Genomic DNA, 206,958 nt, shown 5'->3' with positions numbered 1-206,958 from the left:
CGAACCTGAGAGGTCGGGGTTGGCGTGGAGCTCGCGCCGCAGCTCGCTCGCAGTTCGGAGTTCCTCGGCGAGCGCTGCTCGAAGTCGATCGCGTTCAGTCATCGCTCAATCCGTAGACGCGGGCAGCATTGCCGCGGCCGATCAGGGTGGCCACCCGGAGGGCGTCTTCCAGCGACCATTCGCCTTCCTCGACCCAGGGCCGCATCGCCAGCTCCATGCCCCGGCGCCAGAGCACCGCACCGAGGTGGTGCAGCTCGGGCGGGCCCCAGGCGTCCGACGAGTAGAGGATCTTGGCGAACGGCGCCAGTTCCAGGCTTTCGGCGACAACGGTGGCCGAACGCGCCCCCGTGTAGTTGATCCCCAGTCCGACGTCGAAGTAGACGTGGGGGAAGACCTGGGCCAGGTAGCCGGCGTTGCGGTGGAACGGGTAGCAGTGCAGCAGCAGCACGTCCGAACCCGAACCCTCGATCGCCTTGAGCCAGCGCGTGAGCAGCAGCGGGTCGCAGCGGTGCAGTTCGACGTCGGGATCGCCGTAGCCCGCGTGCAGTTGCAGCGGGAGCCCGGTGGCCACGCCCTCCCGCAGCAGCATTCGCAGCAGCACCACGTCATCGACCCTGGGCGGTGCTCCGGAGTCGATCGACCGCAGCCACTCCCCCGCTGCGCGCAGCACGTCCGCGTCGGTCGGCGGTTCGGGGTCGAAGTCGAAGCCGTACCGGTACGCCACAATGCTTTTCAGCCCGACGGCGGACCGGGCGCGCCGCGCCAGCTCGTCCCGGAATGCCGCGACGAGCCCTTCTGCGGTGCAGCCCGGCGCCACCGATTCGAGCACGGACTCCAGGCGGACCACCTCGTCCACCTGCTCGTCGACAAGCTGGCCGAGCTCGTCCGGCGACAGGATCTGCTCGCCGCGGTATCCGGTCTCGATCAGCCAGTGCCGGGTTCCGCTGGCCGACAGCAAGCGGCGGGTGAGCTCATCAGGATCCAGTTCGGATCGAGCGGCCCAGTAGTCCTCGGCGCTCGCCCGTTCCGGCAGGCCGAGCAGGGGCGCGCAGTGCCTGCGGATCGCGAAACCGATCTGCGAGTCGAACTGCGTCATCCACGACGGCACCGGCCGGTCCGACTCGGTGATGAGCGATTCGAACTCGGTGCGGGACACGCGGTCGCGCAGCGGACCGTGGACGTGGTGGTCGATCAGCGGGATGTCGGCCAGGCGGGCTTGCAGCTCAGTACGCATCGGCGACCTTCTGGCACACGTCGACCGCGTCGAGTCCTTCGACGGCGCGGAGTTCGGCGCGCTTCACGTCGAGGTGGGTGCGCAGCAGCTCCGGTGCGAACCAGTCGCGCACGACGGTGTCCTTCTCCAGCTCGTCGAGCGCTTCGGACAAGTTGGCCGGCAACGAGGGGATTTCGTCGAACTGCTGGTCCGCCATGTCCTCCGGCCACACCTCCGGCGGTTGGTCACCGCTGGCCAGCCCCTCCAGCCCCGCCCTGATCAGGGAGCCGAGCACGAGCCACGGGTTCGCCGTCGCGTCGGCGGCCCGGTACTCGAGGTTCAGCTGCCGCTCGGGATCGCCGCCCCCGACCGCGCTGGTCGGGCAGATCCGCACGAGCGCTTCCCGGTTGCGCTCGGCCAGGAAGATCCCGCCGACGCTCCAGCGGTGCGGCTGCAATCGGAGGAACGAGGACGGGCTGGGTGCGGTGATGGCGGTCAGCGCCCTGGCGTGGGCGAGGATGCCACCCGCGAAGCGCGCCCCGAGGTCGGCGAGCCGACCTGGGCGCTGCTCGTCGAACAGCACCGGCCGACCGGTGGCGGCGTCCACCAAGGACAGATGCACGTGGACACCGTTACCGCCCCCGTTCGGGGTCTGCAACGGCGCGAAGGTCACGCGGCGGCCGTGCCGACGTGCGAGATCGCGGACGATCTCCTTCAGCAGCACGGCCCGGTCCGCGGCCACCAGCGCCGAGGTGGGCGCGAGCGTGATCTCGAACTGGTCCTCGCCGTACTCTGGCAACCAGGTCTCCGGTTCCAGACCGGTCCGGGCCAGGAGCTCGACGAGATCGGATCCGAACGGCTCGGCGCCCCGGTAGCGCGCGAACGAGAACGGTGCCGTGCCCTCGCTGCCGTCCAGCATGAACTCGTGCTCGAACGAGGCGACGACCTCCAGCCCGAACCGCTCGCGCAGATCAGCGAGCGCGTTGCGGGCGAACGTGCGGGGATCGCAGTCCCACGGTTCGCCGTCGGGCAGGGTCTGGTCGGCGAGGAAGAGGCGCACTTGCGGGTGGCCATCGGTCTCCGGGAGCACGACCCCGGCTCCGGCGTCCGGCATCAGGCGCAGGTCACCGGTCGAGCCGAACGCGTTCTCCTCCGCGATCCCGCCGAAGCAGGTCAGCGCCAAGTTGGCGGGCACCCAGCCGACACCGCGGCGCAGGACCTCGTCGAGGTCCCGTTCCGGAACGCCCCGGCCACGGGTCAACCCCGCCAGATCGCAGGTCGCGACGAAGACAGTCGAATCCATGGATGCGCCTCACCGATCTCGGGTTAACAACGCCGAAAAAGTAACGCCCGTTAGATAGCTAGTCAATGCTCATTCTGCCGTAACAGAATATTCAGGGCGACTTCCCGGCGTCGCCGGACCGGGACAGCGCTTCGATCTCGCCCAACCGGCTTCGAACAGCATCCCCGCGCCGCTCGGCCACGGCGGCGACCACCGCCTCCACCACTGCCATCGCGGGAACCAAGGAGTCGAACGGGCTCGGCGCCTCCACCCTGGAAGGCAGCACGACCTCGGCCGCCTGCGCCGCCGGCGACATCCACGGATCGGTGAACAGGACGACGCGCGCGCCGCGAGCGGCGGCCTCCCGCGCGAAATCCGCCAGGGCCGGGTCGTACCGGCGGTAGTCGAACACGACCAGGACATCGCGCTGCCCGAAGTCCAGCAGCGTGGTGGCCTGCGAGAGCTCATCGGGCGGAATCACCCGCACCGCGGGCCGCAGCATCGCCAGGTGGCTCGCCAGGTACTCCGCCAGCACGCGGCTGAACCGGCCACCGCGCAAGTGGATCCGCATGTCCGGAGCGCTGAGCAGATCGGCAGCGCGGTCGAACTCGGCCTCCGGCAACGTGTCGAACGACCAGGACAGCACGTCGATGTAGTGCCGGGCCACCGCGGTGGCGTTCCGCCTGCGCTCCTCGGTGCCCGAGACCTCCGCGATCTGCCGCAAGGGCGAGCTCAGCTGCTGGTCGACCTCGTGGATCAGGGCCTTCTGGAACGCGGGGTAGCTGTCGAAGCCCAGCCGCGCGGTGAAGCGCAGCACCGTCGGCGCACTGACGTGCGCCCGCGCGGCGAACTGCGCGACGGTTTCCAGACCTGCCGCGGGGTACGCCGCGAGCAACGCGCGTGCGACCTTCAGCTCGCTGCGGCTGAATCCGGCCAGCTCGGCGCGGGTGCGCTCCGCGACGGTCGCCGCGAACTCCGCGCCCCCCGGGCTGCTCACCTCAGCACGATCACCTTGTCCAGGCACTCGCACCCCTCCCTCTCGAACCTCGCGTTGCCACCGATCATTGTCCCGCCCCGCAGAGCCGACCGGGCGTCGATCCAGTCCGCGACCACACCCCTGATCTCACACGCATTACCAACTTCGGTGTTGACCGCAAAGTTGTAATGCTCATAATATCCGAAGCCTGCGGCGCGTGTGACCGCCCTCACCCGGGACTCGGACGCAACAGCTGGTCCGCCGCAGGCTCATCCAGCGCTGGCGCGGAGACACCGCAAGCAGCTCGCCCCGCCGCCGAGCGGAAATCCGCCGGTCGGCCACCACCCCGACGGATGCACGCAGCGCCGCTCGCAGAGACGGAAGAGGAACATGGACACAGCCAGCGCCGTGAAGATGGTGACCGCGCAGATCGAACGGGACCGCAGCTACCCGGTCGAGCTGACGCAGGAGCTCGTGCGGATCCCGACCGTGAACCCGAAGTTCGAGGTCGGCGAAGGCCTCAACCGCGAGACGGACGCCCAACGCCTGGTGGCCGAGCACCTCGCAGCAGCCGGTCTGACCACCGAGCAGCACGAAGTCTTCCCGGACCGGCCCAACGTGCGCGGTCACCGCGACGGCTCGGACGAGCCCAGCCTCGTCCTCAACGGGCACATGGACGTCGTCCCCGTCGGCGACCGCAGCACCTGGTCCGTCGATCCGTTCGGGGCCGAGATCCACGGCGGTCGGCTCTACGGGCGCGGCGGCTACGACATGAAGGCCGGAATCGCGGCCGCGATCGCCGCCGCGAAGGCGATCCACGATTGCGGGATCGAGCTGGCCGGCCGGTTCGAGGTGCACAGCGTCGTGGACGAGGAGGCCGGCGGGTTCGGCAGCAAGGACCTCGTCACCCGCGCCCGCGCGGCGTCCGCGGTCATCGTCGGCGAGCCGACCGAGGAACAGGTCATGCTCTGCCAGGGCGGGCTGGAGTGGGTGCGGGTCACCCTCCGGGGCCGCAACGCGCACACCGGGTGGCGGTACAACGACATCTACCCGCAGCGCGATTCCGCGGACCGCACCCGCCCCGGCGTCAACGCGGCCGAACTGGCCGCACGCCTGATCACCGCCGTCGGGCAGCTCGAACGCGACTGGGCCCGCGGCAAACCGGCGCACCCGCTCCTGCCGCCCGGGGTCAACACCATCAGCCCGAGCGTCGTCCAGGTCGGTTCGGGACTCGGCCCGGACGGCCTGCCCGCCACGATGACGAATCCGGCCATCACGCCGGACGTCGCCGTCCTCGACTTCGACCTGAAGTACCTGCCCACCGAAACGTCGGCACAGGTCCGAGCCGAGTTCGAGGACTTCATCGGGCACTGGGCGGCGCAGGACCCGTGGCTGCGCGAGCACCCGCCGACCGTGCAGTGGGAGCTCGGCGACCTGCACTTCCCGGCGTTCGACACCTCGCCGGACTTCCCCGTCGTCGACAGCATCCGGCGGCAACGGGCGGCGCTGGGCAAGACGACCGAGATCACCGGGTTCGTGGCGGTGTGCGATGGCGCGTTCTACCGCCCCACGGGCGCGACGCCGCTGATCTACGGCGCGCTGGGCGCGGACGCGCACGGACCCAACGAGTGGGTCGACGTCAACTCGATCGTCGACACGGCAAAGGTTTTCGCCGCCGCGGCGATCGAGCACTGCGGCCTGCGCCCGACGACCCGGTAGCACTTCCGACGTCCATCCTCAATGGAGTTATCAGATCCGCGCCCGTACTCCGGGACGCACGCGGACAGGAATCCCCGGCACCGCCGCCCCAGCGGAACCTGCTGCGCGCCGACCACGCCGTCGGCGCGCAACTCCGGAACGAAACGCGAGTCAAGCCATGAGCAACTCCCAGGACGACGGCGTCCCGGCCCAGCGCTACCGCCAGCCGAAGGGCGTCGAGCAGTACGGCGTCGAGGCGATACCCGACGAGGAGAAGACCGTCCGCTGGTGGGACGTGTCCTTCATGATCATCAACTTCCTGATCAACCCGGGCATGATCCTGGTCGCCGGCGGTGCGGTCGCCGCCGGGCTGTCCTTCTGGGCCGCCGTCGCCACGGTGCTCGCCGGGATCGTCGTCGCCTTCGGCGCCTACTCGATCATGGCCACCGTCGGCGTCGACTACGGGCTGCCGGGCCAGGTCGGCACCCGCATCACCTTCGGCATGCGCGGCGCGCAGTGGATCCCGTCCGCCCTTCACGTGATCAGCTCGGTGTACTGGTTCGCGTTCCAGACGGTCGCCGGTGCCCTCGGGATCATCGCGGTGCTGCGCGCGTTGACCGGGCACACGCTGAACTTCGCGCTCGTCAGCGTGATCTTCGCGATCGTGCAGGCCGCCGTCGCGCTCGTCGGCTACGGCTCGGTGAAGGTGCTGGCCAGGATCGCCTTCCCCACCAAGATCGTGCTGACGGTCGTCTTCATCACCGTGCTGATGACGCACGACGACCCGAACTACGCACCAGGCGCGGTGCTCGGCCTCGACCTGCACATCCCTTGGGAGTGGTCGGTCATCGCGTTGTGGCTCAACAGCGTCGTCTCGGCCTGGCTGTCGATGATCACCAACGCCAGCGATTTCTGCCGCTACTCCCGCAGCCGGGTCGACGTGTGGCTGGGCACCATGGCCGCAGCGGTTCTCGGCGCGCTGATCACCGCGTTCGTCGGCTGCTACGCCGCGGTGGCCTCCGGCGGCAACGACAACGCATTCGACGTCATCGCCCGCATCACCGAAAACCCCCTGCTGCTCGGCCTGGTGCTGCTCTACATCATGCTGGACAACTGGACGATCAACGTCCTCAACCTCTACACCGCGGGACTCGCCCTGGTGAACATGGTTCGCCGGCTCGGGCGGTTCTGGGCGACGCTCGGGCTTTCGCTGATCGGCATCGCGCTGTCGCTGCTGCCCGAACTGGTCAACGGGTTCACCGGTTTCATGACGGTGATGGGCAATCTGTTCGCCCCGGTCGCCGGCGTGCTGATCGCCGACTACCTGTTCTGCAAGCGCCGGGCAATCGACGTCTCCGAGCTGTTCGCGAAGAACGGCCGCTACTGGTACTGGTCCGGTTTCAACTGGCTGGCCGTCGGCTGGACCATCGCCGGATTCCTGGTGTACCTGGCGCTGCCGGACGCCGCGGTGCCGTCGATCACCTGCCTGGTGGGCGTTGGCGCCGGCTACCTGATCACCGCCTCGCTGCTGGCCGAGCGGTTGCCGCACCTGCGCGCCGCCAACGCGCCCGTTCCCACCCCGCACGACGTCGATCAACCGGCGCCCGCCCGGTCCTGACCAGTTGCCGGGGCCGCGATCGGGTTCGCCCTGTCGCTCGTGGTCTACCAGCCCGCCGCCGTCAACGCGCTGATCGATGCGGCCCTCGATGCCGGGGCGACAGCGTCAAGCCCGCCTCGAAGTCGTTGTGGGGCTATGGCGGGGTCGTGCAGGCCCCGGACGGGTTCTCCTGGGAGAGCACGTCGGTTCCCGCCGGACGCTGAGCCGGCGGATTCCCCTTACCCCACCTGCGATTTCTCGCAAACTCGTCCACCGGAGTGATCAAGTGGCGTAACGTGGTCCGCTCCGCAAGCGGGAGCGGTTCGCGAATGCGAGGTGTTGGGGGATGGCTGCTCCGGGGAGGTTGACCGACAGCGCCTCGTTGGCCCGGCGGTTGTTGTGGAACCGCCGAGTCGGGGAAACCGCCGGCCCGCAGCCGGTCGTGGTGCTGCTCGGCCCCACCGGATCCGGCAAGACCGAGGCGCTGAACTCGATCTCGCGGGACTGCGGCAGCGGCGTCGTGCACAACCAGCCGCTGGACTTCGCCCAGGACGAACCGAAGACGGTCGAGGCGCTGGCCCAGATCGCCTTCGGCCTGTCCCGCCGCTGGCCCTCCCGCAAGCCACCGCGGTTCACCCGCTTCGCGCTGGGCCTGATCGCCGTGCAGGCGACGTTGCCGAACGACCGCGAGCAGGCCAGGGACAAGCTCAACCGGGCCATCAAGGAGTTCGCCAAGAGCCCCACCGCGGAACGGACCGCCGAGATCGTCCAGACGCTGTCCGACGCCGCCGAACCGCTGCTCGATCCGCTGCTGGCGACGACCGCCAACCTCCTGCCCACGCTGATCCGCTACGCGGGGCGCCGACCGCTGGCCAACGCCAAGCGCTGGCACGCCGGGTTCCCCGAAGCCGAGGGCGCCGACCCGCTGGACGCCCTGATCCAGCTCAGCATCCGGGGCCGCGCCGATTCGGCGGAGATGACCAGCTGGCTCACCGCCGCGTTCCTGGCGGACGTGCGGGCGAGCCACGAGGTGATGGCCAAGCCCGAGCCCAAGAGCCCGTGCGAGTGCGTGAACCCCGCCGACCAGGACCACTACCACAACTGGATCGTCCTGCTGTACAACGTCGACCACGGCGCCGGGTTCCAGTTCCTGGAGGACATCACCGCGGCCCGCGAGCGGCACCTGGGTCAGCGCGAGGAGCACGATCCGCTGCTGATCATCGCCACCAGCGGGCGTTGGCACCCGGAGTGGGAGTCCGACTGGCACCCGCCGTGGAAGTCGCTCGAGAACAAGCCCGAGGACGTGTCGGTGGTGTCGCGCTGCACGAACGTCGGGCACTGGCGCACCAATCCGGCGGAGGCCCGGCCGACCGCGAGCTACCTGCCGGTGCTGCTGGAGCCGCTGAAGATCGAGGAGACCGCCCGGATCCTCGGCACCAGCGTCCGCTCCCCCGCTGCCAGGCTCGCCCAGCGCGCCAGCGGCGGCTTGCCGCGGGCCGTGCACACCGTCCAGAACCTGCTCGACGGCCGCCCGCTCGACCAAGCCCGGCGGGACGCGCTGTGGCCCGACGATCTCGCCGAGGCGGACTCGTTCCGGGAACGCCTCGAAGACCTGCGGCTGTCGCACCACCTGCTGGACGTCGACCTCGAGGAGTTCGTCACCGCCGCGGCGTGGGCGACCGCGCCGTGGCTGGTGCCCGCGGAGTCGACCAGCCTGGTGTCGCAGCCGAAGATCGGGCGCATCCTCACCGAACTGCGCACCGGGTTGTGGGTGATCGCGCCGGAACGCCGCGGCGGCACCGAGGACCACACCGTGCTGCACCCGTGGATCGCGCGGACCCTGCTGTCCGCGCTGGCCGCGCGCGACGGCGAACCGTCGTACGAGACGCAGTTCCGGGCGATGCTCGAGGACACCACCGTGCAGCGGGATCCGGAGCGGAAGGCGTACTGCCTGCTGGCCCTGGGCGAGTTCGCCGAAGTCGTGACCATGCTCGAGGAGCGGTTCGACCGGATTCCGCACCAGGACTGGGTGGACCTGCTCACGCTGGTCTCCGGCGCGCCGGACAACAAGCCGCTGCAGCACGACCACGACGCGCTCTACCAGGCCCTGGTCCGCGAGGACCAGCGCGGCAAGCCCGACGACCGGTCGACGGTGCGCAACGTGCTGGCCCGCCTGGTCGCCGCGGCCTGGCTGCTGACCAATCCGCTGGCCGGTCCGGACGACGAGCGCAAGAAGCTGGTGGCGCAGTGCTTCCGCGAGCTCGCGCCGCTGTCCCGGCGTTCCGACGTCGCCGCCCTCTACGAAGCCGCCCGGCAAACCGAGCGGCTGTTCTGAGCACACCGACCGATTGGACCTGGCGATGCCCTCATCACCCCAGTCGACACCCGCTCCGGTGCGCCCCTGGCCGTGGTGGCGCCGCCACAAGATCATCTCGGCGCTGCTGGTGGTCGTGGTGGTGGCCGGCGGTCTGGCGTGGTGGCGTCCGTGGGAGCGCTGCGGTGCGGGCATGTCGAGCGCCGAGGACCAGTGCGTCGGGCTGAACCTGGACATGACCCCGTTCAGCTCCGATCCGACGATGAACGCCCTGCAGCAGCGGATCGCCCAGCACAACTCCGAGATCACCGGCGAGGACTTCATCACCGTCGTGGTGCTCAACAACATGACGCCCGACCCGGGCTCGGACAGCGCGGCGCTGCTGAACGTGCAGCACGGCGTCATGGGCGCGATCGCCGCGCAGGCCCGGGTGAACACCACGTCGGTCGTGGGTTCGCAGCGGCCTCCGGTGAAGCTGCTGCTGGCCAACTACGGGGCGAACGCGCGCTGGCAGTCCGAAGCGGTGCAGGCGATCCTCGACCACCGCGACGAGCAGCACATCGTGGCGGTGGTCGGTCTCGGGCAGAGCCTGGACGGCACGCGCACGGCCGCCAGCACGCTGTCGGCGAACAAGGTCGCCGTGATCAGCGCGCTCGCCAGCGCGGACAACATGAACCGGGACCCGGTCAGCAACGACTTCATCGAGCGCTTCTACCGGATCGCGCCGACCAACGTCGACGCCGCGAACGCGGCCGTGTCGCACCTGCGCGAGGTCAACGCCCAGAAGGTGATGCTGGTCCGCGACAACAGCAGCAGCGACATCTACTCGCGCACCCTCGGCGATTCGTTCGAGCAGGCCTACCGCGCGGGCTACGGGCACGACGTGCCCAGCGAGCAGATCTTCACCTCGCCGTCCGAACCGCTGGAGGGCGTCACCCGCGACACCTTCCTGCAGCCGCAGTTCGCCAACGTCTACGGGCGGATGTGCCTGGAGAAGCCGGATCTGATCTACTTCGCCGGCCGCGGCTCCGACCTCAAGGCCTTCCTCCGCGCCGTGGGCGAGGGCGGGGCCTGCAGCCTGCCCGAGGTCGACCTGCTGACCAGCGACGACGCGTCCAGCCTGCTGGGCGGGCAGTTGCCGGACATGCCGGCCACCAAGGTCAACGTCTTCTACACGAGCGTGGCGACCGCCGACATGTGGAAGAACACCGACCAGACCGACAACCGGGCGAACTACCAGGCCTTCGCGAACGCCTTCGCGTCCCAGGACCTCGACGACGACCTGCGGGACGGTTACGCGATGGCGCACCACGACGCGCTGCTGCTCGCGGTGGGCGCTGCGCGGCTGGTCTCGAACGTGCAGAAGAACAACAAGGTGGTGGCCGAGCTGATCAACAACACCTACGCCTGCGGCCACCCGCTGCCCGGCGCCACCGGCAAGATCGCGTTCAGCCCGGACAGCCACGGCGACCCGATCGACAAGGCGCTGCCGATCATGCAGCTGAAGCCCGACGGCAGCATCGAGCAGAAGGGCCTGACGTGGACCAACGGCCGGCCGTTCGACGAGTTCTGCCGCTGACACGTCCAGGTCCATTCGATCGTAGGTACTCGGCTAACTCGAAGGGGTGGACTGTCCGGTAGTTGTTTGGTATATGCCATCAACTCGCTTACCGTGAAGGCGCGCGAGTGACGTTCGCGACCGGGCTGCGGCGCTCGACCGGTGTTCCCGTCGGCCGAGCGCCGCAGCTGTGCGAAACGGGCGTTACGGCACGACCGCGGGTTCCCGCTGCAGGTGCTCAGCGATCAGCCCACCGATGACCGCCATGGGTTCGGCCTGCGTGATCGCGTCGTGGGTGCACTCGACGTCGTGGGAGATCACCGCACCCGTGATCCGCGAGTTCCACGCCTCGCCGTGGGCCAGCTCGTCGGCCGCCGCAGCGCGGAAGTACAGCAGGTCCCCGTGGAAGAGGGACTCGGCGTAGGTCGGCAGCAGCGCGGCGGAGTTGAGCAGGACGGTGGTCAGCGCCGTGATCTGCTCCTCCCCCAGCGCCGGGTGGTCCTGGGCGCCTGACGGCAGTCCCGCCGCCTCGAGCAGCAGCGACCGGACGTCCTCCCGCCCGAACTCGACTCGGTGCACCTGCGGGTCGACCGGCCGCGAATCGAGCAGGGCCAGCAGGGCGACCCGCTCGCCGTCGGCCTGCAAGCGGGCGGCGATGGCGTGCGCCAACGCGCCGCCGAGCGACCAGCCCAGCAGGTGGTACGGCCCGGTCGGCTGCACCGAGCGGATCTGGCGCACGTAGCCGTCGACCATCTCGCGGAACGTCGACGGCAGCTCCTCGGCCCGGGTCAACCCGATCGACTGCAGCCCGTAGACCGGCACGTCCTCCGGCAGGTGGCGCGGCAGCCCGGCGTAGCACCAGCTCAGACCGCCCATCGGGTGCACGCAGAACAGCGGTGGTCGAGTGCCGCTGGTGCGCAGCGGGAGGACCGGCTCGAAGGCGTTCGACGACGTCTCCCGGTCCAGCAGCTCGACCAGTTCGGCCACCGTCGGAGCCTCGTACACCGCGCCGAGGAGAACCTCGGTGTTCAGGTCGGTGCGGAGCCTCGTGACCAATTCGGCGGCTCGCAGCGATTGGCCGCCCAGCTCGAAGAAGTCGTCGTCGATGGTGACTTCCTCGACGCCGAGCACCTCGGCGAACAGCGCGCACAGCTGCTCCTCGCGCTGAGTGCGAGGAGCGCGACCGGCGCGGGCTTCGGGTGCGGGGAGGGCGGAGTGGTCGAGCTTGCCGTGCACCGTCAGCGGGAGCTCGGGGAGCAGGACGAACGACGACGGAACCATCGAGGTGGGCAGGCGTTTCGCCGTCCAGGAGCGGAGTTCCACCGCATCGACCGGTTCTGCCCGCGGCACCACGTAAGCGACCAGCTCGGGCTCCGCGGAAGTCGTCGCCGCCACCACTGCCTCGGCCACCCGGGGATGCGCGGTGAGCGCCGCCTCGATCTCGCCGGGCTCGATGCGGACGCCGCGGATCTTGAGCTGGTCGTCGGTGCGACCGAGGTACTCGAGCATGCCGTCCTCGGTCCACCGGGCCAGGTCGCCGGTGCGGTACATGCGCGCGCCCGGCCGCCCGAACGGATCGGGCAGGAAGTGCTGCGCGGTCAGCTCTTCCCGGTTCAGGTACTCGCGGGCGACCTGAGCACCGCCCAGGTACAGCTCGCCGGGCACGCCCGGCGGCTGGGGCTGCATCGCGGCGTCGAGCACGTAGGCGCGGACGTTGTGGCCCGGACGGCCGATGAGCGGCCGGTCGCCCTCGACGCGGCAGTACACCGAGTCCACTGTGGATTCCGTTGGGCCGTAGTAGTTCCAGGCCTCGATCCCCGGGCAGTCGCGCAGCGTCGACCACAGCGCCGGGTCGATCGGTTCGCCGCCGACCATGAGCAGCCACGGGAACTTCTCCGGCCCCGACAGCAATCCCTCGGGCAGCAGGCGGCGCAGGAAGGACGGGGTCAGGTCGACGAAGTCGATGCGGTGCCGGGCGAAGTACCGCACGAGCGCGGCTGGGTCGAGCCGCACCTGGTCGTCGATGAAGTGGACCTCCTGGCCGGCGGCGAGGAAAAGCACGCTCTCCCAAGCGGTGTCGAAGGAGAACGACGCGGTGACCGCGGCTCGCAGCCGCCGTCCGGCAGGTTCGATCAGCTCGCGCCGGTGGTCGTGGAAGAGGTTGGCGAGCTGGCGGTGCTCGACGACCACGCCCTTCGGCCCGCCGGTCGAACCCGAGGTGAAGCTGATGTAGGCCGCGTGCTCCGGCCGGTGGGTGCCGACCGGATCGGTGCCGGGCTGCTCAGCACCGACCTCGTCGAGCACCAGGAACGGGTGCTCGGACGGCAGCGTCGCGCCGATCGCCGAGGTGGTGAGCACGTGGCTCGGCCGGGTTTCCGCGAGCAGCGCCTGGATCCGGGCCGGCGGGTGGCCGGGGTCGAGCGGTACGCAGGTCGCACCTGCCTTGAGCACCGCCATCACCGCGATCAGGTAGTCAGCGGTGCGCGGAAGGGCCAGCGCGATGCGCGTTTCCGGACCGGCGCCGCGTTCGATCAGCAAGTGCGCCAATCGGTTCGCGCGGGTGTTGAGCTCGGCGGCGGACAGCCTCGTCTCGCCGCAGACCAGCGCAGTGGCATCGGGTTCCGCCCGTACCTGGGCTTCGAACAGCTCCGGCACCGTCGCTTCCGGAGTGTCGTGCTCGGTGTCGTTCCACCTGTCGAGGACCAGTTCCCGCTCGTCCTCGGAGAGCAGGTCGATCGCCCCCACCTGCTGCTCCGGATCGGCGTTCGCCAGCACGTGCAGCAGCTGGAGGAAGCGGCGCAGGTGCGCCGCCGTGGTCGGGCCGTCGTACTTGTCCGGGTCCGAGTTGAAGTCGATCCGCAGCGATCCGTCGGCGGGCCGGTCGTAGACGTTGACGCCGAGACCGGTGACCGGACCGTTCGAGAGGTTGCGCAGCACGGCCGGATGACGCCCGAACTGGAGCTGCGCGTCGTGGGTCATGATGTTCATGCCCCAGTCGCCGAGGTAGCCGCCGCGGTGGTGGGCGATCCCCAGATCGCGCACGAGGTGCGCCGAGGAGTAGCGCTGGTGGCGCAGCAGGCCCTTCGCGCTGTTCGAGGTGGTGCGGATCAGTTCGGCCACCGTCGTCGACGGCGTCATCAAGGTGCGCAGCGGCAGCACGTTGGTCACCATCGACGGCACGCTGCGGGCGAAGCTGCCCGACCGGCCGTTCACCGTCAGGTCCAGCACGACCTCGTCGGTTCCGGCCAGCCGGTGCACGTACAGCGCCAGCGCGGACATCGCGACCGACGGCAGGCTGGTGCGCGCCTTCCGGGCCAGCGCCCGCAGCCCCGCGGTGTCCTCCGGGGTGACGTGACCGGTCTCGCGCAGGAAGGTGTGCGGCACGACGGACGCCGGAGAGCTGGAGCGGTCCGCCTTGGGCCAGTCCACCAGGTGTTCCGCCCAGTACTGCCGATCGCGGACGTACCGCTCCGATTCGTCGTACTCCGCCTCGTCGGAGATGAGCTGCGCCAGCGAACCGAACTGGCACGGCGGGAACGGCTGCCCCTCCTCGGCCGCCCGGTAGAGCTCGGCGACGCGCTGGATGAACAGCGCGAAGCCGAACCCGTCCATGAGGATGTGGTGCATCGCGACGTAGACGGTGAACCGCTCCTGCCCGGTCCGCAGCACGGCGAACGAGAACAGCGGTGATCTCCGCAGGTCCACCGGTGAGCCGAGCTCGGCCCACATCCACTCCTCGGCGGCCGCCTCCGGATCGGCGGCGCCGCGCAGATCCACCTGCGGCAGCGACCAGTCCAGCACCGGTTCGATCGTCTGCCACATCCGGCCGCGCCCGTCACCGTCGAACCGGGCGCGCACCGCATCGGTCTCCGCCACCGCCTGCCGCAACGCGACTTCGAGCAGCTCGACGTCCAGCGGACCGTCGATCTCCACCGCTTCCGCGGCGCGGTACAGGGGGTTGGTCGGATCGAGTTCCTGGGCTAGCCACACAGCCGTCTGGGCAGCTGTCAGCGCAAGCGTTCCGCGGTCGGTCTCCTTGGACATGGCACGCTGGGTACCACGCGAACAACAAGATCCAACTGAGTCGAACCCGGCACGTACGAGTGACGACTGCGTCACACCCCTGCGACCTCCGGTCATCGCCGCACAAACTTCCCATTCTGCCGGAACAATTCGGCGAGCAGCGGGCATGACGCGCCGAGCAGCCACCCGCGGAGGAGCGCCCGACGGGGCGCGGCCTTTTGCCTGATACCAGCCTCTTTCGGCCGCGGTGGGAAGATCCCGCAAAGCTGGGACCGACCTTGTTCACCCGTTCGGCCCACCAAGTTCAGCTTCCCCTTCTCTCGACGTGCTCGCATCAGCAGGTACAGCTCACGCATCGCCCGGGCCTGCTGCCTATCGGCCGCACGCACCGGTCCGCCCGTGGCGGAAACTCTCGAGAAGGGAAAGCGACAGTTGCGACGAAACAAGGCCGTGCGCGTGGCAGTGGGTTGCGCGGCGGCAACGAGCCTGGTGGCCGTCGCCGGCTGCGCTTCGGCATCCGCAGCGATGCCGACCGCCGCTACGGCGACGCCGATCAAGCACGTCGTGGTGATCTACCAGGAGAACGTCTCCTTCGACCACTACTTCGGCACCTATCCGAACGCGGCGAACACCGACGGTCAGCGCTTCCACGCCAAGCCCAACACCCCGCAGGTGAACGGGCTGACCCCGGAGTTGCTCAACCACAACCCGAACGAAGCGAACCCGCAACGGCTCGGGCCGGCGCAGGCGCTCACCTGCGACCAGGACCACGAGTACGGCGCTGAGCAAGCCGCGTTCGACGGGTACAAGATGGACAAGTTCGTCGAAACCGTCGGCGCCCACGATCCCGGTTGTGATCCGCGCCAGGTGATGGACTACTACGACGGCAACACCGTCACCGGGATGTGGAACTACGCCCAGAACTTCGCCATGAGCGACAACTCCTACGGCTCGACGTTCGGCCCTTCCACGCCAGGCGCGCTCAACCTCGTGTCGGGTCAGACGCACGGTGTCACCAAGGAGGTTCCGGCCCCCGGCAAGCCGTTCCCGAGCGACGAAACCGCGGGCGGCACCGTCATCGGAGACCCGCAGCCCTACGGCGACGACTGCAGCGACCGCGAGCAGGTCCAGCTCTCCGGCCGCAACATCGGGGATTCGCTCAACGAGAAAGGCCTGACCTGGGGCTGGTTCCAGGGCGGTTTCAAACCGGTGCAGCGCGGGGCCGACGGCACGGCGAAGTGCACGGTCAAGCAGCCCGATGGCTCGTTGCTGGGCGGACATCCCGTTGGTGCCGCGCTCGGTCACACCGGCGAGAAGGGCTGGAAGGGCGACTACATCCCGCACCACGAACCGTTCCAGTACTACCCGCAAACGGCCAACCCGCACCACCTGCCGCCGTCGTCCACGGCGATGATCGGCCAGACCGACCAGGCCAACCACCAGTACGACATGTCCGACTTCTGGGACGCGGTGGGTGCCGGTCACCTGCCCGCGGTGAGCTTCCTCAAGGCCCCCGGTTACCAGGACGGGCACGCCGCCTACTCGAGCCCGATCGACGAGCAGCGCTTCGTCGTCGACACGATCAACCGGCTGCAGAAGACGCCCGAGTGGAAGGACACCGCCGTCGTGGTCGCCTACGACGACTCCGACGGTTGGTACGACCACCAGCCCGGACCGCTGGTCAACCAGTCCCACACCGCCCAGGACGCCCTCACCGCCCCGGGCCACTGCGGCAACGACCCGAAGCAGGTGATGGGCGGCTACCAAGGCCGTTGTGGTTACGGCCCGCGGCTGCCGCTGCTGGTCATCTCGCCGTACGCCAAGCAGAACTACGTCGATCACGGCGTCACGGACCAGGCCTCGACGATCCGGTTCATCGAGGACAACTGGGGTCTCGGCCGCCTCGGCGACGCCTCCTTCGACGAACGCGCCGGCACGCTCAACGGGATGCTGGACTTCCAGCACCCGTCGGATCGACGGCTGTTCCTCGACCCGGCTACTGGGCAACCGGGACAGCCCTGACGACCGGTGCTGGCCGGGTTGGGCGGCCTCGCCCAACCCGGCCAGCACGCCGATCAGCTGGCTGCGGGAGCGCTCTCCAGCACTGCCAGCAGCCGGTCGACCGACTGCGGCCCGCTGGGCAGGACCTGTCCATCGATCACGAACGACGGGACGCCTCCGACCCCGAGCCTGCGCGCGCGGAGCCGATCGGACTCGACCTGGTCGGCGTAGTCCGAGCCGTCCAGGACAGCAGCGGTCTTCGCCCCGTCCAGCCCGGCGGACTCGGCGAGCTCCCGGAGCACCGCGTGATCCGCGATGTTGCGGTTCTCGGTGTGGTAGGCGTGCAGCACCGCGCCGGAGAACTCCCGGAACAGCCCCTCGTCCTGCGCGAGGAGGGCAACGCGGTGCGCGTCGAAGGCGTTCACCGGCCTCGCCGTGGTGATGTTCATGGCCAGGCCGTGCTCCTCGCCGAGCGCGGCGATCTGCGCGAACCGCGCCAGCACCGACTCGCGCGAGCTGTACGGGGCCATCACGTCCACTGTGGTCGGACCGGGTTCGGTGCTCGCGTCCGGTTCGAGCTGGAAGGCCCGCCAGGTGACGCTGATCCGGTCGGGGTGCTCGAAGCGGTCGTAGGCCGCCTCGAAGTTCTTCTTGCCCAGGTAGCACCAGGGGCACACCGGGTCCCACCAGATCTCGATCTTCATCCTCGTCTCTTTCCCCGTAGTCGTGTCGGTGCGGAGAACCCGGCCGGAACAGCGGTTCCCACCGGCCGGGCCGATCGCCTAGTCGATCGAGAGCACGACCTTGCCCCGCCCGTGGCCGGACTCGACCTCGACGTGCGCCTTCGCCGCCTCGGCCAGCGGATAGGTGCTGCGGACGTGCAGGGCCAAGCCGCCGCGGGCGTTCAGCTCCGTCAGCGCGGCCAGGCGCGCGGCCGAGCGCTGGCTGACCAGCGGTCGCACGCCCAGCTCCTCGACCAGGCCGAATTCGACCAGCGTCCCGATCCGGGAACGGTTGTCGACCAGCTCGAGCGACTGGCGCAGCGCCTGCTCCCCCGCCCCGTCGATGGCCGCGTCCACGCCCTGCGGGGCGACCTCGCGGACCCGCTCGACCAGACCGTCGCCGTAGGTCACCGGGACGGCTCCCAGGGAGCGCAGGTAGTCGTGGTTGGCCTCGCTGGCCGTGCCGATCACCGTGGCCCCCAGGTCCACGGCGAGCTGCACCGCGATCGTGCCGACCCCGCCGGCCGCCGCGTGGACGAGCACCGTCTCGCCCTTCTGGACGCCGAGCACCTCCAGCGCGGTGTGCGCGGCCTGGCCGCACCCGGACAGCCCGCCGCCCTCCAGGAAGCTCATCGTCTCGGGCTTCCGCACGATCTGGTCGGTCGGCACCACGACGTACTCGGCGTAGCAGGCCAGGACCGCGAAGCCCACGACCTCGGTGCCGACGGGGAACCCGGTGGCGCCGGGCCCCACCTCGTCGACCACACCGGAGAACTCGTTGCCCAGCAAGGACGGCGAGCTCACCTCCACCCCGCGCGGCACCCAGCCCTGCCGGACCGCGTAGTCGTAGGGCTGAACACCGGCGGCCTTCACCCGCACCCGGACCTGGCCGTCGGCGGGCCGGGGGTCGGGCAGTTCGGCCAACCGCAGCGCCTCCGGACCGCCCGGTGCGTCGAACACGATCGCCTTCATACCCGTCCCCCTGCGAAATCGATCAGCATGCGCCCATCGTGCAACCTCAAGCGAAGTTGAGGTCAACCTCGCCGGGCGGATCCAGGTGGTCGAGAACACCTCGAGCCGGGTTCGACCGGTGCGGCCGACGCTGCAGTCCATGAAGGTGCTATTCGTCGCGGGCGGCAGCGGCGGCGTGATCTTCGCGATCACTCCCCTGGCGCAGACCCTCCGCAACCTGGGTCACGAAGTTTTCATGGCGGCGCCGTCGAACGTCATGTCCACCGTGGCCGGTGGCGGCATCGCGCCGGTTCCGGTCACCGACAAGACGATGCTCGACTTCATGTTCTCCGACCGCAACGGCGTTGCGGTGCAGCGCCCGACCGACGTGCACGACCGCACGATCTTCAACGGCCGCGGCATGGGGCGCTTCGCCGCGGCGAGCTTCGCCGGGCTCAAACCGTTCACCGAGCACTGGAAGCCCGACCTGGTGGTGGGCGGCGCGCTGTCGTTCGCCGCGCCGCTGATCGCCGCGCACCTGGGCGTGCCGTTCGTCAACCACGCCATCGACATGGGCGAGCCGCGGCAGATCGACCTCGCGGCGACCGCCGAGCTGGCGCCCGAGCTGGAGAGCCTCGGCCTGCGGTCGATGCCCGAGCCGGACCTGTTCGTCGACATCTGCCCGCCGAGCCTCCGCCGCGCCGACGCCCCGCCCGCGCAGCTCATGCGCTACATCCCGGCGAACACGCAGACCCCGGTGGAGCCGTGGATGCACACCGCGGGCGAGCGGCCCCGGGTGCTGGTGACCGCGGGCAGCCGGGTCACCAAGGAGTTCGACATCGACATCCTCCGCGGCCTGGTGGACAAGGTCGGCGGGCTGGACGTCGAACTGCTGATCGCGGTTCCGCCGAGCGCGGCGGAGGAGCTGGGGACGTTGCCGGACAACGTGCGGATGGGCTGGCTGCCGCTGGACGTGGTGGCGCGGACGTGCTCGCTGCTGGTGCACCACACCGGTGGGAACACGATGCTCACCGGGATGGCCAACGGAGTCCCGCAGGTCCTCATCCCGTACCTGCCCTACGTGGTCGACTACGCGACCCGCCTGACCGACTACGGCGCGGCCACGATGATCACGCCGGGCGACGACACCCCGGAGAACCTCGCCAGGGCCTGCGAGGAGCTCCTCGCCGATCCCACCTACCGCACCCGAGCCGCCTCGGTCGCCGCGGAGATGCGAGGCCTCCCCACCCCCTTCGCAGTGGCCGAACGCCTCGAAAAGCTGGTCGCCGAAAGGTAGTCCCGCCGAACGGCTCCGCCGCGGTCGCTATCGTTGCCAACCACGGCGGAGCCGTTGCCGCGGCACGCGATCTAGACGGCCTTCTCCAGCGCCAGCAGGCGGTAGAGCGGATCCGGGCGTGCTGCGTCCTGGTGCGGCAGCGCGGAGAGACGTCGACGCACGTCCACTACTTGGTCCGGGGCAGCGCGCTTGCACCACGGGATCTCGCCGGTCTCGATCGCCTGCTGCCACTCGCGCGGGCTGCGGCCTTGGCCGACTCCGGGGAACACCGTTTCACCTGCGAGCCCCAAACCGCGCTTCGCCGCCCAGTCGAGCACTCGCGCACGGTGGTCGCGCACTCGGGGCGCGTACTGGCTTCTCAGTTCCGCGGTGACCCGGGCGACATCGCTCTCTTCGACGAAGTACGCGTCGTTCTTGTCGACGGTGGTGATCAGAACCCCGCCGGGTCGCAGCACCCTGGATGCCTCGACCAGCACCGGCGCGGGGTCGCGGAGCAGGTGCAGCAGCCAGACGATCACCACCGCGTCCACGCTGTTCGACGCGAACGGCAACCGCGCGGCATCGGCGCGCACAACGCCGCGCGGAATCCGCGTCATCGCCAAGCCCAGCATCCCGGACGAACGGTCGACCCCCAGCACGGTCCGCTCCGGCCGCAGCAACTTCCTGGTGATGATGCCCGTGCCGCAAGCGACGTCCAGAATCGTGCAAGATCCCTGCGGCAGAAGCCGTTCCAGCGCGTCCGCCGCGGCCTGCGCTCTGGGTTCGCCGCCTCGGGTTGCGTCGTAATTCCGAGCCTCGCGGTCGTAATCGAGCACGCATCCACCCCATCCGAACCCGACGACGCACCCGTCGCGAGCGCACCTTTTCTTTTCACGGAGCCTAACAACGGTGCCCCGTGGGCTCGTGCCAAGTCGGCGCGCGATCCCTGGCACCGCCCATGGGTTCGACTTGCGGATGGGAGGTCTCAGGAACGTCGCGCTCGGGGGGGTGTCGTGATGCTCAAAACGCGAGAGCTTTTCGACAGCTTGACCGCGAAGCTCACGGCGCGCAGGCGGGCGATCGTCCGCCCCGGGCACTCGATGCGCTGTGCACCGCGGTGACTTTGTTCCCTGGCGAACCGCCGGTCGTTTGGCGAAGCTGATCGCATCGAGCCTGGAGGCGGGTTGATGGCTGGGGACGATGCGAGCAGTACAACGCGTCCAGCACTGGCGAGTGGTGTCGCGGCCCGAGCCGCCGGGGCGGTGCTCTGCATCGCGGTGGCTGTCATCCACCTGCTTGACCAGGGCGGTTTCCCGGGCTCGAAGGAGCCCGCGTACGTGGGCATCCTGTATTACATCTTGGAGGCCGCAGGAGTGCTGGCGGCGCTGCTGTTGATCGCCGGTTGGGAGCGGGTCGGCTGGATCCTGGCGCTGGGTGTCGCAGCCGGACCGTTCGCGGGTTACGTGCTCTCCCGAAGCACGGGACTGCCGGACTACAGCGACGACATGGGCAACTGGGCGGAGCCGTTGGGCGTGCTGTCCCTGGTCGTCGAAGCCGGCCTGTTCGTGCTGGCGATCGTGATGCTGCGGCGAAGGCTGCCGTCCGGCCGTTGAACCCCACGACGCGGGGAGAAGAAGAACCGCAGGTCACCTGAGTGATCCTGCGGTCTTCCCAGCCGCCCAGGGGAATCGGCCCCTGGACCAGCGCGTTGTGGCTGCGCCGGACGGGTTTTCAGAGGCCGAGCGCGTCGGCGAGGAGGTCGACCTGGTCGGGGTTGGCGTCGTTGCCCATGAAGAGGAGTTCGTGGACACCGGCCTTCTCGAAGTCCGCGACCGCCGCGGTGATGCTCTCCGGAGTCGTGTGGGCGATGTCGATGCCGTAGTCGACGTATTCGCTTCCGCCGAAGGCGTAGTAGGCGCTGATCGCCTTCTCCACCGACTGGCGCGCGTCCGGGCCCAGCGCGTACATCACCGACGCGACGATGGTCGGTTCACCTTCGCGACCTGCCGTCGTCCACGCCTCGCGGAGGCCCGGGGCGAAGCCCTCGACGTCGGCGACCGTGGCATCCCCGGCGATCCAGCCGGTGCCCTTGGTGACCACGCGCCGGATCGCGGCCGGGGACATGCCGCCGAACAGCACCTTCGGGCCGCCATCCGTGGCCGGGGCCGGTCCGATGCCGGTCTGCCCGCCCCACACCTCGGCAGCGCGGTCGAGCAGCGCGTCGAACTGCTTTCCCCGGGTGCTGAAGTCGACGCCGCTCTCGGTGAAGTCGTCGTCGCGCAGCCCGGGAGCCAGGCCCAGGTGCAGCCGGCCCGCACCGGCGAGCTGGTCGATCGAGGCGGTCTGCTTGGCGAACAGCGCGTGGTTGTTGTGCAGCGGCGCGATCAGCACCGTCGTGAGCAGCTTGATCCGCTCGGTCGCGCCCGCCGCTGCCGCCAGCGCGGTCAGCGGCTCCGGCGTCGACCACACCAGGCGGTCGCTGACGCTGAGCGTGCTGAAACCGCGCGCCTCAGCGCGGCGCGCCCATTCGACCAGGGTCCGTCCGTCCACCCCGGGGACGTGCCCGGGCAAGCCGATTCCGATTTCCACGATGCTCCGATCTCGTACGAGGCCTTCCCCACCATGCTGGAACCTCAACCCGACTTGAGGTCAATGCCGACGCTCCGGCACCCCGTTCGAAAGCCGTTCGAGCGCAGGTCGATCGGACACCTTCCGTTCACCTGAACCCATAGACTGGAGTTGTGGATCAACCAGCCTGGAACACGAAGGAACTGACGATCGGCCAGGTGGCCTCCCGCACCGGGGTCGCCGTGTCGACTCTGCACTTCTACGAGGGCAAGGGGCTGATCCGGAGCAGGCGCACCGCGGGCAACCAGCGGCGGTACCTGCGCGAGGTGGTGCGGCGGGTGTCGTTCATCCGCGTCGCGCAGCGCGTCGGGGTGCCGCTCGACGCGATCAAGGCCGCTCTCGCGACGCTGCCCGAGCACCGCACGCCGACCAGCGAGGACTGGGCGCGGTTGTCGGAGAGCTGGCACGGCGAGCTGCAGAAACGGATCGATGCGTTGGAGCGGCTGCGCGACGACCTGGCCGACTGCATCGGCTGCGGTTGCCTGTCGATGAGCAAGTGCGTGCTGGCCAACCCCTACGACGAGCTCGGTGCGGAAGGCCCCGGACCCCGCCGGCTGCTCTCACCGAAGGCGCCCGCGGATCCCCCGAAGCAGGCCTGACCGACGGGTTCTGCGCGCCGACCGGGCTTCAAGCGCGGTTCGAGGTGGGGACGCCAGGGTGGGCCCACAGGTCTCCCGTTCGGGGGAACACGCGCAATTCGGAGGGAACCGATGTCGGCAAGCCTGACCTGGGGGAAGCGACTGGCGGCGACGGCGGTCGCCGCGCTGGCGGTGGCCGCGTTACCGGGCACCGCGTCCGCTGCTGCGGCGCAGTCCATCCCGTTCACCTGCAAGACCCGTCTCTCCGGCGAGTGGATCGACGTGACCGACTACGCCCGCGGCGTCGACGTCACCGCCCCTGCCACCGCCGCCCCGGGTGAGTCGTTCGACGTCGTCATCGACCCGCAGCCGATCTACCCGGTGCCGGCGTTCAACAAGGAGCTGCGCGGGGTCGAGTGGTCCTACGCGCTGCCGACCAACGCCGGTCTGGACGACCACAAGCTGTCCGGTGGTTCCGGGCTCGGCGATTCGAAGGTGACCACGTCGGTGGAGGGTTCCAAGCTCACCGTGAAGATCAGCGGGCCGTTGCCCGGGGGTGCGGAGTTCGACCCGCCCACGCTGACGCTTTCCTTCACCGCTCCGAGGTCGGGCTCGGTCGAGGTCAAGCCCGGTGGCAGCAGCTACGACGACCTCGGCTTCACCTGGGAGCGGCTGCACCCGGAGACCGGTGAGTGGGATCCGTTCCTGTGCTTCCCGGACCAGGCCAAGCCGGTGGTCCTGTCCTCGACCGCGGTCTCCTGACGACACGACGACAAAACCCCCACGAGGCCGGTCGCCTCGCGGGGGTTTCTTCGTCACTGCGCCTTCGAGTCCTCCAGGACGGCCAGGATCGCGGTCTGCTTGGCGTCGCGTTCGGCGACCAGCTCCGCGTAAGTCCGGCCGGCCACCGCGGTTTCGGCCTGGGAGAGGACGAGTTCCACCGTCTCGGCGTCCAGCTCCGGCGTGCCGAGGTCCCGCCAGCTCGCCTCCAGCCCCCGGCCCAGGTTGGTCAGCCAGTGCCGGAGCCCGCCCTGGCCGCCTCCGAGGTGGAAGGCCAGGAACGGGCCGACGGTGGCCCAGCGCAGCCCGATCGACCGGGTGACGACCTCGTCGAGCTCGGCGACCGTGACCACGCCTTCGCGCACCAGGTGGATGCTCTCCTGCAGCAGCGCGGACTGGAGCCGGTTGGCCACGAACCGGGCGATCGGTTTGCGCAGCACCACCGGGGCCTTTCCCACCGACCGGTAGAACGCGACCACCGCGTCGACGGTCTCGGCCGGCGTGCGGGTGCCTGCGACGACCTCGACCAGCGGGACGACGTGCGGCGGGTTGAACGGGTGGCCGACCACGACCCGGCCGGGTTCGCGCATCGACGCGCCCAGCTCGTCCGGCGGGAGGGTCGAGGTGGACGACAGCAGCAGCGCATCGGGTTCGGCGACCGTTTCCAGCTTCACGAACAGCTCGCGCTTGGCTTCCAGGTCCTCCTCGGTGTTCTCCTGGACCACGTGCGCTCCCCGCACCGCGGCCGCCAGGTCCGGCTCGATCTCCAGCCGGGTCGCGAGTTCAGCCGGGTCCTGCGCACCGCCGGGGAGGTGCGGCGCGAACATCGCCAGCGCCTCCGCCACCTGGTCCCCGACATCACCGCGCCTGCTGACCACCCGCACGCGCAGGCCGGCGCCGAGGAACAGCGCCACCCAGCCCAGCCCGATGGTGCCCGCTCCGATGACGGTGACCGTGCGGGTTTCCGACGTCTCGTCCATGTCCTCTCGTCCCTCCGATCCGCGTGTTCCTGCGCTCATCCGCCGGACAGCACCAGCCGCGCGTACGCCGTCGCGCCCGCCGTGAACTGCAACCCGCTGTGGCCGGCGATCCCGGCGACGTCGCGCCAGCCCCGGGCGAGCACGTCGCCTTCGTCCTGCGCGGTGCTGCCCGCGGAGCGGAACAACCGGTCCACCGCGCCGGACAGCAGCTCGACGGCCAGCGCGCAGTCGCGCTGGTTGCGCGCCACCAGCTCCGGCGGCACCGCACCCGAGTCCGCTACCTCGGCGACGCGGGTGAGCAGCAGTTCGGCGAGGTCGATCTCCCCGGCGGAGCGGGCGAAGGTGAGGTCGATGCCGGTGCGGTCGACCGGCCCGGAGATGACGGTCTGGCCCTGCTTGGCGAGCTTGGCCGACAGCAGGTCCGACCACCGGGTCAGCACCGCCGATCCGGCGCCCAGCGCGGGCGCGGCCAGCGTAATCCCGTTGGCCGCCTTGAGCGGCACCGAGTGGCAGGCCGCAGCGGCGTCCGGCGCGGTGCCTGCCATCAGGTCCGCGGTGTCCAGGGCGCGGTGGGCCGGTACGAAGACGTCTTCCAGCGCGAGCGAGTGGCTCCCGGTGCCTCGCATGCCCACGGTGTGCCAGGTGTCGATGATCTCGAACGTGCCCTTCGGAACGGCGAAGAACTTCGCGCTCGGCGTCTCCTCAGCCGTTTTCCCGCACAGCAGCGCCCAATCGGCGACGGCGACTCCGCTGACGTAGGGCCAGCGGCCCGATAACCGCCACCCGCCTGCGACGGGTTCCGCGGTCCCGGCGGGGAGCAGTCCGCCGACGAGCACCGCGTCCGGTCCGTCCGCCCACACCTCCGCGCGTCCCTCGGCGGGCAGGTAGGCGGCCATCCGGCCGACTGCGGCGCACAGCGAGGCGAACCACGCCGCGGACGCGCACCCGCGACCGACCTCGGCCACGGCACGCACCAGCTCGCCGAAACCGCCCGCAGCTCCCCCGTGGGCAGCGGGAACCATGTGCCGGGCGAATCCCGCCTCCACGACCGCGTCGACCACGGTGGTGACCGGTCCGCGCGCCGCATCGGCTTCGGCCGCGTGCGCCGCCGCGACCTTCGACACGACCGACGAAGCCGTCACCAGCGCCGTGCGGCCGGCTCCCGGGCTCACCGGCCTGCTCCTGGGATCAGGACGATGCGGCCGGTGTGCGCCCGGGCCTCGATGAGCGCGTGCGCCTTGGCCGCCTCCGCCAGGTCCAGTGTCTGGTAGACCGCGTGCCGGAAACGACCGCTCTGCAGGCCGTCCGACAGATCGGCGAGCGCGGACTCGTACTGCTCGCGCCGTGCTGTGCGCCAGGTCGACAGCGCGAACGCCGTGACGTACTTGAGCCGGATCAGGTCCATGACGCTGACCGACGGGACCTCCCGGCCACCGCCCGCCGAGCCGTAGAAGACCAGCCGTCCCATCGGGGCGAGCAGCTCGAGGCCGGCGCGCAGCACCGAACCGCCGACGCTGTCCAGCACGAGGTCGACCCCGCCGACTGCCGCGCGCACCTGGTCGGGCCAGTCGTCGGAGCTGTAGTCCACGACGTGGTCGGTACCGAGCGACCGGACGAACTCGCACTTGCCCGGAGATCCGGCGGTGCCGACGACGACCGCACCCGCGGCTTTGGCCATCTGCACCGAGATGTGCCCGATGCCGCCGGAGGCGGCGTGCACCAGGACCACCTCGCCGCGCTTCACCATGCCGACGTCGAGGGTGCCCGCCGCGATCGGGCCGGACGACGGCAACGCCGTGGCGGCCGCGGCATCGAGCCCTTCCGGCACCGGCAGCACGGTGTCGGCGTCGACGACGACGTAATCGGCGTAGGCGCCGTAGAGGGTGAAGGCGCCCACGCGGTCGCCGGGTCGCATCCCGCGCACGTCTGGGCCGACGGCTTCGATCCGGCCGATCACGTCGCCCCCGAGCACCGACGGCAGTTCGCGGTTCCACATGGGGGCGGGGAAGATGTCCCGCCGCATCTGGGTCTGCGCGAAGCCGACGCTGACCGCCTCCGCTTCGATCAGCACCTGCCCCGGGCCGGGCCGGGGCACGGGGGTCTCCTCGACGGTGAGCACTTCGGGTGGGCCGAACTCGTGGAACCGCACGGTCCGCATCCGTTCCTCCTGCGAGACGAGCGGCGAAACCCCGTTCCGCCGCGCGGGTGGTGGTGACAGCCGCCGACCGGATCGCCGCAGCCATGTGGTCCTCTGTGGACGGTCTCCGCTAGAGCGAAGCGCCTGCCCGAAGCAGCGCCGCTCGGACCACGTCCGCGGTGTCGGGCAACCGGTCCACCTCGGCCAGGTAGGCCGCCCGTGCTTTCGCCGCGGCGTCCCTGGCTTCGCTGTCGTAGAGCAGCGCGGTCAGCCCGCCGACGACCGCGTCCTCGTCGAACAGCTCGGCGGTGGTGAACGCACTGGTGAACGGGTTGTCCCGCAGCGCGGGCTCGAGCAGCCGGACCCATCCCCAGGGCCACAGCGTGAACCGCGGGACGGGCGCGGTGAATCCCGCGAGCCAGTCCCGCACGGCGGGCTTGAGGCCGGGGTGGGCGCCGGGCTGGAGTCCGTTGACCGACAGCAGGCCCGGCACCCCGGTGAACAGCGCGTGCTCCAGCCCGGCGGCGGGGAAGTAGAACGACCAGACCGCGTCGGACGCCGCGACGAGCAGGTCCGGCGGACCGTCGGTCACCACGTGCGTCCGGTCGGCGGGCAGCGCGTCGAAGGCGTCGAACCGGGGGCCCGCTATCAGCAGGTGCGTGCTCGCGGGCAGCGCCCGCAGGTAGCGCGCGACGAGTTCCGGGACGCGGTTGGCCAGCTCCCCCACGATGCCCTTCGCCCGGTCCGCCATGGTGCGCTGCGGTTCGAGCGTCGGCACCACGAGCACCGGGTCTTCCGCGCCGATGCCGTACCGCGCGCGCACCCGCGCCCGCTCCTGCGGGGACAGCGGGCTCGTGGTGGGCGTCGCGCGGTAGGTGAAGACGTGCTCGGCCGTGCTGGTGTGCGCGGTCGGGACCGGCCTCAGGTGCGCGGGCATCCGCAGCAGGTGGTCGTCGATGCGCACCACCCGGCCCATGATCTCCGCTTCGAACCGGGACTCCTCGTCCAGTTCGTACAGGTCGATGGGGATGACCGGCACGCCCAGGTCCGCCACGAACCACGGATCGATCCCGTACCCGTAGCGGAAGGTCAGCCAGTGCGCGAAGTAGTCGCTGAGCACGACGGCGGTGGGCCGCACGTGCCGCGCGACCTCCGCGATCCGGTCCTGCACCGCCTGCCCGAGCGAGGAGTCGATCAGCGTGTGCGGCAGCCCCGCCGCGCGCACCTGGGACTCGTTGAACCGGTCCACGACGAAGTGCGATTCGATGCCGGCCGCGCGCAACTGCACGGCCAGCGCGACGCCGATGGCGGTCTCGTGGTGCTCGCGCTCCACCGGGGCGATCACCAGCAACCGCACGGGTTCCCCGGTCATGGCCGCACCTCCAGCGCAGCACCGTCCGCGAACGGCGTGAAGTCCATCGTCACGCGCTCACCGTCCCCCGGTCGCATAGACGACTCTTCGAACCTCGCTCGACGCCGGCGGCACGGCCCGGCGTCGAGCTGCTTTCGAGCCCGGTGGTCGAGAGTCGGCGGGGTCGGCAGCCGCCAGGGAGGAGCACGCGATGACGGACCGGTCGATGACCGCGGAGGAAGTCGGTGAGTTCTACGACGACCGCGGCTGGCTCTACGAGATCTTCATGGGCCAGAACCTGCACATCGGTTGGTGGGACGACGCCGATCCCGACGTCGACCCGAAGGACCGGATGACCGACGTGCTGATCGGCAAGACCCCGGTCCGCCGCGGCGACCGCGTCCTGGACGTCGGCTGCGGCAAGGGCCGCCCGGCGCTGCGCCTGGCCGCCGCCACCGGTGCCGCGGTCACCGGCATCACCGTCAGCGAGGAGCAGGTGGCGGCGGGCACCGAAGCGGCCGCGGCGGAAGGCCTGTCCGCGCAGGTGGAGTTCGCCTGCGTCGACGTGATGGACATGTCGTTCCCACCGGGCTCCTTCGACGCGGTGTGGGCGGTCGAGACCCTGATGTACCTGCCCGACCGCCGGGCCGCGCTGCAGTCCCTCTTCGAGGTCCTGCGCCCGGGCGGGCACCTGCTGATCTCCGACTACGTCGAGCGGGAGCCGCTGGACGAGCGGATGCGCGAGGTGCTGGTCGAGGGCTTCACCGTCAGCTCCCTGCCGACCGCCGAGGACTACCGCGGATTCCTGGCCGACACCGGCTTCGAACTCGCCGAGCTCACCGATGCCACGCCGCACCTCCAGCGGTCGGCCGCGCGCATCGAGGACATCGTCGCCGAGAAGTACCACCTGGTGGTGGAGAAGGGCGGGGCCGAGTTCGCCGAGGAGTTCCGCACCATGATCAGCGGCGTGTCGACCCTCGAGCGCGACCACCTCGGCTACACCATCGCCCTGGCCCGCAAGCCCTGATCACCATCCTTTGTAGACGGCGGAGGAACGGGTGAAGATCAGCGAACTGGCCATCCCGGGGGTGTTCCAGGTGGTGCCGGACCAGTTGACCGACGCGCGGGGGTGCTTCTACGAGGGCTTCCGCGTGGACGCGCTGCGCGATGCCACCGGCCACCACTTCCCGGTGGCGCAGATCAACTACTCCGTGTCGAAGCGCAACACGCTGCGCGGCATCCACGGGGTGCTGATCCCACCGGGGCAGGCCAAGTACGTCACCTGCGTGCGCGGCGCCCTGCTGGACGTCGTCGTGGACCTGCGGGTGGGGTCGCCGACCTTCGGGCAGCACGTTCAGACGCTGCTCGAAGCCGGGACCGGCACCGCGGTCCACGTGCCCGAAGGGCTGGGCCACGGCTTCCTCGCCCTCTCCGACGACAGCTGCATCTGCTACGTCCTGTCCTCGACCTACGTGCCCGGCACCCAGTTCGAGATCGATCCGCTCGACCCGGAACTCGCGCTGCCGTGGGGGTTCACCGAGCGACCGCTGCTGTCGGACAAGGACGCCGGCGCGCCGACGCTGCGCCAGGCGCTGGACTCCGGCCTGCTGCCGAACTGGGCGGATCTCGCGCCCCGCGACCAGTCCCAGCCAGAGGAGAGCCAGACATGATCAACGTTTTCCAGCCGTCCCTCGGCACCGAGGAGCTCGCCGCGGTCTCCGAGGTGTTCGAGAGCGGATGGCTCGGCCACGGCCCGCGGACGAAGGCGTTCGAGGCCGCCTTCGCCGAGCACCTCGGCGTCCAGCCGGAGGGCGTCATCTTCCTCAACTCCTGCACCGCGGGGCTGTTCATCTCCACCGAACTGCTCGACCTCGGCGAGGACGACGAGGTGGTGCTGCCCTCCGTCAGCTTCGTGGCCGCGGCGAACGCCGTGGCGGCCACCGGGGCGCGCCCGGTGTTCTGCGACGTCGACCCGCGCACGCTCAACCCCCGCCGGTCCGACGTCGAGAGCGCGATCACCGATCGGACCAAGGCGGTGCTGCTGCTGCACTACGGCGGGTATCCCGGCGAGATCACCGAGATCGCCGAGATGTGCCGGGAGCGCGGCATCCCGCTGATCGAGGACTCCGCGTGCGCGGTCGCGTCGTCGGTCGACGGCCGGGTGGCCGGTTCCTTCGGCGACATGGCGATGTGGAGCTTCGACGCGATGAAGATCCTCAGCACCGGCGACGGCGGCATGCTCCACGTCCGCGATCCGGAACTCGCCCGGCGCGCGCGGCGGCTGGCCTACCACGGCCTGGAGCAGTCCAGCGGGTTCGCCAAGGCCCGGGTGTCGCACCGGTGGTGGGAGCTCGACGTCCGCGACTTCGCCCGCCGGGTGATCGGCAACGACCTGACCGCCGCCATCGGCCAGGTCCAGCTGCGCCGGATGCCCGAGTTCGTCCAGCGGCGCAAGGAGATCGTCGACTGCTACGACGCCGAGCTGGCCGACGTGGACGGCCTCGTGCTGCCGCCGCCGCTGCCCGCCGGGCACGAGTCGTCGTACTACTTCTACTGGGTGCAGATGGCCGCGTCGATCCGCGACCAGGTGGCCGCCGATCTCTACGAGGCGGGTGTTTACACCACCTTCCGGTACCCGCCGCTGCACCGGGTTCCGGCCTACGGCGCGCCTGCCGAGCTGGAGCTGCCCGGCGTGGACCACGCCTCGGACACCACGTTGTGCCTTCCGCTGCACCAGGGCTTGGACGACTCCGAGGTGCGCGAGGTGGTCACCCAGGTCCGCAAGGCCGTCGAATCCCGGTCCTGAGCCTGTCCGTTCACGGCGAGTTCGCCGACTCGCGCGATTGACCTCAAGTTCGGTTCAGCTTGTACCGTCCGACTCGAGAGCTGCGGCAGATCTCCCTTCCCCGCAGCGGTTTTCCGTCGAGAGGACTGGGAATGCGAATCGACTCGGAGGTGCTCGAGGTCCTGTCCGAGGCGAGGGTCCTGGAGCTGGGCACGATCGCGCGCGATGGCTGCCCCAACGTCCGGCCGATGGCCGCGACCTGGATCGCGGATGCCCGGCACATCATGCTCACCACCACGCTGGCCCACCCGCAGAAGACGTTCAGCATCCGGCGCGACGGCCGGGTTTCGGTGCTGTACTCGGACTTCACCGGGAGCCGGCTCACCGGCGGACCCGCGGTCCTGGTCCAGGGCACCGCGTCCGCGCCGGACGTGGTGGCCCGGCCGCAGGACATCAAGGAGTACTGGCGCGAGCTGTTCCGCAAGACCCCTTCGCTGGTCGAGGACTTCGCCTCCGCCGAAGCCAGGGCGACGATGGACTGGTACTACCTCCGGTTGCCGGTCTTCGTCACGCCCGAACGCGTCCGGGTGCTCGAACCGCTCGAGGCCGGCGGTTCCTTCGAACCCCTCCCGCCCTGGGACTTCCCGATGGGCGTGCAGATCGCCGACGCGCTCGAGCGCTACCCGACGGCCGTGTTCACCGCCCGGGACAGCACCGGGCACCCCTACGCCGCTCGGGCCGAGGTCACCGGGGCCGGCTCCAACGGGGAGCTGCGGCTGCGCACCGCGGAGCAGTTCGAGGGCCGGATCGGACCGGCGAGCCTGCTGTGGCACCGGCACAACGGGGAGTTCGGGAACCGGTGCGCGCTGCAGGTCACCGGCACCGCCATCGGGGCGGGCGCGGACTGGACCTTCCGCCCGGAGCGCATTCCCGGTGTGTCCGCGGCCGACGGCGTGGACCAGTGGATCGCCGACGGACGGGCGCGCAGCGAGCGCTACCTCAAGCGCCGCGGGATCGTGCCGCCGCAGGTCGATTGGTCCGAGCTGGAGGCGCTCGTCCCGCGGTGACCGCAGGTCCGCAGCAGGCGGCGGGAGGCGATCCCCTCCCGCCGCCGCGCGATCACGCCGATTCCGCGGTTCTCCCCCGGCCTCGCAGCAGCAGCGCGATCACCACCGACAGCGCCAGGAACCCGCCGACGATCAGGAAAACGGTGTTCAGCGAGGACGACAGCGCGACCAGCACGGGCTGGGCGAGCCGCTCGTCGACCTGGGCGAGGAACGACGTGTCGTTGAGGTCCACGGTCCCCTGCGCGTGCAGCTGCCCAGCCAGCGCGGCGTTGGCCGGATCGGACATCACCGCCGGGTCGGACAGAGCCGCCTGCACCTGCGGGCCCGCGGCCTCGAACTGCTCGCCGACCCGATCGCCCGCGATGCCGAACAGCAGCGAGACGAACACCGCGGTCCCGGCCACGCCACCGATCTGCCGGGAGAAGTTGTAGAGACCGCTGGCCAGCCCGATGTCGGTCTCCGGCACGCTGTCCTGGATGGCGATGAGGATGACCTGGAAGAACACGCCCAGGCCCAGGCCGAGCGCGATGACCAGCAGCACCATCGTCCACAGCGGAGTGTCGAGGCCGACCTGCCCCAGCACCGCGAAGACCGCCGTCATCACCACCATGCCGCCGGCCAGCACCGGCTGGTAGCCGAAGCGCTTCATCAGCGGGCTGGACAGGCGCGCGCCGAAGGTGGTGGCCAGCGACTGCGGCAGCAGGAGCAGCCCGGCCGCGGTGGGCGACATGCCCTTGACGATCTGCAGGTACAGCGGCAGCAGCGCCAGGCCCGCGAAAACGCCGATGCCGCCGAGGAAGTTCACCATGTTGACCATCGCGAACGGCAGGTTGCGGAACAACCTGCCGGGCAGCAGCGCGCTGTCACCGACCCGCCGCTCCACGAGCAGGAACAGCACCAGGCCGATCCCGCCGAGGGCGAACAGGCCGATCGACAGCGGCGACGCCCAGCCCCACTCCCGGCCGTTCTCGGCGACGACCAGCAGCGGGAAGACGAACAGCACCAAGGTGATCGCGCCGCCGAAGTCGACGCGGTGCTGGACGCGCTTGGCCGGGACCTTCAGCAGCAGCGCCACCAGCAAGCAGGCCGCCAGGCCGATCGGCAGGTTGATCAGGAAGATCCAGCGCCAGCCGGCCACGCCCAGGATCTCGCCGCTCCCGGCGAAGAAACCGCCCAGCACCGGTCCCGCCACGCTGGCCACGGCGAACACCGCGCCGAGGTTGGCCTGGTACTTCGACCGCTTGTCCGGCGGCGAGATGTCGGCGATCACCGCGAGCGCGAGCGAGGTGAGACCGCCCGCGCCGAGCCCCTGCACCGCCCGGGCGGCGGCGAGCTGGTACATCGACTGGGCGAGCCCGCAGAGCAGCGATCCGGCGATGAACAGCAGGATCGCCGCCAGGTACAGCGGTCTGCGCCCGTAGATGTCGGAGAGCTTGCCGTACAGCGGCGCGGAAGCGGTCATGGTCACCAAGTAGGCGGTGGTCACCCACGCCTGCAGGGTCAGCCCGTGGAGCTGGTCGGCGACGGTGCGCAGCGCCGACGCCATGATCATCGTGTCCAGCGCACCCAGGAACATGCCCAGTCCGAGCCCGGCCAGGATCGCGATCAGCGCACCGCGGGTCGGAAGCCGGGAATCCTCCGCTGTCGTGGACTCCGCAACGCTGGCCATCACCGGTCCCCCACCGCGCCGCAGCACCCGGTCGACATCATCCGCAACCACCCTCTGGAAGAAGAAACCCATCGCGCGCAGCAGCGCGCCCGGCCGTCAGCCTGCAACCTCAAGTGCTCTTGAGGTCAAGCGCGCGAGCCGATCGTCGAGGCGTTCTCGAGCGCGGCTGGATGGTCTGGACCAGAAAAGGGCGAACAAATTGATTTCCTCAACAAATATCCGGCCCGCGCCACCCGCGCCAGGACGTCGGAATGCCGCCCATCCCGACCAACGCGATTCCGCCGTTCAGGCCAGGCAGCGCGAAGTCGCGCGTGGATAGACTCGAAAACATCGAGACGAAAACGATATCCGCTGAATGCTGTCTTCGTTCTCGAACTCGTTCATGGAAGAACCACCCAGTTGTCGGAACGAAAGTGGTAAAAGGGTGAAAGTGCGATTAGGGAGGCGGCTAGCGCCGCCGAATCGGCCTCGTGCCGCCGGACCCGACCCCCGCTTGCAGATCCAGCTCCACCGAGAGTTCCAGCGCGCTCCCGAAGCAGGAGCACGCACTGGTCACACGTCCCCCGAACCGCGCCGAACGGCATCGGGAGACCTGCGACCCCCGAGCCCGCCCGGCGCCGCAGTGCCGTGCTCGTCGGAGTGGGCAGGCGTTTCCGACGGCCAGCCGAACGCACGTTGACCGCGGCCGAAACCCGCTCGACACGCAACCGGCACCACGCGGTTGCCACAATTGCGGGCACCGACGAAACGAATATCGAGCTGGGCGTTCAGCGTCGAGCAACCCGGCATCTCCCTCTCATTGAATTGAAACCCGAAACATTTTCTCGTTATGGCTTCGGCCTGCCACCAGCTCACCGAAGCACGCCCGGAGAAGGTGCCCCGGGCGACGAGAGGCCCCGCCACGATGTCGGAGTTCTTCACTCACCGGAAACTGGGGACGAACAGTGCCGCAATTTGATGCCGGAAGGTCAACCCTCGAAGTCCACCGCACCGCGATCACCGGTCCGGGCGGACGTTCACCGCACGCCGGTCACCCCGAGCTCGCCCAGTTCAAGGTGCTGGGCCCGCTGGAAGTCGTCGACGGCGACCGCGAATGCACGCCCAGCGCGCCGAAGGTGCGCCAGGTGCTCGCACTGCTGCTGCTCCGGGCCAACAAGGTCGTCTACACCGACTCGCTGATCCAGGAGCTCTGGGGCGAGAACCCACCGCCCAGCGCGCTGACCACGATCCAGACCTACATCTACCACCTGCGCAAGCTGATCGAACGCGAACGGCTGGCCGCCGACGGCCAGCAGATGGTGGCCACCCGCTCCCCCGGCTACACCCTCCGGATCCGCGACGACCAGGTGGACCTGGCCCGCTTCGAGCGGCTCAGCCGCTCCGGCCGGGACCACCTCGAGCACGGCCGGCACGCCGAGGCGGTGACCGACCTGCGGGCGGCGCTGGCCATGTGGTCCGGGGGACCGCTGGCCAACGTCAACCTCGGCCCGTGCCTGTCGGCCTACGTCGCCGAGCTCACCGAGCACCAGATGACCACCCTGCACCTGCGGATCCAGGCCGAGATGGAGCTGGGGATGCACCGCGAGCTGCTGGGCGAGCTTCGCTCGCTGACCGCGACGCACCCGTTCGACGAGTGGCTCCACTCCCAGCTCATCCTCGCGCTGGAACGCAGCGGACGCCGCAGCGACGCCCTGGACGTCTACCACCGCCTGCGGACCAATCTGGACCGGGAGCTCGGCCTGGATCCCTCGCAGCAGATCCAGAAGCTGCACTACCAGGTCCTGACCGCGACGGTCCCCGGCTCGTCGGCCACCGGCTGAACGAGTCCGAAGAGGACTTCGCCCACCGGCCCGAACCGGTGGGCGAAGTCCTCATCAACATCAGCGCGCGAGCGCAGCAGTTTCAATTAAACGAGGATGGAAACCCTCAACGGGTCAGGAGTTCTTGAGGACGAACTCTCTGATCGAGTCGATGCTGTACTCGATCATCTCCTCGGTCAGGCCCGGGTAGACGCCGACCCAGAAGGTGTGCTCGGTGATGAGATCGCTGTTGGTGAGCTCACCGGCGATCCGGTACTCGTGGTCCCGGTAGGCCGGGTGGCGGACCAGGTTGCCGCCGAAGAAGCGGCGGGTGGCGATCCGGCGGGATTCCAGGAAGGCCACCAGGTCCCGGCGGTCGTAGGTGGCGTCGGGCAGGACGGTGAGGACGAATCCGAACCAGCTGGGGTCGCTGTCCGGGGTCGGCTCGGGCAGCAGGAGACCGGGCAGCCCGTCCAGCGCCTCGCGCATCCGCCGCCAGTTGCGGCGGCGGGCGTCGCCGAACTCCTCGATGCGGCTGAGCTGGGTCAGGCCCAGCGCGGCCTGCAGGTCGGTGGACTTCAGGTTGTAGCCGACGTGGGAGAAGATGTACTTGTGGTCGTAGCCGTGCGGCAGATCGCCCAGCTGCTGGTCGAACCGCTTGAAGCAGCGGTTGTCCTCCCCCGGCTCGCACCAGCAGTCCCGGCCCCAGTCGCGCAGCGACTCCACGATCCGCGCCAGCGCCAGGTTGTCGGTGAGCACGCAGCCGCCCTCGCCCATCGTGATGTGGTGCGCGGGGTAGAAGCTGACCGTGGCCAGGTCACCGAACGTACCGGTCAGCTGCCCCCGGTAGGTCGAGCCGACCGCGTCGCAGTTGTCCTCGACCAGCAGCAGGCCGTGCTGCTCGGCGAGTTCGGCGATCTCGGCCACCGCGAACGGGTTTCCCAGCGAGTGCGCCATCATGATGGCCTTGGTGCGCGGGCCGATCGCGGCGGCGACGCGTTCCGGGGTGGTGTTGTAGGTGCCCAGCTCCACGTCGACGAAGACCGGGACGAGTCCGTTGTGGATGATCGGGTTCACGGTGGTCGGGAACCCGGCCGCCACGGTGATCACCTCGTCGCCCGGCACCAGGCGCGAGTCCTCCAGCTGGGGCGAGGTCAGGGCGCTGAGCGCGAGCAGGTTCGCCGACGAGCCCGAGTTCGTCAGGTGCGCTTTGCGCAGGGTGAACATCCGGGCGAACTCGCGCTCGAAGCGGCGCGAGCTGACGCCGGCGGCGATCCGCATCTCCAGCGCCGCCTCGACCAGCGCCACCCGGTCGTCCTCGTCCAGCGCGGCTCCGGAGGCCAGCACCGGGGTCACGCCGGGGACGAATTCGCCGCCGGCTCTGCTGCGGTGGTATTCGCGAACCTGGTCCAAGATCCGGGTCTTGTCGTCAGCCATGTCCTGTCGCCTCCTGTTTCCCGTGTTCCTGCGCCGTCACCGGTGGACCGGCTCGGATCCTGCTGGGCCTAGCTCGCCGCCAGCCGCCGGACGTCCGCCATCAGCGCGGCCCTGGTCCGGGTGGCCGCGACGCCGTGCTCCACGCCGTCCCGCACCGCCTGCAGGAACGCCGCGACGCTGTTGGCGACCTGGTCATCGGCCGGGAGCACCAGTTCTTCGCGCTCGGCGCGGTCGATGCGCACCACCGGCCGGTGGGTGGCCGGCGTGGTGAAGACGTGGTCGACCGAGATCCGCCCCGCGCTGCCCCACAGCTCGTAGCGGGATCCGTAGAAGTGGTCGAGCCCGAATGTGAGCATGGCGCTGATCCCGTCCGGGGTGCGCAGCAGCGCGCTGCCGGCCAGGTCGACGCCGAGTTCGTCGTCGTGGCGGAGGTGCGCTCCGACGACCCGCAGGTCACCGCCGAGGAAGAACTCGGCTGCGGCGATCGGATAGCCGCCGACGTCGATCAGCGCACCTCCGCCGAGCGGAGCTTGGTAGCGGATGTCGTCGTCCGGCCTGCGCGGGATCGCGAAGGCGGCGGAGAAGGCGTTCAGCGTCCCGATCGCTCCGCCTGCGACCAGTTCCCGCACCCGGGCGTGCTGTCCGTGGTGCGGGAACATGAAGTTCTCCATCAGCACGAGCCCGCGTGATCGGGCCAGCGCGAGCAGGTCCTCAGTGGACTGCGAGGAGGTGGTGAGCGGTTTCTCGCAGAGCACGTGCTTGCCCGCGCGCAACGCGCGGCCGACCCATTCCGAGTGCAAGCCGGGCGGCAGCGGGACGTACACGGCGTCGACGTCGGCCCGGTCGAGCAGGCGCGAGTAGCCCTCGACCGGTTCTGCGCCGAAGAGGTCGGCGACCCGTTCCGCCTTCGCCCGCGAGCGGCTGGCCACCGCGGCGATCCGGACACCAGGTGCCGCCGCGAACGCGGGCAGCAACCGCCGGGTGGCGATGTCGGCGCATCCGAGCAGGCCGAGGGAGATCGTGGGCTGATCGACGGGCACTTCGTCCTCCTCGGTCCGGCGGGGTGCGGTCACGACCGGCTCAGCCGCGAGAAGAGCCGGTCGGCGAACAGCAGCTGGTCCCCGTCGGCGAGGTCCACCGCGCGCACGAGGCCGACCAGGATCACGTGATCACCAGCGGCGTGCCGGCCGTGGACGTCGCACTCCAGGGCGACCACCGCTCCCTCCACGACCGGAAGCCCACCGGCGCTCGTGGTGAGCCCGTCCGCGGCGAACTTGTCCGCGCCCTTGCTGGCGAACGTGCGGGCGAGCTCCCCCTGGTCGTGGCGCAGCACGCTCACCGCGAACGAGTCGCAGTCGGCGAAGGCCTGGTAGCAGTTCGCCCCGTACGCCACGCACACCGAGATCAGCGGCGGGTCCAGGGACACCGACACCAGCGAGCCCGCGGTGAAACCCTGCGGCTCTCCCGCTTTGTCGAGCGTGGTGGTGATGGTGACCCCGGTCGGGAACCGGGCCATCGCCTGGCGGAGCCGGTCGGCGCCGACCACCGGCGTCCCGTCGTTCGGCTCACTCAACAGATGCCTCCTCTGCGCGCGAATCACGCTCGGGCCGGTCTTCGATCCTGGATTTCTGGTCTTGTCTTTGAAACGCCGGAGGCGTTTAGCCCACCCTCGGCGCTTGCACCGCCGCGGGTTCTCAGCGTTCGCCTGGCGAGGACGGCCAACCCGCCGTGTATTGGCATACATAAGGGTTGGCACCCGGAGTCCAGGCGGGCGCTGAGGTTCCGCCACCCGCACCGCCACGCAAAACGAGAGCTTCAGACAGGTTCTAAACCGGTTCTGGTACTCGATGGCCCACGTTCATGCAGGTGAGCAGGCATCTCGCGGCTACGTTGACGTAGTTGCCGTAGCGGACGAAGCCGACCAGCTGCTCCGGGGTCATCCAGACGAAGTCCTCGGGCACCTCGGGCGGGAACGCCTCGTCGGTTTCGACCACGAGGTAGCGGTTCTCCGCGTGGTAGAACCGGCCGCCCTCCTCCGAGTGCACCACGTCGAGCAGCACCGACGAGGCCGGTGCCATCAGGACCTGGTCGAGGTAGCGGGGCCGCTGGGCGACCGGTGAGCCGCGGTAGTTCGACGGGATGCAGTTGACCGTGGGCGACATCTCGACGACGTCGGAGGTGCCGGCCTCGGTGCGGGCCTGCACCAGAACGTGGAAGACGCCGTCGATCCAGCGGCTCAGGAACGCGATGACCCCCCGGTCGCTGGGCTTGATCATCGGCTGCGACCAGCTCGACACCTCGCGGTTGCTGGCCTGCACGTCGACGCCGACCACGGTGAAGTACCGGTTGCTCTCGTGGCGGATCACCTCGGCGTCGCGGACCCAGCCGCCCACCTGCGCCAGCGGCAGCACCCGCCGGTCCAGCCGGTACCGGGAGCGGGCTTCGGTGAACCAGCTCAGCAGTTCCTCGGCGGGGTGGGCGGCCCGGCCGTCCAGACCGGGAGAACCACCGGGCCAGGACAGGAACGGGAGCCCGGACAGCACGGTCCGGGAGTCCATGTTCACCAGGTTGTCCTCGCGCAGCAGTTCGCCGAGCTGGTCGAAGGTCAGCCAGCGGAAGTCCTCGAGCAGCTCGACCTCGTCGGCGACCTCGACGATCATGTTCCGGTTGCGCTTGTTGAGGAACCAGGAGCCCTGCTCGGACTGCAGCGCGTCGAAGACCACCCGGCCCCGGCGCGGGGCGACGAAGTACTCCAGGTACGGCACCGCGTTGCCCTGGTGGACCCGCATGTAGTTGCTCCGGGTCGCCTGCACCGTCGGCGAGAGCTGGATCATGTTGATGTTGCCGGGTTCCATCTTCGCCTGCATCAGGCAGTGCGGAACGCCGTCGAACTCCTTGACCAGGATGCCGAGGATGCCGATCTCCGGTTGCCGGATGATCGGTTGCGTCCAGGACTCCACCTCGCGGTGGTCGGTGACGACCTCCAGCCCCTCGATGGAGTAGAACCGCCCGCTGCGGTGCACGAGGTTGGTCTCGGCGTCGAAGTGCCATCCGTCGAGCTGGTCCAGCGGGGTGCGGGCGACGCGGTAGGCGTTCGCCCGGCTGCGGTCGGCGAACCAGTCGTGGAACGCCGAGATATCCCGGAACACGGTGCCTCCCTGCTCAGGTTCGCTTCATTCCGATCGGTCCCTCTCCTGCGCCAGGACTGCACCGAGGGTGCGGCACCGCGCTCGAAGCGAGCGGAAGTCCCGCTCGAGGGACGGTGGACGGCACGAGCTCCACCGGGTCTCGATCCGAACCCGGCAGCATCCGCCTGGCAGCGAGCGCCATGCCTGGAAAGGGGCGGACAATGAAGATCCTCGTCACCGGCGGGGCGGGTTTCATCGGTTCCCAGTACGTCCGGTCCGTGCTGGCCGACGACCACCCCGGCTGCGAAGGCGCCGGGGTGACCGTCGTCGACAAGCTGACCTACGCGGGGAGCACGGCGAACCTGCCGATGGGCGACCCGCGGCTGACCTTCGTGCGGGGCGACGTCTGCGATCAGGAGCTGCTCCTGCGCACCTTGCCCGGCCACGACGCGGTCGTCCACTTCGCCGCCGAGTCCCATGTGGACAGGTCGTTGACCGCGGCAGCGGATTTCGTGCGCACCAACGTGCTCGGCACCCAGACGCTGCTGGACTGCTGCCTGCACTCCGGGGTCCGGACCGTCGTGCACGTCTCCACCGACGAGGTGTACGGCTCCATCCCGCGGGGTTCGTGGACCGAGGAGGAGCCGCTGCTGCCGAACTCGCCGTACGCGGCGTCCAAGGCGGGCAGCGACCTGATCGCGCGCTCCTACTGGCGGACCCACGGGCTGGACGTGCGGATCACGCGGTGCAGCAACAACTACGGCCCGTACCAGCACGTCGAGAAGCTGATCCCGCTGTTCACCACGAACCTGCTCAGGGGAAGGCCCGTCCCGCTGTACGGCGACGGCCGCAACGTGCGGGAGTGGCTGCACGTGAAGGACCACTGCACCGCCATCCACCTCGTGCTCACCAAGGGCCGGGCCGGCGAGATCTACAACGTCGGCGGGGGAACCGAGCGCACGAACCTGCAGATCACCGAGAAGCTGCTGGAGCTGTGCGGCGCCGACCGGAGCCTGCTGCACCACGTCGAGGACCGCAAGGGGCACGACCTGCGCTACTCGATCGACGACTCGAAGATCCGCGCCGAGCTCGGATTCGCCCCGCGCTGGAACTTCGAGGAGGGCTTGGCCCAGGTCGTCGAGTGGTACCGGGCGAATCCGGATCACTGGTCCAGCAACGAGAACCGCTGAGCCCAGAGCCCCTCCGATCGCGGGATCGGAGGGGCTCTGCGCTCAGCTGGTCGCCGCTCGGGCGAGCTCTTCGGCGAGGCGGGTGGTGTGCTCGGCCTTGCGGAAGCGTTCGTCGTCGATGATCCGGCGCAGGAAGTCGCCGGTCGTGCGCACCCGGTCGCCCTCGATCCGGAACTCCCCGATGGCCCGGCGCATCCGGCCGATGGCCTCCTCCCGGTCACGGCCCCACACCACGAGCTTCGCCAGCAGCGAGTCGTAGTTGGGCGGCACCTCGTAACCGGCGTGCGCGTGGGTGTCCACGCGGACGAACGGCCCGCCGGACGGGACGAATTCGCGCAGCAGCCCGGGTGTCGGCATGAAGTCGGCCGCCGGGTCCTCGGCGTTGATGCGGCACTCGATGGCCACACCGCGGCGCTCCACCTCGTCCTGGCCGAGCTCCAGCGCGTGGCCGGCCGCGATCCTGATCTGCTCGCGGACCAGGTCGATGCCGGTGACCACCTCGGTGACCGGGTGCTCGACCTGGATCCGGCAGTTGACCTCCATGAAGTAGAAGTCGCCGTCCTGGACCAGGAACTCGAACGTGCCGGCACCGACGTAGCCCGCAGCCCGGGCACCGGTGACGGCTGCGGCGCAGATGCGCTCGGCGAGGCCGTCGGGCAGGCGCGGCGCCGGCGTCTCCTCCACCAACTTCTGGTGCCTGCGCTGCATCGTGCAGTCCCGCTCGCCGAGGTGGATCACGCGGCCGTGGCCGTCGGCCAGCACCTGGACCTCGACGTGCCGCGCCCGTTCCAGGTACTTCTCCACGTAGACCCGGCCGTCGCCGAACAGCAGCTGCGCGGTGGCCTGCGTCTGCCGGTAGGCCTCGGCGAAGTCCTCGCCGCGGCGGACGATCCGCATCCCGCGCCCGCCACCACCGGCCGCCGCCTTGACGATGACCGGATATCCGATGCTGTTCGCGAGTTCCAGCGCGTCTTCGGGGGCGAGCGGGTCGACGCTGCCCGGCAGCAGCGGAAGCCCCGCCTGCACCATGGTCGCCCGCGCCGACGTCTTGTCCCCGAGGCGCGCCATCACCGCGGCGGGCGGGCCGATCAGCGTGATCCCGGCGTTCTCGCAGGCATCGGCGAAGAAGGCGTCCTCGGACAGGAAGCCGTAGCCGGGGTGGATCGCTTCGGCACCCGTGCGCGCTGCGGCTTCCAGCACCGCCGCCGCGTTGAGGTAGCTGCGGGTCGGCGACGGCGGACCGATCTGCACCGACTCGTCCGCGGCGCGCACCGGGGCCGAATCGCGGTCCACTGTGGAGTGCACGGCGACGGTGCGGATGCCCAGTTCGTCGCAGCTGCGGATGACGCGCAGCGCGATCTCGCCCCGGTTGGCGACCAGTACCTTCTCGAACATCGCGCTCTCCGATCCATTGGGCCTTTTTCATCCTGTCTGGTCTGCGACTGCGAGGCATGCCCGGCACCGCGCGGTGAGGGTCGCATGCGCCGCAGGCGCATAGCCCACCCTCGGCGCTTGCACCGCCGCGGGTTCTCAGCGTTCGCCTGGCGAGGACGGCCCGACTGCCGTGTATTGGCATACATAAAGTCGGGCACCCGTAGTCCAGGCGGGCGCTGAGGTTCCGCTACCGGCACCGCCGAGCAAAACGAGGATGGAAAACCTCATTGAGGTTGAACGCTCATCCGGCGTCCGGGGGCGTCAGCGGGCCGAGTCGCCGGAACCTCCGGTAGCGGTGTTCCACCAGCTCGTCGCCGTCCTGACCCGCGAAGTCGTCCAGGCCGGCGCACAGCGCGTCGCGCAGCCGCCGCGCGGCCAGCACCGGATCGGCGCCGGTTCCGCCGTCCGGTTCGGGGATCACGCCGTCTACGACCCCGAGGCGCAGCAGATCGCGCGCCGTGATGCCGAGCGCGGCGGCGGCCTTCGGCGCGGCCGCCGGGTCCTTCCAGAGGATCGCCGCGCAGCCTTCCGGGCTGATGACCGAGTACGTCGCGCTGGAGAACATCAGGATCCGGTTGGCCACCGCGATGCCCAGCGCACCACCGCTGCCGCCCTCGCCGATGACCGCGGAGACCACCGGCACCCGCAAACCGGCCATCAGCTTGAGGTTCTCGGCGATGGCGAACGCCTGTCCCCGTTCCTCGGCCTCGGCGCCCGGGTACGCGCCCGGGGTGTCGACGAGTGTGACGACGGGCAGGCCGAGCTTGTCCGCCAGGCGCATCATCCGCGCTGCCTTGCGGTACCCGGCCGGGCTCGGCATGCCGAAGTTGCGCTCGGTCAGCTCCGCCGGGGTGTGGCCCTTCTGCTGGCCGATCACCACCACCGGCCGCCCGCCGAGCCAGGCGGTGCCGGCGACCACCGCCGGGCAGTCCCCGCCGACCCGGTCTCCGCGCAGTTCCTGGAAGTCCTCGAAGGCGAGCGCGAAGTAGTCCAGCGCCGTCGGCCGGTCCAGGTCGCGGGCGTCGCGGACCTGCTGCCACGCATCGGTTTCGGGCAGCTGATCCGGATCGCGCAGGATTTCCGCGCGTACCGATTCCCCGGTGCTGCTCGCGGATTCGGCCACGCGGAGGAGCCTGCCCAGCTCGTGGCGCAGCCTCCCGCGGGCGACCACGAGGTCCACGAACCCCTTCTCGGCGAGCAGTTCGACGGTCTGGAAGTCGGGCGGCAGCTGCTGGCGGATGGTCTGCTCGACGACCCGCCGCCCGGCGAAGCCCAGCCGGGCCGCCGGTTCGGCGATCACCACGTCGGTCGAGGTCGCGAACGAGGCGGCGACCCCGCCGAAGGTCGGGTCGGTGACCAGGCTGATGGTCAGGACCCCGGCCCGGTCCAAGCGCGCCAGCGCCGCGCTCGTCCTGGCCATCTGCATCAGCGACAACGCGCCCTCCTGCATGCGCGCGCCGCCGGAGGCGGTGACCAGCAGCAGCGGAACCCGCTCGGCGAGCGCCTGCTCGGCCGCGCGCGTGATCATCTCGCCGACGTCGCTGCCGAGGCTCCCGCCGAGGAAGCCGAAGTCCATCACCGCGGCGATCGCGGGAGCGCCGTGCACGTGGATCCGCGCGCACACCACCGCTTCGTCCAGCCCGGTCCGGCGGCGCGCGTCGGCCAGCCGGGCCGGGTACGGCCGGCTGTCGACGAACTCCAGCGGATCCGCGCCGACGACCGGCAGCTCCAGCGGTTCCAGCTCCTCCGGATCGGCGAGCTGGCGCAGCCGCTGCCACGCGGTCAGCCTCCCGTGCTGCCCGCACTCGACGCACACCCGCAGGTTCGCGTCCCAGCGCTTGCCGTAGACCGGTGTCGTGCAGCGCTCGCACAGCACCCACTCGGCCTGCCCGATGGTCTGGGTCATGCTCAGATCTCCTCCGCGCGCCGCGTCACGCCAGGCAGGTGGGCAGCTGGCCGTCGTTGAACTCGATCATCTCGCCGAAGATGCGCACCACGTCCAGCGGTCTTCCGAGCTCTCCCCCGTCGAGCTCGGCGTAGGCGCGGTGCAGGTTGCCGACGAGCCGTTCGGGATCGAGCAGGTCGGCGTAGTCGCCCAGCCCGGTCCGCCGGGCCAGCTCCAGCGGGGACAGGCCCTCGGCGTGACCGGTCGCCGCGACCTGCTGGACCCAGCGCAGGTAGGCCTCGGTCCGGTCGATGACCTCGGGCCCGCACACCTCGCCGTGCCCGCCGACGACGACCTCCGCGCCGAGCCCGCGCAGCCGGTCGAGCGCCTGCAGGCTGCCGGCGATCGAGCCCATCAGGTTGAACGGCGTGCAGCCGTTCAGCAGGACGTCCCCGGCGAACAGCACCCGGTCCGCAGGCAGCCAGGCCACCACGTCGTTGGTGGTGTGCGCCGGGCCGACGTGGTGCAGCTCCACCACGCGGTCGTCGACGTGCAGGGTCATCCGGTCCCGGAAGGTCACGGTGGGCAGCACGAGCCGGACGTCACCCCACTCCACGTCCGGCCACAGCTGCGTCAGCCCGAGGCCGGTCTCGGCGATCTCCACCCGTGCCCGCTCGTGCGCGATGATGGTCGCCGCCGGGCCGAAGGCGAAGTTGCCGAACACGTGATCGCCGTGGTGGTGGGTGTTGACGATCGTGCGGTGCTCACCGGCCCCGAGCCCGTCCACGGCATCCCGCAGGAGCAGCGCCCGGCGCTCGGTGGCGGCGGTGTCCACGACCACGACCCCGTCGCGCCCCGCGATCAGGCCCGAGTTGTTCAGGCACCAGCCGCCGTTGGGCTGGGTGTGGGCGTAGACGCCGTCGGCGATCTCGACCAGCTTCGGTTCGGGCGCGGCGTTCACCGATCGCCCTTCCCGGCGGCGAACTCGCTCGTGTGCTTGAGCGTCGTGAGGCTGTTGTTCCCCAGCGCCGAGCGGACGAACCGCCGAGCATCGGCCAGCGTGCTGCCCGCCCCCAGGACTTCCTCGACCGCCTCCGTCCTGATCGAGACGGTGTGCCGCGCGGTGACCGTCGTGGTGCCGGCGTCCTCCCGGAACGTCCAGAGTCCACTGTGGCCGGACAGCAGCGCGGGCAGCACGACCTGCTTGTAGGCGATCCACTCCCCGCTCGCGCAGATCCGGTAGGAGCGGGTGGTGTGGGTCGCGCCGCCTTCGGTGACGGTGTCCATCGACAGCTCCTGGACGCCCGGTTCGTCCTCCCGCAGCGACACCGCCTGCACGTGCGGCAGGCGCTGCGCCCACAGGTCGGCGCGGTCGACGAACTCGTAGCAGTCGTCGGCACTTCCGGTGGAGCGGACCGAGTCCTCGAACGAGAAGACCACGTCGTCGATGTCGTCGGCGCGTTCGGCCACCGTGCGCAGCGCGGCGAGCTCCTTCTCGCTGTTGCCGTCCACCGCCCGGTTGATCCAGTCGACGGTGTCCGGGTCGTCGCCGACCGCGCTGAAGTGGTGCAGCAGCACGACTTCGGTGCGCCCGTCGGGCAGCGCGTCGAGCCGCCACTGCCCGCCCATCGAGGCCACCGGCGGCTGGCTGACCTCCTGCTCGAAGGACACCGTCCGCCGCACCGGGTCGAGCTCCCGGCGCGAGGTCCAGCTCTTGACGGTGCCGTTGAGCAGCGCCCACAACCGGAACCGCTCGTGGCGGTCGCCGCGCTCGAGGTGGTGCACGTGCAGGTTCGGCTCGAACACCGCCGGCCACCGGGTCACGTCCGCGACCAGGGCGTACAGCTGATCCGCGGGTGCCGAGACGACGAGCCGGTGTTCGGTCCGGTGCAGTGCTGGCATCACGACCTCCTGGTTCGGTGAGCGGTTCAGGCGGTCTCGACGGCGGCGCCGTTCACCGCGTCCAGCACCTGGCGGGGCGTGCGCAGTTCGACGACCTGGTCGTCCGGGATGACCACGCCCAGCTCCTGCCGGATGCGCGCCGCGGTCTCCATCAGCGCCAGCGAGTCGTAGCCGAGGTCGTCGAAGTCGGTGTCGATGGCGTCGGCGCCGAGCTCGGTGGCCTCGTCCTCGCCCGCGCACTCCACGAGGATGCGGCGCAGGTCGTCGATGGTCATCTTGCCCATGGTGAACTCCCCAATCCTGTTGTCCTGGTTCAGGAATCGATGCTTCGGACGACGATGGCCGAGTTGAAGCCCCACTTGCCTCGCGCTAGCACCAGCGCCGTCTCGACCTGCTGGTACCTGGGGGCTGCGGTGACCAGGTCGAGCTGGTGGTCGGGCACCGGTTCGGCGGTGTGCGCGATCGGCGGGATCACGCCGTCGCGGATGGTCAGCAGCGCGGCCACCAGGTCGAGCGGGCCGCCACCGGAGTAGAGGCGCCCGGTCAGCGTCTTCGGCGCGGTCACCGGGACCGCGTGCGGGCCGAACGCACCGCGGATCGCCTCGGCCTCGATCGCGTCCAGCTCGGCGACGCCCGAGGCGTCGGCGAACACGACGTCGACCTGGTCCGGCCGCAGACCGGCGTCGGCCAGCGCCAGCTCGATCGCCCGCCGCAGCGCGGGCGGCCGCTCGGATCTCGGCGCGGGATCGAAGGTCGCGGCGTAGCCGAGGACCTCGCCGTAGCCGGTGGCACCGCGCGAACGGGCCGATCCCGCGTCCTCGAGGAGGAGGATCGCCCCGCCCTCGCCCGGCACGTAGCCGTTGGCCGCCACGTCGAACGGCAGGTACGCCCGCTGCGGATCGGTGGCCGTGCTGATCCGGCCGCTGGCCAGGTGCGAGACCCAGCCCCACGGGTCGAAGGACGAGTCGACACCCCCGGTGACCACCATCGGCGTTCCGCCGCGAACCGCGCGCCGCGCGTGCCCGACCGCGTCCAGACCGCCGGCCTGCTCCGCGACCAGCACCGCCCCCGGGCCCCGCAGCCCGTGCCGGATCGAGATCTGGCCGGTGTTCACCGCGTAGAACCAGGCGAACGACTCGTAGACGCTGACGAACTCGGGGCCCTGCGCCCACAGCTTCTGGAACTCCCGGTGGGTGAACTCGAAACCACCGGTGGCGTTCGAGGTGATCACGCCGGTGCCGTACTCGGCCAGCTCCGCGGGGTCCACGCCCGCGTCCGCCAGCGCCCAGTCCGCCGCCGCGATCGCGAACCGGGTCGAGACGTCGGTCTGCGGCAGCAGCCGCTTCGGCAGGTGGTCGGCGGCCTCGAAGTCCAGCACCTGGCCCGCCAGCTGCGCCGGGTAGCCGGTCGGGTCGAACCGGCTGAGCCTGCTGATCCCGTGGCGCCCCTTCACCGTCGCCGCCCAGTAGTCGTCGACGCCGAGTCCGTTCGGCGCGACCACTCCCATGCCGGTCACCCACGTGCTCATGAGTTCGTCCCTCCCAATCGGCGCAGCACCATCGCGCTCTGGAAACCACCGAACCCGCTGCCGACGCTGAGCACGGTGTCCACCTGCTGCTCGCGGGCGACCAGCGGCACGTAGTCCAGGTCGCATTCGGGGTCGGCTTCGCGCAGGTTCGCCGTCGGCGGCACGACGCCGTGCTCGATGGCCAGCGCGCACGCCGCGACCTCGATCGATCCGATCGCGCCGAGGGAGTGCCCGACCATCGACTTGATCGAGCTGACCGGGGTCCGGTAGGCGTGCTCGCCCAGGCTGCGCTTGAACGCTGCGGTCTCGTGGCGGTCGTTCTGCTTGGTGCCGGAGCCGTGCGCGTTGATGTAGTCGATGGCGCTCGGATCGATCCGCGCCCGGTCCACCGCCACCCGGATCGCTTCGGCCATCTCGCGGCCGTCGGCCTTCAGGCCCGTCATGTGGTAGGCGTTGAGCCGCGTCGCGTACCCGGAGATCTCGGCGTAGACGTGCGCCCCGCGGGCCCGGGCGTGCTCCAGCTCCTCCAGCACGAACAGCGCCGCGCCTTCAGCGAGCACGAATCCGTTGCGGGAGTTGTCGAACGGCCGCGAGGCGTGCTCCGGGTCGTCGTTGCGCGGGGTGGTCGCCTTGATCGCGTCGAAGCAGGACACCACGATCGGCGTGATCGGGGTGTCGGCCGCGCCGGCGACCATCACGTCGGTGGTGCCTTCGGCGATGAGGTCGCAGGCGTGGCTGAGCGAGTCCAGCCCGGACGTGCAGCCGTCCGACACCATCGCGACCGGCCCTTCGGCACCGACGGTCCACGCCACCTCGGCCGGCATCACGCCGGGCGAGAGGTAGTCGAACATGTGCGCCGACAGGTAGGCCGGGTCGACCCGCCACTCCCGGCCCGCGTCGGAGAGCACCAGGTACTCCTGCTCCAGGCTGGTCGCCGCGGCTACCGCGCTGCCCAGGCTCACCCCGATCCGCTCCGGCGCGACCCGCTCGAACTCCAGCCCGCTGTCGGCGACCGCGTCCCGGGCGCACACCACGGCGAACTGGGCGGCGCGGTCCATGCGGCGGATCTCGCGCGGCGACAGCCCTTCGTGCTCCGCGTCGAAGTCGCACTCGGCCGCGATCTGGGAGCGGTAGGGGGACGGATCGAAGAAGCTGATCCGCCGGGTGGCCGTCCGCCCCGACGTCAGCAGTTCCCAGAAGTTCTTCGCACCGAGCCCGCCGGGGGCGCGCACCCCGACACCGGTGATCACCACACGCCGTGCCACCCGACACCTCCCAGTCCGTACCGGTTCGGTCTCGAACAGTGCAGCCGGGGCCTCGAACCGGACTCGAAGGTGGATTGCACCTCCGGCGCGGGCACCGGATTTCCTTGACAGGAAGGGGAAAACCGGGATTCCGGCGGCTCTCCACGCGCGCTCGAGACGGTCTCGACGACGCCGCGCCACGCTGCGTCGACAGTGCACCGCAGACGAGCAATGGAGGACTCATGCCCGCCAACACCAAGCCCGTCGCCCTCGTCACCGGGGCCACCAGCGGGATCGGCCTGGCGATCACCCGCAGGCTCGGCCGGCTCGGCGCGCGGGTCTACATCTGCGCTCGGCGCGCCGAGGAGCTGACCACGACGATCAAGACGCTCACCGAGGAAGGCCTCGAGGTCGACGGCAGCACCTGCGACGTCAGCGTGCCCGCGCAGATCCCGGAACTGGTCGGCGCCGCGGTCGACCGGTTCGGCCCGATCGACGTGCTGATCAACAACGCCGGGCGCTCCGGTGGCGGCGTCACCGTCGAGGTCGACGACGAGGTCTGGTTCGACGTGATCAACACCAACCTCAACAGCGTCTTCCTGATGACCAAGCAGGTCCTCACCGCGGGCGGGATGCTGGCGCAGGAACGCGGCCGGATCATCAACATCGCGTCCACCGGTGGGAAGCAGGGCGTCATCTGGGGTTCGCCCTACTCGGCGTCCAAGCACGGCGTGGTCGGCTTCACCAAGTCGCTCGGGCTCGAGCTGGCCAAGACCGGGATCACGGTCAACGCCGTCTGCCCCGGATTCGTGGAAACCCCGATGGCGGAACGGGTTCGGGCGCACTACTCGAAGATCTGGAGCGTCACCGAGCAGGAGGCGCACGAGCGCGTCACCACCCGGGTTCCGCTGGGCCGCTACGTCGAGCCCGAGGAGGTCGCCGCGATGGTGGAGTACCTCGTCAGCGACGGCGCAGCCGCGGTGACCGCGCAAGCGCTCAACGTGTGCGGCGGCCTTGGCAACTACTGACCGGTCCGCCCCGCAGCCGAACGACGACGGAGGTGTTGCCATGGCGGAGAAAACCGCGCCCGAGCACGAGCTCGGCGCCGTCCTCACGACAATCGAGCAGCACGTCACCCGGATGCTGACCGGACTGCCGAACAGCCCGACGGCGCTGCGCGTCCGGTTCGGCGACGTGGCGGTGGAAACGGAGTGGACTGCGCCGGTCGCGGCCGCTCCCCCACCGGCCGCGCCGGTCCGCCCCACCGACGAGCCCGCCGACGACCGGTCCCTGCACGTCCGCGCCCCGTCGGTCGGGGTGTTCTACCGCGCACCGGAACCGGGCGCCGAACCGTTCGTCAGCGAGGGCGACGTGATCCGCCCCGGGCAGCAGGTGGCGATCGTGGAGGCGATGAAGCTGATGATCCCGGTGAAGTCCGAGGTGCACGGCGAGGTCGTCGCAGTGCTGAAGGCCAACGGCGACCCGGTGGAGTACGACGAGCCGCTGCTGGCGGTCGTCCCCGTCGACTGAACCCACCGACGATTCGGCTCCGGGGCGCACGCACACCCCGGAGCCGAATCGTCGTGCTCACACCGCGACCGCAGCGAACTCCTGGTCGTGGTCGACCGCGCGGGACTTCAGGCGCAGCGCCCCCCGGTCCCGGACGATGACGTCGTTGACCACGCAGCTGGGCCCCACGTCCGGCCGGCCGCCGGGCCTGGTGGTGAGGACCAGCGCGTACGCGGTCGAGCTCAGCGACCCGTCCTCCTGCTGCTCGAGCACGACGTGGTTGAAGTAGTGCCGGCGCTGCACCGGATCGCCGTCGAACTTCTTGTGGAACTCGTGCAGGGCCTCGGTGATGCCCTGACGGGTCTGCGCGGCCGGCAGCTTCGGCGAGTGCTTGAACGTGCCGTCGGCGGTGAACGTCGCCGCGTACGACTCGAAGTCACCACCGTCGAGCGCCTGCATCTGCCGGGCGTAGAAGTGCAGCACTTCGGCGTAGAGCTCGGGTGGGACGGGTGATCCGGTCATGCTCTCCTCCGAGACTGGTGTCGTTTCGAGCTTCCAGCCAACGCTGCGGGCCCGGCTTCGAACTCCACTTGAGACGACCTGGAACGGCGCCGCGATCGCGCCTGTAGCGCCGTTCGAGCCGGTGTGGACACCGACGCAGCACGCTGGCCGTGGTCTTGCCGATACCTCGGAGGTGGCAGGGATGAAGGGGATCATCCTCGCGGGTGGTCACGGCACGCGGCTGCACCCGGTCACGCTGGGCGTCTCGAAGCAGCTGCTGCCGGTCTACGACAAACCGATGATCTACTACCCGCTGTCGGTGCTGATGCTGGCGGGCATCCGGGAGGTCCTGCTGATCTCCACGCCGAACGACCTGGACGGGTTCCGCCGCCTGCTCGGCGACGGCGGCGAACTGGGGTTGAGCATCGACTACGCGGAGCAGACCGAACCGCGCGGCCTGGCCGACGCGTTCCTGCTCGGCGCCGAGCACATCGGTGCCGATCCGGTGGCGCTCATCCTGGGCGACAACATCTTCCACGGCCAGGGCTTCTCGACCCTGCTGGCGAGCACGGCGGCCGAGGTCGACGGCTGCGTGCTGTTCGGGTACCCGGTGCACGACCCCGAGCGCTACGGCGTCGGCGAGGTGGACGAGACGGGCCGGCTGATCTCGATCGAGGAGAAGCCCAGCCGCCCGCGCTCCAACAAGGCCGTCACCGGCCTGTACTTCTACGACAACGACGTGGTCGACATCGCCAAGAACCTGCACCCGTCACCGCGCGGGGAGCTCGAGATCACCGACGTCAACCGGCACTACCTGGCCAGGGGGAAAGCCCGGCTGGTCGACCTCGGACGCGGATTCGCCTGGCTGGACACCGGAACTCACGAGTCGCTGGCCGAAGCCGGCCAGTACGTGCGCATCCTGGAGCACCGCCAGGGCGTGCGGATCGCCTGCATCGAGGAGATCGCGATGCGCATGGGCTTCATCGACGAGAACGCCTGCTACCGCCTCGGCGAGAAGCTGTCGAAATCGCCGTACGGGCAGTACATCATGGAGGTCGCCGCCGCCGGGCGGTCGGCCCACGACGACTGACCGCCGGTCCCGCTATGCCGGGACGGCGTACGCGACGACGTTGTCCTCGTACTGGCGGATGCCGTCGTCGAAGCGCCCGCCGCAGGTGATCAGGACCAGGCGGGGGCGGCCGGTGCGTTCGAACACGTCCATCGGCAAGAAGTCCTTCGGGTAGCTGCGCAGCGCCTCGACCCGGTACCGGGTGGTGCGGCTGGCGGAGATGACCTCGACGATCTCCCCCGGATTGAGGTCAGCCACCTCGAAGAACGCACCCGGGCCGGCGCTGCGGGTGTCGACGTGCCCGGCGAGCACCACTGTGCCCGCCCGGGATCCCGGTGCAGCACCGGCACTCCACCATCCGACGACGGCCGGCGACTCGGGCACGTCCAACTGCTGGTCTGGCCCCAGCAGCACCGGCTGCACCGGCGCGTCGACTCCCACCGACGGCATCCTGATCCGCTGCGGCACCTCGCCATCCGGTACCGGCTCCAGCACTTCCCGCTTCTCAACGGGATCGGACGGCGAATGCGCGGGCGGCACCGTTCCCGAGTGCGGCAGCGAGGGCCCGGACAACGAGTACCCCAGCCCCGCTGCCGCAGTCACGAGTCCGAGCGCGAGCAGCGCTCCAGGTGTCCAACGACGCCACCGGCTCACCCGAACCGCCGGCGCAGCAACACCACCCCAGCGCCCGCGGCGATCACCAGGCCGCCGGCCAGCAGTCCCAAGCCGGTGGTGCTGGACTGGATCCGCTCGGCCAAGCCGCCGGTCCCGGTGTTCGCACCCTTCGGCGTGGCTTCCACGGCCTTCGACGCTTCCTGCGCGTGGTTCAGGTGTTTGAGGACCACCGGGAGGAAGTCCTTCGCGAAGGCCTGCACGTCGGCATCCCCACCGGAGCCGATCTCGGAGCGGGTGAACGCGGCCGCCTCCTCGTGCCCGGAGACCTGCGCCTTCAGATATGCGGTGTCGAAAGCAGCGCCCGACGCCTTCTCCAGCTCGTGGCCCGTGCTCTGCTGCTCCGCGCTCGGCGACGTCGGCAAGGTCACGCCCTTCCGGCTCGCCAGCTCCTCCATCTTGGCCTTCGCGTCCTGGTGATCGGCGAGCGTCTCCTGCGCCAGCGATCGCACCTGCGGCGTGGTCGCCTTCTTCACCGCGAGCTCACCGATGGTGATCTCCGCCAGGTTCACCTGCTCGGCCTTCGTCAGGAACGAACTGTCCTGATCGGACATCGCGGCGGCCACCGCGCCCGACGACTGCACCTGCCCCGCCGATGGCGGAACAGCCTGCGCCGCAACGCCGGGCGCGGCCAGCACCGCCATCACGACCGCACCACCGACAGCCGCCACAGCGCACTTCCCCATCCCGATCACATCCCCCAGGTAAGTCAGCATGTCCCGAGCGGGATACCCCGTGTCCCACCGCGAAAACCCCCTGCACCGGACCGAAACTCCGTTCGCGGTCAGCGCACCCCAGTGGAGGACCGGAGCAGCACCCGCCACTAGGCTGGAGCGATGACGTCGGTCAAGCAGTTCCAGGTCACCTTCGACTGCGCAGAACCCGAGCGCGTTGCTCGTTTCTGGTGCGAGGTTCTGGGGTACGCGGCACCCCCGCCGCCGGAGGGTTTCGCCACCTGGGACGACTACAACGGCTCGCTGCCCGCCGAGCAGCGGGATTCGGCGTTCGCCTGCAGCGACCCCACCGGTGTGGGCCCGCGGCTGTTCTTCCAGCGCGTTCCCGAGGACAAGGTCGCCAAGAACCGGGTGCACCTCGACGTGCGTATCGGCACCGGGCTCGTGGGCGAAGAGCGCCTCGCCAAGCTCGAGGCGGAGTGCGCACGCCTGGTCGCGCTCGGCGCGACCCGCGTCCGCATCCTGCCCGCCGACGACGAAGAGGAGTCCTGCATCGTGATGCAGGACGTCGAGGGAAACGAGTTCTGCCTGGACTGAGCCGGTCAGCTCGCGCTGATCCCTCCTGCACCTGGCCGCGCCGTGACGAATACTCGGGTGGCGAGGGGGTGTCGAGATGCTCGAGAAGATCGCCGACGTGCCCGCGGAGATCGATGCGGTCAAGGCCGTGGGCAAGCTGTCGAAGGAGGACTACGAAACGGTCCTCGAACCGCTCTTCGACGCCGCGCGCCGGGACGACCGGCGCATTCGGCTGCTGTACCAGGTCGGCCCGGAGTTCCAGGGCTTCACCGCCGGCGCGGCGTGGGAGGACGCGAAGGTCGGGTGGGGGTTCATCCGGCTGATCGAGGGCTGCGCGGTCGTCACCGACATCCGGTGGATCGCCGAATCGACCCGCCTGGCGAGCTTCCTGCTGCCCTGCCCGGTGCGGATCTTCAGCAACGACGACCGGGACGCGGCCGTCGAGTGGTTGACGTCGCTGCCAGAAGGACCGGGCGTGTCGCACCACATCATCCCCGAGTCCGGCGTGCTCGTGGTGGAGGTCGAAGAACCGCTCCGCGCACCCGACTTCGAAGCCCTGGCGCACACGGCCGACTCCTGGCTGGAGCAGCACCGCGACCTGCCCGGGCTGGTGGTCCACGTCCGGGAGTTCCCCGGCTGGGAGAACATCACCGGCCTGATCCGGCACATCCGCTTCGTCCGCGACCACCACCGCAGCGTCAAGCGCGTGGCGCTGGTCGCGGACAGCAAGCTCGCCGGGCTCCCCCGCACCTGGTGAACCACTTCGTGCAAGCGGAGGTGACCAGCTTCGGCTACGACGACCTCGACGCCGCCATCGCCTGGGCCGCCGGTCCGACCTGAGCTGCCCGCCGGGTTCCCTAGCTCTGAGCGAAGAACGTCGTCAGCTGGTCGACCACGAACTCCGGCTGCTCCTCGGGGATGTAGTGCCCGCTGCCGGGAACTGCGACGACGTGCACGTCGGTGCCCCTGTCGGCCATCTGCTCCCGCAGCAGCGCGTAGTTGTCCTCCGCGGCCAGGGTCAGGATCGGAGTGGTCACCGGCGGGTACGTGTCCAGGTCCGCGATGTCCTGGCGCATCGTCTGGTACCAGCGGTTGCCCGCCCGGATTGCCTCTGGCGAGTCGTAGGCGTGGGCGTAGACGCGTCGGGCCTGCTCGTCGACCGAGGCCTGATCGACGAGCATGTGCCCGTAGAGCCAGTCGACGAGCAACCGGAACCGTCCGTCGAGCAGTCGTTCCGGCAGCTCCTGGAGCTGGTTGAACGCGAACCACCACGGGTACCCACCGCGGCCCTCGGTGAGCGAGGCGACCTGCTCGTCGCTGGCCGGGAGCATCGGGATGGCCAGCCACGATTCGACCGGCACGCCCAGGTCCATGGTGACCAACCGGCGCACGGCGCGCGGAAATCCCGCGGTCAGGTGGTAGCCGACCGACGCACCGATGTCGTGCCCAGCTACGAAGGCCGACTCGTGGCCGAGATGTCCGATCAGCGCGCGGATGTCGGCCGCCATGGTCTTCTTGTCGTAGCCGGTCTCCGGTTTGGCCGACCCGCCCATCCCCCGCATGTCGACCGCGATCACGCGGAAGCGGCGGGCGAGCTCGGGCATGATCTTGCGGAACTGCCACCAGGTCTGCGGCCACCCGCCGAGCAGGACGAGCGGGTCGCCCGCGCCTCCGCTGACGTAGTGCAGCCGCGTCCCGTTCACCTCGGCGTGCGCGCTGGTGAACTCGCCGTCCAGCGACGCGGCCAGTTCGGCGTCGGTGGGCGCAACAGGCGTGGAAACCACGATCAGATCTCCTTTACTGGAATGCTCGGTCAAGAAAATAGGCATGCGAAAGCCGCCGAGAACGACGGGGATCGGCTCAGTCGAGCAGCGCGAGGGCCTGTTCGACCGCGTCGTCGAGCAGCCGCCGGCGCAGCGAGGTCTTGCCGACCACGCGCACGCCCTGCAGCAAGGTGACCAGGAAGCGCGCCAGGGCCACCGGGTCGCGATCAGCGGGCAGCTCACCCTCGTTCCTGGCCCGCACCAACGCGGCCGACAGGACGGTCTCCATCGTCTCCAACGCGGAAGCCACGAGACGACCGGCGGCCTCGTCACCGGGCAGCTCCACCGCGGTGTTGGTCGTCAGACACCCTTTGTACTGGTCATCGGCCAGCGAGGTCTGCACGTACCAGCGGACCATCGCCCGCACCGCGTCGAGCGAGGAGCCCGGTGCGGCGAGCTGATCGAGCAACCCGGCGCGCGCGTCGTCCACGTAGCGCTCGACCGCCGCCAGGTACAGATCGCGCTTGCCGCCGAACGCCCCGTAGATGCTGCCGCGCCCCAGGCCCAGCTGGTCGACCAGGTCCTGCATCGACGTCGCCTCGTACCCCTGGCGCCAGAACAGATCCATCGCCGACCGCAGCGCCGCGTCGGGATCGAACTCCTTCACCCTTCCCACGACCGGCAACACTACAGATATTGGACCGACCGTTCAAGAAAGCCTCGCCGTGATCGCGGTCAGGCAGTCGGACCCGGCGCCTTCGTCGCACCACGGGTCGATGGGGACGCACTCGCGCTTGCGGCCCAGTTCGTCCAGGATCCAGCCCTGGCGCTTCACCGTGCGCAGCACGATGACGTGGTCGGCGATCTCGAACTCGGGGTGCGCGTCGACGATCCGCTCCTCCAGGTCCAGGGCGCTGTCGGTGGAGTGCAACCAGGTCGACACCAGCAAGTTCGTGCTCCCGCTGATGGCGACCAGCTGGCGGACCTCGGGCATCCGGGCCAGCTGGTCGCAGATGCGCCTCCGGTCGTCGTGCGGCACCCGCGCCCACAGCAGCGTGCTCACCGGCCAGCCCGTCAGGTGCTGGGAGATCTCGCAGCGGAAGGCGACCGCACCCGAGTTCGCCAGCCGGGACAGCCTGCGGCGGGTCGCCGTGTGGCTGGCGCCGGTGCGCTCGGCGAGTTCGGTGACCGGCGCCCGGCCGTCCGCCGCCAGCGCGAGCAGCAGCGCGTGGTCGGCCGCGGAGAGGCGCCCCGGCAACGCAGCCGCACCCTCTGCAGCGGGCTGGAGCCGCTCGCACTGACCGCGGGACAGCGCATCCAACCGCCAGGCGTTCCCGGCCAGGTAGATGCGGGTGCTGACCTGGGTGTCCACCTTGACCACGCCGGGCAGCCGGCTGACCTCGTCCAGGATGAAGCGCGACAACGCCGGGAGATCGCGGGCGACGGCGTTGACCTGCAGGTCGCGGCCGCTGGCCACCTCCATCACCGACTTCGTCCGCGGATCCCGGGCCAGCGCGAGCGCCACCCGCTCCCGCTCCCCCGGTTCGCAGTGGACGTCGAGGAAGGCGTTGCACACCGAGCGCCACAGCTCAGGACTGCCGGTGGCGGTGACCCACGCCTGCCCCCGCTCGACGAGCCGCCCCCAGCGCCGGGCCACCGTGGCAGCGCTGAGCCCGAGGACCTCGCCCACCAACGTCCAAGAGGCGCGGGGAGCGACCTGCAGGGCGTTGGCGATGGCGAGATCGGTCTCGTCCAGACCTTCGACGGAAGCCGCCCCGGCGAAATCTTCCATGCACAGCCTTCCTGCGGCGATTTCCGTCGATTTTCGTGCGCGATCAGCGTCGATGGCCACGATGAGGCACCACAGCACGACCGCGCAAGTGCCGCGGTCCGCGCGGCCGGCGATCCCGGACGCCGAACCCACCAACCCCGCTCTCGACGAAGGACGAATGGGATGACGCAACCCGAGTTGCAGCCCTGGCAGTGGGACGAGGAGACCTGGCGCCGGCACATCGGGCGCGTCCGCGCCGGACGCTCCCTCCGACCCGACAGCTGGCCCGGCGGCGCCAAGTGCGCAGTGGCCGTGTCGTTCGACTCCGACCACGAAACACCGGCGCTGCGCGACGGCCTGACGAGTCCGGCCCAGATGGCCCAGGGCGAGTACGGAGCGCGCGTGGCGGTGCCGAAGATCCTCGCGCTGCTGGCGAAGTACGACGTTCCGGCCAGCTTCTTCATGCCCGCGGTGTGCGCGCTGCTCCGACCGGAAGAAGCGCAGACCTACGTCGCAGCGGGCCACGAAGTGGGGATCCACGGCTGGATCCACGAGCGCAACGCGCTCCTGCCCGCCGACGACGAGCGCGAGCTGCAACTGCGCAGCGCGGACGCGCTGGAGCGGGTGACGGGCGTGCGCCCGGTCGGGATCCGCACCCCCTCCTGGGACTTCTCCGAGCACACCTTGGCCATCACCCGCGAGATGGGGCTGCTCTACGACTCCTCGCTCATGGCCGACGACGAACCGCACGAGCTGCTGGAGAACGGGGAGCCCACCGGGGTGGTGGAGATCCCCGTGGAGTGGATCCGCGACGACGCGCCCTACTTCATGATGGAGCGCTTCGCCTCGCTGCGGCCCTACATCTCCCCGCGCGAGGTGCTGTCGATCTGGCGGGACGAGTTCGACGCCGCCCGCACCGAAGGCGGTCTTTTCCAGATCACCTTCCACCCGCACATCATCGGCCACCGCTCGCGGCTGGTCGTGCTGGACGAGCTGCTCGCCCACATCGCCGGCCACGACGACGTCTGGTTCGCCACGCATCAGCAGATCGCTGAGCACTGCCTGGCCAGCGCGGCCTGACCCGTCCCCCACCTCCTCCACCACGAAAGCAGCGGTGCCGCGATGAACACCCGCCCGCCCAGAACCGAATCACCCAGCACCCCAACGCAGAAGTTCACCCCGAAGCAGCGCAAGGCGATCATCGCCGGCGTCATCGGCAACACCGTCGAGTGGGTGGACTGGACGCTCTACGCCACCTTCGCGAAGGTCATCTCGGACGTCTTCTTTCCGCGCTCCGAGGGTTCCGCCGCGCTGCTGGCGACGCTCCTGGTCTTCGCCGTCGGATTCGTCATGCGCCCGGTGGGCGCCGCGATCCTCGGCGCCTACGCCGACCGGCACGGCCGCAAGAAGGGCCTGACCCTCACCATCGGGCTGATGGCGGGCGCCGGATTCGTCATCGCGCTGACCCCCGGCTACGAGATGATCGGGATCGCCGCGCCGCTCGTGCTCGCGGTGGCCCGCCTCGTCCAGGGTTTCGCCGCGGGCGGTGAGTTCGGTTCCTCCTCGGCGTTCCTGGTGGAGTCGGCCGGTCCTGGTCGTCGGGCGTTCGCCGGTTCCTGGCAACAGGTTTCGGTCGGCGCGGGAGTGCTCATCCCGTCGCTGATCGGAGTCGTGCTCGCCTCGAGCCTCAGCGATGAGGCGCTGCACTCCTGGGGCTGGCGGGCAGCGTTCATCATCGGCGGTGTCCTCGGTCTGGTCGGTCTCTGGCTGCGCGTTTCCGTCGAGGACACCGCTTCCTTCACCCAGCTCCGCAACGAGGGGCGGGCGAGGAGCAATCCGCTCAAGGCGATGTTCGTGGAACATCCGCGGGCGGCGCTGCGGGTCGTCGGCATCACCATCGCCGGCACCCTGACCTACTACACCTGGGTGGACTACCTGCCGATCCACACCAACGCCACCTACGGGCTCCCGCTGGACGAGGCGCTGCTCTCGCAGACCCTGTGCACGATCATCTTCATGGTGCTCTTGCCGTTCGTCGGCAAGCTGTCCGACCGGTTCGGCCGCCGCCCCACCATGGCGGCCTTCGCGGGCGGGTTCGTGGTGCTGGCCTGGCCGATGCTGCAACTGCTGAACGGGAGCTTCCTCAGCCTGTTCCTGGTTCAGCTGACCGGCATGCTGCTGATCCTCGGCTACTCGGCCAACTGCGCGGTGATCATGGCCGAGCAGTTCCCGCCGGAGGTCCGGGCCACCGGCATCGCCCTGCCGTACGCGCTCGCCGTCGCGCTCTTCGGCGGCACCGCGCCCTACGTGATCACCTGGCTGACCAGTTCGGACCACGGCGGACTGCTGTGGCTGTACGTCTCCGGCGCGGCCCTGATCTCGCTGGTCGTCTACCTGCGGATGCCGGAGACCAAGGACAAGGAGTTCTCCTGATGGTGCACGTCTTGATCACCGGTGCGGCGAGCGGAATCGGCCGGGCGATCGCGCACGAACTCGCCGCCGACGCCAACGCGTTGAGCCTCGTCGACGTCGACGCCGACCGGCTCGCGACCGTCGCGGACGAACTCGGCGCTCAGCACGCGGTGCTGGACCTGGCGGATCCGCTGGGCCCGGAGGAAGCGGTGGGCCGCTGCTGGGATGCGTCCGGCCCGGTCGACGTGCTGGTCAACGCGGCGGGCATCTATCCGTCGGTGGACATGATCGAGCTCCGCGCAGCGGAGTGGGACCGGATCTTCTCCCTCAACACCCGCGCCCCGGTGCTGGCGACCGCCGAACTCGCCCGCCGCGCCGTCGCCGCCGGGCGAGGCGCGTCGGTCGTCAACATCTCCTCCGGCGCGGCTCTGCGCTCCCGCCCAGGCGGCGGCCCGTACGCGAGTTCCAAGGCGGCGCTGGAAATGGCAACCCGCGCAGCCGCTTTGGAGTTCGGAGCGCACGGCATCCGGGTCAACGCGGTCAGCCCCGGCTTCGTCGCCGTCGACAGCACCTGCAACCCCGTCGCACCCGAGTACGCAGCTCTGGTCAACGCCAATCCGCTGGGCCGACCGGGCACCCCGGAGGACATCGCCCGCGCCGTGCGGTGGATCTCCAGCCCGGAAGCCGCTTGGGTGACCGGCGAGGTGCTGCGGATCGACGGCGGCTCCAGCACCGGCGTGCTCGACCTGCCCAGGATCTGGCCACCCGCCACCAGCACCGATTCCGCCCACCAGGAGGGAAACCGCCGATGACCGACGCTTACACCGTGGTGGGAGGCGGTGCCATCGGCGGCACCCTCGCCTACAGCCTGGCTCAGGCCGGGCACCCGGTCACCATCATCGACACCGACGCCGACCACGTCGCCGCGCTGCGGGCGAACGGCTTGACGCTGGACCAGAAGGGCACCCGCACCAGCGTCGCGGTCGACGCGGCCACACCCGCGGAGCACGCCGGTTCCCTGCGCCGGGTGCTGCTGGCGGTCAAGACGCAAGCCACCGAGGAAGCCATGCGCTGGATCGCGCCTCGACTGGCCGACGACGGCTACGTGGTGTCGGTCCAGAACGGTTTCAACGAGGGCATCATCGCCGAGCACGTCGGTCGGGAACGCACCATCGCCGCGTTCGTCAACATCTTCGCCGACGTCGTCGAACCCGGGGTGATCCGAGACGGCGGACCCGGTGCGTTCGTCATCGGCGAGCCCGGCGGCGCACCGATCTCCGAGCGGGTTCGCGATCTGGTCGCCGACCTGCAGGAATGGCGACCGGCCACGGCCGACGTCAACATCGAGGGCTACTTGTGGGCCAAGGGCGCGTTCGGCGCGATGCTCGCCGCCACCGCGCTCGCCGACGACGCGATGGCCGATCTGATCGACCGGCACCGGACGGCGATGCTGGCGCTGAGCCGGGAGGTGTGCGGTGTCGCCGAAGCGCTCGGGATCCGGGTCGAGTCGTTCGATGCCTTCGACGTCAAGGCGTTCGGCCCGGACGCGGACGCCGCCACGAGCGAGGCCGCTTTCGACGCCCTGACCGCGTGGCTGCGCACCCAGTCCAAGGACCGCAGCGGGATCTGGCGGGACATCGCCGTGCGTCGACGACCGACGGAGGTCACCGCCGAGTACGAAGATCTCTTCGTCGAAGCCGCGGCGAAAGGCCTTCGGACACCGGTGCTCCGGGCGGTGACTGCCGGTTTGCGCGAGCTGGAGATCGCCCCGGACGGAATGTCGGAGGCCCGGCTGGACGCCCTCGACCGGCTCGCCGCCGCGCGAAACCGCCCGCTGCCCGCGACACCGGCGCTCACCGAGGACCAGGCCCGCGCGGTCGCCGGCTGGCTGGACCAGCACCGCGACGCGATGGTCGCCGACCTGGCCGCCTACACCGAGCACGAGAGCCCCAGCGACGATCCGGCGGCGCTGGACGCCTGCCTGGACTGGCTGCGCGGATGGCTCGACGAATCGCTCGGCAGCTGCGAGGGCGAAGAGCGGATCCGGCGTGATGAGGCCGGCGACGTCCTGATCCGCCGGTATCCGGGCACGGAACCCGGCGCCGCCCCGGTGCTGCTGCTGTGCCACTACGACACGGTGTGGCCCCTCGGCACGCTCGCCGAGATCCCGTTCCACCGCGACGGCGACCGGATCACCGGGCCTGGCGTTTTCGACATGAAAGCCGGTCTGGTGCAAGCGGTTTGGGCGCTCCGCGCACTCGACGCCCTGGGGCTGCCGCGACCTGCGTGCACAGTTCTGCTGAACGGGGACGAGGAGACCGGCAGCGTCCGCTCGAGGGAGGCGATCATCGCCGAGGCCCGCACCAGCCGGGCGGCGTTCGTCTTCGAGGCGAGCGCCGGAGGAGCGGTCAAGACCGCCCGCAAGGGCGTGGGGATCTTCGAGGTGACCGTGCACGGCGAGGAAGCGCACGCCGGTCTCGACCCGACGGCTGGAGCCAGTGCGGTCCACGAGATGGCCAGGCAGATCGTGCACCTGGAGGGCCTTCGGGATCTCGACGCCGGAACCAGCGTCAACGTCGGTGTGGTGCACGGCGGAACCCGCGGCAACGTGACCGCTGGCCGGGCGGTGGCCGTGATCGACGTGCGGGTCGCCTCCGCCGCTGAGCGCGAACGCATCACCGCGGCCATGGCGGCGATCAAGCCGGTGGATCCGCGGACCAGCGTCCTCGTCGAAGGCGGCTGGAACCGGCCTGCCTTCGAACGCACCCCCGAGGTCGGGCAGCTGTTCGAGCTGGCCCGGCAGTGCGCCCGGCAGATGGGCACCGACCTGCGCGAAACCGCGGTCGGCGGCGCCAGCGACGGAAACCTCGTCCTCGACGCGGGAATCCCGGTCCTGGACGGCCTCGGAGCCGTGGGCGCCGGAGCCCACGCCCGCGACGAGCACGCCACCGTCAGCGGGATGGTCGAGCGCTCGGCCCTGGCCGCCGGAGTCCTCGCGGCCTTCGCCTGAGCCGGGGCCGCGTTGCCGGCCGATCTCCGTCGGATCGGCCGGCAGCGCTGGGCCTGCGAGCCCGGCGGCGAGCCGACATCCTGGGGCGCAGGGGGTGGCGGACATGCGTGGTTCGCGTTCGGCCGAGGTCGTCGCCGGGTTCGACGGTTCCGCTGGATCGCAGCGGGCCGCGAGGTGGGCGGCGCTCGAAGCGGTCACCAGGAAGCAGTCGTTGCTGCTGTTGCACGCGATCGCCGTCCCGCTGGAGCAGTTCACCCGGATCCGCCTGCCCAGCGAGGTCGTCGGGCCGCAGCACAACGCGGCGGAGCAGGCTTTGGAGGACATGGCCGCCGAGTGCCGGAGCCGGTTCCCCGAGCTGGGCGTGCGGACCGTGGTGCGCATCGGGGTCCTGGCCACCGTGCTCCGCGATGTCGCCGCCCACGCCAGCGTCATCGTGCTCGGCCCGCCCGAGTTGAGCCGCACCCGTCGCGTGCTGCTCGGTTCGACCGCTGCCGAGGTCGTGCGCACCGCGTCCCAGCCCGTGGTGGTGCTGCGCGACGAACGCACCAGCGGACAATCGGAAGCACCGGTGTTCGAACGGATCGTCGTCGGCGTGGACGGATCCGAGTTCAGCGCGCGGGCAACCGGATTCGCCTACGACTTCGCCGACCGCCACGGCGCCGAGCTGACCGCCGTCCTCGCCTGCACCTCCCCCGACCTGGGAGGTGAGCTCGAGCCCGGCGTGGTCGACGCCTGCCGCCGGGAGCTGTCCGAAACGCTGGCGGGCTGGCGCGAGCACTACCCGGACGTCCAGGTGAAGGAGCAGGTGACGACGTCGGAACGGCCGGCTGAAGCGCTGCTCTCCGCCGCCGTCGACGCTGACCTGCTCGTCGTCGGCACGCGCGGCCGCGGGGCCATCCGGTCCACCCTGTTCGGCTCGGTCAGCCACACCGCCGTGCACTACGCACCGTGCCCCGTGGCTGTCGTGCGCTGAAGCCGTTTCGAGGACTTTCGCCTCCTCGACCCGCGGAGAACCCCGGGGAGACGCTGGATTGGCTTGATGCGCGCAGCGATGCTGTCCACCAGCGACCTCCCGAGGCTGCGCAACTCGCCATGGGCAGCGCGTGCTCGACCGGTTGGAGGCTCGTGATGTCGCAGGAATCCACTAAGGACACGGCGGGAACGGCCGAACCGAACGACGTCGCGGGCGCTCGCGAGCAGGAGCACACCCAGATCTCGCTGTCCCCCGTGGCGCCACCATCGATACTCGGGCTGTACGGCTTCGCCGCCGCCGCGTTCATGGTCGCGGCCAACCTCGCCGGCTGGTTCGGCACCGGCGGCTCTCCCCTGGTGCTCTTCCCGTTCGCGATGGTGGTGGGTGGATTCGCGCAGTTCCTGGCCACGACGTGGTCCTTCCGCGCCCGCGACGGGTTGGCCACCGCCATGCACGGCGTGTGGGGCTCGTTCTGGATCGGCTACGGCATCTACATGGCCCTGGTCCTCGCAGGCCTGCCCGCGCCCGCTGCCTCGCCCGTCGCCCAGGTGGCCTTCGGCTACTGGTTCATCGCCCTCGCCGCCATCACGTGGGCGGGAGCGGCAGCCGCCACCGCGCACAACGCAGCCCTGACCGGTTTCCTGACCACGCTCGCGGCCGGATCCACGCTGCTGGCGATCGGCTTCGTCGCCTCGCTGCCCGCCCTGGTGCCGATCGGCGCGGTCCTGCTTGTCGTCTCCGCGCTCTGCGCCTACTACACGGCCACCGCGCTGCTGCTGCAGAGCAGCCTCGGCCGCCCCGTCCTCCCGTTGGGCACGAGGACCCGCTCCCCCGCACCGATCGACGACGTCGCCGCGGAACCCGGCGTCCAGCACGGGCAGTGAGCGGCCTTGGTGGACGTCGCCCTCCGGTCGGATAGTGGGAGTCGACGGGGTTCCGGTTCGCCGGGCCGTCCGGGCTCGGCGATCGCCCGCAGGTGGGAAGTGGCGCAGATGAAGGAAACGGTTCCACTGGGGCGCTACGCCGGGGTGCGCGTCGGACTGCACTGGAGCGTCATCGGCATCCTGGCGCTGGTGGCCGTCAGCCTGGGCGGTTACGTGCTCCCGGCCGACCTGCCCGGGCACCCACCGCTCGCCTACGCGGTCAGCGGGATCGCTGCGGCGGTGCTGCTGGTCTGCTCGGTGCTGGTGCACGAGCTCGCGCATTCGGTCGTCGCCCGGCGCAACGACGTCGCCGTCGAGGGCATCACCTTGTGGCTGCTGGGCGGGGTGGCCCGGCTGCGAGGTGAAGCGCGCACGTCCGGGGCCGACTTCCGGATCGCGGCCGTCGGCCCGGCCGCCAGCCTGGTGCTCGCGCTGGTGTTCGGCGCGGGCAGCTGGCTGGCCGTCGAGCTGGCCGCCGACGAGCTGATCGTGGCCGTGCTCGGCTACCTGGCGGTGCTCAACGCCGTGCTGGCGGTGTTCAACCTGATCCCCGCGGCCCCGCTGGACGGTGGCCGGATCCTGCGGGCGGTGCTGTGGGCGTGGCGCGGCGACCGGTTCCGGGCCGCGGTGTGGTCGGCGTGGGCCGGGCGCGGCTTCGGTTTCCTGCTGATCGCCGCCGGTGTCGTCGAGGTGCTGGCGCGCAGCACCGCCGGGCTGTGGTGGGTGCTGATCGGGCTGTTCGTGGTCAACATGGCCTCCGCCGAGGAGCGGCAGGCCCGCATCGGTCTCGCGCTGGCCGGGATCGAGGTCGCCACCGTGATGTCCACCCCGGCCGAGACCGTGGCGGCCGCGCAGTCGGTGGAGCAGTTCTTCCACGACTCCGCCGTCACGCACCGGCACTCCACCTTCCCGGTGCTCGACGAGCGCGGGCAGCTGAGCGGGCTCGTGGCGCTCAACGACCTCCGAGCCGTCCCGGTGCAAGACCGCAGCGGAACCGCGCTGCGCGAGGTGGCCCGTCCGCTGGCCGAGGTCGCGACCGCTGAGCCCGGGGAACCGCTGGCCCTCGTGCTGTCCCGGATGAACGAGGCGAGCCGCGGCCGGATCCTCGTCAGCGAGCACGGTCGGCTCCGCGGCATCGTCTCGCCCTCCGACATCACCCGCGTGCTGGCCGACCACAGCCTCACCGCCACCCTGCCCGCGGGCGCCGACCTCAGCTGGGAGCCGGACACCAGACCACCACCGCCGAACTGGTGGTTCCCCGGCCAGCAGCGCTTCGAACCACCAGCCCGCAGGTGATCAGCATGGACTTCCGAACGCGCGTGATGGGCACGACCGCCCCGGCAGCGGTGGTGCTGATCCGGATCGTGGTGGGCGGGATCTTCCTGTCCGAAGGCATCCAGAAGTTCCTGTTCCCGGCCAAGCTGGGGCCCGGGCGCTTCGCCGCCCAGACCCCGCTCCCGGCCCCGGAGGTGTGGGCCTACCTCGACGGCGGCTTCGAGATCGGCTGCGGGGTCCTGATCATCATCGGCCTGCTGACCAGGCTGGCGACCCTGCCCATGATCGTCGACATGATCGGCGCCGAGGTCTTCACCAAGGTGCCCGTGCTGCTGCAGCACGGGTTCTGGCAGTACGCGAGCGACGCCCGCGCTGAACTCGGCCAGTTGTTCGGGCTCGTCTTCCTGCTCATCGTCGGCGCGGGCACCTGGTCGCTGGACGCCCGCCTGACACGCAGCTGACAGATCTGGGTACCCGAGGTGCGCGTGCTGCCAATGCGAGGCCGAGGAGTTCGCCATGTCTGCTGTTGTGGTGGGTGTCGACGGTTCGGACAGCTCCGCTCGCGCGGCCGAGTGGGCGGCGGAGGAGGCCGAGCGCAGGCACGCCCCGCTGCACGTCGTGATCGCCAACGACGACCCGATGCGCGCCGACCACGCCGAGGAGGCCGTGCGGCGGACGGCGAACCGGTGCCGCGCCGACCACCTGGGCCTGGCGGTGACCTCCGAAGTCGGGACCGGTCGCCCGGTCGAGGTGCTGGTGCGCCAGAGTGCGGAAGCTCAGCTGGTGGTCCTGGGCGCCCGCGGTCTGGGCGGTTTCACCGGTGCGCTGCTGGGCGCGGTGAGCCTCGGCGTCGCCACCCGGGCGGCTTGCCCGGTCGTCGTCGTGCGCAAGGACGTCCCGGCGACCTCGGGCCCGGTCGTGGTCGGCGTGGACGGTTCGGAGCACAGCCGCGTCGCGCTGGAGTTCGCGTTCGACGCCGCAGCCCGGTTCGGCGCCGACCTCGTCGCGTTCCAGGCGTGGCACGAGGAGAGCCTGCTCTACGCGCCGCTCGCGCCGAGCTTCCGCGACGAGGTGGAGGGCAAGATCCGCCGGTCGTTGACCGAGGCGACCGCGGATCTGCGGGACAAGCACCCCGACGTCGTGGTCCACGAGGTCGTGCAACGCGGCCACCCGGTCGCCGGGCTGACCGATGCCGCCCGCGATGCGCGCCTGCTCGTCGTGGGCAACCGGGGCATGGGCGGGTTCCGCGGCCTGTTCCTCGGCTCGGTGGCGGCGGGGGCGCTGCACCACGCGCAGTGCCCGGTGGCCGTCGTCCGCAACGCGGATTCATGAACATCAGCCGGTCGGCGGACCACTTCGGGGTGACGTGCCATCATGTAGTGCTGTGGAATCCACCCGTGTCGACCGCTGGTTGTGGGCCGTCCGTCTGACCAAGACCCGGCCGGACGCCGCTGCGGCCTGCCGCGGCGGGCACGTGCGCGTCAACGACCGCCCAGCCAAGCCCGCGACCGCCGTGCATCCCGGCGACGAGGTCCGGGCGCGCGTCGGTGACCGGACCAAGACCGTCGAGGTGGTCCGGGTGATCCTGCGCCGCGTCGGCGCGGCCGACGCCGCCACCTGCTACATCGACCGGACCCCGGCCCCGCCGCCGGAGTCCGCGGCACCGGTGGCCCGCCGCGAGCGCGGTGCCGGGCGCCCGACGAAGCGGGACCGCCGGATGATCGACAAGTTCCGCACCGGCGGCAGCTGACCGATCAGGCGGGCCGGGCGGTCTGCACGAGCGCGTGGGAGCCGCTGGTCCGCCAGTTCCCCTCGCCCAGCTCCGCGACGGTCGCGTCGTCGAGACCGACCACGACCTCGGACTTCAGGACCCGCAGGGCGGCCACCGGGCTCGGGAAGTACGACACCGCGGTGTCGAACGGCGTGGTGGCGGGCCAGAACCGGTCGCCGACCAGGCGCCGGTAGTTCAGGTCGCCCTTCAGGATGGTGACCGCGGCGGGGGCGAACTCTTCCCGCAAGTCGTCCGGCATGGCCCGGTAGTCCAGCGGCGCGCAGAAGAACGGGTGCGCCCGCACCTCGATCAGCCCGTCGCGCAGCCCGTCCCACACGCGCTGCCCGATCGCGCTGACCTCCCCGGGGAGTTCGACCAGGTGCCGCAGGACGCCGAGCACGTCGGCCGGCGTCGCATCGGAGACGTAGTACGGGGTCGGTTTGACGTGCAGGACGACGCGGTCCGCGCGGCCGGTCGTCAGCAGGTGGTCGATCAGCGCCAGGTCGGCGGCGAGCTCGCCGGCGGAGTTGTCGGCGACCAGGTGGACCGGACCGGCCGCGTCGAACAGCGACCAGAACTCCTGGCTGCCGCCGCTCACCAGCCCCGCAGCGCCGGAGATCCCCGTCGACAGCTGGAACGCGAGGTCGGCCTGGTTCCCCCACACCGCAGCCCGCACCACGGCGGCGTCGCGCTCGTCCGGTGCCAGCCCGGGCAGGGCGTCGAAGGCCTTGAGCGTCGCGGTGGTCGCATCGCTGCGGAGCTCGGCGGACTTCATCGGCGCGAAGGGGTCGACGCCGCACCACGGCCCGGGCTCGAAGTACCCGACGGCTGCGAGCAGCTTGCGGAAGAAGTAGCTCTCCGCCCACAGGAACGGCGTCTCCGCCCACCGCTCGCCGACCCACTCGGAGGTCCAAGCCGTCCACCGGTCGTGGTCCGGCGCCTCGTCGTCGAGCGGCGAGACGGCTCCGGTCGTCGTCTCGCACAGCAGTTCCGCCAGCCTGCTCCGCACCTCAGCGCCGTAGGGCGTCGCGGCGCACACCTGCTCGATCATCGCGGGGTGCCGCTCGTGGAAGACCTTCCACGCGAACGAACCAGGCTCGCCAATCGTGATCACCGGCGCGTCGATCCCCACAGCTGCTCCCGTCTGGTCCCGGTCAGGTCACCCCGAAGCGTACGGAACCCCAACACGCCAGCTCAGCGCACTACTCAGGCGATGCGCATCGGCATGATTGAGTAGTTCATCTCGCCCGTGGAGATGGTGTCGGCCGTCACAGTGGATGGCAGGACGACCAGACATCCACCGACGAATCGGGGTGTGACCATGTCCCGTTCCCACGACCTCCCGCTCGCGTCCTGCCTCCTGGACGAACTGGACCGCCGCGCCAAGCTGGCCGAGCTCTGCATGAACCACGCGCTCGAACAGCAGCGCTGGGACCTGGTGCAGCGGCACCGCCGCGAAGCACTCGTCGTCCAGGCCGAGATCAACCGCCGCCTGGACGCCCTCGAAGACTCCCCAGGACACGTCGGAACCCGCCTCGGCGAACTGACCGACGAAACAGGCAGCTTCTGCTGAACGCCAGAGGAACCCGTACCGGCCCTTAGAATCCCGGCTTGAACGCCAGTGCCGAGCTGAGGAGCGACATCGTGGCGGTGCGAGTGGAGCGGAAGGGCGCGGTCCAGGTCCTCACGATGGACCGGCCCGAACGCCGGAACGCCTTCGACGGCGCGATGACCCAGGCCCTCGACGCAGCGCTGAACGAGTTCGAGGACGACGACTCGGTTCTGGCCGCAGTCCTCACCGGCGGCCCGGACTTCTTCTCCGCCGGCACCGACATCCGCGTCTGGGCCGGCGAACGCACCGAACGCGGCGGCCCCTACGGCATCGCCGGGCGGGAGTTGGGCAAACCGCTGATCGCCGCGGTCGAGGGTGCCGCGGCCGGCGGAGGGTTCGAGATCGCACTGGCCACCACGATGATCGTCGCTTCGCGGACGGCGTTCTTCTCGTTCCCGGAAGTCGGCCTCGGCCTGATCGCCGAGTGCGGAGGCCTGTTCCGGGCTCCGCGAGCCCTCCCGCTGAACATCGCCAGGGAACTGCTCCTCACCGGAGAACCCCTCCCCGCCCAACGCGCATACGACCTGGGCCTGGTCAACCGGCTGACCGAACCAGGAGCAGCCCTCCCCGAAGCTCTCGCGATCGCCGGGCGGATAGGCGCCCAAGCTCCGATCGCGGTCCGGGAAACCCTGCGCGCGGTGGAAGCGGCCTACCCGGCCGACGACGAACAGCGCTGGCTCGAAACGTCCACCGCCAAAGAACGGGCCCGGGCATCAGCCGACGCGACCGAAGGCGTCACCGCTTTCCTCGCGAAACGACCCCCGCACTGGACCGGCACCTGATCGTCAGCCGTGCTGGGCGGCGTACTTCTCGCGCCAGGTGTCGATGAGCGGGACCAGCTGCTCGGCCATGTAGGCGTAGAAGTCCTTCATCTCGTGCAGCCGCCGCGCCGTGGCACCCTCGTCCCCCGCCGCATCGAGGCCTTCCTCGGCCGCAGCGACCATGACCTGCAGGATCGCGTTCTGCTGCGACATCAGGCTCGCCCAAGCGCCGCGCCGGAAGCGGTAGTGGTCGCGACGGCTGCCCGGAGCCGGAACCCGCTCGATCAGGCCGAGCGGGATCAGCTGCTTGACCGCCGCGGACACCGCCCCGGAGCTGATGGCCAGCTGATCGCGCAGGTCAGCGGCGGTCATGGACTCCTGCTCGGTGTAGAGCAGGGCGGTCATCACCCGAGCGGTCGTCTTCTGCATGCCGCCCTGCGAAAGGGTCAGCGCCAGCTTCTCGGCCGCGTCGCGCAGCCGCTGCTCGGTATCCACGCACCAGAGCCTATCAACGAATCCCCAACATTCAGACTGTCCACAAATTTCTGAAAATTCTGTACGGTCATGGCAGTGGAGATGCGCACCGCATGTCCCGTCGTCGAAGGAGACGCACAGCCATGAGCGCGAGCAACGTGGTTGCAGAAGCCCACGGCATGACCGATGAGACGTGGAAGCGGCACGCCAACCCGTGGAGCGTGTGGACCCGATTCGCCGCGATCCCCGTCTTCGAGCTGGCGGTCTGGAGCCGCGACTGGATCGGCTGGTGGTCGCTCGCGGGCGTGGGCGCCGTCCTGGTCTGGCTCCTCTGGCTGAACGTCCGCCTCTTCGGCCCGGTCGAACCGAACAGCTGGGCGGCCCGTGGGATCTACGGCGAAAAGCTCCACTTCGAAGGAAAAGCCCCGGCAGCACACCGAATCGTGCTGCGCCTCCTGATGGCGGCGGGCATGCTCGGCTTCGCCCTCATCACCTGGGGCCTCACCGCCCTCGACGTCTGGCCGCTGATCCTCGGCACAGCAGTCCTCGTCCTCTGCCAGCTGTGGCGAATCGACCGCTACGGCCTCCTCTTCGAACAACACCAGAACGCAACCCAGCAGAACGACTGACCCCCGCGCGAGACGATTTCTCCGGAAATTGGCAGCGTTTTCGACGGCACGGTTCGGTCGATCAGAAGAGCCGGTCCCAAGCAGAATCGACGGACGTCACCACCGCTTGGTCCGGTCGAGCTTCAGGCGGCAGGTGCGGGTTGGCGGGTGATCCGGGTTCGGAAGGTGCTGGTTTCGAGGTCGATGACCTCGGCGGTGATACCGCGGGCGGTGATGGCGGCTGCGCCTTCTGCGGTGGTGAGGACCTTTCCACCTCTGCTGGCGACGTTCTCGCCGTCGAACACGACCCGGCCGCCCGCGATCGTCAGGCGGACCTCGCCGGTGTTCGGTTCCACGACGGCCACGTCGCCGTCCGCGCCGGGGCTCAGGTGCCCCTTCGCGGTGAGGCCGAAGAGCTGCGCTGGTCGACGGGACGCCTTGTCGACGAGCTGGCTCGTGGTCAGCGCGCCGAACCGGACCAGGGAGAATCCGTGGCGCAGGATGACGTTGCGCCAGGATCCTCCGTCGGAGGAGATCGCGTCGACGACGAACTCGCCGTCGCCGCTCCAGTTCAGCGAACCGGTAGCACCGACGCGCGCGCAGGACTGGTAGAACGCCGAGAACCGGTTGTTGACGGGGAAGTTCAGCATCGTTCCGCCCGGGTCCTGGCGCCACAACCGCAGACCCTCTTCGCCCGTCACATGGGCAGGTTCAGCCCCGGCGTCGTGCAGCACGTGCGCGTACCCGGCGAGGAACGCCTTCTCCAGCCCTGCCGCACCAGTCGGAAAACCACCCAGTCGCAGGCAGTTGATGACGATGTGGTCGTCGGGTTCCCCGTCGGTCATCGAGCCCACGCAGACGTTGAACTCGGCGAGGTGGGCCTCGCTCACCACCCGGCGGGCACCCATCAGCAGGTCGAGGGCGGCGCGGTTCTCCGCGTCCACGTCCGCCGTCGCGCCACGCAAGTAAGCGTTGGTGTGCGCGACGTGGACCGGGTTGCCGTCCGCGAGTTCGACGGTCTCGCGCATGCCGTCCAGGTTGCTGCCGTGGCGCGTCGTGCCGGCGTGAAAAGCGCAGTAGGCGCCGAGTTCGTTCGACTCGGCGATCACGCGGGCGGACGTGTCCGGCGAGTTCGGGAAGTGACCGCCGAGGATCTTCACCCCGATCGCGCCACCCTTCAACGCCGCAGCGATCTCGTCCCGGACCACCGCCTGCGACGCCGTGCCCTGGTGGGACCGAATTCCCTGCAGCCCCAACACGGTCAGGCCCGCAGTGGATGCCGGCCACTGGTTCAGCGCGCTGGCGAAGTCGAAGAACTCGACGGCTGTTGTGACACCGGCCCTGGCCAGGCGCTCGTGGGCGTTGGTCCGGACGGCGTGCGGATTGGCCAGGTGGGTCAGGTGGACGTGGCTGTCGACCAGGCCCGGTAGGACGTATGCGCCATCGGCGTCGACCACCCGCGCCCCCGCCGCCGGCAGCTCGGGGCGCAGTTCGACCACCCTGCCGTCCTCGATCAGGACGTCGCAGACGCCATCAACACCGGAGGCCGGGTCCACCACGTGGCCGCCGCGCACCAGCAGCCGTTCTGGAGCACTCGAAAGCATGGCTCACAGTAGGCAACGCGGAACGCTATATGCAAGAGAGTTTGCTTTGTGTAATGACACTGCAAATTCGATTGAGTACGGTTCCTCGAACATGCCCAGTGGCGCGCCCTCGGAGGACCCGCATGAGCCTTGACCGCACCCTCGACGCAGGAGACACGGCCCCGGCACGCGCGAACACCGTGCGCCGCAGGATCCAGGGCGGGCTCGTCGCACTGGGCCTGATCGCCAGCGCGGTGCTCGGACCGCTGACCGAGCCCCCGACCCTGTGGGGACTGCTGCCGCTCGGGCTGTTCGTCGTGCTGCTGCTGATCGATCTGGACATCGTGATCGCCGCCGTCGTGACCAGCGCGTCGGCTCTGCTCGTCCTCGGTTCGAACCCCGCGGAGGCAGCCGGTTTCCTCGGCGATGCGCTGGGCTCGGACGTGCTGGCGATCGGCATGATCATCGTCCTGGGCGGCGGACTCGGCGAAGTGCTGCTGCGCACCGGAGCCGCCGCCGACCTGGTGCGCATGATCATGCGCAAGCTCGGCGACGACTCCCCGGCGCGCGCCCAGCTGGGGATCATGCTGGCCAGCGCGGTCCTGGTGGTCGCGCTCGGCACGCTCATCGGCGCGTTCGCGCTGGCCGCACCGCTGGTCATCCCGATCGCCGCGCGGCTCGGCTTCACCAAGTCCGGTACCGCGCTCATGCTGTTCGTCGGCGGGACCTGCGGCATGTTCGTCGCGCCGTTCGTCGGCTCGATGGTCGCGATCCGCACCGCTTCGGGCATCTCCTACCCCGACTTCGTGCTCACCGCGGGCGGGCCGCTGGCGGTGGCGTGCTTCGCGGCGGGCTTCGCGCTGGTCCGCTGGAACCTGCGGCACCCGGTCGACGCGGACGACTACTACGGCGAAGAGGACGAGGCCGACAGCAGCGCGGAGATCCCTGCGCACGCCCGCGCGAGCACCGTCGCGTTCCTGGTCGCTTTCGTCGCGATCGTGGCGTACGCGGTCATCGCTGGCCCCGGCACGGCGTTCGCCGCTCTCGCCCTGCTCGTCATGGCCGCCGTCGCGGGCTTCGCCGGTCGCCTGAAGGCCACCGAACTGCTGACCGCCCTCTACGAGGGCTGCGGTCGGCTGTTCAACTTCCTGCTGATGTTCTGGCTGCTCGGCGCCTTGTTCCTGATCATCGAGGAGATCAACCCGTACGAGGTGCTGATGGCGCAGTGGGGCGGGAACCTGCAGGCGCTCGGCACGTTCGCCTTCCTGATCATCGTCGGGCTGATCGGCTGGCTCGGCATCCAGGGCGCTTCAGCGGCGCAGGTGGTGCTGGTGGACAAGATCTTCGGCCCGACCGCCGCCGCTCTCGGCGTTCCGGTTCCGGCGTGGTCGGTGGTGCTGCTGGCCTCCGCGCAGGCCGACACCTACGGCCCGGCGCCCGGCGTCAACATGATCGCGCCCGTCGGCATGGCCCGCTCCACTGCGCTCAAGCGCGTGCTCTACAGCTCGTGGATCCTGCTGTTCGTCTCCCTGGCCGTCTATGCCGTCGAGCTCGCGATCCTGCACTGAACCGCCCCCGTCGGACTGTCATCGATCGTCGCTGCCGGGCGTGTAGACCTCGAACGAGTCGAGCAGCTCCTCCTCGACGAGCAGGGCGGAGCGCGCCTCGGTTCCGCGCTCCGCCGCGACGGCGGTGGCCATCGCCTGCACGAGCGCGACGAACGCGGTCATCGAGCGCAGCACCGACACCCCCGTGGTGTCGAGGTAGAAGGCGTGTTCGGCTGTGCGGACCAGCGGTGATGCGGGGTTGTCGGTCAGCGCCACCGCGGTCGCACCCCTCCCGGATGCCCACTCGAAGGCGCGCACCGTGTCGGCGGAGTACCGGTGGATGGAGATGCCGACGAAGCAGTCACCTTCGCGGACGCGGCGCAGCTGGTCGGTCAGCGTGCCGTGCGCACCGTCGAGCACCGAGACGTCCTCGCGGACGAGACCGAGCAGGTACCCGAGCAGGTGCGCCACCGAGTAGCACTTGCGCAGCCCCATCACGTGAACCCGGGGCGCCTCGGCGAGGGCGGTGACCGTCGCCTGCCAGGCGGGCCGGTCGACCCGCGCCATGCTCCGGGTGATGTTGGCCTGGTCGAAGGCGGCTGCGAGCTCGATGGGATGCCGGGCCTGGGCCGCGAACGATTCGAGGTTGGCGAACCTGCGCAGCAGCTGGGCCTGTTCCCGCAGCCGCTCCCGGCACAAGCGCACCAGACCGGGGAAACCGTCCAGGTCGAGTCCGGTGGCGAAGCGGACCACAGTGGACTCGTTCACGCCGATGGCCGCGGCCAGTTCGGTCACCGTCATGAAGGCCACGCCCTCGGGATCGGCGAGCACCCGCTCGGCCAGGAGCCGCTGGGATCGGGTGAGTCCGGGCAGCCTGGCCCGCAGCAGTGCGGCGAGTTCGTCGAAGGTCTCCGGTGCGTGCTTCTCGGCGGGCATGCACACATGATGCTCACCCGCTCGCTCGCCCTGCAAAGCAGGTTGCACGTTCGACATGTTCTTGGCATTGCGGTCGGTCTGTGCAATATTTTTTGCACAGGATGCGTGCGGTGCGAAGGAGGACGACGTGGTTGCCCACTCGGCGACATTGGCGATCAACGAACGGCTGGCGGCCCGGCGCGCAGCCGGGGAACAGGTGGTCCACCTCGGTTTCGGCGAAGCAGGCCTGCCCGTCCTCCCCTCGGTCGCCGACGTGCTCCGCGACGCCGCAGGGCGCAACGGCTACGGTCCCGTCGTGGGCGACGCCCGCGTCCGCGAGGCGGCGGCCGGCTACTTCACCCGCCGCGACCTGCCCACCGCAGCCGACCAGATCGTCACCGCACCGGGCAGCAAAGCCCTGCTGTACGCGCTGATCGCGGCGCTGCCCGGCGACGTCGTGCTGCCCCGCCCCTCTTGGGTGACCTACGCGGCCCAGGCCGCGCTCACCGGAAAGCGCGTCCTCTGGGTGGACGTCGCCGAGGAGGCCGGCGGAGTCCCCGACCCGGACCTGCTCGCCGACGCCCTCACCCGGTCCCGTCGCGAGGGCGGCAACCCCGGGGTCCTGGTCCTGACGCTGCCCGACAACCCCACCGGCACTGTCGCTCCGGCGGAGCTCATCAAGCGGGTGTGCGCCATCGCCGAGGAGCACGACCTCGCGGTGATCTCCGACGAGATCTACCGGGACGTGGCCTACCAACCCGAGAAAGTGATCTCCCCCGCGGTGCACATCCCCGACCGCTGCTTCGTCACCGGCGGCCTGTCCAAGAGCATGGCCCTGGGCGGATGGCGCATCGGCTTCGCCCGCTTCCCCACCGGCGAACTCGGAACCCGAACCCTCGACACCGTGATCGGCTTGGCCAGCGAGGTCTGGTCGAGCCTGGCCGCACCGATGCAGGAAGTGACCGCGCACGTCCTCGACGAACCCGCGGAGGTCACGGCGCACATCGCGTCGAGCCGAGCCCTGCACGAGGCCGTTTCCACCGCGGTGCACCACGAATTCACCGCGGTCGGCGCCAGCTGCCGGAAACCGACCGCCGCCTTCTACCTCTACCCCGACTTCAGCCCCCTCGCCGCCGACCTGGCCGAGCACGGCATCGAAGGCGCAGACGCCGTCGCCGATCACCTCCTGGACCACCACGGGATCGGCGTCCTCACCGGCTCGGCCTTCGGCGACGACCCGACCGCACCACGCTTCCGAGTCGCAACCAGCCTCCTTTACGGCGACACCGACGAACAGCGCTGGGAAGCCCTGCGATCAGCCGACCCCGTCGCGCTGCCGTGGATCGACAACGCCCTGAACCGAATCCGCACGGCACTCGAATCCTTCCGCCGGTACGACGCCCGGCGCACGGTTCGAAGGCGCTGAGCCGGGGTGTTGGTAGCGTCGCCGCATGCCGTCTGCCGTTGTCGTCGAGCACGATCCGGCTTGGCCTGCTCGGGCGGAGCACCTGCTCCGCGGGGTTCGGTCGGCGTTCGCGTCTCTTGCCGGGGCCGAGCACTTCGTCTACGAGCACATCGGTTCCACCGCGGTACCGGGCCTCGCGGCGAAGCCGATCGTGGACTTGCAGGTGCGGATGCCGTCGTTGCCGGATCTGGCGGAACTCGCCGACGCTCTCGCGCCGACGCCCTTCGTCCCTGCTCGTGGCGCGCGGCGGGATTCACCGGGCGTTTACCGGGACACCCCGAGGCCGGGTGATCGTGCTGATGCCGCGCTCTACGAGAAGCGGCTCTTCCACGCTCCCGCCGAGGCCGCCATCCTGCACGTCCGGCGAACAGATTCTCCGTTCGCCGCGTTCGTCGTCGAGTTCCGCGACTGGCTTCGGCACCACCCCGACCAGGCGAGTCGCTACGAACAGATCAAGCGCGACCTGGCCGAGCAGCATGCGGACGCACCGGACTACGACGACTACACGCGCGCGAAGTCCGCTTTCCTCGACGAGATCCAGCCGCTGATGCGCGACTGGGCGCGGAACCGGACCAGCTGAATCGGCAGGTCAGCTGATCAGGGCTGCTACTGCGGTGTAACCGAGGAGGGCTGCACCCACGCCTGCGATCACGGTGACGATCACGTTGAGCGCCGCGTAGAAGTGGGCGTGGCTCTCGACGAGGCGGAGGGTTTCGTAGCTGAACGTGCTGTAGGTGGTCAGCGCTCCGCAGAAGCCGAGCCCCAGCAATGCCATCGCGGGGCTGGGCAGGGCAGTGCCAGCGCCGGCGAGGCCACCGAGGACCAGGGATCCGGCGATGTTGACGGTGAAGGTGCCCCAGGGGAAGACGCTGTCGTGGCGGCGTTGGACGCTGCGGTCGGTCAGGTAGCGCAGGGGTGCGCCGACCATGGCGCCGACGAAGACGAGTACGGCTGTCACGACTGGTGGCTCCTGGTGTAGCGGATGGCGTGGACTTCCTCGAGCAGCACGGTGCCTTCCGCGACCAGCTCGTCCAGCTGGGGCAGGAAAGCGCGCACGCGGTCCGCCGCGTCGACGATGATCACGATGATCGGCAGGTCGTCGGCGAGGTCGAGCAGCCGCTGGGTGTGCACTGTGGAGTGCGCGCCGTAGCCCTCGCTGCCGCGCAGCACGGTGGCGCCGGCGAGACCGGCTTCACGGGCCCGCCGGACGATCTCGTGGTACAGCGGTTTGTGGTGCCAGGTGTCGTCTTCGCCGATGAAGACCGACAGCCGAAGGGCGGGGTGTTCTTCCTTCATGCGGCGTCACCTCCCGCGGAGCGGCGGACGCCGGTGGCCCACCGCGTGAACCAGACGCCCAGCACCACCGCGAGCCCGGCAGCCAGCAGGGCTCCGACCAGGTACGCGAAGGCGGTACCGACGGACCCCGGCTTCAGCAGGTTGTGGATTTCCACGGCATAGGTGGAGAAAGTGGTGAAACCGCCGAGGAATCCGACGCCGATGAAGGGCCGCACCAGGCGGTGCGCGGACACCACCTCGGTGATCAGGACCATGAGGATCCCGATGAGGAAGCAGCCGATCGCGTTGGTCCAGAACGTCGCCCACGGGAACTGGCCGGGACCGGTCGGCAGCCACTGCGCGATCCCGAAGCGGGCCAGCGCACCGATGCCGCCGCCGAGGGAGATCACCCCGAGGACGGGCAGCTGGGAACGGACCAGTTCACGTCGCTGCGCGCGTACGCGGAGGTCCACGTCCGGATCGATCGGTTCGGTGAGCTCGGCATCGCTGGTCACGCACTTCTCCCTACTGCAGCCCAACGGTCGTCAGGTCGAGTAGGGACTGTTGGCGGCAATACCGCGGTTCTCCGGATCGTCCGGATCGGTGAGCCCCACCACCGGCTCCGAGGTTACCCGCCCGGGCTCGTGGTGTCCGCCGTTCGTGCCCGCCGCCATACCGAGCGCTTCCCGCGCGTGCGGAGGGTGGCGGAGCGAGCGCGTTGCGCGTGACACTGGATGCGGTTGCGGAGCGAAGGGGCGGTGAGAGGGGTGAGCGCGCCACGCCGCGAACCCGACCACGGGTTCGACCAACGCGGTCCGATGTTCTGGTTCCCGCCGGGCGGGTTCGACAACGGTGTGCCCGCCGCGTCGTGGGCGGAGCTGGCCGACATCGGTGCGGACCAGCTCGCCGACGTGCTGTTCACCCTCGCCGAGGCGCGCATCGCCGGCTACGTCGCGCACCCCGCGGGGCGGCGCGCCACCGGGAAGTACCGGCTGTGGGTCGACACCCTGCAGTACCGCCACGCCGAGGACCTGCTGATGGACGTGTTCCGGGCGCACGACCACCGCGAGGACGACATCTGACTTCACGCGACCAGCGGCAGCGCGATGTGCGACCCCTGAGAACCGGTTTTCCTTCTCCACGAGGAATTCACTGCCTCGCCGAGCGTCACCTCCCGGCTGGGGCGACACTCGGAGACGTGGCTGGCGGCTCTGCTGACGGACACCGGACGCCGATCAGGGACGTGCTGGTGATCGGGGCCGGTCCGACCGGACTCGTGCTCGCGGGCGATCTCGCCGAATCTGGAGTCGACGTCGCGGTGCTGGAACGGCGCGATCACGAATCCCACTTGACCCGCGCCTTCGGCGTCCATGCGCGAACGCTGGAGCAGCTCGATGCCCGTGGTTTGGCCGAGGAACTCATCAGCACCGGGACGCCGACCGCGGAGATGCGTCCCTTCAGCCGCGTCCACATCGACTTCTCCCAGCTCCGAACGCGCTTCCCCTTCATGCTCACGACTCCCCAGTGGCAGGTCGAGCGGCTCCTGCTGCGCCGCGCCCAGAACGCCGGCGCTGAGTTCCGGCGGGGGGTTCGGGCCACGGACGTGCGACAGGACCGGGACGGCGTGGACGTCGACGTGCGGGGTCCGGACGGCACGCCGGAAACGCTCCGGGCCCGCTACGTCGTCGGCACCGACGGGGCGGGCAGCACCGTCCGGCGGAGCCTGGGGATGCCGTTCCCCGGGAGGCCGGTGGTCACGTCCGTGCTGCTGGCCGATGTGCTCCTCGAGCGTCCGCCGGCGGAAGTCCTGCGCTTCGCTTCGAACGAACACGGTTTCACCTTCTTCGCGCCCTTCGGGGATGGCTGGTACCGGATCATCGGCTGGGACCGGCAGGCCCAGCTGCCCGACGACGCCCCGGTCACGTTGGACGAGGTCCGGGAGATCACGGAGCTCACGGTCGGCGACGACCTCGGGATGCACGACGCGCGTTGGCTTTCCCGCTTCCACAGCGATGAACGGCAGGTCCCCCACTACCGGCGGGGGCGGGTGTTCCTGGCCGGCGACGCCGCGCACATCCACTCGCCGCTGGGCGGCATGGGCATGAACACCGGGATGCAGGACGCTGCGAACCTCAGCTGGAAGCTGGCAGCCGTGCTGCACGGCTGGGCCGAGGATCCGCTGCTGGACAGCTACCACGCGGAGCGCTATCCGGTGGGGCGGATGGTGTTGCGCGTGAGCCACGCACTCCTCACCGCCGTGATCACCCGGTCACCGCTGATCCGCGCGTTGCGGGCGGGGGTGGCTTCGGTGGCGCACCAGCTGGGCGTGGTGGAGGCGCACGTGGCACGCGGTATATCCGGCATCGGGATCGCCTACCGTGCTCCCTGGTGCTCTCATCCGCTCACCGGCCGCCGCGTACCGGACATCCGCCTGGCAGGTGTGCCCGGTCGGCTGTACGAGGCGCTGCGCCAGCGCAAGTTCGTCCTGGTGGGCCGGGACACTGCTGTTGTCGCCGAGTCGTGGGCGGATCGAGTGGTGGCAGCTGCCCCGGCCGGTGACCTGCGCTTCACCCTCCTGGTCCGCCCCGACGGCTACGCAGCCTGGGCAGCCGAAAGCCCCAGCGCCGAAGAGCTGCGCCGGGTGCTGGAACTCTGGTTGGGCGAACCAGGCCCCCACCAGGTGTGAACGGACCGCACATCATCACGAGCAACCTGCCGAGCGCTGTTCTGGGGACGTCCGGAGCTCACGGTTCGTGCCTGGCAGACCACGGCCACGTTTGGAGTCCTGCGTTCCCGGAAATCTTCCGAGCATGGGCCAGTCCGGGCAGCGCCGCGTGGCACCGGAGCGGATCGCGGCCTGCCTCTTCGACCTCGACGGGGTGCTCACCAGCACCGCCGTGCAGCACATGGCGGCGTGGAAGCAGACCTTCGACGCGTTCCTGCGGGAACGGGAGGGCACGAACTTCGCGCCGTTCACCGAGGACGACTACCTGGAGTACGTGGACGGGCGGCCGCGAGCGGACGGCGTGCGGCAGTTCCTCGCTTCCCGTGGCATCTCCCTGCCCGAGGGGCAGCACGACGACCCGCCGGACGCGGACACGATCCGCGGTGTGGGCAACCGGAAGAACGAGACCCTGCAAACGATCATCCGAGAACACGGGGTGACTCCGTACCCGGGCTCGGTGCGCTACCTGGAGGCAGTGCGGGGCGCAGGGCTGACGATCGGCGTGGTGACCTCCTCGGAGAACGGTGCATCGGTGCTGGACGCGGCGGGTTTGAGCCAGTTCGTGCAAGCGCGCGTCGACGGCCTGGTGATCACCGAGCAGAACCTGCGCGGCAAGCCCGAACCGGATTCCTTCCTGGCCGGGGCCCGGGCGCTCGGCGTCGCACCGGCCGAGGCCGCGGTCTTCGAGGACGCGCTGGCCGGGGTGCAGGCCGGGCGGGCCGGCGGGTTCGGGTGGGTCGTCGGCGTGGACCGCACCCACCAGGCGGACGAGTTGCGGGCGCACGGCGCCGACGTCGTGGTCCAGGACCTGGCCGACCTCCTGGTCGCGGACCGCTGAAGCGCGAGGTGGTGGACGACGTGACGACTCCTCGACTGCCGGGTTACGAAGTGGCCCCGTGGGAGCTGCGGTGGCGGTGGCTGGACCTGGACGCCCTGCGCCGCACCGAATCCACCTTCGCCCTGTCCAACGGCCACATCGGACTCCGGGGCTCGTTCGAGGAGGGCGAACCTCGCGGCCTGCCCGGCACCTACCTGAACGGCTTCCACGAACGCCGCCCGCTGCCCTACGCCGAGGCCGGGTACGGCTACCCGGAGGACGGGCAGACCGTGGTCAACGTGACCGACGGCAAGATCATCCGGTTGCTGGTCGAGGACGAGCCGCTGGACATGCGCTACGGCTCGGCCCCGCACCACGAACGCGTGCTCGACTTCCGGTCGGGGACGCTGCGGCGCGACACCGAGTGGGTCTCCCCCACCGGTCGGCACGTGCGCATCACCTCGGAGCGCCTGGTCTCGTTCACCCAGCGCGCCATCGCCGCGATCCATTACGAGGTCGAGCCGCTGGACGGCCGCGTGCCGCTCGTCGTGCAGTCCGAGCTGATCGCCAACGAACCGATCGAGCGGGAGGTCGACGATCCGCGCGTGACCGCCGTCTTGGAGGGCGCGCTGGTCCCGGACTTCGCCGTGGGCGAGGGCCGCCGAGCCGTGCTGGGCCACCACACCCGCCGGTCCGGCCTGCGCATGGCGGCGGCGATGGACCACGAGCTCGACGCGCCCGGCCAGGTGTGGACGGAGAACCGGACCGAAGGGGACCTGGCGCGGCTGACCGCGGCCGCCGAGGTGTCCCCGGGGCAGAAGCTCTCGCTGACGAAGTACGTCGCCTACGGCTGGTCCAGCCAGCGGTCCCCGCAGGCCCTGCGGTCCCAGGTCGAAGCCGCGCTGGCCGGCGCCCGGCAGAGCGGCTGGCGCGGTCTGCTCGACGAGCAGCGCGCCTTCCTCGACGACTTCTGGGAGGCCTCGGACGTGGAGATCGACGGCGACGCCGAGCTGCAGCAGGCGGTCCGGTTCGCGTTGTTCCACGTGCTGCAGGCCGGTGCCCGCGGGGAGACCAGGGCGATCCCGGCGAAGGGGCTCACCGGCCCCGGCTACGACGGGCACGCGTTCTGGGACACCGAGTCGTTCGTGCTGCCGCTGCTGACCTACACCGTCCCGGAGGCCGCGCGGAACGCGCTGCAATGGCGGCATTCCACATTGGACAAAGCGCGGAACCGCGCTGCTCAGCTCGGCCAGGCGGGCGCCGCGTTCCCGTGGCGCTCGATCAACGGCGACGAGTGCTCCGGCTACTGGCCGGCCGGTACGGCGGCCTTCCACATCAACGCCGACGTCGCCGACGCCACCGCCCGCTACCTCGCAGCCACCGGGGACGAGGAGTTCGAGGCGACCGCCGGGCTGGAACTGCTGGTGGAGACGGCGAGGCTGTGGGCGTCGGTGGGGCACCACGACGCGCACGGGCGGTTCCGCATCGACGGGGTCACCGGTCCCGACGAGTACACGGCCGTGGTCGACAACAACGTCTACACCAACCTGATGGCGCAGCGGAACCTGCACGAGGCAGCGACGCATTGCGAGAAGCACCCGGAACTGGCCGGCGAGCTGGGCGTGGACGAAGAGGAGACGGCCCGCTGGCGGGATGCGGCCGACCGGGTTGTGGTGCCCTACGACGACGCGCTCGACGTGCACGCGCAATCCGAGGGTTTCACCAACCACGCCCACTGGGACTTCGCGAACACACCCCGGGAGAACTACCCGCTGCTGCTGCACTACCCGTACTTCGACCTCTACCGCAAGCAGGTCATCAAGCAAGCGGACCTGGTGCTGGCCATGTTCATGCGCGGGGACGCCTTCAGCCCGGAGGAGAAGGCCCGGAACGTGGCGTACTACGAGCCGCTGACCGTGCGGGACTCGTCGCTGTCGTCCTCCGTGCAGGCGGTGCTCTGCGCCGAAGTGGGGCACCTGGAACTGGCTTACGACTACTTCGCCGAGGCGGCCCTGGCCGACCTGCACGACATCTACGGCAACGTGCGCCAGGGACTGCACATCGCCGCGCTGGCCGGTGCGTGGATCGCCGCGGTCGCCGGGTTCGGCGGAATGCGGGACCACGGCGGCGAATTGAGCTTCGCGCCCCGGCTACCGCCTGCGCTGAGCCGCATCTCGTTCCGGATGTGCTTCGCGGAGAGCCGGATCTGCGTGACCATCCACCACGACGAAGCGATCTACGCGCTGACCCACGGCGAGCCGGTGCAGACCTCGCACCACGGCCACCGCATCACGCTCACCCACGGCGAGGAGATCACCATGCCGATCCCACCGCCGCCGGAGAACCCCCTTCCCCACCAGCCCGCGGGGCGCGCTCCGACCCGACGCCGGCTCCGGCCGACTCCTGGCGGCTGAGCTCTCGACGACCGCCGGGCGTGAGGTTTTCGTCAGACTCCGAACGGATGGCGCACCAACGGTCCACTTCGGACTTTCCAGACATCTTGCGCCACTGGGCAATTGACTCGGTCAACGCACCTCCAGCGTTCGGGCGTCGAGCAACCGCTCGACGTGGGCGTCCAACGCAGCCGCCTGCTCGAGGTCGATCTCCCGGAAGGTCACCGCGTCGCGGCCGGGGCGCAGCTGCCCCACCTTCCACAGCGCCGCCGACGCCACCGTGGCGATGACCGCGAACCCGCCCGAGGTGTGGCTGTCCGGTCCCAGGATGGTGAGCACGTCCCCGTACGCGAGGATCCCGCCGAGCGGGTAGCTCCCGTCGAGCATGTTCGACGGGTGCCCTCCGGCGATGTCCCCGCTGGCCCGCGCCCAGCGGAACCGGTGGGGGTTGAACCGCACCGCCACCCGGTCCGAGCTCAGGTCGCAGCGCCACGACGCCTCGAGGAACTCGGTGAAGTCCTCGGCGGTCAGGAAGTCCGGGTCCGCGTGCGGGCCGCGCAGGACCTCGATCTCCCAATCGGCGGCGTAGCTCGGCCGCAGCGAGACGGGCACCCGGCGGGGCAATCGCTCCTCGCCCGGTGCACCGATCCGCAGCACGTCGGCACGTTCCAGCGCCCTGCCGTCGTGGCCACCGATGCCGGCCACCAGGAACGTCGATCTCGACCCGAAGACCGCGGGGACCTCGATGCCGCCCGCGACGGCCAGGTAGATCCGGTAGCCCGCGCCGCGGATCACCCCGCAGCTGAGCTGGTCACCAGCGCGCACCGGGACCGATTCCCACATGGGGATCGGCGCACCGTTGAGCGAGACCTCCACCTCCGGACCGCACACCGCGATCGCGGTGTCGCACAGCATGCTCGCCTGGAAGCGTCCCAGCGGGATCTCCAAGGCCGCCGCGCCGGGACGGTTGCCCACCAGCATGTTCGCCAACCGGAACGCGAGGTGGTCCACCGGACCGGAGGGGAAGAACCCCAGCGCCTGCCGACCGAGGCGACCCGGGTGGTCCTGGACGGTCGTCTGCAGACCGGGCTCCAGCACCTCCAACGCCTGGATCGCCTGCTCGTCCACCCGCGGCGTCACGGGATCTTGACCAGTCCGTGGGCGGCCTGGCGGGCCGCGCGGCGGCGCTCGGCCTCGGCCGCCACCTGCTCGTCGCGGACCGCACTGCAGTGCTCCGCCACCGCGTACTCGCCCGGCTCGATGTCGTAGTCGTAGCGCCCCTCGAACACCTGCCTGCGGAGTTCGACCAGCTCGGCCTCGCTGACCCGGGAGAACGAGATCCGATCGCACGGGTAGATCAGGATGGGGTCGATCCGGTGGGCGCGGGGCCGCCGGGTCAGCGCGCTGATCGGCAGCGTCCGGCCGAATATCTGGTACGAACCGGCAGATTCGATCGGGTGGATGACCAGGCACGGACCGCCGAGGGCGACGGCGCCTTCCGGCGTCCAGCTGCGGGCCGGGTTGTACTTCGGGGCGAACACCTCGGAGCGGGGATCGAGCGGCAGCAGCGAGGGCAGTCCCGGGTAGAAACCGGTGAAGGCGTTCCACCACTCCGTCTCGAGAACCGTCGCGTAGAAGCTCTCCCGGTCCGGCAGCCCGTTGCACGCCACGATGTAGTCGATGTTGTTCCCGTCCAGCACGTTCGGCGCTTCCGGGCGGCTGCTGATGCGGTAGCGGTTCACCGCCTCCCTGGACGTCGAGTCGTCGAACGCGATCGGCAGCCGCAGCCGCCGGCTCGGCAGCACGAGCGAGTCGGGCTCGGGTATGTCCTCGTGGCACTCGTCCATCGCCGCGACCACCCCGGCCTGACCTATGGTGCTCGGGTCGTAGTGGACCAGCAGGGACCGCAGCCCCGGCACGACCTCCAGGATCCCGCGCACCGGGTGCTGGTCCAGGTGCCGGGCCGCGGCGTGCACGAAGAAGTTGAGGCCGAGGTCGACCGGGAACTGCTGCCCGTACTCGATCAAGACGCCGCGATCACCGGCGGTTCGGTAGGTCACGCGCAGTCCGCTGGTGCTGACCTCCGCGGTAGCGATGATCGCCGCCATGAACGACTACCCCTCCTGGAATCCCACGTGCGTCGGACGGCTAGCCAGTGTCACCGATCCCGGAACCCGGGAGCGATGCTCATTTTGTACAGACGTCGAAAGTCGTTGTCCAGAGCGGACGATCGCGGAATGCGCCGTGATAAGGTCCGCTGCCCCAGGAGTCCCCTGCTGCCGCGTCGCCGCGAAACCCCGGGCACATCCCTTCGAATGCGCAGTCCACCTCGCCCTGCGCCGATCCGCGCACCGTCCGATCAGGAGGCACGATGTCGGCTCTGACGGTCCAGGAACTCGTCGACCGACCGGGCCTCGACCTGTCCGTCGTCGCCGGCGCGGGCACTCCCGCGATGCGGAAGACCTTGACGTGGGCGCTGATAAGCGAACTGACCGATCCGTCGTCTTATGTCGACGGTGGCGAGCTGGTGTTGACAACCGGATCCAGGATCCCACAGGATCTGGAAGCCAGGAAGCAGTACGTCGACCGACTGGCCGCCGCCGGAGCCGTCGCGCTCGGCTTCGGCACCACGTCCTTCTACTCGAACGTCCCCGCCGACCTCGTGGCCGCCGCGCAGGCGGCGCAGCTGCCCCTGATCTCCGTCCCCGCCAAGACCCGGTTCGGCACCATCAGCCGCTTCGTGGCACAACGCATCTCCGACGAGCGCCAGAAGGAGCTGAAGTTCGCGGTCGCGGCGCAACGCGACCTCACCCGCGCCTCGCTGTCGCCGTACGCGGCCCGCGCGATGGTCGAGCGGCTGGCGAAGGCCACGCACAGCTGGGTGCTGCTGCTCGACCAGGACGGCGAGCTCCGGGCCGGGGTGCCCGCGGCGCGCATGCACCTGGCCCGGATCCGCATCGACCTGCCCCGGCTGCGGGAGCAGGGCGGCTCGTCGAGCCTGAGCATGACCGTGGCGGGCGAGTCCGTCGTGCTGTTCCCGCTGATCGTGCGGGAACGCATCCGGGGCTACCTGGCGGTGGGCAGGTCGACGCAGTTCAGCCGGGCCGAGCACGCGGTGCTGGGAACGGCCGTGTCGCTGCTGTGCGCCGACCTGCACAGCGCCTGGGGCATCCTGGACACCCAGCGGCGGCAGCGCCGAGCGGTGTTCCAGGCGGCGATCGGGGGCAACGTCGAGCTGGCGGCGTCGATCGCCGAATCGCTCGATTCCGACTTCCCCTCCGGGAACCTCCGCGTCGCCCTGCTCGGGGCACCGGCGGGGCACGAGCTCGAACTGCTCGAGCAGGCGGAGAACGACCACGGGCTGCGCAGCCTCTGCGCGCTGGTCGCCGAGTGGGAGCGCGGTCGGGTCGTCGTCGTGATGCCTCCCGCCGAAGGTGACATCCGCACGCTGGAGTCGCTGCTGCGCGGCATCCCGCACGCCCGCGGCGCGGTCAGCGACCCGACGCCGCCGCACGAGCTCCCCGAAGCGTGGAAGCAGGTTCGCACGGTGTTCACCAGCGCGTCGGGTACGACTGGCAAGCTGGCGCTCGCCAGCGACGTGGTGACGGCCGGGGTGCTGCGGCACCTGAACAACGCCGAGGCGCGCGGATGGGCCGAGGCGCTGCTGGCCCCGCTGAGCGACAAGAGCCGCAACCCCAAGGTCGACCTCCGGCACACGTTGCGGACGTTCCTCGCGAACAACGGGCAATCGGACGCATCGGCCTCCGCGCTGGGAGTCCACCGCCACACGCTGCGCCACCGGATGGGCAAGGTCGCCGAAGCGCTGGGCGTCAACATCGACGACCCGACCACCAGAGCGGAGCTCTGGATCGCGCTGCAGCTCGATGACCAGCTCTGATCGGCTTTAGTGCGCCAACGTGGCACGGTTCGCGCTGACGTTGTCCAAGATGCGCACTGCTGCCCGCGGCCGCCGTCGAACACGATCTGAGGTGCAAGTCACGCCGAGATCGCCACGGTCAGCCAGGAGGCGCCAATGGGCACGTCGCTGCACCCCCCGCAGCTGATCACCGACTCCCGAACCCTCTACCTGGTGTGGGTTCCAGCGGATCCGGACAGCGTCGCGAAGCTGGTTCCCGACGGCCTCACCCCGGCCGACGACCGCTCCTGCTACCTGAACCAGTACGTGGTCGACGGGCCGCAGCAGACCTCGGCCGTCGGCGAGGAGGCGTTCGGCGCCTACTCGCTGACCTACCTCGGGGCCAACCTGTCCGGTCTCGACACCGAGGCCGGCGTGCCGGGGCGCTGGTGGACCCACTACCACAACAGCTCCGAGTCGATGACCCGCTACGCCCGCGAACGCGGCGTTCCGGCCGGTGAGAGCGGGCGCACGGAGCTGATCCTCGACGACGACGTCCTCGTCGCCACCACCCGCATCGGCGGCCGGCCGGTCATCCGCACCACGGCGCGGGTTCGCGTCGGCGCACCGCAGCGGGTCGCCGGGCAGCTGCGCTACATCACGCGGCGCGACGAGGAGTTCATCAGCGGGCGCTACCCGTACGTCGCCGACGTCGCCGAGGAGTTCGAGGTGCTGTCCCTCGAGTTCCTCGCCCCGGACCACCCGACCTACCAGCTGCGGCCGGCGGATCCGCTGCAGGTGACGTTCGGCTTCTACGCCCCGTCCATGACGTTCTGCTACCCCGGCGGCGAAGGACCGCTGGGTTCCGAGCACGGCAGCTGATCGATCCCGAAAACCCCTGTCCCACGACGAATCGCTGAGGAGCGACTATGGCGCTGCTGGAACGCGCGCAGTGGTACGACATCGCGCGAAGCACCGAGTGGACCCCGAAGTACGTGACGGCCGACGAGCTGTTCCCGCCCGAGCTCAGCGGCGGCGAGGGCCTGCCCGACCACATCTGGGCCACCTACGACGAGCCCTACAAGATCAGCTACCGCGAGTACGTCGACGTGCAGCGGCAGAAGGACGCCGGGGCCTACTCGGTGAAGGCCGCGCTGGAGCGGGCCGACCTCTACCACAACGCCGACCCGGGGTGGATCTCCATCCTCAAGGAGCACTACGCCGCGGTCGCGCTCGTCGAGTACGGCGCTTCGTTCCAGGAAGCCCGATTCGTGCGCTGGTCCAAGGCACCGGGCATGCGCAACATGGCGACCTTCGGGATGCTCGACGAGATCCGGCACGGCCAGATCCAGCTGTTCTTCCCGCACGAGTACGTGAACAAGGACCGCCAGTTCGAGTGGTCGCACGCGTCCATGTTCAGCAACAACTGGGTGACGCTCGGCGCGCGGCACTTCTTCGACGACGTGATGATGACCCGCGACGCGCTGTCCACGTCGATCTTCGCGAACTTCGCCTTCGAAACCGGTTTCACCAACCTGCAGTTCATCGGGTTGTCCGGGGACGCGGCGAACGCGGGCGACTTCACCTTCTCCAAGCTGATCCAGAGCATCCAGTCCGACGAGGCCAGGCACGCGCAGCTCGGCACTCCCCTGCTGCAGATGCTGATCGAGAACGGCCGGAAGGACGAGGCCCAGAAGAAGATCGACATCGCGTTCTGGCGCTCCTACCGGCTCTTCACGATCCTGTCCGGCATCCCGATGGACTACTACGTGCCGCTGGAGGTGCGCGGCGAGTCCTTCAAGGAGTTCATGGAGGAGTGGATCGTCACGCAGTTCATGCGGTCCCTGGAAGACCTCGGGCTGTCCAAGCCGTGGTACTGGGACATCTTCCTGCGCGACATCTCCGAGCACCACCACGGCCAGCACCTCGGCACCTACTCGTGGCGCCCGACGCTGTGGTGGGACCCGGCCGCCGGGGTGAGCCCGGAGGAGCGGGACTGGCTGGAGGAGAAGTACCCCGGCTGGAACGACACCTTCGGCAAAGTGTGGGACGTCCTGATCGACAACCTGGCGAACGGGCGCACCGAGCAGACCATCCCGAGCACCCTCCCGGTCGTCTGCAACGTCTCCCAGCTGCCGATCGTGGGCACTCCTTCCCAGACGCTGCGCGACATCTCGCTCGTCCACGAAGGACGCCGCTACCACTTCGCGTCCGAAGTGGACAAGTGGATCTTCGAGGACGACCCGGAGCGCTACCGGCACCACAAGAGCATCGTCGACCGGTTCCTCGGCGGCGACATCCAGCCGGCCGACCTCGGCGGCGTCCTCGAGTACATGGGGCTGGGCAGCATCGGCCCCGGCGGCGAGGACGCGCACGGCTTCGCCTGGGTCGACACCTACCGCAACAAGCTCGCCAGCGCCGGCTGACCGGCGGATCGAGGAGGTCCAGTCATGGCAATCATCCCGTTGGCGGCGAACTTCGAGGGCGACTTCGTCATCAAGCTCCTGCCGGTGGACTCCGGCAGCACGATGGACGAGGTGGCCGCAGCAGCCGCCGCGAACTCGATCGGCATCCACGTGGCGGAGCGGCCGGGCCGCACGCTGCGCGTCCGCAAGCAGGGCGCGGACGCGCCGTACGCCCGCGACAGCACGGTCGCCGATGCCGCGCTCGAAGCGACCGAGTGCATCGAAATCTACTTCGAGTGAGGAGCCCGATGAGCGACATCGATCCCATCGTCGACCCGGTCGGCCCGGTGCTGCAGTCCGGCGAGGTGGCCCGCGCGGTCGCCGACGCCGCGGTGATCGACAACGTGGGACGCCGCGTGGACATCCGCGACCGCGGCTCCTACCTCCGCATCGAGGTGGAGGGCGGGGAGTGCGTGCTGCACCGCGCCACGATCGCCGAGGAGCTCGGCCGCCCCTTCAAGATGTCCGAACTGGAACTGATCATGCCGTCGTTCGTCGGCCGGATCGACACCGGCAGCGACGTCTACCGCTTCTTCCACACCTTCGAGCGGGCGAAGAGCCCCGAGGCCGGGGAGGCCCACGCATGAGCACACCGATGAAGCCCCTCAAGACCTGGGGCCACCTGACCGCCAGGCGCCGCAAGCCCAGCGAGTACGAGATCGTCTCGACGAAGCTGCTGTGGCACACCCGGGACGCCGAGCAGCCGTGGGACGTCGGGCACACCGGTTTCATGGCCGACTTCTACCGGAAGCACCGCAACGGCAGCCCGATCGCGCACCCGGACTGGGACGCCTTCCGCGACCCGGACGAGCTGGTCTACCGGACCTACAACATCCTGCAGGACGGCCAGGAGACCTACGTCGAAGGACTGCTCGACCAGCACAACGCGGAGGGCCACGACAAGGGCCTGGCGCCCGACTGGACCGCCGCCCTGGTCCAGCTCTACACGCCGAGCCGCTACCTGCTGCACACCATCCAGATGGCCAGCGCTTACCTGGTGCACATGTCGCCCGCCAGCACCATCGCCAACTGCGCCGCGTTCCAGGCGGCCGACTCGCTGCGCTGGCTGTCCAATGTGGCCTACCGCACCGCCGAGCTGGGAATCGCCCACCCCAGCATCGGTTTCGGCGACCGCGAACGGGAGCTGTGGGAGGAACTGCCGGTCTGGCAGGGCTTCCGCGAGCTCATGGAGCGCCAGCTCACCACGTTCGACTGGGCAGAAGCGTTCGTGGCGCTCAACGTCGTCGCCAAGCCCGCGTTCGACGAGGTGGTGCTCCGGCAGCTCGGCGTCAGCGCGCGCCGGCACGGCGACACGCTGCACGCGCTGCTGGCGGAAGCCGCGCTGCGCGACAGCGAACGCTCGCGCCGGTGGACGTCGGCGCTGGTGTCGCACATGTCCGACGTCGAGTCCAACGTCGCGCAGCTGACCGCCTGGGTGGAGAAGTGGCAGCCGCTGGCCGAGGCCGCCATCCGCGCCTACGGCGAGGAGATCCCGGAGAACCCGGAAGCGGCCGACAACGCCATCGGCGCGGTCAAGTCGTTCCAGCGCCAGCTCGGGCTGGGCGGCTGAGGACGGTGGAAGCGCTGATGGATCACCACGTTTCGGTGGTCGGCACGGACCTCGGGTTCGCCTGCGCGGAGGGCGACACGCTGCTGCGTTCCGCCCTCCGCGCGGGGCTCTCCCCCACCTACGAGTGCAACAGCGGCTCCTGCGGGAGCTGCCGCTACGAGCTCGTCGAGGGCGAGATGCGCGACCTCCGCCCCGACGCGCCCGGGCTCACCGCCCGGGACCGGCGCAAGGGGCGCCGCCTCGCGTGCCAGAGCGAACCGCTGTCGTCGTGCTCGGTGCGGATCGCGGTGAGCGAGCAACCCGCTCGCCACCGCCCCGTGCGGCAGACCGCGGACCTGCGCGAGATCAACCGGCTGACCCACGACATGGCCGAGTTCGTCTTCGCCACCCGGCGACCGGCGGCGTTCAGCCCCGGCCAGTACGCCATGATCACGCTCCCGGACGGCCGGACCGAACGCGCCTACTCGATGAGCAACATCGGCAACTGCCACGGGAACTGGCGCTTCGTCATCAAGCGGACCCCTGGCGGCAGCGCGACCTCCGTCCTGTTCGACCACCTGGAGGTGGGCGCGACCGTCGTGCTGGACGGCCCGTACGGCAACGCCCACCTGCGGGAGGACGACGACCGCAAGATCGCGTGCGTGGGCGGCGGATCCGGGATCGGCGCCATGACCAGCATCGTGCTCGGCGCGGCCGCGCTGCCCGACGCCGCCGACCGGACCGTCCACCTGTTCGTCGGCGGCCGGACGACCGACGACATCGTCCTGCCGGAGTCGCTGGAGCTCGCCGGGCGCCGCCTCGGCGCGCTGCACGTCCGCACCGCGGTGTCCGAGCAGCACGACGACGCGGGGGACGCCTTCCGCGGCTTCGTCCACGAGGCCGTCGTGGCCGATCTCGGCGACGACGTCACCGACTTCACCTGCTACGCGGCCGGTCCTCCGGCGATGACCGACGCGCTGGCGAGATCACTGGTGATCGACCGGGGCCTGGACGCGGAGCTGCTCCGCTTCGACCGGTTCTGCTGAGGAGGAGGACTGCTCATGGCTTTCGTACGGGTGTGCAGCCTGGACGACCTCTGGGAGGGCGAGATGGAGTCCTTCGAGGTGGGCGACCAGGAGGTGCTCATCGCCCACCTCGACGGCGGAGACGTCGTCGCGACCCAGGCGATCTGCCCGCACCAGCAGATCGAACTCGTGGAGGGCGAGCTCGACAAGGCGACGCTGACCTGCAAGGCGCACCTGTGGCGGTTCGACCTGACCACCTGCGAAGGCATCAACCCGGGGCACGCCCGGCTGGCCCGCTACCCGGTCAAGGTCGACGGCGACGACGTCTACGTCGACCCCGAAGGTGACACGCCGAAGGTCGCCCACTCCTGACCCGCTCGCCGCCGAAGCGGCGCGACCGTCCACTTGCGACACCCGATCCGCCGTGCGGAGCCGGGTTCGCCGGACAGACCCCGAAAGGATCGAGGAACGAACGATGGTTGCCATCAACTGCGACATGGGCGAGGCCTACAGCATCTACCGGTGCGGTGACGACGAGGCGATCATGCCCTACATCACCATCGCGAACGTCGCCTGCGGCTTCCACGCCGCGGACCCCGTCGTGATGCGCAGGACGGTCGCGCTCGCCAAGCAGCACTCCGTCAAGGTGGGGGCGCACCCGTCCTTCCCGGACCGCGACGGGTTCGGCCGCCGCGAGCTGAAGATGGGCCGCGACGAGCTGACCGCGTCGGTCATCTACCAGGTGGGGGCGCTGACCGCGTTCCTCCGGGAGCAGGGCATGCCGCTCAACCACATCAAGCCGCACGGCGCCCTGTACGGCCTGGCCTCGCGCGACGCCGAGGTGGCGGGCGCCATCGCCGACGCCGCCGACGTCTTCGGCGTCCCGCTCATGGGCATGGCCAACACCCAGCACGAGCACGTCTGGGGGTCGCGGGACGCGGGCTTCATCGCCGAGTACTACACCGACCTCGACTACCGCTCCGACGGCTCGCTGATCATCACCCGCGAGCACGACGCCTACGACCCGGTCGTCGCGGCGGAGCGCTCGGTGCGGGCCGTCACCGAGAACGTCGCCACTTCCGTCGACGGCCAGGACATCCCGATGCGGGCCGACTGCATCTGCATCCACTCCGACACGCCGGGCGCCGAGGATCTCGCCAAGGCCGTCCACGAAGCCCTCAAGCCCTACCTGGCCTGACCGACGACTGCGAGGTGCGATGATGAGCCGACACGACGTGGTTTCGCCCATCCCCGGAATCTTCTACCGCAAGCCCGATCCGAACACCCCCGACTACGTGCAGGTCGGCCAGACCGTCGCGGCCGGCGACACCATCGGCCTGGTGGAGGTCATGAAGTCCTTCCACCAGATCCCCGCCGGTGTTTCCGGCACCGTGGTGGACGTCGTCGCCGACAGCGAGTCCGTGGTCGACGCCGGCCAGGCCCTGGTGGTCATCGAGGTCGACGGATGAAGCGGCTGCTGATCGCCAACCGGGGCGAGATCGCGGTGCGGATCATCCGGGCAGCCCGCGATCTCGGGATCGAGACCGTGGCGGTGGCCAGCGATGCGGACGGCAAGGCCAAGCACGCCCAGCTCGCTGACTCGGTCATCCCGATCGGGCCCTCGCAGGCGAGCAAGAGCTACCTGGTCGCCGACTCCATCGTCGCGGCGGCGCGCGAGGCCGGTGCCGACGCCGTCCACCCGGGGTACGGATTCCTGTCCGAGCGCGCGGACTTCGCCGCTGCCGTCGCCGACGCGGGCCTGACCTTCGTCGGTCCGGACGCCGCGGTGATCGAGCAGATGGGCGACAAGGTGCGGGCCCGGCAGGTCGCCGCGGCAGCGGGAGTGCCCACCGTGCCCGGGACGCCGGACGCCATCGACGACGTGGCGGTCGCGGTCCGCGCCGCCGCCGAGGTCGGTTACCCCGTGATGCTGAAGGCCGCCGCCGGCGGTGGCGGCCGGGGAATCCGCGTCGTCGCGGACGAGACCGAGCTCGTGGCCGCCTTCCCGGCCGCGTCGCGGGAAGCCGCCAGCGCCTTCGGCGACGGCCGGATGTACCTGGAGCGCTTCGTGCGCAGCGCCCGGCACGTCGAGGTGCAGGTGCTCGGCGACGGCGACCGCGCGGTCCACCTGTTCGAGCGGGAGTGCTCGCTGCAGCGGCGGCGGCAGAAGGTGATCGAGGAGGCCACCTCGCCGGGCATCGACGACCGCACCCGCGCAGCGATGACCGACGCCGCGGTGCGGCTGTGCGACCAGGTCGGCTACCGCAGCGCGGGAACCTGCGAGTTCCTCGTCGACGACGACACCGGCGAGTTCTTCTTCATCGAGATGAACACCAGGATCCAGGTCGAGCACCCGGTCACCGAGCTGATCACCGGCGTCGACCTGGTCGCCCAGCAGCTGCGCATCGCGGCCGGCGACCCGCTCTCCCTGGAGCAGGCCGACATCCGCGGGAGCGGCCACGCCATCGAGGTCCGGATCTGCGCGGAAGACCCGGAACGCGGCTTCCTGCCCAGCCCCGGTCCGATCGGGCACCTCGAACTCCCCGGCGGGCCCTGGGTGCGCATGGACACCTGGCTGACCCCAGGAGGTCAGGTGTCGCCGTTCTACGACTCGCTGATGGCGAAGCTGATCGTGTGGGGCGAGGACCGGGCCGCAGCGGTGCAGCGGGCCAAGCGCGCGCTCGGCGAGTTCGTCGTGGAGGGCCTGCCCAGCACCACGACGCTGCTGGCCGAGATCCTCGACCAGCCGTGGTTCACCAGCGCGCAGTTCGACACCGGCACGCTCGAGGCCTGGCTGGAGCAGCGCGCGACCTCGACCCCGACGGGAGCGACGACATGACCACAGCAGCCACCACCACCGCGAGGTACAGCTGGGGCGGCGACGAGCACATCTTCGTCGAGCTCGCCGAATCGATGAGCCTGCCCGCCAGCATCCGGGCCATGGCCATCACCACGTCGCTGCGGGAGAACCGGCCGGACGGCATCCTGGAGATCTGCCCGGCCAACGCCTCCTACCAGGTCCGCTTCGACCCGGACGTGATCGACCCGCGCGCGCTGCTGGGCCACCTGCAGGACCTGGAGCGCGAGGTCGGCGACGCCGGCGACTTCAGCCTGTCGACCCGGATCGTCGAGATCCCGGTCCTCTACCAGGATCCGTGGACCACCGAGACGCTGATGCGCTTCCGGGACCGCCACCAGGACCCGGACGCCACCGACATCGAGTACGCGGCGCGCATCAACGGCCTGTCCGGCCCGGAGGAGTTCATCCGGGTCCATTCCGGTTCGCCGTGGTTCACCTCGATGGTCGGCTTCGTGACCGGCCTGCCGTTCATGTTCCAGATGGTCCCGCAGCAGCGGCAGCTGGTCGTGCCCAAGTACCTGCGCCCGCGGACCGACACCCCGAAGCAGACCGTGGGGCACGGCGGCTGCTTCGGCTGCGTCTACTCGGTCCGCGGCGCGGGCGGCTACCAGATGTTCGGCATCACCCCCGCGCCGATCTACGACCCCGACCAGTCGATGCCGGACTTCGACGACTTCATGGTCTACTTCCGCCCCGGCGACATCGTGAAGTTCACCCCGATCGACCGGGATCGCTACGACGACACCGTCGCGGAGGTCGAGGCCGGGGACTTCCGGCTCCGCTCCCGGCGGGTCGACTTCAGCCCGCAGGCCTACCTCGACGACCCGGACGGGTTCAACGCCCGCCTGCTGGAGGTGCTCCGTGCCGATTGAAGTGCGCAAACCAGGTCTGTCCACGACGGTGCAGGACGCTGGTCGCAACGGCTACTACGACGTCGGGATCCCGCCGTCCGGCGCGCTGGACCAGTTCTCCGCGGCAGCCGCCAACCACCTCGTCGGCAACCCGACGACCGCGGCGGTGCTCGAATGCGCCTACCTGGGACCGGAACTCGTCTTCACCGAACCGGCGGTGGTCGCGGTGACCGGCGCGCAACTGCCGCCGCGGATCAACGGCGAGCAGCGACCGCAGTGGGAGTCGTTCCCCGTCGAGGCGGGGGACGTGCTGGACTTCGACTTCGTGCAGGCCGGGGCCCGCGCCTACATCGCGGTGTCCGGCGGCATCGACGTGCCACCGGTCCTCGGCAGCCGCTCCACGCATGCCGTCGGCGGCCTCGGCGGTGTCCAGGGCAGGGCGCTCGCCGCCGGTGACGTGCTGCCGATCGGCGATTCCCGGACCCGCGCGGCGGGCCGGGTGCTGCCGGCGGAGCTCCGCCCGGCGCTGGGCAAGGAGGTCGAGGTCCGGGTCGTGATGGGCCTCTACGACCACATCCTCGCCCCGGAGGGCCGGGAGAACTTCCTGACCACCACCTGGACGCTCACGCCCGTGGCCGACCGCGTCGGCTTCCGCTACACCGGTTCCGAGCTGGCGGTCGTGCCGCGCACGCCGCCCTTCGGCGCGGGCCAGGACCCGTCGAACATCGTCGACGCGCCCTACCCGATCGGCTCGATCCAGGTGCCCGGCGGGGTGGAACCGATCATCCTGCACCGCGACGCCGTCTCCGGCGGCGGCTACATGATGGTCGCGACCGTGATCAGCTGCGATCTCGACGTGGTCGCCCAGTCCGCGCCGAACACCCGGACCCGCTTCGTGGAGGTCGACCTCGACGAAGCGCTCGGAGCGCGCCGCGAGTACCGGGCCCGGACCCGGCGCGTCGCCGACCTCTACGCCTGAAACAACCGCGATCCCAGGAGGAAATCCCATGCCGCACGTTCAGATCGACTGGTTCCGGGGACGTACCGCCGAGCAGAAGCGGGAGCTCGCCGAGGTGTTGACCCGCGAGATCTGCCGGATCGGCGGCTGCGAGCCCAACTCGGTCGGCATCGTCTTCACCGACGTCGACACCGAGAACTGGGCCCGCGCCGGCAAGCTCTTCTCCGACAGCTGAGCGGGGGCACCGTGGCCACGCTTCGCGCGCACGCCCTGATCGACGCCGCCCCCGATGCCGTCTGGGAGGTGGTCGGCGACAGCACCGGGATCAGCCGGTGGTTCCCCGCGATCACTTCGTCCACAGGGGACGCCGAACGGCGAACTGTCGTGCTGGAAGGCGGTGTGCGGCTGCACGAAGAGGTCGTCACCGCGGACCCGCGGTTGCGCCGCTTCCAGTACCGGATCATCGGTGGCGACCTGGAGGTGGCGCACCACCTCGGCACGGTCGACGTCATCGACGTGGGCGGCGGGCGGTCGCTCGTCGTCTACAGCACCGACGTCGAACCCGCCGAGCTGGCCGAGCAGTTCGGCCCGGCCATCGAGGACGCCGTCGGGAACCTGGCGTCCGTCATCGGCTGAGACCCGGAGGGCTCCGCTGCCACCGCGCGGCGGAGCCCTCCGCGCCGTCCGCCCGGAGGGATATAGTTCGTCTACGTCCTTGTTCCGGGAGGGAGACCGCAGTGGCTGCCGCGGAAGGTGCCGCCGACGTGCTGACGGCCGCCATCAGCGGGCTCGGCCCCCTCGCCCGCCGGCTGAACCAGGTCCACACCAGGCTGTGGCACGAGCAGGTGGACCACGACCTCACCGGCCCGCAGTTCACCGTGCTCAGCCTGCTCAACGCCCACGGCGATCTGGACCAGGGCACGCTCGGCGCGCTCGCCCACCTGGACAAGTCGACCGCCGCTCCCCTGCTCGACCGGCTCCGCAAGCGGGGACTGGTCGAGCTCACCAAGGACGATGCCGACAAGCGGCGCAAGTTCGCGCGCCTCACCTCCGACGGCCGGGCCCTCGCGCAGCGGCTCGCGCCCGCGGTCCTCTCCGTGAACGAGCAGATGCTGTCGGTGTTCTCCCCCGAGGAGCGGCAGCAGTTCCTCTCCCTCCTCCATCGGCTGCTCGAGGACCCTGCCAAGCGGTCCTGACACCACGGCCTCCTGGCGTGGCTCCGCACGATCTCCCGCACCTGACGCACCCACCTGCCACCTCGGCTCCGTGACGAGGGCATCCCTTGACACGCGAGATAGGACGTGTACATCCTATTAAAAGGACGTGTACGTCATAGTTGGGAAGTGGCAGATGAAGCTCGTCGTGGGGATCACCGGCGCGACCGGCACCCCGGTCGCGGTGCGGGCCCTCGAAGCGCTCGCCGAACTCGGCGTCGAGACGCACCTGGTGATCAGCCGGTGGGGCCGCGCGACCCTCCACCAGGAGCTGGGCCTGTCGACCGCGCAGGTCGCCGAGCTGGCGACCCGCACCTACCGCGCCGAGGACCAGGGCGCGGCGATCTCGAGCGGCTCGTTCCGGACCGACGGGATGCTGGTCGTGCCGTGCAGCATGAAGACCCTCGCCGGCATCCGGACGGGCTTCGGCGAGTCGCTGATCAGCCGCGCCGCGGACGTCACGCTCAAGGAGCGCCGCAAGCTGGTGCTGGTGACCCGGGAGACCCCGCTCTCCTCGATCCACCTCGAGAACATGCTCTCGCTCAGCCGGAACGGATCGGTGATCTTCCCGCTGTCCCCGGCGTTCTACAACGAGCCCGAGACGATCGCCGACATCGTGGACCACCTCGTCGCGCGGATCCTCGACCAGTTCTCCCTGGACCTGCCCACCGCGAAGCGCTGGACCGGCATGCGGCGATCCACCGCGAACATCCGATGACCGCCCCGACGGGGAGGAAGGAGCCGATGATGCAGCGTGGGAGCGCGCTGAACTTCCGCGATTTCGTCGACGATCTGCTGGCGAGGGGCGATGCGATCGCGATCGACGCCGAAGTGGACGCGCGGTTGGAAGCCGCCGCCATCACTCGTCGCGTCTACGAGACCGGCGCCCCCGCACCGGTTTTCAACCGGGTTGCCGGTGCTGCGCCGGGGTACCGGCTGATGGGCGCACCCGCAGGGCTGTCCGGCCGACCGGGCACCGCCTTCGGTCGCGTCGCGGCGCACCTCGGCCTGCCCGCGGACTGCGGACCGAGGCAGATCGTCGACCGGCTCATCTCGGGTATGCGAGCCGAACCGCTGCCACCCGCGGTCGTCGCCTCCGGCCCGGTCAAGGACAACGTCCTCCTCGGCGACCAGGTGGATCTGGAGCGGTTCGGGGCACCGCTGCTCCACGCCCAGGACGGCGGACGCTACCTGGGCACCTACGGGATGCACGTCGTGCAGTCCCCGGACGGGACGTGGACGAGCTGGTCGATCAGCCGCCTGATGCTCCGCGACGGCCGATCGCTGGTCGGGCCTGCGATGTCCGCGCAGCACCTCGGGATGATCCACCGCCAGTGGGCAGATCTCGGCAAGCCGACCCCGTGGGCGTTCGTCCTCGGTGCGCCTCCGGCTGCGATCGCCGCCGCCGGCATGCCGCTGCCGGAACGCGTGGACGAGGACGGCTACGTGGGGGCGCTCACCGGGACCCCCGTCGAGGTGACGAAAGCGGAGCTGCACGGGCTGATGGTCCCAGCCAACGCCGAGATCGTGCTCGAGGGGTACATCGACCCGGTGGAAACCGACCTCGAAGGCCCCATGGGCGAGTACCACGGCTACCAGTTCACCGAGGGCACGCAGCAACCGATCTTCCACGTGGAGGCCGTGACGCACCGCGACGACCCGATCCTCCCGTTCTGCGTCGCGGGCATGCCCGCCGAGGAGAACCACACGATCTGGGGCACGATGATCTCGGCGTCGGCCCTCGACCTCCTCCGCAGCGCGGGGCTTCCCGTCGACTTCGCGTGGTGCTCCTACGAAGCCGCCACCTGCTGGATCGTCCTCTCGATCGATCTCGACCAGCTCGCCAGGCAGCCCGTCGACGAGCAGGAACTCGTCACGCGGGTGGCGGAGGTCCTCTTCAACTCCCACGTCGGCTGGCTGGTCCCCAGGGTGCTGCTCGTCGCGAACGACGTCGACATCACCGACATCGACCAGGTCGTCTGGGCGATGGCGACCCGCTACCGCCCCGGCGCCAGCGAGCACCTGTTCCTCGACTCCCCCGGCATCCCGCTGGTCCCCTACCTGACGAAGGAGGACATCCGCGCGGGCCGCGGCGGCAAGTCGGTGACGAGCCTGCTCCAGCCGGAACAGCTCTCCGAAGGACGCACCCGGGGAATGCCCGCCGAGTTCAGGACTTCCTTCCCCCCGGAGGTCCAGGACCGCGTCGTCCAGCGCTGGCAGGAGTACGGATTCCCCGCGCCGACGGGAAATCCCGGCCGGAAGCCGACGAAGTCCCGATCGGACCACAGTGGACGTTGATCAGGATCGGTCGACGCCGGTCGTGCGGTTCTCCGGTGCCGTGCCGGCGAGATGGGTGGCCGCCCAGGTGGCCAGGAGGGTCATGGCATCGGCCGAGGGCGTTCCCGGTTCGGGGCTGTAGACGGTGAGGACCAGGCCGGGATCCGCGGGCAGCGGCATCGTTTCGTAGGTGACCTCGAGGTCGCCCACGACGGGGTGGTGGAAGGCCTTGGTGCCGGTGTAGTGCAGGCGCACGTTGTGCTTGGCCCAGCGGACCCGGAACTCCTCGCTGCGGGTGGACAGCTCCCCGACCAGGTCCGAGATCCCCCGGTCGTGCGGATCGCGCCCGGCGTCGGTGCGCAGCAGGTTGACCGAGGTGTCGGCCATGAGGTCCCAGTCCGGGTAGAACTCCCGCGCCCGGGGGTCGAGGAAGCAGAACCGGACGAAGTTGACCGGCTTGCTCGGGTCGGGGTGCAGCGGATCGGGGTAGAGCGGGGAGTAGAAGGCGTAGGCCAGCTGGTTGCCGCACACCAGGTCGTGGCGGGCGTTGCGCACGAAGGCGGGCACCGCCATCGCGTCGAGCATGCGCTGCACCATCGGGCGGATGGTCTTCGTCCGCCGCCGGGGGCGCTGCGGGCTGGTGGTGGCGCTGCGGTGCAGGTCGAACAGGTGCGAGCGTTCGGCGTCGTCGAGCTGCAGCGCGCGGGCGAGCGCATCGAGCACGCTCTCGGAGACCGCGTTGACCTTCCCCCGCTCGATCTGGGTGTAGTAGTCGACCGAGAGCCCGGCCAGGGTGGCCACCTCCTGGCGGCGCAGCCCGGGCACGCGGCGCTTGGCCGCGTCGTAGACCGGCAGCCCGACCTGGTCGGGGGTGATCTTCGCCCGGCGCGACGCCAGGAACTCACCGATCTCCGCGTTGTGCTGCTTGCCCATGCCGCCGACGCTACGGCGTCCGCCCCGCCGCTGCCAGGTTCTGCGAAGGGGGTGCTGCCAGCACCCCCCTGAACTCCGCCTCCCACGTGCGCGACGTGCGGTGTTGCCTGGGTGCTGGACATCGGGAAGCACCCGGTCGACAGCCACCTGGAGGGACGGGGACGTTGAGCACATCGCTGCGCGGAGCCGGGGGCAGCACGCGGCTGCCCGGCGTGGTCCACGTGATCGCGGCGGGCATCTTCCTGATGGGCACCACGGAGTTCATGATCGCCGGGCTGCTGCCCGAGGCGGCCGCCGATCTGGGCGTGGACGTCGCCCGGGCCGGACTCCTGGTGTCCGCGTTCGCAGTGGGGATGATCGTCGGGCCACCGGTGATGGCGCTGGCCACGTTGCGCCTGCCCCAGCGCGCCACGCTGGTGCTGGCGTTGGCGGTGTTCGCGATCGGGCACGTCGTCGCGGCCTCGAGCAGCTCGTTCGCGGTGGTGACCGCCTCCCGGGTGGTCACCGCGCTGGCGACCGGGACGTTCTGGGCGGTCGGTGCTGTGGTGGCCACCTCGGCGGCCGGACCGGGGGCGAGCGCGCGGGCGCTGGCGGTGATGTCGGGCGGGCTGAGCCTGGCCGTGGTCGCCGGCGTGCCGCTGGGCACCTTCGCCGGTCAGCTCACCGGCTGGCGCGGGCCGTTCTGGATGCTGGCCGGTCTGGCGCTGCTGGCCGTCGGGGCAGTGCTGCGGTTCATGCCGAACTCCCCCGACGAGCGCGGCGCGGCGGTGTCGGTGCGCGCCGAGTTGGCCGCGCTCCGGCCGTGGCGGATGTGGGGCGTGCTGGGTGCGACCGTGCTCGCCCAGGCCGGGTTCCTCGGCGCCTACAGCTACATCAGCCCGCTGCTCACCGATCGGGCCGGGATCGCAGCGGGACTGGTGCCGCTGGTGCTGGTCGGGTTCGGGATCGGCGCGCTGGTGGGGACGGCCGTCGGCGGCCGCCTCGGCGACCGCTGGCCGCTAACCACCATCGCCGGAGCGATCGCTTCGACCTCGTTGCTGCTGGTGCTGATCGCGTTCAACTCGACCCACCCGGTGGTCGTGGTGGCCCTGGTCGTGGTGCTCGGCGCTTCCGGGCTCGGAGCCAACCCGGTGCTGATCGCGCAGACGTTGCGTCACGCGGGCCGCGGTTCGGCGCTGGCGTCGTCGCTGGCCACTGCGGCGTTCAACCTGGGCACCGCCATCGGCGCCGCGCTGGCCGGCGCCACGCTGTCGACGTCCTGGGGCCTCGTCGGCCCCTCCGCGCTGGGCGCCGTCCTCGCCGCGTCCGCGCTGCTGCCGATCGGCCTGCTCGCGACCAGGACGCGACCAGCAGCGTCCGCCCATCACCGGCCCGAAGAAGTCCCCGCCCCGGCGAACTGACCTGCGGCGCGGGAGAACGAGCCGAACGACTCGGCTCGAGCAGTATCCGAAGATCGACCTCGCGGAGAGAAGAACAATGCTTGGTGTTGTCATGCACGGCCCTCGCGATGTGCGGGTGGAAGAGCGCAAGGATCCGGAGATCGTCCAGCCGACCGACGCGATCATCCGCCTGACCGCGGCGTGCGTGTGCGGCTCGGACCTGTGGCCCTACCGGGGCGTCGAGCACCTCGACGGTCCGACGCCGATGGGCCACGAGTACGTGGGCGTCGTCGAAGAAGTCGGCAGCGAGGTCGCGAACGTCGAGCCGGGCCAGTTCGTGGTCGGCTCGTTCTTCGCCTCCGACAACACCTGCGAGGTGTGCCGGGCCGGCTACCAGCCCTCCTGCCCGCACCGGGTGATCATGGGATCGATCGGCACGCAGGCGCAGCTGCTGCGCGTCCCGCTCGCCGACGGAACCCTGGTCGCCACCCCGGAACTCCCGCCGGCGGACCTCGTCCCGAGCCTGCTGGCCGCCTCGGACGTGCTCGGCACCGGCTGGTTCGGCGCCGAAGCCGCCCAGGTCGGGCCGGGCAAGACGGTCGCGGTCGTCGGCGACGGCGCGGTGGGGCTGCTGGCCGTCCTGGCCGCCGAGCGGATGGGCGCGGAGCGGATCATCGCGATGAGCCGCCACGAACCGCGCCAGCAGCTGGCCCGCGAGTTCGGTGCGACCGACGTCGTCGAAGAGCGCGGCGACGAGGGCGTGGCCAGGATCAAGGACCTGACCGGCGGGCTGGGCGCGCACAGCGTCGTCGAGGCGGTCGGCACCCAGGAGTCGATGATGCAGGCCATCCGCGCCACCCGCCCCGGTGGGCACGTCGGTTACGTCGGCGTCGCCCACGACGTGGCGCTGCCCGGCGACGAGCTGTTCTTCTCCCACGTGCACCTGCACGGCGGACCGGCCCCGGTGCGCCGGTTCCTGCCCGAGCTGATCGACCTGATCTGGCGGCGCGAGATCGACCCCGGCAAGGTCTTCGACCTCGCCCTCCCGCTGGAACGGGCGGCCGAGGGCTACCGGGCGATGGACGAGCGCCGCGCCATCAAGACCCTCCTCACCTTCTGACACCCGGAGGCCCGGTGGCAGCTCATCCGCTACCACCGGGCTTCCGTCCTAAATGGACCTTCCAGTCAGCACAGCTTCCGCAGCGCGTCGCGCACTGCGGCGAGGCCAGCTTCCGGTTCGTCCCAGAAGACCATGTGCCCGGCGCCGGGGACCTCGACGAGTTCGGCGGCGGGATTGGTCCTCGCCACTTCCTGCGCACCGGCGGCGGTGACGACCGGGCTGTCGGAGCCGTGGACGAGGACCGACGGGGCCGGAACATCGGGCCAGAAGGCGAAGAAGTCCTCGGACTCGAACCCGGCGTGGGTGGCCGCCAGCGCGGTCCGCGAGCAGGAGGACAGCCAGCGGGCGCGCAGTTCCTGCTCCCGGCGGGGCCAGCGGGGCCAGGACTGCGCGACCTCGTCGGCGTCGGTGCCGCGGCGCGCCTGGTCGAGCTGGCGGAGGAAGGCCTCCAGGGTCGTGGGGTACGGGTCCCGGCCCGGGCCGCTCATCGGCGGGTCGACCAGAACGGTCCCCCGAAGTTCGTGCCGGCCGGTGGTCGCGGCCATCGCCGCGATCCGCGCGCCCATGGAGTGCCCGAGCAGGATCGGGCGTTCCAGCTCCAGCCCGGACACCACGGCGTCGACGTCCGCGGCGTAGCTGGCGAGGTCGTATCCCCGCAGACCGTCCGATTCGGACGGCTCGTCGGAGAGCCCGCGACCCCGGACGTCGAGCACGAGGGGGCGCACGAGGTCGGTCAGGCCCTGCGCCACGAAGTCCATCGTGATGGCGGGACTGGTGATGCCGGGCAGGACCAGCACCGGCACGCCGTCGGACGGCCCGTAGTCGAGCAGGTGCAACCGGAGCGATCCCGAACGCACCCACCGGCTCACCGCGGGGACGTCGGCGAGATCGGCCAGCGCCGGCTGGCTCACGGTGCGGGCGGTCGGTGCTTCGGTCGGGAAGGACGTGGTCACGAGAGGCCTTTCTGCGTCGGTGGTTCGGCTCAGCTGCCGGCGCGCTGCCCGGCCGCCGCGAGCGGCTCGGAGGTATCTCGCCCGGACAGGCGGTCGAAGTAGGCCAGGGCGTCGTAGAGGCCGACGACGTCGGCGTACTTGGCCTGCAGGTCGAACAGGGCGGCATCGTGCGGGCCCCGCGCCCGGTCGCCGCAGGCTTCGCGCACCACGAGGGTGTTGAAGCCGCACTGCACGCCGTCGACGGCGGTGGCGCGGACGCAGCCGGAGGTGGTGGCGCCGCAGACCAGCAGGGTGTCGGTTCCCAGGCTGGTCAGCAAGGTGGCCAGGCCGGTTCCGTGGAACGCGGAGGCACCCTTCTTCAGGACGAGGTGGTCGCCGGGGTGCTGCTCGAGCCGGGGATCGAGAGCGACCTCATCGCTCCCTTCGCGCAGAGCGCGCATGCCTGGTGCTTTGCGGAGCCAGGCGATGGCGTCGCCGTCGGCTTCGGCGGGCGTGTAGCTGATCGCGGTGTAGATCACCGGCACGTCGTGCTGCCGGGCCGTGGTCGCGAGGACGGCAGCCGCGGTCACCTCCCGGGTGAGGTCGGATCCGGAGGCGAATCCGGTTTCGGTGAAGCCGCGGGTCAGGTCGACCACGACCAGCGCCGGGCGGCTGCCGCGGGGAACCGCGGCACCGAACCCGGCCCGGTCGTAGGTGGCGTCGGTCTCGGCCCCGTGCAGGCCGGCGGGTCGGTCGTCATCGGCGGGCACGCTGCAACTCCTTGATCAGTTTGTCCTGGGTGCGGATCCGGCCGAGCAGCCAGCCCTGGAAGAAGCCGAGGGCCGCTGCGGCCGCCACCGCGGCGTATCGCCGGGTCTGGGGAGGCAGCAGCATCGCCAGCCCGTCGAGGGCTTCGCCGCTGCCGTTCGCAGCCGGGGTGGTGGTGCCGACCGGGGTTGCGGATGTCGCGGTGCTCGGCCCCTGCTGCAGCTGGACGGCGAGGTTGCGGGCGAACTGGTCCAGCAGCCGGTTGGACACGGTGCTGATCGCGCTCTTGCCGAACTGGGCGAGCTTTCCGCGCACGGACAGGTCGGTGTGCAGCTTGAGCGTCGCTCCCCCGGGAGCACCGACCACGGTCAGGGTGACATCGGCTTCGGCGTCGCCGTTGCCGTGGCTGTCGGCTCCTCGCGCGAGCAAGCGCAGTCGGCGGTCGGCGGCCGCGACCTCGCTGAACCGCACCGTGCCGGCGTAGGCGGCGCTGATCGGGCCGACCTTGAACTTGACGCGGCCGCGGTAGCTGTCGCCGTCGCGCCCGTCGAGGGTCGCGCCGGGCAGGCAGCCCGCCACCCGCTCGACGTCGTTGATCAGCGCGAACACGGCATCCGGGTCGGCCGGGACTTCGAGTTGGTTCTCCAGGATCACGGTGTCGCTTCCTTCTCGGCGGAGGTTCGGGCCGGGCAGGTGTCCGAAGTGGACCTTCTGCGCGCAGCGGTATCGGCAACTGCGTCGACGATCGTCTGGTAGCCCGTGCAGCGGCACAGGTTCGCCGAGACCGCCTCGCGGATCTCGTCGCGGTCGGCGTCCGGCTCCTGGGCCAGGAAACCCTCGGCGAGCATCAGGAACCCCGGTGTGCAGAACCCGCACTGCAGCCCGTGGTGGTCGCGGAAAGCGCGCTGCAGGTCGGAGAGCTCGCCGTCGTCGTCGAGCGATTCGACGGTGCGGATGTCGCAGTTCTCGGCTTGCACGGCGAACATCAGGCAGGCCCGCACCGGTTCGCCGTCGACCAGGACGGTGCACGCCCCGCACACCCCGTGCTCGCACCCGACGTGGGTGCCGGTGAGGCCGAGGTCGTGGCGCAGTGCGTCGATCAGGGTCTTCCGCGGTTCGACCAGGGCTTCGTGCGCTGCTCCGTTGACGGTCAGCCCGATCAGGTGTCGCTCGCTCATGACGGGGTGGTCGCCTCCTCTCGGCTGGACGGCTGCGGGGAGCGGGCCGCGTCCAGCGCGGCCAGCACGGTCTGCGGGTGCACGGGAGTCGTGTCGAGCTCGACCCCGGTGTGGCGCAGGGCGTCGTTGATCGCGTTCAGCACCGCGGCCGGAGCACCGATCGTGCCGCCCTCGCCGGCCCCCTTGGCGCCGCTTTCGGTGAAGGCGCAAGGGGTTTCGAGGTGGGTGACGGTGATGTCCGGGATCTCGGTCGCGGTCGGGACGAGGTAGTCGATGAAGCTGGCCGCCGAGGGCTCGCCGTTGTCGGCGTAGGTGACCTCCTCGAACAGCGCTCCGGCGATGCCCTGGGCGATCCCGCCGCGGCACTGGCCGTCGACGACCTGCGGGTGGATCACCACACCGCAGTCCTCCACGCAGGCGTAGCGCAGGATCTTCAGCTGCCCGGTGCCCGGATCGGCTTCGACCACCACGGCGTGGGTGGCGTTGGAGAACGTGCCGTCACCGGCGACGTCGAAGCTCGCGGTCGCCGTCAACGTCGGTTCGACGCCCTTGGGCAGCAGGTGGCTGCGCAGGTAGGCCACGTCCGCGATGTCCTCGAAGGACACCCGCCGAGCGGGGTCGTCGATCTGGACGACTCCCCCGTCCCCGTCCAGGCGGACGTTGTCCGCGCTGGTCTTGAGCAGGTGCGCGGCGATGGTGCGCAGGAGCTCGCCCAGACGTCCGGCCGCGGCGGACACCGCGGAGCCGCCGATGGTCACCGACCGGGAGGCGAACGTGCCCCACCCGTAGGCGATGCGCTCGGTGTCGCCCTGCCGCAGCTTGACCTTGTCCAGGTCCAGTCCCAGCCGGTCGGCCACGATCTGCGCGAGGGTCGTCTCGTGCGACTGCCCGTGGTTCATCGTGCCGCTGGTGACCACCACCGATCCCGTGGTGTCCATCCGGATCTCGGAGATGTCGAACCCCGGGACGACCTGCATCTTGCGCTTGGCGAAGGCGTCGGAGCCGTAACCGGTCCGCTCGGAGAAGCAGCAGTAGCCGATGCCGACGTGCCGTCCCTCGGCGGCGGCCCGCTCCCGGAACTCGTACCAGCCCTCGTCGCGGAGGGTGGTCTCGGCGAGGTCGAGCGATTCCCGGTAGGTGCCGGGGTCGTAGGTGACGTCGTTGACGCCGGTGTAGGGGAATTCGGTGATCACGTTGCGCCGGCGGATCTCGACCGGGTCGATGCCGAGTTCGCGCGCAGCGCGTTCCATCACGCGTTCCACCGCCATCACGTACTGCGGGCGGCTGACCCCGCGATAGGGCGCGGTCGGTGCCTTGTTGCTGGTGATCGCGCGGCCGCGGACCCGGTAGGCGGGCACCCGGTAGACGCCCGGCATCTCGGCGGAGGCCATCAGCGGTTCGATACCGGCGGTGAACGGGTAGCAGGAGTAGGCGCCCATGTCGCAGACGACGTCGACGTCCAGGGCGGTGATCCTGCCCTCGGCGTCGAACGCCGCGCGGGTGCGGTAGCGCTGCTCGCGGGCCAGGAACGCCGCGGTCAGCGCCTCCCTGCGGTCTTCGATCCACTTCACCGGCCGGTCCAGTTCCCGGGCCGCCGCCGCGACCGCGATCTCCTCGCGGCCGACCACGCACTTCTGGCCGAACCCGCCGCCCATGTCGGGGACGGTGACCCGCACGGCGCGCTCCGGCATGCGCAGCGAGCGGGCCAGCACGGTGCGCACCTGGTGCGGGACCTGGGTGCAGGTCTGCACCAGCAGCTGGTCGTCGCGGTCGTCCCAGGAAGCGACCACGCCGCGGGTTTCCAGCGGCAGCGCGTTCTGCCGCCCGGTTCGCGTGACGACCTCGACCACGCACCCAGGACCGGACTCAGCGGCCTCGAACGCGGAGTCGACACCGGGCGTGTCGAACATCGACACGTCGAGGAGGACGTTCCCGGGCGCTTCCTCGTGCACGAGCGGTGCGTCCGGGGCGAACGCGGTCTCCTCCGACACGACCGCGCCGAACGGCTCGTAACTCACCACCGCGGCTTCGATGCCGTCCTCCGCGCTGTACGGGTCGCGGGCGATGACCACGGCCACGGGTTCTCCGACGAAGCGCACCTTCTCCTTGGCGAGGACGGGCATCGCGGTGGGCGCGAACTCCTCCTGCGGGCGGTCGAGCAACGCCACGATGTCGCCGAGGTCGAGGTCTTCCGCGGTGTAGGCGGCGACGACGCCCTCGACCTCGCGGACCGCGGACAGGTCGATGTCGAGGATCCGGCCGTGCGCGACGGTGGAGCGGACGAAACCCGCGTGCAGCATCCCGGTCAGCTGGACGTCGTCGATGAACCGCCCCCGACCGCGCAGCAGGCGCGGGTCCTCGCGCCGGGGGACGGCGGTCCCGACCCAGCGATTCCCTTCGGACTGCGCAGTCATCGCGCCACTCCCCTCTCCCACGCCTCGTGCAGGGCCTGGACGACGAGCGTCCGGGTGAGCCGGCGGCGGTAGGCGCTGGTGCCGGCTGCGTCGTCGGGGGGATCGATGGCCGCGGCGGCAGCGTCCGCGCACTCGGCGAAGAGGTCCGGCCCGGGGACGCCACCGGCCAGGACGGCCTCGGCCTCGGGAACCCGGACGGGCGCCGGGGCCACGCCACCGAGGACGACCCGACCGCCGGTCAGCCGGTTCCCGTCGGCGTCGAGCGCGACCGCCGCGTCGACGGTCGCGAAATCCCCGTGGCGGCGGGCGAATTCGGTGAGCGCGGCCCGCGGCGCCGGGCGGGTGAAGCGCACTTCCACGACGACTTCGTCGGGTTCGACGGCTGTGGCGTAGAACCCGTAGAACATCTCGGCCGCCGGGATCTCCCGCTGCCCGTTCGGGCCTTCGGCGACGATCATCGCGTCGAGCAGCAGCGCGAGCAGGCACCACTCGGCGGTGGCGTCCCCGTGCACGATGCTGCCCGCGACCGTGCCCCGGGAGCGGATCGGCAAGTGCCCCACCCACCGCATGGCCCGGGAGATCACGTCGAACTCCGTACCCAAGGTGCGGCCGGAGGTCTCGACCGCGCGATGGGTGCTCAACGCCCCGATCCGGAGTTGCGAGCCGTCGCGCCGGATCGAGCTCATCGCCGGATCGCGCCGCAGCGGTCCCAGGTCGACCAGGACGGTCGGCCGGGCGAGCCGGAAGTTCATCATCGGGATCAGGCTCTGGCCCCCGGCGATGAGCTTCGGCTCCTGACCCGCCGCGGCGAGCTCGCCGAGCAGGCCGACGGCATCGGCGACGTCATGCGCCCGGTAGTAGCTGAACGCAGCGGGCTTCACGCGGTCAACCTCCTCGTCCGTTGTTCGACATCTGCGGATTTCCCCGTCAGCGCGCCGAAGTCTCCGTCGTCGCGGTGGTTCGCACAACCGTCGGCTCGGCTCCGGCAACGGTGATGCGGTCGAGTTCGCGACCGCGGGTCTCCGGTGCGGCGACCGTCATGAACACGACCGCGGCCACCACGAGCACACCGAGCACCGTGAAGGTCAGCGGCAGGCCCAGCACCGGCCACAGCACGCTGCCGAACAGCAGCGGGGCGAAACCCGTGACGGCGCGGCTCGACGAAGAAGCCCAGCCGAAGCCCGAGGCGCGCAGCTCGGTCGGGTAGAGCTCGGAGACGTAGGCGTACATGACCGGGATGACCACCAGGGAGAACAGGCCGAAAGCACCGATCGCCACGACCGCCAGAGACGGTGTTCCCAGCAGCAACGAGAACACCACCAGCATCACCGACATCACCGGCCCCGCGGTCGCGATGACCCGCTTGCGGCCCACCCTGTCGACGACGAGCACCGCCAGTGCGACGCCGACGATGCCCACCGCGTTCATCAGCGCGGTGGAGGCGAAGGCCGCGATCTCGCCGAAGCCCTCCGCCTTCAGGATCGACGGCATCCAGCTCAGCGCGGCGTAGTAGACCAGCATGACGCTGGTGAACAGCACCCACGACACCGCCGTGATCCGCGGGTTGAAGGCCCACACCCGGCGCAGCTGGTCGAACGCCGCCGCCACCGCGCCGCCGCGGGTGTCCTCCACGACCGCCGCTGGGATCACGTAGGGCTCGGGCGTCGCTCCGGTGCGGCGGACGAGATCGTCGATGACCGCGCGAGCTTCCTCCTCGCGCCCCTTGCGGACCAGGTACAGCGGGGACTCCGGAACACCGCGCCGCACCCAGATCAGCAGCAGCGCAGGCAGGATCATCAGCACCAGCATCCAGCGCCAGTTCCCGTGCACCGGGACGAGCAGCGTCGCCGAGACACCGGCCAGCGTGGTCCCCACCGGCCACCAGCCGTCCATCGCCGAGAGCACCCGCCCGCGTTGGCGGCGGGGCGAGAACTCGCTGACGATCGCGTAGTCGACCGGGATGCACCCGCCGAGCCCGACTCCGGCGAGGAAGCGCAGGAGCAGGAAGACCTCCAGGTTCGGGGAGAGCGCCCCGACCGCGGAGAACAGCGCGAACAGCAGCAGCGTGATGCTGAAGGCCCGCTTGCGGCCGATGCGGTCGGCCACCGTCCCCCAGGCCACCGCACCGACCGCCATGCCGATCAGGTTGGCGGTGGCCACCAGTCCCTTCTGCCCCGGCGAGAGCCCGAACTCGGTTCCCACCAGCGGGGTCAGGAACCCGTTCAGCGCCACGTCCCAGGCGTCGAACATGTAGCCCAGCCCGCCGATCAGGAAGATCTTGCCTTGCACACCCCATCTCCAGGGCAGGTCCTGGACGACTTGGTCTCCGGTACGCATGAGTCCCTCCGTGGTGAGGTCGCGTCGGCGTCGCGCGTCAGCGGGCGAACTGGTATTGGATGGATTCGGTGTCCGGGTCCGTGAGCGGGCTGCCGTTCCAGAGCCAGTCGTAGGACACGTCGGACTCGCCGTCGAAGCGGCGCAGCTTCTCGTCGCGCTCGCGCTGCTCCGGCCCGTCGGGCAGGTGGTAGAAGCTCATGTTCTGCAGGGACGCGTCCTGGACCATGCCCGCGTGCTTGGCCCGTCGATCGACGTAGCGGATCAGGGCCGCCTCGATCCCGTCGCGGGTCACCCGGCCGAGCTCCTCGGCGAGCACGGCCGCGTCCTCCATCGCCTGGGAAGCGCCCTGCGCCTGGTAGGGCAGCATCGCGTGGCAGGCATCGCCGAGCAAGGCGATTCGCCCGTCGACCCAGACCGGGTCGCGGCGGCGGCGGTACATCGCCCACACCGACACGTCCTCGTCCTTGGCCTTGGCCAGCACCGCCGGGACGCGGTCGTCCCACTCCTCGTACTCCGCGGCGAGCTGCGCCGCGGTGGCCGGGCCGCTCCAGTCCCGGGCGATCTCCTCGGTGCACGGGACGATCGCGACGACGTTGAGGTACTGGCCGCCGCGGATCATGTAGTGCACCAGGTGCTTGTCCGGGCCGTACCAGATCGTGGAGTGGAAGCGGTCCACGAGGAACCGGGTCGCCGGGTCCGCGGCTACCAGGTCGCCGGGGATCAGCGCGCGGTAGGCCATCTCCCCGGAGAACTCGAGGGTGTCGTCGAAGCCCGCCAGGTCCCGCACCGCGGACCGGATGCCGTCCGCCCCGACCACGAGGTCCCCGGCGAACCGCCGGCCATCAGCGGTCAGCACCGCCGGGCGCACCGGATCGGTGCGGTCGAGGTCGACCACCTGCGCCGAGGTGGCGACCTCGACGACCGGGCCGGGGCCGTGGGGGTCCAGGCACGCGTCGAGCAGGACGCGGTGCAGGTCGGCGCGGTGGTAGTGCCAGTAGGGCGCCCCGTACTGGTCGATCACCCGCTGCCCGAGCGGCAGCTGGGCGATGATGCTCCCGTCCGCCCAGCGGCGGCGGACCTGGTCCTGGGGTTCGGTGCGCACGCGCTCGAGCTCGGCGCGCAGCCCCAGGCCGATGAGGATCCGGCTGGCGTTGGGGGCGGTCTGGATTCCCGCGCCGATCTCCCCCAACTGCGGCGCCGCCTCGACGACCGTGGCCCGCAGGCCCCGTTGCCGCAGCGACAGCGCGGCGCACAGGCCTCCCAAACCGGCACCGACAACAACGACTTCGAACGACTGGCTCGCAGCCACGCTGGCCTCCTCGTCCTCGCCGGAACCCGCGTCGGATTCAGATGATCCGAACACGTACTATCCGGATGTGCAAGGTTTTGCTTGAAAAGGATTTGTTCGCAGGTGATTACCAATTGATGCACTCCTGATCTGCGCGAAGAGGCAGACGATCAGGATGCGGACACGCGAGCACGAGCTCGCGTCGAGGCGTGCGGATTCAGCACGGCCCGAGGAGCCGGGACGCCCCGCCCGAGGCGGTCCCGGCCACGAACGCCGCGCGCTGGAAGGTCAGGCCGGGACGGCGACGGCTCCGCCGAGCAGCTTTCCCGCACCGGGCACGCGGGTTTCGAGTCCGAGCTCGGACAAGATCCGGAAGGTGGTGGCGGTCGCGGCCGAGAGCACCGGGATCCCCACCTCGTCCTCCACCGGCTGGATCGAGGGCAGGGACGGCATCTGCACGCAGGCCGACAGGACCAGCGCGTCGGCGCCGGACAGGTCGAGCTTGCGGTAGTGCTCGCGCAGATCGGCCGGATCAAGCCGCGCCACGGCGAGGTTGTCCGGCACCTCCAGCGAGAGCGCGTCCACCACCTCGACCCCGGCGTCCTCGATGTAGTCCGCCACCGCCTTGGTCAGCGGCTTCATGTACGGCGTCAGGATCGCGACCTTGCGCGCGCCCAACGCGCCGATGCCGGACAGCAGCGCACCAGCGCTGGAGACGACCGGGGCGTCGGACCCCTCGGCGCGCAGCGCGCGGGTGATGTCGTCCTCCGCCGTGCAGTGGTAGCCCGGCCCCTGCGCCATGATCGCCACCAGGCAGGCGGTGGCCACGACTCCCGGGCGGGCGTCGGCCAGCTCCGCCGCCGCCCGTTCGGCCTGGGCGTTCATCGCCCGCAGCTGTTCCGGGGTCACGTGCTGCATCCGCGCCCGCGCCGAGTGGAAGACGAACCGGTCCCCCGGTTCGGCCTCCTCCCGGGCGCGCAGCATCCGGGGCAGCTCGGTCTCCATGGTCAGGTTCGAGCTGGGCACGATCATCCCGATGTGGTGCTCGCGCACCGCCGCGTCCGCGCTCATCGCCGACCGACCGGGCGCATCTCGGCGACGGTCAGCTCGCCCGCGTCGACGATCAGCTCGTCGTCCAGGTACAGCGAGTTGCCGCGCATCGGGATGTCGAAGTGGCAGGCGGTGTCGTTCGGGCCGCCGAGCTCGTTGTTCGGCCCGATGGAGAACATCACGTTGCCGTAGAAGCTGCGCAGCTCCATGCCCATCCCGCCCGGGAACTGGGTCAGGCCGTGCCAGTGGGCCCGCTCGTCCAAACCCCAGCCCACGTGGCTCATCCCGTAGCCGCGCGGGTCGTCGAAGCTCTCGATGTAGGAGCGAAGCAGGTCCGCGTCCAGCCCGGACGACCCGGCGCCGCCGCGGATGTCGCGGATGAAGCCCTCCTCGATGGTGATCTCCACCGGGGTCTGCACGTAGGTGTTGAACGGCAGGAGCACGTCGCCCGGCGCGAGCACGATCTTCCCGTCGACACCGTCGTCGGCTCCGCCGGTGAACACGAAGGCCGCGGGCCAGTGGTCCCACCGCCCCGGGGTGTCGGTGTAGCCGTACTCCGACAGCGTCGGGTACATGCCGAGCTTGTAGGTGACATCGGTGCCCGCCGGGCTGGTGATCCGCATCGTGCTCGCCTTGGCCAGCAGCTCCGCGCCGATCTCGACCCGCTCGCGCAGCTCCTTCGTCGGCATCAGCCGGGCCAGCAGCTCCGGCGGCTCGACGGCGGTCAGGATCCGGACCCCGGCGTCCTGGATGGCGAACTGCTCCTTGCTGAACAGCAGGAAGGTGCAGTCCACGACCATGTCGACGCCCTTGAGCGCGTCCACGGCCTTGGGGATGTTCCCGAGGCCGGAGTCGCCCACGGCCCACGCCCCCGAAGCGCTCGCCGGCGAGGGCAACCGCATGTGGAACGCCGCGGCCCCCAGCTGCTGAGCGGCCCACAGGAACGCATCGGCGTACTCCGCGCGCTCCCCGCCGCGGGTGAGCACGACGACCGTCTCCCCCTCGTGCACGCCGGACAGGCGCAGTTGCTGCAAGCAGATGTCGTTGAACAGGTTCTGGTCCACCGTTGACCACCTCCGGATATAATCCGAGCACGTATTATCCGGACACGCAAGAGTCTCTTTCGCGCAATCCCGACGCTTCGAACCCGTGGTCGAACCTCGCGCTCCCGCGCAAGAGCACCCCCACCGCACGCCGGGCGACCGCGGATCAGATGACACGGTGATCCCCTTGTGCAGCAAGGAGTTTCACCAGCAGACCAGGCCGCAGAACCGACGCCGCTCGGACCCCACCGGCCCTGCACCGAGCGCAACCATCCGGGTACGTATTATCGATTTGCACCTGGCCAGGTGCGCAAGCCGCACGGGAGGAACGCAATGGGGGAGCCAGCGCGCACGGGCCGACGCGCCGCGGAGACGTCAGCAGCCACCCCGGCACCGCCCTCCGACCTGCTGGCCGCGCCCGGCTACGGCGCCCGCCGGCTGTACCAGGCCTACCTCGCCGCCTGGAACCGGCACGTCGACTCGGTGCTGACCGGCCCGCAGTTCGCCGTCCTCTCCGCCGTCCGCGCCTACCCCGGCAGCGACCAGAGCTCGCTGGCCGGCGCCGCCGCGCTGGACACCTCGACGATGGCCGACCTGTGCCGCAGGCTCGAACGACGGGGCCTCATCCAGCGCATCGAATCCCCGCGCGACGCCCGGCGCAAGCTGCTCTCCCTCACCGAAGAAGGCGAAGAGGTGCTCACCGAGGTGAACCACCGGGCCCGCCAACTGGACGAGGCGCTGCTGGCCGGCAAGGACATCCCCCGCGACGCCGACACCGCAACGCTTCTCAACGCGCTCGGTGCCCACTGGGAAGCCGTCGCAGCGTACGAAGACCTGGACTGAGCCGAACGAGTTTCAGCTGCTCCCCCAACCACTTCCCCACAACTGCCAACATTTCCCGTTGCGCCGCAACGGGATCCAGCACAGGAACCTCACCCGCCAACTGACCGGTGTCCCGCCCGCTCGTGCTTCCGACGCGAAAAAGTGCAACTCGCGGATTGCACGTGCCGACTTGATGTGCAACCCTGAAGTTGCACAAGAGCGGAGCGGAAGCGAAGGAGCATCCCATGATCGACGACCGCATCGAGCGCGAGATCCTGATTCAGGCAGCGCCGGAACGGGTCTGGCCCCTGGTGGCCGAGCCCGGTTTCTGGGTGACCGACGACGAGAGCGCTCGCGGCACCGTGGCCGTGGAGGGCCAGTCCCTGGTCGCCCGGCATTCGGAGCACGGCGACTTCCCGATTCGCGTGGAGAAGTCCGACCCGCCGCACTACCTGGCGTACCGGTGGGTGAGCGCGTTCCCCGGCGAGGACCTGCGCGAGGACAACTCCACCCTCGTGGAGTTCACCCTGACGCCCGAGGGCGACGGCACCCGGTTGCGCGTCGTGGAGAGCGGGTTCGCAGCTCTGCCGACCTCTGACGACAACCGCCGCAACGTGATCAAAGACCACACCGCCGGATGGGAGCACTGCTTCACCGCTCTCGCCGCCCGCGCCGAGTGACCCCACCGCGATGGACCGACGTTCCCCGAGCACCGACGTCGTCGACGGCGTTCTCGCCGCCCTGGCCGACCCGACCCGCCGCCAGCTGCTGGACCTGCTGGCCGCACGCGGGCAGGCCACCGCGACGACGCTCGCCGACGAGCTCCCGGTCTCGCGCCAGGCGGTGGTCAAGCACCTCTCCGTCCTAGACGGCGCCGGGCTGGTCGACAGCGTGAAAGTCGGACGTGAGGTCCGGTACGCGGTGAGCCCCGGGGCGCTGGACACGACGGCCCGCTGGATGGCCGCGCTCGCCGCCGACTGGGACCGGCGCCTGGCCAAGATCAAGCGGGTCGCGGAAGCGGCCGAGCGGGACCTGAAGTAAGCCGCGCGCCTCGCTGCGAATTCGAACCGCGTGCAGCCGCACGGCAAAGACCGCGACGTCATCACGGACGCGCGGGCCGGAACGACTTGTGGAGTCACCATGAGCAATCCAGCAAACGTCACCACATCCCACACCCTCGCCAAGCCTCCCGTCGTCGACCGCGCGACGTTCCAAGCCCAGCTCGACGAGCTGCGCGCACGGGAGAAGGCGCACACCCGCGAAGGCGACGCGATCGCGGCCGCGCGCCGCCGGCTGCCCATGGTCGAGGTGGACGGCAGCCTCGAGCTGATCGGGCCCGACGGGCCGCTCACCCTGCTCGACGCGTTCGAAGGGCGCCGGCAGCTCATCGCCTACTACTTCATGTGGAACCCCGGCCGCCCCGCGGCCGAGCAGTGCGAGGGCTGCACGTTCTACACCAGCCAGGTCGCCGAGCTGTCCTCCCTGCACTCCCGCGACATCACCTACGCGGTCTTCTGCCAGGGGCGCAACGTTTCCGCCAGCGGAGCCGAGCCCCAGGTGTCGTACGACGAGAGCATCCGCTACCGCGACTTCATGGGCTGGCGCATGCCCTGGTACTCGGCGCAACCGTCCCTCGACGCACTCCTCGTCGGGCGCCAAGTCGGCTTGTTCCACCTGGTGTGCTACCTGCGCGACGGCGACCGCGTCTTCGAAACCTACTGGACGACCCGCCGCGGCGTGGAGGCGATGGACTACAGCTACGCACTCATGGACCTCACCGTGCACGGACGCCAGGAGCCGTGGGAGAACTCGCCGCCCGGCTGGCCGCCACCGTGCTCCAACACCAGGACCGACGGCGGCCCGCCCGATTGGCCACCAGCGGCGCAATGGCCGGGCGGGCGCCCCATCGCCCAGTGGCCGCGCCTCGAAGCCGGACACTCCGACGACCTCGGCACCGCAAGCGCAGAACCCCCGAACCAACCCCACCACTGCCACTAGCGGGGTGCTCACCCACATCACCGGGTACCGCGGCGCACCCGCCCAATCCAGTCCACAGTGGATAATTCTCCGGAATGGCCGAGCAAGTTCGCACATCCGAGTGATGAGTCGTGGTCACCGGGAAGAGTGCCGATAACCTGGCGAAGCGATCTTGGGTTCTGCCGCGGACAATCGACGGGCGTTCGAGCGGATCGCAGCAAGAGGAATCCACACGAGACGACCGGCCGGGAGCCAGCGCTCTGACTCCCGGCCGGTCGCTGCGAGGAGGACGCGTGCGACTGCTCCTGCGGATCGGCTTGGTGCTGACCGCGCTCGGCGAGGGCATCCCCACGCTGTGGGCAGCAGTCTCCCCGCTGTCGTTCCAGCTCGGCTTCCCCACACCGGAACTCGCCTGGCTGACCGAGTTCCCGCCGTACAACGAGCACATGACGCGCGACTTCGGGCTGATCGGCCTCCAGTTCGCGGTGATCCTGGGATACGCCGCGGTGTCGATGCGGCACGCGCTGGTTCGCGCGGTCCTCGCCGCCTCGCTCGTCTTCAACGTTCCGCACCTGATCTACCACCAGCACCACGGCGCGACGGGCAACGCGGTGCCGCTCCAGGTGATCTCCCAAGCCGCACCGATCGCACTCGCAGTCCTGCTGCTGGTCGTCAACGAGCTGGCGAACCGGCCAGCACCCGCAGCAGACCGCCAGGAGCAGGTCAGCAGGGAATCATCTTGACTGCTCCCCTCCCTGAATATGGATTCTCGGACCCGAGTCTTCAGGGGATGCAGGGGATTTCTGGCTCAAGCTGCCCGGCCGCCCTGCGGACGGTCGGGTCTTGTGCTCTCAACACCAGCCGGGTACAGCCCAGCCCGGACCAGCATCACATGCGCGGAGTTCTTGTCCCTCGGCAACCGATTCTTGATGTCCTTCAGCGCCTTCGTCCGGGACTTCGCGAAGTTCCGGATGGCCTGCTGCTGCGGAACCGAGCCTCCCGCACGCAACCACTCATGCTCGGCCCGGTGCCGCGTGAGCTGCTTATCCCGCAACGCAGGACCGCACGTCTCGCCGTCACGGTGGCCCCGGCGGGATTCGGCGACACACTGATTCCACACCCACCGACATCGATCCCACTCGGCCAGCAACGCCCGTTCAGCGGCCCGGGACAGACGAAGGCGATAGGTGTACCGGGCATGACCGGTTCCCATTTCGTCTGCTGCCTGCATAACCGATCAAGATAGAGTATTGGCGCGTGGACACCAAGAACAGGTTCCGCACTGGTCGCCACGTGGTTTCCGCGATGTACGTGCACTCGGTCTTCCACCGAATACCGGTATCCGGTGTTCACCGACGCCCACCTGCGGCACATAGAAGAGATCATGCGGGCTGTGTGCGACGACTTCGAAACCGAGCTGAGGAGTTCAACGGCGAGCCCAACTAGGCACGTAAGCAAAGAGTTGACGCGCTTCCGCCCCGCCCTGGGCGGATCAGGGCGGGACGGGGCATCCGCACTACGCTCTTCCTGCGACCGCGAGGCGGTTGTAGGTGTTGATCAGCGACACCGTCCACACCAGGCAGACGAGCTGGGTCTGGTCGAAGTGCTCCGCGGCCGGGTCGTAGTCCGCGTCGGGCACCCCGCCGCTGAGCCGGGTGATCGATTCGGTCAGCCGCAGCGCCGCTCGTTCCGCTTCGGTGAAGTGCGCCGAGTCGGCCCAGTTCGCGAGCTCGCGCAACCGGAGCTCGGACTCCCCGCGTTCGAGGGCCTGCCGGGAGTGCATGTCCTGGCAGTACTCGCAGCCGTTGATCTGCGAGGCGCGCAAGCGCACGAGCTCGATCAGCTTGATGTCCAGACCGGACTGGCGGGCCAGGTCCTCCGCATCGCGGGTGAGCTGGTGCAGCGCGGTGAACGTCGTCGGCGTCGTACCGGCGATGTCGAACCGGGGGCTGATCACTTCTGTCATCGCGCAGATTCCTTCGCTGAGTCGGGTGCGGGATCGAGTTCGGCGGCCATCGCGGTGACGGTGCGACGGCACACCTTGCCGGTCGGTGCGAGCGGCAATTCCGGGAGCCGGAGCAGGTACTCCGGCAGCTTGCGGCGCTCCAGGCCGCGTTCGCCCTCCAGGAAGTCGGTGATGTCGGTCAGGGTGAGCTCGGACGTGGCTGCGGCCTGGCTGATGCACGCGCACATCCGCTCCCCCAGATCGGCGTCCGGCACGGGCACGCACGCCACGTCCACGATCGCGGGGTGAGCGCTGAGCTCGCGCTCGACCTCGGCCGGGCTGATGTGGAACCCGCCGCGGGAGACCACCACCTCCAACCGGCCGAGCACGTGCAGCCGCCCGTGCTCGTCGAACATGCCGCGGTCGCCGCTGCGGACCCAGCCGTCCTCGGTGCGGTAGCGGGCGTTGAGCTCGGGATCGGCGACGTAGCTCAGCGGCGTCATCGGGCCCCGCGCCCAGATCTCCCCGGTCCCGCCCGGCGGCACGTCGACGCCGTGCTCGTCGACGATCCGGATGTCGGCGACGGCCGGGTCCGGCGTGCCGGTGCCGGGGGCGCTACCGGTCCTGGCGGTGTGGCAGTTGATGCCGTCCGACGAGCCGTAGATGGTGATCACCCGGCACCCGAACCGCTGCCGGCAGGCTGCCGCGGTCACCTCGGCCAGCGGTGCGGCGCTGGACACGACGGCCCGGAGGCTGGACAGGTCCTCGTCCGGTGCCGCCGGGTGTTCCGCGAGGCGCCGCAGCATGGTCGGCACCCCGAAGAGGTGCGTCGGGCGGTACCGCCCGACCATGCGCAGCACCTCTGCCGGCTCGAAGCGGTCGGCCAGGATCAACGTCGAGCCGAGCGCCGCGAGGCTCACGAGCGCGCACGAACCGTAGGAAGTGGACGTCTTCATGAGCAGGAGACCGCGCATCGGGCCGTCGCCGTCGTGCAGCGCCCGGACGTAGCTCGCGCGGCCGCCGCCCATCGCGTTGTGCGAGTAGGCGATCATCTTCGGCTCGGACTGCGACCCGGACGTCACCAGGATGCGCGCCGGTGCTTCCGGATCGACCGGCTCCGGCTCCCAGCCATCCGCGTGCGGTGCCGCGTCCAGCGAGCTCACCTCCGAGGACATCGGCGGCTCAGCGTCCGCTCCGAAGGTGAAGACCGCGCGCACGTCGGGCAGCTCGGCGGCCACCGCCGCATCCGCGCGGCTCTCGAAGATCCCGGCGGCGGCCCTGGCGCGGCCGAGCAGGCTAGTGGTGTCCCGGCTCCCCCGCCCCGCCGGGTAGGGCAGGGCGACTGCGCCGATGGCCAGGACCGCGAGTTCGGCCACGAGCGCGCGCCAGCCGTTGGGCAGCCGGATGCCGATGATGTCGCCGGAGCCGAGCCCGCTCGCGGACAGGGCGGCGGCGATCCGGCGCACTTCGCGGTCCAGCCCGGCGTAGTCGAGCGTGCGTTCGCCGTCGATGACCGCTTCCCGCCCGGGGTGCGCGCGGACCCCTTCGCGCAGCAGCCCGTAGAGGTCGCGGTCGGGGCAGTCGCCGCGCTCGACCCATCGGCGACGCAGGTCGGCGGGCGTCATGTCGCGGATCTCGATGCCGTTGCGGGAAATCCAGGTCACGAGAACTCCCAAGGAGCGAGGGGGAAGGTGTGGGTGCTGTGGTCGAGCGCAGCGGCGAACTTGCGGTCCCCGGCCAACTCGCGCAGATCGGTGCACACCGGTGTGGCCACCACATCGGCAACGGGGAGCTCCGCCGCCCAGAACCCGCTGGGGCGCTCCTGGAAGCGCTCGGCGATGCCCTCCGGCGTAGTTCCCAGGACTGCGGCGAGCCGCTCCGGGTCGGTCCGGCCGGACAGCACCACGAATCCGTCCGACGTCCGCAGCGGCTGGTCCAGCACTGTCCACTTCAGACGCCGAGATGGACGTGGCAGGACGCCGGAGGCGGAGAACAGCGAGCTGTCCACCCGCATTCCCCGACCGGTGCGCTGCCGGTGCAGCAGCGCGGCCAGGACACCCATGGCGCTCACCGCCCCTCCGAGCACGTCGGTCAACGTCATCAGCGACGGCGCGCTCGGTTCATCCGCGGGGTGCACCGCGGCGGCCAGACCGCTGTGCGCCTGCACCAGGTAGTCCGTGCCCAGCGGCGTTTCCGGCCACGACAGCGGTTCCCAGCCCGACGACCACGCGTAGACCAGCCCGGGACTGGTGCGAACCAGGTCACCGGCGTCGAGCCCCAGCTGCGCGGCCTTGCCCGGTGCCCAGTTGTGCACGAAGACATCGGCGTCGGCGACGAGTTCGTGCAGCTCCCGGCGACCGCGTTCGCCTTTGACGTCCAGCTCGACGGCGTGCTTGCCGTCGTTGAGCGCTCGGAACCGCGCCGAGCAGTCGCCCGCCAACGGCGGAACGCCGCGCATCAGGTCACCGCCCGGCGGTTCGACGCGGATCACCTCGGCCCCCAGCATCCGCAGCAGGTGGCCGACCATCGGCCCCTGGATCCGCCGCGTGGACTCCACCACGACGATGCCGTCGAGCGGCGCGGGACCGCGCCACTCCGTCCGCGGAGCGGTCCCCGGCATCGTGCGGAAGGTGCACGCGGGAACGTCGACCGGCGGCGCCGGGTCGTCCCGCACCGGCAGCACGCTCACCCCGGTGGCATCGGCCACCGCCGCCACAGTGCGGTAGTCCACCGCGCGCAGGGCCCGGTGCAGTGCTTCCGGCAGATCCGCCGAGGCAGTGGCGAAGCGCTGCTGGAACGGCCGCCAGCCCGCAGCGACCGCGCTCCGGTCGGTGCCGAGCTCCGCCCAGAACCGCTGCCAACCCTCGCCGTGCAGCACTTCCAGCTCGAAGCGGACCCCATCGCGGCTGGTGAACGGCGGACGCCCACCGGCCCGCCAAGGTTCCTGCCAGTCGTCATCCGCGGTGGCCACCGCGAGGTACTGCTGCACGGACAGCAGTGCCGCTTCGGCCACCGAGGTCCGCACCGATGTGAATCCCGCACCACGTGCTCGCGCCAGCGAAGCGGCCAGAACCCCTTGTGCCGCAAGCACTCCGGCCAACGTTCCGGCGTAATCGACACCGAGCCGCTGCGGACGGCCGGCCGCTCGCCCGTGGACGTGCATGATCCCGCAGGCCGCCTGCACCGCCAGCTCGTCCGGCAGCTCGAGGTCGACCGGACCGGCCCAGTCGATGTCGCACGCCAGCAGATCAGGGTCTCCGGGCAGCGCAGCCAACTGCTCGGACGCTACGCGGAACGCCACTTCCGAGCCCGTGCGCTGCACGTTCGGCACAGTGGTCAACGGCGCCGCTCCTTCCGGCCCTGCACCGAGTAGATCACGCTGGAGGACGCGCGGAACGACGGATCGCGCATCACCGCCTGAACCGCGTGCAACTCGTCGCTGGTCATCCCTGCGGACTGCAACCTGTCCCAAAGCTGGTGCGTGTGGTGCAGCTGGAGGCCGAGGTCCGCCGACCCGGCGTGGCGCGACCGGATGCTGGGCCGCGGATCGATGTCGACGAGCCCGGCTGCGCGCATCGCGCGGGCGACCTGCCGCCCCCAGGTCGGGTCACCGCCGTTGCGGCGCATGAGCTCGGTCTTGGCCGCGAGGAACTTCTCGTACACCCGCTCGCCCTCCTCGTCGGGGGCGAGCAGCACCGGCTCGTAGGAGGTGTCGAACTCGTCGATCTGCAACCAGCCACCGGGCTTCAACGCCCGGACGAGCTTGGCCAGCACCTCGTCCCGCTCGGGGAGGTGCTGCAGGACGAGCCGGGCCACGATCAGGTCGAAGTGGTTCTCCGGCAACGGATCCGCGGTGATGTCGTGCTGCGCGGTGGTCATGTTCGGATGACCGACGACGTCGACCGGCTTCACATCGGTCGCCAGCACGCTCCCGGTGGGTCCGACGCGGTTGGCGAGCCAGCGCGAGATGGTGCCGCCGCCACATCCCACGTCCAGGCAGTGCCAGCCAGCGGTGACACCGGTGGCGGCCAGCCGCTCGGTCGTGATCGGGTCGAGCGCCTCGGCGAGGCACCGGTGCTGCTCACCGCTGTGCGGGCTGTGGTTGTCGAAGACGTAACCGCGCTTGTCGGTCTGGACGTGCGTCACTGCGGTTCCCCTCAGAGCTGTCTTTGGTCCTGGTCAACGAGTTCGAGAGCAGGAACTCACGTCCACCGGCCGGTTCCGCACGTGGCGGTGCTGCCGGTCAGCTGCTCGCGCAGGTCCAGGCGGCGCACCTTGGCGGTGCCGGTGCGGGGCAGGTCGTCCCAGCGCAACGACACCGGGGACTGCATCTTCGGCAGGCGTCGGCACGCGCGCCGCCAAGCCTCCTCGGACAGGGTCCCGTCCGCGGTGACGACCACCGGCAGCGGCGGCTTCCCCGGCTGGGCGAGCAGCACGCACTCCAACGCCTCCGGCAACCGGTCTTCGAGGACGTCCTCGATCTCCAGGCAGCTGCCGTCCGGCGTCTGGTCGACCTCGCGGTCCAGCAGCTGCACGCTGCCGTCCCACCGGCGGACGCCGAGGTCCCCGGTGATCCACCACTTGCCGACCTGCTTGTCGGCCCACCGCTGGGACTCCCCCAGGTAGTCCAGGCACCGGGCCGCGGTGCGGGCCAGCACGAGCCCGGGCCGGCCTGGGCGCACCGGCTGGAAGGTGTCCGGGTCCACCAGCCGCAGCCGGGTCTTGACCGGGACCGGCCGTCCGACGTCGTGCGCCGCGCCGCGGCGGGCGAGCGACCGGCGGGTGTGGAAGCGGAAGGTGAGCGGACCGGTCTCCGTCTGCCCCCACCCGTCCATCCACAGCGGACCGGGGTGCCGGCTGGCGTTCAGGTAGGCGCGGATCGTGGGCGGGTGCACCGCGTCGTAGGTGCTGATGTAGAGCTTGACCCGGCGGAACGGGTTGTCGAGGCGCTCGGTCAGCGGCCGGAACCGCACGTACGACGCCGGCAGGCCCTCCATGATCGTGGGCGGGTGCGCCCGCAGCACCGGGTCGACGCGGTTCGGGTCCTGCCCGGTGAGGATCACCACCTCGCGGGGCGCCATGCTCATCACCACGGCGGTCCAGCAGAAGGTGCGTCCGTGCGCGAAGGAGCTGGCCGTGGCCACCACGTCGTCGGGTCGGACGCCGATCTTGGGGATCCGCCGGGCCTCGAACCTGGCCAGCGCGCCGATGATCGTGCGGGTCGAGTGGACCACGAGCTTCGGCACCCCGGTGGTGCCCGAGGTGTGGTCGATCACCAGCGGCTCGTCGTCCCCGCGCCGCTGCGGAGCGGGCCCCGCGCTCCCCCGCAGCTGGTCGACGTGCACCGCACCGGGCGCCGGGACGTCCGACGTCACCACGACGCGCGCGAGGGACGTCAGGTCGACTCCCGCCGCGAGGCACCGCTCCAGCTGCCCCGCAGTGGTCATCAGCACCGCGGGCGCCAGCCGTTCGAGCAAGATCGCCAGCACGTCCGGGGACATCTGGGCGGACAACTGGGCCGGGACCGAGCCGATTCGCACCGCGGAGCACGCGAGGAGGTCGTAGTCCCAGTGGTTGTCCTTCAGGATCGCCACCCGGTCGCCACGCCCCGCACCTGCTGCGGACAACCACCCTGCGGCATCCCTGACGAGGTCGGCCAGCGCGGCCGCGTCGTACTCCGTGCCACCGTCCGGGGCGATGTCGAACGGACGGTCCAGGTGCGTGGTGGTGGCGATGCGGCGCGCCGCGCACTCGTCGAAAAGCACGCCCATGTCATGAGGTTTCACCGGGAGCTCTCCAAGCTGTTGGGCACGACCCGCAGGCGCTTGCTCAGCGCCGGTTTGATCGCGGGGTGCAGACGGCTGAGGGTGCGGGAGGCGGCGAGCGCTCCGGCGCGCACCGCTCCTTCGCTGGCGGGGCGGAGCACCACCCAGTCGCCCGCGTAGTCGACCGGTCCGACCGCACGAGCCGCGAACCGGCCTCGCCGGTGCACCGCGACGGGGGTGGCTTCGGGCAGGCCGTAGCGGTGGCGGTGCACGAAGTTCGCCCTGTTGGCCACGTCGAAGTCCGGCAGGTACCGGTGCACCGCCCGGGTCAGCCGGTCGACGACCTCCTCGTCCGAAGCCGTCAGCAGGTCCGGGATCGTGGAGGGGTTGGCCATCAACGTCAGCAGGCCCTTGCCCATCGGCGCGCGGCCGGGGTGCTTCTCGTGGTCGAGGATGATCGCCGAGAGCGCCTGCTCCTCCACGGCGGGGGTGAGCAGCACGTACGGCCGGTCGCCTCCGGGCACGGACAGCGGCTCGTCCAGCAGGCAGCTCACCTTCAACGCAGGGGTGAAGGTGCACGCGGCGAGGAATTCCGCTTCCTCCGCCGGTGGATTCGCGTGCAGCTGCGCCGCCACGGGTGCGGGCACGCACAGCAGCACCGAGCGCGCGGTGACCACGTCCGAGCCGGTCTGCAGGCGGGCACCGTCGCCGTCGGCGACGACCTCGTGCACCTGCTGGCCGGTCACCACGTCCAGATCCGACGCCAGGCACCGGGCGAGGGTGTCCATGCCGTCGCGGTAGGTGCGCCAGGTTCCCGCGCTGCCCACCGACAGCAGCAGGCTCACCATGACCGCCGCGGCCGAGCGCTCCGTGTCCCAGCCGAAGAAGCTCCCGGCGACCGGCTGGAGCAGGTAGTCGTGCAGGTCCGGGTGGTAGCGGCGGCCGAGATCGGCGACGGTCTCCGCGGCCAGCAGGCTGCGCTCGGGGCGGTCGTCGTCGAAGTGGTCGCGGTTCCGCAGCGCCCACGTCTGGAAGCGGAGCAGGTCCAGGTGCGCGCGGCGGGACAGGCCCGCGCCGGTGAGCGTTCCGCGCGTGTCGGCCACCCCGGCGTGCGCCCGTCCGTTCCGCCACACCGCGAGCGGCCGGCCGATGCGCGGCACTTCGGCCTCGGTGAGCCCGAGGCGGGAGATCAGCTCCCAGGTCGCCCGGTAGCCGCTCGGCGAGATCTGCTCGGCGCCGGTGTCGATGGTCCAGTCGTCGTGGCGCACGCTGGTCATCCGCCCGCCGACCTGCGGCGCCGCCTCGAAGACGCGGACCGCTAGCCCGGCCCGCTGCAGCTCGTGCGCTGCAGTGAGCCCGGCGATCCCGGCTCCGACGACCGCGACGTCCAAGTCCCGGCTCACGAGAGCACCCCCGGGCGGTCCGCCTCTCCGCGATTCACAGCGGTGGTTGCGTTCAGATCGATCTCACGTCTTGCGGTTGCTCGTGGCTGGGTCACGTCACGTTCCCCTGAGGTGCGGTTGAGCAGAACTCGGGTTGGCACAGGCCTTCTCACGAGAGCACCCCCGTTCCGACGAGGAGGTTGGTCAGGACGAGCAGCGCGACGTACGTCCGGTGCACGGTGAAGCCGAGCTTGCGGGCTCGCATGATGTCGTCGCGGACGAAGCCGAGGTAGTACTGGCGGGCGCGCAGGATCGTCGCGGGCAGCATGAGGAGGACGAACCACCACGGCGCCACACCGGTCACCGACGCCACCGCGCCGAGCACGAACTCACCCGCGGACAGCGCGCCGATGAAGATCGCGTTGCCGCGCGGCGAGGTCAGCGCGGCAACCGTCGGCCGCCCGACCGCGCGGTCGCCCTCGACGTCGTTGGTGTTCGAGTACACCCCGAACATCAGCGGGCCCATGCCGAACAGCACCGCCTGCACCAGCAGGAAGCCGGAGAACTCCCCGGTCGCCAGACCGTAGGGGCCGAAGACCAGCGCCACCCCGAGCGCGACCAGGAACGCCTCCTGGAAGCCGTGGTAGCTCAGCTTCATCCCGTAGGAGTACTGCAGCGAGATCGCGAAGGTGGCCGCGATCAGCACCACCGTCCACAGCGGACGGTGCGGCGCCACCGCGATCGCCCCGGCCCACAGGAGGGCTCCGGCGATGGCGGTGATCCAGGCGAACCGCATCGCCTCCGCCTCGGTCAGCGTTCCGGCGACCAGCGGCTTGCGCAGCTTCTTGCGCAGCGGGTTGTTGGGCCCGTAGTTCTCGATGTCGCTGCCGTCGCGGTAGCCGGTCACGTCGTCGAGCGCGACCATCGCGACGATGGTGCAGATCTCGCCGACCAGGAACAGCAGCAGCATCGGCACCGTTCCGGGCGCCACCGCCGCGGTCGGCAGCAGCACCGCCGCGGACACCACGAAGATGCCGATGTAGTAGTCGAACACGTCGAGCTTGCCCAGCCGGAGGTAGCTGCGGAACTTGCTCTCCTGGCGAGTCCCGGCCTCCGCGCCGCGGGCGACGTTGACGTCACTGGTCATTGTTGGGAATTCCTCACTGTGCTCCGTCGGTCGCCGCGGCGGCGGCGAACTCGCAGACGGCGTCGGCGATGCGCGCCACATCCGCGTCGGCGAGATGCGGGTAGATCGGCAGCGCCAGGATCCGCCGGCTCGCGTGCTCGGCGTTCGGCCAGCGCTGGTCCGCCGGGGCGTGCGGCGCGAAGGCGGCCTGGTGCGGGAGGGGCTGCGGGTAGTACACGTGCGAGGCGATGCCGCGCTCCGCGAGGTGGTCGTGCAGTTCGTCGCGGCGCTCTACTTGCAAGCAGTACACGTAGTAGCAGCGCCCGTCGCGGCCCAGCGGTGGCGGGACGATGCCGCGGTCGGCCAGCGGCGCGAACCGCTCGGTGTAGTGGTCGGCGATGGCGGCCCGGCGTTCCAGCCGTTCTGGGAAGCCCGGGAACCGGTGCAGCTGGAACGCCGCCTGGATCTCGTCGAACCGGCTGTTGGTGCCGATGACCTGGTGCACGAACCGCTGGCCGTCCTGGCCGTGGTTGCGCAGCACCCGCACCCGGTGGCCGAGCTCGGCGTCGCGGGTCACCACCGCGCCGCCCTCCCCCGGCATGCCGAAGGACTTCACCTGCACGAAGGAGAAAACGCCCGCCTCGCCCCACAGTCCGGCGGGGGTGCCGCCCAGCACCGCGCCTTGGGCGACCGCGGAGTCCTCCAGCAGCCGAACGCCGTGGCGCTCGGCCACCTCCGCCAACCGCGGCATGTCGGCCATGATCGAGAACATGTGGGCCGGCATGATCGCCTTGGTCCGGTGGTTGATCAGCCGCTCGACGGCGTCGGGGTCGACGACCATGGTGCGCCGGTCGATGTCGGCGAACACCGGCTGCGCCCCGACCTCCAGCACCGCCGAGGCCAGCGGGGCGCAGCCGAACGCGGGGACCACGACCTCGTCGCCGGGCCCGACTTCCATCGCGCGCAGCACGAGGCCGAGTGCGCTGGTGCCGCTGCCGCAGGCCACCACGTCGGCGGCGCCGAGCGACTCGCGCAGCACCTCCTCGAACCGCTCGGTGTGCTCGCCGAGGATGAACTTCTGCTCGGGCGCGGTCGCGATCTCGCGGACCAGGTCGAGCATGACCTTGCGGTCGCCCTCGAACAGGTCCGGCGGGAAGAACGGGATCTCGGGTCGCATCAGGCGCACCTCCCGGCGCCGAAGTCGCGGATCGCCGAGCACACCCGGTCGACCTGCTCGATCGTGAGGTCCGGGTACAGCGGCAGCGCCACCGCCCGCTCGCTCGCGGCCTCCGCGCGCGGGAAGTCGCCGCGGCGGTGGCCGTGCCCGGCGAAGCACGGCTGCAAGTGGAAGGGCACCGGGTAGTAGGTCTCGGTGCCGATCCCGCGCCGGTCCAGGTGCGCCACCAGCTCGTCGCGGTGCTCGACCTCGATCAGGAACACGTACCAGACCCCGGTGGAGTCCGGCGCGGTGTCGACGACCTCCGGCAGGCGGACGACGCCGGGCACCCCGGCCAGCCGCTGCCGGTAGGCCTCGGCCAGCTCCGCGCGGCGGGCGATGTCGGCGTCCAGGCAGGTCATCTTGCCCAGCAGCACGGCGGCCTGGATGTCGTCCATCTTGCTGTTGGTACCGGTCATCCCGGTTTCGGTGGAGATGCCGGGGAAGTTGTCGAGGGTGCGGCCGAACCGCCCGTGGTGGCGCAGCCCGGACACCAGCTCGGCGATCCGCGGATCATCGGTGAGCACCGCACCCGCGTCCCCCAGCGCACCGAGCGTCTTGGCGGGGAAGAACGACAGCACGCCGCCCGCTCCGTGCAATCCGGCGTGGACACCGCGCTGCCGCATGCCGATGGCCTCAGCGCTGTCCTCCACGACCACGAGCCCACGCCGCTCGGCGACCTCGGACAGCGCCGCCATGTCGGCCATCTGGCAGAAAAGGTGCGCAGGCATCACGAATCGGGTGCGCGGACCGGCCACGCGGTCGACTTCGGCCGGATCCAGCGCGTAGGTGACCGGGTCGACGTCGGCGAACACCGGGCGACCACCGGCGAGCACGACCGAGGTCGCGGTGGCGACGAACGAGTAGGCCGGCACGACCACCTCGTCACCCGGCTTCAGCCCGGCCGCGCGCAGCAGCAGGACCAGCGCGTCGGTTCCGCTGTTGACGCCCACGGCGAAGCGGGCACCGGTGTAGTCGGCGAGGCTGCGCTCGAACTCGGCGACCTGGCGGCCGTGGGAGAACTTCCCGTTGTCGAAGACCTCCTCGATCCGCGCGCTGATGTCGGGCCAGAGCCCGTCGAACGTGCGGGCCTGCGAGAAGAACGGGACCGGGTCGACATCGAGGTCGGTCACGTCCGCTTCCCGGAGCCCGGCGGTTTCCGCACCGCGGGACAAGACGACCACGCTCCTGACTGGGTGGTGAACTGATCGAGGCACGCACGAAACTATCCGAGGAGCAACTCGAGCCACCAACTCTTTGGTTGAGCGACGCGCATTTTCACCCAGACCGGTTACGTATGCAGCGGACGTTCTCCCCGGGCTTTGAACAGGTTTCGGAGATCGGTAGGGTCGGCGACCGACCGCTCCGCCACCTTCACATTCCTATGTGGACGGACAGGTCGACCTCGCCCATTCAGTCCACAGAGGACGTTCATGCTGCACACACTCGTGCTCGGACTCGGCCGCGCGGGCTCCGGCCTGCACCTCCGGGTCCTGGCGAAGGCACGGGCCACCGCACCCGATCTGTTCCACCCCGAACCGATGATCGGCTGCGATCCCGTCGCGGATACCCGTCACGACTTGCACGATGTGATCACCGCAGCCTCGCTCGACGTAGCAACGAAACTGGTGAATCCGCAACGCACCGTCGTGCACGTGTGCACGCCACCAACCACACGTGTCGCCGTGCTCACCCAATTGGCCCAACACGGCTTTCGCCGCGCCATCGTGGAAAAACCGCTCGCCACCGGAGTCGGCGAACTCCGCGAGATCGACGCGCTGCGCCAGCGGTACGGGCTGGACCTCGTGGTGGTGTCGCACTGGATGGCAGCCGAGCTCACCGAGCGGATCGAGCAGCTCGTCTGGCACGGCGAACTCGGCGAGCTGCGGTCGATCCGCTTCACGCAGGACAAACCCCGGTTCACCCGGTCCGCGGCGACGCACGGGCACCCCACCGCCTTCGACGTCGAGCTGCCGCACTCCCTCGGCGTGGTCCTCCAGCTGGCCGGTCCCGCGGAGGTGCAGCGGGCGGCGTGGACCGACATGCGCTGCCCGGACGCGGTGCTGCCCAGGATGGGCAGCGCGCACCTGACGCTGCACCACGCCGGCGGGGTCACCAGCGAGATCTCCTCCGACCTCACCTCACCGGTCCAGCAACGCCGGATCGTGCTGGAGTTCACCGGCGGCCAGGTCACCGGCCACTACCCGATCAGCGACCAGGACGACCACGCGCAGCTGGTGGTCGACGGGCAGCGGCACATCTTCCGGGACGACGCGCTGACCCGGTTCGTGCTGCGCGCCTACCGCCACTTCCGCACCCCGGCCGCAGGTGGGCACCCGACGCTGCAGGTGCACCGCGACGTCGTCCGCCTGCTCGCCGAGGCCAAGCAGCGCTGCGCACTGGCAGCGGAGAGGAGTTCCAGCCATGCGCGGTGAATCCGCGGGCAACCAGCTCGCCGGGATCGGCGACGAGGCGGCGGTGGACCTGACCGGCCAGATCGCCGCGATCCACGAGCTGGGCTGGTCGGCCATCGAACTGCGGACGGCGGACGGCATCGCGCTCGGCGACCTCGACGCGCCGCAGTTCACCGCAGTGCGCTCCGCCATCCGGGCCGCCGAGCTCGACGTGGTGTGCCTGGCGTCCCGGATCGGCAACTGGGCTCGCCCCATCACCGCACCTCTCCGCGACGACCTGCGCGAACTCGACGTCCTCGCCGAGCAGTGCGCCGCGCTGGAAACCCGGTTCGTCCGGATCATGTCCTACCCGAACGACGGGCTCCCCGAAGCCGAATGGCGGGACCGCGCGCTGGATCGCGTCGCGCGGCTGACCGAACGCGCAGCCCAGCACGGTGTCGTGCTGGTGCACGAGAACTGCGCCGGCTGGGCCGGTGACGACGCTGAGCGGATGCTCCGCCTGGTCACCGAGGTGAACAGCCCGTCGCTGCGGTTGCTCTTCGACACCGGCAACGGCATCGACCACGGCTACGACGCCCACCGGCTGCTCGAGCGGATCCTGCCGCACGTGGTGCACGTCCACGTCAAGGACGCGGTCGGGTCGCCCGGCAACGCCGAGTACGTGCTGCCCGGGGACGGGCAGGCCCGGGTCGCCGATTGCCTGCGCCGGCTGCTGACCGCCGGATACCGCGGGCCGCTGTCGATCGAACCGCACCTGGCGACCCGTCCGCACGAAGGCCTGCGCGCGCACGGCTCGGCCGCGGAGCTGTTCGTCCAGGCCGGGCAACGCCTCGAGCAGCTGCTGCGGACCTGTTCGGAAGCGGTCGCCCCCTGATGCGCGACGACCTCGTCACCACCGCCGACCAGGAACTGCTGCTGCACCTGCTGGCCATCCCCACGGTCGGCGTCCTGGAACTGTCGCCGACCGACCCGCCCCCGCAGTTCTGGGAGGCGCAGCGCGACTACGCCCGCGCCGCGGCCAGCATCGGTTTCGAGGTGGTGAGCCACGCGAGCCCGGCACCCGACGTCCTGATGCGCGACGACGTCCCGCTGCCGGTGCGACGCGCCGCCGAGAACCCGGATTTCCTCGCTTCGCAGCCGAGTTTGCTGCTGCGGCTCGGTCCCGAGCTGCCGCGCGAGGACACCGTGATGTTCAACGTCCACCTGGACACCGTCGCCGGGCTCGAACCTGTCGGCCTGAGCGGTGGTCGGATCACCGGGCGCGGTGCGATCGACGCGAAAGGCCCGGCTGTAGCGCTGCTTTCCGGGATCCGCGACGCGGTGCGCCGTGATCCGGCGCTGGGCCGCGACGTCGCGGTGCTCGTGCAGGCGGTTGCCGGTGAGGAGGGCGGCGCGATGGGCACCTTCGGCACGCGTCCGCTCGTCGAAGCCGGTCATGTCGGAAGGCTGAACATCTTCTGCGAGCCGACCGGGATGCGCTTCCTGCCCCGGGCCACGGCGTCGATGACCGCCCGCGTGCGCGTCAACGGTCGCGGCGCCATCGACGACCGGCCCGACGTCGGGCACAACGCCACGGTGCTGCTCGGCTTCCTCGCCCAGCACCTCGCCGCCCAGCTCGACCCGCGGGACCGGCCCGGCAGGCTCTGCGTCGCCGGCCTGCACACCGGCCACCTGCACAACCGGGTCTACGGAAGCGGCGAACTGCTGCTCAACCTCTCCTACGGCTCCTCGGACGAAGGGGCCGCGGCCGAGGCCGCACTTCGCGAAGCCGTCCGCAGCGGGGTGCAGCGGTTCACCGAACTGTTCGCCGGGACCAGGGAATTCACGAGCACCGCGGCCGAGGCCGCCGTCATCACCGAGGTGGACTGGCTCAAGCGCGGCCTGCCGAGCCTGGACAACGCCGCCGCGTGGGCCGAGGAACTGCTCACCCGCGCGGGGGCGACCCGCTGGCCGGACGACGAACCCGCCTTCACGTGCGACGCCATCTGGACGGCGGGGCTCGAGGACACCTTCACGGCGGTGCTGGGCCCCGGTTCGCTGGACGGCAACAACGCGCACGCCGAAGGCGAGTACGCCGAGCTGGACGAGCTGCGCGACTTCGCCGCCGCGGTGTCCTCCCTGCTCACCGGCTTCGCCGAGCACCGCCGTGAAACCACTCCACGAAAGGGGATCTCCGATGCCTCCGCACCATGACGCACGCGTTCGCGTGCCCTACGACGAGCTGCACTCCTTCGTCACCCGGCTGTTCACCGAGCACGGCGTGCCGCTCGAACGCGCGATCACCGCGGCCTCCGCGCTCTGCCACGGCGATCTCTGCGGCTTCGACTCGCACGGCGTGTTCAACCTGACCCGCCTGTACCTGCGGCTCTTCGCCACCGACCGGGTCGACGCCACCGCCGAACCGGAGGTGGTGACCGACCTCGGCGCGTGCGCGGTCGTCGACGCGCGCCGGGCGCTGGGCCTGTGGTCGGCCGCCGAAGCCATGGACGACGCCGTCGCGCGCGCCGGTCGGCACGGCATCGGCCTGGTGTCGGTCCGCGGTGCCACGCACTTCGGCTGCGCCGGCTTCCACGCCGCCCGTGCGGCCGCGCACGGCATGGTCGGCGTCGTCGCGAGCAACTGCGGTGGTCAGCGCATCGCCCGCCCGCCGTTCGGCGCCCTGACCATGCTGGGCACCAACCCGCTCAGCGTCGCGGCCCCGGCCCTGCCGGACCACCCGTTCGTCCTGGACATGAGCACCACGGTCGTGCCCACCGGGAAGATCCGCACCGCCGCGAGCAGCGGCGAGACGATCCCGGAGGGCTGGCTCGCCGACGACGCCGGGAACCCGGTGACCGATCCAGCCGAGTTCGACCGCCGCGCCGCGCACCTGCGCTGGCTCGGCGGCACCCCGGAGAACGGCGTCCACAAGGGCTTCGGCCTCGGGCTCGTCGTCGAGCTCCTGGCCGCGCTGCTGCCCGGGGCTGCGTTCGGTCCCTCCCCCGAAGCCCTCCACGGCGACGGCGGACCGCACGGGCGGGACGACGACATCGGCTTCTTCGTCCTGGCCATCGCCCCTGACCTGCTGCGCCCGCCCGGCCAGTTCGACGTCGACGCGCAGACCATGTTCAGCACCCTGCTCGACTGCCCGTCCTCCGGCCAGGACGTCCGCTACCCCGGCTGGTGGGAGGCGGAACGGGCCGCCGAGCGACTGCGCGACGGCGTGCCGATCCGCGAGCACGTCCACCGCGAACTGCTCGAACTGGGACTTCGCGGCCGCGAGCCGGTGGCCGGGCGATGACCGGCGCGCACCGCCGCGTCGCCGTCGTCGGCCTCGGCGCGATCTCGAAGTACTACCTGCACTCCATCGACCGGCTTCCCGGCTGGGAGCTCGCAGCGGTCTGCGATGTCCGCGAGTCCGCGCTCGCGCCGCACGTGGACCGAACACCCTGCTTCCAGGACCACCGCACGATGCTGCAGGAGTCCGATGTGGACGCCGTGATCGTCACGGTGCCGAACGACGTGCACGTCTCGGTGTGCGCGGACGCGCTGCGGATGCGCATCCCGGTCTGCGTGGAGAAACCACTGGCCTTCTCACTCGGTGAGGGACTCGACCTGGTGCGGCTGTCCCGAGCTGCTGGCGTACCGCTGTTCACCGCGTTCCACCGCCGCTACAACGACAACGTGCTGAACCTGCTCCGGCAGACCCGGCACCGCGACATCACCTCGTTGCGGGTTCGCTACCTCGAACTCATCGAAGAGCACATCGGCGACGACACCTGGTACCTGGACCCGCAGCGGTGCGGAGGCGGGTGCGTGGCCGACAACGGCCCCAACGCCTTCGACCTTGTTCGCCTGTTCCTGGGCGACCTCGAGCTGATGCGCACGAACGTCGCGCGCGATGCGGGCGGCACCGATCGCCAAGCCGTCATCGAGCTGCGCTCCGCAGCCGGTGTGCCGGCGACCGTGGAGCTCGACTGGTCGCACCCGGGCGAGACCAAGGACGTCGCGGTCCTCTTCAGCGACGGAACCCGGCTCGCGGCGGACATGCTCGCCGGGCACGACGGGTTCAAGTCCTCGCTGTGGCACGAGTACTCCGGCATCCTCGGCGACTTCGCCGACGCCATCACCGCAGCGCCCACCACAACCGACGGCGGCCTCGCCGCACTGGAGCTCGTCGACGCGACTTATCGAGCGGAACTGCGCGCCCCAGCTGGAAAACCCGTGGAACGAGCCGATGCCGCGGTGTCGGCGGGAGGAGACAAGTGAACCCGGAAGAGGACGGCCCGAAGCGAGCGCTGACCGGCACGCTGGTGAAGGTGCTGATGCACCGGCGCGACGAGCGCGGCATGGCTCTCGAACCGCACGCCAGCCGCTGCGTGCAGCGCGGCGAGGTGCACGAGCTGGTGACCACGGACCACTGGGAGACCGATCCGGGAGCCCGCATCGACCGGGTCGGGTTCCTCGGCTTCGCCGAGATCGGGTGCGCCGGGGTGATCGACCGCGGCGACGAGTTCTGGATCGGCGACCAGCGCGTCGGAACGGTGCTCGGTTTCGACGCCTGCCACTACCCGAACCACTACAACATCCTGATCAACGCCGAGGTCCCGGTGACCGGAGCAGACCTCCACCTGCAACCGGAAATGCCCGTCTCCTTCGCCCCGGCCCTCCTCCCCGTGCATTGATCTGCGCACAACACGAAAGGCCGGTGCCACCTGGTGGCACCGGCCTTTCGCATCAGGAGCCTGCTCAGCCCAGGAGCTCGACGTCGGAGTTGCCGTAGTGGAAGTCGCGCACCACGGTCAGCAGCTCGTCCGCGGACAGCTCACCGCTGTTGTCCGTGTCGACCTGGTCGAACAGGGTGGTGGTCTTCGACTGGTCCACGCCGATCGCGGTCAGCCAGGTCGCGAACTCCTCGCGGCTGATCTGGCCGCTGTTGTCCTTGTCGGCGAGGCCGACGACGCCCTCGACGATCGGGCGGAGCGCCCGGTCGAAGTCGCGCTCAGCGCCCTTCTCGACGAGCATGCCGGCCGCCGACATGAAGTCGTCCTCGTTCATCGAGCTGGCGCCGTTGGCCACCTGCTGGAACATCGAGGAGAACGCGTTGGTCAGCTTCTGCGCCTTCGCGCTGGTGGGGCTCTCGCCGAACGCCTGCGCGATCCGCTTGGCCTCCTGCTCGAAGTCGGACTGCTCCAGGGCTCCGCTGCCGTCGATGTCCCACTTCGCAAAGCGCTTGCGCAGACGCTCGGTGGCGATGGCGTTGGCCATTGGTCACACTCCCTTTTCTTCATTACCACTCGGAAACAGGACGGGGAGGGAACCTCCCCGCACCCCAACGCGGGAGATTGTCGTTCCCCGCGCAGGTCTTCAGTTGCGGCTCAGATCCGAGCCACGTGCTCCCCCGCGACCACACCGCGGGTGTCCAGCAGCGGACACGCAGATCCGGACAACGTCCTGGTGTCGTACTCCGCGTGCGCCTGTAAGAGGATCGCCAGGTCCGCGGCGGCCAACCCGGCGCGAAGTCCGTCCACTTTGGATATTTCGGATCCGTCCACGGCGAACGAATCCACGTGCGGGTCGTGGAAGACCACTTCCGCGCCCCGCCGCATCAGCTCGCGGGCCACCGGGAACGCCGGGGACTCCCGGGTGTCGGCGACGTCGCGCTTGTAGGTCACGCCGAGCAGCAGCACCCGGGCATCCCGAAGTTGTTTGTCCTGGTCCCGCAGCAGTTCTGCGGAACGGTCGACGACGTGCCGGGGCATCCGGTCGTTCACCCCGCGAGCCGCGTTCAGCACGTCGAAGGTGAAGCCCTCCTCGCTCGCCTTGCTCGCCAGGTACAGCGGATCGATCGGGATGCAGTGCCCGCCGACCCCGGGTCCGGGGTCGAACGGAACGTAACCGAACGGCTTGGTGCCCGCGCAGCGCAACACGTCCCACACGTCGATGTTCACCCGATCGCAGAACTGCGCGATCTCGTTGACCAGCGCGATGTTGACGTAGCGGTAGGTGTTCTCCAGCAGCTTGGCCAGCTCGGCCTCGCGGGTGCCGCGCGCCACCACGACCGAGTCCACGAACCGCCCGTAGAACGTCGCGCCGTACTTCGCGCACAGCGGCGTGACGCCGCCCACGACCTTCGGAGTGTTGCGCACGCCGAACGAGGCGTTGCCGGGGTCGATCCGCTCGGGCGAGAAGACCAGGTGGAAGTCGGCGCCGACGGCGAGCCCGCTACGCTCCTCCAGGATCGGCCGGACGGTCTCCTCGGTGGTGCCGGGGTGGGACGTGGATTCGAGCACCACCAGCATTCCCGGGCGCAAGTGGTCGCCCACCGCGCGCGCTGCGGAGCGGACCGCGGCGAGGTCGGGTTCACCGCCGGACAATCCGGTGGGCACGCAGATCACGACGGTGTCGGCCATGCCGATCACCGAAGGGTCGGTGCCGGCCCGGAACCCGCTCGCGACCAGGTCGGCGACCACCTCGTCCGGGACGTCCCCGACGTGCGAACGCCCGGCGTTGAGCCCCGCCACCACCGCATCGGAGATGTCGAGACCGGCGGTGCTCAGACCGGCCTCGCACGCCCGGGCGGCCAGCGGCAGCCCGACGTAGCCGAGCCCTACGACGACGAGATCAAGCGGCATCGCGGGACTCCAGCGGTGTCGTCGGTGCTGCCGCGTTGCCGGGCGCCGCTACGGCTGCCAGCGGGCTCATGCCGAGAAGCTCCCGCTGCCCGGCGCGACGTGCGTGCCATGACCGGGCAGCACGATGACGGAAGGCCCCAAGCAGAACGGGTCGCCGTAGATCCGCACCGGACTATCGGTGTTGTTCGTCAGGACGTGCGCGGCGAGCGGGAGCTTCTGGCAGCCGGTCGGGTCGGCGTACGTCGTCAGCGGCTGCAGCTCGGTCTCGAAGACGACGACCTCGCCGCTCGCGGCTGCCGCGGATCCGGCGGCGAGCGCCATCGCGGCCGCACTCGCGGACAGCAGCACCGGCGTGGAACGAAGCAGGCTCATCATCAGGTCCCTCCATTGGATTTCTGGTTCGCAGCGCGGGTTTCGGCGATCGGATCAACGGCCGATCCGAGTGGCCGAGGACAGCGCACCCACGCTGACGGTCATCACGAGCACGCCGAGCACCGCGACGATCGCGGCTGTTCTGCCCGGCGCTTCCCGCACCCCGGCGGACTCCGCCAGCTCGGGCGGAGCACTAGGCGGCGGCACCTCGGGCAGAGGCGCCGCAGCGCGCGGGGGTGGCGCGGGTGGGGCCACCGCACGGGCGGTCGCGCGGACGACGTGGGCGGAATCCGCGACCGCACCACCGAAAACCCCGATTCCGGTCACGGTGAGGTCCACCCGCTCCCCCGGTGCCGCGCGACAGGTGTAGGTGATCGACTGCCCAGGTGCGAGCTCGCCGATCTTGCGCTGGCAGGCGGCGGGCTGCCCGGTGACCTCGACGTCGACCAGCCGCACCGATGACGGGTTGTGCACCGTCACCGGAACCAGCGCCGCTTCGGTCGTCGGCGCGAACGCGATGTTCCCGATCGACAGCTCGATCTGCGCCTGCGGCGGGATCTCGACCCTTCCGCCCGCCTCTGCGGTGACCTCGGCCCCGTCCGGCGTCGTGCCCCGCACGTGCGCAGTCAGAGCGCCGTCCTCCGGCGCGGCGCCCCCGCACGAGACCTCGGCGCTGCGCCCGGGTTCCAGCCGGTCGACGTCGCGACGGCATGGACCGGTGCCGAGCTCGGCCTCGATCCGGTCCAGTGGAACGCCGCCGGTGTTGGTGATGACTGCGTGCTGGGTGATCGGCTCGCCCGGACGTGCGGCGGACGGCTCCGCGGTGGTGCGGACGTCGAGCGATGCCTGCCAGCTGACGCGCAGGCGCCACTTTCCCCAGCAGGGCTCGCCGGATCCTGGAACCGCCCCTCGAACCACGACGGTGCGCCCGTCGGCGGCGAGGATGCTGGGCAGCCGGTCCGAAACGTCCGCGTGCGCAGTGGTGTTGCCGTGCCCGTCCCGGGTGAAGCGCTCGGCCACCACCCGCTCCGAACCCACCTTCAGAGCTGCGGCGGGGGCATCCGGCCACATCCCGGGGACGAAGCGGCACCACCCCATCACGTCACCGCCCCATTCGAGTTCCGCGGTGAGATCTCGAGTTTCGCGAGGGATGTTCAGCTCTGCCACCGAGTCGATGCCCGGAACCACGACGCCCCCGACCGTCGTCGAACCGCCGCCCTGGTCGCCGTTCTGGCGACTGGCGGTCGGCCCGTGCGCGGCCACGAGCCACGGTGCGAGCAGCAGGAGCGCGCACACCAAAAGGCCCGATGGACGCGCGCCGGTCAAGGTGCGCATGACTACGAGATCCCCCTCTGTAGCAGGCGTTTTCCGGAAGAATCCGAGATCGCTGTCACGTTCGGTCACATGATCGACGCAGACGGTAACACCCCCGAAATCGGGCAGCGGGTCGCTCGAATTCGAGTCCACAGTGGATCGACTTCCGGGCGTGAGCTGCTGCGCAAGACCCGGCACCACCCGGTCGGCGTAAAGCGGCACCGATAACCCGCGACATGTTCGGGTTCTCAATACCACTCGATTGAGCGGAGTTCGTTCCGGTTCAAGGGCTTTAGCCGACCTCGCCGGTACCTTCACTCCCGGCCGCGCCTGGCTCTCGGGCGCTCGGCATCCTCGACCCCCGCACATTCGTTAGGACCTGCTGCCGTGATCCTCATCAGCCTGCTGGCGATCGTCCTGCTGGCCCTCGCCGTCGCCGGGTTCACCGTGCTGAACGCCCGCCGCAAGGCGTCCGCATCCGGCGAGGCGGATTCGGATTCGCAGTCGTTCGTCGGCGGTGTCCTCAGCGCCCTGTTCACCGTGGTGCTCGCGTTCTACATCGTGTTCGCGTGGCAGAACGGGGACGACATCGACAAGGCCTCGCAGCAGGAGACCAACGCGCTCATCGACGTCTACTGGCAGTCCAGCGTCGCCCCGCAGCAGCAGGCTTCGGCCATCCAGTCGACGATCACCCAGTACACCGCGCGGGTCGCCGACCAGGAGTGGCTCGCCCACGACGCCGGCGAGGCCGATCCGGAGGCCGAGCAGCTGCTGGCCGAGCTGCGCTCGCAGGTGCTGGCGCTGCCCGCCGACAGCGAGGCGCTCAAGACCTCCCGGGAGCAGTCGCTGCAGGACATCCGCCAGATCACCGAGCACCGCCAGCAGCGGGTGACCATCGCGACCGACGACCAGAGCTTCAACGTCGTGCTGCTGGTGGCCAGCATCCTCGGCGCGGTGCTGATGATCGCCTTCCCGCTGCTGATCGGCCTGAGCATGCGACCGGCCAACGTCGCGGTGATGGCGCTGCTCGCGGTCACCCTCGGCTTCACCGTCTACATGTCGTTCGAGCTGCTCCACCCGTTCAGCGGCCCGTTCGGGGTCGATCCGGACTCCTTCAACGCGGCCCAGGAGACCTTCCAGACCGCTTCGCGACCCACCTCCTGAGCTCCAGCGCACGCCGACCAGATCGAAGAACGGGAGCCGACTCGCCCAGCGGGACCATCCGCTCGGCGAGTCGGCCGTTTGCTGCTGCCGGGCCGCGCGGGGAAACTTCGACCAGCGAACCCCGGGCGGACGTCGCGGTCCCATCATGCCCACGTCCGGGAACCGAGAGGAGATCGATGACCCCGCAGCCCGCTGACCTGCTGGTCCGATGTGCCAACGTCCGCACGCTGGTCGCCGGTGAAGGACCGCGACGGGCCTTGGCCGTGCGCGGGGAGCGGATCGCCGCGCTGTCGGCGGATCCGGACGGGCTCGACGAGCTGGTGGGCCCTGGCACGACGGTGCTGGACCTGCCGGGTTCCACCGTGCTGCCGGCCTTCGACGACACCCACACCCATCTGATCTCGGCGGGCGACAGCGCGCACGACGTGGCCGTGGACGGTGCGCGTTCGATCGCCGAACTCTTGGACCTCATCCGGACCCGGGCGGCGAAAATCCCTGCTGGGCAGTGGATTCGCACCAGCGGTCACTGGCAGGAGCTGAACCTGGTCGAGCGCCGCTTCCCCACCGCCGACGAGCTGGACCGGGCCACCGACCAGCACCCCGTGCTCGTGTTGCGCGGCGTGCACAACCAGGTGCTCAACCGGCACGCCCTCCGGCTGTGCGGCATCGATGCCACCACGCCCGACCCCGAAGGCGGCAGCATCGCGCGGGACGGCGACGGGCGCCCCACGGGCCATCTGATCGACGGCCTCGCCCTGATCCAGCCGCACCTGCCCGCGCCCGATCCGGCGAGGAAGCTCGACGGGCTGCGCCTCGCCTCCCACGACTACGCCGCCACCGGGATCGGTGTGGTGCGCGACACCAACTCCTCCCTGACCGATCTGGACGCGCTCGCGCAGCTGCGGGACGCCGGGGAGCTCGGCTGCCGGGTGCGGGTCCTGCTGACCACGATGGGCTTCACGTCCGTGCGGCAGGTCGAGGACGTCCTGGACGGGATGGAGGAATGGCGGCGCCGCGGCGACTCCTGGTTGAGCGTCTGGGGCGTGAAGTTCTGGATGGACGGTGGCATCGAATCCGGGGCCCTCGAGCACCCGTACTGCCCGGCGCACTCGCCCGTTCCCGGCTACACCGGACAGCTGGCCTGGGACGAGCAGGTCCTCCAGGACGCTGTGGAGGCGGTGGTGCGGCGCGGCTGGCGCGTCGGCATCCACGCCTACGGCGATCGCGGGGTGCGCACGCTGCTCGACCTGTTCGAGAGGGTGCAAGCGCGTCTGCCGGAGCTGCCCCACGGGACGCTGGTCATGGAGCACGGCGGTCTCGCCGACGGCGAGCAGCGGCGCAGGGCGGTCAGCATGGGGATCCCGGTGACGGTGCAGCAGCCGCTGCTGTTCGACGTCGCCGCCGTCCAGGCCGAATATTGGGGCGGTGAAAGGGTTTCCCACCTGTTCCCCGCGCGGGAATGGCTTGACGCCGGGGCCGACGTCTCGGCCGGATCGGACTTCCCGGTCGGCATGTACGGGGCGGCGCACTCGCTGTACGGCCTGACGACGCGGCAGACCGTGGACGGCGTCCGCGGCCCCGAGCACGCCATCACCCGCGAGGAAGCGATCGCCCTGCACACCACGGCCGCGGCCCGGCTGACCGGCGAGAGCGACCTGCGCGGTCAACTCGCCCCCGGACGCCTCGCCGACCTCACCATCTGGCCCGAGGACCCGTGCACGGCGGCCGAGGAGGAGTTGGACGGGCTCCGGCCCAGCCACACGATCTTGGGCGGCGCCGTGGTCAATCCGCGCTGAGGTCCGGACGCTCCTTGGCCGCGTGGTGGAGCGAATCGCCGTTGTGGAGGGTGTCGATGATGGTTCGGTGGTCGAGCACCCGCCCGACCCCGCGCCGCATCGTCCGCAGGGTGGCGCGTTGCGCGTCGGCGTTGTCGGTCGCGTTCACGTCGGAGCCGAACACGACGTGGTAGCCGAGGGAGAAAGCGCTCCGGGCGGTCGATTCGCAGCAGAAGTTCGTCAAGGTACCGCACACGATCAGCGTGCGGACGCCGCGGCAGCGCAGCGCGTAGTCGAGCTCGGTGCCGGCGAACGAGTCATAGGTGTGCTTGGCCGAGATGACCCGCTCGCCGTCACGCGGGCGGAGGCGCCGGTAGAGCTTCGACCCGGGGGTCGATTCCGCGACCGCACCATTGCGGATGGGTGGCCAGAACGCGTAGAAGTCGTGCGCCACGTCCGGCGCAGTGGTGTGCTCGGTGTACAAGACCGGCACGCCCGTGTCGCGGCAGGCCGCGATGAGCGCTTCGACTCGCGGCAGTTGCCGGTACGCCTCGGGCACGCACATGGGGTTGCCGGGATTGACGAAGTCCTCCTGCAGGTCGACCACGATCAGCGCGCATTCCTCGGGCTTGATCTCGAAGGCCCAGTGCTTGTCGGTCTCGTAGTCGGAGTCGGCGAACGAGAGGGACTCGCGCTCGCCTTCCAGCAGTTCGTCCTCACCGCGGGAGTAGGTGTGCAGGAAATCGTTGACCACTCGCATGTTTCGTCCTCCAGTGCTCGTTTCAGGACGCATTGAACGGAACCGCCCGCGGCCCAGGTCACGACTGATCAGACTGGCCGAAGGCTGCCGACACGTCAGCGGGCCACGGTGTTGGGCGTCCGTCGTCATCCACGTGCACGACGGTGTGGCGGCCCTCGACGCAGGTTTCGCCGTCGCGCAGGACGAGCCAGCCGTAGGTCACCGACGTCCGCCCGACCCGCTCCGCGGCGAGCCGAATCTCGATCTCGTCGCCGGCGGCCAGCGCTCGGTGGTAGACGGCCTCGGTGGCCTTTCGCGGGAAACGGCTCACGTCGGTCACGCCGCTGCGGCGCAGCAGGTCGTGCTCGGCGAGCTCGGCCCACCGGAACACCGACGTCCAGTGGATCCGGCCGCTGGCGTCGGTGTCGGCGAAGGCCACCCGGTGGGGCCGCACCAGCTCGGTCACGGGTGCTGCTCCCGGCGCCGGGCGGAGAGCCCGGAGCGGTACTGCTTCGGGATCGGGTGCCCGCGGTAGTCCTGGTCCAGCGCCGCGTTGAGCGTCCAGTACGGGTCGACCAGGTGCGGGCGGGCGATCGCGCACAGGTCGGCGCGCCCGCTGGCGATGATCGTGTTCGCGTCCTCCACCGAGGACACCGCGCCGACCGCGATCGTCGGGATGCCGGTCTCCTGGCGGATCCGGTCGGCGAACGGGGTCTGGTAGAGCCGCCCGTGCTTCGGCTTCGCGTCGATGCTCGTCTGACCGGTGGAGACGTCGATGATGTCCGCGCCGTGCGCGGCGAGCATCGGGGCCAGCGCGACCGCGTCGTCGCCGTCGAACCCGCCGTCGACCCAGTCCGTCGCGCTGATCCGGACGCTGATCGGCCGGTCCTCGGGCCAGACCTCGCGCACCGCGTCCAGGATGCGCAGTCCCAGCCGCGCCCGGTTCTCCAGGCTCCCGCCGTAGGAGTCCTCGCGCTGGTTGGACAGCGGGGACAGGAAGCTCGACACCAGGTAGCCGTGCGCGAAGTGCAGCTCCAGCAGGTCGAAACCGGCTTCGGCGGCGCGGCGCGCGGCCGCGACGTGGTCGGCGACGACCTGGTCCAGGTCCGCCTCGGTGGCCGCGCGGGGGATCTGGCTGTCCGGGCGGTAGCGGATCGGCGAGGGGCCGAGGATCTCCCAGCCGCCCGTCGGCAGCGGTTCGTCGATGCCCTCCCACATGACCTTCGTCGAGCCCTTCCGGCCCGCGTGCCCGATCTGGGCGCCGATCTTGGCGCCGGTGCGGGTGTGCGCGAAGTCGACGACGCGCGCCCAGGCGTCGCGCTGGGCGTCGTTCCACAGCCCTGGGCAGCCGGGGGTGATCCGGGCGTCCGGGGAGGTGCAGATCATCTCGGTCAGCACCAGCCCGGCACCGCCCTGCGCGCGCCCGCCCAGGTGCACCAGGTGCCAGTCGTCCGGCATGCCGTCGGTGGCCGAGTACTGCGCCATCGGCGAGACGACGATCCGGTTCGGCAGCTCCAGCCCGCGCAGCCGGTACGGGTGGAACATCGGTGGCGTGCCGGTGGCGACCTCGCTGCCCTGCGCCCGGGTGCGTTCGGCGAGCCAGTCGTCGACCCGGCCCACGTAGTCGGCATCACGCAGCTTGAGGTTGTCGTAGGTGACCCGCTGCGACCGCGTGAGCAGCTGGAACGCGAACTGCTCCGGTTCCAGGTGCCGGTAGCGGCGGGCTCCTTCGAACCACTCCAGGCTGGTCTGCGCCGACCGCTGGAGCGACGCGACGACCGGCTCGCGGTCCTCCTGGTAGGCCTTGAGCGCGGCCTCGACGGCGGGCTCGCCGTCCACCGCGGTGGCCAGCCCGATCGCGTCCTCCAGGGCGAGCTTGGTTCCCGAGCCGATGGAGAAGTGCGCCGTGTGCGCGGCATCGCCGACCAGCACCACGTTGCCCGCCGCCCAGCGCTCGTTGCGGACGACCCCGAACGACAGCCAGCCGGAGTTGTTGCCGATCAGGCCGTGCCCGTCGAGCAGGTCGGCGAAGACCTGCTCGCAGAACCGCATGCTGGCCTCGTCGTTCTCCCCCGGTTGCCGCGGCACGGCTGCGAACCGGTCCAGGCCGGCGCGCCGCCAGGTGTCCTCGTCGGTCTCCACGATGAACGTCGAGCGCTGCCCGTCGAACGGGTAGATGTGCGCCCAGAACAGGCCGAACTCGGTCTCGACGAACTGGAACGTGAAGCAGTCGAACGGCCGGGTGGTGGCGAACCAGACGTACTTCGCGCTGCGCCGGTCCACGCTCGGCCCGAACTCGTCGGCGAGCTCGGTGCGGATCCGGCTGTTCACGCCGTCTGCGGCGATCACCAGGTCGTGCTCGGCGCGCAGCTGCTCCAGCGGTGGTGCCTCGGTGGAGTAGCGGACGTCGACGCCGAGCCGGGTCGCCCGCTCCCCCAGGATGCCCAGCAGCCGTTTGCGCTCCAGGGCGGCGAAAGCGTGCCCGTCGCTGCGCTCGCGGCTGCCGAGGAAGTCGACGTCGATCGCCGACCAGTGCCGGAACTCCGCGGCGATCCGGCCCAGCGACTCCGGGTCGGCCGCCTCGATGTTCTCCAGCGTTTCCTGGGAGAACACCACGCCGAAGCCGAAGGTGTCGTCCGCGGCGTTGCGCTCGTAGACGGTGATCTCGCGGGACGGGTCGGACTTCTTCAGCAGGATCGCCGAGAACAGCCCGCCCGGCCCGCCGCCGACGGAAACGATCTTCTTCGCGGTCACGAGTCCCCCTCGGGCAGTCGGACGAGTCCCTCCTGGACGACCGAGGCCAGCAGCCGGCCGTCGGCCGAGAACAGCCGCGCGTTGCCGAGCCCGGTTCCCCTGGTGGCGATGGGAGATTCCTGCACCAGCGCGACCCATTCGTCCATCCGGCCGTCGTGGTGCCACCACATCGCGTGGTCCAGGCTGGCCGTGACGACGCCGTCGTCCGCCCAAGCGGCCCCGTGGTGGCGCAGGATCGGTTCCAGCAGCGTGTAGTCGCAGACGTAGGCCAGCGCGCTGCGGTGCACGGCCGGATCGTCCGGCAGCCGTTCCCAGGCCTTCAGCCACACCGTCTGCCGGCGTCCGCGGCCGCCGTCCGGTCGCGTGTAGACCGCCGACGGCGAGTGCCGGATGTCGAAACTCCGGTGGAAGCGCCAGTATTCGGCGTCCCGGGTGTCCTCGCCCTGCAACGCGTCGGCGGTGCTGGGGAGTTCGGCCGGGTCACCGGCGTCGGCCGGCAGTGCGTCGGAGTGCTCGACGCCCGGTACCGGAACCTGGAACGAGGCCATGGCCTGGAAGATCGGTTTGCCGTTCTGGCTGCCGCGCACCGAGCGGTGCGAGAAGCCGCGCCCGTCGCGCAGCCGCTGCACCTCCCAGCGGGTCTTGCCGTTGACGTCGCCCGCGCGCAGGAAGTAGCCGTGCAGGCTGTGCACCCGGCGGTCCTCGCCGACGGTCAGCGACATGGCCCGCTCGGCCTGGGCGACGACCTCGCCGCCGTAGGCCCGGCCGGACGGGATGACCTGGTGGCCGCCCAGGAACGCGTCGTCGCCGTCGGGAACGAGGTCGAGCGCGCTCAGCAGCGGAGCGGTGGAGCGGGCGGTCGCCTCGGGCATGGGGGTCTGCTCGGTGCTCATGCGCGGCGGTACCCCTCGAGGATCGAGTCGTCGACCTCGGGGAGGTTCACGACGATGTTGTCCGGTGTCCGGCAGGTCAGCCACACGAGTTCCTCGGTGGTGCTCATGTTGCCCTCGACGTGCGGCATGAACGGCGGGACGAACACGAAGTCGCCCTCGGTCATCTCGATCCACTGCGAGTAGTTCTCGCCGTACCAGATCCGGCCGGTGCCCTTGAGCACGTAGCCGCCGGTCTCGGCCTCGCCGTGGTGGTGCGGCAGCGAGCGGTAGCCGGGCTCGTTGGAGACCTTGCCGTACCAGATCTTCGTCGCCGGGGTGTGCTGCGGCGAGACGCCGGAGATCCGCACCGCACCGCCGGACTGGCCGGTGCCGGTGTCCTCCTGCCCGGCCCGCGTCACGACCGGGACGGCGTCGAAGTCGAGCTCGTCATTCATGCGGAACCTCCTTTGCCGGGCCGGGATCCGCGTCCCGGCGCGTGGTTTCGATTCGGATCGGGGTGCGCAGGACACCGACGCCTTCGAGGTCGACCTCGACCAGGTCGCCGTCGGCGAGGGACCTCGGCGGGGTCTCGGCGGCGCCGACACCGGCCGGGGTGCCGGTCAGCACCACGTCGCCGGGTGCCAGCGCGGTGAAGGACGAGATGTAGGACAGCAGCGCCGCGGCGTCGAAGACCAGGTCGGCGGTGTCGCCGCGCTGGACGACCTCGCCGTTGACCCGGCAGGTCAGCGCGAGCCCGGCGCCCGGGTCCAGTTCGTCGGCGGTGACCAGGACCGGGCCCAGCGGCGTGGTGCGGTCGAACGACTTGCCGGGCAGCCACTGCCCGGTGTGGCGCTGCCAGCTGCGCACCGACAGGTCGTTCGCGGCGGTCCACCCGGCGATCGCGGCGGCGGCCTCGGCGCGGGTGGCCCGGTGCAGCGGCGCCCCGACGACAGCGGCGAGCTCGGCCTCCCAGTCCAGGCCTTCCGCCCAGTCCGGGACGGTCACGACGTCGGACGGCCCGGTGAGGGTGTCGGCGAACTTCGCGAACAGGGTCGGGTGCTGCGGGACCGGACGGCCCATCTCGCGGATGTGCCCGGCGTAGTTGTGCCCGCAGCACACGACTTTCGACGGGCGGGGCACCACCGGGGCCAGGTCCAGGTCAGCGGGCATATCCGGGGCTCCGGCGAGAGCGCTCTCGGCGATGTCCCGCCATGTCGGGTGCCCCAGCAGCTCGCCGACATCGGCGAAGGGAAGCGGCACGACGCTCCGCTCCGCGACCACGACGGCACGAGTCGCGCCGTCCACCCGAGCCGTTCCGAGCCGCATCCCCACTCCAGAAATATGTCGTTTCCATGACGATCGACAGGAAAGCACAATCTCTCCAGAGGACACAAGAGCACCTGTTCCGCTGGACCGATCGGCGTATTCGCACGACACAGCTCGGCAGAACTAGTCGACCAGAAGCCTTGTCCCGCACTGCGAATCATGCTCTCATTACCGCCGTTACAGACGCGACATGTTCGTGCCTAGCGTTGATACCGGGACGAGGGCTGGCGATGGCAGATCAACTCTTCTGGAATCCCAAGACCGAGCTGATGCCCCGCGAAGACCTGCGGGCGCTGCAGCTGGCCAAGCTGCGCAGGGTGGCGGAGTGGGCGCAGGCCCGCAGCTCGCACTACCGGCGCACCTTCGCCGAAGCCGGGTTCCACCCCGACCAGCTGCGCACCTGGGCCGACATCGACCGGATCCCGTTCCTCACTCGGGCCGAGTGGATGGCCGGCCAGGACGCCCTCCCGCCCTACGGCGACCTCCCGGTCACCGGCCCGGAGAACGCGATCCGGATGCACACCACCAGCGGGACCTCCGGCAAGACGCCGCTGCGTGCGCTGGACTCCCGCAAGGACTGGTCCTGGGCCGCGGAGATGTGGTGCTACGCGCTGTGGGGCGCCGGGGTGCGCCCGCACGACATCGGCTACGTCGCGTTCGGCTACGGCTCGTTCATCGGTTTCTGGGGCCTGCACAACGGTTTGGAGAAGCTCGGTGCGCTGACCATCCCCGGCGGCGCGCAGACCACCGCGCAGCGGGTCAAGCAGATCCAGGACTTCGGCGCGACCGTCGTGGCGTCCACCCCGACCTACGCGCTCCGGCTGGCCCAGGAGGCCGAAGCGCTCGGCATCGACCTGCCGGGCGGGCCGGTGCGCGCGGTGATCCTCTCCGGCGAACCGGTCGGGGCGATCAAGGAGACCAAGGCGCTGATCGAGAAGCGCTGGGGCGCCAAGGCTTTCGACACCGCGGGGATGACCGAGGTCTCGACGATCTTCATGTTCGAGCCGAGCGAGCAGCCCGGCGGTTCGCACATCATCGAGGACCACTTCATCGAGCAGGTCATCGACCCCGACACCGGCCGCGAGGTCCCCTACGGCGAGCGCGGCGAGCGGGTCTGCACCTCCTTCGGCCGCAGCACCACGCCGCTGCTGCGCTACCGCACCGCGGACCTGGTGGTGAAGGTGCCGCACACCGCAGCGTCGTCCGGGCGGACGTGGGACCTGTACGAGGGCGGGATCATCGGCCGCGTCGACGACATGAAGCTGGTCCGGGGCACGAACGTCTACCCGGGCGCGGTGGAGTCGATCGTGCGCCGGTTCCCCGAGATCGAGGAGTTCCAGATCCGCATCGAGCGCTGCGGCGACCGCGACGAGATCCGGCTGCTCCTCGAACCGTCGCCGGTGGTGGACGACGCCGCCTGGGAACTGCTCTCCGGCAAGCTCGGCATCGACCTCGCCGAAGCGCACGAAGGCCTGCGGTTCCTGCTCGAACGCGCCGCACCGGGCGAGCTCCCGCGCCCCGAGCTCAAGGCCCGCCGGCTCACCGACCTGCGCCCCACCAGCTGAGGAGACGCCCATGACCACGCCCACGCCCCGCGGCGGAACGGATCTGCTGGGTCGGCCGCTCGCCGACGACGAGCAGGCGATCCTCGACGTCTACCGCGCCATCCAGGCCGCCCTGGCCCGCGACCTGCCGCCGTGCGCGGCCGCCAACCTCCGGGCGGCGCTGGCCCCGGTCGCGGTCACGATCACCGACCTCGGCCTCTGCTACGAGCACCTGACCGATCTGTCGGTCTGATCACCCCCGTTCTCCGATCCAGCGAGAGGAACTCCGCATGTCCACGACCACCTCGTCGATCCAGCACGTCAACCCGGCTGAACTGGCCAAGCCCTCGGGCTTCACGCACGCGGTCCGGTGGGGCGACACCGTCCACCTCTCCGGGCAGACGGCGTTGGACGCCGACGGCCGGATCGTCGACGGCGACATCGTCGACCAGTTCCGCCGGGCCCTGAGCAACGTGGTGACCTCCCTGCGCGAGGCCGGTGGTTCCCCCGAGAACCTGCTGTCCGTGCGGATCTACCTGACCGACGTCGCGGGCTACCAGGCGCGCGGCCGCGAGATCGGGCAGGTGTGGAAGGAGCTGTGCGGCCGCACCTACCCCGCGATGACCGGTGTCGGCGTCACCGCGCTGTGGCAGCCCGAAGCCCTCGTCGAGATCGAAGCCGTCGCCGCCATCCCGTCCTGAACTCCGCTCGGTCATCGCCGGTCATGCCGTTGCTGACGTCGGTCCGATTGCGGCGATCCCGGCCTCGCCGGTCGGCGTGAGCCGAACGCTGCGGGGCACGGTCCCGCGGCTGATCCATCCGAGTTCGAAGAGCCTGCTGGTGAGCGCGGTGCCGAGCGGTCCGGCGAGGTGGTGGGCCTGTTCGGTCCAGTCGACGCAGTAGCGCAGGGGACGCCGTTGGTCGAGCGCCTTGGTCGGCAGGCCCCATTCGGCCAGCGCTGCCGCGCCGTGGGCGGTGAGGCGGTACTGGCTGCCTTTGCCGGGTGCGGAGAGCCGGTCTCCGGCGATTTCGGGACGGTGGCGTCCGTCGCCGCCGGTGATCCAGCCTGCCTCGAGCATCCGCTGGAACACGTGGACGCCGAGCTGTCCGGCGAGGTGGCGGTAGCAAGTTCGCGCGTTGCGAAGTGCGCCCGCTTTGGTGTGCTGACGCAGTGAGGTGATGGGGGTGCGTGGTGCGAGCCGCGCCAGCGCCTCCAAGACGCCTTCGACCTCGTGACTGGCCAGCCGGTAGTACCGGTGCCGTCCTTGCTGCTCGACTCGCACGAGGTGGTGCTCGAGCAGGATCGCGAGGTGGTTGCTGACGGTGGACGCGGCCACACCGGCTTCTTCGGCCAGGCGCCCGGCGGGCAGGGCTCGGCCGTCGGCCAACGCCATGAGCACCCGGGTGCGCCTCGGGTCCGCGAACGCGCTGGCGACGTGCGCGATGTCGGGTTCGCCCGCCGGAGAGCTCGGAGCGTCCATGCCCCGATGGTAGGTGCGAAATGTTTCGACCCGGGCTGAAGCTTTTCGCCGCGAGGATCGGGGCATGCACCGCAGCGCACACGACACCACAAGAACGACTCCGCAGAGCGGAGGCGCTGGGACGAACTGGCCGCTGACGATCGGGCTGTGCGCCGGCTACTTCCTGGTGCTCCTCGACGTGACAGTGGTCAACGTGGCGCTCCCGCGGTTGGACGCGGACCTCCACGCCGGGACCGGGCTGGCGTGGGCGGTGGACGCTTACACCGTTCCGCTGGCCGCGCTGCTCCTCGCGGCCGGTGCGGTGGGTGATCGGCTCGGTCATCGGCGCTTGGTCGTCATCGGGTTCGCCGGGTTCGGCATCGCCTCGATCGCCTGCGCGCTTTCATCCTCGATCGCGGTCCTGATCGTGGGCCGGGCGTTGCAGGGCGTGGCCGCGGCCCTGATGCTGCCGGGAACGCTGGCCATGTTGTCGCAGGCAGCGCCCGACGAGCGAGCCCGCGCCCGAGTGATCGGGCTGTGGGCCGCAGTGGGAGGTGCGGCGTTGCCGGCGGGCCCGGTGGTGGGCGGACTGCTCGTGCAGGCAGCGGGGTGGCGGGCCGTGTTCTGGCTCGGCGTCCCGATCATCGTCCTCGCGTCGGCTGCTGTGCTCACTTCGGCAGCTGGAACGCCTCGACCAGCAGAGGAACGCGGTGTCGACTGGGGCGGCACGGCTCTCCTGGTCGTCGCGTTGGGATGTCTGGTGACCGCAGTCATCCAGGGGCCCGGCAATTCCGCGCTCGGCGGAGCGATGCTCCTGGCCGCGGTGTGCGCCGGGGTTGCGTTGTGGCACGTCGAGAGGCGGGCACCGCAACCCCTGCTGCGCGTTCCGCCGGCGGCTCGGCGCCCCCTGGCGATCGCGTGCGGGATCGCCGCGACGATGAACTTGTGCGTGCAGGGAGCGTTGTTCGTGCTCACGCAGATCTTCCAGACCGTTCACGGGCTCAGCCCACTGGCGGTGGGACTCGTGATGCTGCCGGCAATGGCACCGCTGCCGCTGCTCGGCACGGTCTCGGCCAAGCTCACGAACAGGTTCGGTTCCTGGCGGACCAGCGCGCTGGGGCTGCTGATCGCCGTCGCCGGGTTCACCGGCTTGGCCCTGACCACCCGCGACGCGGTGGACTATCCGGCCCTGCTGTGCTCGCTGGCCGCGTGGGGCACCGGAATCGGCATCCTCACACCGGGAATCGTCACCGCCGCCATGCGTTCCGCTCCCGGCTCGCCGGGGACCGCATCGGGCGCCAGCAACACCTCCCGGCAAGCCGGCGGAGCAATCGGGGTGGCCGTTTTCGGCGCCGTCGCCGGAACACCGGCAGCGCCGTGGTTCGCCCAGCACGTGGGAATCCTCATGTGGGCAGGCGCAGCAGCGTTCCTCGTCGCTTCGGTGGTCTGCTTCCTCCCGGCCGGAACCCCGAACTGACCCCCCTGCGGTTCGTCCTCAGTCCGCACCGGGTTCGGCGCCGTCGAGCACCAGAACAGCGTGTTCGCGGGCCGGGCCGGCGAGACGCGCGCGCAGGTCCGCGAACAGCTCCTCGGCCCGCACCCCGACCCAGTCCTCGGGCAGCAGCTCCAACGGCAGGCCCGGGTCGAGGTACGGCAGGCGCCGCCAGACCGTCACCATCGCGACGTAGTCGGCGAAGGCCTGCGACGGACTGCCATCGCCCTCGTCCCACCGCCGCCGCACCGGGTCGTACTGCGCCAGGAACGTCGCGTACTGCTCCTGCAGCGCACCGAGGTCCCACCACGACGCCACCGCGTCCCGGAGCGGCGAGCCCCCGACCCGGCGAGAGCGGAACAGCTCGGCATAACCGCGCAGTTCCGACCTGTCCAGCGCCGCGGTCACCGCGGTTTCCAGGTGCGCCGGGGAGATCCACAGCCCCGGCGCCACCGTGCCCAGCCCGAGCCTGGTCAGCAGCGAGCGGATCTGGTGGCGCTTCTCCCGCTCCGACTCCGGGACCGAGAAGGCGACCATCAGCCAGCCCTCCTCGACCCGGGCGCGCCGGTGCGAGAAGATCCGCTCGTCGCCCTCGGCCAGCACTTCGGAGGCGCTGTCGGACAGGCGGTAGCCCGCGACGTCCCCGGAGCGCTCGGCGACCAGCAGTCCCCGCCGCTTCAGCCGGGAGACCGCAGACCGCACGGACGGCCCGTCCACCCCGAGGTCGCCGAGCAGCCGGACCAGCCTGGCCACGGACAACCAGCCGCCCCGCTCCCGGGAGTACAGCCCGTAGAGCGTCACGATCAACGCTCGCGGCGGAACCGCACCCCCGGCAGGCGGGTCGAGCTCGTCGTTCTGCGCACTTCTGACGGTCGTCACGGGAACAGCGTAGGAGACCCCGAGCTCCCGGTCAGTCCACCCGGGAGTAGCGCTCGTCACGCCAGGCCAGCGCTGCCCGGAGGCCCTTGGTCGCGACGAGTTCGGTGAACTCGGCTCGTTCGGGGGTGTCGGCGGAGTTGAGGACGGCGGCGATGTCGTGGTTCGCCTCGACCGCGTCGCGCAGACCCATCGCCTCGTACGCCCGGGTGAGGGCGCGCTTGGTGTAGCGCAGGATCGAGAGCGGGGTCAGGGCGATCTTGGCCGCGAGCCGGTCCACGGTCGCTTCGAGCTCGGCGGGCGCGACCACCCGGTTGATCATGCCGAGCTCCAGGGCGCGAGCGGCGTCGACGACGTCGCCGGTGTAGAGCAGCTCGTTGGTGGCCTTCTGCCCGAGCAGGAACGGCATGAGCAGGGTGACCGGGCCGGAGCCGAAGCGGATCTCGGGTTCGCCGAACTGGGCGTCCTCGGTGGCGACGAGCAGGTCGCAGGCCATGGCCAGTTCGCAGCCGCCTGCCAGGCACCAGCCGGAGATCGCGCCGATGACCGGCTTGTCCAGGGACCAGACCTTCATCGTCAGGCCGATGTTGTTGGCCAGGCCTGCGTGCCACTGCTCGGCGGTCGAGACGCCCATCTCGACCTCCTGGGCGATGTCGTAGCCGACGCTGAAGGCGCGTTCCCCGCCGGTGAGGACCACGACCTTCACCGCGTCGTCGCGCTCCGCCGCGTCGAGCGCTTCGGTGAGCTCCCGCATCACCTCGACCGACAGGGCGTTCAGCTTCTTCGGCCGGTCGATCGTCAACCACGCGACGAGACCGCGGGTTTCGCTGCGCACGAACTCCATGCTGTTCCTCCTGTGCTGGTACCGGTTCTGGCTCGACGGGGTTCTAGGCGAGGACGGTGGAGACGCGCACCGCGTTGGCGAGGGTGTCGCGGATGGGCGACCGCCGCTGGACGGCGTCGGTGAGTTCCTGCAGGCCTTCGCGAGACGTGTTCGGGGACTCCGCGTGCACCGTCACCCGGATCTCCTGCGCACCTGGGCGGACCGACTCGTCCAGCCCGAGGAAGCCCTGCAGGTCGAAGTCGACCTCCATGTCCAGGCGCAGCGACGAGAGTTCGATGCCCCGGACGGCGGCGTTGGCCGCGTAGGTCACCGCGTAGCAACCGGCGAGTGCTTGCAGGACGTACTCCCCCGGGCTGGCCGCGGTGTCGGTGCCGAGCAGGGCGGCGGGCTCGTCGGATTCCAGCGTGTAGCGCGCGGTCCGCTCCTCGACGCGGTTCCCGGCTTGGCGGACTTCACCGGTAGTAGCGGTCTGGCGGCAGCCGCCGCCCCAGTTCGTCCCGAGGGTGAAGGTGACCTGGGCGAGTTCGGGCCGGCCCCGGACGGCGTCGAGGGTCGCGTTCAGGGCATCGCGGTCGACGCCGTTGAGGACGTTGGCGGTCTCGGTCACGTGATTCTCCTATCAGTGCGCGAAAACTGTTGTGCGGTGGTCAAGTTCGGGAAGGAGCCGGAGCCGCGGTGCTCTGCTCGGAACCGAGCGTGCGGCGGAACGTTTCGGGCGCGAGGTAGGCGCAGACGCCGGTGATCGCGCTCAGCACGAGGAAGTAGGCGACGACGAGCCACGGCCGGCCGTCGTTGAGCGCCAGCAGGCTCGTCGCGATCAGCGGGGCGAAACCACCGGAGATCACGGATCCGAACTGGTAGCCGAGGGACACGCCGCTGTAGCGGACCCCGGTGGAGAACAGCTCGGTGAAGAACGCGGCCTGCGGGCCGTACATCGCGTCGTGGAACACGTTCACGCCGACGACCATGCCGAGCACGATGAGGAACTCGTTGCCGGTGTCAGCGATCAGGAAGAACGGCGCGATGAACAGCGCGCTCGTGACGGTGCCGAACAGGTAGAGCGGGCGGCGTCCCCACACGTCGGACAGACGGGCCCACAGCGGCACCGAGACCAGGCCGATCGCCGAGGCGACGAGGACCGATTGCAGGCCGATGTTGGAATCCTCGCCGACCGAGCGGGCGATGTAGGCGATGCCGAAGGTGGTGTAGAGGTAGTAGACGGCGTTCTGGGACAGCCGCATCCCCGCGGACAGCCACACCGCGCGGCGCTCCTTCTTGACGACGTCCACCAGCGGGCGTTCCGAGAGCGCGCTGTCCTCCTTCATCTTCGCGAAGGACTCCGGTTCGACGAGCCTGGAGCGGATGAGGAAGCCGACGACGACCAGCACACCGCTCACCAGGAACGGAATTCGCCATCCCCAGGCGAGGAATTCCTGCGGGCTGAGGGACGTTCGCGCGATGGCGAACGCCCCCACCGCCAGCAGCATGCCGCCCGACACCCCGATCTGGGTGAAGCTGCCGTAGAGGCCGCGGCGGTGCGCCGGTGCGGTCTCCACCGACATGAGCGCGGCGCCGCCCCATTCGGCGCCGACGCCGAACCCCTGGACGAGTCGTAGCGCGACGAGCAGCAGCGGGGCTGCGACGCCGATCTGCCCGTACGTGGGCAGGGCGCCGATGAGCGCCGTGCCGACCCCCATGGTGATCAGCGAGATGACCAGCATGGCCTTGCGGCCGATGCGGTCGCCGAAGTGGCCGCCGATCAACGCGCCGAGCGGGCGGGCGAGGAATCCGACGGCGTAGGTGCCGAAGGCGGCGATGAGCCCGATCGCCGGGCTGACGTCGGGGAAGAACAGCGGGCTGAACACCAGCGCCGCAGCGGTGCCGTAGAGGAAGAAGTCGTACCACTCGATGGTGGTGCCGACGAAACTGCCGATCGCGACCATGCGCACGGAGTTGGTGCGCCGCGCCATTGCTTGCGCCATGTTGAGAACACCGTTCTGGCCACGGCCGAACCTGGACCGGCCGGCTTTCACCGTCGTGGTTTCAGGAGGACGGTGGTGCTGGACCGCCGGATCGCGGGTGCACCCCGGAAAAGTGCGTGGAAATCGGGAAACCAGCGTTGTGCGTGGGAGCGGGGCGTGCCCGCTCCCACGCGGTCAGGCGCGTCCGAGCCCGGGTTCTGCCGCGCCCAGGAGGATGGTCACGTTGCCGAAGACGTCCTCGCCGCGGCCCATCGCGGCGTGCGCCGCGGGGATGTCGGTGAACGGGAGGGTGCGGCCCACGCAGGGGTCGATCCGGCCGTTGCGGACGAGGTCGTTGTAGGCGTAGGCCTGCTCGTCGTTGGTGCCGTGCGAGCCCTGGAGGCGCTTCTGCCGGGTCCAGTGGTAGCGGAGGTCGACCATCGCGTCGAATCCCGTGGTCCCCGCGCAGATGACGACCATGCCGCCCGGCTGGCAGAGGAAGATGCTGGTGGGGATGGTGGCGCTGCCCGGGTGCTCGAAGACCAGCGCCGGGTCCTCGCGGGATCCGGCGATCTCCCACACCTTCTTGCCGAACGCGCGGGCCCCGGCCGACCACTCCTTCTGCCCGGCCTTGTCGTCGACGAGCGGCGGCACGCCCCAGTGGCCGAACTCGCGCCGGTTGATGTAGCCGATCGCGCCGCACTTCATCGCGTAGGCACCGCGCTCATCGTCCGAGACGACGGCGATCGCTCGACCGCCGGCCGCCTTGACCAGCTGGGAGGCCTGGGTGCCGAGCCCGCCGGAACCGCCCCAGACCAGGACGAGATCCCCTTCCTGCACGGTGTTCCCCGCCCAGCCGTGCAGCATCCGGTACGCGGTCGTGCCCACGAGGGTGGGGGCGGCGGCCTCTTCCCAGGACAGGTGCTCGGCCTTCGGCATGACCTGGTGGGCCTGGGCTCGGGCGAACTGCCCGAACGCGCCGTAGTTGGTGTCGTAGCCCCAGATCTTCGCGCTCGGCGCGATCATCGGGTCCTTGCCGCGGGCGATCCACGGGTCGTCGGCGTCCCAGACCCCGGGGTGGACGACCACGTGCTGCCCGACCTCGACGCCGGTGACGTCGTCGCCGACGGCGTAGACGATGCCCGCCGCGTCGGAGCCCCCGATGTGGAAGTCCTCCGGTTCACCGCGCTTCTGCCGGACGGCGACCTGGTCGACCGGATATCCGCGGGCGGCCCACACGTTGTTGTAGTTGATCCCGGCGGCCATCACCGCGATCAGGACCTCGTCCGGTCCGATGCGCGGGGTCTCGACCAGCTCGGGCCGGAAGGCCTCGGCCGGGTCGCCGTAGCGGCTCTGCCGGACGACCTGGGCGTGCATCGTGGGCGGTACGACGCCGACCGGCGGCAGCTCGCCGATCGGGGTCGGCTCCGCGCCGGGTGTGACGACGCTGCGACGCTCGTCAATGCCCATGGAATTCCCTACCTTTCAAGTACGGGTTTGATCTGATCATTCGTAGGATCGGAGGACCCGGGGGTTCCGGGTGTGGCTGTCATGGTTTTGCCGTTGGATGGCTTAAGGAGATTGGCCGCCCGGAGCCCCGCTGGGTGACCCGGCCGCCAATTGGGATGTGCGACGAGATCGCTGTGTAGGGAAACGCCGGCGCGGTCACCTGCGGGAACCACGAGCCATCGAGTGACTGGGAGGTGCCGGTGCTCAAGCTGTGGGCCGGCGTGGACGCGGGCAAGGAACATCACCATTGCGTGGTGATCGACAGCGACGGCCGACGGCTGCTGTCGCGCCGTGTGCTCAACGACGAAACCGTGTTGCTGGAGCTGATCGGCGACGTCCTGGCGCTCTCCGACGAGGTCGCCTGGGCGATCGACCTGAACTCCGGCGGCGCGGCGCTGTTGCTGGGCTTGCTGGTCAACCACGACCAGCCCGTCGCCTATCTCACCGGTCTCAGCGTCAACCGGGCCGCCGGGACCTACCGCGGCGAAGGCAAAACCGACGCGCGCGACGCCTTCGTCATCGCCGACCAGGCCCGTGTCCGCCGTGACCTCGGCCTGATGCGCCCCGGCGAAGACGTCGCCGTCGACCTGCGCACCCTGACCACGCGGCGTACCGATCTGATCGCCGACCGGACCCGGCAGATCAACCGGCTGCGCGCCCAGCTGCTGGAGATCTTCCCCGCGCTGGAACGCGCCTTGGAACTGACCAACCACGGCCCGGTCGTGCTGCTGACCGGCTACCAGACCCCGGACTCGATCCGGAAGGCCGGCGCCGCCCGCATCGAGAGATGGCTGCGCGCCCGGAAGGTCCGCAACGCCGCGAAACTGGCCGCTGCCGCAATCCACGCGGCCCACGCCCAGCACACCAAGCTGCCCGGCGAAGGACTCGCGGCCACCATGACGGCCCGCCTGGCCACGGGGGTGATCGCCCTCGACGAGGAAATCTCCGAGATCGACGCCCTCATCGAGGGCCGGTTTCGCCAGCACCCGCACGCTGAGGTGATCTCCAGCCTGCCCGGCATCGGTGCCCGCCTGGGCGCGGAGTTCCTGGCCGAGACCGGCGGCGACATGACCATGTTCGGCACCAGCGACCGCCTGGCCGCCTTCGCCGGACTCGCCCCGGCCGCCCGGGATTCGGGCAAGATCAGCGGGAACCTGCGACGCCCGCGACGCTACAACCGCGCCCTGCTGCGCGTGTTCTACCTGTCCTCGTTCGCCAGCCTCCGGCTCTGCGCAGCCTCGAAGTCCTACTACGACAGAAAACGAGCCGAAGGCAAAGGGCACAAACAAGCACTGCTCGCGCTCGCCCGCCGCCGCGTCAACGTCCTCTGGGCACTCATCCGCGACCAACGCCGCTACCAAACCACACCCCCCGTCACCGCGGCGGCTTGACAACCTCATTGGGAATCTCCTTGTTCCGAATGCGTGATGTCCGGACGGGGACGTCCTTGCGAATCGCGCTCCCCTGCGGCTGAAGCGGGAGCGGGTGGCGTGCTCGTCGTGGGAAGCGGCCATGTCGTCGTTCTCGGCTTCGGGGCGTGGGAGATCCGCCGCTCGAAACGCGGCCGGGAGGACCGGCAACCGACTCGGACGTTAGAGCTGCGGCGTAACCCACGTCATGAGAGGAACCGAGAAGTTTCCGCCGCACTTCTCTCGTTCTGTACGAGACCGGCGCCACTCGCGCATGAGAGACTGGCCGCGCATTCCGGCGGCACCGGGGTCGCCGGAACCGGACGAGGAGGCGGCCACGCCGTCCCGCGGGGTGTGATGATGACCGTTGAGGAGCGCAGCGCCCCGGATGCCCGCGCCGAACGCCGGCGCGGCGTTCTGCAGCAGGTCCACGCTCGACGTCACGAGCTGGCGAGCAACCTCGTCGAGGAGTACCGCACCGCCATCGCCGACTACCGGGAACTGCCGGAATCGGTCCTGATCCGCGACGTCACCGAGGCCGCGGTCCACAACATCGAGTACCTCGTCGAGATCTTCCAGAGCGGCTTCGACGTCTCCGAGCACGACAACGAGTGGATCGGGCGCTCCGCGGCCCGCCGCGTCCACCAGCACGTCAGCCTGCCGTCCCTGCTGCGCACCTACCGGCTGTGGGGCAAGCACATCTGGCGCACGATCGCCGAGCTCGCCGGCGAGGACGAGATCGGCAGGCAGCTCGCCATCGAAGCCGCCGACGCGATGATGGGCTACCTCGACAGCGTCTCCTTCAGCCTCACCCAGGCCTACCTGCGGGAGTCCGCCACGGCTGCGATCGACGGCCGAGCCCTGCGCACTGACGTGCTGGAGACGCTGTTGACCGGCGACCCGGTCAACGAACGGGCCCGCAGGCAGAAGGCGGTGCTCGCGATGACGCTGCGCGGGCCGGTGCTGGTGGTCGTCGTGCAGGTCCCGCAGCGCGACGATCCGCTCACCGGGTTGCAAGCCGCCATCCACGCGACTCGCAACCAGCTCTCCCCGCTGTGCAGCACTTTCCTCGTCGGGGCGCGGGACACCGAGGTCGTCGCCATCTGCGCTTTGGACCACGACGACGAGGTATCGCGAATCGAAGCTGCGGGGCACGAGATCGCCGCGTCGGTGCGCGACTGGACCGTGGGGCTCGGCCGGATCACCGAGGGCATCGCCGGGGTCCAGCAGTCCTACGCCGAGGCCCGCGAAGCCGCGGATCTGGGCTTCTCGATCCACCAGTCCGGTCGGGCCGTTCGCTTCGCCGACGTGCTGCTGGACCAGATCCTGCGCGCGACTACCCACGCCGACGCCCTGCTGGAGGAGACGGTCCGGCCGCTGGTCGACTACGACCGGCGCAAGAACACCGACCTGCTGGCGACGCTGCGCGCCTACGTCAACGCCAACTTCAACCTGACCAAGGCCGCTGCCGAACTCACCGTCAACCCCAACACCGTCGTCTACCGGCTTCGCCGCATCCACACGCTGACCCGCCGCGACCCGTCGACGACCGACGACCTCCTCCTGCTCGCACTCGGCCTGCGCCTGTTCGATTCAGCGCCGCCTGCCGGAGACGCGCAGTTGTAGATTCCGCGAACTCCGCGCGCAGAACTTCTCGATTCGTCGCATGACGTGGATTACGCCGACGTCCTAACGTTTCGGCACGCGTTCAGCCCCGCATCCCTGCCGAGACAGGTCGATCCCAGGTTCCACGAGGCTTCACCACGCGAAGGCCGCAGGCGCGCACGCGGCCCGTTCCCGCAAGCACCCGCCCAGACTCGAAGGAGAGTCCCGATGGGCAATGCATCCGGTCCGTCGCAGGCCCGAACCGCCCGTCCGCTGCGAATCGCCTTGAGCTGCCTGCTGATCCTCGTCCCGGTGGCGCTGGCCCTGGCCGTGCCGCTCTACCAGCGGACCAGTCCCGCGCTCATCGGAATCCCCTTCTTCTACTGGTTCCAGATGGCGATGGCAGTGCTGGCCGCCCTGGGCACGAGCACCGTGTTCCGCCTGCTGTTCACCGGCGACGACGATGGCGAGGGCAGAGCATGAGCTTCAACGCCGTCACCTTCGCGGTCTTCCTCGCCCTGCTGGTCCTGATCACCGGGATGGGATTCGTCGCCAGCCGGTGGCGGAAGGCCGCCGATGCCGACAACCTCGACGAGTGGGCCCTGGGCGGACGCACGTTCGGCCCGTTCATCACCTGGTTCCTGCTCGGCGGCGACCTCTACAGCGCCTACACCCTCATCGCCGTGCCAGCTGCGCTCTACAGCATGGGCGCTTTCGGCTTCTACGCCGTGCCGAACGCGATCGTGCTCTACGCGCTCGGCTTCCTGTTCCTGCCGAAACTGGTGTCGCTGGCGCACCAGAAGGGCTACGTCACGCTGACCGACTTCGTCAACGACAGGTTCGGGTCGAAGTCGCTCGGCCTCGCGATCACGCTCACCGGTCTGCTGGCCACGCTGCCGTACCTCGCGCTGCAGCTCGTCGGTCTCGAGGTCATCTTCGGCTCGCTCGGCCTCGGCGGTTCGAGCAACTGGCTGATGCGCGATCTCCCGCTGCTGATCGCCTTCGGCGTGCTGGCGGCCTACACCTACTCCTCGGGTCTGCGGGCTCCGGCGCTCATCGCGTTCGTCAAGGACGGCCTGACCTACCTGGTCGTGATCGTCGCGGTGATCTACCTCCCGATCAAGCTCGGCGGTTTCGACACCATCTTCAGCAGCGCTTCGCAGGCTCTCGCGACCAAGTCCACGACACCGCCGACGGCGGATCCGGCGGTGGCGGTCAACCCGAACGTCTACATGACGCTCGCGCTCGGCTCGGGCATGGCGTTCTTCCTCTACCCGCACGCCATCACCGGCGTGTTCGCATCCCGAGGCGCGAAGACCGTGCGCCGCAACATGTCGGTGCTGCCGATCTACACGGTTCTGCTGGGTTTCGTCGGTCTGCTCGGGCTCATGGCGCTCGCCGTCGGGATCGAACCGCAGGGCGGCAACCCGCAGTACGTCGTGCCGCAGCTGCTGGCGGAGTTCTTCCCGCCGTGGTTCGTCGGCGTCGCTTTCGCCGCGATCGCGATGAGCGCGCTGGTGCCGGCGGCCATCATGGCCATCGCGGCCGGGAACCTGGTCAGCCGCAACCTCTACCGCCAGTTCGCCCGCGGCCCGGTCAGCACCCGGTCGGAAACCCTGGTCTCCAAGGTCGTCTCGGTGCTGGTCAAGGTCGGCGCGCTGGTCTTCGTGCTCACGCTCGACACGACGTTCGCGCTCAACTTCCAGCTCCTCGGCGGCATTTGGATCCTGCAGACGCTTCCGACCGTGCTGTTCGGGCTGTTCACCAAGCGCTTCGCCGACCGGCACGCGCTGCTCGCCGGTCTGCTGGTCTCGGTGGTCTACGGGACCTGGGCCGCCTACGAGGTCAAGACCAGCACCGGCGCGCCGTTCGGCGGCTCCACCGCGACCCCCTTCTTCCTGTCCAGCCCGATCTACATCGCGATCTCCGCGCTCGTGATCAACCTCGCCGTCGTCGTGCTCGGCAGCCTGCTCGTCCACCTGCTCAGGCCCTCCCGTCGCGAGGACCGCACCCGCATCACCGCGCCCTCCGCAGCCGAGGCGGTCGGCTCGCAGCACAGCTGAGCCGCACGACCAGACAGGAGCGTTACCCCATGCCACCCGGAATCCGCGTGTCCGACGAGGGCGCGATCCGCGTCCTGACCATCGACAACCCTGGCAAGCGCAACGCCTTCACCGGCCCCATGACGACGACTCTGCTGCACGAGCTCGACCGGGCCGACGCCGATCCCGCCGTGCGGGCGATCGTGGTGACCGGCACCGGTGGGTGCTTCTCCTCCGGCCACGACCTGCAGGAAGTGCTGGACAACCCGGAAACCGCGGGTGACCCCGTTGCCAACGCCGCCTTCGCCCGGCCGTCGGAGATCCTCACCCCGGTCATCGGCGCGATCGACGGCCCGGCCTACGCCGCCGGATTCATCCTCGCGCTCAACTGCGACCTGCGCGTTGCCGCGCCTGGCGCGCGGTTCTGCGGTGTCGGAGCGGCCATCGGCCTGGTCCCGGTCGGTGGCCAGCTGAGCCGGCTGCTGGACCTCGTCGGCTACCCCGTGGCCTACCGCTGGCTCGCCACCGCCGCACCGTTCGACGCCGAAGAGGCCAGTCGGCACGGGTTCGTGACCGAAGTCCACGACGACGCCCTCGAAGGCGCGCTCGCCCTCGCCGAAGCGATCGCGGCGGTCTCCCCCGCGGTCGTCGCTGCGGTCAAAGCCGGTCTCCGGCACAGCGTTCGCCACGGCACCGATGCAGGTCGGGCGGCCGAACCGCAGCTGGCCGCCCTGGTCCAGTCGCTCCCGGACGGCGACGAGGGCGTCCGCTCCTTCCTGGAGCGACGACCACCCACCTACCCCGATCGCCCCGAGGAACTCCACGACAGGATTGCCGAGGTACTCGCGTGACTGCCACCGAACTGCCCACCGACGTCGACCTGCGCCTGCGCGAGGACACGATCCGCGATCTCGCCATCCGCCACGGAATTCCGGCCAATCCCGTCACGTTCGCCGAAACACCCGAGGCTGCCGCTGCGGTCGCGATGAGCACCGGGCGGCCGGTCGCGGTCAAGCTCGTCGCCGACGGCGTGGTCCACAAGAGCAAGGCCGGTGGAGTCCTGCTCGACGTCGCGCCTGATCGCGTTGCCGCGACGGTGGAGACCCTGTTCGCCGAGCAGCGCGCCCGCGGCGTCGAGGTCCGCGGGGTGACGGTGGAGCCGATGGTCGAGCCGGGACTCGAAGTCGTCGTCGGGGCGCTGCACGATCCGGGATTCGGTCCGATCGTCATGGTCGGTGCCGGCGGTGTCGACGTCGAGGCGCTGGGCGATGTCGCGTTCGCGCAGGCGCCCATCACCGCTGGTGGCGCCTTGCGGCTCATCGACCGCACCAGGATCGGGACGATCCTTCGCCGCAGGTTCCCCGCGCAACACGCCCAGCTCGCCGATCTGCTGGTTCGGGTTGCCGGGGCGGACGGACTGCTGCTGTCCGAACCCGTCGACCAGATCGACCTCAACCCGATCGTCGTCGGGCCCGACTCGATCGTCGCCGTCGACGCCCGCGCCGTGGCGCGCGCCGACGACGTCGCGGTCGACCTCGACCTCCCGGACCCCGCTGAGAGCTACGAACAGCTCCGTCCGGCGATCTACCCCGAGTCGATCGCCGTCCTCGGTGCTTCGGCCGACCCGACCAAGATGGGCCACCGCGCGGTCCGCACCGCCGTCGACCAGGGTTTCGCCGGTTCCTTGCACCCGGTCAGCCGCTCCGCCACCGAGATCCTCGGCCACCCGGCCGTGAGCGCGATCGGTGAGCTGCCCGAGAACATCGACCGCGCCGTCGTGGCCCTACCGGCCGCTGCCGTCCCGCAGGCCCTGCGCGACCTCGCCGACCGCGGCACCAAGACCGCGCACGTGCTGACCGCGGACACCACCGACCTCGCCGAGGCCGTGGCCGGTACCTCGATGCGCGTCCTCGGCCCCAACTGCATCGGCCACTACACGCCGCACTCGAAGCTGACGATGATCGGCCGCGATGCCTCCTCGGACGAGACCGGCTCCATCGCGGTGGTCTCCCAGTCCGGCACGTACGCCGGTGACGTGGTGCGCCGCGGCAACGAACTCGGCCTGCGGTTCAGCTTCGCCAGCTCGGTCGGCAACTGCGACGACGTCTCCCCCTCCGAGCTGCTGGCGTTCTGCGAAGCGGACCCCAACACCCGGGTCGCCGCGTTCTACCTCGAAACCGACAGCGACGCGCGGAGGTTCTTCGCACTCGCCGCCGAGATGACCACCCCGGTGGTGCTGTTCAAGGGCGGGCGCAGCGCGGCAGGCGGGGCAGCTGCGGCCTCGCACACCGGCGCTCTGGCCAGCGATCCGCAGCTGCTCCGGGACGCCGCCGACGAGGCAGGTGTCGTTCTCGTCAACAGCCTCGACGAGCTGCTGGACACCCTCCTCGTCGCCCAGCACGCCAGCGAGTTCACCGGCAACGGGCTCGGTCTGGTCGGCACCGGGGGCGGTGTCGCCGTCGTGGGCGCCGACACCGCCTACGAGCACGGCCTCGTCGTGCCGCAATTCGCCGAGGCGACGGACCGGGCCTTGGCGACCTACGACGCGCCGGGGAGCAGCCTGAACAACCCGATCGACATCCCGACCTGGTCGATGTTCGACGACAGCGGCAGCTTCATGGGCGCACTGGTCGAGGCCGTCGCCGCCGACCCCGCGGTCGACTGCGTCTGCGCCTACACCGACATGGGCACGGTCTACGACATGAAGGCTCCGGACGAGGCCGCCCAGATCCTCACGACCATGACCGAGGACATCGTCACCGCTGATCGCGGGCCCGTCCCGGCGGTCCTCGTGCTGCGCAGCAGCTACAGCGCGGAGCAGGACGAGCTGGTCCGGACCCTGCGCCGCGTGGCGAGCGCGCACGGGGTCCCGGTGCTGGAATCGGTGGACCGGGCGATCGCCGCGTTCGGCCGGGTCCGCGCCTTGAACCTGCACCGCGAACGCACGTCGGAGCGCTGAGGCGTGGGGGTCCTGACCGCGTCACCCACCACCGGGAACCGTCGTGCCGCGCTGGCGCTGGGCCTGATCGCCCTCGCCACGCTGCTGTCCATGAGCGTCTGGTTCTCCGCGTCGTTCGTCGTTCCGCAGCTGCAGCAGCTGTGGAACCTCACCAGCGGGCAGAGCTCGCTGCTGACGATCGCGGTGCAGCTGGGTTTCGTGGTCGGGGCCCTCACCCTCGCCGCGACCGGTCTCGCCGATGCCGTGCCGGGCCGCCGGCTGATGTGCGCTGGCGCGCTCGGTGCCGCCGCGGTGAACCTGGGCCTGCTCTGGGCTCCCGGGTTCGCCGTGGCGCTGCTGCTGCGCATGCTCACCGGAGCTTTCCTCGCCGCCGTCTACCCCCCGGCGCTCAAGGAGGTGTCGTCGTGGTTCCAGCGCCGCCGCGGGACCGCACTGGGAGTCATGATCGGGGCGCTCACGCTGGGCTCCGCCGCACCGCAGCTGGTCAAGGCGGCCGGTGGTCTCGACTGGCAGCTCGTGATCGTCGCGACCTCCGCGCTCACCGCGGCGGGCGGGGCCACCACGCTGCTCATCCGCGGTTCGGGACCGTTCCCCTTCCCGAAGTCGGTGTTCGACCTCAAGTCCGCGCTGCGGGCCAGCCGGAGCCGGCGGGTCCTGCTCGCCAACGTCGGCTACGCCGGGCACATGTGGGAGCTCTACGCCATGTGGGCCTGGGTCGGGACCTTCCTCGCCGGCCTCGACGGATTCGCCGGTTCGCCGGAGGGCGCCCAGAACGCCGCGCTCGCCGCGTTCGCCTGCATCGGGGTGGGAGCGGTCGGCTGCCTCGTCGGCGGTCGCATCAGCGATCGCTTCGGCAGAGCCCGGTCCGCGCTGATCAGCCTGGCCTGCTCGGGCATGGCAGCCGTCGTGCTCGCGTTCATCCACTCGCTGCCGTTACCGCTGGTCGTGGCCGTGTGCGCGTTCTGGGGGTTCTGGGTGATCGCGGACTCCGCCCAGTTCTCCGCGCTGGTCACCGAGAACGCCGACCAGCGCTACGTCGGCAGCGCCGTCTCGTTCCAGCTGGCCATCGGGTACGTGACCACCGCGGCGACCATCTACCTCGTCCCGGTCCTCGCTGAGAACGCCTCCTGGACGGCGGCCCTGCTCGTGCTCGCGCTGGGCCCGGCAGTCGGAATCGGCGCCCTGCTCACCTATCTCGCCCAGTCCGACCACTGACGCACACCGGAGGAGAACAATGGCGGACCACGCAACGATGCGCGCATGGCAGGTCACCGAGCTGGGAGAACCGGCGCAGGTCCTGGCCACCGCGGAGGTTCCGACGCCGGAGCCCGGTCCCGGCCAGGTCCGGGTCCGCGTGACGGCGGCCGCGTGCAACTTCGCCGACGTGCTGCTGTGCCGGGGCGCGTACCAGGCGAAGCCAGAACTCCCGTTCACACCGGGCGTGGAGCTGTGCGGCGTCGTCGACGAGGTCGGACCTGGATGCCCACCGGACCTGCTGCACCGGCGCGTCGTCGGCCGGCCGGTCCTGCCGCACGGCGGCTTCGCCGAATACGCCGTGCTGGAGGCACATTCGTCGTTCGCCGTGCCCACGGGCCTCGACGACACCACGGCCGCAGCCCTGCACCTGACCTACCTGACGCCGTGGCTCGGCTTGCACCGCCGCGCCCGGATCCAACCGGGCGAAGTGCTGGTCGTCACCGGCGCGGCCGGTGGCGTCGGCACAGCCGCAGTGCAGCTCGGGGTGGCAGCGGGTGCTCAGGTCATCGCGATCGTGTCCGGTGCGCGCAAAGCGGCGACCGTGCGCGAGCTCGGCGCTACCAACGTCATCGACCGCAGCAGCACCGACGTGATCGAAGCGGTCCGCGAGCTCACCGACGGGCACGGCGCCGATGTGGTCTTCGAATCAGTGGGTGGCGAGGCGTACCGGCAGGCGACGAAGTACATCGCCTTCGAGGGGCGCATCCTGCTGATCGGTTTCGCCAGCGGCACGATCCCGCAGCAGCGCCTCGACCACGCCTTCGTCAAGAACTACAGCATCCTCGGCCTGCACTGGTCGCTCTACCTGGACCACGAACCGGAACTGGTCCGAGCGGCCCAGGACGATCTTTTCCAGCTGGCCCTGGAAAAGCGGATCGACCCACTGGTCAGACAGTCCTCAGTGGACGATCTACCGCAAGCCCTCGGGAAGCTCGCCGGCAGTCGCGCCCTGGGAAAAACCGTCCTGACCAGCGGGTGATCCTCAGGCTTCGAAGAGCTCCGGGGTCTTCTCCCCGAGGATCATGTTCGTGCGCGGCTGGAGGGCCGGGAGGAGCTCGTCCGGTTGCGGAATCACCCAGTACTTGCCCTCGGCGACCTCGTCGAAGACCCGTTCCGCGTGCTGCTCGGGGGTGAGCCCGTGCTCGTCGGCGCGCTGCTGCAGCTGCGCGTTGAAGGCCGCGACCTCCGGCGCGATGTCCGCTGATCCTCCGGTCCGGAAGATCTCGCTGCGCACCGAGCCCGGGGTCACCACCGAGACCTGGATCGGGGCGTTCTTCATCCGCATCTCGTAGTGCAACGACTCGGTGAGCGCGAGCACGCCGAACTTGGTGGCGCTGTAGGGCGCCATCAGCGGGCTGGGCAGCATGCCGCCGACGGAGGAGACGTTGACGATCCACGCCTTCTCGCCGCGCTCCAGCATCCTCGGCACGAAGGCCCGGATGCCGTTGGCGCAGCCGCCGATGTTGACCCGCAGCATCGCGTCCCAGCGCTCGGCCGGGATCTCCCAGGAGTAGCCCATGGCCATGATCCCGGCGTTGTTGATCAGCAGGTCCACCGCGCCGAAGCGCTCGTGGGCCTTGGCGGCGAGCGCTTCGACGGAGGCGGCGTCGGCGACGTCGGTGACCACCGGCTCGACCTCCGCGCCCGCCGCCGCCAGCTCGTCCGCCACCGCGGCGAGGCGGTCTGCGGCGATGTCGGCGAGGACCAGCTTCATGCCGAGTCCGGCGGCGTGGCGGGCGAAGCCCGCGCCGATCCCGGCGGACGCACCGGTGATGACCGCGGTGCGTCCCCGGAAGGTGTCGTGCGCGAGGGACATCAGAAGTGCGTCCCGCCGTCGATGCGGATCTCGGTGCCCGTGATGAACTTGCCGTCCTCGGAGGCGAGCATGGCCACGACCCCCGCGACGGTCTCCGGACCGGCGAAGCCCTCGCCGATGGCCGGGCTCAGCTTCGCGAACAGGGACATGTCGGCGTCCTCGGGCAGGCCCGGGCCGACGCTGGACTTGCTGGCGCCGCTGCCGTCGGTCATGCCCGACGAGATGGAGCCGGGCTGCACCGCGGTGAAGCGGATGCCGCTCTTGGCGTACTCGCTGGCGAGGGCGTGCGTCATGGACTGGATGCCGCCCTTGCTCGCCGCGTAGGCCGCCATGTAGGGGTGCGCGAAGCCCGCCGAGGTGGAGCTGAAGTTGACCACCGCGGAACCGTTGCCCTCCCGCAGCGCCGGGATGGCTTCGCGGATCACCAGGAAGGTGCCCACCAGGTTCACCGAGAGGATCTTGGTGAAGTCCGCGAGGCTCACCTCGTGGGTGTGCGCGGAACGCAGGATGCCGGCCGCGTTGACCAGGACGTCCAGACCGCCGAGCGTCGAGACGGCCTTGGCGACGACGTCCTTGACCGACTCCTCGTCGGAGACGTCGAGCACGAGCGTGGTGAGCCGGTCGGCGTCCGCACCGGCCTTCTGCGCGGTGTCGGCCAGGCCCTTCTCGCTGATGTCCGCCGCCACGACGCTGCCGCCTTCGGCCAGCACGCGGAGCACGGTCGCCTGACCGATGCCCGAGCCGGCCCCGGTGATGAGTGCGCGCCGACCTTCGTAACGGTTCATGTCTCACTCCACGTCTTCGTCGACTTCGTTGTGATGAGTACACGATATGCCTATATGGCACGTTGTGCCACGATGTGCAATCAACGCCACACAAGACGAGCGGCGCGGAGGAAGTCCTCCGCGCCGCGCGATCAGGTGGGTCAGGACCCGAAGTCCCACTTGTGGCCCCAGTAGCTGTCGGCGGTGATCTCCTCCGCCGTGTAGGAGGTCTCGTCGACCAGCATCCCGTCGCAGCCGACCTCGAGGTCCCAGCCGCCCGGGGTCCGGACGTAGAAGGAGACCATCTTGTCGTTGGTGTGGCGGCCCAGCGTGGACGAGACGTGGAACCCGGCGTCCACCACCCGGTCCAGCGCGCGGCCGACCTGGTCGAGGTCCTCCAGCTCCACCATGATGTGCACCAGGGCGGGCGCCTTGAGGTCCGGCGACGGCAGCAGCGCGAGGCTGTGGTGCCGCGCGTTCACGCCCATGAACCGGAGCCGCACCGGGCCGTGCTCCGGCGGGGCGGGCAGCCGGAAAGCACCGCGGGGCAGGAAACCGAGCGTTTCGGCGTAGAACCGGTACGCCTCGTCGAGGTCGTCGACCGGGACCACGACGTGGCCCAGGCCCAGCTGGCCGGTGACGAAGCGGTTGTCGAACTTCGTCGCCACCGGGCTGTGGTCCAGCGCGGGTCCGTGGAAGATCTCCAGCGGGGTGCCGCCCGGGGCTTCGAAGGTGATGCCCGCCTCCACCTTGCGGGTGTCGGCCTCCTCCAGGGTCAGCGGCTTCGTGGCGATCCCGGCCGCCTCGACCGCGGCCTGGACCCGCTGCAGGGCCAGGTGGTCGCGGACCTCCCAGCCCACGGCCTCCACCTTGTCCTCCTCACCCGGGAGCACCACGATCCGGCCGATCCGCTCGTCCAGGCGCAGGTACAGCGCGTCCGCCTCCGGGCCGCTGCCCTCGGCGAAACCGATGGTGTCGTTGGCGAACTCGCGCCAGGCATCGAAGTCCGTGGCGCGGACCCGGACGTAGCCCAACGAGCTGATGTCGGTCATGACTTCCTCTCCCAAGTGTCGTCGGCGGTTCAGATCAGGGCCCGGAGCGGCTCCGGCGGTTCGATCCCCATCGAGGTCAGGGCGTTCGAGTGGTAGATCGAGCCGGGGATGTGGATGGCGTGCTGCAGGCCGACGTGCGCATCGCGCCAGAACCGCTGCACCGCGTTGGTGCGGCGCACCGCGTTCCCGCCGGAGCGGGCGAAGATCTCGTCGACCGCGGACACCGCGCGCCACGCGCAGCGGACCTGGTTGCGGCGCGCCGTCGACCGGTCCTCGAAGGTGATCGGCTTACCCGCTTCGACCTTGTCGTAGAGGCGGCTGACGCCGTCGAGCAGCTGCGTGCGGGACGCGGCGATCTCCGCTGCCGCCTCGGAGATCGCGTACAGCGTGTGCGGATCGTCGCGGACGCGGGTGCCCGCCGCCATGACCCGGTCCCGCTGGTAGTCGAGGTGGCAGGCCAGCGCACCTTCCGCGATGCCGACGACCGCGGAGGTGATGCCCAGCGGGAACATCGTCCAGAACGGCAGCCGGTACACCGTTTCGGTCCGGCCGGCGCGCTCGGCGGCGCTCTCCCCCTGGGCGACCTCCTCGGAGTCGATCGTCCGGTACGCCGGGATGAACGCGCCGTCGACCACGACGTCCTTGCTGCCGGTGCCGCACAGGCCGATGACGTCCCAGGAGTCGTCGACGATCGTGTAGTCCTGCCTCGGCAGGACCACGTGCAGCACCTTGGACGGCTGGGCGGGCTTGCCCTCGGCGTCGCCGACCAGCGCGCCGAGGAAGATCCAGTCGCAGTGGTCGGTGCCGGAGGAGAACTGCCACCGGCCCTTGAGGACGTAGCCGCCGTCGGTCGGGGTGGCGATGCCGCTGGGCATGTACGGCGAGGCGATCCAGGTGTCCTGGTTCTCGCCCCAGACCTCCTGCTGGAGCTGCCGGTCCATCAGCGCCATCTCCCACGGGTGGACCCCGCCCACCCCGCACACCCAGCCGGTCGACCCGCACACCTTCGCCACCGCCATCACGGCTTCGGCGAAGTCCCGCGGGTGCGCCGCGTAGCCGCCGAAGTCGGTCGGCTGCAGCAGCCGCATGACCCCGGCTTCGCGCACCAGCTTGACGCTCTCATCCGCGAGCTTGCCCAACCGCTCGCTGTCCTCCGCGGTCGCCGCGAGCCGGGCGGCGACCTCTTCCACTCGGCGAACCACCTCGTGCGCCATGCACGCACCTCCGGACTGTTCAGACGACCGCTTCCGCCACCGGTCCGCGGCGGTGCGATGAAGCTAGGTCCGGCGTGCCGGCGGGCCCCACCCCTGCTCCCGCTGACCGGGACCCGCCCGGCGGCGCACCGCTGACCGGGACCGGTCGGCGCGAATCTCGCGCCCCCGCGCTACTTTCGAGGTCGCGAGCGCGTCGTGCTCAGCCGCGCGACCGTTCCCCAGCCGCCAGAAGGCTTCTCACCAGGTCCGGTCGCCGCGCAGGACCGCGTCCGCGCCGCCGTCGACGAACACGACCTGGCCGGTGACGTGCGAGTTCTCCGGGGAGCTGAGCCAGGCGAGCAGCGGCGCGACCTGCTCCGGCCGGGCGTGGCCGTGCAGCGGCATCGGAACGCTGCCGTCGACGAGCTGCCGACCGGCTTCGGAGTCGAGCATGTCCTGGGTCATCGGCGTGACGATGGTGCCGGGGGCGATGGCGTTGAGCGGTATCCCCGCGCCCGCCCATTCCGGCGTGATCGCGGTTCGGCGCACCCACCGGGCGATCGCGACCTTCGACGACGAGTACACCTGTGCGCCGTCGCCGCGCTCCACGGCGGCACCGGCAGCAGCCACTGCGGCGTCCTCGTCACCGGCGAGCGCGGCATCGACGATGCCGGGATCGGCCGGGTGCACCGACGCCACCGACGAGATCACGACCGCGCGCGGATCGGTGCCGCGGACGAGGAGCGGCCGCAGGCCTTCGAGAGTCGCGACGGCGCCGAAGTGGTTGACCTTGACCGTCAAGGGGTCGAACAGCGCGACACCAGCGCACGCGATCACGCCGTCGAGCCGGCCACCGGCCAGCTCTCCGGCCCGGTCGACGAGCGCGGCTCTCCCCGCTTCGGTGGCGAGATCGGCGGTGATGTCGGCGTCGTGCCGGTCGGCACCGATCACCCGGACACCCCGTTCGCGCAGGTGCGCACTGGTCGCAGCGCCGATTCCGGAGGCGCTGCCGGTGATGAGGAAGGTGCGGGGCATGTTCCGGCCCTTCGTCGCGTGGGATGGCACACCGGCGGTCTTCTCGCGGCTGTTCCGGGCATTTTCGGTCACCCCCGACCACGCACCCAATTCCGCTCCCGCTGACCGGGACCGGCCGGACGGCCCACCGCTGACCGGGATCCGCGGCCGCGAGCCCCGCACCACCCGCCCTAGCTTCGAGTTCATGACGGAGGAAGCGCAGACCTTGACGGCCGAGGACGTCGTGAACCCCAACGCGTTCCGGCGGGCCATGTCCGACTTCGCCACCGGGGTGACGGTGGTGACCGGCCTCGACGACGCGGGACCGGTCGGTTTCGCCTGCCAGTCCTTCGCCTCGGTGTCCCTGGACCCACCGCTGGTGATGTTCTGCGCCGACCACCGCGGCCGGTCCTGGCCCCGGATCCGCGGCGCAGGCCGCTTCTGCGTGAACGTCCTGGGCGGACACCAGGACGACCTGTGCGCGCGGTTCGGCTCGAGCGGCGGCCGCAAGTTCGACGGAGCGGACTGGTCCTGCTCCCGCTGGCGCACGCCCGTCCTGCCCGACGTGCTCATGCGCGTGCACGCCGACGTCCACCAGGTGGTCGAGGCGGGAGACCACGACATCGTCGTAGGACGCGTCCTCGAAGTGGAACGCCTGGCCGAACACCGCCCGATGATCTTCTTCCGCGGCAGCTTCGGCATCGAGTCCGATCGACCCGCTCACGAATGCTGACCTCGCGCGTTCGTCCGCGAGCGCGGCGAACTGCATTCGGTGCGAGAACTCCTCGCCGCCCAGCAGACCGGCCTCGGTGTCATGGCAGGCGGATGTCCTTGCCACGTCGGCCGGCCAGGTGCTTGGCGTACCGGTGGCACGGGACGTGGATCGGCCCGTCCGGGCCTTCGGCGGGGTAGTCGAACGGCCCTTCGTCGGTCCAGCCCTGGCGTTGGTAGAAGCGGCGCGCACGGGCGTTGCCCGCAGCGACGGCGAGCCAGGCACGGTCGTGACCGTGCTCGCCCACGAGGCGCTCCGCTTCAGCAAGGAGCCCGGCTGCCACGCCGGTGCCGCGGTAGGCCCTGGACACGTAGACCTGCTCGACCTCGTCGGCGACCACCATGACGAACCCCGCCACCGCGCCGTCGAAAACCGCGACCACCGTGTCTTCGACCCGTCGCGCCGCGCGGGACGCGAACGACTCGGCTGTGCGAGCGGTGACCAGATCGCGGGGTACGTGCCCCAGGTGACCGTCGCGCCATCCGTCGCACCAGATGTCGGCTACTGCCTTCGCGTCGGCGGGGTCGGCGGGCCGCAGCACGACCGGCTTGTCGGGTACAGACATGCGGCGAAGCTATCCGGGTAGTCCGACATCGGTCACCAACACCACGCTCGGCAGATCGCACCATCCGATGCGAGACGTGGATGGGGTCACGAGGTGGACCGCACGTCTTCGGGGGACCAGAAGGCGCGCATGCTCGTGATGCGGGCTGCTTCGTCGAAGGTCATGACGTCGATGGGCTCGATCTCGGCTGCGCCGTCCGGTGTTTCGGTGCGGACGCGGAAGTGGAACGCGGCGCTGTCCCCGGCGACCCGGACCGCGAGCAGTTCGGTTTCCTGGCGCATGTCCTCGAGGGCCGAGTAGAACTCGGTGATCCCCGCCCGGCCGCGGACCGGGTCGCTGCCCACCGGGTCTTCGAGCGTGGCGTCCTCGGCGTAGAGGGCCGCGACGTCCGCTGCACTCCCGGTCGCGACGGCTTTCAAGTAGCTCGCGACGGTGTCGCGGATGGCGGACGGCTCCGGCATGGGGGTCTCCTCGGGTCAGTTGTCGTCGTAGGTGACTTCGACGTGCTCGGTGATCGGCACGGACTGGCAGCCCAGCACCCAGCCCTCCGCGAGGTCCTCCTCCTCGAGCACCTCGTTGCGCAGCATCTTCACCTCGCCCGAGACCAGGCGGACGGCGCAGGCGCTGCACGCGCCTTCCTTGCACGAGAACGGCGCTTCCACGCCGTTCGCTAGGAGCAGGTCGACCAGGGTGGTCCCGCTGGGCCAGGGCAGCTCGTGCTGCTCGCCGTCGAGGGAGACCGACACCGCGGCCGCCGCTTCGGCGTCGGGGGCGATCTCGGGTTCCCCACCGGCGAACGGGTCCGAGCTCAGCGACCGGAACTGCTCGAGCACCACCCGGTCGCGGCTCATGCCGACCTGCGCCAGCGCGTCGGTCACCGCGTCCATGAACGGCCCCGGACCGCAGATGTAGGCCGCGTCCCGGTCGGCGAAAGGCCTTGCCAACGCGGCGATCCCATCGACGGTCGGCAATCCCTGGACGCTCTGCAGCAGGTGGACCGGCACGAACCGGCCCGGGTGCTGGGCGGCCAGCTCGGCGAGCTCGTCGGCGAAGATGACCGACCGCTCGTCCCGGTTGGCGTAAATCAGCACCGCGGTCCCGGTCTGCTCGTGCAGCAGCGCGCGGACGATCGACATGATCGGCGTGATCCCGCTGCCGCCCGCGAAGAGCAGCAGGTCGCCCGCCAGCGACTTCGGGGTGAACGTGCCGGCGGGCGGGAGCACCTCGAGCTCGGTGCCGGGGCGGACGTGGTCGCAGATCCAGTTCGACCCGACCCCGCCCGCCACCCGCTTGACCGTCACCTTCAAGCCCTCGTCCAGACCCGGAGCGCTCGACAGCGAGTAGCAGCGCGCCACGTGCTCGTCGCCCAGCGGGACGCGCAGGGTCAGGAACTGGCCCGGGCGGTAGGCGAAGCGGTCGGCCGCCTCGGCCGGCACGTCGAACACCAGCGACCGCGAGTCGGCGGTCTCCTCGATCACCTCCCGGACTCGCAACCGGTGCGAGGCGGACTCGGTCATCGCACGTTCCTCCCCCGGGTCACGGCGTGTCCACCTGGAGCTCTCCGCTCCGCACCGCCGTTTCGATGCTGTCGCGCAGCTGCAGGCACGTCAGGACCGTCGCGCGGTCCGCGTTCGGGCGCTGCGCGAGCTCCGCGCAGTGGTCGGTGTCTGTCGTCCACTGCACTTGCGTGTGGGCCAGGCTGTTCTTCTTGACCAGCACGCACGTGCCGCAGCTGCGGCAGGACAAGGGTTGCACCTGCTGTCTCCGATCAGGCGGTGGGAGCGCTGTCGTCCACGATCACGCGGCCGTTGGCCAGGTTGTCCTCGACCTCGGCCTGCCAGAACTCGATCGCGCGCTCGGTGTCGATCTCGAACTCGAACCGCCGGTTCATCTCCGGGGTCACGTCCTCGACGTCGACGTAGAACTGCTCGTACCAGCGCCGCAGCTGGTAGACCGGGCCGTCCTCCTCGCAGAGCAGCGGGTTGTCGATCCGGGCCTTGTTCTGCCAGATCTCGACGTCCTGCAGGAAGCCCTTCTCCACGCCGGCGGCGAAGCCCAGCGCCATCTGCTCGGCGTCCTCATCGGACATTCCCTCGGGCTTCTTCACCATCGCGCCCCACTGCAGCACGAAGCTCGTGGGCGACACCGGGTAGTGGCAGTTGATCAGCACCGTCTCGATCGTCGTCTCGCCGGTGTCGCTCCACAGGTAGTCGATCATGTAGGACGGCCCGTAGTAGGAGGCGCTCGAGCGCAGCGTGCTGTCGTCGCTGTAGTTCGTGCCGATCTTCACGTCCGGCCGGGCCTTGCTGTGCATCGTCTGGCTGGCGATGTGGCCCTCGAAGACGTTCTTGAAGTAGGTCGGGAACGAGTAGTGGATGTAGAAGAAGTGGGCCATGTCCACCACGTTGTCCACGATCTCGCGGCAGTTCGAACCGTCGATCCGCAGCGAGTTCCACGTCCACGAGGTCCACTCGTCCGAACCCACGCCCGGGATCTCCGGGATCGTCACCTCCGGCGGCGGCTGCTTGCCCTGCGGGTCGTTCCACACGAACAGCTGCCCGTTGCGCTCCAGCACGGTCCAGGCCTTCGTGCGCGCCCGCGGCGGCACCCGCCGCGCGTAGGGGATGCTCGCGCAGCGCCCGCTGCCCGACCAGCGCCAGTCGTGAAACGGGCAGGCGACCTCGTCGCCCTTGACCTCGCCCCGGCTCAGGTCGCCGCCCATGTGCGGGCAGTAGGCGTTGAGCACGTTGAGCTCGCCGCTGCTGTTGGCGAACACCACCAGCTTGGTGCCGAAAGCCTCGATCGCGTGGGGTTTTCCGTCCCGGTAGGCGTCGGCGAGGCCGAGGCAGTGCCAGCCGCGCGCGTAGCGGGTCGGCGGAGCCTCCGCCTCGATCACCCGCACCTCGTTCTCATCAGCCGTCCGCGGTGATGCCATGAGGAACTCCTCCGACTCCGTCTTGTCGATTCGCCTCAATGGTGGGAAGTCCGGGCCACCCGGAACAGGCGCTCTCCCGCTCAACGAGACCGACCCCGCGTCCAACTCCCGCAATTCCGGGGGAAACGTCCCCCAGAACCCGCGCAGAATCCCCGCACGGCACCGGCGCGTCGGACGCCGACATGCCGACGGGTCGAAATTCCATTGAAATCGAAGGTCCGATTTCAATGGAATTTTGATCCCGTGAACCGCGGGGGTGCGTCAGTCGAGGGAGCCGAGGCGGTCGCTGGCCGTGACTCCTCCGTCGACGAAAAGCGTGCTGCCGGTGACGAAACTGGCCTCGGTGCTGAGCAGGAAGCGGACGACGGAGGCGACCTCTTCCGGCTGCCCGACGCGGCCGAGCATCGCGTCACCGCTCATCCGGGCTCCGCGCCGGGCATCGGCGAGGCTGCGGCTGAGCATCGGCGTCTCGATGTAGCCCGGGCAGACCGCGTTCACCCGGACCCCCGAGCGACCGAGCTGCGCAGCGAGCGAGCGCGTCAACCCGAGGACGCCTGCCTTGGACGCGCTGTAGGACGGGATGTTCGCCTGCCCGAGCGTGGCGTTGATGGACGAGATCGCCACCACGGCCGAATCGGGCAACGCGGTCAGGTCTTCGGCGAGCGCGGCGGTCCCGTAGGCGAAGGCCGTGAGGTTGACGTCGAAGACGCGCTGCCACGCCTCCAGCGGGACCTCCGTCATCGGCGTCGAGTCGACGATCCCGGCGCAGTGCACGAAACCGCCTATCCTGCCGACGATCCGCCGGGCCTCGGCGAGCGCGTCGTCGTACCGGGACACGTCGGAGACGTCGATCCCGGTCGCCACGACCGGCGCCCCGTCGTCCTGCTCGATCTGCTTCGCGACGGCGGCCACACCGCTCTCGTCGCGGTCCCACAGGACCGTCGGTCGCCCGGTGGCGGCCAGCGCGCGGGCGCAGGCAGCACCGATCCCGGAGGCGGCGCCGGTGATCAGCACGGGTGTGTTGGGAGAAGACATGGTGCTCCTAGTGGTCAGCGGGTGAGCATGTCCAGCGCGGCGAGGTGGCTGAACACCATGCAGGACCCGATCGGGTTGCCCCCGCCCGGATAGGTGGTGCCGCTGACCGCGGCCATCGAGTTCCCCGCGGCGTACAGACCGGGGATCACCTCGCCCGAGGTGTTGAGCACCCGGGCGCTGGCATCGGTGCGCAGACCGCCCTTGGTGCCGAGGTCGGAGACGCCGAAGGCGGCGGCGTGGAACGGGCCCTTCTCGATCGGCACCAGCGGCGATCCCCCGTCCGCGAACGACCGGTCGTACGGTTCGTCGCCCCGGTGGAAGTCCTCGTCGGTCCCGGCGGCCGCGAAGCCGTTGAACCGTGCCACGGTCCGCTCCAGGTTCTCCGCCGGAACCCCGATCTTCTCCGCCAGCTCGGCCAGCGTGCCCGCGCTGAACCACAGTCCGGCGTCGACGTAGTCGCTGGTCTCCCCCATCGGGACGCTCGTCGAGTGCGCCGGCGGCCGCTCGCCCTCGCGGTCGTCGTAGATCATCCAGAACGGCAGCGCCATCCGGTCCTCGCCGACGCGGTCGAGGACGACGCGGCCGATCCGGTCGTACGGCCAGGACTCGTTGACGAAGCGCTCGCCCGCGCCGTCGACGAAGATGCCGCCGGTGAACCACAGCGAGAACGTCGACGTCCCGTCCGGGTGGGTGATGCCCGGCGACCACCAGGCCTCCGACATCAGGTCGGTGTCGGCGCCGACGTCGATCCCGGCCTGGATGGCCTTGCCCAGGTTCTTCGCCGGCCCCATGGTGTCGCGCGCCGCGCCCGGAACCCCGTGCTCGGTCCGCATCTCCTGGTTGCGCTCGAACCCGCCGGAGGCGATGAGCACGCCGCGACGCGCGCGGATCCGCCGCCGCTCGCCGCCTTCCTCGACCACCGCGCCGATCACAGCGCCGTCCGAGGTCACCAGCTCGTCGCACACCGATTCGCGCCGCAGCCGAACGGAGTCCTGTTTGGACAGTGCGAGCAGCAGCCTGCCGATCAGCGCCTGACCGCCGATGAGCAGGTCCGGCAGCGGTTTGCCCGCCCGGTCGACGTCCACCGGTGGCCGCAGCTGGTCCCGCAGCGAGCCGATCCGCTCGGGCGGCATCGGCATCGGCATGATGTGCCTACCGGTCGCGCTGGCCCCCGGTGCGGACCCGTAGTAGTCCGGCCAGGGGTAGACGATGAACTCGAAGTCGTCGTCGCCCTCCAGGTAGTCCACCAGCCGCGCGCCGGTGTCCAGGAACGCGTCCTGCAGCTCGCGGGGCGTGCGGTCGCCCACCACCGCGCGGTAGTAGGTCCTCGCCTCCTCCGGGGTGTCCTGGTCGCCGGCCCGCTTGAGCACCGCGTTCCCCGGGAACCACAGCCCGCCGCCGGAGTACGCCGTGGTGCCGCCGAACTTGTCGGTCGCCTCGACCACCAGCACCGAAAGCCCCTCGCGGGCCGCGGTGTACGCCCCGGTCAGCGCACCGCCGCCGGAACCGACCACCAGCACGTCGCACTCATCGTCCCAGATCGCCATGGGGGCACGATGCTCGTCGCCCGCCCCGCGGTGGCGGGCCAGTCCCACTGACCGGGAGAGCTCGCCGATCGACCACCGGCGCGGCGGCTAACCTCGCGAACCGGTCAGGTGCCACGGGTTTACGCCGACGGCAGGAGCGCTCCCATGCCCGATGAACTGGTCCCGCTACCGCCCTTCGACGACACCGCCGACGTGGTGGTCGTCGGCACGGGTGCCGCCGGATCCGCCGCCGCGATCTCGGCGCACGACGCCGGTGCCCGGGTGGTCGTGCTGGAGAAGACCTCCGCCGACCAGTCCGGCGGCAACACGCGCGTGTCCGGGGGCGCCTGGTTCGACAACCGCGATCCGGAGCAGGCCGCGGTGTACCTGCGCAACCTCTGCGGCGATCGCCCCGTGCCGGAGGCGATCGTGCGCACCTGGGCCGAGCAGACCCAGCACGTCTCGGCCTGGATCGAGGGCCTGGGCGCCGCCGTCGCGCCGAACGGGAAGTTCCCGCCCGAATACCCGGAGCTCGACGGGAGCGACTGCTACGGCGGCTACCTCTGCGTCGACGGCGTGCTCGGCGAAGGCCGGCTCCACGAGACGCTCACCGACGCGGTGCGGCGGCGCGGCATCGAAGTCCGGTACCGCGCACCGGCGGTCGAGCTGATCCAGGACCCGAACACCGGAGCGGTCGTCGGCGTGGTCGCGGGCGGCGAGCAGCCGCGCCGGATCTCGGCCCGCCGCGGTGTCGTCCTGGCCACCGGCGGTTTCGAGGCGGACCCGGAGATGGTGCGGACCTACCTGGGGCTCGCCGACCCGCCGGTGTGGGGCAGCCTGGCCGGCACCGGCGATGGCCACCGGATGGCGATGAAGGCCGGCGCGGACCTGTGGCACATGGACAACATGATGGCCGTCAACGGGCTCGCCCCGCCCGGCTCGCGGCAGGGCTTCTTCGCCATGCCCCTGCACTCCAACGGCTACCTGTGGGTGGCGCCCGACGGGAAGCGCTTCGTCAACGAGACACCGCCGACCGGCCACGGGCAAGCCCTGGTGCACGGCCGCTACGAGCTGTTCCCCCGCGCTCCGATGCACGTGGTCTTCGACGAGCGGACCCGCCTCGCGGGCCCGATCAGCCCTGGGGCGGAGCTGTTCCCGGTGGGGTGGAAGCTGGTGGTGGAGGGCTACCGCTGGAGCGAGGACAACTCGGCCGAGGTCGCCGCCGGCTGGCTCCACCGGGCGGACACCCTCGCCGAGCTGGCCGTCGCGCTCGACGTGCCCGCCGACAAGCTCACCGCGACCGTCGAGCAGTACAACGCGGCGTGCGCAGCCGGCCGCGACGACGCGTTCGGCCGGCCAGCGGCGACGCTCGCTCCGGTCGACCAGCCGCCGTACTACGCCTACTCGTCGAAACCGTTGCTGGCGTGGACGAACGGCGGTCCGCGCCGCGACGAGCACTCGCGCGTGCTCGATCCCTACGGCGCCGTGATCCCGGGCCTGTACGCCGCTGGTGCGGTGAGCTCCACCTACAGCTGGTGCAAGGACGGCGGGTTCCACATCGCCGACGCCATCGTGTTCGGCCGCATCGCGGGCGAGCACGCCGCCGGGCGCGCCGGCTAGGCGCCGAACAGGAACTCCAGGGTCCGCGCCCGCGAAGCGCGCACGTGGTCGCTGGCCGCGGCGGCGGCCCGGTCCGGGTCGCCCGAGGCGATGGCTTCGCACAGGGCCACGTGCTCGGCCTGGATGAGGTTGAAGTCCTCGATCTTGCGGCGCAGCCAGCCGACCCGCCCGACCAGCGGCTCCAGGATCTCCGCGAGCAGTGTGTTTCCGGACAGCGCGGTGATCTCGTCGTGCAACCGGGAGTTCGCGGCGTGGGCGGACTCGACGTCACCCGCGTCGACCGCCTCGCGCATCTCGCGCATCGTCTCGGCGAAGTGGTTCTCGGCACCGCCCGCGACGCGTTCGGCCGCCTGCCGAGCGGCGAGGACCTCCAGCGCCTCCCGGATGTCGTAGAGCTCGCACACCTGGCTCCGGTCGAGCGTGCGCACCACGAGCCCGCGCGTCGGCAGGTGCTCGACGAGCCCCTCGTTCTGCAGGATGCGCAGGGCTTCGCGGACGGGCAGGCGGGAGACCTCGTACAGCTCGGCGAGGTCGCGCTCGACCAGCCGGGTGCCGGGCGGGAGCGTGCCGTCGTAGATCCCGCTGCGGATGCGCTCGCCCACGATGTCGCGCAGCGGCTTCTGGTGCCGGTACAGCTTGTTGGACGGCGTCGTCACGGGTCACCACTCATCTTCGTCAGGCCTGCACCGGAGCCCCCAGCTTATCGGTGCGCGCCGCACGCCCTCCCCGGAGCGGGCCGAAACCCCTGGGCAGCGGCCCGCGCTCCAGTGCCACTGGCCCGCCGAGATGAGCAGCGACGACCTCCGCACCGGCCGAGGCCAGTGCGGAGGTCCTCTTCCGGCTGCGTCAGCCCCGGCTCGCGGCGTGCTTCGCCACCACGGTGCCGTAGACGAGGCCCTGGCCGATGGTCGCTCCGGCGCCCGGGTAGGTGGCTCCGAAGGCGTTCGCCGCGGTGTTGCCCGTCGCGTAGAGCCCGTCGATCGGGGACTTGTCGGCACGCAGCACGCGCCCGTTCCCGTCTGCGCGCAGACCGCCGCAAGTGCCGAGGTCGCCCAGGACGATCCGCACCGCGTACAGCGGGCCGTCGAGGGGGCGCAGGTTCGGGTTCGGCGCGACGGTCGGGTCGCCGTAGTAGCGGTCGTAGGCGCTGGCGCCGCGGTGGAAGTCGTCGTCCACGCCCGCCGCCGCGAGCTCGTTGAACCGGCGCAGGGACTCGACGAGCCCGTCTTCCGGCAGGCCCGCTCGGCGGGCCAGGTCCGCCGGGTCGTCCGACTTGTGCGCGATGCCGGCCTCGTACCAGCTCTCCGGCAGCGCCATCCGCGGGAACACCCCGCCCGCGTAGACGTAGCTGTTGCGGTAGCGCTGGTCGAACACCATCCACATCGATCCGACGGCGTCACCGGACCGCTCGCGTTCCAGCACCCGCTGGCCGAAGCTCATGTAGTCGGTGGACTCGTTGACGAACCGGCGCCCGTGCCGGTCGACGATGAGCGACCCCGGCAGCGACCGCTCGGCGAGCAGGACCGACGGCGCCCCGCCCGGCAGCGGCGCGACGGCGGGGAACCACCACGCCTGGTCCATCAGGCCGATGTCGGCCCCGGCCTGCTGGCCGATCCGGATGGCGTCGCCGGTGTTGCCCTTGTTCCCCAGGCTCCAGCCGGGTTCGAGCGCCTCGGACTGGAACTCCTTGCGCCACGCGATGTCGTGGTCGAAACCGCCTGCCGCGAGCACGACGCCGCGCCGGGCCTGCACCGTCACCTCGCGTCCGCCCTGCTCCAGCACCACGCCGGTCACCCGGCCGTCCTCCGTGGTCAGCCGCTGCAACGAGGTCTGCGTCCACACCGGGATCCCGGCCCGCAGCACTCCCCCGTACAGGCCCGCGGCGAGTGCCTGGCCTCCGGCGACGTACTCGCGGCCGAGCAGCTTCCCGCCGATGCCCTGGGCCATCCGCAGCGCCACCCGCGGAACACCGCGGCTCGGCACCCGGGCCATCAGGTTCATCCACTTGTAGTCGTAGCCGGTGATCGGCATCGGCACCGGCGACTTCAGCGCCGACGGGCGCAACCGGGCCCGTTCCGCACCCAGCGTCGCGACGTCGAAGGGCCTGCACTCGCAGCTGCGGCCGGAAGCGACACCGCCGGGCAGTTCCGGGTGGTAGTCGGAGTAGCCCTTGCTCCACATGAAGCGCATCGAGGTGGTCCGCTGCAGCATCCGGATGGTCTCGTCGCCGTGGCGCAGGAAGCTCTCCCACCGCTCGTCCGGCGAGGTGCCGTGGACGACGGAGCGCAAGTAGGCCTCGGCGCGCTCGGGCGAGTCGACCGCGCCCTCCTCCGCCAGCAGCGAGCTCGCCGGGATCCAGAACGCGCCACCGGACAACGCCGTCGAGCCGCCGACGTAGTCGGTCTTCTCGACGATCAGGGCGTCGAGCCCCAGCTCGTTCGCGGCGAGCGCGGCGGCCATCCCGGTGCCGGACCCGATCACGACGAGGTCGACGGTCGTGTCGCGCGCGGGAGTGGGAGCGGGCGGTGTGCTCGTGGGCATCGACGTCTCCTCGTCGTGGTGCTGGTGCTGCGCGGCATCGCACCACCGCTGCGACCTGCGGTGAAGTGCGCCTCCCGCTCAACGGGACTGGGCCGATCGGGGCGCCGGGGCTACTCGGCCGCGGCGAACCGGCTCCGGTGCGGCGCTGGTGCGCGGTGGTTCGCGAGCTGGTCGGCGCGCGCCGCCATGGCCGCGTGCACGACCTCGGGGTGGGTGACGATGTAGAACTCCCCGCGCGCCGCCTGCGCCACGATGGTCTCCGCCGCTTCATCGGCGCTGATGGCCTGCTCGCGGATGGCCAGCATCGTCTTGCGGTGCTCCTCGGCGGCCGCGATGTCGCCGGACTCGACCCCGCCCGCGGCGCTGAAGATGTCGGACTCCACCAACCCCGGCAGCACCGCCGAGACGACGACGTCGGCGCCGATCTCGGCGACCTCCTGGTGCAGGCACTCGGTCATGGCCAGCACCGCGTGCTTGCTCATGATGTAGGGCGCCTGCAGGGGCACCGAGGTGACCGCGCCGACCGAGGCGAGCGCGAGCACGTGACTGCGCTGACCAGCGGCGATCATGCCGGGCAGGAAGGCCCTGATGCCGTGGAAGACCCCGCTGATGTTGACGTCCACGACGCGTTGCCAGTTCACCGGCGAGACGTCCCACAGGTAGCCGAACTGCTCGACGCCGGCGTTGTTGATCAGCAGCCGGACCGGGCCGAACTCGTCGGTCACCAGGCAGGCCAGCCGGTCCACCGCGTCGGGGTCCCGGACGTCGACGACGCGCGGCACCACGCGTTCGCCCAGCTCGTCGGCGATGCGGTGCGCGGCCTCCGCGTCGACGTCGGCGGCGATCACTGTCATGCCGAGATCTCCGGCGAGGTGCCGGGTCAACCCGGCGCCGATCCCCGCCCCGGCCCCGGTCACCACGGCGAGACCACCGCCGAAAACCTCCTGCGCAGTGGGCATGGAATTCCCTCCAACGGAACCGTTCCAGCAACCGCGGAGACCGCGGGAACCCGATTCATCCACAGTGGACCCGAATCACCCGTCCGCAGGACCCACCAGTCCGCAGTTTCAATTGAAACTGCACATCCCACCCACGGCGGATCACAGTTTCAATGGAAACTGCGGATCCGGGTGACGGCAGCGGCCACCTCGCCTCGGCGGCGACCGTAGGGTGCTGGATGCGGCGGTTCAACTGGTAGTCCCGTTGAGCGGGACCGCACCGCGAATCCGGCCGAGCAATGATCTTTCGCGTCACCTACGTCCGGATTCCTGCTTCCGCACAACGGATTTCGCCGCTCAAGTGCTTTTCGCCCGCGCTCGACGCTGCTAGCGTGCCAGTAGAATCAATTTCAATTCGCCGATCGAGCCGATCGAGAGGTGTGGCATGACCTCAACGTTGAGGACGAGTGCCGAGTCGGCAGTCGAGCAGCCCGTCCCGCCGTCCATGGTGGAGCGGCTGACGCTGATCCTGGACCTGTTCGAACGCCCGCACACCCACCAGACGTTGGAGGACGTGACCCGGCGGACCCGCCTGCCCCGCTCCACGGCGCACCGGATCCTGGACCAGCTCGTCCGCTTGCGGTGGCTCGACCACACGACGGCCGGATACCGGCTGGGCAAGCGCGCGCTCGGGCTCGGCGGCCGCGAGATCGGGCAGAACGCCCTGCGCAGCGCGGCGGCGCCGGTGCTCCACGACCTGGCGATCCGCACCAAGCTGGTCGTGCACCTGGCGGTCCTCGTCGACACCGAGGTGTACTACCTGGACAAAGTGGGCGGCCGTTCCGCCGTCGAGGTGCCCTCGCGCGTCGGAGGCCGCGCCCCGGCGCACTGCACGGCGCTCGGCAAAGCGATGCTCGCCTGGTTGCCCCCGGAGCGGATCGAGGCCGAGTACGGCAACGCGGCGCGCCGCACGGCGCGCAGCATCGCCGATCCCGGCGTCCTGCACCAGGAGCTGGACCGGATCCGGCGCCGCCGCGGGTTGGCCTTCGAACGCGGCGAGTGCTTCCCGAAGGTCGGCTGCGTCGGCATCGCGCTGCGCGGACGGGACGGCCCGGTGGCCGCGATCTCGCTGGTGGGCGACGCGCAGTCGCCCCTGGAGCGGGTCGCTCCCCTGCTCATCCAAGCCGCCAACGCCGTCTCGACCGAGCTCGCCACCGTCGCGGACGTGCCGAAGCAGCCGCGGCCGAACCTCGCGGTCGCCCAGCAGTCGTGGTCGAACGAGCCGGTGGCGCAGCTGCTCGCGGTGGGCGGTGACTGGTTGTGACCGGGTCCCGCTGGGCGGGATGGACCGGTCCCCGCGAGCCCACCTGCTCCTACGGTCCGGAATCGCCAACAGCGTCCTGATCGGAGGGTCCAGCACACCATGATCGAAACGACCTACGAGAGCACCTTGCGGGAGCTGCGCACCGACGAGGGCGTGCTGCGCTACCACGAGGCCGGCCAGGGCCCGCCGCTGCTGATGCTGCACGGTTCGGGCCCCGGGGTGACCGGCTGGCGCAACTACCGCGGCAACCTCGCGTTCTTCGCCGAGCACTTCCGCTGCCTCGTGCTGGAGTTCCCCGGATTCGGGGTCAGCGACCCGACCGACGAGCACCCGATGGTCGCCGCGCCGAGCGCGGTGCTGCGGTTCCTGCGCGGGCTGGGCCTCGACCAGGTCGACGTCATCGGCAACTCGATGGGCGGCATCGTGGCGGCCAACCTCGCGATCGCCCGACCCGACCTGTTCCGGCGCATCGTGACCATCGGCGGAGTGGGCCGCAACATCTTCAGCCCCTCGCCCGGCGAGGGCATCAAGCTGCTCATGGACTTCACCGAGGACCCGACCAGGGAGAAGCTGATCCGCTGGCTGCACTCGATGGTCTTCAACCCGGCGGTGGTGACCGAGGAGATGATCGAGGAGCGCTGGCAGCAGGCCACCGATCCGAAGACCCTCGAATCCGCGCGCCGCATGTACAGCCGCGAAGCGATGGCGGCCGCCGCTGCCGCCTCGGACCAGGCGCCGTATTGGTCGATGCTGCACAAGATCACGGCACCGACGCTGATCACCTGGGGCCGCGACGACCGGGTCAGCCCGGTCGACATGGCGCTGCTGCCGATGCGGACCATCCCCCGCGCCGAAGTGCACGTGCTCCCCGACTGCGGGCACTGGGCGATGATCGAGCAGAAGGAGGCCTGGGAGAGCACCGTCCTGGCCTTCCTCACCCGACCAGACGGCGGAACCGCTGGCTGACACGCCTCTATCCTGGGGATGGAGCAGGTGCACGGGAACAGGGGGAACAGTGGCGAGAATCGCCGAGGCTCGGCCGCCCGCATCGCCGATGTCCGAAGGGCAGGTCGCGCGCCGGGACCGCATCCTCGACGCCGCCGCGGAACTCGGCGCCAGGGCGGACCTCGAGCGCGTGCAGATGAACGAGGTGGCCAAGGACGCCGGGGTCGCGATCGGGACGCTCTACCGCTACTTCCCGTCCAAGACGCACCTGTTCACCGCGGTCTTCGAAGCGCAGCTCGACACGATCCTCGAGCGGCTGTGGCCGGACGACAGCGAGGACCTCGTCAGCGACATAGGCGAGGTCCTCGTGTCGTTGAGCCGGGAACTGCTCCGCCGGCCCCGGCTGTGCTCGGCGATGGTGCAGAGCACCGCGACCAACTACACCTCGGATCCGTTCGGCTCCCCGGACGGCGATTCGGCGCTCTCCCGCGCAGTCCTGCACACCCTCAAGCAGTCCGCGCCCGGCGAGGAGGTCGAGAGCACCGTCCGCCTCCTGGTGTTCAGCTGGTGGGGCGTCCTCATCTCGAGGCTCAGCGGCAAGACGTCCGTCGAGCAGGCCGAGTCCGACATGCGGCTGGCGGCCCGGCTGCTGGTCGGACCGCTGCTGCCCCAGCGCCCGTCCCGCTGACGGGCGCCGGGGCACCGGCGGTCACGCGCTGCGGGCCGTCAGGTCCAGCGCGATGTCGACGATCATGTCCTCCTGACCGCCGACCAGCCCTCGCCGCCCGACTTCGAGCAGCAGGCTGCGCGCGTCCACCCCGTACTGCTCGGCGGCGCTCTCCGCGTGGCGGAGGAACGACGAGTACGCACCGGCGTAGCCGAGGGTGAGGGTCTCCCGGTCGACCTGCACGGGACGGTCGCGCAGCGGCCGGACCAGGTCGTCGGCGGCGTCCTGCAGCGCGAACAGGTCGCACCCGTGCTGCCAGCCCTCCAGCTCGGCGACCGCGATGAACGGCTCGATCGGGCAGTTCCCGGCCCCAGCGCCCTGCCCGGCCAGCGAAGCGTCGACGCGGATGGCGCCCTCTTCGATCGCGGCGATGCTGTTGGCCACCGACAGCGAGAGGTTCTCGTGCGCGTGGATGCCGATCTGGGTGGCCGGGTCGAGGACCTCCCGGTAAGCGCGGATCCGGTCCCGGACCCCGCCCGTGGTGAGCCGACCGCCCGAGTCCGTGACGTACACGCAGTGCGCGCCGTAGGACTCCATCAGCTTGGCCTGCGCGGCGAGCTCGGCCGCCGGGCTCATGTGGCTCATCATGAGGAAGCCCGACACGTCCATGCCCAGCTCGCGGGCCTTCGCGATGTGCTGCGCGGAGACGTCGGCCTCGGTGCAGTGGGTGGCGATCCGCACCGACCGGACGCCGAGGTCCCAGGCCCGGTCGAGCTCGGCGACGGTGCCGATCCCGGGCAGCAGCAGCGTGGTGAGCACGGCGTTGCTGATGTTGTCGGCCGCGGCTTCCAGCCATTCCCAGTCGGTGTGGCTGCCCGGCCCGTAGTTGACCGACCCGCCGGCGAGGCCGTCGCCGTGGGCGACCTCGATGGCGTCGACCCCGGCGGCGTCCAGGGCGGCCACGATGCGGCCGACGTCCGCCGGGTCGATGCGGTGCCGGATCGCGTGCATGCCGTCCCGGAGCGTGACGTCCTGGATGTAGAGGTTCATCGAGCGGCCTCCGGTGCGCTGGCGAGGGTCTCGGCGACGCGCAGGGCGGCCGAGGTCATGATGTCGAGGTTCCCGGCGTAAGCGGGCAAGTAGTGCGCGGCGCCCTCCACCTCGAGGAACACCGCGACCCGGGTGGTGACCGGCCCGGCGCCGGCGGGCACCAGGGTGTGCACCGGTTCGCCTTCGCCGATCGGCGTGAACTGCACCCGCTGCTTGAGCCGGTAGCCGGGCACGTACTCGGCGACCTGCTTGACCATCTCCTCGATCGAGGAGCGGACGGCGTCCTGGTCGGCGTCGCCGATGAGGCAGAACACCGTGTCGCGCATGATCAGCGGTGGTTCGGCCGGGTTGAGCACGATGATCGCCTTGCCGCGGGCGGCGCCGCCGACCGACTCGATGGCGTGCGAGGTCGTCTCGGTGAACTCGTCGATGTTGGCCCGGGTGCCCGGACCTGCGGACTTCGACGCGATGGAGGCGACGATCTCGGCGTAGTGCACCGGGGTCACCGCCGACACCGCGGCCACCACGGGAATCGTGGCCTGCCCGCCGCAGGTGACCATGTTGAGGTTGTCCTCGCCGAGGTGCTCGTCGAGGTTGACCGGTGGCACGACGAACGGGCCGACTGCGGCCGGGGTGAGATCGATCAGCTTCTTGCCGAACGGGGCGAGCTTCGCGGCGTTGGCGATGTGCGCCTTGGCCGAGGTCGCGTCGAGCACGATGTCGATCTCGTCGAAGCCCGGCAGCGCGATCAGCCCGTCCACGCCGTCGGCGGTGGTCGGCACGCCGAGCCGCACGGCCCGGGCGAGCCCGTCGGAATCGGGGTCGATCCCGACCATCGCGCCCATGCCCAGGGTTTCGGACGTCCGCAGCACCTTGATCATCAGGTCGGTGCCGATGTTGCCCGAGCCGATGATGGCGACCTTCGTCTTCTTCATTCGCTTCCCTCGGAGAACGTGGTGGTGACCTCGCCGAGCGGGTCGATTTCGGCGCGGAAGCGCATTCCCGGTTTCGCCGGGACCAGCGGCCCCAGCGCCCCGGAGAGCACGATCTGCCCTGCTCGCAACGGGTCGCCGAAGGACCGCGCCGTCCGGGCCAGCCAGGCGAGCGCGGCGAGCGGATCGCCCAGGCACGCGGCCCCGCTGCCCTCCGAGACCAGCTCGTCGTCGGCGTAGAGCCGCATGGTGGTGTCCCGCGGCTCGAACTCGTCGAGCGGGAGCCGCCGGTCGGCCAGCACGAACAGCCCGCTGGAGGCGTTGTCGGCGATGGTGTCGGTGATCGCGATGTCCCACCCGGTGATCCGGCTGTCGACGATCTCCAGCGCCGGCACCGCGTGGTCCACCGCGGCGCGCACCTGCGCCGCGTCCAGCTCGCCGTCGGCCAGGTCTTCGGCCAGCACGAAGGCGATCTCGGCTTCGACCCTCGGCTGCAGCAGCCGACCGGACGGGATCTCGGCCCGGCCGGAGACGTCCATGTCGGCGAAGAGCACCCCGAAGTCGGGCTGGTCGACGCCCATCTGCCGCTGGACCGCGGGCGAGGTCAGGCCGATCTTGCGGCCCACCGGCACCGCTCCCCTGTCCTCCCGCTGCCGCACGAGCTCCTGCTGCACGGCGTAGGCGAGGGCGATGTCGGTGTCGCCGAGCACGTCCCGCACCGGTGCCGCGGGCGTTCCCGTCCGCTCGGCCCCGCTGAGGCGGGCGACCGCGTCCGCGATCGAAAGGTCTTTGGAATTCCCGGAACCGGCTGTCGATGCAAGCACGCCGCCACGTTCGCACGCTTGGCCGGGCATCCCCAGCGCAAGTCCCGCTGTTCAGGACTCAGCGCGAGGTGAAGACGAACCCCTCGTAGCCGTCGTCCCTGATCGCGTCGCAGCGCTTGCGGTAAGCGCCGAGCCCGGCCACGTACGGCATGAACCGTCGCGGCTTGCCCTCGATGTTCGCGCCCAGGTACCAGGAGTTGGCCCTCGGGAACAGCGTGGCGTCCGCGGCCTGCTGGACGTGCTCGGTCCACTTGACCGCGGCGTCGTCGCGCACCTCGACCTGGGCGGCCCCGGTGCTGTCGGCGTGCCGGATCAGCTCGACGAGCCAGTCGACCTGCTGCTCCGCGGTCAGCACCATGTTGGCCAGCACCGACGGCGAGCCCGGGCCGTTGACGGTGAACAGGTTGGGGAATCCCGGGATCTGCACGCCGAGGTAGGTCACCGGTCCCTCCGCCCACGAGTCCTGGATCCGGTCGCCGAGCGGGCCGGTGATGTCGACGCGCATCAGCGCCCCGGTCATCGCGTCGAACCCGGTGGCGTAGACCAGCACGTCCAGCTCGTGGAACCCGGCGCTGGTCTCGATGCCCGCGGCGGTGATCCGCTGGATGGGGTCCCGGCGCAGGTTGACCAGCGAGACCTCGTCCCGGTTGAACGTCTCGAAGTACCCGGAATCGGTGCAGATCCGCTTGGTGCCGATGGGGTGGTCGGTGGGGATCAGGTCTTCGGCGGTGCGCGGGTCCTCGACGATCTCCCGGACCTTGCGGGCGGCGAACTCGCGGGCGAAGTCGTTGGACGCGCTGTTGGTGAACTGGTCGGGGAAGGTCTTGCCGAACAGCACACCACCGTTGCGCCAACCGGCCTCCAGCGCTGCCTCGCGCTCGTCCGGAGTGCACTCCAGCGCCGGTTTCGGGTAGGGCTCGTGCATCGAACCGCCGCCGCTCAGGCGCGATTTCCGCCGCCGCTCGGGGTATTCCGCGCGGATCCGGCGCTGTTCCTCTTCGGTGAGGTCCCGGTTCAGCGCGGGCACGCTGTAGTTCGGCGTGCGCTGGAAGACGGTGAGCGAGCGGGCCTGCTCGGCCAGGATCGGCACCGACTGGATCGCCGACGAGCCGGTGCCGATGATGCCGACGCGCTTGCCCTCCAGCGATGGGCCCGGTTCCGGCCAGCGCGCGGTGAAGTACGTTTCACCGGCGAAGGAATCGGCGCCGGGGATGTCCGGCTTGTTCGGCGCCGAGAGGGATCCGGTGGCGAACACGAGGTACCGCGCGACGTGCTCGTCGCCGTCCTCGGTGCGCACCGTCCAGCGCGAGGTCGGCTCGTCGAAGTGCGCGGCCGTGACCCGCTTCTCCAGCTGGACGTGCTGGCGCAGGCCGAAGCGGTCGGCCACGTGGCGGATGTAGGCGAGGATCTCCGGCTGGGTCGCGTAGCGCTCGCTCCACACCCAGTCGTTCTGCAGGTCCTCGTCGAAGGAGTACGAGTAGTCGATGCTCTCCACATCGCAGCGGGCGCCCGGGTACCGGTTGAAGAACCAGGTGCCGCCGATGTCCTCGCCCGCTTCGAGGCAGACGACGTCGAGTCCGGCTTCGCGGAACGCGTGCACGCCGTAGAGGCCGGCGAATCCGGCTCCGACGACCAGGACGTCGCGCACCCTGTGAGCTCCGGTGGTCATGATGTCCCTCGCTTCGTAGCTGCGCGCAGGTCGTGCCACAGCAGGTCGCGGGCCGATCGCCCGGCCTGCAGCGGCATGATGGTCAGGAATCCGTGGAACAGGCCCGGGTAGTGCCGGTGCGTCACCGGCACCCCGTCCCGGGCCAGCGCCGTCGCGTAGGCCCGGCCTTCGTCGGAGAGCGGGTCCAGGCCGGCGGTCACGACGATGGCGGGCGGCAGGTCGCGGAACGTGTCGGCGGCCAGCGGTTCGACCTGGTACCGGGGCTCGATCTGGCCGTCCTCCGGCAGGTACTGGCGCCAGTACCACTGCATGGCGGCCTTGGTGTTGCCGTACCCGGTGCCGTAGTCGCGGTAGCTCGCGGTGTCGCAGGCCGGGTCGAGCGCGGGGTAGATCAGCACTTGAGCAGCCACTTCGGGGCCGCCGGTGTCCCTGGCCACCAGGCAGGCGCCGGCCGCGAGGTTGCCGCCTGCGCTGTCGCCGGCGATCACCAGCCGGTCCGGGTCTCCCCCGAGCTCACGGGCGTGCTCGGCGGCCCAGGTCAGTGCGGCGTAGGCGTCTTGAGCAGCGGCGGGCGCCTTGTGCTCGGGTGCCAGCCGGTAGTCCACCGAGATCACCACCGCCTCGGTCCGCGCCGACAGGTCGCGGCAGAACCCGTCGTGCGACTCGATGTCGCAGAACACGAAGCCGCCGCCGTGGCAGAAGACGACCACCGGCAACGGTTCGTCCGCGTCGTGGTGCGGGAAGTACAGGCGGACCGGGATCGCACCGCCGGGCCCGGGGATCTCGCGGTCTTCGGTCTTCGCCACGGCGTCCAGGTTGGTCGGCGGTTGCCGCCGCGCCGCGATGGCGGCACGCGCTTCGGCCCCGGTCATCTCCTCGACCCGCGGAAAACCCGCGTCGAGCGACTGGATGACCGCCGCGACCTCTTCGTCGAACACGATCGCCCTCCTCGCCAGCACCTTCGATCCGCGTCCGGGGCGAAATCCCGGGCGGTGCAACGACTTCTGATACCTAGCAAGCGCTTGGTGCTGTGGGACCATACACGCCGGGAACCGGCGGGGCGAGACCGCTTCCCGGTCAGTGGACGCCGAACACCAGCAGGAGCGGCGGCTTTCGAAGGAGGACGACCGTGGAGGACTTCCAGGACAAACCCGGCGTGGCGGTGGTGACCGGCGGTACCGGCGGGCTCGGCAGCGCGATCTGCCGGCTGCTCGCCGAACGCGGCTCCCGGATCGCGCTGACCTACCGCAGCGACCGGCGCGCGGCCGAGGCCCTGGCCGGAGAGCTCGGCGCGGCGGCGGGCGAGCTCGATCTGACCGACGCCGGGCAGTGCGCGGCCTACGTGAACGGTGTCGTCGAGCGCTTCGGCGCGATCCACACCCTCGTGCACGCGGCCGGTCCCCTGGTCCGGCAGGTCCACCTCTCCAAGGTCGAACCCGCGGCCTTCGCCGACCACCTCACCTCCGAAGCCGAAGCGTTCTTCAACCTCGTGCACGCCGCGCTCCCCGCACTGCGCGCCAGCAAGGGGTCGATCGTCGCGATCACCACCGCGGCCACCCACCGCTACCCGGTCCGCGACGGCCTGTCCGCAGGTCCGAAGGGCGCCGTCGAAGCGACGGCTCGGGCGTTCGCGGCCGAGGAAGGCCGGTTCGGCGTCCGCGTGAACTGCGTCGGCCCCGGCATGCTGACCGACGGCATGGCCGCCGACCTGATGGCCAACGGCGACCTGGACGAACGCGCGCTGGAGGTGACCAGGCGAAACATCCCGCTGCGCACCTTCGGCAGCGCAGCGGACATCGCCGAAGCCGCCTGCTTCCTGGCCTCGGACCGGGCGAAGTTCATCACCGGTCAGAAGCTCGACGTGGACGGCGGCTTCGGCGTCTGACCACTGCCGATCAGGGCAGGGCGGTGAGGTCCGCCGAGGTCAGCGTCCAGTTCGCGGCGGCAGCGTTGGCACGCGCCTGGTCCGGCGTGGTCGCACCCGTGATCACCGACGCGACGCCGTCCTGCGCGGCCAGCCACGCCACGGCCAGCTCGAGGATCGAGTGCCCGCGCTCCTCGGCGAACGCGGTCAGCGCTTCGACCCGGTCGAAGCTCTCGTCGTTGGCGAACCTGTCGGCGAAGTACGACATCGCGTCGAACCGCGAGCCCGCCGGGAAGTCGCTGCCCCGGCGGTACTTGCCGGTGAGCATCCCGGACGCCAGCGGGAAGTACGGGACGACGCCGAGCCCGTTGTCCCGCGCCGCGGGAACGATGCTCTGCTCGACCTCGCGCGAGAGCAGGTTCCACTCGATCTGGGTGCCGCAGAAGCGGGGCAGCGAACGCTCGGCGGACACGTTCGCCGCCGTCGCGATCTGCTCCGCGCTGACGTTGGACGAGGCGATGTGCAGCACCTTGCCGTGCTGGACGAGCTCGTCGAGGGTCTCCAGCGCCTCGTCCACCGGCGCCTCCGGGTCCGGGTAGTGCTGGTAGTACAGGTCGATCCGGTCGGTGCGGAGCCGGCGCAGGCTCCCCTCGCACGCGTCGAGGATGCGCTTGCGCAGCGCCCCGGGCGCGTAAGGCTCGTCCTGGGGACGGGGCAGGAACTTCGTGGCGATCACGACCTCGTCGCGTCGGGCCCCCAGCGCAGCTCCGATGTACTCCTCGGAACGCCCCTCCCCGTACATCTCCGCGGTGTCGAGGTGGGTGATCCCCGCGTCCAGGGCCGCACCGATCACCTCGGCGCTGGCCTGCTGGTCCAGCTTCATCCCGAAGTTGTTGCAGCCCAGGCCCACCACCGACAGAGCAGGGCCATCACCACCGAGTCGTCGGGTCTCCAACGAAAACCTCCAAGTAGTCGATCAGAGCGAGTTGAACGGGTTTCGCTCCCGACCGGGACCGGTGAACACGTGGTCCAGCTCCACCACCGGCCCGCCGATGCCGATCCCGGTGCTGAACAGGTCGGTCCGGATGTGGACCTGCACCGCGTGCTCGCCGTAGGCGAACCCGTCCGCCTCCGAGAATACGGAGGACTCGATCATCCGCCGGTCGATCTCGGAGTCGCCGGTTCGCGTCATCCCATCTCCTCAGCTCGAGACCGGGGTGCGCGTCTCGACCGCAGCGGCCAGGTCGCGACCGCGGGTCTCACCGGTCCGCCAGATGGCCAGCAGCGTCACGAGGCCGCAAGCACCGGCCAGCACGGCCAGCGGCGTGCTCGACGGCGCACCCGAGATGGTGAACACGCTGCTGGCGAGCAGCGGTGTGAAGCCGCCACCGATGAGCGCGCCCATCTGGTAGCCGAGCGAGACGCCGGTGTAGCGGACGTTGGTGCCGAACATCTCCGACAGCAGCGGGCCGAGCGGCGCGTACATCGCGTTCTGGATCAGCTGCCCCAGCAGCATGCCGGCGAACAGCAGGGCCACCACCTTCGTGTTGACCAGTGCGTACATCGGGAACGCCAGCAGCACGATCCCCGCCGCGCCGCCCACCACCACGGTCCGGCGGCCGAGGTGGTCCGACAGCAGGGAGAACAGCGGAATGGCCACCAGCCCCAGCAGGGCGGTGATCAGCACTCCGGTCACCACGTCGGCGGTGGCGTACCCGATGGACTTGCCGTAGGTGATCATGAAGGTGCTGATCAGCGCGGTCAGCGCGAACGGGCCGATGCCGACGGCGCTGGCGAGGAGGAAGGTGCCGGGATTGCGCAGCACCTCGACCAGCGGGACCTTCGGCTTGTCCGCGGCGGCTCGCGACTGCTCGAACAGCGGGCTCTCGGTGATGCTGATCCGCACGTACAGCCCGATGCCGAGCAGCACCGCGCTGAACAGGAACGGCACTCGCCAACCCCAGGACATCAGCTGGTCCTCGGGCAGCCTGGTCACCAGTGCGACCGCGATCGTCGAGAGCACCGAGCCCAGCGGCGACCCCATCTGCAGCAGGCCGTTCCACAGCCCCCGGCGCTTGGCGTCGGCGTGCTCGACGACCATCAGCGTCGCACCGGCCCACTCGCCGCCGATGGCCACGCCCTGCACGATCCGGCACAGCACGAGCAGGACCGGGGCCCACGCCCCGATCGAGCCGTAGGTCGGCAGCAGGCCGATCAGCACGCTCGCCAGACCCATCATCGTCATGGTGAGCACGAGCATCGACTTGCGGCCCATCCGGTCGCCGAAGTGCCCGAAGACGATCCCGCCGACGGGCCGGGCGACGTAGCCGACCGCGAGGGTGCCGAACGAGGCGATGGTGCCGACCACCGGGTCGGATCCGGGGAAGAACAACTGGCCGAACACGATGGCGGCCAGCGTTCCGTAGAGCAGGAAGTCGTAGTACTCGATGACGGTGCCCAGCAGGCCGGACAGCGCGACCTTGCGCAGCACGGCGTGGTCGGGTGATCTTCGCACGGCGGTTTCGGACATCTTCGACTCCGTTGTCAAAGGGCTTCTTCGGGGATTCAGTCCACAGAGGACAATGCTGCGACCAGCGGTGCGACCTCGGTGGCGTTCGCGGCCCCGAAGTCGACGTAGTTCAGCCCCAATTCGTCCTGGCGGTGCAGGAGCTGTTCGACGCACTGCTCGACGGTCCCGACCAGCAGGCCCGTCGACTGCCGCCCGACCGCCGGATCGACGCCGTAGGCCCGGCACACCTCGGCCAGCGCGGCATCGGTCCGGCGCGGGCTGTCCACCACCCGGCAGGTCCAGGTGATCGACAGGTAGTCCAGCTGGTCGGGATCGCGGCCAGCGCGTTCCGCCGCCTCGCGGACCCAGGCGATCTTGCGCGCCATCCGGTCCGGCAGCATGTCCTCGATGACGGCCGCGTTGTAGGCGGAGCCGTGCCGCAGGTTCGAGTGGATCCCGGCGATCTGCGCGTGCTGCCCAGCCATCGCGAGCATCCGCTTCCCGCCGCCGCCGATCAGCAGCGGCGGGTGCGGGGTCTGCACCGGTGCCGGGGTCCCGGTCAGCCCGGTCACCGCGTAGGCCGCGCCTTCGTGGTGCACCGGGCCGTCGGCGAACAGCGCTTTGATGACCTCGACCGACTCGGCCAGCCGGTCGACGCGCTGCCCCGGCGGGTCGTAGGGCAGCCCGGCCGCGGCGTACTCGGCCTCCAGGTAACCGGCGCCCAGGCCGAGGTCCAGCCGTCCGCCGGAGAGCACGTCGACGCTGGCCGCCGCGTGGTGGGTGATCACCGGATGCCGGTAGTCGTTGCACAGCACCAGAGCCATGACCCGCAGCCGCCGGGTGCTCATCGCGATGGCGGCCAGCGCGGCGACCGGATCCACCCGCCCGACCATGAAGTGGTCGGACACCGACACCGCGGTCAGCCCGCTGTCGTCCAGCCGGCGCAGCTCTTCCCGCCACGCCGCCGCATCACGCCCGAGCGGTGGCGCGTAGAGCGCGGTCTTGATGGGTTTCCTCGACATCGGCGGTCATCTCAGCTGGCCGGCAGGCGCGAAGCGCGATGCGAAGGCGTGGATGCTGGCCACCACGTGGTCGAGCTCCTCGGCTGTGGTGCCGTGGCTCATCCCCAGCGACATGCCGCGCTCGAACACGGCGTCGGCGTTGGGCAGTCCGCCCTCGGGAACCCGGTGCTCGACGCCCCGCATCATCGGGTGCCGGGCGATGTTGCCGCTCCACACCGTGCGCGTGTCGATGCCCGCCGCTTCGAGCGATTCCTGCAGGTCGCTGCGCGCGAACCCGGCGTCGGGGCGCACCATCACCGGGTAGCACAGCCAGGCGGTGTGCCAATCCGGCAGCTGGCGCGGCAGCGAGAACAGCGCGGGATAGCTGCCGAAGGCCCCGTTGAAGGCCTCGAAGATCTCCGCGCGGCGGGCGAAGTTCGCGTCGAGCTTCTTCAGCTGCTGCAGGCCGAACGCGGCGCCGAGCTCGGACGGTTCGAAGTTCCACGGCAGCACGTCGAAGATGAAGTCGTTGTCGTAGGCGACCCCGTCGAGGTCTTCGCGGAACACCCGCCCGGTGTTGGCCGAGCCGAACAGGTGCGGTTCCGACCGCCGCCCCCACCGCCGCAGCATCAGCGCCTTGTCCCGCAGCAGCTCGTCGTCCAGGCACACCATGCCGCCGTTGCCGGCGCAGGTGACGATGTGCGCCATCGCGAAGCTGGTGACCGTGATGTCCGACCGGCTGCCGGTCTTGGTGCCGCGCAGCGTCGTGCCGATGCAGTCGCAGGAGTCCTCGATCACCTTCAGGTCGTGGCGGTCGGCGATGTCCCGGATGACGTCCCAGTCCGGCGCGTTCCCGGCCAGGTTGGGGATCAGGATCGCCTTCGTCCGGTCGGTGATCAGCTCCTCGATCTTGCCCGCGTCCACGTTGTAGGTGTCCGGCTCCACGTCGGCGAACACCGGGATCCAGCCGCCGCGCACGATGGGCGCGACGTCGGTGGAGAAGGTCAGCGGCGAGGTGATCACCTCCGCTCCCCTGGGCAGGTCGAGCAGCTCCAGCGCCAGGTAGATCGCCGACGATCCGGAGTTGCACATCACGCCGAGCCGCTTGCCGTAGAGCTCGGCGACGGTGCGCTCCATCTCCGCGACGTTCTTGCCGATCTTCAGGCCGAACGGCCCGCCGCGCAGGACCTCGAGGCAGGCGTTGATCTCGGCGTCGTCGTGCACGCTGCGGGCGTAGACAACACGGGGGCTCATGGGTTCTCCTCTGCTCGGGCTCAGCGGATGGTGGAGCCGGCGTCGACGGGCATCGCGATGCCGGTGATGTAGCGGGCCTCGTCGGAGGCGAGGAACGACAGGGCGTTGCTGACGTCGACGGACTCGATGCGGGTGACCGGCAGGCTGTTCATGAACACCGGCCCGAGGTCCGGCCGTCCTTCCAGCAGCTCGGGCAGCACCTTGGACTGCCCCTGGGCGGTGTCCACGCCGGTCGGCAGCACGACGTTCACGCGGATGTTGCGGTCGGCCAGTTCCAGCGCGAGGGACCGGCACACCCCGATCAGCGCGTGCTTGCTGGCCACGTAGGGCAGGTAGAACGGCAGGCCGACGACGCTGCCGGTGGATCCGGTGATGACGATGCTGCCGCCACCGGCGTCGACCAGGTGCGGGATGGCGGCGGAGCAGGTGTGCCACACACCGGTCAGGTTGACGTCGAGCGTCGTCTGCCAGACCTCGCTGGTCAGCTCGTCGTGCGGTTGCACCGTGCAGATCGAGGCGTTGGCGGCGACGACGTCCAGCCGCCCGAACTTCCGCACGCCTTCGGCGACCACGTCTTCGACGGCCTTCAGGTCGCGGACGTCGGCTTTGGCCGCGTGGATCCGGCGCCCTTGGGCTTCGACCTGCCGGACCGTCTCCTCGAGCCCGGCCTCGTCGCCCATCTCGTAGGCCACGCAGTCGAGCTGTTCGCAGATGTCGAGCGCGATGATGTCGGCGCCCTCGGCGGCCAGCCGCACGGCGTGGCTCCGGCCCTGCCCCTGCGCGGCTCCCGTGATGAACGCGACCTTGCCCGCTAGTTTCACCTTCACGCCTTCCTTCCGTGCACGTTCCGCTCCGTCGAAGCACTTTCAGTCGTCGGTCCACTGTGGTCGATCCGGCGGGCCATCGAGTCGGCGAGCGCCCGGTCCAGCAGTTCGAACACCTGCCCCAGCGGATCGCGGTGGTAGGTGGCGCCCGCCGGGCAGGTCCCGCGCTGGACCCCGGCCATCCACACCGGCGCCCCCGCCTGCTCCCACTCGCTCGCCGCGCTCGCCAGGTCGTCGACCACGAAGCCCAGGTGGTGGATTCCGGGTGCGGGCGTCCAGATCTCGGACCCGGGCACCTCGCGGAGCAGTTCGAGGTGCGGCGGCGGCCCTGCGGTGAGCCCGATCCGCTGCACCGAGGTCTGCTCGACACCGCGGATCCGGCAGGTGAACCGGGTTTCGTCGAAGACCGCGACCGACATGCCGTAGATCCGCTCGACGTCAGCAGCCGCCTGCTCGATGTCGGGCACGACGACGCCGACGTGGTGCAGATCGCCCAGCGAGAAGCGCCGGCCCAGGGGATCGCTGCGGTCAGACACCGACACCGCCGGCCTCCCGTCCCGGCCCACCGCTGGACCGACGGGAGGCAGTATTACTCCCTAACGAGCGCTTGGTCAATACTCGACCTGAGTTCCGGACCACCCCTTGACCGATCGGCGAAAACGGCCTAAAGCCAGGTGTTTTCGCCTCTGCCGCACCGAACTGGTTGACCGCGGCGCGGCCGGGACCCTAGGCTCGATTGAGCAAGCGCTCAACGCCCGGGAGGACGTGGATGACCGCTGTCGAGCTCCGCCGGACCGACATCCTGCACGCCTCCGCCGAGCTGTTCGCCGACAAGGGCGTCGCATCCACCACCGTGCGCCAGATCGCTGCCCGGGTCGGGGTGCAGTCCGGCGCGCTGTACCACTACTTCCCGTCGAAGAGCGCCATCGTGCGCGAGGTGGTCACCACCTATCTGGAGCAGCTGAAGGCCCGCTACGACGAGGCCGCACCCCGCGAGCTCGACCCGCGCGCGCGACTGCGCGCCATCGTGGAAGTGTCGCTGCGCACCGCAGAGGAAAGCCCGCACGCCACAGTCGTCTACCAGAACGAACTGCCCAACCTCCGCGATGATCCCGACTACCGGGACGCCAAGAAGCTGGCCGACGAAGCCCAGCAGATCTGGCTGGAAACGATCAACGACGGCAAGCGAACCGGGGTCTTCCGCGAAGACGTCCCCACCAAGGTCTTCCACCGCTTCATCCGAGACGCGGTCTGGCTCTCCATCAAATGGCGCCACCCCGAAGACGCCTACACAACAGAAGACCTCACCAGAGACTGCCTAACGATCTTCCTCGACGGCTTCGCCACCTAGCCGGGGCCGCACGGGCAGACTGATTCAAGGCATTGGTCTACCCACTGCAGTCCGTGGCGCACCCCTCGATCTGCAGCACTTTCAGTTCCCCGGATTCGACCACCAAACTGGCCCGGTAGTAACCACTGCTAGTCCTCGAAGCGTCATCGGTTATCAGGTCAGAATACCTTGCCGTGGCGGCATAACTTCCCACCACAGTGATCAATCCGGAGTTCTGATCGAATGTCTGTCTCGTGTTGAGCGCAGGGTCCCCATCGAAGGACCAATGAACAGGTGGGCTACCAGGCACGACGGCCGTGTCGACGGGACACGTCGGTGGCATCGCGGGCTGAGAGGTCGCCGCACAGTCAGCAAAAGCGCCGCGCAGGGCAGACGCGACTCGCTCGTCCGAAACTTCGGGCCTTCGCTTGACGATCGGCTCTGGAGGATCGTCATTCAGCCCTTCCAGGCTGACCAGGCGAGAACCATCAGAAGACAGCTTGACGAGGAACGGAACGATCTCCACGGCAAACTTGGGGTCACCCCACTGGTACTGGTAGGACACCGTCATCACCGCATTGCCGTAAACGTAGAAGAGATCATCGCGATATGCGATGTGCGCGCCGTCCATGGGGTCACCACGAAGAACCCACCTGACGTTCTGCACACTGGAAACATCTTGGTGAGCCTGCGGGCAGTTGGCTGGAGCGAGCACTACAGCCTCAGAGCAAGTATGGACAGCTTCCCTCGCCGCATTCATCAACGCACCGCTGCTGACCCCTTGCGGCCACGGGTCACTCTCCTCCGGAACATCCTGACCACTGCCACACTGAGAAAACAGGAACCAGATCACCGCCACCGCGGCAAGAGCAGCAATGAACAAACATCCACTGCTCTGCTGGTCTGCTCGCTCGTCGTCATTGCCCTGTTTGGCGGAGTCAGCGGACGACGAAGCATGGTTGAAGGTGACGCTCCCCGCCTTGCCGATCTGGACGACAGACCCAGCCTCTCCGCTCAGTTCGTTTCGAATGCGGTCCGAGGCCTTGTTCTCTTCGTCGTCAGACTCGTCCACGCCTTCTCCCCAGTCGGACGTTCAAGCCGCGAAGCCAAACTCAGCTTGGGGATTCTAGCCCAGTGGTGCGACAATCCGTATCCACAGTTCGGCGATGGCGCGCAAGCCGATCAGTAATCGCGCAATGCTGAACGATCTACGACTTGCCAACTCCGCACAATTAGCTGGAACGACGACAGGCAGTGACCAGCTGACCTAAACCCGGCGATGTCCAGATGACGAGGTCTCGGAGGGTCAGGGCTGCCGCGAGTGCTGGGGATCCACGGGCGGAATCCGCGATGCGGCCGCGGCTGATCTTGAGCCGACTGGGAGCCCTAATATCCGGCCAGTGCAGCGTCGGCAGTGCACGGCTTCTCCCTCGGCCCCAGGTCGCGCCAGTTGAGCGACCACACTTCGACGACCCCGCCGACGCGGCGGCCCATCATGCAGTCCTTCTCCTCGACGCCGATGCGGGCGAACAGCGCCACGCCGACGTCAGAACCCCTGACCTGTACGAAGACCTCTGGCGCTATACCGGCGAGTTGAGTTTCCGGGTCGACCGGCGGGGCTGGCATGCCGGCGGCCAGTGCGGCGCGCACGTCCGCTTCGGTGGGCGTCGCGGGCAGTTCGTCGAGGGTTGCCTGCAAGGCCGGGCTGAACTCCGACGGGATGTCCCGCTTGGGCAGGGGTGGCGGCGTGATCGCGATGGCGTTGTCCGGGCAGGTGATCCGAGAGGGCCCGGACGAGACCCCGTCGCCGGTGAATTCGACGCTGTAGCAGGCGTCGATCGCCTCGATCCTGGACCAGCCTTCATAACGCGCATCGCGATGAATCCGCCAGACCAGGTGCGCCATCGGTTCCTGCGGACCTTCGTGGTCCAAGTCCTCGGCCTCCAGCACGCTGAAATCACCGGACCTGCCCAGGGTGGTCGCTAGCGCCGCACGGGCGAACCCGGCGGCGTCCGCCTGCCGCGGATAGCTGATCGCATCGGCCAACGTCCTGGACTGCCGGTCGGTCTCCGCGTGCTCAGCACCGCAAGAGGCCAGCAACAAGACCGCACAAACGGCAGTCACAACCCTCGGTAACGGGACCATGCAGCAGACGTTATCGATTTCGCGCTCATGCCCCTATGAGTAGTTCTGCTGGTTTCCTGGAACTGGCTTCGGGCGACGCCCGAAACCGTCAGCGTCTAGATCGCGAGCTCGCGCAGGGTCAGGGCTGCTGCGAGAGTTCGGGTGTGGTCGGGCTCGGGACCTCCCTTCTCCGCGAGGATTCCCTGTCCGTCCTCCTCGGCACGAAGAGCCTAAGAGGGCCTTCTCAGGTTTTGACCTGCGAAGGCCCTCTGTCGTCAGGTCACGGGGAGAGTTCTTCGAGGGTTCGGCCCTTCGTCTCCTCGGCGAAGGCTGCTGCGACGATGGTGCCGACCAAGGTGATCGCTCCGATCAGGAGGAAGACCGGGGTGAGCTCCGTGCCGCCCGCGTAGACCACTGCGACCAGGATCGGGCCGGTGATGATGCCCAGCCTGTTGAGGACTCCGCCAAGGCTGCAGCCGAGCGCGCGGCTCCGGGTCGGGTAGAGCTCCGGGGTGTAGAGGTAGAGGCTGATGTTGGCCGCGAAGCTGAACATCGCCGCGAACGCGGAGAACAGCGCGAGCTGTCCGGCGGAGTTCGCACCGAGGACCGCGAGGAAGCCCATCGCGACCGTGGTTCCGCCCAGGCCGATGGCCAGCACCTTCCGGCGGCCCAGCCGGTCGATGGTCAGCGCGGCGAGGATGCAGCCCGCCAGACCCGCCATCGACGCCGACGTGCTGTACCAGAGCGCGGTGCCGGTCGGCAGGTGGAACACCTGCTTGTACAGCGTCGGCAGCCAGGAGGTGAGCCCGTAGTTGGCCAGGTAGCCGACGAACCAGATCGTCCAGACCACCAGGGTGCGGCGCCGGTAGCGGCCGGTGAACAGGTCGCGCACGCTGCTGGTGCTGGTGGATTCCGCGCCGACAGCGGAGGGGACGGGTGCCGGCTCCGGGAGGTCCTGGCCCGTGGAGCGGCGGACGTTCCCCTCGATCTGCTCCATCACCTCCAGCGCCTCGGCGTTCCTGCCGCGGGAGGCCAGCCAGCGCGGTGATTCCGGCACCCGGCGCTGCAGGAAGAACGCGGCCAGGCCGGGCACCGCGGCGAGCAGGAACAGCGCCCGCCAACCCCAGTTCGGCACGATCCACGCCGACATCAGCGAGCCGACGGTGAGCCCGGCCGGGAACACCACCTCGTACATCAGCACGAAGCGGCCGCGGCGCTTGGCCCGGCTGAGCTCGGCGATGTAGGACGCGGCGATCGGCACCTCACCGCCGATGGCCAGGCCCTGCACGAACCGCAGGATCAGGAACGGCAGGAACGCCGGGCTCAGCGCCATGCCCAGGTTGCCGAGCGCGGTGATCACCAGGCACAGCATGATCATCCGGACGCGGCCCACCCGGTCGGCCAGCCAGCCGGACGCCAGTGCGCCGAGCAGCATGCCGATCGAGCCGACGGTGAGCGCGGTGGTGGCGCCGGCCGTCGACAGCCCCCACTCGCGGGTGATGTCGGGCAGCGAGAAGGCGATGAGCAGTTGGTCGAATGCTTCGAAGAACGTGACGACGCCGATGATCAGCCGGACGCTGATGTGCCAGCGCGACATCGGGAGACGTTCCAGGCGGGCGGCGATGTGTTGCTGGACGGCGTGATCGGGGGCCGTGACTCTCATGCGTCCCTCCTCGTTGGGAAACGCAGGCCATGGGGGTGGCCGGTGATTGCGGCGGGCGCGCCGCCGGGTGGGGAACGGTCGGTGCGGCGTGGTGGTCAGGGCATCCGGGTTTCGAGGGACCTGATCGCGCGGCCGGGTTCTGCAGCGGGGATTCCGTCGAGCGGGTCGCACTCGACCGCGCCGGCGAGCTGGTGCTCGGTGGCGGCCCACGTCGCGAGGTATCCGGTGGCGCCGACCCCGAGCACCCCGGTGGCGGTGGTCGGGATGCCCAGCCGGGTGGTGAGGTGGTCGAGGGCTCCGGCGATGTCGGCGGCCAGGTCGTCGGCCGCCAGCAGGGACAGGGCTGCTTGCGCGGTGTGCTCGTTGTCGGGGCGGAACTCCTTGCCGCCGGTCTCGTAGTACAGGTAGGGGGCGACCGCGACGTGCCCCCGGCCGGCCAGCGCCCGGCAGCAGTCCTCGATCGGTTCGGTCAGGCCGTAGGCGTCGTGCAGCACGACGACGGCGGTGCGCGGCCGGGTGCTCGGGAACCGGACGAACAGCGGTGCGGCGGTGCGCAGCACCCGGCGACCGCGGTTGGCGGGTCCGTGGGCGTGGTGGTGGTCAGCAGACATCGGGTCCTTCTCAGCTGGGCACGTGGACCGGCGGCACGAACGGCGACGGCGTCGGTTCGAGCGCGGTGACGTCGACCTCGATCAGGAACGGGCGGTGTTCGGCCACCGCCTTGGCGAAGGCTTCGGCGAACGCGTCCGCCTTGTTCACCAGCGCGTAGGGCATGTCCAGCGATTCGGCCAGGAGCCCGAAGTTCGGGGTGAACAGGTCGACCCCGGAGCGCCGGTCGGCGCTTCGCCGATGAGCAAGAACGGTGCTTCGCGCATGAGGCGTTCGATCTCGTACTCCTTGGAGTAGCCGTAGCCACCATGGATCCGGAAGGCGTCCTCGGTGACCTCGGCGCAGTACTCGGAGGCCAG

At 70.4% G+C, this 206,958-nt stretch carries 201 protein-coding genes and 1 pseudogene; 93 read left to right on the top strand and 109 right to left on the bottom strand.

The genetic code is table 11. From position 1 onward, the window contains the following. Positions 1-94: 94 nt before the first annotated feature. The 3 genes from OU415_RS04815 to OU415_RS04805 all read right to left on the bottom strand — a co-directional run bounded on the left by OU415_RS04815 (position 95) and on the right by OU415_RS04805 (position 3,492). Entirely contained in the window at positions 95-1,234 is a 1,140-nt protein-coding gene (locus tag OU415_RS04815) for an amidohydrolase family protein (RefSeq protein WP_270947315.1), read from the bottom strand. Beyond that, a complete protein-coding gene (locus tag OU415_RS04810) occupies positions 1,224-2,516 on the bottom strand; it encodes a glutamine synthetase family protein (protein ID WP_270947314.1) in 1,293 nt (430 codons plus the stop codon). Before OU415_RS04810 ends, OU415_RS04815 begins: the two co-directional genes overlap by 11 nt. Before the next feature lie 91 nt (positions 2,517-2,607). Then, positions 2,608-3,492 (bottom strand): MurR/RpiR family transcriptional regulator, encoded by an 885-nt coding sequence (locus OU415_RS04805; RefSeq protein ID WP_270947313.1) that lies wholly within the window; start codon positions 3,490-3,492, stop codon positions 2,608-2,610. Between the two features lie 369 nt (positions 3,493-3,861). Between OU415_RS04805 and OU415_RS04800 the strand changes: the two genes are divergently transcribed. The 5 genes and pseudogenes from OU415_RS04800 to OU415_RS04780 all read left to right on the top strand — a co-directional run bounded on the left by OU415_RS04800 (position 3,862) and on the right by OU415_RS04780 (position 10,659). Next, the gene (locus OU415_RS04800; RefSeq protein ID WP_270947312.1) at positions 3,862-5,190 is read left to right on the top strand and encodes an ArgE/DapE family deacylase; all 1,329 of its coding nucleotides are present in this window, start codon (positions 3,862-3,864) and stop codon (positions 5,188-5,190) included. Between the two features lie 157 nt (positions 5,191-5,347). Further along, positions 5,348-6,787, top strand: coding sequence for a purine-cytosine permease family protein (locus tag OU415_RS04795; RefSeq protein ID WP_270947311.1), 1,440 nt, complete (start codon positions 5,348-5,350; stop codon positions 6,785-6,787). 21 nt (positions 6,788-6,808) lie between these two features. Continuing rightward, positions 6,809-6,963, top strand: a pseudogene (locus OU415_RS04790) (glyoxalase); the annotation flags it as partial. 149 nt (positions 6,964-7,112) lie between these two features. After that, a complete protein-coding gene (locus OU415_RS04785) occupies positions 7,113-9,101 on the top strand; it encodes a hypothetical protein (RefSeq protein WP_270947310.1) in 1,989 nt (662 codons plus the stop codon). Positions 9,102-9,126: 25 nt separating this feature from the next. Beyond that, entirely contained in the window at positions 9,127-10,659 is a 1,533-nt protein-coding gene (locus OU415_RS04780; protein ID WP_270947309.1) for an ABC transporter substrate-binding protein, read from the top strand. Between the two features lie 183 nt (positions 10,660-10,842). Here the strand turns inward: OU415_RS04780 and OU415_RS04775 are convergent, their stop codons facing one another. Continuing rightward, positions 10,843-14,682, bottom strand: a complete 3,840-nt coding sequence (locus tag OU415_RS04775) for an amino acid adenylation domain-containing protein (protein WP_270947308.1) — start codon at positions 14,680-14,682, stop codon at positions 10,843-10,845. Positions 14,683-15,093: 411 nt separating this feature from the next. Here OU415_RS04775 and OU415_RS04770 point away from each other — a divergent pair, with 411 nt between their 5' ends. Beyond that, complete coding sequence (locus OU415_RS04770; protein ID WP_270947307.1) at positions 15,094-16,683, top strand: phospholipase C; 1,590 nt, start codon at positions 15,094-15,096, stop codon at positions 16,681-16,683. A 53-nt stretch (positions 16,684-16,736) separates the two neighbouring features. Here the strand turns inward: OU415_RS04770 and OU415_RS04765 are convergent, their stop codons facing one another. Together OU415_RS04765 and OU415_RS04760 are read right to left on the bottom strand one after the other, a co-directional pair. Further along, a complete protein-coding gene (locus OU415_RS04765) occupies positions 16,737-17,366 on the bottom strand; it encodes a DsbA family oxidoreductase (RefSeq protein ID WP_270947306.1) in 630 nt (209 codons plus the stop codon). Positions 17,367-17,444: 78 nt separating this feature from the next. Next, positions 17,445-18,356 (bottom strand): NADP-dependent oxidoreductase, encoded by a 912-nt coding sequence (locus OU415_RS04760; protein ID WP_270947305.1) that lies wholly within the window; start codon positions 18,354-18,356, stop codon positions 17,445-17,447. 139 nt (positions 18,357-18,495) lie between these two features. On the opposite strand from OU415_RS04760, the gene OU415_RS04755 reads away from it, so the two are divergent. Continuing rightward, entirely contained in the window at positions 18,496-19,632 is a 1,137-nt protein-coding gene (locus OU415_RS04755) for a glycosyltransferase (protein ID WP_270947304.1), read from the top strand. A gap of 71 nt (positions 19,633-19,703) precedes the next feature. Here the strand turns inward: OU415_RS04755 and OU415_RS04750 are convergent, their stop codons facing one another. Next, positions 19,704-20,447 carry a class I SAM-dependent methyltransferase gene (locus OU415_RS04750; protein ID WP_270947303.1) on the bottom strand — a complete coding sequence of 248 codons (744 nt, stop codon included), beginning with the start codon at positions 20,445-20,447 and terminating at the stop codon, positions 19,704-19,706. A gap of 351 nt (positions 20,448-20,798) precedes the next feature. Between OU415_RS04750 and OU415_RS04745 the strand changes: the two genes are divergently transcribed. Beyond that, a complete protein-coding gene (locus OU415_RS04745; RefSeq protein WP_270947302.1) occupies positions 20,799-21,224 on the top strand; it encodes a hypothetical protein in 426 nt (141 codons plus the stop codon). Positions 21,225-21,342: 118 nt separating this feature from the next. Here the strand turns inward: OU415_RS04745 and OU415_RS04740 are convergent, their stop codons facing one another. Beyond that, positions 21,343-22,200, bottom strand: a complete 858-nt coding sequence (locus OU415_RS04740) for an LLM class flavin-dependent oxidoreductase (protein ID WP_270947301.1) — start codon at positions 22,198-22,200, stop codon at positions 21,343-21,345. A gap of 152 nt (positions 22,201-22,352) precedes the next feature. Here OU415_RS04740 and soxR point away from each other — a divergent pair, with 152 nt between their 5' ends. Together soxR and OU415_RS04730 are read left to right on the top strand one after the other, a co-directional pair. Next, a complete protein-coding gene (gene soxR, locus OU415_RS04735) occupies positions 22,353-22,838 on the top strand; it encodes a redox-sensitive transcriptional activator SoxR (protein ID WP_270947300.1) in 486 nt (161 codons plus the stop codon). Positions 22,839-22,949: 111 nt separating this feature from the next. Continuing rightward, positions 22,950-23,579 carry a hypothetical protein gene (locus OU415_RS04730; protein WP_270947299.1) on the top strand — a complete coding sequence of 210 codons (630 nt, stop codon included), beginning with the start codon at positions 22,950-22,952 and terminating at the stop codon, positions 23,577-23,579. A gap of 53 nt (positions 23,580-23,632) precedes the next feature. Here the strand turns inward: OU415_RS04730 and OU415_RS04725 are convergent, their stop codons facing one another. The 4 genes from OU415_RS04725 to OU415_RS04710 all read right to left on the bottom strand — a co-directional run bounded on the left by OU415_RS04725 (position 23,633) and on the right by OU415_RS04710 (position 28,086). Continuing rightward, on the bottom strand, positions 23,633-24,577 hold the full coding sequence (locus OU415_RS04725; protein ID WP_270947298.1) for a 3-hydroxyacyl-CoA dehydrogenase NAD-binding domain-containing protein: 945 nt from the start codon (positions 24,575-24,577) through the stop codon (positions 23,633-23,635). Positions 24,578-24,612: 35 nt separating this feature from the next. Beyond that, positions 24,613-25,749: an acyl-CoA dehydrogenase family protein gene (locus tag OU415_RS04720; protein ID WP_270947297.1), complete on the bottom strand. Its 1,137-nt coding sequence runs from the start codon at positions 25,747-25,749 to the stop codon at positions 24,613-24,615. After that, complete coding sequence (locus tag OU415_RS04715) at positions 25,746-26,735, bottom strand: quinone oxidoreductase family protein (protein ID WP_270947296.1); 990 nt, start codon at positions 26,733-26,735, stop codon at positions 25,746-25,748. The genes OU415_RS04720 and OU415_RS04715 overlap by 4 nt, the downstream gene beginning before the upstream one ends. Positions 26,736-26,844: 109 nt before the next feature. Next, positions 26,845-28,086 carry a DUF6365 family protein gene (locus OU415_RS04710; RefSeq protein WP_270947295.1) on the bottom strand — a complete coding sequence of 414 codons (1,242 nt, stop codon included), beginning with the start codon at positions 28,084-28,086 and terminating at the stop codon, positions 26,845-26,847. Between the two features lie 190 nt (positions 28,087-28,276). Between OU415_RS04710 and OU415_RS04705 the strand changes: the two genes are divergently transcribed. From OU415_RS04705 to OU415_RS04690, 4 genes are all read left to right on the top strand, one after another. Beyond that, positions 28,277-29,092 (top strand): SAM-dependent methyltransferase, encoded by an 816-nt coding sequence (locus OU415_RS04705; protein WP_270947294.1) that lies wholly within the window; start codon positions 28,277-28,279, stop codon positions 29,090-29,092. A 31-nt stretch (positions 29,093-29,123) separates the two neighbouring features. Further along, on the top strand, positions 29,124-29,735 hold the full coding sequence (locus OU415_RS04700) for a dTDP-4-dehydrorhamnose 3,5-epimerase family protein (RefSeq protein ID WP_270947293.1): 612 nt from the start codon (positions 29,124-29,126) through the stop codon (positions 29,733-29,735). Beyond that, positions 29,732-30,871, top strand: a complete 1,140-nt coding sequence (locus OU415_RS04695; protein ID WP_270947292.1) for a DegT/DnrJ/EryC1/StrS family aminotransferase — start codon at positions 29,732-29,734, stop codon at positions 30,869-30,871. Before OU415_RS04700 ends, OU415_RS04695 begins: the two co-directional genes overlap by 4 nt. Before the next feature lie 131 nt (positions 30,872-31,002). Further along, positions 31,003-31,917 carry a pyridoxamine 5'-phosphate oxidase family protein gene (locus tag OU415_RS04690; protein WP_270947291.1) on the top strand — a complete coding sequence of 305 codons (915 nt, stop codon included), beginning with the start codon at positions 31,003-31,005 and terminating at the stop codon, positions 31,915-31,917. Between the two features lie 52 nt (positions 31,918-31,969). Here OU415_RS04690 and OU415_RS04685 read toward each other — a convergent pair whose 3' ends face one another. After that, positions 31,970-33,637, bottom strand: coding sequence for an MDR family MFS transporter (locus OU415_RS04685; RefSeq protein WP_270947290.1), 1,668 nt, complete (start codon positions 33,635-33,637; stop codon positions 31,970-31,972). A 501-nt stretch (positions 33,638-34,138) separates the two neighbouring features. After that, positions 34,139-34,507 carry a hypothetical protein gene (locus OU415_RS04680; RefSeq protein WP_270947289.1) on the bottom strand — a complete coding sequence of 123 codons (369 nt, stop codon included), beginning with the start codon at positions 34,505-34,507 and terminating at the stop codon, positions 34,139-34,141. A gap of 23 nt (positions 34,508-34,530) precedes the next feature. Here OU415_RS04680 and OU415_RS04675 point away from each other — a divergent pair, with 23 nt between their 5' ends. After that, positions 34,531-35,406, top strand: coding sequence for an AfsR/SARP family transcriptional regulator (locus OU415_RS04675; RefSeq protein WP_270947288.1), 876 nt, complete (start codon positions 34,531-34,533; stop codon positions 35,404-35,406). 114 nt (positions 35,407-35,520) lie between these two features. Here OU415_RS04675 and rfbH read toward each other — a convergent pair whose 3' ends face one another. The 4 genes from rfbH to OU415_RS04655 form a co-directional block, all read right to left on the bottom strand. Beyond that, positions 35,521-36,822, bottom strand: a complete 1,302-nt coding sequence (gene rfbH, locus OU415_RS04670) for a lipopolysaccharide biosynthesis protein RfbH (protein ID WP_270947287.1) — start codon at positions 36,820-36,822, stop codon at positions 35,521-35,523. A 68-nt stretch (positions 36,823-36,890) separates the two neighbouring features. Beyond that, complete coding sequence (locus OU415_RS04665) at positions 36,891-37,862, bottom strand: Gfo/Idh/MocA family protein (protein WP_270947286.1); 972 nt, start codon at positions 37,860-37,862, stop codon at positions 36,891-36,893. Between the two features lie 29 nt (positions 37,863-37,891). Next, complete coding sequence (locus OU415_RS04660) at positions 37,892-38,395, bottom strand: flavin reductase family protein (protein ID WP_270947285.1); 504 nt, start codon at positions 38,393-38,395, stop codon at positions 37,892-37,894. Positions 38,396-38,648: 253 nt separating this feature from the next. Next, entirely contained in the window at positions 38,649-39,971 is a 1,323-nt protein-coding gene (locus OU415_RS04655) for an NDP-hexose 2,3-dehydratase family protein (protein ID WP_270947284.1), read from the bottom strand. Positions 39,972-40,171: 200 nt separating this feature from the next. On the opposite strand from OU415_RS04655, the gene rfbB reads away from it, so the two are divergent. Then, positions 40,172-41,140 carry a dTDP-glucose 4,6-dehydratase gene (rfbB, locus tag OU415_RS04650; protein ID WP_270947283.1) on the top strand — a complete coding sequence of 323 codons (969 nt, stop codon included), beginning with the start codon at positions 40,172-40,174 and terminating at the stop codon, positions 41,138-41,140. A 42-nt stretch (positions 41,141-41,182) separates the two neighbouring features. Here the strand turns inward: rfbB and OU415_RS04645 are convergent, their stop codons facing one another. The 7 genes from OU415_RS04645 to OU415_RS04615 form a co-directional block, all read right to left on the bottom strand. Further along, positions 41,183-42,535, bottom strand: a complete 1,353-nt coding sequence (locus OU415_RS04645; RefSeq protein WP_270947282.1) for an acetyl-CoA carboxylase biotin carboxylase subunit — start codon at positions 42,533-42,535, stop codon at positions 41,183-41,185. A 280-nt stretch (positions 42,536-42,815) separates the two neighbouring features. Then, on the bottom strand, positions 42,816-44,480 hold the full coding sequence (locus OU415_RS04640; protein WP_270947281.1) for an acetyl-CoA carboxylase carboxyltransferase subunit alpha: 1,665 nt from the start codon (positions 44,478-44,480) through the stop codon (positions 42,816-42,818). A 25-nt stretch (positions 44,481-44,505) separates the two neighbouring features. Beyond that, positions 44,506-45,420, bottom strand: a complete 915-nt coding sequence (locus OU415_RS04635) for an MBL fold metallo-hydrolase (RefSeq protein WP_270947280.1) — start codon at positions 45,418-45,420, stop codon at positions 44,506-44,508. Then, positions 45,417-46,361 (bottom strand): aromatase/cyclase, encoded by a 945-nt coding sequence (locus OU415_RS04630; RefSeq protein WP_270947279.1) that lies wholly within the window; start codon positions 46,359-46,361, stop codon positions 45,417-45,419. Before OU415_RS04630 ends, OU415_RS04635 begins: the two co-directional genes overlap by 4 nt. Positions 46,362-46,387: 26 nt before the next feature. After that, positions 46,388-46,645 (bottom strand): acyl carrier protein, encoded by a 258-nt coding sequence (locus tag OU415_RS04625; RefSeq protein WP_270947278.1) that lies wholly within the window; start codon positions 46,643-46,645, stop codon positions 46,388-46,390. Positions 46,646-46,674: 29 nt separating this feature from the next. After that, complete coding sequence (locus OU415_RS04620; RefSeq protein ID WP_270947277.1) at positions 46,675-47,889, bottom strand: ketosynthase chain-length factor; 1,215 nt, start codon at positions 47,887-47,889, stop codon at positions 46,675-46,677. After that, complete coding sequence (locus OU415_RS04615) at positions 47,886-49,154, bottom strand: beta-ketoacyl-[acyl-carrier-protein] synthase family protein (protein ID WP_270947276.1); 1,269 nt, start codon at positions 49,152-49,154, stop codon at positions 47,886-47,888. The genes OU415_RS04620 and OU415_RS04615 overlap by 4 nt, the downstream gene beginning before the upstream one ends. Before the next feature lie 221 nt (positions 49,155-49,375). Between OU415_RS04615 and OU415_RS04610 the strand changes: the two genes are divergently transcribed. Continuing rightward, the gene (locus OU415_RS04610) at positions 49,376-50,161 is read left to right on the top strand and encodes an SDR family NAD(P)-dependent oxidoreductase (RefSeq protein WP_270947275.1); all 786 of its coding nucleotides are present in this window, start codon (positions 49,376-49,378) and stop codon (positions 50,159-50,161) included. 40 nt (positions 50,162-50,201) lie between these two features. Continuing rightward, positions 50,202-50,663, top strand: a complete 462-nt coding sequence (locus OU415_RS04605; RefSeq protein ID WP_270947274.1) for an acetyl-CoA carboxylase biotin carboxyl carrier protein — start codon at positions 50,202-50,204, stop codon at positions 50,661-50,663. A 57-nt stretch (positions 50,664-50,720) separates the two neighbouring features. Here the strand turns inward: OU415_RS04605 and OU415_RS04600 are convergent, their stop codons facing one another. Beyond that, a complete protein-coding gene (locus OU415_RS04600) occupies positions 50,721-51,164 on the bottom strand; it encodes a nuclear transport factor 2 family protein (protein ID WP_270947273.1) in 444 nt (147 codons plus the stop codon). A gap of 181 nt (positions 51,165-51,345) precedes the next feature. Here OU415_RS04600 and rfbA point away from each other — a divergent pair, with 181 nt between their 5' ends. Continuing rightward, a complete protein-coding gene (rfbA, locus tag OU415_RS04595) occupies positions 51,346-52,233 on the top strand; it encodes a glucose-1-phosphate thymidylyltransferase RfbA (protein ID WP_270947272.1) in 888 nt (295 codons plus the stop codon). 12 nt (positions 52,234-52,245) lie between these two features. Here the strand turns inward: rfbA and OU415_RS04590 are convergent, their stop codons facing one another. Together OU415_RS04590 and OU415_RS04585 are read right to left on the bottom strand one after the other, a co-directional pair. Next, positions 52,246-52,815: a class F sortase gene (locus tag OU415_RS04590; RefSeq protein ID WP_270947271.1), complete on the bottom strand. Its 570-nt coding sequence runs from the start codon at positions 52,813-52,815 to the stop codon at positions 52,246-52,248. Between the two features lie 47 nt (positions 52,816-52,862). Further along, entirely contained in the window at positions 52,863-53,600 is a 738-nt protein-coding gene (locus OU415_RS04585; RefSeq protein WP_270947270.1) for a DUF4142 domain-containing protein, read from the bottom strand. Between the two features lie 120 nt (positions 53,601-53,720). On the opposite strand from OU415_RS04585, the gene OU415_RS04580 reads away from it, so the two are divergent. Further along, a complete protein-coding gene (locus OU415_RS04580; RefSeq protein ID WP_270947269.1) occupies positions 53,721-54,155 on the top strand; it encodes a VOC family protein in 435 nt (144 codons plus the stop codon). 76 nt (positions 54,156-54,231) lie between these two features. After that, the gene (locus tag OU415_RS04575; protein WP_270947268.1) at positions 54,232-54,891 is read left to right on the top strand and encodes a SpoIIAA family protein; all 660 of its coding nucleotides are present in this window, start codon (positions 54,232-54,234) and stop codon (positions 54,889-54,891) included. A gap of 100 nt (positions 54,892-54,991) precedes the next feature. On the opposite strand, the gene OU415_RS04570 is transcribed toward OU415_RS04575, so the two are convergent. The 3 genes from OU415_RS04570 to OU415_RS04560 all read right to left on the bottom strand — a co-directional run bounded on the left by OU415_RS04570 (position 54,992) and on the right by OU415_RS04560 (position 57,689). Beyond that, a complete protein-coding gene (locus OU415_RS04570; RefSeq protein ID WP_270947267.1) occupies positions 54,992-55,918 on the bottom strand; it encodes an alpha/beta fold hydrolase in 927 nt (308 codons plus the stop codon). Between the two features lie 76 nt (positions 55,919-55,994). Beyond that, positions 55,995-56,573 (bottom strand): TetR/AcrR family transcriptional regulator, encoded by a 579-nt coding sequence (locus tag OU415_RS04565; RefSeq protein ID WP_270947266.1) that lies wholly within the window; start codon positions 56,571-56,573, stop codon positions 55,995-55,997. Positions 56,574-56,606: 33 nt separating this feature from the next. Then, positions 56,607-57,689: an Lrp/AsnC family transcriptional regulator gene (locus tag OU415_RS04560; RefSeq protein ID WP_270947265.1), complete on the bottom strand. Its 1,083-nt coding sequence runs from the start codon at positions 57,687-57,689 to the stop codon at positions 56,607-56,609. A 162-nt stretch (positions 57,690-57,851) separates the two neighbouring features. On the opposite strand from OU415_RS04560, the gene OU415_RS04555 reads away from it, so the two are divergent. From OU415_RS04555 to OU415_RS04505, 10 genes are all read left to right on the top strand, one after another. Then, complete coding sequence (locus OU415_RS04555) at positions 57,852-58,748, top strand: polysaccharide deacetylase family protein (RefSeq protein WP_270947264.1); 897 nt, start codon at positions 57,852-57,854, stop codon at positions 58,746-58,748. Between the two features lie 42 nt (positions 58,749-58,790). Next, positions 58,791-60,101, top strand: a complete 1,311-nt coding sequence (locus tag OU415_RS04550; protein WP_270947263.1) for an MFS transporter — start codon at positions 58,791-58,793, stop codon at positions 60,099-60,101. After that, positions 60,101-60,892, top strand: coding sequence for an SDR family NAD(P)-dependent oxidoreductase (locus OU415_RS04545; protein WP_270947262.1), 792 nt, complete (start codon positions 60,101-60,103; stop codon positions 60,890-60,892). Before OU415_RS04550 ends, OU415_RS04545 begins: the two co-directional genes overlap by 1 nt. Next, positions 60,889-63,090, top strand: coding sequence for a 2-dehydropantoate 2-reductase (locus tag OU415_RS38235; protein WP_333777015.1), 2,202 nt, complete (start codon positions 60,889-60,891; stop codon positions 63,088-63,090). Before OU415_RS04545 ends, OU415_RS38235 begins: the two co-directional genes overlap by 4 nt. A 103-nt stretch (positions 63,091-63,193) precedes the next feature. Then, complete coding sequence (locus OU415_RS04530; RefSeq protein WP_270947261.1) at positions 63,194-64,063, top strand: universal stress protein; 870 nt, start codon at positions 63,194-63,196, stop codon at positions 64,061-64,063. A 155-nt stretch (positions 64,064-64,218) separates the two neighbouring features. Further along, positions 64,219-64,947 (top strand): acetate uptake transporter family protein, encoded by a 729-nt coding sequence (locus tag OU415_RS04525; RefSeq protein ID WP_270947260.1) that lies wholly within the window; start codon positions 64,219-64,221, stop codon positions 64,945-64,947. A 108-nt stretch (positions 64,948-65,055) separates the two neighbouring features. Next, positions 65,056-66,282 carry a site-2 protease family protein gene (locus OU415_RS04520; RefSeq protein ID WP_270947259.1) on the top strand — a complete coding sequence of 409 codons (1,227 nt, stop codon included), beginning with the start codon at positions 65,056-65,058 and terminating at the stop codon, positions 66,280-66,282. 5 nt (positions 66,283-66,287) lie between these two features. Then, positions 66,288-66,722, top strand: coding sequence for a DoxX family protein (locus OU415_RS04515; RefSeq protein ID WP_270947258.1), 435 nt, complete (start codon positions 66,288-66,290; stop codon positions 66,720-66,722). Between the two features lie 55 nt (positions 66,723-66,777). Continuing rightward, on the top strand, positions 66,778-67,593 hold the full coding sequence (locus OU415_RS04510) for a universal stress protein (protein WP_270947257.1): 816 nt from the start codon (positions 66,778-66,780) through the stop codon (positions 67,591-67,593). Positions 67,594-67,645: 52 nt separating this feature from the next. Next, positions 67,646-68,011: an RNA-binding S4 domain-containing protein gene (locus tag OU415_RS04505; RefSeq protein WP_270947256.1), complete on the top strand. Its 366-nt coding sequence runs from the start codon at positions 67,646-67,648 to the stop codon at positions 68,009-68,011. Between the two features lie 4 nt (positions 68,012-68,015). On the opposite strand, the gene OU415_RS04500 is transcribed toward OU415_RS04505, so the two are convergent. After that, on the bottom strand, positions 68,016-69,164 hold the full coding sequence (locus OU415_RS04500) for a damage-control phosphatase ARMT1 family protein (protein WP_270947255.1): 1,149 nt from the start codon (positions 69,162-69,164) through the stop codon (positions 68,016-68,018). 189 nt (positions 69,165-69,353) lie between these two features. Here OU415_RS04500 and OU415_RS04495 point away from each other — a divergent pair, with 189 nt between their 5' ends. After that, the gene (locus OU415_RS04495) at positions 69,354-69,605 is read left to right on the top strand and encodes a hypothetical protein (protein WP_270947254.1); all 252 of its coding nucleotides are present in this window, start codon (positions 69,354-69,356) and stop codon (positions 69,603-69,605) included. A gap of 38 nt (positions 69,606-69,643) precedes the next feature. Continuing rightward, a complete protein-coding gene (locus OU415_RS04490) occupies positions 69,644-70,426 on the top strand; it encodes an enoyl-CoA hydratase-related protein (RefSeq protein WP_270947253.1) in 783 nt (260 codons plus the stop codon). Positions 70,427-70,429: 3 nt separating this feature from the next. Here OU415_RS04490 and OU415_RS04485 read toward each other — a convergent pair whose 3' ends face one another. After that, a complete protein-coding gene (locus tag OU415_RS04485; RefSeq protein WP_270947252.1) occupies positions 70,430-70,900 on the bottom strand; it encodes a GbsR/MarR family transcriptional regulator in 471 nt (156 codons plus the stop codon). A gap of 122 nt (positions 70,901-71,022) precedes the next feature. Between OU415_RS04485 and OU415_RS04480 the strand changes: the two genes are divergently transcribed. Further along, the gene (locus OU415_RS04480; RefSeq protein WP_270947251.1) at positions 71,023-71,508 is read left to right on the top strand and encodes a DUF6653 family protein; all 486 of its coding nucleotides are present in this window, start codon (positions 71,023-71,025) and stop codon (positions 71,506-71,508) included. A gap of 122 nt (positions 71,509-71,630) precedes the next feature. Here the strand turns inward: OU415_RS04480 and OU415_RS04475 are convergent, their stop codons facing one another. Next, on the bottom strand, positions 71,631-73,091 hold the full coding sequence (locus OU415_RS04475; protein ID WP_270947250.1) for an amidohydrolase family protein: 1,461 nt from the start codon (positions 73,089-73,091) through the stop codon (positions 71,631-71,633). 122 nt (positions 73,092-73,213) lie between these two features. On the opposite strand from OU415_RS04475, the gene OU415_RS04470 reads away from it, so the two are divergent. Then, a complete protein-coding gene (locus OU415_RS04470; protein ID WP_270947249.1) occupies positions 73,214-74,638 on the top strand; it encodes a Na+/H+ antiporter NhaC family protein in 1,425 nt (474 codons plus the stop codon). An 18-nt stretch (positions 74,639-74,656) separates the two neighbouring features. Here OU415_RS04470 and OU415_RS04465 read toward each other — a convergent pair whose 3' ends face one another. Further along, positions 74,657-75,553, bottom strand: coding sequence for a MurR/RpiR family transcriptional regulator (locus tag OU415_RS04465; protein ID WP_270947248.1), 897 nt, complete (start codon positions 75,551-75,553; stop codon positions 74,657-74,659). Between the two features lie 127 nt (positions 75,554-75,680). On the opposite strand from OU415_RS04465, the gene OU415_RS04460 reads away from it, so the two are divergent. Further along, positions 75,681-76,958, top strand: coding sequence for a pyridoxal phosphate-dependent aminotransferase (locus OU415_RS04460; protein ID WP_270947247.1), 1,278 nt, complete (start codon positions 75,681-75,683; stop codon positions 76,956-76,958). A 25-nt stretch (positions 76,959-76,983) separates the two neighbouring features. Continuing rightward, on the top strand, positions 76,984-77,577 hold the full coding sequence (locus tag OU415_RS04455) for a GrpB family protein (protein ID WP_270947246.1): 594 nt from the start codon (positions 76,984-76,986) through the stop codon (positions 77,575-77,577). A 9-nt stretch (positions 77,578-77,586) separates the two neighbouring features. Here the strand turns inward: OU415_RS04455 and crcB (OU415_RS04450) are convergent, their stop codons facing one another. The 3 genes from crcB (OU415_RS04450) to crcB (OU415_RS04440) are packed head-to-tail and all read right to left on the bottom strand — an operon-like array spanning position 77,587 to position 78,787. After that, the gene (gene crcB / locus OU415_RS04450) at positions 77,587-77,955 is read right to left on the bottom strand and encodes a fluoride efflux transporter CrcB (RefSeq protein WP_270947245.1); all 369 of its coding nucleotides are present in this window, start codon (positions 77,953-77,955) and stop codon (positions 77,587-77,589) included. After that, positions 77,952-78,293, bottom strand: coding sequence for a DUF190 domain-containing protein (locus OU415_RS04445; RefSeq protein WP_270947244.1), 342 nt, complete (start codon positions 78,291-78,293; stop codon positions 77,952-77,954). The genes crcB (OU415_RS04450) and OU415_RS04445 overlap by 4 nt, the downstream gene beginning before the upstream one ends. After that, positions 78,290-78,787, bottom strand: coding sequence for a fluoride efflux transporter CrcB (gene crcB / locus OU415_RS04440; protein WP_270947243.1), 498 nt, complete (start codon positions 78,785-78,787; stop codon positions 78,290-78,292). Before crcB (OU415_RS04440) ends, OU415_RS04445 begins: the two co-directional genes overlap by 4 nt. A 252-nt stretch (positions 78,788-79,039) precedes the next feature. Here crcB (OU415_RS04440) and OU415_RS04435 point away from each other — a divergent pair, with 252 nt between their 5' ends. The 4 genes from OU415_RS04435 (at position 79,040) to OU415_RS04420 (ending at position 84,228) form a co-directional block, all read left to right on the top strand. Further along, on the top strand, positions 79,040-79,354 hold the full coding sequence (locus OU415_RS04435; RefSeq protein ID WP_270947242.1) for a hypothetical protein: 315 nt from the start codon (positions 79,040-79,042) through the stop codon (positions 79,352-79,354). 116 nt (positions 79,355-79,470) lie between these two features. After that, complete coding sequence (locus tag OU415_RS04430; protein WP_270947241.1) at positions 79,471-80,958, top strand: FAD-dependent oxidoreductase; 1,488 nt, start codon at positions 79,471-79,473, stop codon at positions 80,956-80,958. Positions 80,959-81,082: 124 nt separating this feature from the next. Beyond that, a complete protein-coding gene (locus OU415_RS04425) occupies positions 81,083-81,835 on the top strand; it encodes an HAD family hydrolase (RefSeq protein ID WP_270947240.1) in 753 nt (250 codons plus the stop codon). 20 nt (positions 81,836-81,855) lie between these two features. Then, complete coding sequence (locus OU415_RS04420; protein ID WP_270947239.1) at positions 81,856-84,228, top strand: glycoside hydrolase family 65 protein; 2,373 nt, start codon at positions 81,856-81,858, stop codon at positions 84,226-84,228. A 111-nt stretch (positions 84,229-84,339) separates the two neighbouring features. On the opposite strand, the gene OU415_RS04415 is transcribed toward OU415_RS04420, so the two are convergent. Together OU415_RS04415 and OU415_RS04410 are read right to left on the bottom strand one after the other, a co-directional pair. Continuing rightward, a complete protein-coding gene (locus OU415_RS04415; RefSeq protein WP_270947238.1) occupies positions 84,340-85,347 on the bottom strand; it encodes a 5-oxoprolinase subunit C family protein in 1,008 nt (335 codons plus the stop codon). Beyond that, positions 85,344-86,315, bottom strand: coding sequence for a 5-oxoprolinase subunit B family protein (locus tag OU415_RS04410; protein WP_270947237.1), 972 nt, complete (start codon positions 86,313-86,315; stop codon positions 85,344-85,346). Before OU415_RS04410 ends, OU415_RS04415 begins: the two co-directional genes overlap by 4 nt. 263 nt (positions 86,316-86,578) lie before the next feature. On the opposite strand from OU415_RS04410, the gene OU415_RS04405 reads away from it, so the two are divergent. The 18 genes from OU415_RS04405 (at position 86,579) to OU415_RS04320 (ending at position 101,283) form a co-directional block, all read left to right on the top strand. Then, positions 86,579-88,105 carry a helix-turn-helix domain-containing protein gene (locus OU415_RS04405; RefSeq protein WP_270947236.1) on the top strand — a complete coding sequence of 509 codons (1,527 nt, stop codon included), beginning with the start codon at positions 86,579-86,581 and terminating at the stop codon, positions 88,103-88,105. 135 nt (positions 88,106-88,240) lie between these two features. Then, positions 88,241-88,945 carry a hypothetical protein gene (locus OU415_RS04400; protein ID WP_270947235.1) on the top strand — a complete coding sequence of 235 codons (705 nt, stop codon included), beginning with the start codon at positions 88,241-88,243 and terminating at the stop codon, positions 88,943-88,945. A gap of 47 nt (positions 88,946-88,992) precedes the next feature. Continuing rightward, on the top strand, positions 88,993-90,489 hold the full coding sequence (locus tag OU415_RS04395; protein ID WP_270947234.1) for a YHS domain-containing protein: 1,497 nt from the start codon (positions 88,993-88,995) through the stop codon (positions 90,487-90,489). Between the two features lie 24 nt (positions 90,490-90,513). Beyond that, positions 90,514-90,768: a toluene-4-monooxygenase system B family protein gene (locus OU415_RS04390; RefSeq protein WP_270947233.1), complete on the top strand. Its 255-nt coding sequence runs from the start codon at positions 90,514-90,516 to the stop codon at positions 90,766-90,768. An 8-nt stretch (positions 90,769-90,776) separates the two neighbouring features. Beyond that, positions 90,777-91,115 (top strand): MmoB/DmpM family protein, encoded by a 339-nt coding sequence (locus OU415_RS04385; RefSeq protein ID WP_270947232.1) that lies wholly within the window; start codon positions 90,777-90,779, stop codon positions 91,113-91,115. After that, positions 91,112-92,098 (top strand): aromatic/alkene monooxygenase hydroxylase subunit beta, encoded by a 987-nt coding sequence (locus tag OU415_RS04380; protein ID WP_270947231.1) that lies wholly within the window; start codon positions 91,112-91,114, stop codon positions 92,096-92,098. The genes OU415_RS04385 and OU415_RS04380 overlap by 4 nt, the downstream gene beginning before the upstream one ends. A gap of 17 nt (positions 92,099-92,115) precedes the next feature. Then, positions 92,116-93,123 carry a 2Fe-2S iron-sulfur cluster binding domain-containing protein gene (locus tag OU415_RS04375; protein WP_270947230.1) on the top strand — a complete coding sequence of 336 codons (1,008 nt, stop codon included), beginning with the start codon at positions 92,116-92,118 and terminating at the stop codon, positions 93,121-93,123. Between the two features lie 15 nt (positions 93,124-93,138). After that, a complete protein-coding gene (locus OU415_RS04370) occupies positions 93,139-93,474 on the top strand; it encodes a Rieske 2Fe-2S domain-containing protein (protein ID WP_270947229.1) in 336 nt (111 codons plus the stop codon). 103 nt (positions 93,475-93,577) lie between these two features. Further along, entirely contained in the window at positions 93,578-94,300 is a 723-nt protein-coding gene (pxpA, locus tag OU415_RS04365) for a 5-oxoprolinase subunit PxpA (protein ID WP_270947228.1), read from the top strand. Between the two features lie 22 nt (positions 94,301-94,322). Continuing rightward, complete coding sequence (locus OU415_RS04360; RefSeq protein ID WP_270947227.1) at positions 94,323-94,571, top strand: acetyl-CoA carboxylase; 249 nt, start codon at positions 94,323-94,325, stop codon at positions 94,569-94,571. After that, positions 94,568-95,941, top strand: a complete 1,374-nt coding sequence (locus OU415_RS04355) for an acetyl-CoA carboxylase biotin carboxylase subunit (RefSeq protein WP_270947226.1) — start codon at positions 94,568-94,570, stop codon at positions 95,939-95,941. Before OU415_RS04360 ends, OU415_RS04355 begins: the two co-directional genes overlap by 4 nt. Next, on the top strand, positions 95,938-96,834 hold the full coding sequence (locus OU415_RS04350) for a 5-oxoprolinase subunit B family protein (protein ID WP_270947225.1): 897 nt from the start codon (positions 95,938-95,940) through the stop codon (positions 96,832-96,834). Before OU415_RS04355 ends, OU415_RS04350 begins: the two co-directional genes overlap by 4 nt. Continuing rightward, positions 96,824-97,792: a 5-oxoprolinase subunit C family protein gene (locus OU415_RS04345; RefSeq protein WP_270947224.1), complete on the top strand. Its 969-nt coding sequence runs from the start codon at positions 96,824-96,826 to the stop codon at positions 97,790-97,792. Before OU415_RS04350 ends, OU415_RS04345 begins: the two co-directional genes overlap by 11 nt. A gap of 28 nt (positions 97,793-97,820) precedes the next feature. Then, positions 97,821-98,006, top strand: coding sequence for a tautomerase family protein (locus tag OU415_RS04340; RefSeq protein WP_270947223.1), 186 nt, complete (start codon positions 97,821-97,823; stop codon positions 98,004-98,006). An 11-nt stretch (positions 98,007-98,017) separates the two neighbouring features. Continuing rightward, the gene (locus tag OU415_RS04335) at positions 98,018-98,407 is read left to right on the top strand and encodes an SRPBCC family protein (RefSeq protein WP_270947222.1); all 390 of its coding nucleotides are present in this window, start codon (positions 98,018-98,020) and stop codon (positions 98,405-98,407) included. Positions 98,408-98,508: 101 nt separating this feature from the next. After that, entirely contained in the window at positions 98,509-98,967 is a 459-nt protein-coding gene (locus OU415_RS04330) for a MarR family winged helix-turn-helix transcriptional regulator (RefSeq protein ID WP_270947221.1), read from the top strand. A 154-nt stretch (positions 98,968-99,121) separates the two neighbouring features. Then, entirely contained in the window at positions 99,122-99,703 is a 582-nt protein-coding gene (locus tag OU415_RS04325; RefSeq protein ID WP_270947220.1) for a UbiX family flavin prenyltransferase, read from the top strand. Positions 99,704-99,732: 29 nt separating this feature from the next. Continuing rightward, on the top strand, positions 99,733-101,283 hold the full coding sequence (locus OU415_RS04320; protein ID WP_270947219.1) for a UbiD family decarboxylase: 1,551 nt from the start codon (positions 99,733-99,735) through the stop codon (positions 101,281-101,283). Here the strand turns inward: OU415_RS04320 and OU415_RS04315 are convergent, their stop codons facing one another. Continuing rightward, the gene (locus OU415_RS04315) at positions 101,284-102,195 is read right to left on the bottom strand and encodes a helix-turn-helix transcriptional regulator (protein WP_270947218.1); all 912 of its coding nucleotides are present in this window, start codon (positions 102,193-102,195) and stop codon (positions 101,284-101,286) included. A gap of 164 nt (positions 102,196-102,359) precedes the next feature. On the opposite strand from OU415_RS04315, the gene OU415_RS04310 reads away from it, so the two are divergent. Both OU415_RS04310 and OU415_RS04305 read left to right on the top strand, forming a co-directional pair. Continuing rightward, positions 102,360-103,595 carry an MFS transporter gene (locus tag OU415_RS04310; RefSeq protein ID WP_270947217.1) on the top strand — a complete coding sequence of 412 codons (1,236 nt, stop codon included), beginning with the start codon at positions 102,360-102,362 and terminating at the stop codon, positions 103,593-103,595. A 91-nt stretch (positions 103,596-103,686) separates the two neighbouring features. Then, positions 103,687-104,694 carry a zinc-dependent alcohol dehydrogenase family protein gene (locus OU415_RS04305; RefSeq protein WP_456300259.1) on the top strand — a complete coding sequence of 336 codons (1,008 nt, stop codon included), beginning with the start codon at positions 103,687-103,689 and terminating at the stop codon, positions 104,692-104,694. Positions 104,695-104,759: 65 nt separating this feature from the next. Here OU415_RS04305 and OU415_RS04300 read toward each other — a convergent pair whose 3' ends face one another. From OU415_RS04300 to OU415_RS04255, 10 genes are all read right to left on the bottom strand, one after another. Further along, a complete protein-coding gene (locus OU415_RS04300) occupies positions 104,760-105,647 on the bottom strand; it encodes an alpha/beta fold hydrolase (RefSeq protein WP_270947215.1) in 888 nt (295 codons plus the stop codon). A gap of 29 nt (positions 105,648-105,676) precedes the next feature. Further along, entirely contained in the window at positions 105,677-106,396 is a 720-nt protein-coding gene (locus OU415_RS04295) for an isochorismatase family protein (RefSeq protein ID WP_270947214.1), read from the bottom strand. Then, entirely contained in the window at positions 106,383-107,048 is a 666-nt protein-coding gene (locus tag OU415_RS04290; protein WP_270947213.1) for an SRPBCC family protein, read from the bottom strand. Before OU415_RS04290 ends, OU415_RS04295 begins: the two co-directional genes overlap by 14 nt. Further along, positions 107,045-107,572, bottom strand: coding sequence for a (2Fe-2S)-binding protein (locus tag OU415_RS04285; protein ID WP_270947212.1), 528 nt, complete (start codon positions 107,570-107,572; stop codon positions 107,045-107,047). Before OU415_RS04285 ends, OU415_RS04290 begins: the two co-directional genes overlap by 4 nt. Continuing rightward, entirely contained in the window at positions 107,569-109,986 is a 2,418-nt protein-coding gene (locus OU415_RS04280; RefSeq protein ID WP_270947211.1) for a xanthine dehydrogenase family protein molybdopterin-binding subunit, read from the bottom strand. The genes OU415_RS04285 and OU415_RS04280 overlap by 4 nt, the downstream gene beginning before the upstream one ends. Continuing rightward, on the bottom strand, positions 109,983-110,867 hold the full coding sequence (locus tag OU415_RS04275; protein WP_270947210.1) for an FAD binding domain-containing protein: 885 nt from the start codon (positions 110,865-110,867) through the stop codon (positions 109,983-109,985). Before OU415_RS04275 ends, OU415_RS04280 begins: the two co-directional genes overlap by 4 nt. Before the next feature lie 46 nt (positions 110,868-110,913). Next, positions 110,914-112,323, bottom strand: a complete 1,410-nt coding sequence (locus OU415_RS04270; RefSeq protein WP_270947209.1) for an MFS transporter — start codon at positions 112,321-112,323, stop codon at positions 110,914-110,916. Positions 112,324-112,360: 37 nt separating this feature from the next. Then, positions 112,361-113,632 (bottom strand): FAD-dependent monooxygenase, encoded by a 1,272-nt coding sequence (locus OU415_RS04265; RefSeq protein WP_270947208.1) that lies wholly within the window; start codon positions 113,630-113,632, stop codon positions 112,361-112,363. A gap of 267 nt (positions 113,633-113,899) precedes the next feature. Continuing rightward, the gene (locus OU415_RS04260; RefSeq protein WP_270947322.1) at positions 113,900-114,664 is read right to left on the bottom strand and encodes a maleate cis-trans isomerase family protein; all 765 of its coding nucleotides are present in this window, start codon (positions 114,662-114,664) and stop codon (positions 113,900-113,902) included. A 14-nt stretch (positions 114,665-114,678) separates the two neighbouring features. Next, on the bottom strand, positions 114,679-115,725 hold the full coding sequence (locus tag OU415_RS04255) for a M29 family metallopeptidase (RefSeq protein ID WP_270947207.1): 1,047 nt from the start codon (positions 115,723-115,725) through the stop codon (positions 114,679-114,681). Positions 115,726-116,037: 312 nt separating this feature from the next. Here OU415_RS04255 and OU415_RS04250 point away from each other — a divergent pair, with 312 nt between their 5' ends. The 5 genes from OU415_RS04250 to OU415_RS04230 all read left to right on the top strand — a co-directional run bounded on the left by OU415_RS04250 (position 116,038) and on the right by OU415_RS04230 (position 119,246). Next, a complete protein-coding gene (locus tag OU415_RS04250; RefSeq protein WP_270947206.1) occupies positions 116,038-116,547 on the top strand; it encodes a MarR family winged helix-turn-helix transcriptional regulator in 510 nt (169 codons plus the stop codon). A 224-nt stretch (positions 116,548-116,771) separates the two neighbouring features. Next, positions 116,772-117,206 carry an SRPBCC domain-containing protein gene (locus tag OU415_RS04245; protein ID WP_270947205.1) on the top strand — a complete coding sequence of 145 codons (435 nt, stop codon included), beginning with the start codon at positions 116,772-116,774 and terminating at the stop codon, positions 117,204-117,206. 10 nt (positions 117,207-117,216) lie between these two features. Next, positions 117,217-117,567, top strand: a complete 351-nt coding sequence (locus tag OU415_RS04240) for an ArsR/SmtB family transcription factor (protein WP_270947204.1) — start codon at positions 117,217-117,219, stop codon at positions 117,565-117,567. A gap of 99 nt (positions 117,568-117,666) precedes the next feature. Continuing rightward, on the top strand, positions 117,667-118,524 hold the full coding sequence (locus OU415_RS04235) for a DUF899 family protein (protein WP_270947203.1): 858 nt from the start codon (positions 117,667-117,669) through the stop codon (positions 118,522-118,524). Positions 118,525-118,796: 272 nt separating this feature from the next. Beyond that, positions 118,797-119,246 carry a hypothetical protein gene (locus OU415_RS04230; protein ID WP_270947202.1) on the top strand — a complete coding sequence of 150 codons (450 nt, stop codon included), beginning with the start codon at positions 118,797-118,799 and terminating at the stop codon, positions 119,244-119,246. Positions 119,247-120,019: 773 nt separating this feature from the next. Here OU415_RS04230 and OU415_RS04225 read toward each other — a convergent pair. From OU415_RS04225 to OU415_RS04185, 9 genes are all read right to left on the bottom strand, one after another. Beyond that, a complete protein-coding gene (locus OU415_RS04225; RefSeq protein WP_270947201.1) occupies positions 120,020-120,469 on the bottom strand; it encodes a carboxymuconolactone decarboxylase family protein in 450 nt (149 codons plus the stop codon). Continuing rightward, positions 120,466-122,112 (bottom strand): class I adenylate-forming enzyme family protein, encoded by a 1,647-nt coding sequence (locus tag OU415_RS04220; RefSeq protein WP_333776997.1) that lies wholly within the window; start codon positions 122,110-122,112, stop codon positions 120,466-120,468. Before OU415_RS04220 ends, OU415_RS04225 begins: the two co-directional genes overlap by 4 nt. Beyond that, the gene (locus OU415_RS04215) at positions 122,109-123,779 is read right to left on the bottom strand and encodes a CoA transferase (protein ID WP_270947320.1); all 1,671 of its coding nucleotides are present in this window, start codon (positions 123,777-123,779) and stop codon (positions 122,109-122,111) included. Before OU415_RS04215 ends, OU415_RS04220 begins: the two co-directional genes overlap by 4 nt. A gap of 5 nt (positions 123,780-123,784) precedes the next feature. Then, positions 123,785-124,594 (bottom strand): class I SAM-dependent methyltransferase, encoded by an 810-nt coding sequence (locus OU415_RS04210; protein WP_270947200.1) that lies wholly within the window; start codon positions 124,592-124,594, stop codon positions 123,785-123,787. Positions 124,595-124,650: 56 nt separating this feature from the next. Next, the gene (locus OU415_RS04205) at positions 124,651-126,234 is read right to left on the bottom strand and encodes a class I adenylate-forming enzyme family protein (protein ID WP_333776996.1); all 1,584 of its coding nucleotides are present in this window, start codon (positions 126,232-126,234) and stop codon (positions 124,651-124,653) included. After that, entirely contained in the window at positions 126,231-127,616 is a 1,386-nt protein-coding gene (locus OU415_RS04200) for a protoporphyrinogen/coproporphyrinogen oxidase (protein WP_270947199.1), read from the bottom strand. The genes OU415_RS04205 and OU415_RS04200 overlap by 4 nt, the downstream gene beginning before the upstream one ends. Before the next feature lie 148 nt (positions 127,617-127,764). Further along, positions 127,765-128,742: a UbiA family prenyltransferase gene (locus tag OU415_RS04195; protein ID WP_270947198.1), complete on the bottom strand. Its 978-nt coding sequence runs from the start codon at positions 128,740-128,742 to the stop codon at positions 127,765-127,767. A gap of 13 nt (positions 128,743-128,755) precedes the next feature. Further along, positions 128,756-129,898: a DegT/DnrJ/EryC1/StrS family aminotransferase gene (locus tag OU415_RS04190; RefSeq protein WP_270947197.1), complete on the bottom strand. Its 1,143-nt coding sequence runs from the start codon at positions 129,896-129,898 to the stop codon at positions 128,756-128,758. Next, positions 129,898-131,121, bottom strand: coding sequence for a DegT/DnrJ/EryC1/StrS family aminotransferase (locus tag OU415_RS04185; protein WP_408641776.1), 1,224 nt, complete (start codon positions 131,119-131,121; stop codon positions 129,898-129,900). The genes OU415_RS04190 and OU415_RS04185 overlap by 1 nt, the downstream gene beginning before the upstream one ends. Before the next feature lie 249 nt (positions 131,122-131,370). On the opposite strand from OU415_RS04185, the gene OU415_RS04180 reads away from it, so the two are divergent. The 6 genes from OU415_RS04180 to OU415_RS04155 are packed head-to-tail and all read left to right on the top strand — an operon-like array spanning position 131,371 to position 137,015. Next, positions 131,371-132,372, top strand: a complete 1,002-nt coding sequence (locus OU415_RS04180; protein WP_270947196.1) for a Gfo/Idh/MocA family protein — start codon at positions 131,371-131,373, stop codon at positions 132,370-132,372. Next, positions 132,362-133,225, top strand: coding sequence for a sugar phosphate isomerase/epimerase family protein (locus OU415_RS04175; RefSeq protein WP_270947195.1), 864 nt, complete (start codon positions 132,362-132,364; stop codon positions 133,223-133,225). The genes OU415_RS04180 and OU415_RS04175 overlap by 11 nt, the downstream gene beginning before the upstream one ends. After that, complete coding sequence (locus tag OU415_RS04170) at positions 133,225-134,544, top strand: M20/M25/M40 family metallo-hydrolase (RefSeq protein ID WP_270947194.1); 1,320 nt, start codon at positions 133,225-133,227, stop codon at positions 134,542-134,544. The genes OU415_RS04175 and OU415_RS04170 overlap by 1 nt, the downstream gene beginning before the upstream one ends. Then, a complete protein-coding gene (locus tag OU415_RS04165) occupies positions 134,528-135,631 on the top strand; it encodes an Ldh family oxidoreductase (protein ID WP_270947193.1) in 1,104 nt (367 codons plus the stop codon). Before OU415_RS04170 ends, OU415_RS04165 begins: the two co-directional genes overlap by 17 nt. After that, on the top strand, positions 135,628-136,599 hold the full coding sequence (locus OU415_RS04160; RefSeq protein WP_270947192.1) for a Gfo/Idh/MocA family protein: 972 nt from the start codon (positions 135,628-135,630) through the stop codon (positions 136,597-136,599). Before OU415_RS04165 ends, OU415_RS04160 begins: the two co-directional genes overlap by 4 nt. Beyond that, a complete protein-coding gene (locus tag OU415_RS04155) occupies positions 136,596-137,015 on the top strand; it encodes a DUF6917 domain-containing protein (RefSeq protein ID WP_270947191.1) in 420 nt (139 codons plus the stop codon). The genes OU415_RS04160 and OU415_RS04155 overlap by 4 nt, the downstream gene beginning before the upstream one ends. Positions 137,016-137,079: 64 nt before the next feature. On the opposite strand, the gene OU415_RS04150 is transcribed toward OU415_RS04155, so the two are convergent. The 4 genes from OU415_RS04150 to OU415_RS04135 all read right to left on the bottom strand — a co-directional run bounded on the left by OU415_RS04150 (position 137,080) and on the right by OU415_RS04135 (position 140,672). After that, positions 137,080-137,598 (bottom strand): EF-hand domain-containing protein, encoded by a 519-nt coding sequence (locus tag OU415_RS04150; RefSeq protein WP_270947190.1) that lies wholly within the window; start codon positions 137,596-137,598, stop codon positions 137,080-137,082. 110 nt (positions 137,599-137,708) lie between these two features. Continuing rightward, entirely contained in the window at positions 137,709-138,965 is a 1,257-nt protein-coding gene (locus OU415_RS04145; protein ID WP_270947189.1) for a nucleotide sugar dehydrogenase, read from the bottom strand. A gap of 66 nt (positions 138,966-139,031) precedes the next feature. Then, a complete protein-coding gene (locus OU415_RS04140) occupies positions 139,032-139,340 on the bottom strand; it encodes a hypothetical protein (RefSeq protein WP_333776992.1) in 309 nt (102 codons plus the stop codon). A 51-nt stretch (positions 139,341-139,391) separates the two neighbouring features. After that, a complete protein-coding gene (locus OU415_RS04135) occupies positions 139,392-140,672 on the bottom strand; it encodes a COG1361 family protein (RefSeq protein ID WP_270947188.1) in 1,281 nt (426 codons plus the stop codon). 366 nt (positions 140,673-141,038) lie between these two features. On the opposite strand from OU415_RS04135, the gene OU415_RS04130 reads away from it, so the two are divergent. Both OU415_RS04130 and OU415_RS04125 read left to right on the top strand, forming a co-directional pair. Then, on the top strand, positions 141,039-141,815 hold the full coding sequence (locus OU415_RS04130) for a bestrophin-like domain (RefSeq protein WP_270947187.1): 777 nt from the start codon (positions 141,039-141,041) through the stop codon (positions 141,813-141,815). A 176-nt stretch (positions 141,816-141,991) separates the two neighbouring features. Continuing rightward, positions 141,992-143,611 carry an amidohydrolase gene (locus OU415_RS04125; protein ID WP_270947186.1) on the top strand — a complete coding sequence of 540 codons (1,620 nt, stop codon included), beginning with the start codon at positions 141,992-141,994 and terminating at the stop codon, positions 143,609-143,611. Here the strand turns inward: OU415_RS04125 and OU415_RS04120 are convergent. Genes OU415_RS04120 through OU415_RS04095 form a run of 6 tightly spaced genes read right to left on the bottom strand, consistent with a single transcriptional unit; the run spans position 143,598 to position 149,281 of the window. After that, a complete protein-coding gene (locus tag OU415_RS04120; protein ID WP_270947185.1) occupies positions 143,598-144,350 on the bottom strand; it encodes a cysteine hydrolase family protein in 753 nt (250 codons plus the stop codon). The two genes, OU415_RS04125 and OU415_RS04120, sit on opposite strands and share 14 nt — an antisense overlap. 58 nt (positions 144,351-144,408) lie before the next feature. Further along, positions 144,409-144,795, bottom strand: coding sequence for an acyl-CoA thioesterase (locus OU415_RS04115; protein ID WP_270947184.1), 387 nt, complete (start codon positions 144,793-144,795; stop codon positions 144,409-144,411). After that, positions 144,792-147,083 carry a bifunctional salicylyl-CoA 5-hydroxylase/oxidoreductase gene (locus OU415_RS04110; protein ID WP_270947183.1) on the bottom strand — a complete coding sequence of 764 codons (2,292 nt, stop codon included), beginning with the start codon at positions 147,081-147,083 and terminating at the stop codon, positions 144,792-144,794. The genes OU415_RS04115 and OU415_RS04110 overlap by 4 nt, the downstream gene beginning before the upstream one ends. Beyond that, complete coding sequence (locus OU415_RS04105) at positions 147,080-147,976, bottom strand: acyl-CoA thioesterase (protein ID WP_270947182.1); 897 nt, start codon at positions 147,974-147,976, stop codon at positions 147,080-147,082. The genes OU415_RS04110 and OU415_RS04105 overlap by 4 nt, the downstream gene beginning before the upstream one ends. Continuing rightward, positions 147,973-148,410, bottom strand: coding sequence for a cupin domain-containing protein (locus OU415_RS04100; RefSeq protein ID WP_270947181.1), 438 nt, complete (start codon positions 148,408-148,410; stop codon positions 147,973-147,975). The genes OU415_RS04105 and OU415_RS04100 overlap by 4 nt, the downstream gene beginning before the upstream one ends. After that, positions 148,403-149,281 (bottom strand): fumarylacetoacetate hydrolase family protein, encoded by an 879-nt coding sequence (locus OU415_RS04095; RefSeq protein WP_270947180.1) that lies wholly within the window; start codon positions 149,279-149,281, stop codon positions 148,403-148,405. Before OU415_RS04095 ends, OU415_RS04100 begins: the two co-directional genes overlap by 8 nt. Before the next feature lie 230 nt (positions 149,282-149,511). On the opposite strand from OU415_RS04095, the gene OU415_RS04090 reads away from it, so the two are divergent. From OU415_RS04090 to OU415_RS04080, 3 genes are read left to right on the top strand one after another with little or no spacing between them, the layout of a single operon-like run. Next, positions 149,512-150,846 (top strand): phenylacetate--CoA ligase family protein, encoded by a 1,335-nt coding sequence (locus tag OU415_RS04090; RefSeq protein WP_270947179.1) that lies wholly within the window; start codon positions 149,512-149,514, stop codon positions 150,844-150,846. Positions 150,847-150,856: 10 nt separating this feature from the next. Further along, on the top strand, positions 150,857-151,078 hold the full coding sequence (locus tag OU415_RS04085) for a hypothetical protein (RefSeq protein ID WP_270947178.1): 222 nt from the start codon (positions 150,857-150,859) through the stop codon (positions 151,076-151,078). A 37-nt stretch (positions 151,079-151,115) separates the two neighbouring features. Further along, positions 151,116-151,526, top strand: coding sequence for a RidA family protein (locus tag OU415_RS04080; RefSeq protein WP_270947177.1), 411 nt, complete (start codon positions 151,116-151,118; stop codon positions 151,524-151,526). Between the two features lie 21 nt (positions 151,527-151,547). Here the strand turns inward: OU415_RS04080 and OU415_RS04075 are convergent, their stop codons facing one another. Next, on the bottom strand, positions 151,548-152,306 hold the full coding sequence (locus OU415_RS04075) for an ArsR/SmtB family transcription factor (protein WP_270947176.1): 759 nt from the start codon (positions 152,304-152,306) through the stop codon (positions 151,548-151,550). A gap of 64 nt (positions 152,307-152,370) precedes the next feature. Between OU415_RS04075 and OU415_RS04070 the strand changes: the two genes are divergently transcribed. After that, positions 152,371-153,762, top strand: a complete 1,392-nt coding sequence (locus OU415_RS04070) for an MFS transporter (protein ID WP_270947175.1) — start codon at positions 152,371-152,373, stop codon at positions 153,760-153,762. An 18-nt stretch (positions 153,763-153,780) separates the two neighbouring features. Here OU415_RS04070 and OU415_RS04065 read toward each other — a convergent pair whose 3' ends face one another. The 5 genes from OU415_RS04065 to ccrA all read right to left on the bottom strand — a co-directional run bounded on the left by OU415_RS04065 (position 153,781) and on the right by ccrA (position 158,928). Next, positions 153,781-154,656: a PaaX family transcriptional regulator gene (locus OU415_RS04065; protein ID WP_270947174.1), complete on the bottom strand. Its 876-nt coding sequence runs from the start codon at positions 154,654-154,656 to the stop codon at positions 153,781-153,783. A gap of 31 nt (positions 154,657-154,687) precedes the next feature. Continuing rightward, positions 154,688-155,497 carry an enoyl-CoA hydratase/isomerase family protein gene (locus OU415_RS04060; RefSeq protein ID WP_270947173.1) on the bottom strand — a complete coding sequence of 270 codons (810 nt, stop codon included), beginning with the start codon at positions 155,495-155,497 and terminating at the stop codon, positions 154,688-154,690. Between the two features lie 43 nt (positions 155,498-155,540). After that, positions 155,541-156,104 (bottom strand): OsmC family protein, encoded by a 564-nt coding sequence (locus tag OU415_RS04055; RefSeq protein ID WP_270947172.1) that lies wholly within the window; start codon positions 156,102-156,104, stop codon positions 155,541-155,543. A 40-nt stretch (positions 156,105-156,144) separates the two neighbouring features. Beyond that, positions 156,145-157,479 carry an MFS transporter gene (locus OU415_RS04050; RefSeq protein WP_270947171.1) on the bottom strand — a complete coding sequence of 445 codons (1,335 nt, stop codon included), beginning with the start codon at positions 157,477-157,479 and terminating at the stop codon, positions 156,145-156,147. Between the two features lie 174 nt (positions 157,480-157,653). Next, entirely contained in the window at positions 157,654-158,928 is a 1,275-nt protein-coding gene (ccrA, locus tag OU415_RS04045) for a crotonyl-CoA carboxylase/reductase (protein WP_270947170.1), read from the bottom strand. A gap of 233 nt (positions 158,929-159,161) precedes the next feature. On the opposite strand from ccrA, the gene OU415_RS04040 reads away from it, so the two are divergent. The 8 genes from OU415_RS04040 (at position 159,162) to OU415_RS04005 (ending at position 169,218) form a co-directional block, all read left to right on the top strand. Next, positions 159,162-160,358: an IS110 family RNA-guided transposase gene (locus OU415_RS04040; protein WP_270947169.1), complete on the top strand. Its 1,197-nt coding sequence runs from the start codon at positions 159,162-159,164 to the stop codon at positions 160,356-160,358. 378 nt (positions 160,359-160,736) lie between these two features. Beyond that, entirely contained in the window at positions 160,737-162,002 is a 1,266-nt protein-coding gene (locus OU415_RS04035; RefSeq protein ID WP_270947168.1) for a PucR family transcriptional regulator, read from the top strand. Between the two features lie 207 nt (positions 162,003-162,209). Further along, positions 162,210-162,464 carry a DUF3311 domain-containing protein gene (locus OU415_RS04030; RefSeq protein WP_270947167.1) on the top strand — a complete coding sequence of 85 codons (255 nt, stop codon included), beginning with the start codon at positions 162,210-162,212 and terminating at the stop codon, positions 162,462-162,464. Next, positions 162,461-164,044 (top strand): monocarboxylate uptake permease MctP, encoded by a 1,584-nt coding sequence (gene mctP / locus OU415_RS04025; protein WP_270947166.1) that lies wholly within the window; start codon positions 162,461-162,463, stop codon positions 164,042-164,044. The genes OU415_RS04030 and mctP overlap by 4 nt, the downstream gene beginning before the upstream one ends. A gap of 29 nt (positions 164,045-164,073) precedes the next feature. Next, positions 164,074-164,874: an enoyl-CoA hydratase/isomerase family protein gene (locus tag OU415_RS04020; RefSeq protein ID WP_270947165.1), complete on the top strand. Its 801-nt coding sequence runs from the start codon at positions 164,074-164,076 to the stop codon at positions 164,872-164,874. Then, positions 164,871-166,982 carry an acetate--CoA ligase family protein gene (locus OU415_RS04015; protein ID WP_270947164.1) on the top strand — a complete coding sequence of 704 codons (2,112 nt, stop codon included), beginning with the start codon at positions 164,871-164,873 and terminating at the stop codon, positions 166,980-166,982. Before OU415_RS04020 ends, OU415_RS04015 begins: the two co-directional genes overlap by 4 nt. Before the next feature lie 3 nt (positions 166,983-166,985). Then, positions 166,986-168,197, top strand: coding sequence for an MFS transporter (locus OU415_RS04010; RefSeq protein ID WP_270947163.1), 1,212 nt, complete (start codon positions 166,986-166,988; stop codon positions 168,195-168,197). 19 nt (positions 168,198-168,216) lie between these two features. After that, on the top strand, positions 168,217-169,218 hold the full coding sequence (locus tag OU415_RS04005) for an NADPH:quinone oxidoreductase family protein (RefSeq protein ID WP_270947162.1): 1,002 nt from the start codon (positions 168,217-168,219) through the stop codon (positions 169,216-169,218). 3 nt (positions 169,219-169,221) lie between these two features. Here OU415_RS04005 and OU415_RS04000 read toward each other — a convergent pair whose 3' ends face one another. From OU415_RS04000 to OU415_RS03980, 5 genes are all read right to left on the bottom strand, one after another. After that, positions 169,222-170,055, bottom strand: coding sequence for an SDR family NAD(P)-dependent oxidoreductase (locus tag OU415_RS04000; protein ID WP_270947161.1), 834 nt, complete (start codon positions 170,053-170,055; stop codon positions 169,222-169,224). Continuing rightward, positions 170,055-170,840, bottom strand: coding sequence for an SDR family NAD(P)-dependent oxidoreductase (locus OU415_RS03995; protein WP_270947160.1), 786 nt, complete (start codon positions 170,838-170,840; stop codon positions 170,055-170,057). The genes OU415_RS04000 and OU415_RS03995 overlap by 1 nt, the downstream gene beginning before the upstream one ends. 140 nt (positions 170,841-170,980) lie before the next feature. Next, positions 170,981-171,871: a VOC family protein gene (locus tag OU415_RS03990; protein ID WP_270947159.1), complete on the bottom strand. Its 891-nt coding sequence runs from the start codon at positions 171,869-171,871 to the stop codon at positions 170,981-170,983. 29 nt (positions 171,872-171,900) lie between these two features. Then, positions 171,901-173,085 carry an acyl-CoA dehydrogenase family protein gene (locus tag OU415_RS03985; RefSeq protein ID WP_270947158.1) on the bottom strand — a complete coding sequence of 395 codons (1,185 nt, stop codon included), beginning with the start codon at positions 173,083-173,085 and terminating at the stop codon, positions 171,901-171,903. 237 nt (positions 173,086-173,322) lie between these two features. Continuing rightward, positions 173,323-174,099, bottom strand: a complete 777-nt coding sequence (locus tag OU415_RS03980; RefSeq protein ID WP_270947157.1) for an SDR family oxidoreductase — start codon at positions 174,097-174,099, stop codon at positions 173,323-173,325. Here OU415_RS03980 and OU415_RS03975 point away from each other — a divergent pair. Next, a complete protein-coding gene (locus OU415_RS03975; protein ID WP_270947156.1) occupies positions 174,098-174,811 on the top strand; it encodes a flavin reductase family protein in 714 nt (237 codons plus the stop codon). The genes OU415_RS03980 and OU415_RS03975 overlap by 2 nt on opposite strands. Positions 174,812-174,890: 79 nt before the next feature. Here the strand turns inward: OU415_RS03975 and OU415_RS03970 are convergent, their stop codons facing one another. From OU415_RS03970 to OU415_RS03940, 7 genes are all read right to left on the bottom strand, one after another. Further along, positions 174,891-175,415, bottom strand: a complete 525-nt coding sequence (locus OU415_RS03970; RefSeq protein ID WP_270947155.1) for a GNAT family N-acetyltransferase — start codon at positions 175,413-175,415, stop codon at positions 174,891-174,893. A gap of 86 nt (positions 175,416-175,501) precedes the next feature. Continuing rightward, the gene (locus OU415_RS03965) at positions 175,502-175,876 is read right to left on the bottom strand and encodes an SgcJ/EcaC family oxidoreductase (RefSeq protein WP_270947154.1); all 375 of its coding nucleotides are present in this window, start codon (positions 175,874-175,876) and stop codon (positions 175,502-175,504) included. A 15-nt stretch (positions 175,877-175,891) separates the two neighbouring features. Further along, a complete protein-coding gene (locus OU415_RS03960) occupies positions 175,892-176,932 on the bottom strand; it encodes a ferredoxin--NADP reductase (RefSeq protein ID WP_270947153.1) in 1,041 nt (346 codons plus the stop codon). 19 nt (positions 176,933-176,951) lie between these two features. Next, positions 176,952-177,170: a hypothetical protein gene (locus tag OU415_RS03955; protein ID WP_270947152.1), complete on the bottom strand. Its 219-nt coding sequence runs from the start codon at positions 177,168-177,170 to the stop codon at positions 176,952-176,954. 13 nt (positions 177,171-177,183) lie between these two features. After that, complete coding sequence (locus OU415_RS03950; protein WP_270947151.1) at positions 177,184-178,350, bottom strand: Rieske 2Fe-2S domain-containing protein; 1,167 nt, start codon at positions 178,348-178,350, stop codon at positions 177,184-177,186. A 261-nt stretch (positions 178,351-178,611) separates the two neighbouring features. Beyond that, on the bottom strand, positions 178,612-179,385 hold the full coding sequence (locus OU415_RS03945) for an SDR family NAD(P)-dependent oxidoreductase (RefSeq protein WP_270947150.1): 774 nt from the start codon (positions 179,383-179,385) through the stop codon (positions 178,612-178,614). Positions 179,386-179,399: 14 nt separating this feature from the next. Further along, positions 179,400-180,932, bottom strand: a complete 1,533-nt coding sequence (locus OU415_RS03940; protein WP_270947149.1) for an FAD-binding protein — start codon at positions 180,930-180,932, stop codon at positions 179,400-179,402. Positions 180,933-181,076: 144 nt separating this feature from the next. On the opposite strand from OU415_RS03940, the gene OU415_RS03935 reads away from it, so the two are divergent. Further along, complete coding sequence (locus tag OU415_RS03935; RefSeq protein ID WP_270947148.1) at positions 181,077-182,531, top strand: FAD-dependent oxidoreductase; 1,455 nt, start codon at positions 181,077-181,079, stop codon at positions 182,529-182,531. On the opposite strand, the gene OU415_RS03930 is transcribed toward OU415_RS03935, so the two are convergent. From OU415_RS03930 to OU415_RS03920, 3 genes are all read right to left on the bottom strand, one after another. Next, positions 182,528-183,187 (bottom strand): GntR family transcriptional regulator, encoded by a 660-nt coding sequence (locus OU415_RS03930; RefSeq protein ID WP_270947147.1) that lies wholly within the window; start codon positions 183,185-183,187, stop codon positions 182,528-182,530. The two genes, OU415_RS03935 and OU415_RS03930, sit on opposite strands and share 4 nt — an antisense overlap. Positions 183,188-183,377: 190 nt before the next feature. Next, complete coding sequence (locus OU415_RS03925) at positions 183,378-185,072, bottom strand: 3-ketosteroid-delta-1-dehydrogenase (protein ID WP_270947146.1); 1,695 nt, start codon at positions 185,070-185,072, stop codon at positions 183,378-183,380. Positions 185,073-185,182: 110 nt separating this feature from the next. Beyond that, positions 185,183-186,031 (bottom strand): SDR family NAD(P)-dependent oxidoreductase, encoded by an 849-nt coding sequence (locus tag OU415_RS03920; protein ID WP_270947145.1) that lies wholly within the window; start codon positions 186,029-186,031, stop codon positions 185,183-185,185. Between the two features lie 424 nt (positions 186,032-186,455). Between OU415_RS03920 and OU415_RS03915 the strand changes: the two genes are divergently transcribed. The 3 genes from OU415_RS03915 (at position 186,456) to OU415_RS03905 (ending at position 188,967) form a co-directional block, all read left to right on the top strand. After that, positions 186,456-187,334 (top strand): IclR family transcriptional regulator, encoded by an 879-nt coding sequence (locus OU415_RS03915; protein WP_270947144.1) that lies wholly within the window; start codon positions 186,456-186,458, stop codon positions 187,332-187,334. A 99-nt stretch (positions 187,335-187,433) separates the two neighbouring features. Continuing rightward, positions 187,434-188,300, top strand: coding sequence for an alpha/beta fold hydrolase (locus OU415_RS03910; protein WP_270947143.1), 867 nt, complete (start codon positions 187,434-187,436; stop codon positions 188,298-188,300). Positions 188,301-188,388: 88 nt separating this feature from the next. Continuing rightward, positions 188,389-188,967 (top strand): TetR family transcriptional regulator, encoded by a 579-nt coding sequence (locus OU415_RS03905; protein WP_270947142.1) that lies wholly within the window; start codon positions 188,389-188,391, stop codon positions 188,965-188,967. A 21-nt stretch (positions 188,968-188,988) separates the two neighbouring features. On the opposite strand, the gene dmpG is transcribed toward OU415_RS03905, so the two are convergent. Genes dmpG through OU415_RS03880 form a run of 5 tightly spaced genes read right to left on the bottom strand, consistent with a single transcriptional unit; the run spans position 188,989 to position 194,359 of the window. Then, on the bottom strand, positions 188,989-189,996 hold the full coding sequence (gene dmpG / locus OU415_RS03900; protein ID WP_270947141.1) for a 4-hydroxy-2-oxovalerate aldolase: 1,008 nt from the start codon (positions 189,994-189,996) through the stop codon (positions 188,989-188,991). Further along, complete coding sequence (locus OU415_RS03895; RefSeq protein WP_270947140.1) at positions 189,993-190,931, bottom strand: acetaldehyde dehydrogenase (acetylating); 939 nt, start codon at positions 190,929-190,931, stop codon at positions 189,993-189,995. Before OU415_RS03895 ends, dmpG begins: the two co-directional genes overlap by 4 nt. Further along, the gene (locus OU415_RS03890; RefSeq protein WP_270947139.1) at positions 190,928-191,752 is read right to left on the bottom strand and encodes a 2-keto-4-pentenoate hydratase; all 825 of its coding nucleotides are present in this window, start codon (positions 191,750-191,752) and stop codon (positions 190,928-190,930) included. The genes OU415_RS03895 and OU415_RS03890 overlap by 4 nt, the downstream gene beginning before the upstream one ends. A 58-nt stretch (positions 191,753-191,810) precedes the next feature. Further along, complete coding sequence (locus OU415_RS03885; RefSeq protein WP_270947138.1) at positions 191,811-193,421, bottom strand: flavin-containing monooxygenase; 1,611 nt, start codon at positions 193,419-193,421, stop codon at positions 191,811-191,813. Next, on the bottom strand, positions 193,418-194,359 hold the full coding sequence (locus OU415_RS03880; RefSeq protein WP_270947137.1) for an alpha/beta hydrolase: 942 nt from the start codon (positions 194,357-194,359) through the stop codon (positions 193,418-193,420). Before OU415_RS03880 ends, OU415_RS03885 begins: the two co-directional genes overlap by 4 nt. Before the next feature lie 191 nt (positions 194,360-194,550). Here OU415_RS03880 and OU415_RS03875 point away from each other — a divergent pair, with 191 nt between their 5' ends. After that, a complete protein-coding gene (locus tag OU415_RS03875) occupies positions 194,551-195,306 on the top strand; it encodes an SDR family NAD(P)-dependent oxidoreductase (protein WP_270947136.1) in 756 nt (251 codons plus the stop codon). A gap of 10 nt (positions 195,307-195,316) precedes the next feature. On the opposite strand, the gene OU415_RS03870 is transcribed toward OU415_RS03875, so the two are convergent. Genes OU415_RS03870 through OU415_RS03840 form a run of 7 tightly spaced genes read right to left on the bottom strand, consistent with a single transcriptional unit; the run spans position 195,317 to position 201,415 of the window. Further along, complete coding sequence (locus tag OU415_RS03870; protein WP_270947135.1) at positions 195,317-196,240, bottom strand: aldo/keto reductase; 924 nt, start codon at positions 196,238-196,240, stop codon at positions 195,317-195,319. A 21-nt stretch (positions 196,241-196,261) separates the two neighbouring features. Beyond that, complete coding sequence (locus OU415_RS03865; RefSeq protein ID WP_270947134.1) at positions 196,262-196,477, bottom strand: hypothetical protein; 216 nt, start codon at positions 196,475-196,477, stop codon at positions 196,262-196,264. Positions 196,478-196,486: 9 nt separating this feature from the next. Continuing rightward, on the bottom strand, positions 196,487-197,815 hold the full coding sequence (locus tag OU415_RS03860; RefSeq protein WP_270947133.1) for an MFS transporter: 1,329 nt from the start codon (positions 197,813-197,815) through the stop codon (positions 196,487-196,489). A gap of 35 nt (positions 197,816-197,850) precedes the next feature. Then, positions 197,851-198,816, bottom strand: coding sequence for a TIGR03621 family F420-dependent LLM class oxidoreductase (locus tag OU415_RS03855; RefSeq protein ID WP_270947132.1), 966 nt, complete (start codon positions 198,814-198,816; stop codon positions 197,851-197,853). 6 nt (positions 198,817-198,822) lie between these two features. Beyond that, positions 198,823-200,049 (bottom strand): DegT/DnrJ/EryC1/StrS family aminotransferase, encoded by a 1,227-nt coding sequence (locus tag OU415_RS03850; protein ID WP_270947131.1) that lies wholly within the window; start codon positions 200,047-200,049, stop codon positions 198,823-198,825. Between the two features lie 20 nt (positions 200,050-200,069). Then, complete coding sequence (locus OU415_RS03845) at positions 200,070-200,876, bottom strand: mycofactocin-coupled SDR family oxidoreductase (protein ID WP_270947130.1); 807 nt, start codon at positions 200,874-200,876, stop codon at positions 200,070-200,072. Then, entirely contained in the window at positions 200,873-201,415 is a 543-nt protein-coding gene (locus OU415_RS03840) for a VOC family protein (RefSeq protein WP_270947129.1), read from the bottom strand. The genes OU415_RS03845 and OU415_RS03840 overlap by 4 nt, the downstream gene beginning before the upstream one ends. Before the next feature lie 227 nt (positions 201,416-201,642). On the opposite strand from OU415_RS03840, the gene OU415_RS03835 reads away from it, so the two are divergent. Continuing rightward, a complete protein-coding gene (locus tag OU415_RS03835; protein WP_270947128.1) occupies positions 201,643-202,224 on the top strand; it encodes a TetR/AcrR family transcriptional regulator in 582 nt (193 codons plus the stop codon). Positions 202,225-202,261: 37 nt separating this feature from the next. Here OU415_RS03835 and OU415_RS03830 read toward each other — a convergent pair whose 3' ends face one another. The 6 genes from OU415_RS03830 to OU415_RS03805 form a co-directional block, all read right to left on the bottom strand. After that, positions 202,262-203,275: a hypothetical protein gene (locus tag OU415_RS03830; RefSeq protein WP_270947127.1), complete on the bottom strand. Its 1,014-nt coding sequence runs from the start codon at positions 203,273-203,275 to the stop codon at positions 202,262-202,264. 314 nt (positions 203,276-203,589) lie between these two features. Next, entirely contained in the window at positions 203,590-204,306 is a 717-nt protein-coding gene (locus tag OU415_RS03825) for a hypothetical protein (RefSeq protein ID WP_270947126.1), read from the bottom strand. Between the two features lie 301 nt (positions 204,307-204,607). Then, a complete protein-coding gene (locus OU415_RS03820; protein ID WP_270947125.1) occupies positions 204,608-205,990 on the bottom strand; it encodes an MFS transporter in 1,383 nt (460 codons plus the stop codon). Positions 205,991-206,085: 95 nt separating this feature from the next. Beyond that, positions 206,086-206,601, bottom strand: a complete 516-nt coding sequence (locus OU415_RS03815) for a dienelactone hydrolase family protein (protein WP_270947124.1) — start codon at positions 206,599-206,601, stop codon at positions 206,086-206,088. Between the two features lie 10 nt (positions 206,602-206,611). Beyond that, a complete protein-coding gene (locus OU415_RS03810; RefSeq protein ID WP_270947123.1) occupies positions 206,612-206,764 on the bottom strand; it encodes a hypothetical protein in 153 nt (50 codons plus the stop codon). Further along, a partial coding sequence (locus OU415_RS03805) for an acyl-CoA dehydrogenase family protein (protein ID WP_270947122.1) occupies positions 206,746-206,958 on the bottom strand: 213 nt, incomplete at its 5' end. The genes OU415_RS03805 and OU415_RS03810, both read right to left, overlap by 19 nt.

This window comes from Saccharopolyspora oryzae (assembly GCF_027853915.1).
GTDB lineage: Bacteria > Actinomycetota > Actinomycetes > Mycobacteriales > Pseudonocardiaceae > Saccharopolyspora > Saccharopolyspora oryzae.
This window is presented reverse-complemented; position numbering and strand designations above follow the sequence as displayed.

What these genes read in the sequence shown, in the direction of transcription:
- OU415_RS04515 (WP_270947258.1), top strand. Translation starts at nt 66,288, where the DNA reads ATGGACTTCCGAACGCGCGTGATGGGCACGACCGCCCCGGCAGCGGTG.
- OU415_RS03925 (WP_270947146.1), bottom strand. Translation starts at nt 185,072, where the DNA reads ATGCCCACGAGCACACCGCCCGCTCCCACTCCCGCGCGCGACACGACC.
- OU415_RS04710 (WP_270947295.1), bottom strand. Translation starts at nt 28,086, where the DNA reads ATGACCGGGGAACCCGTGCGGTTGCTGGTGATCGCCCCGGTGGAGCGC.
- OU415_RS04140 (WP_333776992.1), bottom strand. Translation starts at nt 139,340, where the DNA reads ATGATGAGCCTGCTTCGTTCCACGCCGGTGCTGCTGTCCGCGAGTGCG.
- OU415_RS04100 (WP_270947181.1), bottom strand. Translation starts at nt 148,410, where the DNA reads ATGAATGACGAGCTCGACTTCGACGCCGTCCCGGTCGTGACGCGGGCC.
- OU415_RS04495 (WP_270947254.1), top strand. Translation starts at nt 69,354, where the DNA reads ATGTCCCGTTCCCACGACCTCCCGCTCGCGTCCTGCCTCCTGGACGAA.
- OU415_RS04340 (WP_270947223.1), top strand. Translation starts at nt 97,821, where the DNA reads ATGCCGCACGTTCAGATCGACTGGTTCCGGGGACGTACCGCCGAGCAG.
- OU415_RS04585 (WP_270947270.1), bottom strand. Translation starts at nt 53,600, where the DNA reads ATGCTGACTTACCTGGGGGATGTGATCGGGATGGGGAAGTGCGCTGTG.
- OU415_RS04050 (WP_270947171.1), bottom strand. Translation starts at nt 157,479, where the DNA reads ATGGCGCAAGCAATGGCGCGGCGCACCAACTCCGTGCGCATGGTCGCG.
- OU415_RS38235 (WP_333777015.1), top strand. Translation starts at nt 60,889, where the DNA reads ATGACCGACGCTTACACCGTGGTGGGAGGCGGTGCCATCGGCGGCACC.
- OU415_RS04690 (WP_270947291.1), top strand. Translation starts at nt 31,003, where the DNA reads ATGCGAATCGACTCGGAGGTGCTCGAGGTCCTGTCCGAGGCGAGGGTC.
- OU415_RS04465 (WP_270947248.1), bottom strand. Translation starts at nt 75,553, where the DNA reads ATGCCCGCCGAGAAGCACGCACCGGAGACCTTCGACGAACTCGCCGCA.
- mctP (WP_270947166.1), top strand. Translation starts at nt 162,461, where the DNA reads ATGAGCTTCAACGCCGTCACCTTCGCGGTCTTCCTCGCCCTGCTGGTC.
- OU415_RS04380 (WP_270947231.1), top strand. Translation starts at nt 91,112, where the DNA reads ATGAGCACACCGATGAAGCCCCTCAAGACCTGGGGCCACCTGACCGCC.
- OU415_RS04605 (WP_270947274.1), top strand. Translation starts at nt 50,202, where the DNA reads ATGGCGGAGAAAACCGCGCCCGAGCACGAGCTCGGCGCCGTCCTCACG.
- OU415_RS04370 (WP_270947229.1), top strand. Translation starts at nt 93,139, where the DNA reads ATGGCTTTCGTACGGGTGTGCAGCCTGGACGACCTCTGGGAGGGCGAG.
- OU415_RS04800 (WP_270947312.1), top strand. Translation starts at nt 3,862, where the DNA reads ATGGACACAGCCAGCGCCGTGAAGATGGTGACCGCGCAGATCGAACGG.
- OU415_RS04530 (WP_270947261.1), top strand. Translation starts at nt 63,194, where the DNA reads ATGCGTGGTTCGCGTTCGGCCGAGGTCGTCGCCGGGTTCGACGGTTCC.
- OU415_RS03960 (WP_270947153.1), bottom strand. Translation starts at nt 176,932, where the DNA reads ATGACCGAGTCCGCCTCGCACCGGTTGCGAGTCCGGGAGGTGATCGAG.
- OU415_RS04810 (WP_270947314.1), bottom strand. Translation starts at nt 2,516, where the DNA reads ATGGATTCGACTGTCTTCGTCGCGACCTGCGATCTGGCGGGGTTGACC.
- OU415_RS04145 (WP_270947189.1), bottom strand. Translation starts at nt 138,965, where the DNA reads ATGCCGCTTGATCTCGTCGTCGTAGGGCTCGGCTACGTCGGGCTGCCG.
- OU415_RS04245 (WP_270947205.1), top strand. Translation starts at nt 116,772, where the DNA reads ATGATCGACGACCGCATCGAGCGCGAGATCCTGATTCAGGCAGCGCCG.
- OU415_RS04395 (WP_270947234.1), top strand. Translation starts at nt 88,993, where the DNA reads ATGGCGCTGCTGGAACGCGCGCAGTGGTACGACATCGCGCGAAGCACC.
- OU415_RS04030 (WP_270947167.1), top strand. Translation starts at nt 162,210, where the DNA reads ATGGGCAATGCATCCGGTCCGTCGCAGGCCCGAACCGCCCGTCCGCTG.
- OU415_RS04775 (WP_270947308.1), bottom strand. Translation starts at nt 14,682, where the DNA reads ATGTCCAAGGAGACCGACCGCGGAACGCTTGCGCTGACAGCTGCCCAG.
- OU415_RS04160 (WP_270947192.1), top strand. Translation starts at nt 135,628, where the DNA reads ATGACCGGCGCGCACCGCCGCGTCGCCGTCGTCGGCCTCGGCGCGATC.
- OU415_RS04745 (WP_270947302.1), top strand. Translation starts at nt 20,799, where the DNA reads ATGGCTGGGGACGATGCGAGCAGTACAACGCGTCCAGCACTGGCGAGT.
- OU415_RS03940 (WP_270947149.1), bottom strand. Translation starts at nt 180,932, where the DNA reads ATGGCGATCTGGGACGATGAGTGCGACGTGCTGGTGGTCGGTTCCGGC.
- OU415_RS03950 (WP_270947151.1), bottom strand. Translation starts at nt 178,350, where the DNA reads ATGGCATCACCGCGGACGGCTGATGAGAACGAGGTGCGGGTGATCGAG.
- OU415_RS04555 (WP_270947264.1), top strand. Translation starts at nt 57,852, where the DNA reads ATGACGCAACCCGAGTTGCAGCCCTGGCAGTGGGACGAGGAGACCTGG.
- OU415_RS04610 (WP_270947275.1), top strand. Translation starts at nt 49,376, where the DNA reads ATGCCCGCCAACACCAAGCCCGTCGCCCTCGTCACCGGGGCCACCAGC.
- OU415_RS04445 (WP_270947244.1), bottom strand. Translation starts at nt 78,293, where the DNA reads ATGAAGGAAGAACACCCCGCCCTTCGGCTGTCGGTCTTCATCGGCGAA.
- OU415_RS04060 (WP_270947173.1), bottom strand. Translation starts at nt 155,497, where the DNA reads ATGGAGTTCGTGCGCAGCGAAACCCGCGGTCTCGTCGCGTGGTTGACG.
- OU415_RS04355 (WP_270947226.1), top strand. Translation starts at nt 94,568, where the DNA reads ATGAAGCGGCTGCTGATCGCCAACCGGGGCGAGATCGCGGTGCGGATC.
- OU415_RS03980 (WP_270947157.1), bottom strand. Translation starts at nt 174,099, where the DNA reads ATGCCCCGCACCTTCCTCATCACCGGCAGCGCCTCCGGAATCGGCGCT.
- OU415_RS04705 (WP_270947294.1), top strand. Translation starts at nt 28,277, where the DNA reads ATGACGGACCGGTCGATGACCGCGGAGGAAGTCGGTGAGTTCTACGAC.
- OU415_RS04785 (WP_270947310.1), top strand. Translation starts at nt 7,113, where the DNA reads ATGGCTGCTCCGGGGAGGTTGACCGACAGCGCCTCGTTGGCCCGGCGG.
- OU415_RS04425 (WP_270947240.1), top strand. Translation starts at nt 81,083, where the DNA reads ATGGGCCAGTCCGGGCAGCGCCGCGTGGCACCGGAGCGGATCGCGGCC.
- OU415_RS04545 (WP_270947262.1), top strand. Translation starts at nt 60,101, where the DNA reads ATGGTGCACGTCTTGATCACCGGTGCGGCGAGCGGAATCGGCCGGGCG.
- OU415_RS04000 (WP_270947161.1), bottom strand. Translation starts at nt 170,055, where the DNA reads ATGTCCCTCGCGCACGACACCTTCCGGGGACGCACCGCGGTCATCACC.
- OU415_RS04235 (WP_270947203.1), top strand. Translation starts at nt 117,667, where the DNA reads ATGAGCAATCCAGCAAACGTCACCACATCCCACACCCTCGCCAAGCCT.
- OU415_RS04730 (WP_270947299.1), top strand. Translation starts at nt 22,950, where the DNA reads ATGTCGGCAAGCCTGACCTGGGGGAAGCGACTGGCGGCGACGGCGGTC.
- OU415_RS04075 (WP_270947176.1), bottom strand. Translation starts at nt 152,306, where the DNA reads ATGGACGCTCCGAGCTCTCCGGCGGGCGAACCCGACATCGCGCACGTC.
- OU415_RS04510 (WP_270947257.1), top strand. Translation starts at nt 66,778, where the DNA reads ATGTCTGCTGTTGTGGTGGGTGTCGACGGTTCGGACAGCTCCGCTCGC.
- OU415_RS04150 (WP_270947190.1), bottom strand. Translation starts at nt 137,598, where the DNA reads ATGGCCAACGCCATCGCCACCGAGCGTCTGCGCAAGCGCTTTGCGAAG.
- OU415_RS04305 (WP_456300259.1), top strand. Translation starts at nt 103,687, where the DNA reads ATGCACGGCCCTCGCGATGTGCGGGTGGAAGAGCGCAAGGATCCGGAG.
- OU415_RS03860 (WP_270947133.1), bottom strand. Translation starts at nt 197,815, where the DNA reads ATGTCCGAAACCGCCGTGCGAAGATCACCCGACCACGCCGTGCTGCGC.
- OU415_RS04125 (WP_270947186.1), top strand. Translation starts at nt 141,992, where the DNA reads ATGACCCCGCAGCCCGCTGACCTGCTGGTCCGATGTGCCAACGTCCGC.
- OU415_RS04455 (WP_270947246.1), top strand. Translation starts at nt 76,984, where the DNA reads ATGCCGTCTGCCGTTGTCGTCGAGCACGATCCGGCTTGGCCTGCTCGG.
- OU415_RS03970 (WP_270947155.1), bottom strand. Translation starts at nt 175,415, where the DNA reads ATGTCTGTACCCGACAAGCCGGTCGTGCTGCGGCCCGCCGACCCCGCC.
- OU415_RS04760 (WP_270947305.1), bottom strand. Translation starts at nt 18,356, where the DNA reads ATGAAGGCGATCGTGTTCGACGCACCGGGCGGTCCGGAGGCGCTGCGG.
- OU415_RS03935 (WP_270947148.1), top strand. Translation starts at nt 181,077, where the DNA reads ATGCCCGATGAACTGGTCCCGCTACCGCCCTTCGACGACACCGCCGAC.
- OU415_RS04815 (WP_270947315.1), bottom strand. Translation starts at nt 1,234, where the DNA reads ATGCGTACTGAGCTGCAAGCCCGCCTGGCCGACATCCCGCTGATCGAC.
- OU415_RS03810 (WP_270947123.1), bottom strand. Translation starts at nt 206,764, where the DNA reads ATGCCCTACGCGCTGGTGAACAAGGCGGACGCGTTCGCCGAAGCCTTC.
- OU415_RS04360 (WP_270947227.1), top strand. Translation starts at nt 94,323, where the DNA reads ATGAGCCGACACGACGTGGTTTCGCCCATCCCCGGAATCTTCTACCGC.
- OU415_RS04580 (WP_270947269.1), top strand. Translation starts at nt 53,721, where the DNA reads ATGACGTCGGTCAAGCAGTTCCAGGTCACCTTCGACTGCGCAGAACCC.
- OU415_RS03835 (WP_270947128.1), top strand. Translation starts at nt 201,643, where the DNA reads ATGACCGCTGTCGAGCTCCGCCGGACCGACATCCTGCACGCCTCCGCC.
- OU415_RS03850 (WP_270947131.1), bottom strand. Translation starts at nt 200,049, where the DNA reads ATGAGCCCCCGTGTTGTCTACGCCCGCAGCGTGCACGACGACGCCGAG.
- OU415_RS03865 (WP_270947134.1), bottom strand. Translation starts at nt 196,477, where the DNA reads ATGACGCGAACCGGCGACTCCGAGATCGACCGGCGGATGATCGAGTCC.
- OU415_RS03915 (WP_270947144.1), top strand. Translation starts at nt 186,456, where the DNA reads ATGACCTCAACGTTGAGGACGAGTGCCGAGTCGGCAGTCGAGCAGCCC.
- OU415_RS04250 (WP_270947206.1), top strand. Translation starts at nt 116,038, where the DNA reads ATGGGGGAGCCAGCGCGCACGGGCCGACGCGCCGCGGAGACGTCAGCA.
- OU415_RS04765 (WP_270947306.1), bottom strand. Translation starts at nt 17,366, where the DNA reads ATGAAGATCGAGATCTGGTGGGACCCGGTGTGCCCCTGGTGCTACCTG.
- OU415_RS04190 (WP_270947197.1), bottom strand. Translation starts at nt 129,898, where the DNA reads ATGCGACCCGAGATCCCGTTCTTCCCGCCGGACCTGTTCGAGGGCGAC.
- OU415_RS04105 (WP_270947182.1), bottom strand. Translation starts at nt 147,976, where the DNA reads ATGAGCACCGAGCAGACCCCCATGCCCGAGGCGACCGCCCGCTCCACC.
- OU415_RS03855 (WP_270947132.1), bottom strand. Translation starts at nt 198,816, where the DNA reads ATGTCGAGGAAACCCATCAAGACCGCGCTCTACGCGCCACCGCTCGGG.
- OU415_RS04350 (WP_270947225.1), top strand. Translation starts at nt 95,938, where the DNA reads ATGACCACAGCAGCCACCACCACCGCGAGGTACAGCTGGGGCGGCGAC.
- OU415_RS04405 (WP_270947236.1), top strand. Translation starts at nt 86,579, where the DNA reads ATGTCGGCTCTGACGGTCCAGGAACTCGTCGACCGACCGGGCCTCGAC.
- pxpA (WP_270947228.1), top strand. Translation starts at nt 93,578, where the DNA reads ATGGTTGCCATCAACTGCGACATGGGCGAGGCCTACAGCATCTACCGG.
- OU415_RS04385 (WP_270947232.1), top strand. Translation starts at nt 90,777, where the DNA reads ATGAGCGACATCGATCCCATCGTCGACCCGGTCGGCCCGGTGCTGCAG.
- OU415_RS04035 (WP_270947168.1), top strand. Translation starts at nt 160,737, where the DNA reads ATGACCGTTGAGGAGCGCAGCGCCCCGGATGCCCGCGCCGAACGCCGG.
- OU415_RS04080 (WP_270947177.1), top strand. Translation starts at nt 151,116, where the DNA reads ATGTCCACGACCACCTCGTCGATCCAGCACGTCAACCCGGCTGAACTG.
- OU415_RS04170 (WP_270947194.1), top strand. Translation starts at nt 133,225, where the DNA reads ATGCGCGACGACCTCGTCACCACCGCCGACCAGGAACTGCTGCTGCAC.
- OU415_RS04550 (WP_270947263.1), top strand. Translation starts at nt 58,791, where the DNA reads ATGAACACCCGCCCGCCCAGAACCGAATCACCCAGCACCCCAACGCAG.
- OU415_RS04645 (WP_270947282.1), bottom strand. Translation starts at nt 42,535, where the DNA reads ATGTTCGAGAAGGTACTGGTCGCCAACCGGGGCGAGATCGCGCTGCGC.
- OU415_RS03820 (WP_270947125.1), bottom strand. Translation starts at nt 205,990, where the DNA reads ATGAGAGTCACGGCCCCCGATCACGCCGTCCAGCAACACATCGCCGCC.
- OU415_RS03920 (WP_270947145.1), bottom strand. Translation starts at nt 186,031, where the DNA reads ATGCCCACTGCGCAGGAGGTTTTCGGCGGTGGTCTCGCCGTGGTGACC.
- OU415_RS04285 (WP_270947212.1), bottom strand. Translation starts at nt 107,572, where the DNA reads ATGAGCGAGCGACACCTGATCGGGCTGACCGTCAACGGAGCAGCGCAC.
- OU415_RS04175 (WP_270947195.1), top strand. Translation starts at nt 132,362, where the DNA reads ATGCGCGGTGAATCCGCGGGCAACCAGCTCGCCGGGATCGGCGACGAG.
- OU415_RS04325 (WP_270947220.1), top strand. Translation starts at nt 99,122, where the DNA reads ATGAAGCTCGTCGTGGGGATCACCGGCGCGACCGGCACCCCGGTCGCG.
- OU415_RS04180 (WP_270947196.1), top strand. Translation starts at nt 131,371, where the DNA reads ATGCTGCACACACTCGTGCTCGGACTCGGCCGCGCGGGCTCCGGCCTG.
- OU415_RS04410 (WP_270947237.1), bottom strand. Translation starts at nt 86,315, where the DNA reads ATGGCGGCGATCATCGCTACCGCGGAGGTCAGCACCAGCGGACTGCGC.
- OU415_RS04085 (WP_270947178.1), top strand. Translation starts at nt 150,857, where the DNA reads ATGACCACGCCCACGCCCCGCGGCGGAACGGATCTGCTGGGTCGGCCG.
- OU415_RS04640 (WP_270947281.1), bottom strand. Translation starts at nt 44,480, where the DNA reads ATGACCCAGACCATCGGGCAGGCCGAGTGGGTGCTGTGCGAGCGCTGC.
- OU415_RS04090 (WP_270947179.1), top strand. Translation starts at nt 149,512, where the DNA reads ATGGCAGATCAACTCTTCTGGAATCCCAAGACCGAGCTGATGCCCCGC.
- OU415_RS04480 (WP_270947251.1), top strand. Translation starts at nt 71,023, where the DNA reads ATGAGCGCGAGCAACGTGGTTGCAGAAGCCCACGGCATGACCGATGAG.
- OU415_RS04470 (WP_270947249.1), top strand. Translation starts at nt 73,214, where the DNA reads ATGAGCCTTGACCGCACCCTCGACGCAGGAGACACGGCCCCGGCACGC.
- OU415_RS04280 (WP_270947211.1), bottom strand. Translation starts at nt 109,986, where the DNA reads ATGACTGCGCAGTCCGAAGGGAATCGCTGGGTCGGGACCGCCGTCCCC.
- OU415_RS04620 (WP_270947277.1), bottom strand. Translation starts at nt 47,889, where the DNA reads ATGAGCACGTGGGTGACCGGCATGGGAGTGGTCGCGCCGAACGGACTC.
- OU415_RS03995 (WP_270947160.1), bottom strand. Translation starts at nt 170,840, where the DNA reads ATGAACCGTTACGAAGGTCGGCGCGCACTCATCACCGGGGCCGGCTCG.
- OU415_RS04135 (WP_270947188.1), bottom strand. Translation starts at nt 140,672, where the DNA reads ATGCGCACCTTGACCGGCGCGCGTCCATCGGGCCTTTTGGTGTGCGCG.
- rfbA (WP_270947272.1), top strand. Translation starts at nt 51,346, where the DNA reads ATGAAGGGGATCATCCTCGCGGGTGGTCACGGCACGCGGCTGCACCCG.
- OU415_RS04270 (WP_270947209.1), bottom strand. Translation starts at nt 112,323, where the DNA reads ATGCGTACCGGAGACCAAGTCGTCCAGGACCTGCCCTGGAGATGGGGT.
- OU415_RS04755 (WP_270947304.1), top strand. Translation starts at nt 18,496, where the DNA reads ATGAAGGTGCTATTCGTCGCGGGCGGCAGCGGCGGCGTGATCTTCGCG.
- OU415_RS03975 (WP_270947156.1), top strand. Translation starts at nt 174,098, where the DNA reads ATGTTCCGGCCCTTCGTCGCGTGGGATGGCACACCGGCGGTCTTCTCG.
- OU415_RS04320 (WP_270947219.1), top strand. Translation starts at nt 99,733, where the DNA reads ATGCAGCGTGGGAGCGCGCTGAACTTCCGCGATTTCGTCGACGATCTG.
- OU415_RS03905 (WP_270947142.1), top strand. Translation starts at nt 188,389, where the DNA reads ATGTCCGAAGGGCAGGTCGCGCGCCGGGACCGCATCCTCGACGCCGCC.
- OU415_RS04225 (WP_270947201.1), bottom strand. Translation starts at nt 120,469, where the DNA reads ATGACAGAAGTGATCAGCCCCCGGTTCGACATCGCCGGTACGACGCCG.
- dmpG (WP_270947141.1), bottom strand. Translation starts at nt 189,996, where the DNA reads ATGAACCTCTACATCCAGGACGTCACGCTCCGGGACGGCATGCACGCG.
- OU415_RS04020 (WP_270947165.1), top strand. Translation starts at nt 164,074, where the DNA reads ATGCCACCCGGAATCCGCGTGTCCGACGAGGGCGCGATCCGCGTCCTG.
- rfbH (WP_270947287.1), bottom strand. Translation starts at nt 36,822, where the DNA reads ATGGCTGACGACAAGACCCGGATCTTGGACCAGGTTCGCGAATACCAC.
- OU415_RS03965 (WP_270947154.1), bottom strand. Translation starts at nt 175,876, where the DNA reads ATGCCGGAGCCGTCCGCCATCCGCGACACCGTCGCGAGCTACTTGAAA.
- OU415_RS04070 (WP_270947175.1), top strand. Translation starts at nt 152,371, where the DNA reads ATGCACCGCAGCGCACACGACACCACAAGAACGACTCCGCAGAGCGGA.
- OU415_RS04575 (WP_270947268.1), top strand. Translation starts at nt 54,232, where the DNA reads ATGCTCGAGAAGATCGCCGACGTGCCCGCGGAGATCGATGCGGTCAAG.
- OU415_RS04600 (WP_270947273.1), bottom strand. Translation starts at nt 51,164, where the DNA reads ATGACCGGATCACCCGTCCCACCCGAGCTCTACGCCGAAGTGCTGCAC.
- OU415_RS04095 (WP_270947180.1), bottom strand. Translation starts at nt 149,281, where the DNA reads ATGCGGCTCGGAACGGCTCGGGTGGACGGCGCGACTCGTGCCGTCGTG.
- OU415_RS04625 (WP_270947278.1), bottom strand. Translation starts at nt 46,645, where the DNA reads ATGGGCAAGATGACCATCGACGACCTGCGCCGCATCCTCGTGGAGTGC.
- OU415_RS03910 (WP_270947143.1), top strand. Translation starts at nt 187,434, where the DNA reads ATGATCGAAACGACCTACGAGAGCACCTTGCGGGAGCTGCGCACCGAC.
- OU415_RS04400 (WP_270947235.1), top strand. Translation starts at nt 88,241, where the DNA reads ATGGGCACGTCGCTGCACCCCCCGCAGCTGATCACCGACTCCCGAACC.
- OU415_RS04195 (WP_270947198.1), bottom strand. Translation starts at nt 128,742, where the DNA reads ATGACCAGTGACGTCAACGTCGCCCGCGGCGCGGAGGCCGGGACTCGC.
- OU415_RS04240 (WP_270947204.1), top strand. Translation starts at nt 117,217, where the DNA reads ATGGACCGACGTTCCCCGAGCACCGACGTCGTCGACGGCGTTCTCGCC.
- OU415_RS04560 (WP_270947265.1), bottom strand. Translation starts at nt 57,689, where the DNA reads ATGGAAGATTTCGCCGGGGCGGCTTCCGTCGAAGGTCTGGACGAGACC.
- OU415_RS03985 (WP_270947158.1), bottom strand. Translation starts at nt 173,085, where the DNA reads ATGGCGCACGAGGTGGTTCGCCGAGTGGAAGAGGTCGCCGCCCGGCTC.
- OU415_RS04715 (WP_270947296.1), bottom strand. Translation starts at nt 26,735, where the DNA reads ATGCGGACCGTGCGGTTCCACGAGTTCGGCCCACCCGAAGTGCTCACC.
- OU415_RS04375 (WP_270947230.1), top strand. Translation starts at nt 92,116, where the DNA reads ATGGATCACCACGTTTCGGTGGTCGGCACGGACCTCGGGTTCGCCTGC.
- OU415_RS03945 (WP_270947150.1), bottom strand. Translation starts at nt 179,385, where the DNA reads ATGTCTTCTCCCAACACACCCGTGCTGATCACCGGCGCCGCCTCCGGG.
- OU415_RS04630 (WP_270947279.1), bottom strand. Translation starts at nt 46,361, where the DNA reads ATGCCAGCACTGCACCGGACCGAACACCGGCTCGTCGTCTCGGCACCC.
- OU415_RS04780 (WP_270947309.1), top strand. Translation starts at nt 9,127, where the DNA reads ATGCCCTCATCACCCCAGTCGACACCCGCTCCGGTGCGCCCCTGGCCG.
- OU415_RS04695 (WP_270947292.1), top strand. Translation starts at nt 29,732, where the DNA reads ATGATCAACGTTTTCCAGCCGTCCCTCGGCACCGAGGAGCTCGCCGCG.
- OU415_RS03885 (WP_270947138.1), bottom strand. Translation starts at nt 193,421, where the DNA reads ATGACCACCGGAGCTCACAGGGTGCGCGACGTCCTGGTCGTCGGAGCC.
- OU415_RS04520 (WP_270947259.1), top strand. Translation starts at nt 65,056, where the DNA reads ATGAAGGAAACGGTTCCACTGGGGCGCTACGCCGGGGTGCGCGTCGGA.
- OU415_RS03815 (WP_270947124.1), bottom strand. Translation starts at nt 206,601, where the DNA reads ATGTCTGCTGACCACCACCACGCCCACGGACCCGCCAACCGCGGTCGC.
- OU415_RS04120 (WP_270947185.1), bottom strand. Translation starts at nt 144,350, where the DNA reads ATGCGAGTGGTCAACGATTTCCTGCACACCTACTCCCGCGGTGAGGAC.
- OU415_RS04390 (WP_270947233.1), top strand. Translation starts at nt 90,514, where the DNA reads ATGGCAATCATCCCGTTGGCGGCGAACTTCGAGGGCGACTTCGTCATC.
- OU415_RS04315 (WP_270947218.1), bottom strand. Translation starts at nt 102,195, where the DNA reads ATGGGCAAGCAGCACAACGCGGAGATCGGTGAGTTCCTGGCGTCGCGC.
- rfbB (WP_270947283.1), top strand. Translation starts at nt 40,172, where the DNA reads ATGAAGATCCTCGTCACCGGCGGGGCGGGTTTCATCGGTTCCCAGTAC.
- OU415_RS04525 (WP_270947260.1), top strand. Translation starts at nt 64,219, where the DNA reads ATGTCGCAGGAATCCACTAAGGACACGGCGGGAACGGCCGAACCGAAC.
- OU415_RS04165 (WP_270947193.1), top strand. Translation starts at nt 134,528, where the DNA reads ATGCCTCCGCACCATGACGCACGCGTTCGCGTGCCCTACGACGAGCTG.
- OU415_RS04795 (WP_270947311.1), top strand. Translation starts at nt 5,348, where the DNA reads ATGAGCAACTCCCAGGACGACGGCGTCCCGGCCCAGCGCTACCGCCAG.
- OU415_RS04725 (WP_270947298.1), bottom strand. Translation starts at nt 24,577, where the DNA reads ATGGACGAGACGTCGGAAACCCGCACGGTCACCGTCATCGGAGCGGGC.
- OU415_RS03990 (WP_270947159.1), bottom strand. Translation starts at nt 171,871, where the DNA reads ATGACCGACATCAGCTCGTTGGGCTACGTCCGGGTCCGCGCCACGGAC.
- ccrA (WP_270947170.1), bottom strand. Translation starts at nt 158,928, where the DNA reads ATGGGCATTGACGAGCGTCGCAGCGTCGTCACACCCGGCGCGGAGCCG.
- OU415_RS03895 (WP_270947140.1), bottom strand. Translation starts at nt 190,931, where the DNA reads ATGAAGAAGACGAAGGTCGCCATCATCGGCTCGGGCAACATCGGCACC.
- OU415_RS04005 (WP_270947162.1), top strand. Translation starts at nt 168,217, where the DNA reads ATGGCGGACCACGCAACGATGCGCGCATGGCAGGTCACCGAGCTGGGA.
- OU415_RS04475 (WP_270947250.1), bottom strand. Translation starts at nt 73,091, where the DNA reads ATGCTTTCGAGTGCTCCAGAACGGCTGCTGGTGCGCGGCGGCCACGTG.